General features: G+C 62.0%; 225 protein-coding genes and 4 pseudogenes (2 of these 229 running past the window's edge). 101 read left to right on the top strand and 128 right to left on the bottom strand.

Features of this window, described 5'->3' with window-relative positions:
* From ACLGL5_RS31735 to ACLGL5_RS31720, 4 genes are all read left to right on the top strand, one after another.
* On the top strand, window positions 1-179 hold the 3' portion of the coding sequence (locus ACLGL5_RS31735) for a hypothetical protein (protein WP_020628966.1). 166 nt of this gene lie to the left of the window's left edge; the window shows 179 of its 345 coding nt (coding positions 167-345); its start codon lies beyond the left edge, outside the window; it ends in the stop codon at window positions 177-179.
* Between the two features lie 23 nt (window positions 180-202).
* Window positions 203-472, top strand: a complete 270-nt coding sequence (locus ACLGL5_RS31730; protein WP_019859963.1) for an usg protein — start codon at window positions 203-205, stop codon at window positions 470-472.
* A gap of 223 nt (window positions 473-695) precedes the next feature.
* Window positions 696-1,004 carry a DUF982 domain-containing protein gene (locus ACLGL5_RS31725; RefSeq protein ID WP_019859961.1) on the top strand — a complete coding sequence of 103 codons (309 nt, stop codon included), beginning with the start codon at window positions 696-698 and terminating at the stop codon, window positions 1,002-1,004.
* A 624-nt stretch (window positions 1,005-1,628) separates the two neighbouring features.
* Window positions 1,629-1,850 (top strand): hypothetical protein, encoded by a 222-nt coding sequence (locus ACLGL5_RS31720; RefSeq protein WP_064982205.1) that lies wholly within the window; start codon window positions 1,629-1,631, stop codon window positions 1,848-1,850.
* A gap of 243 nt (window positions 1,851-2,093) precedes the next feature.
* Here ACLGL5_RS31720 and ACLGL5_RS31715 read toward each other — a convergent pair whose 3' ends face one another.
* Window positions 2,094-2,345 (bottom strand): hypothetical protein, encoded by a 252-nt coding sequence (locus tag ACLGL5_RS31715; protein ID WP_120145507.1) that lies wholly within the window; start codon window positions 2,343-2,345, stop codon window positions 2,094-2,096.
* 238 nt (window positions 2,346-2,583) lie between these two features.
* Between ACLGL5_RS31715 and ACLGL5_RS31710 the strand changes: the two genes are divergently transcribed.
* The 3 genes from ACLGL5_RS31710 (at window position 2,584) to ACLGL5_RS31700 (ending at window position 4,067) form a co-directional block, all read left to right on the top strand.
* A complete protein-coding gene (locus ACLGL5_RS31710) occupies window positions 2,584-3,051 on the top strand; it encodes an Hsp20 family protein (protein ID WP_069092839.1) in 468 nt (155 codons plus the stop codon).
* A gap of 79 nt (window positions 3,052-3,130) precedes the next feature.
* Window positions 3,131-3,628, top strand: coding sequence for an Hsp20/alpha crystallin family protein (locus tag ACLGL5_RS31705; protein ID WP_069092838.1), 498 nt, complete (start codon window positions 3,131-3,133; stop codon window positions 3,626-3,628).
* A 139-nt stretch (window positions 3,629-3,767) separates the two neighbouring features.
* Window positions 3,768-4,067, top strand: coding sequence for a DUF982 domain-containing protein (locus ACLGL5_RS31700; RefSeq protein WP_064982199.1), 300 nt, complete (start codon window positions 3,768-3,770; stop codon window positions 4,065-4,067).
* A gap of 468 nt (window positions 4,068-4,535) precedes the next feature.
* On the opposite strand, the gene ACLGL5_RS31695 is transcribed toward ACLGL5_RS31700, so the two are convergent.
* Window positions 4,536-4,757, bottom strand: a complete 222-nt coding sequence (locus ACLGL5_RS31695) for a hypothetical protein (protein ID WP_019859955.1) — start codon at window positions 4,755-4,757, stop codon at window positions 4,536-4,538.
* A gap of 644 nt (window positions 4,758-5,401) precedes the next feature.
* Here ACLGL5_RS31695 and ACLGL5_RS31690 point away from each other — a divergent pair.
* Window positions 5,402-5,812 carry a hypothetical protein gene (locus ACLGL5_RS31690; protein WP_069092291.1) on the top strand — a complete coding sequence of 137 codons (411 nt, stop codon included), beginning with the start codon at window positions 5,402-5,404 and terminating at the stop codon, window positions 5,810-5,812.
* Between the two features lie 210 nt (window positions 5,813-6,022).
* Here ACLGL5_RS31690 and ACLGL5_RS31685 read toward each other — a convergent pair whose 3' ends face one another.
* Entirely contained in the window at window positions 6,023-6,187 is a 165-nt protein-coding gene (locus ACLGL5_RS31685; RefSeq protein ID WP_019859952.1) for a hypothetical protein, read from the bottom strand.
* Between the two features lie 528 nt (window positions 6,188-6,715).
* Between ACLGL5_RS31685 and ACLGL5_RS31680 the strand changes: the two genes are divergently transcribed.
* The 3 genes from ACLGL5_RS31680 to ACLGL5_RS31670 all read left to right on the top strand — a co-directional run bounded on the left by ACLGL5_RS31680 (window position 6,716) and on the right by ACLGL5_RS31670 (window position 8,083).
* Window positions 6,716-7,492 (top strand): class I SAM-dependent DNA methyltransferase, encoded by a 777-nt coding sequence (locus ACLGL5_RS31680; RefSeq protein WP_069092837.1) that lies wholly within the window; start codon window positions 6,716-6,718, stop codon window positions 7,490-7,492.
* A gap of 69 nt (window positions 7,493-7,561) precedes the next feature.
* Window positions 7,562-7,783 (top strand): DUF768 domain-containing protein, encoded by a 222-nt coding sequence (locus ACLGL5_RS31675; RefSeq protein WP_064982195.1) that lies wholly within the window; start codon window positions 7,562-7,564, stop codon window positions 7,781-7,783.
* 75 nt (window positions 7,784-7,858) lie between these two features.
* Window positions 7,859-8,083: a hypothetical protein gene (locus ACLGL5_RS31670; protein WP_069092836.1), complete on the top strand. Its 225-nt coding sequence runs from the start codon at window positions 7,859-7,861 to the stop codon at window positions 8,081-8,083.
* A 632-nt stretch (window positions 8,084-8,715) separates the two neighbouring features.
* On the opposite strand, the gene ACLGL5_RS31665 is transcribed toward ACLGL5_RS31670, so the two are convergent.
* Window positions 8,716-8,907 (bottom strand): hypothetical protein, encoded by a 192-nt coding sequence (locus ACLGL5_RS31665; protein WP_027047172.1) that lies wholly within the window; start codon window positions 8,905-8,907, stop codon window positions 8,716-8,718.
* A 526-nt stretch (window positions 8,908-9,433) separates the two neighbouring features.
* On the opposite strand from ACLGL5_RS31665, the gene ACLGL5_RS31660 reads away from it, so the two are divergent.
* Complete coding sequence (locus ACLGL5_RS31660; RefSeq protein ID WP_019859945.1) at window positions 9,434-9,715, top strand: hypothetical protein; 282 nt, start codon at window positions 9,434-9,436, stop codon at window positions 9,713-9,715.
* Between the two features lie 1,100 nt (window positions 9,716-10,815).
* Here ACLGL5_RS31660 and ACLGL5_RS31655 read toward each other — a convergent pair.
* From ACLGL5_RS31655 to ACLGL5_RS31640, 4 genes are all read right to left on the bottom strand, one after another.
* On the bottom strand, window positions 10,816-11,061 hold the full coding sequence (locus ACLGL5_RS31655; protein ID WP_141700968.1) for a hypothetical protein: 246 nt from the start codon (window positions 11,059-11,061) through the stop codon (window positions 10,816-10,818).
* 331 nt (window positions 11,062-11,392) lie between these two features.
* Window positions 11,393-11,638 carry a hypothetical protein gene (locus ACLGL5_RS31650; protein WP_069092835.1) on the bottom strand — a complete coding sequence of 82 codons (246 nt, stop codon included), beginning with the start codon at window positions 11,636-11,638 and terminating at the stop codon, window positions 11,393-11,395.
* The gene (locus ACLGL5_RS31645; protein ID WP_069092834.1) at window positions 11,635-11,817 is read right to left on the bottom strand and encodes a hypothetical protein; all 183 of its coding nucleotides are present in this window, start codon (window positions 11,815-11,817) and stop codon (window positions 11,635-11,637) included. The genes ACLGL5_RS31650 and ACLGL5_RS31645 overlap by 4 nt, the downstream gene beginning before the upstream one ends.
* Window positions 11,814-12,299 (bottom strand): SOS response-associated peptidase family protein, encoded by a 486-nt coding sequence (locus ACLGL5_RS31640; RefSeq protein WP_069092833.1) that lies wholly within the window; start codon window positions 12,297-12,299, stop codon window positions 11,814-11,816. The genes ACLGL5_RS31645 and ACLGL5_RS31640 overlap by 4 nt, the downstream gene beginning before the upstream one ends.
* A 144-nt stretch (window positions 12,300-12,443) precedes the next feature.
* Here ACLGL5_RS31640 and ACLGL5_RS31635 point away from each other — a divergent pair, with 144 nt between their 5' ends.
* Entirely contained in the window at window positions 12,444-12,575 is a 132-nt protein-coding gene (locus tag ACLGL5_RS31635) for a hypothetical protein (protein ID WP_020628965.1), read from the top strand.
* A gap of 27 nt (window positions 12,576-12,602) precedes the next feature.
* Here the strand turns inward: ACLGL5_RS31635 and ACLGL5_RS31630 are convergent, their stop codons facing one another.
* The gene (locus ACLGL5_RS31630) at window positions 12,603-13,619 is read right to left on the bottom strand and encodes an ATP-dependent DNA ligase (RefSeq protein WP_069092832.1); all 1,017 of its coding nucleotides are present in this window, start codon (window positions 13,617-13,619) and stop codon (window positions 12,603-12,605) included.
* 125 nt (window positions 13,620-13,744) lie between these two features.
* Entirely contained in the window at window positions 13,745-14,377 is a 633-nt protein-coding gene (locus ACLGL5_RS31625; protein WP_069092831.1) for an outer-membrane lipoprotein carrier protein LolA, read from the bottom strand.
* Window positions 14,378-14,727: 350 nt separating this feature from the next.
* Between ACLGL5_RS31625 and ACLGL5_RS31620 the strand changes: the two genes are divergently transcribed.
* Both ACLGL5_RS31620 and ACLGL5_RS31615 read left to right on the top strand, forming a co-directional pair.
* Window positions 14,728-15,015, top strand: a complete 288-nt coding sequence (locus ACLGL5_RS31620; RefSeq protein ID WP_032920686.1) for a hypothetical protein — start codon at window positions 14,728-14,730, stop codon at window positions 15,013-15,015.
* Window positions 15,016-15,425: 410 nt separating this feature from the next.
* Window positions 15,426-15,602 carry a hypothetical protein gene (locus tag ACLGL5_RS31615; protein WP_171903309.1) on the top strand — a complete coding sequence of 59 codons (177 nt, stop codon included), beginning with the start codon at window positions 15,426-15,428 and terminating at the stop codon, window positions 15,600-15,602.
* Here the strand turns inward: ACLGL5_RS31615 and ACLGL5_RS31610 are convergent.
* The 3 genes from ACLGL5_RS31610 to ACLGL5_RS31600 form a co-directional block, all read right to left on the bottom strand.
* Window positions 15,597-19,595 carry a GAF domain-containing protein gene (locus ACLGL5_RS31610; RefSeq protein ID WP_494372827.1) on the bottom strand — a complete coding sequence of 1,333 codons (3,999 nt, stop codon included), beginning with the start codon at window positions 19,593-19,595 and terminating at the stop codon, window positions 15,597-15,599. The two genes, ACLGL5_RS31615 and ACLGL5_RS31610, sit on opposite strands and share 6 nt — an antisense overlap.
* A gap of 269 nt (window positions 19,596-19,864) precedes the next feature.
* Entirely contained in the window at window positions 19,865-20,926 is a 1,062-nt protein-coding gene (locus ACLGL5_RS31605) for a YihY/virulence factor BrkB family protein (RefSeq protein WP_069092829.1), read from the bottom strand.
* Window positions 20,927-21,282: 356 nt separating this feature from the next.
* Complete coding sequence (locus tag ACLGL5_RS31600) at window positions 21,283-21,465, bottom strand: hypothetical protein (RefSeq protein ID WP_010915337.1); 183 nt, start codon at window positions 21,463-21,465, stop codon at window positions 21,283-21,285.
* Between the two features lie 661 nt (window positions 21,466-22,126).
* Here ACLGL5_RS31600 and ACLGL5_RS31595 point away from each other — a divergent pair.
* From ACLGL5_RS31595 to ACLGL5_RS31585, 3 genes are all read left to right on the top strand, one after another.
* Entirely contained in the window at window positions 22,127-22,339 is a 213-nt protein-coding gene (locus tag ACLGL5_RS31595; RefSeq protein WP_317452354.1) for a hypothetical protein, read from the top strand.
* A 43-nt stretch (window positions 22,340-22,382) separates the two neighbouring features.
* The gene (locus ACLGL5_RS31590; RefSeq protein WP_038648757.1) at window positions 22,383-22,604 is read left to right on the top strand and encodes a DUF768 domain-containing protein; all 222 of its coding nucleotides are present in this window, start codon (window positions 22,383-22,385) and stop codon (window positions 22,602-22,604) included.
* A 192-nt stretch (window positions 22,605-22,796) separates the two neighbouring features.
* Window positions 22,797-23,006 (top strand): hypothetical protein, encoded by a 210-nt coding sequence (locus ACLGL5_RS31585; RefSeq protein ID WP_019859928.1) that lies wholly within the window; start codon window positions 22,797-22,799, stop codon window positions 23,004-23,006.
* Between the two features lie 53 nt (window positions 23,007-23,059).
* Here the strand turns inward: ACLGL5_RS31585 and ACLGL5_RS31580 are convergent, their stop codons facing one another.
* Entirely contained in the window at window positions 23,060-23,263 is a 204-nt protein-coding gene (locus tag ACLGL5_RS31580; protein WP_027047168.1) for a hypothetical protein, read from the bottom strand.
* Window positions 23,264-23,568: 305 nt separating this feature from the next.
* Window positions 23,569-23,868, bottom strand: a complete 300-nt coding sequence (locus tag ACLGL5_RS31575; protein WP_038648754.1) for a DUF1236 domain-containing protein — start codon at window positions 23,866-23,868, stop codon at window positions 23,569-23,571.
* Window positions 23,869-24,167: 299 nt separating this feature from the next.
* Here ACLGL5_RS31575 and ACLGL5_RS31570 point away from each other — a divergent pair, with 299 nt between their 5' ends.
* The 3 genes from ACLGL5_RS31570 to ACLGL5_RS31560 all read left to right on the top strand — a co-directional run bounded on the left by ACLGL5_RS31570 (window position 24,168) and on the right by ACLGL5_RS31560 (window position 26,352).
* Window positions 24,168-24,311 carry a hypothetical protein gene (locus tag ACLGL5_RS31570; RefSeq protein ID WP_155772686.1) on the top strand — a complete coding sequence of 48 codons (144 nt, stop codon included), beginning with the start codon at window positions 24,168-24,170 and terminating at the stop codon, window positions 24,309-24,311.
* Window positions 24,312-24,483: 172 nt separating this feature from the next.
* Entirely contained in the window at window positions 24,484-24,828 is a 345-nt protein-coding gene (locus tag ACLGL5_RS31565; RefSeq protein ID WP_010915342.1) for a low affinity iron permease family protein, read from the top strand.
* A gap of 123 nt (window positions 24,829-24,951) precedes the next feature.
* Window positions 24,952-26,352: a phospholipase D family protein gene (locus ACLGL5_RS31560; RefSeq protein WP_038648751.1), complete on the top strand. Its 1,401-nt coding sequence runs from the start codon at window positions 24,952-24,954 to the stop codon at window positions 26,350-26,352.
* Between the two features lie 49 nt (window positions 26,353-26,401).
* Here ACLGL5_RS31560 and ACLGL5_RS31555 read toward each other — a convergent pair whose 3' ends face one another.
* Genes ACLGL5_RS31555 through ACLGL5_RS31545 form a run of 3 tightly spaced genes read right to left on the bottom strand, consistent with a single transcriptional unit; the run spans window position 26,402 to window position 28,862 of the window.
* Window positions 26,402-27,211, bottom strand: a complete 810-nt coding sequence (locus ACLGL5_RS31555; protein WP_038648749.1) for a metallophosphoesterase family protein — start codon at window positions 27,209-27,211, stop codon at window positions 26,402-26,404.
* 15 nt (window positions 27,212-27,226) lie between these two features.
* Complete coding sequence (locus ACLGL5_RS31550) at window positions 27,227-28,144, bottom strand: diacylglycerol/lipid kinase family protein (RefSeq protein ID WP_245307273.1); 918 nt, start codon at window positions 28,142-28,144, stop codon at window positions 27,227-27,229.
* Window positions 28,145-28,157: 13 nt separating this feature from the next.
* Complete coding sequence (locus ACLGL5_RS31545) at window positions 28,158-28,862, bottom strand: phosphatase PAP2 family protein (protein WP_240565270.1); 705 nt, start codon at window positions 28,860-28,862, stop codon at window positions 28,158-28,160.
* Between the two features lie 214 nt (window positions 28,863-29,076).
* Here ACLGL5_RS31545 and ACLGL5_RS31540 point away from each other — a divergent pair, with 214 nt between their 5' ends.
* From ACLGL5_RS31540 to ACLGL5_RS31530, 3 genes are all read left to right on the top strand, one after another.
* Window positions 29,077-30,564: an ATPase domain-containing protein gene (locus ACLGL5_RS31540; RefSeq protein ID WP_032921249.1), complete on the top strand. Its 1,488-nt coding sequence runs from the start codon at window positions 29,077-29,079 to the stop codon at window positions 30,562-30,564.
* Window positions 30,561-31,601: a sensor histidine kinase gene (locus ACLGL5_RS31535; protein ID WP_081295962.1), complete on the top strand. Its 1,041-nt coding sequence runs from the start codon at window positions 30,561-30,563 to the stop codon at window positions 31,599-31,601. Before ACLGL5_RS31540 ends, ACLGL5_RS31535 begins: the two co-directional genes overlap by 4 nt.
* Before the next feature lie 87 nt (window positions 31,602-31,688).
* The gene (locus tag ACLGL5_RS31530; RefSeq protein ID WP_069092827.1) at window positions 31,689-32,765 is read left to right on the top strand and encodes a histidine kinase dimerization/phosphoacceptor domain -containing protein; all 1,077 of its coding nucleotides are present in this window, start codon (window positions 31,689-31,691) and stop codon (window positions 32,763-32,765) included.
* Window positions 32,766-32,926: 161 nt separating this feature from the next.
* On the opposite strand, the gene ACLGL5_RS31525 is transcribed toward ACLGL5_RS31530, so the two are convergent.
* The 4 genes from ACLGL5_RS31525 to ACLGL5_RS31510 all read right to left on the bottom strand — a co-directional run bounded on the left by ACLGL5_RS31525 (window position 32,927) and on the right by ACLGL5_RS31510 (window position 35,652).
* A complete protein-coding gene (locus ACLGL5_RS31525; RefSeq protein WP_080643791.1) occupies window positions 32,927-33,115 on the bottom strand; it encodes a baeRF12 domain-containing protein in 189 nt (62 codons plus the stop codon).
* Window positions 33,073-33,297 carry a hypothetical protein gene (locus ACLGL5_RS31520; RefSeq protein WP_019859913.1) on the bottom strand — a complete coding sequence of 75 codons (225 nt, stop codon included), beginning with the start codon at window positions 33,295-33,297 and terminating at the stop codon, window positions 33,073-33,075. The genes ACLGL5_RS31525 and ACLGL5_RS31520 overlap by 43 nt, the downstream gene beginning before the upstream one ends.
* A 193-nt stretch (window positions 33,298-33,490) precedes the next feature.
* Window positions 33,491-34,309 (bottom strand): DUF1365 domain-containing protein, encoded by an 819-nt coding sequence (locus tag ACLGL5_RS31515; RefSeq protein ID WP_083246848.1) that lies wholly within the window; start codon window positions 34,307-34,309, stop codon window positions 33,491-33,493.
* Complete coding sequence (locus tag ACLGL5_RS31510; RefSeq protein ID WP_019859911.1) at window positions 34,306-35,652, bottom strand: NAD(P)/FAD-dependent oxidoreductase; 1,347 nt, start codon at window positions 35,650-35,652, stop codon at window positions 34,306-34,308. The genes ACLGL5_RS31515 and ACLGL5_RS31510 overlap by 4 nt, the downstream gene beginning before the upstream one ends.
* Before the next feature lie 145 nt (window positions 35,653-35,797).
* Here ACLGL5_RS31510 and ACLGL5_RS31505 point away from each other — a divergent pair, with 145 nt between their 5' ends.
* The 5 genes from ACLGL5_RS31505 (at window position 35,798) to ACLGL5_RS31485 (ending at window position 39,555) form a co-directional block, all read left to right on the top strand.
* Window positions 35,798-36,448: a sigma-70 family RNA polymerase sigma factor gene (locus tag ACLGL5_RS31505; RefSeq protein ID WP_120145501.1), complete on the top strand. Its 651-nt coding sequence runs from the start codon at window positions 35,798-35,800 to the stop codon at window positions 36,446-36,448.
* A complete protein-coding gene (locus ACLGL5_RS31500; protein WP_019859907.1) occupies window positions 36,445-37,098 on the top strand; it encodes a ChrR family anti-sigma-E factor in 654 nt (217 codons plus the stop codon). The genes ACLGL5_RS31505 and ACLGL5_RS31500 overlap by 4 nt, the downstream gene beginning before the upstream one ends.
* A 9-nt stretch (window positions 37,099-37,107) precedes the next feature.
* Complete coding sequence (locus ACLGL5_RS31495) at window positions 37,108-37,932, top strand: DUF1295 domain-containing protein (RefSeq protein WP_019859906.1); 825 nt, start codon at window positions 37,108-37,110, stop codon at window positions 37,930-37,932.
* 2 nt (window positions 37,933-37,934) lie between these two features.
* The gene (locus tag ACLGL5_RS31490) at window positions 37,935-38,963 is read left to right on the top strand and encodes an SAM-dependent methyltransferase (protein ID WP_069093496.1); all 1,029 of its coding nucleotides are present in this window, start codon (window positions 37,935-37,937) and stop codon (window positions 38,961-38,963) included.
* A gap of 61 nt (window positions 38,964-39,024) precedes the next feature.
* Window positions 39,025-39,555, top strand: a complete 531-nt coding sequence (locus ACLGL5_RS31485; protein ID WP_223217885.1) for a hypothetical protein — start codon at window positions 39,025-39,027, stop codon at window positions 39,553-39,555.
* On the opposite strand, the gene ACLGL5_RS31480 is transcribed toward ACLGL5_RS31485, so the two are convergent.
* From ACLGL5_RS31480 to ACLGL5_RS31460, 5 genes are all read right to left on the bottom strand, one after another.
* Complete coding sequence (locus ACLGL5_RS31480; RefSeq protein WP_019859902.1) at window positions 39,537-39,947, bottom strand: DUF2177 family protein; 411 nt, start codon at window positions 39,945-39,947, stop codon at window positions 39,537-39,539. The genes ACLGL5_RS31485 and ACLGL5_RS31480 overlap by 19 nt on opposite strands.
* Window positions 39,948-39,980: 33 nt before the next feature.
* On the bottom strand, window positions 39,981-41,414 hold the full coding sequence (locus ACLGL5_RS31475; protein ID WP_069092825.1) for a cryptochrome/photolyase family protein: 1,434 nt from the start codon (window positions 41,412-41,414) through the stop codon (window positions 39,981-39,983).
* A gap of 13 nt (window positions 41,415-41,427) precedes the next feature.
* Window positions 41,428-41,937: a DUF2147 domain-containing protein gene (locus ACLGL5_RS31470; protein WP_494372826.1), complete on the bottom strand. Its 510-nt coding sequence runs from the start codon at window positions 41,935-41,937 to the stop codon at window positions 41,428-41,430.
* Window positions 41,938-42,250: 313 nt separating this feature from the next.
* On the bottom strand, window positions 42,251-43,900 hold the full coding sequence (locus tag ACLGL5_RS31465; protein ID WP_069093495.1) for a bifunctional AfsR/SARP family transcriptional regulator/alpha/beta hydrolase: 1,650 nt from the start codon (window positions 43,898-43,900) through the stop codon (window positions 42,251-42,253).
* A 958-nt stretch (window positions 43,901-44,858) separates the two neighbouring features.
* The gene (locus ACLGL5_RS31460) at window positions 44,859-45,779 is read right to left on the bottom strand and encodes a LysR family transcriptional regulator (RefSeq protein WP_069092823.1); all 921 of its coding nucleotides are present in this window, start codon (window positions 45,777-45,779) and stop codon (window positions 44,859-44,861) included.
* 91 nt (window positions 45,780-45,870) lie between these two features.
* Between ACLGL5_RS31460 and ACLGL5_RS31455 the strand changes: the two genes are divergently transcribed.
* The 3 genes from ACLGL5_RS31455 to ACLGL5_RS31445 all read left to right on the top strand — a co-directional run bounded on the left by ACLGL5_RS31455 (window position 45,871) and on the right by ACLGL5_RS31445 (window position 48,253).
* Entirely contained in the window at window positions 45,871-46,902 is a 1,032-nt protein-coding gene (locus ACLGL5_RS31455; RefSeq protein ID WP_069092822.1) for an NADP-dependent oxidoreductase, read from the top strand.
* Window positions 46,899-47,147 carry a hypothetical protein gene (locus tag ACLGL5_RS31450; RefSeq protein ID WP_245307205.1) on the top strand — a complete coding sequence of 83 codons (249 nt, stop codon included), beginning with the start codon at window positions 46,899-46,901 and terminating at the stop codon, window positions 47,145-47,147. Before ACLGL5_RS31455 ends, ACLGL5_RS31450 begins: the two co-directional genes overlap by 4 nt.
* Window positions 47,148-47,941: 794 nt before the next feature.
* Window positions 47,942-48,253: an acetate/propionate family kinase gene (locus ACLGL5_RS31445; RefSeq protein ID WP_069092821.1), complete on the top strand. Its 312-nt coding sequence runs from the start codon at window positions 47,942-47,944 to the stop codon at window positions 48,251-48,253.
* On the opposite strand, the gene ACLGL5_RS31440 is transcribed toward ACLGL5_RS31445, so the two are convergent.
* The 3 genes from ACLGL5_RS31440 to ACLGL5_RS31430 all read right to left on the bottom strand — a co-directional run bounded on the left by ACLGL5_RS31440 (window position 48,250) and on the right by ACLGL5_RS31430 (window position 50,050).
* Window positions 48,250-48,765, bottom strand: a complete 516-nt coding sequence (locus ACLGL5_RS31440) for a GNAT family N-acetyltransferase (protein ID WP_019859892.1) — start codon at window positions 48,763-48,765, stop codon at window positions 48,250-48,252. The genes ACLGL5_RS31445 and ACLGL5_RS31440 overlap by 4 nt on opposite strands.
* A gap of 53 nt (window positions 48,766-48,818) precedes the next feature.
* Window positions 48,819-49,466: a helix-turn-helix domain-containing protein gene (locus tag ACLGL5_RS31435; protein WP_019859891.1), complete on the bottom strand. Its 648-nt coding sequence runs from the start codon at window positions 49,464-49,466 to the stop codon at window positions 48,819-48,821.
* A 185-nt stretch (window positions 49,467-49,651) separates the two neighbouring features.
* Complete coding sequence (locus ACLGL5_RS31430) at window positions 49,652-50,050, bottom strand: c-type cytochrome (protein ID WP_019859890.1); 399 nt, start codon at window positions 50,048-50,050, stop codon at window positions 49,652-49,654.
* Between the two features lie 163 nt (window positions 50,051-50,213).
* On the opposite strand from ACLGL5_RS31430, the gene ACLGL5_RS31425 reads away from it, so the two are divergent.
* Window positions 50,214-51,050 (top strand): universal stress protein, encoded by an 837-nt coding sequence (locus ACLGL5_RS31425; RefSeq protein WP_494372825.1) that lies wholly within the window; start codon window positions 50,214-50,216, stop codon window positions 51,048-51,050.
* Between the two features lie 225 nt (window positions 51,051-51,275).
* Here the strand turns inward: ACLGL5_RS31425 and ACLGL5_RS31420 are convergent, their stop codons facing one another.
* The 3 genes from ACLGL5_RS31420 to ACLGL5_RS31410 are packed head-to-tail and all read right to left on the bottom strand — an operon-like array spanning window position 51,276 to window position 55,552.
* Window positions 51,276-52,472 (bottom strand): efflux RND transporter periplasmic adaptor subunit, encoded by a 1,197-nt coding sequence (locus ACLGL5_RS31420; protein WP_069092819.1) that lies wholly within the window; start codon window positions 52,470-52,472, stop codon window positions 51,276-51,278.
* Window positions 52,473-52,476: 4 nt separating this feature from the next.
* Window positions 52,477-54,840 (bottom strand): ABC transporter permease, encoded by a 2,364-nt coding sequence (locus ACLGL5_RS31415; protein WP_038648700.1) that lies wholly within the window; start codon window positions 54,838-54,840, stop codon window positions 52,477-52,479.
* Between the two features lie 4 nt (window positions 54,841-54,844).
* On the bottom strand, window positions 54,845-55,552 hold the full coding sequence (locus ACLGL5_RS31410) for an ABC transporter ATP-binding protein (RefSeq protein WP_038648698.1): 708 nt from the start codon (window positions 55,550-55,552) through the stop codon (window positions 54,845-54,847).
* 362 nt (window positions 55,553-55,914) lie between these two features.
* Between ACLGL5_RS31410 and ACLGL5_RS31405 the strand changes: the two are divergent.
* Window positions 55,915-56,352, top strand: a pseudogene (locus tag ACLGL5_RS31405) (IS1595 family transposase); the annotation flags it as partial.
* A 23-nt stretch (window positions 56,353-56,375) separates the two neighbouring features.
* Here the strand turns inward: ACLGL5_RS31405 and tnpC are convergent.
* From tnpC to tnpA, 3 genes are all read right to left on the bottom strand, one after another.
* Complete coding sequence (gene tnpC / locus ACLGL5_RS31400; RefSeq protein ID WP_141700997.1) at window positions 56,376-57,854, bottom strand: IS66 family transposase; 1,479 nt, start codon at window positions 57,852-57,854, stop codon at window positions 56,376-56,378.
* Between the two features lie 109 nt (window positions 57,855-57,963).
* Entirely contained in the window at window positions 57,964-58,290 is a 327-nt protein-coding gene (tnpB, locus tag ACLGL5_RS31395) for an IS66 family insertion sequence element accessory protein TnpB (protein WP_494372961.1), read from the bottom strand.
* A gap of 26 nt (window positions 58,291-58,316) precedes the next feature.
* The gene (tnpA, locus tag ACLGL5_RS31390) at window positions 58,317-58,763 is read right to left on the bottom strand and encodes an IS66-like element accessory protein TnpA (RefSeq protein WP_069091706.1); all 447 of its coding nucleotides are present in this window, start codon (window positions 58,761-58,763) and stop codon (window positions 58,317-58,319) included.
* 53 nt (window positions 58,764-58,816) lie between these two features.
* Between tnpA and ACLGL5_RS31385 the strand changes: the two are divergent.
* Window positions 58,817-59,371: pseudogene (locus ACLGL5_RS31385) on the top strand (IS1595 family transposase); the annotation flags it as partial.
* A 36-nt stretch (window positions 59,372-59,407) separates the two neighbouring features.
* Here the strand turns inward: ACLGL5_RS31385 and ACLGL5_RS31380 are convergent.
* From ACLGL5_RS31380 to ACLGL5_RS31355, 6 genes are all read right to left on the bottom strand, one after another.
* Window positions 59,408-59,854 carry a hypothetical protein gene (locus tag ACLGL5_RS31380; RefSeq protein WP_069092818.1) on the bottom strand — a complete coding sequence of 149 codons (447 nt, stop codon included), beginning with the start codon at window positions 59,852-59,854 and terminating at the stop codon, window positions 59,408-59,410.
* Window positions 59,851-60,711: a DUF6731 family protein gene (locus tag ACLGL5_RS31375; RefSeq protein ID WP_141700967.1), complete on the bottom strand. Its 861-nt coding sequence runs from the start codon at window positions 60,709-60,711 to the stop codon at window positions 59,851-59,853. Before ACLGL5_RS31375 ends, ACLGL5_RS31380 begins: the two co-directional genes overlap by 4 nt.
* A 34-nt stretch (window positions 60,712-60,745) precedes the next feature.
* Entirely contained in the window at window positions 60,746-60,910 is a 165-nt protein-coding gene (locus ACLGL5_RS31370) for a hypothetical protein (RefSeq protein WP_171903308.1), read from the bottom strand.
* Window positions 60,911-61,229: 319 nt separating this feature from the next.
* Window positions 61,230-62,237 carry a hypothetical protein gene (locus ACLGL5_RS31365; RefSeq protein WP_069092815.1) on the bottom strand — a complete coding sequence of 336 codons (1,008 nt, stop codon included), beginning with the start codon at window positions 62,235-62,237 and terminating at the stop codon, window positions 61,230-61,232.
* 80 nt (window positions 62,238-62,317) lie between these two features.
* Window positions 62,318-62,965 (bottom strand): hypothetical protein, encoded by a 648-nt coding sequence (locus ACLGL5_RS31360; RefSeq protein ID WP_064982161.1) that lies wholly within the window; start codon window positions 62,963-62,965, stop codon window positions 62,318-62,320.
* A gap of 60 nt (window positions 62,966-63,025) precedes the next feature.
* Window positions 63,026-63,580 (bottom strand): Spy/CpxP family protein refolding chaperone, encoded by a 555-nt coding sequence (locus tag ACLGL5_RS31355; protein ID WP_240565265.1) that lies wholly within the window; start codon window positions 63,578-63,580, stop codon window positions 63,026-63,028.
* Between the two features lie 285 nt (window positions 63,581-63,865).
* Between ACLGL5_RS31355 and ACLGL5_RS31350 the strand changes: the two genes are divergently transcribed.
* The gene (locus tag ACLGL5_RS31350) at window positions 63,866-64,036 is read left to right on the top strand and encodes a hypothetical protein (RefSeq protein ID WP_155249125.1); all 171 of its coding nucleotides are present in this window, start codon (window positions 63,866-63,868) and stop codon (window positions 64,034-64,036) included.
* Window positions 64,037-64,054: 18 nt separating this feature from the next.
* Here ACLGL5_RS31350 and ACLGL5_RS31345 read toward each other — a convergent pair whose 3' ends face one another.
* Window positions 64,055-64,405 (bottom strand): hypothetical protein, encoded by a 351-nt coding sequence (locus ACLGL5_RS31345; protein WP_348628525.1) that lies wholly within the window; start codon window positions 64,403-64,405, stop codon window positions 64,055-64,057.
* 288 nt (window positions 64,406-64,693) lie between these two features.
* Between ACLGL5_RS31345 and ACLGL5_RS31340 the strand changes: the two genes are divergently transcribed.
* The gene (locus ACLGL5_RS31340; RefSeq protein ID WP_069092814.1) at window positions 64,694-64,891 is read left to right on the top strand and encodes a hypothetical protein; all 198 of its coding nucleotides are present in this window, start codon (window positions 64,694-64,696) and stop codon (window positions 64,889-64,891) included.
* Between the two features lie 147 nt (window positions 64,892-65,038).
* Here the strand turns inward: ACLGL5_RS31340 and ACLGL5_RS31335 are convergent, their stop codons facing one another.
* The 3 genes from ACLGL5_RS31335 to ACLGL5_RS31325 form a co-directional block, all read right to left on the bottom strand.
* The gene (locus ACLGL5_RS31335; protein WP_038648691.1) at window positions 65,039-65,578 is read right to left on the bottom strand and encodes an Hsp20/alpha crystallin family protein; all 540 of its coding nucleotides are present in this window, start codon (window positions 65,576-65,578) and stop codon (window positions 65,039-65,041) included.
* Between the two features lie 358 nt (window positions 65,579-65,936).
* Entirely contained in the window at window positions 65,937-66,380 is a 444-nt protein-coding gene (locus ACLGL5_RS31330; protein WP_019859877.1) for a DUF3775 domain-containing protein, read from the bottom strand.
* Window positions 66,380-67,252: a nucleotidyltransferase family protein gene (locus ACLGL5_RS31325; protein ID WP_083246845.1), complete on the bottom strand. Its 873-nt coding sequence runs from the start codon at window positions 67,250-67,252 to the stop codon at window positions 66,380-66,382. The genes ACLGL5_RS31330 and ACLGL5_RS31325 overlap by 1 nt, the downstream gene beginning before the upstream one ends.
* 250 nt (window positions 67,253-67,502) lie before the next feature.
* Here ACLGL5_RS31325 and ACLGL5_RS31320 point away from each other — a divergent pair, with 250 nt between their 5' ends.
* From ACLGL5_RS31320 to ACLGL5_RS31305, 4 genes are all read left to right on the top strand, one after another.
* Window positions 67,503-68,780, top strand: a complete 1,278-nt coding sequence (locus ACLGL5_RS31320) for an NRAMP family divalent metal transporter (RefSeq protein WP_069092813.1) — start codon at window positions 67,503-67,505, stop codon at window positions 68,778-68,780.
* Window positions 68,777-68,950, top strand: coding sequence for a hypothetical protein (locus ACLGL5_RS31315; RefSeq protein ID WP_171903307.1), 174 nt, complete (start codon window positions 68,777-68,779; stop codon window positions 68,948-68,950). The genes ACLGL5_RS31320 and ACLGL5_RS31315 overlap by 4 nt, the downstream gene beginning before the upstream one ends.
* Before the next feature lie 163 nt (window positions 68,951-69,113).
* Window positions 69,114-69,761 carry a BON domain-containing protein gene (locus tag ACLGL5_RS31310; RefSeq protein WP_027047157.1) on the top strand — a complete coding sequence of 216 codons (648 nt, stop codon included), beginning with the start codon at window positions 69,114-69,116 and terminating at the stop codon, window positions 69,759-69,761.
* A gap of 152 nt (window positions 69,762-69,913) precedes the next feature.
* Complete coding sequence (locus tag ACLGL5_RS31305; protein WP_420871208.1) at window positions 69,914-70,312, top strand: host attachment family protein; 399 nt, start codon at window positions 69,914-69,916, stop codon at window positions 70,310-70,312.
* A gap of 292 nt (window positions 70,313-70,604) precedes the next feature.
* Here the strand turns inward: ACLGL5_RS31305 and ACLGL5_RS31300 are convergent, their stop codons facing one another.
* Together ACLGL5_RS31300 and ACLGL5_RS31295 are read right to left on the bottom strand one after the other, a co-directional pair.
* On the bottom strand, window positions 70,605-71,429 hold the full coding sequence (locus ACLGL5_RS31300) for a universal stress protein (protein ID WP_069092811.1): 825 nt from the start codon (window positions 71,427-71,429) through the stop codon (window positions 70,605-70,607).
* Window positions 71,430-71,516: 87 nt separating this feature from the next.
* Window positions 71,517-72,050: a flavin reductase family protein gene (locus tag ACLGL5_RS31295; RefSeq protein WP_069092810.1), complete on the bottom strand. Its 534-nt coding sequence runs from the start codon at window positions 72,048-72,050 to the stop codon at window positions 71,517-71,519.
* A 384-nt stretch (window positions 72,051-72,434) separates the two neighbouring features.
* Between ACLGL5_RS31295 and ACLGL5_RS31290 the strand changes: the two genes are divergently transcribed.
* The 4 genes from ACLGL5_RS31290 (at window position 72,435) to ACLGL5_RS31275 (ending at window position 74,306) form a co-directional block, all read left to right on the top strand.
* Window positions 72,435-72,845 carry a hypothetical protein gene (locus ACLGL5_RS31290; RefSeq protein WP_083246844.1) on the top strand — a complete coding sequence of 137 codons (411 nt, stop codon included), beginning with the start codon at window positions 72,435-72,437 and terminating at the stop codon, window positions 72,843-72,845.
* A gap of 96 nt (window positions 72,846-72,941) precedes the next feature.
* Entirely contained in the window at window positions 72,942-73,322 is a 381-nt protein-coding gene (locus ACLGL5_RS31285) for a c-type cytochrome (RefSeq protein ID WP_019859868.1), read from the top strand.
* Between the two features lie 81 nt (window positions 73,323-73,403).
* Complete coding sequence (locus ACLGL5_RS31280) at window positions 73,404-73,706, top strand: hypothetical protein (RefSeq protein ID WP_155772685.1); 303 nt, start codon at window positions 73,404-73,406, stop codon at window positions 73,704-73,706.
* A 90-nt stretch (window positions 73,707-73,796) separates the two neighbouring features.
* On the top strand, window positions 73,797-74,306 hold the full coding sequence (locus tag ACLGL5_RS31275; protein WP_064982147.1) for a hydrolase: 510 nt from the start codon (window positions 73,797-73,799) through the stop codon (window positions 74,304-74,306).
* Between the two features lie 11 nt (window positions 74,307-74,317).
* On the opposite strand, the gene arcC is transcribed toward ACLGL5_RS31275, so the two are convergent.
* From arcC to ACLGL5_RS31220, 11 genes are all read right to left on the bottom strand, one after another.
* Complete coding sequence (arcC, locus tag ACLGL5_RS31270) at window positions 74,318-75,220, bottom strand: carbamate kinase (RefSeq protein WP_069092809.1); 903 nt, start codon at window positions 75,218-75,220, stop codon at window positions 74,318-74,320.
* Between the two features lies 1 nt (window position 75,221).
* Window positions 75,222-76,223, bottom strand: a complete 1,002-nt coding sequence (gene argF, locus ACLGL5_RS31265; protein WP_019859864.1) for an ornithine carbamoyltransferase — start codon at window positions 76,221-76,223, stop codon at window positions 75,222-75,224.
* Window positions 76,224-76,234: 11 nt separating this feature from the next.
* On the bottom strand, window positions 76,235-77,449 hold the full coding sequence (locus ACLGL5_RS31260) for an arginine deiminase (protein ID WP_064982144.1): 1,215 nt from the start codon (window positions 77,447-77,449) through the stop codon (window positions 76,235-76,237).
* Between the two features lie 10 nt (window positions 77,450-77,459).
* Window positions 77,460-78,929 carry an arginine-ornithine antiporter gene (gene arcD, locus ACLGL5_RS31255; protein ID WP_494372824.1) on the bottom strand — a complete coding sequence of 490 codons (1,470 nt, stop codon included), beginning with the start codon at window positions 78,927-78,929 and terminating at the stop codon, window positions 77,460-77,462.
* Window positions 78,930-79,041: 112 nt separating this feature from the next.
* Window positions 79,042-80,286 carry an MgtC/SapB family protein gene (locus ACLGL5_RS31250; protein WP_069093491.1) on the bottom strand — a complete coding sequence of 415 codons (1,245 nt, stop codon included), beginning with the start codon at window positions 80,284-80,286 and terminating at the stop codon, window positions 79,042-79,044.
* Window positions 80,287-80,379: 93 nt separating this feature from the next.
* On the bottom strand, window positions 80,380-80,829 hold the full coding sequence (locus ACLGL5_RS31245; RefSeq protein ID WP_038648680.1) for a pyridoxamine 5'-phosphate oxidase family protein: 450 nt from the start codon (window positions 80,827-80,829) through the stop codon (window positions 80,380-80,382).
* A gap of 11 nt (window positions 80,830-80,840) precedes the next feature.
* On the bottom strand, window positions 80,841-81,554 hold the full coding sequence (locus tag ACLGL5_RS31240; protein WP_069092807.1) for a phosphoribosyltransferase: 714 nt from the start codon (window positions 81,552-81,554) through the stop codon (window positions 80,841-80,843).
* Window positions 81,555-81,557: 3 nt separating this feature from the next.
* Window positions 81,558-81,986 (bottom strand): DUF2267 domain-containing protein, encoded by a 429-nt coding sequence (locus tag ACLGL5_RS31235; protein WP_027047151.1) that lies wholly within the window; start codon window positions 81,984-81,986, stop codon window positions 81,558-81,560.
* A gap of 82 nt (window positions 81,987-82,068) precedes the next feature.
* Complete coding sequence (gene hemA / locus ACLGL5_RS31230; RefSeq protein ID WP_069093490.1) at window positions 82,069-83,346, bottom strand: 5-aminolevulinate synthase; 1,278 nt, start codon at window positions 83,344-83,346, stop codon at window positions 82,069-82,071.
* Between the two features lie 627 nt (window positions 83,347-83,973).
* Window positions 83,974-84,588 carry a response regulator FixJ gene (gene fixJ, locus ACLGL5_RS31225; protein WP_494372960.1) on the bottom strand — a complete coding sequence of 205 codons (615 nt, stop codon included), beginning with the start codon at window positions 84,586-84,588 and terminating at the stop codon, window positions 83,974-83,976.
* Window positions 84,575-86,062, bottom strand: a complete 1,488-nt coding sequence (locus tag ACLGL5_RS31220) for a PAS domain-containing sensor histidine kinase (protein ID WP_280949038.1) — start codon at window positions 86,060-86,062, stop codon at window positions 84,575-84,577. Before ACLGL5_RS31220 ends, fixJ begins: the two co-directional genes overlap by 14 nt.
* 263 nt (window positions 86,063-86,325) lie before the next feature.
* On the opposite strand from ACLGL5_RS31220, the gene ACLGL5_RS31215 reads away from it, so the two are divergent.
* Window positions 86,326-87,135 (top strand): universal stress protein, encoded by an 810-nt coding sequence (locus tag ACLGL5_RS31215; protein WP_019859851.1) that lies wholly within the window; start codon window positions 86,326-86,328, stop codon window positions 87,133-87,135.
* 10 nt (window positions 87,136-87,145) lie between these two features.
* Window positions 87,146-89,857 (top strand): magnesium-translocating P-type ATPase, encoded by a 2,712-nt coding sequence (mgtA, locus tag ACLGL5_RS31210; protein ID WP_083246842.1) that lies wholly within the window; start codon window positions 87,146-87,148, stop codon window positions 89,855-89,857.
* A gap of 9 nt (window positions 89,858-89,866) precedes the next feature.
* Here mgtA and ACLGL5_RS31205 read toward each other — a convergent pair whose 3' ends face one another.
* From ACLGL5_RS31205 to ACLGL5_RS31195, 3 genes are read right to left on the bottom strand one after another with little or no spacing between them, the layout of a single operon-like run.
* A complete protein-coding gene (locus ACLGL5_RS31205) occupies window positions 89,867-90,334 on the bottom strand; it encodes a DUF2231 domain-containing protein (RefSeq protein ID WP_069092806.1) in 468 nt (155 codons plus the stop codon).
* 57 nt (window positions 90,335-90,391) lie between these two features.
* A complete protein-coding gene (locus ACLGL5_RS31200) occupies window positions 90,392-90,643 on the bottom strand; it encodes a hypothetical protein (RefSeq protein WP_171903306.1) in 252 nt (83 codons plus the stop codon).
* Between the two features lie 4 nt (window positions 90,644-90,647).
* Window positions 90,648-91,031 (bottom strand): hypothetical protein, encoded by a 384-nt coding sequence (locus tag ACLGL5_RS31195; RefSeq protein WP_069092805.1) that lies wholly within the window; start codon window positions 91,029-91,031, stop codon window positions 90,648-90,650.
* 47 nt (window positions 91,032-91,078) lie between these two features.
* Here ACLGL5_RS31195 and ACLGL5_RS31190 point away from each other — a divergent pair.
* The 4 genes and pseudogenes from ACLGL5_RS31190 to ACLGL5_RS31175 form a co-directional block, all read left to right on the top strand.
* Window positions 91,079-91,207: pseudogene (locus tag ACLGL5_RS31190) on the top strand (VIT1/CCC1 transporter family protein); the annotation flags it as partial.
* Between the two features lie 128 nt (window positions 91,208-91,335).
* Window positions 91,336-91,596 carry a DUF6455 family protein gene (locus ACLGL5_RS31185; RefSeq protein WP_019859843.1) on the top strand — a complete coding sequence of 87 codons (261 nt, stop codon included), beginning with the start codon at window positions 91,336-91,338 and terminating at the stop codon, window positions 91,594-91,596.
* A gap of 74 nt (window positions 91,597-91,670) precedes the next feature.
* Window positions 91,671-91,769: pseudogene (locus ACLGL5_RS31180) on the top strand (cytochrome c maturation protein CcmE); the annotation flags it as partial.
* 29 nt (window positions 91,770-91,798) lie between these two features.
* Window positions 91,799-92,350 carry a hypothetical protein gene (locus ACLGL5_RS31175; protein ID WP_064986087.1) on the top strand — a complete coding sequence of 184 codons (552 nt, stop codon included), beginning with the start codon at window positions 91,799-91,801 and terminating at the stop codon, window positions 92,348-92,350.
* 36 nt (window positions 92,351-92,386) lie between these two features.
* On the opposite strand, the gene ACLGL5_RS31170 is transcribed toward ACLGL5_RS31175, so the two are convergent.
* Both ACLGL5_RS31170 and ccoS read right to left on the bottom strand, forming a co-directional pair.
* A complete protein-coding gene (locus ACLGL5_RS31170; protein WP_069092804.1) occupies window positions 92,387-93,088 on the bottom strand; it encodes a CBS domain-containing protein in 702 nt (233 codons plus the stop codon).
* Between the two features lie 65 nt (window positions 93,089-93,153).
* On the bottom strand, window positions 93,154-93,324 hold the full coding sequence (ccoS, locus tag ACLGL5_RS31165) for a cbb3-type cytochrome oxidase assembly protein CcoS (RefSeq protein WP_069092803.1): 171 nt from the start codon (window positions 93,322-93,324) through the stop codon (window positions 93,154-93,156).
* A gap of 305 nt (window positions 93,325-93,629) precedes the next feature.
* Between ccoS and ACLGL5_RS31160 the strand changes: the two genes are divergently transcribed.
* A complete protein-coding gene (locus ACLGL5_RS31160; protein WP_069092802.1) occupies window positions 93,630-96,011 on the top strand; it encodes a phosphoketolase family protein in 2,382 nt (793 codons plus the stop codon).
* Window positions 96,012-96,073: 62 nt separating this feature from the next.
* Window positions 96,074-97,264: an acetate/propionate family kinase gene (locus tag ACLGL5_RS31155; protein WP_069093488.1), complete on the top strand. Its 1,191-nt coding sequence runs from the start codon at window positions 96,074-96,076 to the stop codon at window positions 97,262-97,264.
* Here the strand turns inward: ACLGL5_RS31155 and ACLGL5_RS31150 are convergent.
* Complete coding sequence (locus ACLGL5_RS31150) at window positions 97,261-97,776, bottom strand: GNAT family N-acetyltransferase (protein WP_019859834.1); 516 nt, start codon at window positions 97,774-97,776, stop codon at window positions 97,261-97,263. The two genes, ACLGL5_RS31155 and ACLGL5_RS31150, sit on opposite strands and share 4 nt — an antisense overlap.
* A 46-nt stretch (window positions 97,777-97,822) precedes the next feature.
* Window positions 97,823-98,464 (bottom strand): helix-turn-helix domain-containing protein, encoded by a 642-nt coding sequence (locus ACLGL5_RS31145; protein WP_064986077.1) that lies wholly within the window; start codon window positions 98,462-98,464, stop codon window positions 97,823-97,825.
* 233 nt (window positions 98,465-98,697) lie between these two features.
* On the opposite strand from ACLGL5_RS31145, the gene ACLGL5_RS31140 reads away from it, so the two are divergent.
* The 4 genes from ACLGL5_RS31140 (at window position 98,698) to ACLGL5_RS31125 (ending at window position 100,512) form a co-directional block, all read left to right on the top strand.
* The gene (locus tag ACLGL5_RS31140) at window positions 98,698-98,871 is read left to right on the top strand and encodes a hypothetical protein (protein WP_019859831.1); all 174 of its coding nucleotides are present in this window, start codon (window positions 98,698-98,700) and stop codon (window positions 98,869-98,871) included.
* A gap of 51 nt (window positions 98,872-98,922) precedes the next feature.
* Entirely contained in the window at window positions 98,923-99,906 is a 984-nt protein-coding gene (locus tag ACLGL5_RS31135) for a zinc-dependent alcohol dehydrogenase family protein (RefSeq protein WP_019859830.1), read from the top strand.
* 116 nt (window positions 99,907-100,022) lie between these two features.
* Window positions 100,023-100,424: a hypothetical protein gene (locus ACLGL5_RS31130; RefSeq protein ID WP_020628957.1), complete on the top strand. Its 402-nt coding sequence runs from the start codon at window positions 100,023-100,025 to the stop codon at window positions 100,422-100,424.
* On the top strand, window positions 100,414-100,512 hold the full coding sequence (locus ACLGL5_RS31125) for a sulfocyanin-like copper-binding protein (protein ID WP_236952301.1): 99 nt from the start codon (window positions 100,414-100,416) through the stop codon (window positions 100,510-100,512). Before ACLGL5_RS31130 ends, ACLGL5_RS31125 begins: the two co-directional genes overlap by 11 nt.
* Before the next feature lie 164 nt (window positions 100,513-100,676).
* Here the strand turns inward: ACLGL5_RS31125 and ACLGL5_RS31120 are convergent, their stop codons facing one another.
* The 5 genes from ACLGL5_RS31120 to ACLGL5_RS31100 form a co-directional block, all read right to left on the bottom strand.
* Window positions 100,677-101,267, bottom strand: a complete 591-nt coding sequence (locus ACLGL5_RS31120; RefSeq protein WP_027047146.1) for an NAD(P)H-dependent oxidoreductase — start codon at window positions 101,265-101,267, stop codon at window positions 100,677-100,679.
* 28 nt (window positions 101,268-101,295) lie between these two features.
* Window positions 101,296-101,682 (bottom strand): hypothetical protein, encoded by a 387-nt coding sequence (locus ACLGL5_RS31115; RefSeq protein WP_032921232.1) that lies wholly within the window; start codon window positions 101,680-101,682, stop codon window positions 101,296-101,298.
* Window positions 101,683-101,764: 82 nt separating this feature from the next.
* Window positions 101,765-102,214, bottom strand: coding sequence for a thioredoxin TrxC (trxC, locus tag ACLGL5_RS31110; RefSeq protein WP_064986075.1), 450 nt, complete (start codon window positions 102,212-102,214; stop codon window positions 101,765-101,767).
* A 15-nt stretch (window positions 102,215-102,229) separates the two neighbouring features.
* The gene (locus tag ACLGL5_RS31105; RefSeq protein ID WP_083246838.1) at window positions 102,230-104,101 is read right to left on the bottom strand and encodes a heavy metal translocating P-type ATPase; all 1,872 of its coding nucleotides are present in this window, start codon (window positions 104,099-104,101) and stop codon (window positions 102,230-102,232) included.
* Window positions 104,101-104,325, bottom strand: coding sequence for a DUF302 domain-containing protein (locus tag ACLGL5_RS31100; protein WP_019859823.1), 225 nt, complete (start codon window positions 104,323-104,325; stop codon window positions 104,101-104,103). Before ACLGL5_RS31100 ends, ACLGL5_RS31105 begins: the two co-directional genes overlap by 1 nt.
* A 149-nt stretch (window positions 104,326-104,474) precedes the next feature.
* Here ACLGL5_RS31100 and ACLGL5_RS31095 point away from each other — a divergent pair, with 149 nt between their 5' ends.
* Window positions 104,475-107,156 (top strand): bifunctional acetate--CoA ligase family protein/GNAT family N-acetyltransferase, encoded by a 2,682-nt coding sequence (locus ACLGL5_RS31095; protein ID WP_069093486.1) that lies wholly within the window; start codon window positions 104,475-104,477, stop codon window positions 107,154-107,156.
* 18 nt (window positions 107,157-107,174) lie between these two features.
* Here ACLGL5_RS31095 and ACLGL5_RS31090 read toward each other — a convergent pair whose 3' ends face one another.
* The 3 genes from ACLGL5_RS31090 to ACLGL5_RS31080 all read right to left on the bottom strand — a co-directional run bounded on the left by ACLGL5_RS31090 (window position 107,175) and on the right by ACLGL5_RS31080 (window position 110,230).
* Window positions 107,175-108,731: a bifunctional aminoglycoside phosphotransferase/ATP-binding protein gene (locus ACLGL5_RS31090; RefSeq protein WP_019859821.1), complete on the bottom strand. Its 1,557-nt coding sequence runs from the start codon at window positions 108,729-108,731 to the stop codon at window positions 107,175-107,177.
* Between the two features lie 59 nt (window positions 108,732-108,790).
* Window positions 108,791-109,189 (bottom strand): c-type cytochrome, encoded by a 399-nt coding sequence (locus ACLGL5_RS31085; protein WP_027047144.1) that lies wholly within the window; start codon window positions 109,187-109,189, stop codon window positions 108,791-108,793.
* Window positions 109,190-109,795: 606 nt separating this feature from the next.
* Window positions 109,796-110,230: a hypothetical protein gene (locus tag ACLGL5_RS31080; protein WP_069092800.1), complete on the bottom strand. Its 435-nt coding sequence runs from the start codon at window positions 110,228-110,230 to the stop codon at window positions 109,796-109,798.
* A 541-nt stretch (window positions 110,231-110,771) separates the two neighbouring features.
* Here ACLGL5_RS31080 and ACLGL5_RS31075 point away from each other — a divergent pair.
* Together ACLGL5_RS31075 and ACLGL5_RS31070 are read left to right on the top strand one after the other, a co-directional pair.
* Complete coding sequence (locus ACLGL5_RS31075; protein WP_019859817.1) at window positions 110,772-111,872, top strand: OmpA family protein; 1,101 nt, start codon at window positions 110,772-110,774, stop codon at window positions 111,870-111,872.
* A gap of 7 nt (window positions 111,873-111,879) precedes the next feature.
* Window positions 111,880-113,118, top strand: coding sequence for a caspase family protein (locus ACLGL5_RS31070; RefSeq protein WP_080643787.1), 1,239 nt, complete (start codon window positions 111,880-111,882; stop codon window positions 113,116-113,118).
* A gap of 53 nt (window positions 113,119-113,171) precedes the next feature.
* Here the strand turns inward: ACLGL5_RS31070 and ACLGL5_RS31065 are convergent, their stop codons facing one another.
* Window positions 113,172-113,708: a DUF6931 family protein gene (locus ACLGL5_RS31065; protein WP_156315148.1), complete on the bottom strand. Its 537-nt coding sequence runs from the start codon at window positions 113,706-113,708 to the stop codon at window positions 113,172-113,174.
* Window positions 113,709-113,920: 212 nt separating this feature from the next.
* Between ACLGL5_RS31065 and ACLGL5_RS31060 the strand changes: the two genes are divergently transcribed.
* A complete protein-coding gene (locus tag ACLGL5_RS31060) occupies window positions 113,921-114,424 on the top strand; it encodes an OmpA family protein (protein ID WP_019859816.1) in 504 nt (167 codons plus the stop codon).
* 84 nt (window positions 114,425-114,508) lie between these two features.
* On the opposite strand, the gene ACLGL5_RS31055 is transcribed toward ACLGL5_RS31060, so the two are convergent.
* The 8 genes from ACLGL5_RS31055 to tagH (ACLGL5_RS31020) all read right to left on the bottom strand — a co-directional run bounded on the left by ACLGL5_RS31055 (window position 114,509) and on the right by tagH (ACLGL5_RS31020) (window position 128,961).
* Complete coding sequence (locus ACLGL5_RS31055; RefSeq protein ID WP_069092799.1) at window positions 114,509-115,834, bottom strand: caspase family protein; 1,326 nt, start codon at window positions 115,832-115,834, stop codon at window positions 114,509-114,511.
* A gap of 270 nt (window positions 115,835-116,104) precedes the next feature.
* Window positions 116,105-118,528 carry a M23 family metallopeptidase gene (locus tag ACLGL5_RS31050; RefSeq protein ID WP_069092798.1) on the bottom strand — a complete coding sequence of 808 codons (2,424 nt, stop codon included), beginning with the start codon at window positions 118,526-118,528 and terminating at the stop codon, window positions 116,105-116,107.
* Window positions 118,525-119,025, bottom strand: coding sequence for a DUF1036 domain-containing protein (locus tag ACLGL5_RS31045; protein WP_019859812.1), 501 nt, complete (start codon window positions 119,023-119,025; stop codon window positions 118,525-118,527). The genes ACLGL5_RS31050 and ACLGL5_RS31045 overlap by 4 nt, the downstream gene beginning before the upstream one ends.
* Before the next feature lie 12 nt (window positions 119,026-119,037).
* On the bottom strand, window positions 119,038-121,665 hold the full coding sequence (locus ACLGL5_RS31040) for a serine/threonine-protein kinase (RefSeq protein WP_069092797.1): 2,628 nt from the start codon (window positions 121,663-121,665) through the stop codon (window positions 119,038-119,040).
* The gene (locus ACLGL5_RS31035; RefSeq protein WP_069093485.1) at window positions 121,662-122,441 is read right to left on the bottom strand and encodes a PP2C family protein-serine/threonine phosphatase; all 780 of its coding nucleotides are present in this window, start codon (window positions 122,439-122,441) and stop codon (window positions 121,662-121,664) included. The genes ACLGL5_RS31040 and ACLGL5_RS31035 overlap by 4 nt, the downstream gene beginning before the upstream one ends.
* A 135-nt stretch (window positions 122,442-122,576) precedes the next feature.
* Window positions 122,577-126,104, bottom strand: coding sequence for a type VI secretion system membrane subunit TssM (tssM, locus tag ACLGL5_RS31030; protein ID WP_069092796.1), 3,528 nt, complete (start codon window positions 126,102-126,104; stop codon window positions 122,577-122,579).
* A complete protein-coding gene (tssL, locus tag ACLGL5_RS31025; protein WP_069092795.1) occupies window positions 126,104-127,618 on the bottom strand; it encodes a type VI secretion system protein TssL, long form in 1,515 nt (504 codons plus the stop codon). Before tssL (ACLGL5_RS31025) ends, tssM (ACLGL5_RS31030) begins: the two co-directional genes overlap by 1 nt.
* Before the next feature lie 263 nt (window positions 127,619-127,881).
* Window positions 127,882-128,961 (bottom strand): type VI secretion system-associated FHA domain protein TagH, encoded by a 1,080-nt coding sequence (gene tagH / locus ACLGL5_RS31020; RefSeq protein WP_069092794.1) that lies wholly within the window; start codon window positions 128,959-128,961, stop codon window positions 127,882-127,884.
* Between the two features lie 247 nt (window positions 128,962-129,208).
* On the opposite strand from tagH (ACLGL5_RS31020), the gene ACLGL5_RS31015 reads away from it, so the two are divergent.
* From ACLGL5_RS31015 to ACLGL5_RS31005, 3 genes are read left to right on the top strand one after another with little or no spacing between them, the layout of a single operon-like run.
* Window positions 129,209-131,536 (top strand): type VI secretion system Vgr family protein, encoded by a 2,328-nt coding sequence (locus ACLGL5_RS31015; protein ID WP_069092793.1) that lies wholly within the window; start codon window positions 129,209-129,211, stop codon window positions 131,534-131,536.
* A gap of 9 nt (window positions 131,537-131,545) precedes the next feature.
* Window positions 131,546-131,971 (top strand): DUF6484 domain-containing protein, encoded by a 426-nt coding sequence (locus tag ACLGL5_RS31010; RefSeq protein ID WP_069092792.1) that lies wholly within the window; start codon window positions 131,546-131,548, stop codon window positions 131,969-131,971.
* Window positions 131,971-132,315 (top strand): hypothetical protein, encoded by a 345-nt coding sequence (locus ACLGL5_RS31005; protein WP_069092791.1) that lies wholly within the window; start codon window positions 131,971-131,973, stop codon window positions 132,313-132,315. Before ACLGL5_RS31010 ends, ACLGL5_RS31005 begins: the two co-directional genes overlap by 1 nt.
* Here the strand turns inward: ACLGL5_RS31005 and ACLGL5_RS31000 are convergent, their stop codons facing one another.
* From ACLGL5_RS31000 to tssA, 17 genes are all read right to left on the bottom strand, one after another.
* Complete coding sequence (locus tag ACLGL5_RS31000; RefSeq protein WP_032931245.1) at window positions 132,316-133,215, bottom strand: hypothetical protein; 900 nt, start codon at window positions 133,213-133,215, stop codon at window positions 132,316-132,318. It lies immediately after the preceding gene.
* 28 nt (window positions 133,216-133,243) lie between these two features.
* Window positions 133,244-134,350, bottom strand: a complete 1,107-nt coding sequence (locus ACLGL5_RS30995) for a DUF4150 domain-containing protein (RefSeq protein ID WP_083246836.1) — start codon at window positions 134,348-134,350, stop codon at window positions 133,244-133,246.
* Entirely contained in the window at window positions 134,347-135,372 is a 1,026-nt protein-coding gene (locus ACLGL5_RS30990) for a beta-ketoacyl synthase N-terminal-like domain-containing protein (protein ID WP_069092790.1), read from the bottom strand. The genes ACLGL5_RS30995 and ACLGL5_RS30990 overlap by 4 nt, the downstream gene beginning before the upstream one ends.
* Window positions 135,369-136,472: a DUF2169 family type VI secretion system accessory protein gene (locus tag ACLGL5_RS30985; protein WP_069092789.1), complete on the bottom strand. Its 1,104-nt coding sequence runs from the start codon at window positions 136,470-136,472 to the stop codon at window positions 135,369-135,371. The genes ACLGL5_RS30990 and ACLGL5_RS30985 overlap by 4 nt, the downstream gene beginning before the upstream one ends.
* Window positions 136,472-137,014: a type VI secretion system-associated protein TagF gene (tagF, locus tag ACLGL5_RS30980; protein WP_081296219.1), complete on the bottom strand. Its 543-nt coding sequence runs from the start codon at window positions 137,012-137,014 to the stop codon at window positions 136,472-136,474. The genes ACLGL5_RS30985 and tagF overlap by 1 nt, the downstream gene beginning before the upstream one ends.
* Entirely contained in the window at window positions 136,996-140,538 is a 3,543-nt protein-coding gene (tssM, locus tag ACLGL5_RS30975) for a type VI secretion system membrane subunit TssM (RefSeq protein ID WP_069092788.1), read from the bottom strand. Before tssM (ACLGL5_RS30975) ends, tagF begins: the two co-directional genes overlap by 19 nt.
* 1 nt (window position 140,539) lies before the next feature.
* Window positions 140,540-141,868 carry a type VI secretion system protein TssL, long form gene (tssL, locus tag ACLGL5_RS30970; protein ID WP_069092787.1) on the bottom strand — a complete coding sequence of 443 codons (1,329 nt, stop codon included), beginning with the start codon at window positions 141,866-141,868 and terminating at the stop codon, window positions 140,540-140,542.
* Window positions 141,869-141,872: 4 nt separating this feature from the next.
* Window positions 141,873-143,207, bottom strand: coding sequence for a type VI secretion system baseplate subunit TssK (gene tssK / locus ACLGL5_RS30965; protein WP_010910851.1), 1,335 nt, complete (start codon window positions 143,205-143,207; stop codon window positions 141,873-141,875).
* Window positions 143,208-143,247: 40 nt separating this feature from the next.
* Window positions 143,248-143,700, bottom strand: a complete 453-nt coding sequence (gene tssJ / locus ACLGL5_RS30960; protein WP_019859795.1) for a type VI secretion system lipoprotein TssJ — start codon at window positions 143,698-143,700, stop codon at window positions 143,248-143,250.
* Between the two features lie 3 nt (window positions 143,701-143,703).
* Complete coding sequence (gene tagH / locus ACLGL5_RS30955) at window positions 143,704-145,164, bottom strand: type VI secretion system-associated FHA domain protein TagH (RefSeq protein ID WP_069092786.1); 1,461 nt, start codon at window positions 145,162-145,164, stop codon at window positions 143,704-143,706.
* Window positions 145,161-146,222, bottom strand: a complete 1,062-nt coding sequence (gene tssG, locus ACLGL5_RS30950) for a type VI secretion system baseplate subunit TssG (protein WP_069092785.1) — start codon at window positions 146,220-146,222, stop codon at window positions 145,161-145,163. Before tssG ends, tagH (ACLGL5_RS30955) begins: the two co-directional genes overlap by 4 nt.
* On the bottom strand, window positions 146,186-148,060 hold the full coding sequence (gene tssF / locus ACLGL5_RS30945) for a type VI secretion system baseplate subunit TssF (protein WP_494372823.1): 1,875 nt from the start codon (window positions 148,058-148,060) through the stop codon (window positions 146,186-146,188). Before tssF ends, tssG begins: the two co-directional genes overlap by 37 nt.
* Window position 148,061: 1 nt before the next feature.
* Window positions 148,062-148,814, bottom strand: a complete 753-nt coding sequence (gene tssE, locus ACLGL5_RS30940) for a type VI secretion system baseplate subunit TssE (RefSeq protein ID WP_019859791.1) — start codon at window positions 148,812-148,814, stop codon at window positions 148,062-148,064.
* Window positions 148,801-149,250: an Hcp family type VI secretion system effector gene (locus tag ACLGL5_RS30935; RefSeq protein ID WP_027047140.1), complete on the bottom strand. Its 450-nt coding sequence runs from the start codon at window positions 149,248-149,250 to the stop codon at window positions 148,801-148,803. The genes tssE and ACLGL5_RS30935 overlap by 14 nt, the downstream gene beginning before the upstream one ends.
* 82 nt (window positions 149,251-149,332) lie before the next feature.
* Window positions 149,333-150,838 carry a type VI secretion system contractile sheath large subunit gene (gene tssC / locus ACLGL5_RS30930; protein WP_010910844.1) on the bottom strand — a complete coding sequence of 502 codons (1,506 nt, stop codon included), beginning with the start codon at window positions 150,836-150,838 and terminating at the stop codon, window positions 149,333-149,335.
* Between the two features lie 3 nt (window positions 150,839-150,841).
* Window positions 150,842-151,378, bottom strand: a complete 537-nt coding sequence (gene tssB, locus ACLGL5_RS30925; protein ID WP_019859789.1) for a type VI secretion system contractile sheath small subunit — start codon at window positions 151,376-151,378, stop codon at window positions 150,842-150,844.
* A gap of 5 nt (window positions 151,379-151,383) precedes the next feature.
* Complete coding sequence (tssA, locus tag ACLGL5_RS30920) at window positions 151,384-152,559, bottom strand: type VI secretion system protein TssA (RefSeq protein ID WP_019859786.1); 1,176 nt, start codon at window positions 152,557-152,559, stop codon at window positions 151,384-151,386.
* Between the two features lie 331 nt (window positions 152,560-152,890).
* Between tssA and tssH the strand changes: the two genes are divergently transcribed.
* The gene (gene tssH, locus ACLGL5_RS30915) at window positions 152,891-155,722 is read left to right on the top strand and encodes a type VI secretion system ATPase TssH (RefSeq protein WP_069092784.1); all 2,832 of its coding nucleotides are present in this window, start codon (window positions 152,891-152,893) and stop codon (window positions 155,720-155,722) included.
* Between the two features lie 105 nt (window positions 155,723-155,827).
* Here the strand turns inward: tssH and ACLGL5_RS30910 are convergent, their stop codons facing one another.
* Entirely contained in the window at window positions 155,828-156,589 is a 762-nt protein-coding gene (locus tag ACLGL5_RS30910) for an SDR family NAD(P)-dependent oxidoreductase (protein WP_064986028.1), read from the bottom strand.
* 102 nt (window positions 156,590-156,691) lie between these two features.
* Here ACLGL5_RS30910 and ACLGL5_RS30905 point away from each other — a divergent pair, with 102 nt between their 5' ends.
* Together ACLGL5_RS30905 and ACLGL5_RS30900 are read left to right on the top strand one after the other, a co-directional pair.
* Complete coding sequence (locus tag ACLGL5_RS30905; protein WP_069092783.1) at window positions 156,692-157,975, top strand: class-III pyridoxal-phosphate-dependent aminotransferase; 1,284 nt, start codon at window positions 156,692-156,694, stop codon at window positions 157,973-157,975.
* Between the two features lie 120 nt (window positions 157,976-158,095).
* Window positions 158,096-159,100 (top strand): phosphotransferase enzyme family protein, encoded by a 1,005-nt coding sequence (locus ACLGL5_RS30900; RefSeq protein WP_038648598.1) that lies wholly within the window; start codon window positions 158,096-158,098, stop codon window positions 159,098-159,100.
* A 6-nt stretch (window positions 159,101-159,106) separates the two neighbouring features.
* On the opposite strand, the gene fabG is transcribed toward ACLGL5_RS30900, so the two are convergent.
* From fabG to ACLGL5_RS30860, 8 genes are all read right to left on the bottom strand, one after another.
* A complete protein-coding gene (gene fabG / locus ACLGL5_RS30895) occupies window positions 159,107-159,871 on the bottom strand; it encodes a 3-oxoacyl-ACP reductase FabG (RefSeq protein ID WP_069092782.1) in 765 nt (254 codons plus the stop codon).
* Window positions 159,872-160,052: 181 nt separating this feature from the next.
* Window positions 160,053-161,579 (bottom strand): APC family permease, encoded by a 1,527-nt coding sequence (locus tag ACLGL5_RS30890; RefSeq protein WP_019859778.1) that lies wholly within the window; start codon window positions 161,577-161,579, stop codon window positions 160,053-160,055.
* A gap of 99 nt (window positions 161,580-161,678) precedes the next feature.
* Window positions 161,679-162,377 (bottom strand): cysteine hydrolase family protein, encoded by a 699-nt coding sequence (locus ACLGL5_RS30885; protein WP_069092781.1) that lies wholly within the window; start codon window positions 162,375-162,377, stop codon window positions 161,679-161,681.
* Window positions 162,378-162,386: 9 nt separating this feature from the next.
* Entirely contained in the window at window positions 162,387-162,806 is a 420-nt protein-coding gene (locus tag ACLGL5_RS30880) for a diol dehydratase small subunit (protein WP_069092780.1), read from the bottom strand.
* The gene (locus ACLGL5_RS30875) at window positions 162,803-165,073 is read right to left on the bottom strand and encodes a propanediol/glycerol family dehydratase large subunit (protein ID WP_069092779.1); all 2,271 of its coding nucleotides are present in this window, start codon (window positions 165,071-165,073) and stop codon (window positions 162,803-162,805) included. The genes ACLGL5_RS30880 and ACLGL5_RS30875 overlap by 4 nt, the downstream gene beginning before the upstream one ends.
* 217 nt (window positions 165,074-165,290) lie before the next feature.
* Window positions 165,291-166,277 carry a glycosyltransferase family 4 protein gene (locus ACLGL5_RS30870; protein WP_027047137.1) on the bottom strand — a complete coding sequence of 329 codons (987 nt, stop codon included), beginning with the start codon at window positions 166,275-166,277 and terminating at the stop codon, window positions 165,291-165,293.
* Window positions 166,241-167,098: a glycosyltransferase family 2 protein gene (locus ACLGL5_RS30865; RefSeq protein WP_245307203.1), complete on the bottom strand. Its 858-nt coding sequence runs from the start codon at window positions 167,096-167,098 to the stop codon at window positions 166,241-166,243. Before ACLGL5_RS30865 ends, ACLGL5_RS30870 begins: the two co-directional genes overlap by 37 nt.
* A gap of 218 nt (window positions 167,099-167,316) precedes the next feature.
* Window positions 167,317-168,267, bottom strand: a complete 951-nt coding sequence (locus tag ACLGL5_RS30860; RefSeq protein WP_019859771.1) for a LysR family transcriptional regulator — start codon at window positions 168,265-168,267, stop codon at window positions 167,317-167,319.
* A gap of 93 nt (window positions 168,268-168,360) precedes the next feature.
* On the opposite strand from ACLGL5_RS30860, the gene ACLGL5_RS30855 reads away from it, so the two are divergent.
* The 21 genes from ACLGL5_RS30855 (at window position 168,361) to ACLGL5_RS30755 (ending at window position 188,663) form a co-directional block, all read left to right on the top strand.
* On the top strand, window positions 168,361-169,266 hold the full coding sequence (locus ACLGL5_RS30855) for a dioxygenase family protein (RefSeq protein WP_069092777.1): 906 nt from the start codon (window positions 168,361-168,363) through the stop codon (window positions 169,264-169,266).
* A gap of 3 nt (window positions 169,267-169,269) precedes the next feature.
* Entirely contained in the window at window positions 169,270-170,229 is a 960-nt protein-coding gene (locus tag ACLGL5_RS30850; RefSeq protein ID WP_069092776.1) for a VOC family protein, read from the top strand.
* Window positions 170,226-170,885 carry an alpha/beta hydrolase gene (locus tag ACLGL5_RS30845; protein ID WP_069092775.1) on the top strand — a complete coding sequence of 220 codons (660 nt, stop codon included), beginning with the start codon at window positions 170,226-170,228 and terminating at the stop codon, window positions 170,883-170,885. Before ACLGL5_RS30850 ends, ACLGL5_RS30845 begins: the two co-directional genes overlap by 4 nt.
* On the top strand, window positions 170,882-171,946 hold the full coding sequence (locus tag ACLGL5_RS30840) for a maleylacetate reductase (RefSeq protein ID WP_069092774.1): 1,065 nt from the start codon (window positions 170,882-170,884) through the stop codon (window positions 171,944-171,946). The genes ACLGL5_RS30845 and ACLGL5_RS30840 overlap by 4 nt, the downstream gene beginning before the upstream one ends.
* A 26-nt stretch (window positions 171,947-171,972) precedes the next feature.
* Complete coding sequence (locus tag ACLGL5_RS30835; RefSeq protein WP_069092773.1) at window positions 171,973-173,247, top strand: ABC transporter substrate-binding protein; 1,275 nt, start codon at window positions 171,973-171,975, stop codon at window positions 173,245-173,247.
* A gap of 58 nt (window positions 173,248-173,305) precedes the next feature.
* On the top strand, window positions 173,306-174,022 hold the full coding sequence (locus ACLGL5_RS30830; RefSeq protein WP_069092772.1) for an ABC transporter ATP-binding protein: 717 nt from the start codon (window positions 173,306-173,308) through the stop codon (window positions 174,020-174,022).
* Window positions 174,019-174,726, top strand: a complete 708-nt coding sequence (locus ACLGL5_RS30825) for an ABC transporter ATP-binding protein (protein ID WP_069092771.1) — start codon at window positions 174,019-174,021, stop codon at window positions 174,724-174,726. Before ACLGL5_RS30830 ends, ACLGL5_RS30825 begins: the two co-directional genes overlap by 4 nt.
* A 58-nt stretch (window positions 174,727-174,784) precedes the next feature.
* Window positions 174,785-175,648, top strand: a complete 864-nt coding sequence (locus ACLGL5_RS30820; protein ID WP_069092770.1) for a branched-chain amino acid ABC transporter permease — start codon at window positions 174,785-174,787, stop codon at window positions 175,646-175,648.
* A gap of 7 nt (window positions 175,649-175,655) precedes the next feature.
* Window positions 175,656-176,705 (top strand): branched-chain amino acid ABC transporter permease, encoded by a 1,050-nt coding sequence (locus ACLGL5_RS30815; protein WP_019859761.1) that lies wholly within the window; start codon window positions 175,656-175,658, stop codon window positions 176,703-176,705.
* Window positions 176,705-178,459 (top strand): FAD-dependent oxidoreductase, encoded by a 1,755-nt coding sequence (locus ACLGL5_RS30810; protein ID WP_019859760.1) that lies wholly within the window; start codon window positions 176,705-176,707, stop codon window positions 178,457-178,459. The genes ACLGL5_RS30815 and ACLGL5_RS30810 overlap by 1 nt, the downstream gene beginning before the upstream one ends.
* Window positions 178,460-178,469: 10 nt before the next feature.
* Window positions 178,470-179,357 carry an intradiol ring-cleavage dioxygenase gene (locus tag ACLGL5_RS30805; RefSeq protein ID WP_069092769.1) on the top strand — a complete coding sequence of 296 codons (888 nt, stop codon included), beginning with the start codon at window positions 178,470-178,472 and terminating at the stop codon, window positions 179,355-179,357.
* 69 nt (window positions 179,358-179,426) lie between these two features.
* Window positions 179,427-180,245: an SDR family NAD(P)-dependent oxidoreductase gene (locus ACLGL5_RS30800; RefSeq protein ID WP_069092768.1), complete on the top strand. Its 819-nt coding sequence runs from the start codon at window positions 179,427-179,429 to the stop codon at window positions 180,243-180,245.
* A 67-nt stretch (window positions 180,246-180,312) separates the two neighbouring features.
* On the top strand, window positions 180,313-181,620 hold the full coding sequence (locus ACLGL5_RS30795; protein ID WP_019859755.1) for an ABC transporter substrate-binding protein: 1,308 nt from the start codon (window positions 180,313-180,315) through the stop codon (window positions 181,618-181,620).
* Window positions 181,621-181,645: 25 nt separating this feature from the next.
* The gene (locus ACLGL5_RS30790) at window positions 181,646-182,374 is read left to right on the top strand and encodes an ABC transporter ATP-binding protein (protein WP_019859754.1); all 729 of its coding nucleotides are present in this window, start codon (window positions 181,646-181,648) and stop codon (window positions 182,372-182,374) included.
* The gene (locus tag ACLGL5_RS30785; RefSeq protein WP_019859752.1) at window positions 182,371-183,099 is read left to right on the top strand and encodes an ABC transporter ATP-binding protein; all 729 of its coding nucleotides are present in this window, start codon (window positions 182,371-182,373) and stop codon (window positions 183,097-183,099) included. Before ACLGL5_RS30790 ends, ACLGL5_RS30785 begins: the two co-directional genes overlap by 4 nt.
* Window positions 183,086-183,949, top strand: a complete 864-nt coding sequence (locus tag ACLGL5_RS30780) for a branched-chain amino acid ABC transporter permease (RefSeq protein ID WP_019859751.1) — start codon at window positions 183,086-183,088, stop codon at window positions 183,947-183,949. Before ACLGL5_RS30785 ends, ACLGL5_RS30780 begins: the two co-directional genes overlap by 14 nt.
* Window positions 183,946-184,971 (top strand): branched-chain amino acid ABC transporter permease, encoded by a 1,026-nt coding sequence (locus ACLGL5_RS30775; RefSeq protein WP_069092767.1) that lies wholly within the window; start codon window positions 183,946-183,948, stop codon window positions 184,969-184,971. Before ACLGL5_RS30780 ends, ACLGL5_RS30775 begins: the two co-directional genes overlap by 4 nt.
* Before the next feature lie 13 nt (window positions 184,972-184,984).
* Window positions 184,985-186,001, top strand: a complete 1,017-nt coding sequence (locus ACLGL5_RS30770) for a zinc-dependent alcohol dehydrogenase (protein ID WP_069092766.1) — start codon at window positions 184,985-184,987, stop codon at window positions 185,999-186,001.
* A gap of 11 nt (window positions 186,002-186,012) precedes the next feature.
* On the top strand, window positions 186,013-186,801 hold the full coding sequence (locus ACLGL5_RS30765; RefSeq protein WP_069092765.1) for an alpha/beta fold hydrolase: 789 nt from the start codon (window positions 186,013-186,015) through the stop codon (window positions 186,799-186,801).
* 28 nt (window positions 186,802-186,829) lie between these two features.
* Window positions 186,830-188,050 carry an acyl-CoA dehydrogenase family protein gene (locus ACLGL5_RS30760; RefSeq protein WP_069092764.1) on the top strand — a complete coding sequence of 407 codons (1,221 nt, stop codon included), beginning with the start codon at window positions 186,830-186,832 and terminating at the stop codon, window positions 188,048-188,050.
* A gap of 58 nt (window positions 188,051-188,108) precedes the next feature.
* Window positions 188,109-188,663, top strand: a complete 555-nt coding sequence (locus ACLGL5_RS30755; protein ID WP_244748397.1) for a flavin reductase family protein — start codon at window positions 188,109-188,111, stop codon at window positions 188,661-188,663.
* A 103-nt stretch (window positions 188,664-188,766) separates the two neighbouring features.
* Here the strand turns inward: ACLGL5_RS30755 and ACLGL5_RS30750 are convergent, their stop codons facing one another.
* From ACLGL5_RS30750 to ACLGL5_RS30725, 6 genes are all read right to left on the bottom strand, one after another.
* Complete coding sequence (locus ACLGL5_RS30750; protein WP_069092763.1) at window positions 188,767-189,516, bottom strand: ribonuclease activity regulator RraA; 750 nt, start codon at window positions 189,514-189,516, stop codon at window positions 188,767-188,769.
* A gap of 23 nt (window positions 189,517-189,539) precedes the next feature.
* Entirely contained in the window at window positions 189,540-190,703 is a 1,164-nt protein-coding gene (locus ACLGL5_RS30745; RefSeq protein ID WP_019859742.1) for a mandelate racemase/muconate lactonizing enzyme family protein, read from the bottom strand.
* Window positions 190,704-190,729: 26 nt separating this feature from the next.
* Complete coding sequence (locus ACLGL5_RS30740) at window positions 190,730-191,827, bottom strand: ABC transporter ATP-binding protein (protein ID WP_019859741.1); 1,098 nt, start codon at window positions 191,825-191,827, stop codon at window positions 190,730-190,732.
* Window positions 191,828-191,837: 10 nt separating this feature from the next.
* A complete protein-coding gene (locus tag ACLGL5_RS30735; RefSeq protein WP_019859740.1) occupies window positions 191,838-192,728 on the bottom strand; it encodes a carbohydrate ABC transporter permease in 891 nt (296 codons plus the stop codon).
* Window positions 192,725-193,684, bottom strand: a complete 960-nt coding sequence (locus tag ACLGL5_RS30730) for a carbohydrate ABC transporter permease (RefSeq protein WP_019859738.1) — start codon at window positions 193,682-193,684, stop codon at window positions 192,725-192,727. The genes ACLGL5_RS30735 and ACLGL5_RS30730 overlap by 4 nt, the downstream gene beginning before the upstream one ends.
* Before the next feature lie 77 nt (window positions 193,685-193,761).
* On the bottom strand, window positions 193,762-195,240 hold the full coding sequence (locus ACLGL5_RS30725) for an ABC transporter substrate-binding protein (RefSeq protein ID WP_019859737.1): 1,479 nt from the start codon (window positions 195,238-195,240) through the stop codon (window positions 193,762-193,764).
* Window positions 195,241-195,454: 214 nt separating this feature from the next.
* Between ACLGL5_RS30725 and ACLGL5_RS30720 the strand changes: the two genes are divergently transcribed.
* From ACLGL5_RS30720 to ACLGL5_RS30690, 7 genes are all read left to right on the top strand, one after another.
* A complete protein-coding gene (locus ACLGL5_RS30720; protein ID WP_027047133.1) occupies window positions 195,455-196,165 on the top strand; it encodes a GntR family transcriptional regulator in 711 nt (236 codons plus the stop codon).
* 55 nt (window positions 196,166-196,220) lie between these two features.
* Window positions 196,221-197,387 carry a mandelate racemase/muconate lactonizing enzyme family protein gene (locus ACLGL5_RS30715; protein WP_069092762.1) on the top strand — a complete coding sequence of 389 codons (1,167 nt, stop codon included), beginning with the start codon at window positions 196,221-196,223 and terminating at the stop codon, window positions 197,385-197,387.
* Window positions 197,388-197,447: 60 nt separating this feature from the next.
* Window positions 197,448-198,806, top strand: coding sequence for a mandelate racemase/muconate lactonizing enzyme family protein (locus ACLGL5_RS30710; protein WP_069092761.1), 1,359 nt, complete (start codon window positions 197,448-197,450; stop codon window positions 198,804-198,806).
* 103 nt (window positions 198,807-198,909) lie between these two features.
* Window positions 198,910-199,236: an NIPSNAP family protein gene (locus ACLGL5_RS30705; protein WP_064986113.1), complete on the top strand. Its 327-nt coding sequence runs from the start codon at window positions 198,910-198,912 to the stop codon at window positions 199,234-199,236.
* A gap of 9 nt (window positions 199,237-199,245) precedes the next feature.
* Window positions 199,246-200,445 carry a mandelate racemase/muconate lactonizing enzyme family protein gene (locus ACLGL5_RS30700; RefSeq protein WP_038648575.1) on the top strand — a complete coding sequence of 400 codons (1,200 nt, stop codon included), beginning with the start codon at window positions 199,246-199,248 and terminating at the stop codon, window positions 200,443-200,445.
* Window positions 200,446-200,616: 171 nt separating this feature from the next.
* Window positions 200,617-202,113, top strand: a complete 1,497-nt coding sequence (locus ACLGL5_RS30695; protein WP_069092760.1) for an aldehyde dehydrogenase family protein — start codon at window positions 200,617-200,619, stop codon at window positions 202,111-202,113.
* A 279-nt stretch (window positions 202,114-202,392) separates the two neighbouring features.
* Complete coding sequence (locus ACLGL5_RS30690) at window positions 202,393-202,668, top strand: hypothetical protein (protein WP_069092759.1); 276 nt, start codon at window positions 202,393-202,395, stop codon at window positions 202,666-202,668.
* Between the two features lie 80 nt (window positions 202,669-202,748).
* Here ACLGL5_RS30690 and ACLGL5_RS30685 read toward each other — a convergent pair whose 3' ends face one another.
* Window positions 202,749-203,846, bottom strand: coding sequence for a CaiB/BaiF CoA transferase family protein (locus ACLGL5_RS30685; RefSeq protein WP_069092758.1), 1,098 nt, complete (start codon window positions 203,844-203,846; stop codon window positions 202,749-202,751).
* A gap of 106 nt (window positions 203,847-203,952) precedes the next feature.
* On the opposite strand from ACLGL5_RS30685, the gene ACLGL5_RS30680 reads away from it, so the two are divergent.
* From ACLGL5_RS30680 to ACLGL5_RS30670, 3 genes are all read left to right on the top strand, one after another.
* Complete coding sequence (locus ACLGL5_RS30680) at window positions 203,953-204,975, top strand: LLM class flavin-dependent oxidoreductase (RefSeq protein WP_056570824.1); 1,023 nt, start codon at window positions 203,953-203,955, stop codon at window positions 204,973-204,975.
* Between the two features lie 52 nt (window positions 204,976-205,027).
* Window positions 205,028-205,675 (top strand): ThuA domain-containing protein, encoded by a 648-nt coding sequence (locus tag ACLGL5_RS30675; protein WP_064985978.1) that lies wholly within the window; start codon window positions 205,028-205,030, stop codon window positions 205,673-205,675.
* Window positions 205,676-205,996: 321 nt separating this feature from the next.
* Window positions 205,997-206,338, top strand: coding sequence for a CatB-related O-acetyltransferase (locus ACLGL5_RS30670; protein WP_019859723.1), 342 nt, complete (start codon window positions 205,997-205,999; stop codon window positions 206,336-206,338).
* An 8-nt stretch (window positions 206,339-206,346) separates the two neighbouring features.
* Here ACLGL5_RS30670 and ACLGL5_RS30665 read toward each other — a convergent pair whose 3' ends face one another.
* From ACLGL5_RS30665 to ACLGL5_RS30645, 5 genes are all read right to left on the bottom strand, one after another.
* Window positions 206,347-208,365, bottom strand: coding sequence for an amidase (locus ACLGL5_RS30665; RefSeq protein WP_069093483.1), 2,019 nt, complete (start codon window positions 208,363-208,365; stop codon window positions 206,347-206,349).
* Window positions 208,366-208,484: 119 nt separating this feature from the next.
* Entirely contained in the window at window positions 208,485-209,570 is a 1,086-nt protein-coding gene (locus ACLGL5_RS30660) for a Gfo/Idh/MocA family protein (protein WP_069092757.1), read from the bottom strand.
* Window positions 209,571-209,642: 72 nt separating this feature from the next.
* Complete coding sequence (locus tag ACLGL5_RS30655; RefSeq protein WP_038648565.1) at window positions 209,643-210,407, bottom strand: ATP-binding cassette domain-containing protein; 765 nt, start codon at window positions 210,405-210,407, stop codon at window positions 209,643-209,645.
* Window positions 210,404-211,408, bottom strand: a complete 1,005-nt coding sequence (locus ACLGL5_RS30650; protein WP_019859719.1) for an ABC transporter permease — start codon at window positions 211,406-211,408, stop codon at window positions 210,404-210,406. Before ACLGL5_RS30650 ends, ACLGL5_RS30655 begins: the two co-directional genes overlap by 4 nt.
* Entirely contained in the window at window positions 211,405-212,394 is a 990-nt protein-coding gene (locus tag ACLGL5_RS30645; protein WP_027047129.1) for a sugar ABC transporter substrate-binding protein, read from the bottom strand. The genes ACLGL5_RS30650 and ACLGL5_RS30645 overlap by 4 nt, the downstream gene beginning before the upstream one ends.
* A gap of 569 nt (window positions 212,395-212,963) precedes the next feature.
* On the opposite strand from ACLGL5_RS30645, the gene ACLGL5_RS30640 reads away from it, so the two are divergent.
* A complete protein-coding gene (locus tag ACLGL5_RS30640) occupies window positions 212,964-213,164 on the top strand; it encodes a hypothetical protein (protein WP_019859717.1) in 201 nt (66 codons plus the stop codon).
* A gap of 130 nt (window positions 213,165-213,294) precedes the next feature.
* Here the strand turns inward: ACLGL5_RS30640 and ACLGL5_RS30635 are convergent, their stop codons facing one another.
* The 4 genes from ACLGL5_RS30635 to ACLGL5_RS30620 form a co-directional block, all read right to left on the bottom strand.
* Window positions 213,295-214,521, bottom strand: coding sequence for an alpha-D-ribose 1-methylphosphonate 5-triphosphate diphosphatase (locus ACLGL5_RS30635; RefSeq protein ID WP_069092756.1), 1,227 nt, complete (start codon window positions 214,519-214,521; stop codon window positions 213,295-213,297).
* A 1-nt stretch (window position 214,522) separates the two neighbouring features.
* Window positions 214,523-214,648: a hypothetical protein gene (locus tag ACLGL5_RS30630; RefSeq protein ID WP_280949023.1), complete on the bottom strand. Its 126-nt coding sequence runs from the start codon at window positions 214,646-214,648 to the stop codon at window positions 214,523-214,525.
* Between the two features lie 99 nt (window positions 214,649-214,747).
* Window positions 214,748-215,560, bottom strand: a complete 813-nt coding sequence (locus ACLGL5_RS30625; protein WP_069092755.1) for a PfkB family carbohydrate kinase — start codon at window positions 215,558-215,560, stop codon at window positions 214,748-214,750.
* A gap of 280 nt (window positions 215,561-215,840) precedes the next feature.
* Window positions 215,841-216,431 (bottom strand): dihydrofolate reductase family protein, encoded by a 591-nt coding sequence (locus ACLGL5_RS30620; RefSeq protein ID WP_069092754.1) that lies wholly within the window; start codon window positions 216,429-216,431, stop codon window positions 215,841-215,843.
* 134 nt (window positions 216,432-216,565) lie between these two features.
* Here ACLGL5_RS30620 and ACLGL5_RS30615 point away from each other — a divergent pair, with 134 nt between their 5' ends.
* The gene (locus ACLGL5_RS30615; RefSeq protein WP_141700964.1) at window positions 216,566-217,576 is read left to right on the top strand and encodes a sigma-70 family RNA polymerase sigma factor; all 1,011 of its coding nucleotides are present in this window, start codon (window positions 216,566-216,568) and stop codon (window positions 217,574-217,576) included.
* 143 nt (window positions 217,577-217,719) lie between these two features.
* On the opposite strand, the gene ACLGL5_RS30610 is transcribed toward ACLGL5_RS30615, so the two are convergent.
* Entirely contained in the window at window positions 217,720-218,754 is a 1,035-nt protein-coding gene (locus ACLGL5_RS30610) for a class I SAM-dependent methyltransferase (RefSeq protein ID WP_019859708.1), read from the bottom strand.
* A 282-nt stretch (window positions 218,755-219,036) separates the two neighbouring features.
* On the opposite strand from ACLGL5_RS30610, the gene ACLGL5_RS30605 reads away from it, so the two are divergent.
* Window positions 219,037-221,037, top strand: a complete 2,001-nt coding sequence (locus ACLGL5_RS30605; RefSeq protein WP_069092753.1) for a putative bifunctional diguanylate cyclase/phosphodiesterase — start codon at window positions 219,037-219,039, stop codon at window positions 221,035-221,037.
* A 12-nt stretch (window positions 221,038-221,049) separates the two neighbouring features.
* Here the strand turns inward: ACLGL5_RS30605 and ACLGL5_RS30600 are convergent, their stop codons facing one another.
* Both ACLGL5_RS30600 and ACLGL5_RS30595 read right to left on the bottom strand, forming a co-directional pair.
* Window positions 221,050-222,198, bottom strand: coding sequence for an amidohydrolase (locus ACLGL5_RS30600; protein WP_069092752.1), 1,149 nt, complete (start codon window positions 222,196-222,198; stop codon window positions 221,050-221,052).
* Window positions 222,199-222,246: 48 nt separating this feature from the next.
* Window positions 222,247-222,281 carry the 3' portion of a hypothetical protein gene (locus ACLGL5_RS30595; RefSeq protein WP_069092751.1) on the bottom strand. The gene runs 421 nt beyond the window's last position, so only the last 35 of its 456 coding nucleotides appear in the window; its start codon lies beyond the right edge, outside the window; it ends in the stop codon at window positions 222,247-222,249.

The raw sequence follows: 222,281 nt of genomic DNA, 5'->3' as shown, positions 1-222,281 counted from the left end.
CGGATGCTTGCGCTGTCGAATCAATGCCCGCGCTGCGAAAGCCACCCGGTGCTCCTTGCCCGGTGACGTTCGACGCCGTCATGGATGCACTTCGCCGACTGGACGATAGTCGCGCCGAGCTTGCCAGTGACTTCAAGGAACGGCGGGACCGAGAACGCCCGCAAAACCTTGACGCCTGAATGCAACAAGGAAGGAGAGACGCATGGTCAGCAGGGAATTCCGGCTGCAGATGGAGGGCTACGGTCTCACAACCGCGGAGATCCACTACCATCTCCCCGATCATCCAAGCCTTTTGCAGCTCTACGTTTGGCAGGAATACGATCTCGCACCGGAATTCCCCACTCTGAAAGGGTTTCTGAATTACTGGGAGCGCGAACTCGAAGGCGCGCTCCATTCCGTGCGCGTTGCCCATCACCGCTTGATCCGGCCTTCCGAATGGCAGGCGGTAGACGGCATTTTTACCATTCAATAGCCGGCGTCCAATCGTGGCGACCAGCGCCACCCGTCCGGCTGCCGACACCCCTTGAACCCAAAAGAGGTCTTTCCAATCTCTTTCTATGTCGAGCGCAGCTTGGCGGATGTCGGGCAGAATTCCGTCTTGTTTGCTATGGCGTCCAAGCTCGTCGATTTGCCGGATCCTTGCCACGCAGAGGCGAGGCAGGATCGGTTGCCACACTGTTTGAAGGGAGGTCACCATGGAAGATGGAATGTTCAAACAGGCGATCTTCGTACGAGATGATAGCTTCGCTCTCCGAAGGATCGCTTGTGTCATGGATGCGATAGAGTTTCTTGAGGAATGGCCGCTCGAAAGGCGCGGCCTGCTTCACGCAGCGGCGAGTGACACTTGCTACTCCGCATATGATGGTCGAAAGTCCGTCGATGCGGCACACAAGACATTTACGACTTGGGCACGCAGGGTCGGTGTCATTGAGGATGTTCCCGCGGCGCCGCCTTGGATGACAGGGCCCAAGATTGGCGGTGCAGGCCGTCGCGCTGACGGTTGATCTCGCGTGCGGCGGCGGTCGTGCCGCGCACCCGATCGATAACGTCAGCGGTGCCACGGGGTGAGGAATCGACCAGGATCCTGGACGATTGTGGGCATGTCCGATCGATAGGGAAGCTGGACATCGAAAGCTGAGCGAACTCGCCAAACTCGTCGGCAGTTTGCCCTTCGCCTCATGAACACGAGCGGAGACTACGCCATTGCCGTTTATTCGCTTGATCATCATTGTCCTCACGATGGCATGTTTCGCGCTCTTGTTTGCGAAACTGGTCCGGCAGACTGACAGAGAAGGCAAATTTCAGATCGTTGCCCGATACCTCGCGCTGCGGCGAACCTGTTGACTGTGTGCCAAAGCTGCCCCCGACCAAGGATTAGGAGCTGGTCTTGCGATCGTGCTTGCTGCTGAAGTGCCAGCCGGATCGAGGCAGGCCACTGCTACAGCACGGCAGGGCGACGGATGAAACGCTCCCGTTGAAGCGCATGATGGTTCCGGTCGTTGCCCCAAGGCGTGTCCTCCCTGAGGCCTGCGCGATGCGTCGGGTCTTGATGTCAAAATGGCGCCAAAATCGTTGGCGATCAAAATGCAATGTGCCCTTTTTGGGCTGGCATTGAATGGAGGTTAGCAATGATCCGCAAAGTCGCAATCGCCAGTGCTCTTGTCGCCATTTTCAGCATCCCTGCATTTGCAGCCACGGAGTACTGGGTGGCTAAGGATGCGGCGACCAAGAAGTGTGAGGTGGTGACCAAAAAACCGGACGGCACAAAACTGACCGATGCCGGCAATAAGACGTATACAAGCAAGGCCGATGCCGAAAAGGCATTGAAGGAACTGGCTGCTTGCAAATGAACTGATGGCTAGTGAGGGCCGCTCTGGCCTGCTCCTGGGCGGCCTACACTGTCGGCCAATAGTCGTCTTCGCAGTCTTTCAGGAATAAGGGCTGGTAAGACACTTGCAGCGACGGCCTCGCGAACTGTCATGCCAACGACACACCGTTGTCGGGCGAGGCCGTCCAAATCTGCGAGCATCCTCAAGACCTTAAACGGCGCGCTTGGAATCGTTGGAATAGCGCGGCGATCCATGCATCTCTGATCAACTACCGACGCCCGGATGCGCCCGGGCCGGATCTGCCACGTCGCCTTCGTCATCGGGCTCGATCAGGTCGATTAGCGCTGCCACCCGTGTTCCCGGCAGCGGTCGTCCCTGGCTCATCAACGCCTCGTCACCGAAGGCCCAGGCCCATGCCTCTCTCAACTCCTCAAGCGAGGCACCGGACGCGATGATTTCCGCAATCGTCGCGTTGTCCACGGGTCCGAGAACCGAGACAACGTCTTGGCGTGTCATGGGCATTCTTTTTCCTCCGTTCGAAATACCAGCGAAGCAGATGGGTATTCGATGGAGCGCTTGCCACCAGCCATTTCGAAGGCGGTCGCGAAACTGCCTTGGCGGTCCCTCTTGACGCAGCGGAAGTCAATTCCCAACTCATTCCTCGTCGGTCGCCGCACAAGGGGCCGATGTGTCAGGGAGCGCCATGCTTCTTGGCGTTCCCTCGTACCTATGTTGCTCCAAGGAGGATGTAGTTATGAGAACGAACCTGGACTTTTCCCCCTTCTATCGGTCGAGCATCGGCTTTGACCGCATCTTCAACCTGCTCGAAAACGCCAGCCCGCCACAGAACGCGGACAACTGGCCGCCCTATGATATCGCCAAGCTCGGCGAAGACACCTACCGCATTGTCCTCGCGGTCGCCGGTTTCGGGGAAGATGAGCTTACGATCACGCAGGAGCCAAATATGCTCGTGATCGAGGGCGCCAAGACAGAGGACGACGAGGTTCAGTACCTCCATCATGGCTTGGCGTTGAGGTCGTTCGCGCGCCGCTTCGAACTAGCCGATCATGTGACCATTGTCGGGGCAAAGCTCGGAAACGGTCTGCTGATCATCGACCTCAAGAAAGAAATTCCCGAGGAGATGAAGCAGCGCCGCATCGCGATCAATGTCGAGACCGACAAGAAGGCGGCGTCCAAGCGCATTGAAAGCGCGGCGGCCTGATCTTTGGCGGTCGGCCCGCACCCCGTCCTGTCGTGGGTGGGGCCTGGGTGCGACCCAACACGGAAAGGAGAAGGATCAAATGAGCGTACGTAACTTGATTCCCTGGAGCCGTGGCGGCAGCCAGGCACCGAGCATTTATCGCGGTGACGACATGGATCCGTTCCTGTCGTTGCACCGCAATGTCAACCGGCTATTCGACGAGGTGTTCCGCGGTTTTGACACGCCTTCGGCGCTGGGCCGCATGGCCACTTGGCCAAGCGTGGAGTTCTCGGAAACCGATCAGGAAATCCGGGTGACGGCCGAAATCCCTGGCCTCGATGAAAACGACGTCGAGGTCATGCTGGATGATGGTGTTCTGACACTTCGCGGCGAGAAGAAGGCGGAGACCGAGGACAAGGACCGCCAGTTCAGCGAACGCTATTATGGGCGTTTTGAGCGGCGCTTTAGTCTCGGCCGTGAGGTTGAAGACGACAAGGTGGCGGCGACGTTCAAGAACGGTGTGCTCACCGTGACATTGCCCAAGTCCAAAAAGGCGCAGGCAAACACCAAGCGCATCGCAATCAACGGCAACAAATGACGGTCGCGAAGCAAGGCCGGGGCTCGATGAGCCCCGGTCCTCGCAGATGGCGAGGAACGTCAAATGACGTCCAACAGCCTCAAATGAAAGAGCCGTCATGGGATGCTGAATCAACCTTGCAACCCCAGGGAGTTAACAAATGACCAGTCTGGCTTTCCTTGCCCCCGTGCAGGTTAAGACCGCTGACGTGATACACGACATCGGATCGGTGCGGGAGGCGCTCGTATACTTGAATCAATGGCCGACGGCCCGTCGGGGGCCGGTATACAACTGCGCGGTGAGGAGCTGCAACGCCGCAATCGCCGAGCAGATGACAACCGAAGAGGCGCGACAGGCATTTGTCAGCTTTGCCAGGATAGCCGGGGTGCTGGCCAGATCCGATTTTTCGCCACTGGCCGGGGCTGATCAAAAGCTGTCCGTTTCTGGGCGCAGTCTCTGACCTTCTGTTCAGGACTTTTCTAGGGCGCGTATAGGCCAGTGAAATTAGACTGGACGGGGTCGATAACGGAATCACACGGAACGATACGGGAAGATTTCTGATTTTGGCCCACGAAAAAGCCAATAAAATCAATGATCTTAATATGTCCTCCGAGCCCACCAATTCTATAACCGTCCCGGTCTAACCGGGGCGGTTTTTGTGTTTCAAAGGACCACCGCCTGGGTGTAATTTAGTCTGGGGAACCTGGATTCGAGCAGGACTAAGAAGTCAGAGTGTCTTGATATTTCTTTGATTTTAAACGCTAATCAGCCAATCCGTTGCGTATCTGTTGCATAAAATGCGTCGTATAGGCTGCACTAGGCGGCAATCAATCGACTTTCGATGGCTTTCATGGCAGCGCCATCGGCGGACTTCCGGCAACCATCAGGGCTTATAGTGTTTGAAGGAGACGCCCTACCGGTGTTCGTCCTATTGCTTAGTCACCTTGCCATCCTCGCCGGGCTCTAAACTCGGCCCAGAACGGGGAACCCGCGTTTCTTCGGCGATCACCACAAGCGCCTCCAATGTGACTGCGATTCCAGACATCAGCGCGGAAATATCCGTGTTCCCACCGGGCAACGCTAGTTCGCTAGCCCTGCTTTGCATGCTCGCACTCAAGTCCTTGAGTTTCAGCCGCAGGTCGTCGTCCATGTTTACTCTCCGGTTTAGGCCCTCAGAGGAACGCGCTTATGAGCAACCAGTTCCGTTGATTTGTGGCGTTGTGAGCTGTTCAAACCCGCGTATTTCCAGCGGTGGCACTTGAGCTGAAACAGGTCAACCAAGTGAGCCCGAGGATGCCCCTGACCCCTGCGCGGAACAAATTTCGCCCATACAAGTTAGGAGGTGGTAGTTACGGGGGATTCCGCGATGCTTCTTGCCTTGGACGACGCGAGATCGACGGCTGTATTGGCCGGCAAAGGAGCAGATGCGGAAATCTTCGGCGTGATCGATCTCACCAGTAAAAAGGAAACACGGATCGGCGGCATCAGCTTGGGGTGCGCTATCCAATTCGTCGCCAACGCGTCCGTGCTTGGCTACGATGTTCGCAGTGCAATGGTCCTGTACGGGGAACCTGGAACGCCTAGCTTGAGGGTATGGGACTGCGAACATCTATGGACGCAATATGGTGGCGCTCTGCTCCAGCCATCCGAGCCAGGGAAGGGGCTTGGACAGGCCTAGGCGCGGTTGCGCAACAGCACGCACCGCCGGATTGGCGTTGTTTTTGATTGCATTGCTATTTTAGCAGCCCCTTAATATCGCGCGTTGATTTTCAGCGCTTTTTGGGGAGAAGTGTCATGCCTAAGGTTTCGAATCTCTTTTTTAAAACGGCTGTTGTGTGGCTTATCCTGGGGATCGGCGCCGGCTTGCAGATGGCAATCTCCGGCGACCACGGTTCCTTCCCGGCCCATGCTCACATCAATCTGCTCGGATGGGTCACCAGCGCTATATTCGGTGGGTACTACGCGCTCAACCCGGCTAAGGCGGAGCGGAAAATCGCAATGATCCACTACGGTCTCTATAACGTCGGACTGGTGATCATGCTGCCTGCGCTGTATCTGATGCTGCATGGAGGGTATTCAGCGCTTGAGCCGGTCGTCGCTGCCGGCTCGCTGATGGTGGCTACTGCTGTGCTGATATTTGCCTTTGTGGTTTTCTCCAGCACGAACGTGCGATCGGTGTCGGGGCTATCTCCAGCCACCCGCTGAGGTCGCCAGAAGCGGCTTGAGCGACGATGCTACCCTTTGGCAACCAACCCTTCGCTGCCCGTTGACCTATGATGGGTTGATCCGTAGCCAGCTGTTGGCCCGCCCTCGGTTCCCATTGCGGGCGGGCTCTTTCTTTGCCCTGTGATCGGCGGTACCCGGCTTGTTACTTTTTTCGAGAAACCTCGAGAATTGTCGCAACGGTTCCGGGGTCTAGAGGCTCGTGCCCTCTTCATGCCAGAAGACTTGGCGTAAGTCGCGCTGATCGACCTTCTGGCCGCAGTTCGGGCAGTTGTAGAAATGGCCCTCTTCGCGGATGAGGACGCCACCGTGCAACTGGCCGGGAATGAGTGGCACAAGGTCTGATAGCTTCGTCATGGCCGATCGAACCTCGTGTCGCAATAAAGGTTCCGGAACCATTTTAGCATATGCTAATTGAATCGCGGCTTTTACGAGTCAGTGCATACATCTGAAGTTCATACCGCCGTTGATGCCGACCCTCGACGAATACGAGCTGGTCGGCGTTGAGCGTGAGGCCGGCAAGCCGGCATTTGCCCTGGCTCGGCTTTCATCAACTCCAGCCGCGCCATCCGGGAGCGGCTGTGGAAACGTGTCCAGGAGCACGCAGGGCCGCCGCCAAAGGGCATGACGCGGCCAGCGACGCAGTGGGTTAAGCCCGGGTTGATCGGCCGTGTGAAGCATCTGCGGGGGGAAGACGACCTCCGCCACGCCTCGCTGCAGGACTTTCGGGAGGAATGAGCACGCGAGGTAGCAATGATCCACCATCCATAGTCGGAATTCTGCTCCCTTTCCTTACATCTTTGTAAGGTCTGCGTCATGTGAACGGATGACGATCGATCAGGACGAGTGAAATCTATTAGCAAGCCCAAAACGGAGGTTGTTGTGATGGGCGGTTCTCATGGTGATGTATTGACCGAGCGGTCACTCGAGGGGAGCGCTTATACCGATTACCGATCGAGCCATCAGAAGCCAGGCTACGGCACCGATTACGCCGAAACCTTCCGTTCCGGCTACTATGCTGCCTTGTGGTCGCGGATCGAACGCCCCCTGGCGGAAGGCATTCTCAGCCCTCTTGGCGGGCCGGTTCGCTGCTGCCTCGACTTCGCGTGCGGCACGGGCCGCGTCGCAGCTGTTGCAGGTCCATTGTTCGGTGAGGTCGTTGGCGTTGACGTCTCTCAATCCATGCTTGCTTGCGCGCGGGTCCCGGGCAACGTCAAGCTGGTGAAAGCCGATCTGACGGTTGCCCCCCTTTCGAAAAGATTCGACGTGGTTACAGCTTTTCGCTTCTTCTTGAACGCTGAAGACACTCTTAAGCGGGACGCACTGTCGGCCATTCATGAGCATTTGAACGACGGTGGGTTGCTGGTTTCGAACATCCACATGAACGCAACCTCGCCGATGGGGCTGGTCTACCGCTTTCTCAACCGATTTCAGGGGCGCGTGGTTCGCAGTACGTTGAGCATCCACGCATATCGCCAAATGCTCGTTTCCAACGGGTTTGTCGTCGAACGGGTCATCGGTTATGGGTTTTTGCCGCGACCCGGGTGGCTGTTGCCGACGCTTTGCGAAATGTTGGTCGGGCCTGTTGAGACGATATGCAGGAGAGCTGGCGTCCCAGCACGCTTTGCTCAGAATTTCTTAGTGGTCGCCAGAAAACGATAGTGAAGCGCGCCAGGAAGATCATCGAAATCGACTAACGGAACCGAAGACCGCTCGCGAGCTTAATTCTCGATGAGCTCGCGCGGAATCAACTTCCTAGATCAATGGCTGGCCAACAACGTCCCTGAGACGACCAAGGCCGACGTCATCTCGGTCGACGAACTGACCAATAAGCTGATCGCCGACGCTAAGGCGCTCGGCATCAAGCGGGCAGAGATCGACGAAGAGGTCGACAGCCTCTACCGCACTATCCTCGACGCGATTGTGCATTACGACCCCGGCCTAACCGACTAGCCCTTGTCAGAGAGCTCGATCAGAGGAATATAATCCTCCCGTTGCGGCGACCCTTCATTCAAACGGAGATCGCCAATGGCCAGAACCAAACCTTCCAAGCAGTTATCGCAAGCTGAAATCGAAATCTTCCTGGTAGCAGCGGAAGCGCTGCACAAGAGCATCGTGAAGCCGCTCATCTCACCTACATGCGATCACTACCGCGCAACGCGAACCCTGCATGAGGTGCTGTTGAAGACGGTGCGAGAAGTGACTGGGAAAGAAGTCGAGTTCGTCCGCTGGTTTGGGGGCGGCTCGGCCTAAGCGTTTTAGCGCCGCCCACTTGAATCAGAATACATCAGTTTTGGCTAAAATACGGAACGTCCAACGAATGTTACCGGAACCAAAGTGGTAACGTCAGACCTTCGCTGGGCAAGGAGCAAGACCTTAGTCTTGCCCATAGATCACCGCTCTTCTGGGGATAGAGGAAAAAGCCCGGCGCGGGGGCGCAACCGGCCTTTTCCTTCGGTGAACGACAGTGGCGCCTACGATCTTGGCGCCGACGGTCAAACATTAAATTAGAAAGTCTGAATAAGCCGTCGCAGGTTGAACCCCTCGCACGGCACACATACCCTCGAATATTGGCGAATGAGGCGCGCTATCATCTCCGGGAACATTAGCTGTCTCTGAAAGTTGATCAGCGCGGCAGGTGGGGTGCCCTCAATCGCCTTCTTGCCGAAGATCGGTATCCGATCGGCCCGCGCTCTCTCCGCCAGAGGAGTGCGGGCTTTCGACGTTACGGGGCAGCGATGGTCGACAAGCCTGCAACGACAAGACAAGCCGCAACGCTCGACACGGCGAAGGAGATCGGCGACAAGGTGCGGGTCCAGGAGATCACGTCGAAGCCCAGGGCAGTGCTAGGCTAAGCGATGGTAAGATCTTCCGGCGGCGTGAAATCACCGTTGTCTTAGGTGGCGTTCGAACATCGCCAGCTTGTATTCGTAGCCAATGCGCACCTTCGCCTTGCAGCCGTCGCATTTGAAACTGCCGATCGTTGTTACCCACGAACCCATTTTTTTCGTCGAGTGTGAACAGGCCGGACATTGAAACTCTATCGCCACGTCGCGCAGTTCATTGGACAGGGGCATCGCATCTCTCCGATTGACGAACCGCCGCCCATTTTACGGCAGCGGCAGACGGCCAAGGATCGCGGGACTTGCTGAAGTGTTGGAACGCCGCCCGCTCTGGCAACCTTTAGCGAGGTCTAATGTTCCAGCGCCTCGGAACCAAAGCCGCAACACCAGACCTTGTTAACTGCTTCTCTATGACAACCATGCCGTTTTGCCTTCTTAGCGAGTTTCCACCCCAGCAACGCGCCGCGCTTCAACGACCCCACATTTGGCGAGGGCACTCGATCCGACCTGCTCGCTCGTTCTGGCTTCTAAGGCAGGCCCGGCCGGCCGATTTCACGATCAAGCTTCGTCCCGCTGGCGTGAACTCAGCGTGATTTTGACAGGGGACACCTAAAGGCGGCTGTCTGCGGCGACCAACCGGCAAGCGTTGGCGCGATTAGTAATTGCCAATTCGTAAGGGCGCAGCCGGGAACCGGTTCGGGCAAATGGACGTTTCTTTTATAGGTCACGTCTTGTTGAATCGTGACAGGAGGATACTCAGATGAACATCAAGATGCTCACAGTGGGCGCGATTGCGCTTTCCATGATGACCGGTTCGGCTCTTGCCGCTGGCAACACATCTGCACTCGACGATCCGGCAAAGATGTCGCCGTTCTTCACCGATGCCGGCATGAAAACATTGAAGACGGAAAAGGATTTCAAGACCGCATGGGCGGCCATGAAACCCGATGAACAGAAAGCGGTGTTGAAAGATTGCGGCGATACCACGCTCAACAAGTCGCACGCAGATTTCTGCGCCATGGCAAAGAAGATGGGCGGCTGAATCTAGCCGGACGTCGAAGGCGGGCCCAAGGTCCGCCTTCGAGCAATAGCAGAGGAAGCGCTGCACAAGAGCATCATGAAGCCGCTGATATCGCCTACATGTGATCACTACCGGGCAACGCGTGTTCTGCATGAGACTCTGTTGAAGACGGTGCGAGAAGTGACCGGCAAGGGAAGTCGAGTTCATTCACTGGTTTGGAGGCGGTTCGGCCTAAGGTATCACCGGCGACGATCCTCCGTTCATCCGATGGGAACAGGACCTGGCGCGGCCGCCTGCGGCGTAGGTCAACAGGCTTAATTGCGGGATGGCTTACGTAGGGGTAAGTCAATTACGCGGGGAGGAACCCGAGCCCCCACCGCAATGGCCGGTGCGGTGTCCGTCGTGCCCCAACGCCCCCACCGCACCGGCCATTCCCCAACGTTGGCTACAGCCGATCGGAGACAGGAAGCCCGAGGCGTCGTCGTTGGCCTTCGGCGTACGCCAGGGCGAACGAATCCAATTCGAATGATCGGGTCAGTTCTTCGTCGCCATCGACCACACGGACGAACCACTGCCGGAGGCTTCGATCAGCAGGAATCAACCAGAGAAACATCTCAACGAACCAGCGGTTTATCGTTTTCTCAGGTGGCGCTCAAAAATCGCCAGCTTGTCTTCGTAGCCAATCCTCACCTTCGTCTCGCAGCTTTCGCATTTGAAGCTGCCGACCGTTCTCAGCCAGGATCCCTTTCTCACCGTCGGATATGAACAGACCGGACAGTGAAACTCGATCGCTACATCGCGCAGTTCATCGGACAAGGGCATGGCACTTCGTCTCTTCCACTCGGGCAAAACCGGTGCTCAAAACGAATGGAGGAGCCGATGGGTTTCATCGGAATCAGAATTTTCGTACAAGCACTCGCACCAGCCAAGTAGATCGGCGACAGGTGCGGGTCGAGGAGATCAAGCCGACGCCGAAGAAGCGTTGACGGTGCGCGATGGAACATTCGGCGCCGCGTATGGTTTCTGATGCGGCCGAGGCCACCCGCGTCGGCAAGACCCTCCACCGTTACCCGTGGGACGCCCGTCGCTGCCGTGAATGGGGGACGGGTCTAAAACAGGCGTCAATCGCCGCCCAGCCTTGAAGGGGCACTTTTGCCGAACTTAGGGTTTTGGTCGCCTGGTACGCCATTGAACGCCGAGCCGGGGCTTTCTTCCGCCTGACTGTTCCATTGCGTTTTTGGCAGTTCGATGAACAATTCAAAGACAGACCATCCCACCGCCATAACAAAAACGGTAGCCGCGATGATTGGAAGGATGCCCATCCGTGGGGGTTTCTCTTCTGAACCATCGGGGGTTATCGAAATCACACTCTGGTCCTGCCACCACCAAACGGATGCCGTGTTAATCCAGCACGCGTCGAAATGTTCCAGGGGGTAAGCTAAAGGCCCCCTTTCGGATGCGCTTGACGATTTCAGGCAACTTTTTGGAGGGCGGGCTCGTAAAGCAATTTAGTCGCCCTGTTATGTCCCTCATGCCGGGGCGGCTGGCTCGCTGAGATTTCGTTGGGGTTATTCTCGGCGAGCCTACATCTCGCAATTTTCGATGATGCCTGCTTCACCGTCGGGAAGCTTGTGGCCCGGCTCCTTCCTAAGCCTCACCCCAGCACCACCGCCATTCATCGGAATCCCGATTAGGACCCTAAAATGGCCTGCCGGCGCGCATCATGGCCCGAGCGATTGCGAGCTGTGTTTCCGTCCTCGCGTTCTCTTTCTGAGTCATATTGTCCGCTGCGATCAGCCGCTTCATTGACTGCAGAGTTTCGCCGCGCGACCAGCCGGCCTCCAGCATGCAATCAACGATGGCCTGGAAGCCGGGCTCCATCGCCTCCTGGCAGTCGATGACTCGGTCTGGATAATCGTTCGCTTCTCTTGGTCGACTGATCATCTCACCCCCGCCAAATAGCTGTCGCCGTGTTCGCGATGTTCGAAACAGACCAATGTGATGGTTGTCGGCTTTGCAAATCCGAACGGCGCGCGCTTCCCGCACACGTCAAACTCGCAGACATGATTTTCGATCCGTCCACTTTGCCGCGCCGCCGTCATGCCTTCGGCAAGCTCGCTCATAGCGGATTGATCGGTCCGACCAGGGCAGGGTGATCATTCGGCTGCCTGTTTATGACGGTCGAATTGACGTCGCGCCCAACTCGGTTGAACTGCAACTGGCCGTCGATGTCGTGGCTGAGGATGTCTCTTTCAGATATTCCTTCGGCGTCCCCGGGTCGAGCCATGCGTCGTAATAGGCCTGGTCGAGGATTGCCGGCTGCCGGTCGTGGGTTTTTCATTCGGCTCGCCGGCCGGCTGGGGATGATTGTGCAGCTGGCGACATCGAGATTAGTGTTATACGCCCAGAGCCCGACGAACGAAAAAGGCGCGTAGTCCGGCAGGTAGATGTGCCAAGGATCTTTCTTGCCGCCGGCCGACGAGATCGTCCATTCGTAGAAGCCATCGGCCGGGATCAGGCAGCGTTTCGACTTGAATACGTCCCGGAAGGCCGCTGCGGTATCGATGCCTTCAATCCTGGCGTTGAACATGGCCGCCTTAGGCATCTCTTTTGCCCAGAACAGAACAAGCCACCAGCGGCCCTCGCACAAGCTATGGCTGCCGTTTTCGACGGCGGTGACCTCGACTCAAACGATTGGAACATTAGCGATCCTTAAGGGTTGTCTCGGAGAACCCTTTTGGTGGAACCCATGGCCGAGCTGACATTCGCTTTCGTTTATTATTTAGGGCTGACGGGCAGCGATATGGTCGGCGCTGCCGTGTCATTAGCGGCGGGCCTGCTTGTCTATAACGCCATGCGCGAAGATCAGCCACATCGATAGTGCACCCGGCGCACCAGTAGGCTTCGACTATTCTATCTGCCCAAACGTACATTGGCTTGGCTCCTTGTCCGGGCGCCAGCGCAAAAGCTTCGTTCCATGCCGGAAGCGGTTGCCGGTGACCTGGTCGAAGCGAACCTCCACGACCAGCTCCGGTCTGACCGGCTCCCATTCGCCACTACGCTCGGTGCTCCAGCGGCTCGGGCCGCCCGGCGCCTTGCCGGTGAAGCCGGATCCGCCAAGCAGATGTCCCAGCCTTTGCGTCAGCACCGCACGCTCGTCATTGGCGATGGTTGATGTGAAGCCGACATGGTCGAGCAGACCATCGCCATTGTATAGCCCGAGCAGCAGCGATCCAACCTGTCGTTTGCCCTTTTGATAGCGGAACCCACCCACTACGCAGTCGGCCGTGCGCAGGGGCTTTACCTTCACCATCGCACGTTCGCCCGGCTTGTAGGGATCGTTGAGCAGCTTGGCCACGACGCCGTCCGTGGCACCGCCGGTACCAGCACCCTTCAACCACTTGTCCGCCGTCGCCAGGCTCGTGGTGGCCGGCGAAAGCCGCAAGGTCTTGGTCTTTGCCTTGGCAACCAAGTCTTCAGCTTCTGCGCGCCGATCGTGCAATGGCAGTTCGACCAGCAGCCGACCTCCCGGGGCCACAAGCATGTCGAAGACGACCAGCTGCGCGGGAGTTTCTCGACTGAGCTTGCGGATGCGGCTCTCTGCGGGATGAAGCCGCATCTGCAGCGCGTCGAAAGAGGCACGGTCCTCGATCTCCACCATGATTTCACCGTCGATGACGAATTCGGTTGCCGCAAGCGCACTCAAGGCCGCCATCAGTTCGGGAAAATAGCGACCGAGCGGTTTGCCGGATTTTGCCCTGAGATCGACAGCCTTGCCGCTCTTGAAGCCGATGCAGCGGAAGCCATCCCATTTCGGTTCGTACTGCCAGAGACCGTCTTCTCGCGGCAACGCCTCCGCCGTGCGTGCCTCCATAGGCTGCGTGTTCAAGGGTAAGGGAAACTCGACGTCAGATGCCGTTACCATTGCTCTTCCGTATTGCGATGGGGCAGATTGCCGACGCCCGCTTTTCGTTCTTTGACTGGCTGTCGAGCGATTTCGGCGGGCCTCTCCTCGATCGACGTGGAGTGACAAGCGCAAAAGACTAGCAGCTATTTCGTTGTGGTGTTGAATTCACGATTTGCAGCGTAGTCGATCATGAAGGTGCCTGGAGGGGCACGAACGCCTTCCCTCACATTCGAGATAGTGACTGTCGTGCTCTGTCCTCTTTCGTCGGTGATGCTCCATCTGCGCAGATCGAGTGATTTCCTATCGAAGACCATAGTGATGTTCGAGTTTCCGAAGGCCGACTTGTCGGCCAGCTTGATGGTAACCTGGGCGCCATCGTCTTTGATGCCTTTGAGGCGATTGCCAGAGAATTTGACCTTGTCGTCCAGTAGAAGCTTGAGCGGCGTCTTCGAAAGAGCATAGAGGCGCGATGTCTTCAGCTTTTTGTTATAGACTACGACGGATTGTCCATCTGCGATTAAGCTGATCCCTGATTGGCCGGTATAATTGAACCGAATCTTTCCCGGGCGTTGGAGAAAAAATCTACCGCTGGTCTTTTCACCTCTTGGGTCAGACTGGACGAAGTCCCCGGACATGGATTTTACGGATGAGAAGTGGTCGGCAATCGCCACCGCATCTACAGGCGCGGCCGAGACCGCAGGGGTAAGTTCGAAATTTATCGCGCTAGCGCTCACGACCACAAAGCAGAAAGCCAGCAATCTCCTGATCTTTTCCATTCACGTATCCAACTTCAAGCGGGTGCTTGATCGAAACAGATGGGGCTCCAGCGCAAATCTGGTCTTGCCGATTGCGATACAATGCCCGGCTTCGCTGGCGTGCCGAAGACAGCTGGATGGCTCTCGGACCGCTCCGCCAGCAACCGCCGCCTTTTGAGCCGCCGCCCTGCTGCGCACCCAAGCTCCCGGCGAAGAACATGGTGACCAGCGCCATGGAGTCGGTTTCGTGCTGCTTTCGCGGCCGCTCCACTCACTAAATCGTACGTGCGTGATGCCCGGCTCTCCACTTTGAGAGCCGGGCCAAAAAGCTTCGGTCAATATCCGTTGTTGTCCTCCTGCTGAATGACAACGTGGCGGTGACGATGGTGCGATCTATCCATCGGCCCTCGGATAATGACGGCGTCGGAGCGGTGATGACGGCGGCCGTGGTCGTAGAATGCAATATCCCCATGGCGGCGGTGATGGAGACGATGTCCTTCACGGTAGACAACCACGCGGTCATTGTTCCAGTGATGGTGTCGGTGATGTCGATGAGTCTGGACTACGATCGCGTCGGCCGAGGCCACGGACGGTACGAGAAGGCACAGTGCCAAAGCACCAAGTATGACGGCTTTCATTTAAGATCCTCAACTAATTAAGACGGCCCTTCGCCAGCTTAACATTGTGCGATCGCTTTGGTTCCGACATGAAAAGCGTGCGCAGGCTGTTCTTGCCGAACTTTGGATGCTCATGATGGAGAGCCAAAACGCGCAGGCCTCTTAACAAGCTGACTTATGAACAGCAGCGTCGAAAGTCCGTCTGCGGTAACTGTGCCGAGACAAAGATTCCTGTCGATTCCTCCACTGAAGCGAGGGCAATCAGTTTGGATCACCGTTTCAGCAGAAACCGTTGGAGAGCCGCCACGTAGCCCGGCCTTTTATATCCGAGTCACACACGCAATTCCGGCCACTCAAATATTGCAACATTAGGCACTCGGCGTCGGGGGTGCCGCGGAGGCGTTCCTGCCAGATCACTGGTTGATGGAAACGAGGACTGCCTTGCAGAGATCTTGAAGGGCCCGTGGCAAGACATCAAAGCTGTTGTGCAAACATTCCAGAAGCTGGCTCAGCTTCCAGGCTTCCTCGGTCACGATCCGGCACTGTTCGGGCAATGGGAGATCGCCGGCGGCCATGGAAGCGCCGAGCGCGTCAAGCTTCGAGATCTGCTCGGCTGGTGGGCACTATGAAGGATCGTCGAGAATCGTCCTCACCTTTTCGGCAAGGTCTTCAAGGCTGAAAGGCTTAGGCAAAAGCTGCGTTCCAGGATCGAGGATTCCGTTGTGAACGATGGCGTTGCGCGTGTAGCCCGTGGTGTAGAGAACCTTGAGCTTGGGATTGCCCCTGCGCAAGATATCCACCAACTGACGTCCGGACATCTCCGGCATAACCACGTCGGTGAAGAGCAGGGACAATTGCTGTCCAGCTTCAATCATCTTGATCGCTTCGTTAGGACCACTGGCTTCGACGACCGTATAGCCAAGTTCGCGCAATGCTTCGGCCGATACTGCGCGGACGCGATCCTCGTCTTCAACCACCATGACGATTTCGCTTGGCACGCCGCCATCTATCGACCTTGATTTGAGCTCGGGAGAATCCTGCTCGGTGCCGCCATAATGCCGTGGCAGATAGATCTTGATCGTCGTGCCAACGCCGGGCTCGGAGTATATTCTTACGTTGCCGCCCGATTGCCGGACAAAACCGTAAACCTGGCTCAGGCCAAGCCCGGTGCCCTTGCCAACGCCCTTGGTCGTGTAGAAGGGATCGAAGGCCTTGGCGAGGACGTCCGTGGTCATACCCGTGCCGGTATCGGTAACTGCAATCAGCACGAATTGTCCGGCCGCAATGGCGGACTCACGAGCGTATCGCTCATCGACATAGGCGTTCGACGTCTCGATGGTCAGCTTACCGCCGTTGGGCATGGCGTCGCGTGCGTTGACCGACAGGTTGAGCAGGGCACTTTCAAGCTGACTGGGATCGGCCTTGACCTGCCAGAGGCCGGCTCCGAACGCCGTCTCGACCTTGATCGTTTCCCCAAGTGTGCGCATCAACAGCTCGGTCATTCCGCCGACCAGGCGGTTGGCGTTGATAGGCTCCGGCTTGAGCGGTTGTTGTCGTGAGAAGGCCAGCAGCCGCTGGGTGAGGGCGGCGGCGCGGTGGGCCCCATCCATGGCGCCTTCGACAAACCGACCAACGTCTGTCTCACCTTTGGACAATTTGCGCTGAAGCAGATTGAGCCCACCGATGATGACGGCAAGCATGTTGTTGAAGTCGTGCGCAATGCCACCTGTCAACTGACCGACCGCATCCATCTTTTGAACCTGCCGCAGCTGTTCCTCTGCCTTCGAACGTTCCGCCACTTCGTCGATGACGCGTTGTTCCAGCGTGGAGTTGAGCGTCTGCAGTGCGGCCTCGGCACGCCGCCTTTCAGACAGCTCGCGTTCGGCTGACTGGAAGAGGCGGGCATTGTCGATCGCGGTTGCGGCATGGCCGGCGATGCCCAGAAGGGCACTTTCGTGTTCAGGACCAAACTTGCCGGTCTCCGCGTGTCCAAAGAACAAACCGCCTAGAACTTCGCCGGAGTTCGACACGACTGGCACGGCCAGATAGGAGCGAACCGGGAGATGGCCTTCCGGCATGCCCTTGTGCGGCGCATTCTTGCCGTACCGCCGATCCTTGAGGATATCGTCCGACCGAACGACGCCTTTCCCGAGGAAAGTCGGTTCGAACACCGCGGTCGCACGTGGCATGGGGTAATTCTGGAAGGCCGAGCGCGGAGCGCCTGACAGGGCATAGAGCATGTAGCTGCCGCCCTGAGCGTCGAGCACGTTGTAGAAGAAAGCCCCAAACTGGGCTCCGGAAAGCTCGACGCCGGCATCGGTGGTGATTTGCACGATCTTGTCGAGATCGAGTTCCGCAGCGACCGCCGCGCCGGTATCGTTCATGATCTTGAGGTGGCGCTCTGCTTTTTTGCGATCCGAAATGTCGATAACCGTGCCGATAAATCGAACGGCCTTGCTGGCTTCGAAAATGGCATGGCCGCTCGCCGCCACCCAACGCTCTATCCTGTCCTCCAGGCCAATTGTTCGGTACTCGATGTTAAATCCTTCAAGACTGTCTGGAGCGATTGCTCGCCGGACCGCCTCATCTGCCCGGATACGGTCATCTGGATGGAGGCCGGCGATGAAGGAGCCCTCATAGGTAACCTCATCGTCCGACGTAATGCCGAACAACGCCCGGCATTGTGCGTCCCACCGCAAATGGTCAGCGACCGGGTCGTAATCCCAGATGCCGATTGCGGCCGCCTGGGTAGCCAGGCTCAAGCGTTCCGCGGTCTCGGCAGCGCTCTGATCCGACCTCACCCTTTCTATATGCGCCCACGACCGCTCCGTTACCTCTGTGAGAAGTGCAAGCTCATTCTGAGTCCAGACCCGCGGAGCGCTGTCGTGGATCGCCATCAGCGCGGTCAGGCGCCCCTCCTTGACAAGGGGCATGCAGATGGTGGCGGCGATGCCGATGTCCTGAAACGTCGCGGCTTCTTCGAGCGGCAACTCGACGTGATTGTCGTTGATGATCAGAGGCAGGCCCTGATGGAGCTTGCCCACGGCGAGCTGGCCAAAATCCCGAAGACTGTAGTAGCCGACGATGCTCGAAGACCCTTGCCGGTGCCAGTCTCCCCGGATCGTGAAGTGGTCCTGGTCAGGCTCCATATCGGCATAGGCACAGATTGCGACGCCGAGATACTCGCCAAGCATCCTAGTCGTGATCTCGAGCACCGCGTCCGCGTCCGAACTTTTCGAGGTTTCTTTCCCCAGTGCGTCGAGGAAGCGCAAGCGAGCTTCATTCTGTCGCAACTCCGCCTGCGCGCGCCGTCGTTCGACTGCGGTACGCGTTCGCTCCGCCATCTCGCGAACGAATTCGATCTCTTCTGTCGACCAGGATCTGGGCCTGTTGTGATTGAGGTAGAGCAGGGCCACAAAGCCAGCCCGTTCGGTGACCGGCATGTTGATGAGGGATTGAGCGCTGATCGCTTTCAGTGCCTCTGGGTTCTGGCTTGTCCGCGGATCTGTGTCAGCATCCTCAAGGACAACAGTGATGCCGCGCTTCAGGTCATCGATATACGTGCCGTAGTCGCGGAAATGCAGCACCCCGGCCAAACTCTTGATCCCCGGGGCGTTCCAGTCGCGTTCGATGGAGATGGTCTCGTTCGCGAGATCGATCGTTCCATATCCGGCCCGGCTTACATCCAGTTCCCGCCCAATGATTTCGGCTGCGGCGTAGGCCAGGTCGTCAGGGTCTTCGACCAGCCGCACGAGGTCCCCAAGCTCAGCGAGCGCAGCACTCCGCTTTCTCGCACGAAATGTCTCGGTGACGTCAAACCCTTCGCAGAATATCCCTGTGATGAGGTTCCCGCCGTCGTAGAGGGGAGCGTAGATAAACGTCAGGTGGCGCGTCTCCTCGGGACTATCCGCCGAGCGGCGAAATCGGACCGGAAGGCCCTGCGCTTCAAACGTCGTACCGCTGCGGAAGACGTCGTCGAGGCGTTCAAAAAAACCTTGTCCCTCCAGGCTGGGAACGGCATCTCGAATGGGTCTCGAGAGCCAATCACCGCTGTTGAAAACCTGGCGATGGGCGTCATTCACGAATTCAACGACATGGTCGCGACCGCGCATGATAATGATGAAGCCTGGTGCTTGTTCGAACAGATGGATCTGACGTTCAGCAGCGAGGCGTTCGCGCTTTTCGGCCAGAAATCGATCCGTGGTTTCCGTGCAGACGCCAAACAGACCGCCGGTCGTCCCAGTCTCCGGCTGCGCTATGGGGTTGTAGGAGAACGCGAAATGGGTCTCTTCCGGCGCACCGTGCTTGTCGATTCGGATCTCAATGTCGTCCATATGTACAGATTGGCCCTGGTAAACCAGATCAAACATCGGGCCGATCGTCTCCCATGCCTCTGCCCAGACCTGTTGGCTGGGCAGCCCGAGAGCGGTCGGGTGCTTCCGGCCAAGGATAGGGATGAAGGCATCGTTGTAGAGCCAGATGCGGTCCTGGCCCCAGACGACGAACATAGGTTGTGCAGAGCCTAGAATGAGATCGACGAGTGTCTTCAGCTCTGTGGGCCATGAAGAGACCGGCCCGATAGATGTAGCGCCCCAACCAAACGAACCGATACGCTCAGCCATGTCTCCGGCGCTGCGAAACGCGGCGCTCGCCCTGTCCTTGCTGGATGGTCCCAAGATATCCCCCGAAATATCGAACCGGACAAAACGGCGGAACTCGGTTTTGGTTGCACGGCAAGGTAGGGCAGCGGGCGCCGCATGAAAGCAGACGCGGTATCGACATCGCTGTTCAATTTTTCCTTGAAAGCACGTTGTCTCAGGTGACCCAGCAGACCAGTCGCTGACAGGACCCGAACACGCATTCTCGCTGACAGTGCGTGTTCGTTAGATAGTCAGTCTGCGGTTTTGCCCAAAGTGTCCGCTACCACGGCACCCCGCTTGCCCATGGGCAGTGGAGGGCCGGTGGTCGAGTCCACCGCTGTCTGGTGCTCCATCTCGGCATTGATGGCTGCGCCAGCAATGAGGATGATGACGGAAATCCACGTCCACATCATCAAACCGACAACAGCGCCGAGCGACCCGTAGGTGGCGTTGTAGTTGGCAAAATGCTGCAGATAGAACGAGAACAGCCACGACGCTGCGATCCATGCTGCGGTCGCAATCAAGGCGCCCCAACTCAGCCAGCGCCACTTGGCGCGTTCGCGGCTCGGTCCGAAGCGATAAAGCAGGGATATTCCGGTCAGCATCGCGGCGACCAGGATCGGCCACCGGGATACTGCGACAAGCGTCTCTGTCCACGCATCAAGATAGAAATAGCGCAAAAGTGCGGGAACGACGCCCACGGTCAGGAGCAGCACGATGCCGATAAGCAACGCTCCGACGGTGAACAGGATCGACATCAGGTTGAGCGTGATGAAGCTGCGTTTCTCCCGTTCCTCATAGGCGATGTTCATCGCATCAAAGAGGGCCTTCATGCCGCTGTTGGAACTCCACAGTGCGATACCAAGGCCGATGAAGAAGCCTATGCCAAGAGCACCGGGCTTCTGCATGGCCAAGGCTTGCAGCTGACCTCGAATGAGGTCCAGCCCCCCTGACGGAAGCAATCCGCCGAGATATGCGACATGGTCCGCAACCGTAACCGGGTCCGCGACAAAGCCATAAATTGAAATGAACGCAGCCAAAGCCGGGAAGAGCGCCAGCAGCAAGTAGAACGTGGCACCGGCCGCGACGAGCAGAACCCGGTCCTTGTTGAATTCCTCCCACAGGCGCCAGAAAATATCCTTCCAGCCTAGGGCTGGTATCTGGGATGGCCACGCCGCGTCGCGCCCGCGATCGCCATCCTCTGATCTCAGAGCCGCCTTGCTCTGTTCAGTTGTTGATGCAGCGCGACTTGCGGCTTCTCCGTCGATCAACGACGCATCATTGCCGGGTGCTGTCCTCACTTTGCGCCACATTCGGCCAGAACTCTATGGCGAGCGACCAGTGGGCTGCCACGACCCGGGCCTGGGTTGCGGTCGAGCGCTTCCACCAATTCGCCTCCTAATGCCCTGACTCATGTCCTCAACGTCGTGAGCGGCAAAGCTGTTCCCGCTACGCCTCAAAGAGCGACCACGTCGTCGGGCTGCAGAATGATTTTCGGCAGGCGCGCATCTTTTTCAGACAAATCGACGTTCGAACAAGTGCCCATCAGAGGATAAAAAGTTGAAAGCGTTGAGTGAAGCCGATCTCACATCGAGGCGGTGCTCGAGGAAGCTACCGCTCAGATCGTCAACCGAACGGCTCACTTTTTCGGCGCGTGAAACATCCGCGGTCAGTTGGCGGACTTCTTCTTGGCCGCCGCTGGATTTTGACCGGTCGCCGCCGACGTCTTGGCGTCCTTGGAATGAGCCGCGATAGCTGGGCCGGCGCCGGTTGCCTTGCGCATGTCTCCACTCGATTTGTCGGCTGGCGCCTTGCGACCCAGGCCGGAGAAGAATCTGCTGAAAAAGCCCATGTCATACTCCTGTTCGCGCCCTGAGACGCCGATGCGTTGATTGTTCGGAGCCCGGCGAACAATTGACCGAGGCTTCTACAACGCGATGAACCCGTTAAGCCGCACCTGCTGCGACGTTGACCGCCGACTCCGCGAGCTTGGTAAGCGCGACGTGCGTCCTCTTCTCCTGGTTTGTTGCCTTCTCAATCAAGGCACAGGAGGAACTTCACGCTTGCCGACTGGTTCCGGCATGAAAGCCAAAAAGCGACGTCAGGATGTTGAAGCGGCCCATCCAACCGACGCGCCTTTTCGGACAGCTAGGTTGACGGGAAGTCAAAGTCAGGCAGGAATGACTGTGAGTTATGAACTAGGATCACATACGAGCGGTGCGTGAGTTGCTCTCCAGGGGAGCGGTCCATAGGAGGGAGGAGCTTTGAGGCAACCGATCCTGGTTTCGGCATCCTGAAGCGTAAATTTGTTTGGTGATCTGCGAGGGTCATGTCGGCTCATGCTGCGACTGGGCGCAATCCCAATTTTCCCGTGCGTCGACCGAGCTTCGGGCTATCGTCGCGTGGGATCCACAATGCAACACTGGCGGACCAGCGGGCGAATGTTCTGGTGAAACACTTGCGTGGCGAACAGGTTTTGCGGCACGCTTCCTTGCAGGGTTATTGGGAGGAGAATGATGCCAATTCGGAGAAAGGCGACTGAGGCTGGTATTTTTGATCCGGCCGAAATGGCTCTGCTGGGCCGGGTGTTCGAGCAGCTGAAGCTCGAAAATCAATCACCCGACGAGCGTGACGCAATCGCCTCCAGAATTATAGGCAACTACATGGCAGGCGTCGTCGATGAGGATGAGCTGGTTTCGCTATCCAGGCGACCGTTGGGCCGTTAGAGGAAACGCGGAACTTAAACCTTGCGGTCGAGCTTATCGCTCCATGAGTGCACGCGGAATCGACTTTCTGGATCAATGGATCGCTAACAATGTCCCCAGGACGATGAAGGCAGATGTCCTCCTGGTCGATGAACTCACGCACAAGCTAATAGCGGACGCCAAGGCGCTCGGGATCAAGCGGGCCGAAATCGATGAAGAGGTCGACAGTCTTTACCGCACGATCCTCAATGCTATCGAGCATCCCTTGCCTGATTTTCCCAAGTGACCCGTCACGGTTCGCAGCGGTCGATGCGTGCGACTTTCGATCCGCTGGTCTGGAACATATGTGACTTCCGAGGGTTGGTGATTGCGGCAGGCAACGCTCCCTCGCGCCACTGCTGAAGATCGGGCCAGAAACCTTGATCGGCCCGCATTCTTCGCTAAGGCGCGGGCTTCCCCTTTTTGGAAGAGATCGCGCATGTCCCAGACCATTCAACCGCCGATATTGCCGGAAGGAAGTCCGGATCGGGCGGTCAACTGTGAGGTGGCCCTGGAAGCGGCGTTCGCGGCCTTGGTGGCTGAATCAGAGGCCCAGGGATGGACAGCGCAAGAGACTGCGGAAACCCTGCTCAAAATTGCGACCGAACATATCAATCTGCTCGGAGCGGCCGTCGATCCTAAGGCCTAAGCAGAGGTCGCGCCAAAGGAGGCGTTGCTATGCCCGGCCTTGACCGCCTTGCGCTACTCGGCGGATCCATTGATTGTGAATGGTGAAGCGCTGGGGACGCACTGCAGGGTCCAGCCCGTCGACGTTGGCTGCTTCTGGTATTCGGCAATGGCGGCCGTGCATTGTTCCCGCTTGTCGAAAGTGCTCGGCAACACCGCCATGCCGCCCTGCGGGCCGGCAATTACCAGATACCAGATCAGCGCTGCTGTCGAAGTCATGGCGTTTCCTTGTTCCAACCCGACGCCATAGCCGCTGGCGGCCGGATCACCTTAGGCCAATGGCCAGGAATGGGCTAATCGCGATTAAGATAAAGGCGGCGATCAGGTCGGCGCCGTCAATCAGACTCCGCCATCACCGATGCGACCTTTCGAAACACCTTCATGTCGCCGCGGTAATGTTCACGTCCGTGAACTTTGTTCTCAGCTTTGCAGCAGGCGTTTCCAAAGATGAGATATTGCATCTTATGACCGTCAGTTGGAACCCGTCGCCGGGAGAGGCGACGGGCTTTGGCCGGCAAGGCCGGTCAGTCGTAGATTTTGATGATCTTGTGGGTGGTTGGATCGACCAGAACGGTCCGGTTGTCGATCACGACGTAGCGGTATTTGACGTTGGGAACTTCGCGAAGTTCGACCGTGTCAGGCAGCGCCGTGCCGATGTTGAGTTCCACTCCGGGAACCTTCACCGAAGCAAGCGGCTGCTTCTTCACATATTCACGGATAACCGTTTCCTGCTCCGGCTGAATGATGATGTCCTCGGCCGCCGCGACGCCGACGCCTGCGAGCAGAAAAAATGCCGCGGCTGCGGCAGACAGATGCAATTTCATAATCTTACTCCTCGTGAGATTGGCTCCGATCGGTGGTGTCGAAGCTCAGCTGCCAACTTGGCGTGGATGCAATCGTTCCCTTGGGAGGACTTCAGTCGGAGGAGGTGGTTGGACCAAAGTCCGGTCGAATTCCGCAATGGTCTTGCCGTCGGTGCAGCTTGGAACGGTCATCTGTCGCGGAAGTTGTCAGCCACGGAACTGAAGGAAAGAATTCATGGACAGAAGTGTTGGTCAAGCGCGTTGGTTGCTGGCGCCAGTTTTCGTCTTGGCCATATCCCTGCTCGTCATCGGAATATCCCATGGCTGAACCTGGACAGTCCACATTTCAAAATCCGCGCAGCTATGTCCCTTCCTGCGTTGATAACGGTTCGCTCGCTGCTTTGGCGGCGAGCGAACCCGTCAACTTCAATTTAGCCAGCGACGGGTGGTTGGATGTTCAATGACAAAAAGACTCGCCTCATAGAGGCCGGTTTCCTCCTGGCAGTGCCCATTTGCGTGGCTCTGACCGCGCTGGTAGCCGTATTCGCTCTGGCCAGGATATGATGGTGTGGTTGTATCCACTTCGGCGTTTGGCGCAGGAACGAGCCACGGCTTCACAATCATGGAGCCGTTAGAATGAACCGGATCCTGTTTATGACGGCCGACTTCCTTTCCCGGCCGCCAGGCTTCTACGTCATGATGGTCGCAATGGTATTGTGCACCGCGCTGGTGCCATTCGGACTGACCAACGCGGTCACTTATGTCCTTTCGGTGGCCGCCATCGTGATCACTGGTGTTGTCCTGATACAGGGCTATCGCGATACCGCGGCCATTCACGCTAAGCTCGATGAGATCGTCGTTTCGCTTAGGGAGACCAGAAACGACGTGGTCGGCCTGGAGCATGCCGAGCCGGAGGAGATCCGCGAAAAGCTTGCCATGCTCGAACAAGAAGCAGCGCAACGAAATGGGCGAGCCACCTGAATATTAAACGCCAGCTTTCTTCGACTATCAGCAGGCTCAAGGCCCTCGTGCAACCAGATCGGCGCTCGCGGGTTCTTGACCTAATGAAACGGCGCCTCGATCTCCTCCGAAACCGGTCAATTCATGGACGTCTCGATTACGCAAACATCGGCCGATAAAATCAAAGCAGGTAAGAGCGGCCTGCTGCTGATTTCTGACAATTACGATGCGTTCGCCGCGCGTGTTTTGGCGGCAAGGGGCGCGGCTCGCACTCTCGATCTCATGTACTATCTCTGGCATGACGACCACACGGGGCGCTTGCTTTTGCAGGAAGTTGTCCGGGCGGCCCAGCGAGGCGTACGGGTCAGAATGCTGCTCGACGACGTCAATCCGCGCAAGAGCGATGCCGCCTATTTGGCGCTGAGCAACCATCCAAACATCGAACTCAAATTGTTCAACCCGAGCGGCATCAGAGCGCGCGGCCTCATGCGCGGCGCGGAAGTCCTCTTGCGGCTTTTTGCATTGACAAGGCGGATGCACAACAAGGCGTGGATTGCCGACAACAACATCGCAATTGTCGGTGGGCGCAATGTCGGCGATGCATATTTTGACGCGGCGGAGACGAATTTCCGTGACCTCGACATGCTGCTTCTCGGTCCCGCCGTCCAGCAAACCGCACAGATCTTCCAAACTTTCTGGGTATGCCAGGACGCGAAGCCAATAGCTGAACTCGGTGCAGCCGCTCCAGGCTCGCATACCCCCTATTTCGAGGGAAGAGAGGAGAAAACCGAGTCGACGCTTCTGAGCGGGGTCAGGGACAAGGGCTCCATCGCCGAGTTCATATCGGCGAGCAGCAACGTACATTGGGTCGAGCGCGTGCGCGTGATCTCCGACCCTCCGGAAAAGGTCCGAGGCTGGAGACCGCGCGGTTGGCTGATGAAGGAGTTGCTCCCAATCATTCAGTCGGCGCGCAAGCGTGTGGAAATCGTGTCCCCGTATTTTATCCCCGGCAAGAAGGGATCAAAAATCCTCGGCGACCTCGTCGACGACGGGGTGCAGGTCGCTGTGTTGACCAACTCCTTGGCCGCGACCGATGTCGCCGCGGTCCACGGGGCATACGCCAACTATCGCAAGCGCTTGCTGAGAATGGGCGTGCAGCTTTTCGAGCTCCAACCCTTTAGCCGGCAGCCCAAGATTTCCGTATTTGGATCCAAGGGCGCCAGCCTGCACACCAAAGCGTTCAGCGTCGACAACAGGATCGGTTTCGTCGGATCTTTTAACTTCGATCCTCGGTCCGTATCCCTGAATTCGGAAATGGGAGTGCTTTTTGAAGACGAAAATCTGGTCGCGGAACTGCAGCATAGGTTCAAATCGGAGATAGCGCCGGAAGCGAGCTACCGGCTCGAATTGAAGAACGAGGTTCTTCGCTGGCATGGCAGCGATGAAGGCAGACTGCAAACCTATACGCGCGAACCCGAGGCAGCATGGTTCCGCCGCATCCTGGCCGCCCTGGTCAGGCACCTCCCCATCGAATCTCAGCTTTAGCCGTACGTCGGCAGATTCTGGAAATGTAGACGCTCTCTCCCAACGCAATTCAAGCGGGTTCCCATCCGCCTGAACCTTGCCGAAAGGAATAACTGGCTGAGGTTTCGAACCCGGACTGCAAAGACTGCCATGCCCGACATTCGATAGAGATCCTCGGGTGCTCGATGCGAATGATGTTAAACGAATTTGCAGCTTGTCGTACCCGCGAAGAAACCGCCGTCCCCGCTTGAACAAGCAGCGCCGCATAGCCGTCGATGAGGTAGCGCCGTGCGCTCGAACCAGCGCGGTGAAGATGCTGGTGCCCAGACAATATGACATCTACGCCGTTGCGCGAGAAGGCATCCATTGCCAGATCGGCGCGGCCCACGATGCCGTCGTCGTTTTCCAGGTCTAGCCCTTCGAAAGGATGATGCGTGACCACTATCCGGGTAACGTCATCGGACATATGTGCGAATTTTTCCGTCGCCGCCTCGAGTTGACGGACGTTGATCCTGCCGTCCTTGATCGTCAGGGATCGTGCTGTGTTTATCCCGACCACAGCGACTTCGCTATCGGCGTAGAACGGGTCCGTGTCCGCCTCGATGTAGCGCCTGTAACGCGACAGAGGCGTCACCGCACGCGCGAAGACATTCCAGAGCGGCACGTCGTGATTGCCTGGCACTACGATGCGGGGGCCAGGGAGGGAATCGAGAAAGGCGCGCGCCTGCAGGAATTCGTCTTTCCGGGCGCGCTGCGTAAGATCCCCCGAAACGACGAGCAGATCAGAGTCGACTGCAAGAACCTCTGCCGTGATCGCGTCCACAAGCTGGCTCTCTGTCTTTCCGAAGTGCAAATCCGAAAGATGGACCAGGGTTCTCACTGAAGTTCTCCGCTTTCAGCTACGGTCGCCGGTTTTGTTCGTTCTGGCTGGTGCGATGACTTTCAGGGCCGCCGGCCGAACCTGAAAATTCAGGGGCGTGTCCATGCTGACGGCTTCGCCGTCCAGAGAAACCAGCATGGCGTGGCGATGCGATGTGATTTGCAGCGAGTTGGCGCGATAAATTTCAAGATCTCGGGTCGCGTCGATCATGCCGAACGCGATTTTGAACGGAAGCAATGCCAGCCCAAACCACGACTGCTGCTTGACGACGTAAACGCAGAGTTCCTTTGAGGAGAGGCTGCGGCGATGGCCAAGATCGGCGATGTCGTAGAAATTGTTGCCGACGAACACGCAAGGCGTCCGCAGCCTCTCGCGGGTGCCTTGGGCAGCGACGTGGACAGCCTGCCACGAGGCGGATCTCAACGTTCTCATCAGGGCGGGTCCGATGGCGGCAAGCTTGCCGAACCCGCGGCGGCGCTGTTCGGTTGAACGCTTTGCAACAAAGAACGGATAGATCCCAATCGATGAATTGTTGAGAAAGACTCGGCCGTTGACCTCGGCGACATCGACCGTGACAGGCTTGCCGGTCGCGATTGTATCGATCGCCGCCGTCAGGTCGAGCGGCACACCCAAATCCTTGGCAAAGTGGTTCAATGTGCCGAGCGGAAGGACGCCAAGCACCACATCCGTCCCCGCCAGCGCCGAGGCCGCGCTGCCGAGAGTGCCGTCGCCACCGCCCACCACCAATATCGATCCATGGCCGGACCTCGACTTGTTTTCGGCAACGAAGCGCTGAGAGAGCTCTCCGATCTCACGCCCTTCCACCAGTCGCACATCGGCCTCGACGCCACGTTCGGCGAACCCATCCCGCACGGTTCTCTCGATGTCGCCCTTGCGCGCCACGGCGCCGGCACTTTTGTTGATGAGCGCCACAACCTTCAAGTCTTCAGTCTCCGCTCCGGCCATTCCTGAAACCATAAGCGACCATCCAACACAGGATCGCCCAGCCAGAACCAATGCACCATCCGGCCAAGACATCCGTCGGATAGTGGACCGCGAGATAGACCCTGCTTACGCCAACGGCCAGCGTCAGAAAGACGGCGAGGGCCATGAAATACACTTTGAGGCGGAAATCCTGATTTGCGTGTGAAAGAAGGGCGCCCACGGTCAGAAACGTGATCGCCGAAAGCATAGCATGGCCACTCGGGAAACTTGCAGTGAACACCCGCGTGACATGAGGAATCTCCGGCCTGGGGCGGTTGAAGCTTAGCTTGAGGATCGTGCCGAGCAGTTCCCCGCCGGCCACCGCCACTGCCATCCAAATGGCCAGAGCCCGCTTGTGGACAAGAAGCAGATAGGCAACCCCTGCCATCAACACGAAGCCAAGAAACACCACGCTGCCGATCGAGGTCACATCTCTGGCCGCTTCCTGAAGCCATGGCGGACCGATCGGGTAGGCCTGATCGGCCCCACGCAGGGTCGACATGATCGCCAGATCAAATTTGGTCGTATCGCCTTCCAGGACCTCCTCGGCGAGCACTCCGAAGCCGAGAACGAGGCATGCAACGAGCATCCCCACGATGAGCCTGTTCTTGCCTTGCGGAGAACGCCCGAAGGGCCGGCGCTCGATATCTGGGACTGGTTCGCTCAAGCGCCGGACCTCATTGGTGAGGCACAACGGCGTCGCGAGTACGAGGTTCCCTCAGCCATCACTGCGGTCAGGACGGCAGAAATCTGCGGCGGCGCTTCGCGACAGCCCCGACGACACGACGTCGTTGGAATGGCCGTGAGAGCCTCACTTCTTCAAGTGGGAACCATTGAAAATTCTATCCGTTGAAGTGTTCACGAAAAGCAAGCGGGGCAACGTGGATCAAGACGACGCTTCACCAATATCATCTGGCGTGGAAGGCCTCGACTATGTCCTGCGAGGCGGATACGCTAAATTCCGTTCACATCTTGTAGAGGGCAGGCCTGGTTCAGGTAAGACCACACTTGGGCTGCAGTTTCTGATCAAAGGCGCGTCGGATGGCGAGAAATGCCTCTATATAACGCTGTCCGAGAGCAAGCGTGAACTGCACTCAGTCGCGGAACGGCATGGATTTTCTCTTGACGGCATCGAAATCCTCGAGCTGGTGCCACCGGAGTTGAGCCTCGACCCATCGCAGTTACAGACTCTGGTTCATTCGTCCGATCTTGAACTCGGTGAGACCGTGCAGTCCGCGCTCGCCGAGATCGAGCGCATGAAGCCGGATCGCGTGGTGTTCGATTCCCTGTCGGAAATTCGCCTCTTGTCGCAGGGCTCGTTACGCTATCGGCGGCAGGTCCTGGCTTTGAAAAGCTTTTTCCTGCTCAACAATGCAACGGTGCTTCTGCTCGACGATCTCACCGCTGAACATGACGATCTAAACCTGCATTCGATCAGTCATGGCGTCATCCGGATGGAACAGCTTTCACCGATCTATGGCGGAGAGCGGCGGCGGCTGCGCATCATCAAGATGCGCGGCGTTCAAATTCGCGGCGGCTTCCACGACTTCGTCATTAGACCGGGCGGCGTGATGGTGTTTCCGCGCTTGGTTGCCTCCGAACATGAGATGGCCGAGCATGGAACGCCGGCAACCGGTAATGGATCTGTCGACACACTCGTGGGTGGCGGGCTGGACCGCGGCACCAGCACTCTCCTGATGGGACCTTCTGGTGTCGGCAAGTCGACCATTGCATGCAGCTATTGCCATGCTGCTCTCAAGCGCGGCGAACATGTGCTGGTGCTTCTGTTCGATGAAACCAAGCGGATTTTCCTGGCACGCGCGTCTGGCCTCGGCATGGATCTGGGGCCATTCGCCGTCAATGGAAGTTTGCTGCTGGAACAGGTGGATCCGGCAGAGTTGTCGCCTGGTGAATTGTCTTCGCGCATCCAGTCGGCTGTGGAGCGCTCAAGTGCAAGGATCGTCGTCATCGACAGCCTGACCGGGTATCTCAATGCCATGTCGGAGGAGCAGCATCTTGTGCTGCAGATGCACGAGATCCTGACTTACCTTAATCAAAAGGGCGTTGTGACGATCCTGCTGTTGGCCAATCATGGGCTGATCGGTCAAATGTCAGCCCCCGTCGACATGACCTATCTCTGCGATTCCGTAATGCTGCTGCGTTTCTTCGAAAGCGGCGGCCGTCTGAGACGAGCTATTTCCGTGGTCAAAAAACGCGTCGGGCCGCATGAGGACACCATTCGCGAATTCAAGATAAGCGCGACCGGCCTGGCCGTCGGCGAACCACTAGAGGAGTTCCGAGGGATACTGACTGGCGTGCCCACCTACGAGGGTAAGCAAGGCAACCTGCTGCAAGACAAGTCATCGTGATGCCTTCAGACCGCAGTGTGCTCGTGCTGGCGCCGGTCGGGCGCGACGCGAAGGTCGCGTCTGCAATCCTCACGGAGAACGACATCAAGTCCCACATCTGCGCCACGCTCGACGAAGCAGTTCCGCTGTTGGACCAAGCTCACTGCCTTTTGGTTACAGAAGAAGCCTTGATCAGTTCCAATCGAAATCAGTTTGCATCGTGGCTCAATCATCAACCGACGTGGTCGGATTTTCCGATCGTGTTACTGACGATGCGAGGAACGGAGATCGACAAGCGACTCGCCTTTCTGGACCGCTATCTGATCGTTCTCGAGAGGCCTTTCCTGGCGTCGAGTCTTGCAAATTCGGTGCGCTCGGCTTTGCGAGCCCGCGCCCGTCAACTCGAGGTCAAGTCATATATCGAACAGAAGCAAGAGGTCGCCGACCGGCAAAAGCTGCTGATCAGGGAACTCCATCACCGCGTCAAAAACACGCTCGCAAATGTCCGGGCGATGATGGGGGCAACCGCCAAATCGAGTGGTAGCGTGGATGATTTCGTGCGCGATTTCTCTGCCAGGATCGTCTCGCTCGCCGACACGCATTCGATGCTCACCGATGACTATTGGCAGATGGCTTCCTTGCACAAGCTGCTGGAGTCGGAACTGCGCCACTACGATACGACCGACAAGTCGCGCGTAGTGCTCGAAGGGCCGAACGTCGCGCTGGTCGCCGATATCGCGATCCCGATCGGGATGGCGTTTCATGAACTCGCGTCCAACTCATCGAAATATGGCGCGTTGTCCCGCCCCACAGGGCGTCTCGAAGTCCGGTGGTCGGTGAGCAATTCGGAAGGAGAGCGAATGCTCAATCTGGATTGGCTTGAAAAGGGCGGGCCGAAGGTCGAGCAACCAAGACGGCGCGGCTTCGGTACGACGTTGCTGGAGAAAGTCGTCGCCGTGCAGTGCCAAGCCAAGGTTGAGTTGAACTATCATCCTGACGGTCTGCGGTTCGCAATGGCCTTGCCGCTACGCGACACGAGGCTTGTCCCCGCCTACTGACCTCAGCAAGGTGGCGTTCCGCTTCGGTGGTGGCCTATATGCTCCATCGCTGATACTGATGACCTTTCCTTACAGCGTAGGCGTAAAATGATATCGGATACAGGGAAGCCCGAGGCGGTCGAGCAACTGCTCGATACGCCCGAACTCGCGACCGCGCTGGAGAGCGAACAGTTCAAGAAATTTCTCGATCAGGTGCCTATTGCGATCGCCGTTTCGGACCTGATCGAAACGGAGCGCGTCGTTTATGCCAATCCGGAATTCGAAAAACTCTCCGGCCTGAAGGCCGCCAGCCTGGCGCGAAAAAACTGGGCAGCGCTGTCCGGGACTGGGATCCGTGAGCAGAAGGACAGGGCGCTGGCCGAGAGCGTTATCAATGAAACGGATTTCGTCGGCACTTTCCGGCTGGAGCGCGGCGTCGGGGGACCGGCAGTCGTTGACGCCTACTCAAATTTGATTGTGGACGATGATGGCAAGACTTGTTTCCGGCTGGTCGCCTTGGTGGACGTATCCTCTCACGGCGAGGAGGCGCCCTCGGTAGAGGAGCGTGTCCGGGAAAAGGATACATTGCTGCGGGAACTGCAGCACAGGGTAAAAAACAATCTCCAGATGATCACCGCACTCATCCGGCTGGAGACCCGCAATGCGGCGGAGCCCGACCAGAAACGGTTCGAGAGGTTGGCCGGCCGCGTCGACGCTCTTGCGATACTCTACCAGGCGCTGTCGAACGACGAGCAGAAGGATGAGGTCGATCTTGGTATCTATCTCAGCCAGATAGCATCGGCGGTAATGGCTTCGCATGCGGTGGAAGGCATACGCCTGGACATGAAGGTGGATACCTATCCCGTGTCGATTAACGTTGCGATGCCCACGGGGCTGGTTGTGAACGAATTGCTGACCAATGCGCTCAAACACGGCTTCAAGGGACGAGAAGGCGGCACGATAACGCTTCACAGCGTGGTCGATGGCGACGGATGCCGCATCACCATCGCCGATGACGGGGTTGGTTTGCCGGAGGGCGAGACATGGCCGAAGCCCGGCAAGCTCGGTGCTCTCATCGCGCGCTCCTTGACCGAGAACGCCAAAGCGCAATTCGAAGTCAAATCCAGCGCCACTGAAGGGACCAGGATCACCATCGTTTTTAAGCGATCGGCAGCGACGAGCTGACGATGTTCTATGCTGCGGTTTGAGTGGCTTGGGCGGCCCAAATAGACGCCGACCGTGCAAGGCGATTTCGATGGCGGCTCTCTTCATGGCGACTTGCTCGTCCATGCGACTGTCATGCTTGGACCTGACGTCAATATCGTGGCTCCGGCTGCAGGCCGCGGCTAACTAGGTGGCGGCACTACATTTTCTATCTCTTGTGCTGAACGCCTCGTAAGATCCTTTGGGATCTCGCCTACCAGCACGGCCGAACGTTTCTGGTGGTAATGCTTGCGAAGTTCACCAAGCGTGCGTGGGGCAGCGATGACGATCAGATTGGCAATTTGACCGCCGAGGACCTGACGATTGAGCAGATCGGCGGTACCGGCCGCAAAAGCCGCGTCTTCTCGTCCACCGGCTTGAACACGGGCGGAAGGAACTGATGCCGCAGCCCGATCGTATCCATGACGTCACCAACTACGGTGACGAAGAGTTCGTTCTCGAACAGCCGGTACATTTCGGTGTCGTCGTCATAGCGGCGCTTCGATGCGGTCATGAGGCCTGACTCCAACCGGTCGTGGATTGTGTGTTGTGGGAAGGCCCTTGGCCTCCGCGGATCCGGCAACAACGCCACTCAATGTCCTACCCTTCATTCCGACGGCAGCCCGGTCTTGTTTTGTTCTACAGTCCGTTCCCTGGCAGCGAGGAAAATGCCGCACCATAGATCGACCTTTGCCCTTGCCTCAGTGTCAAATGACATCAGGCTCGGCCTTTCTCTGTAAACGTCCATGCATGGCGACGCGGGTGATGGAGTTGTCGGGCGGGGCAGGGCGCTCCTGAAGCCGAATGCCCTTTGCCCAGAGCCGCAGCGCCTCCCAATGGATGCCGGCGGTCACCTTGAGTGTCAGCAGAGGATACGAGATGAATGCGCGCAGCAGACTGGCATCGCTCAGCGCCCGCCGCTTGCCGGCGAAGCTTGCCACCATCAGCGGCCCTTGGTCGTCGCTGGCAGTGATGTGTATCGCGACGTTTTCGCCGGGGAGGCCGATGCGGAAGCGATAGTTCAATCCCATGGCCATGAAAGGCGAAACGTAGAAGCGCTTGTCGCAATGTTGCCTGACAGTCTCGTCGTGCCGCTCGCCGACAGGGATCAGGTAGCTGTGGCGCTGCCCAAAGGTGTTGTTGACTTCGTAGAGGATCGCGACGAGGTCGCCCTGCCGGTTATGGCAGAAATAGATGCTGATCGGATTGAAAGCGTAGCCAAGCGTGCGCGGCATCGAGAGCAGTCGGATTGGGCCCGCATCCGTCTCGATCCCTGCCGTCTCAAGCATATCTTCGACATAGGCTTTCAGCGATCCGCCCGAGCCATCGCCGTGATCCGCGTCAGCGAAGCCAAACAGATTAAACCGGTTGTGTGACAACAGGCGAAGCCGCTTGCTCATCGCATCGATCTCGTCGAGGTCGAGCAGAAGGAAGAAAATGCGGTAGGAAAGGCGGTGCCGCCGCGGCTTCAGCCGCTGGTGCATTACTTTGCCAGCGTAGAGGGCCGATTTCAGCTCCGGCATCACGCCGCCTCGAGGTTGCGCCGCGCCACGGCGTCGATGATGTGAATGCGCGCTGACTCATTCGCGACGCTCCAGGGCCGGCGTACACCGCCAAGCGCCTCAGCCACCGCAAGCCCGGCCTGCAGGCCGTCCTCGTGGAAGCCGGCGCCGAAATAGGAGCCGCAGAACCAGGTTCTTCGACTGCCCTGCAGCGACCACAGCCTTTGCTGCGCGCGCATCGCTGCGGCGTCGAAAGCCGGATGTTCATAGGTCTCGCGATGCAGAACGGTATTGGCCGCCGGTTCCACGACAGGATTGAGGGTGACGAAGAGCTGCTGGTCATCGGGCAACGATTGAAGCCTGTTCATCCAGTACGAAACAGACAGTTTTCGGGTTTCACCCTGGCCCTGTGTCAAATAGTTCCAACTCGACCAGGCGCGCTTACGCCGCGGCATCAGGCGCGCATCTGCATGCAGCACCGCCTCGTTGCGGCTGTAGCCAAAACTGCCGAGCAGCCGCGTCTCGTCGTGGCTCGGATCGTCAAGAATGCGCAGCGCCTGGTCGGCATGGGTGGCGATAACGACGTGGTCGAAGCGGTGCTCGACGCCTTCGCAGTCGGTAAGCCAAGCCGCGCCCCCGCGCCTGGAAATCAAGCGCACGCCGCGCCCGGCATATGAACGGCCGGCGACGCTCCTCGCCAGTTGCTCGACATATTTGCGGCTGCCGCCATCGACTGTGCGCCAGGTTGGCCGGCCTGCCAGCTTCAGCAGGCCATGGTTCTGGCAGAACCGGATGAAGGCGGTCGCTGGATAGTTGCCGACATCAAGCGCCGGAGTCGACCATATGGCTGCCGCCATAGGATAGAGATGATCCTCGCGGAATGCGGCACCGTAGCCCCTGGCATCGAGATATTCGGCCAAGCTGATCTCGCCGATACGCGCGATGTCGTGGGGGGCCTCTCGATAGAAGCGCAGCAATTCCTTCAGCATTTGCCAAAAACGCAGCCTACCGACATTGGACGGCTGTGCGAGCAGCCCGCCCAATCCGGTTCCCGAATACTCAAATCGTCCGCCGTCGAGCGAGACGGCAAACGACATGTCCGACGCCTTAGTGCGCACGCCGAGATGCGAAAACAGCGCCGTCAGGTTGGGATAGGTTACTTCGTTATAGACGATGAAACCGGTGTCGACCTGTGTGCCGCCGACATCGACGGTATTGCTGTGGCCGCCGAGCCGCCGGTCCGCCTCGAATAGCGAAACCTTGTGGCGCGTTGAAAGCAGCCATGCTGCGGACAGGCCGGAGATGCCGCTGCCGACGATGGCGATGTCCATCGGCTTGTCCGCTTCGAAATAGCCGCCGATCGTCATTCGTGCCCTCCGATTTGCTATGGAAGGGACTGACGTCCTCCCCTAGGTTTAATTTCTACGCAGCGGTGCGGGCTGTGGATCACCGTGTGCAGCAATCGCTGCGCGGCCAGTGATCCGAAAGGGATTGCCGCGCGTAACAGGGCTTATGAATGCAGGACATCATTTCATTGCCGACAAAGCGCTTCTTGCTTTCGATCTCGCGGAGAGCGGATTGGCGGTGACCATACGCGACGAGGGGAGCCTGTCGGCGCCGGAAGCGACCCGTTTGATGGCGGCAGTCGCGGCGAACCGCGATCGAGTGGCATTCGCGGCACTGTTCGGCTTCTACGCGCCGCGGCTGAAGGCTTTCCTGAAGCGTTCGGGGATGACGCCGTCCGCCGCGGAGGACGTCGTGCAAGAAACCATGCTGCTTGTCTGGAAAAAGGCATCGTATTTCGATCCCGCGCGTGCCGGGGTGTCGACCTGGATCTTCACCATCGCCCGCAACGCGCGCATCGACCGGCTGCGCCGCGAAAGCCGGCCGGCGGTCATTGCCGAAGCCTTTGATCCGTCCGATCAGCCTGATGCGCCGGTTTCGGGCGAGCAGGCCATCATCGCGGTGGAGCGCGAGGACCGGGTGCGGGAGGCGCTCGATCTTCTGCCGCGGGAACAGGCCGATATCCTGAAAATGTCATTCTTTGGCGAGGTAACGCAATCCGAGATCGCCGACGCGATCGGCATCCCCCTCGGCACCGTCAAATCACGCGTGCGGCTGGCCCTTGGCCGGCTGCGCCAAATCCTGGACGACCTCAAATGATCAAGCATCATCCGAGTGATGAGACGCTCTTCCGTTATGCCAACGGCTCGCTCGAATCCGGGCCGCGCATCGTCGTGGCCGTCCATGTCGGCGCCTGCACGGTTTGCGCCGAGCGCATTGCCGGATTCGAAGCGCTTGGGGGCTCCCTTCTGCACGATATCGAGCCGGAGGACATGGAAGCTGGGGCCCTCGATCATGTGATGGCGATAATCGACACCGGTGAGGCCGGTCGCGGCAAGGCCGCGCCGGCTCAGAGGCTTCCGCGCGCCGATGTGGGCATCCGCTTGCCTGAGGTGCTTGACGACTGTGGCATCGGGCCATGGCGCTGGATCGGGCCGGGCGTGCGCTGGAGCCGCGTGACGCTGCCTGATGACGACAGCGCCAACGTCATGCTGCTGAAGGTCGTGGCCGGCCGCAAGCTGCCGGAGCACACGCATGCGGGCTATGAATACACCCACATACTGAAAGGGGCCTTCTCGGACGCGCGCGGCCGCTATGGCCCGGGGGATCTCGACGAGGCCGATGACGACGTTCAACATCAGCCGATCGTCGACAAGGACGGCGAATGTATCTGCATTGCCGCGCTCGAAGGGCAGATGAAACTGAGCGGCTTCTTCGGCAGGCTGATCCAGCCTCTGTTCGGCGGCTGAGGTCCGGCAATGAGCGTCGTCTCGGCTATCGTTCTAGCGGCGGTCGCTCTTTGTGCCACCATGGCGGTGGCTTGGCTGGTCGCGATACGGACTGGCAGCTCCGGCTGGGTCGATGCGATCTGGTCTTTCGCCGTCGGCATCATCGGTGCCTTCCTGGCGCTCGTCCCATTTGTTGAAGGCGACAACGATCATAGGCGATGGCTGGTCGCGCTTTTGGCGCTGGTCTGGTCGCTGCGGCTCGGCGTTCACATCGCTGGCAGGACGATGGGCGACAGCCGCGACGATCCGCGCTATCGCCAGCTCAAGCAGCAATGGGGCGCCAGTTCCTCAAGCCGGCTGTTCTGGTTCCTTCAGGTCCAGGCGGCCGCGGCTTTCCTGCTTGCAATGTCGATCATGGCTGCCGCCCACAAGCCGGCTCCGGGGCTGGGGCCCGGCGACTGGATCGGAGTTGCGATCTGGGTGGTGGCGATTGGTGGCGAGGCGCTGGCGGACAGGCAACTGAATGCTTTTCGAGGCGATCCTCGCAACAAGGGCAAGGTCTGCGATGTCGGCCTGTGGCGCCTATCCAGGCATCCCAATTACTTCTTCGAATGGCTGGGCTGGCTGGCATACATCGCCTTCGCGATAGGCTCCCCCTCGGCCTATCCATGGGGCTTCGCCGCACTTGCGGGCCCCATATTGATGTACTGGCTGCTGGTCCATGTCTCCGGCATCCCGCCATTGGAGGCACACATGCTGCGCTCGCGTGGGGTACAGTTCCGCCGTTATCAGGAGCGCGTAAACGCGTTCTGGCCGGGCGTGCCGATGGCGGCAACAACCCGGGAAGGGACATGACAGTGAGCCTGATCTCATCCGCAATCCGTGCCGTCGAGAGCACGCCGATTCCCGATACCGCCACACGCTTTGGTATCGGCGTCCTGGTAGGAAAAACGCGCCGGCGGCTTGCCAAGGCGGGGTCGGTCGACGCGAAGCGGTTTGCTTGTGCCATGGCGGACTATTCCATCGCCGAGCACGCGCAAGCCGCAAACGAGCAGCACTACGAACTTCCGCCCGAATTCTTCGCGCTGACGCTCGGTCCCAATCGGAAATACTCCTGCTGCCTCTATCCGAATGGGGACGAGACCTTGGCCGAGGCCGAGATCGCGGCGCTGGAGCAGACTGTCGAACATGCCGGCCTTCGCGATGGCCAATCCATTCTCGAACTTGGCTGCGGCTGGGGTTCGCTGACGCTGTACATGGCTAAGCGTTTTCCGGCCGCCCGCATCGTGGCGATGTCGAATTCGACGCCGCAGCGCATGCATATCGAAGCGGAAGCGGCGGCGCGCGGGCTGCGCAATGTCGAGGTCATCACCGCCGACATGAACGGCTTCGAGCCGCGAGAGCGCTTCGACCGCATCGTGTCGGTCGAGATGTTCGAGCATATGTCCAACTGGCGCGACCTGCTTGCCCGTATCCGAAGCTGGCTGGAGCCCGAAGGCAGGCTATTCGTCCATGTCTTCAGCCACCGCCACAGTCCCTACCGCTTCGATCATCGCGACGACGCCGACTGGATCGCACGGCATTTCTTCACCGGCGGCATCATGCCGAGTCACGGGCTGATCGGTCACTTTGCGGACTGTTTCGCCATCGAACGCGACTGGCGTTGGAACGGCATGCACTATGCGCGCACCGCGCAGCAATGGCTTTCGCGCTTCGATGACAATTACAAGCGCATCGGCGAGATCCTTGCCGATGTCTACGGGCGGGATGCGGCGCTTTGGCGCCGGCGCTGGCGGCTGTTCTATATGGCCACCGAAGGTCTGTTCGGTCACGATCAGGGCAGGGAATGGGGCGTCAGCCACTATCTGCTGCGGCCGGCCTGGTAACATGGAAGGACTTGCACGGCTATGGCGCCGGGTCGGCGGTTACGCGGCGCATCCCGACCCCTTGACCAGCGCGGCCAACTGGATTGCACTGGTCGTTGCCTGGAACCAGCCGTTCTACCCGCTGTACCTTTGGGCGGCGGTCGGCGCCGACAAGATAGCTCCTTCGTTTCTCACGTTCATGTCAACGCCGATCTTTCTGGCTGTTCCGGCTGTTGCCAAACGGCATGCGCTGGCCGCCCGCGTCCTGCTGCCGCTGACTGGCATCGCCAACGAGATCGTGAGCACCAAGGCGTTCGGCGTTGGATCGGGCGTGGAGATTTTCCTGGTTCCCTGCGCACTGATCGGCGCCGCGCTGTTCAGGCCGTCGGAGCGGGCGATCGGGCTCTTTGTGGTGGGGCTTAGTGCGATGGCCTATTTCATCCCGCATCGCTTTTTCGGCGAGCCGCTGGCCGGTTACACGGCCGCCGATAACAGCGCCATGGCCGGCTTGAATGCCTTGAGCGCCGCGACGTTGATCGTCTTCATCGGCTGGCTGTTGTCGGGTGCTGTGCCGGCCCCGCAACAGCCTGGCGATCAGGCGCCGCGCAGATAGTAGCGGGTCACCAGGAAGCCCACAGTGGCCGCAACCGCGCTGAGCAGCGAACCCCAGCAGATATCCGCCACAGTGATGATCGTCGGCCAGCCGCGGATCGTGGCCTGGTTGGTCAGATCGTAGGTCGCGTAGGTGAAGAAACCATAGAGCGCGCCATTCAGCGCGGCCGTTGTCCATTTGCCGCTCGAAAAAGCCGGCGACGTTGCGAAGATTATGAGACCCACGACATAGATCAGGTAGAATGCCGCAGCAGGAACAGGGTTGAATACGTCAACCAGTATGTCCCCGACATAGCGGCGGTAAAGGCGCTGCGACATCGTCGTGAGCCATACCGCGTCAATGGCCAGGAAAGCGATCAGAGTGGTTGTGTAGGCGACGGCATACCGCATCATGAAAACCTTCCCGTTGTTGTTTGATCCACTGGCTCAATCCTTTAAGGACTGATAGACGATCAATGCCCTTTCTCGTGCCGCACCGTGGTCTACGATCGGGTTGGGGTAGGTCTTGCCGAGCACGATGCCTTTGTCCTTCAGCACGGCAGCGGGAGCCTCCCATGGCCGATGAATATAGCGGTCGGGCAATGCAGAGATTTCCGGGACGTGCTGACGAACGTAGTCGCCGTGAGGGTCGAACTTTTCGCCCTGCAGCACCGGGTTGAAGATGCGAAAATAGGGCGCCGCATCAGCTCCGGATCCGGCCACCCACTGCCAGCTGGCCGGATTGTTTGCGGCGTCCGCGTCGACCAGAGTGTCCCAAAACCACTTTTCGCCGTGGCGCCAGTCGATCATGAGGTCCTTGATGAGGAAGGACGCCACGATCATGCGCACGCGGTTGTGCATCCAGCCCGTTCGCCACAATTCGCGCATCCCGGCATCCACGATTGGATACCCTGTCAGGCCGCGCTGCCATGTCCGAAGAGCCCGTATGTCGTCCCGCCATGACATTGCGTCAAACTCCGGCCGGAAGTTGCGCACTGAAAGATCGGGATTATGAAACAGCAGATGATATGAAAATTCCCGCCAGCCGATCTCCGCACGAAACTTCGAAGTTCCCGAGCTTTTCGATCTGCGCAACGCGGCGAATATCTGGAATGGCGTGATCTCGCCGAAGGTCAGATGCGGGGAAAGTCGCGATGTTGACGGCTGGCCAGGATAGTCACGTTGGCGTTCATAATTGGCCAGGTCGTGCTCAATGAATTGACTAAGCCTGGCCTGAGCGCCTTTTTCGCCTGGTGTCCAAGTCTCGCGCAAGCCATACGCCCAGTCGGGTTTGCTAGGCAGCAAGTCAAGCTCGTCCAGGCGCAAGCCGCCAAGCTCACCCCTCCAACCATCAATCTGTCCCGGGGTATCGATCGGATCGCGAACATCGACCTTGTACGCCATCGCCTTCCAAAATGGCGTATAGACTTTGTAGAAGCCGCCGGAGCCAGTCTTGAGGAGCGAAGGTTCATGCAGGAGCGCGCCATCGAAGCTGAGTGCCGTGAGCCCCTTTTCGCGCAGGGCGGCTTTCAGCCTGGCATCGACCCCCGCCTCCGAGGGGTCGTAACGCCTGTTCCAGAACACGCAATTCGCGCCGCTGGCGTCGATCGCCTTGGCGACGGCGTCTTCGGTGCGTCCATGTGCCAGAAATAAATTCGCTCCAGCCTTGCGAAGCAGATCGCCAAGGGCCGCGAGCGAGTGATGGAGCCACCAGCGGCTGGCCGCTCCCATGGCCCTTAGACCTTCGGTTGTCTCGTCCAGGATATAGAGCGCCACGACGGGAGCGCCGCGATCGGCTGCCGCCGCGAGCGCGGCGTTGTCACCAATGCGCAGGTCGCGCCGGAACAACACAATGGTGGGAGCTTGGGCTTGTCGGCTCATTCCGTCTCGCAGATCATTTTGCCGGGGTCCAGCGCACGTTCTTGCAAATCAAGCCTGCGCCTATGCAGCCCCGCGTGGTGAGGCCCCCTTTCTTCACCGTCAACGTCATTGAATAGGTACGGTTTCGCTTGGGGTCGTAAGCCTTTCCGGCCAGCGTGCCTTGTGACGCCGGTCTTAGCGTCATGATCAGCTTGTCGCCGGCCTGTTCACCCTTGCTGGTGTCGCCGATCCACAGATTGGTCGCGCACAATTGCTGTCCACAAGGCGCGATTGAGACCTTGGCGTTGCCGTCGTCTCGCATCCATATGCCGCGGCTGTCCGAGAATGCGTCGGCTTGTGCCGCCGACCCGAGAAACACGGCACAAAGGAATGCGATTGTCCCTTGCATCGTCCCAATCTCCACTAACTGGCTAGATCTGTTGATTCTACGCTGCTCCGGGACGTTTGGATCACCGGTCCCGATTGGCGGCGCCAGGGACCAAGGACCGCCGGGGTTCATTTCCGGCAAAGGTGGAAACTTCACCGGGTCAGCGCCGAGAGATTAGCGGCAATCTGACATTGCGAACTGACATTTCGCTTGTGGCCCGACAGCCGTCGGTTAGCCAAGCGCCCCATGAACGCGGGTAGAGATTAGCTTCGCCACGGGCCTAAATGGTGACGTGGCCAGCAACCGGGTTTGCATTTTCTTCTGCCGGGATGTGAGTGCTTCCGATGAGGCCCACCGCGCCGCCGCGCATCACTCAGCATAGTTCTTCGCTGGTCTTCAATGATCCTCCCGAAACTGATCGTCATGATCCATGTCAATGAGCGGGTGGAATACAGTTCAGCCTTCGGCTCTATCCGGCCTTAGAAGGAAACGTACGGGTGAGGTAGTGTTGGATTGTGTCGACGAGGCGGTCCGAATCGGCGCCCCAGATCAGGTGGTCATCGCCCGGGAGCTCGATCAGCGTGGCGCCAACAATGCGCTCGGACAGGTAAAGTGCTTCTTCGACCTTGACCCATCGATCGCCTTTCCTGTGGAGTACGAGAGTGGGCACATGAATCGCGTGGAGGATACTACGGACATCGACTTCGGCGCCCCAGCGCCATAGTGCGATCGCGTCGGAAGGAGACGCCGAATTCCTCAGATAGGCTGCAAACCATTGTTGCTCGTGCGTATCGTTCGCCAAGCTCGGCGCCCCTCTTCCCAAATCCCAAGGCTCTCCCCACTTGCGTTCGATTTCGGCCAGTTCTTCTTCCATGTCCTCTCTAGTCTTTGCCCAAGGATAGTCCGGTGACCAAAGTCCTTGAGCATAAGCACCGTGAAGAATGAGTGCCTCGGTTCGTTCGGGATAGGTCGCCGCAAAGAGCATGCATAGGACGCCCCCTTCGGAACTGCCGAATAAGACTGTCCGTCGCGATCCGATTGCATCGAGTACCGCCCGCAAATCGTCCGCCCGCTCCTGCATCGTTGGAAAGCCCACGTTGCGATCGGAAAGCCCAGTGCCTCGCTTGTCGATGCGGACCAGCCGGCAAAATGACCCAAGCCGCCGCAGCACATGCGCAAGCCGAGGAGATTCCCAGGCATAGTCGAGGTTGGAAACCCAGCCCTGTACGTAGACGAGGTCGAACGGCCCCCCGCCGGTTACCTGATAGGCAACGCTGACCCCGCCCGACTTTACATAGTGTGTTTCTGGGCGCAGCGAGGCTGGCACCGGGTTATCGACGGGATTTCCCTCATAACTTAAGCACGGTGTTAGGCTCGGTTTGGACGGTACGAAACGGCTAGCACGGAGCCTGTCGTTCAGCTCACGCGTCTCCTTCTCCGGCTCCACCTGGAGGTGCTTGCGAAGGACCTCGCGGCATTGGGCATACTGCCTCAGTGACATGTTCAGTCGGCCTTGGCGGGCGTAGATTTGCATGAGGCCTCGGTGGATGTCTTCCCTAAGAGGATCAGACCCGATCAAGCGCCTCGCTGCCTGGACATATGCGGCCAGATTGTTCTCGACCGAATAGTGATGGAGAAGTTTTTCCAGAACGCCGATCCAAATCGTCCTCAATCTCTCACGTTCCACCCTGAGCCAGTCGTTGAACGGTTCTTCCTTCAGGGCGAAACCATCGAGCAAGTCACCGCGATAGACAACGACGGCTTGCTCAAGCTGCTCGAGGGCTATACCTGACGCTAGGCGCTCGAACCGTGCCACATCGATCTCAAGATCTTCGAGCTTGAGGGTGACATTGTCGCCGTGTGCCAAAAGGCGTCGGCCGTCGACCGATGGCAACGCCTTCCTGATCGCCGACAGAGCCTGTCTAAGGTTCATCCGCGCCTGCGGCTCCCCAGTATCGCCCCATAGAAGCGCGGCGAGTTTCTCGCGCGAATGGGACTGTCCAGGATTGAGTGCGAGATAAGTCACCAAACCACGCGCTTTGCGGCTCAGCGCTGCATTGGCAAGCTCGCCTCCAGCAAGAGTGAAGCCGCCGAATAACAGAAGTTGTGTTTGCGCCACCGTTCGCAAGCCATGTTGGACACTCGATTGTTCCCCGGACCTGGTGCGACTTCAACTGCAATCTGGCTGGACAGACGCTTTTCACGAACCAATCACAGTTCTTCGTACGCATCCCTCACGGCCATAGGAGAGGCTCTCAAATCAACTCTTTGTAAGGGAAACGCTATGCTTGGTCCCAGCCTTTCCGATTGGCCCATTCGATCCAGGAGATCGTCAACGGTAGAACAGCCCCCCGGCGACATTCGGTTATCCCGTTATGACCTTGCACTGGCATGCTACCTGGAACAACAAGAAGCCCATCGCGCAGCGATCATGGCATCTCGACAACATGCGCAGATACGTCTGGGCACTCTGGCGCTCCTGCGTCTATCGAGGGTCGGCCGCTTCTTGAAACGGACAGCCCTCCCGCCGCGATAGACCTGTTGCGCGTCATCCGTGACAAAGCAGACAGTCTGCGTGCGGCCCCATTTCGGTCATTCACTACAAGGGAGTTCCTGGCGACCTGCGGCTAAATCGGCGATATCTCGAAGCCTGTAATTAGTCGCGTTCATCGTCCTTAGGTTCGCCAGACCATACGAGAGAATACGAAGGACATGGGCTGGCGAACCACCCGCTAACGTATTGATTTCCGGTAGAAAGCGACGACCCTCCGGGCCCACCAACTTATTACAAATCAGTGGCTTACGCTTAATTCTTCGATCTTGAATAGAGTGTTGTCGCGTAAATCTCTGCCTTTGGGGTGAAATGATCGACCTCCCAGGCTTCATTTGTTGCCGAGATCCTCGGCGCTCTTGTCGCCTTGTTCCTTGCGGGCAGGTTGTTGGCCGGGCCGAAGCCCGTCACTTCCGTTGCAAAACAGTTCCTCGTCCCAAATCGGCATGGAACTGGATTTCCATCGCAGGATCTGGGATCGTCTCAGCGATTTGGATGAGCTCGCCCACTATGGCGTGATTGCCGGCTACACCGCAAGACTGACCCGTGCAGTCTCGCTCAGATGCTCGAGGAAGGCCCGCACGGCCGGGTTGGTTCGCCGACTCGACGGCCACAGCGCGGTGATGTTGTCGCGCTCAACGGCAAAGTCGCCGAGTACTAAGGCCAGTTCACCCCGCGCGACGTAAGGGGCGGCGACGAAAGTTGCGCTGATGCCGATACCGCCGCCGGCGACCAGGGTTGCCATCACCGCTTCGCTGGCGTCGACGATGATGCTTGACGTTGGCACAATCTCGATTTCGCGCTCGCCAATCCGAAAGGGCCAGCGGAAGGCCTGGCCGCTGCTCTGATACCTGAGATTGACCGTGTCGTGTGCTGCCAATTCGTCCGGATGCGTCGGCGTGCCCCGCGCCGCCAGATAGGCTGGCGCGGCGTACGCGCAAAGCCGCAACGGGGAAAGCCGGCGCGACAACAAACGAGAGTCCGCGAGTTCTCCGATGCGAACCGCGATATCAATGCCCTGTTCGACAATGTCGACTAGCCGGTCGTCAATTCGAAGGTCGATGCTCACCTTGGGGTGAAGCTTGCGGAAGGCGGGCAAGGCGGGCGCGACCAGATGGAGCCCGATCGGCAGCGACACTGCAATCCGCAAGGTGCCGGTCGGCTCAGCGCGAACGGCTTTGGCGACCTGTTCGATCTCCTCCGCGTCACGCAACAGCCTTACAGCCCGCTCATGCAGCTCCCGGCCCTCGGGCGTCAGCGTGAGGGACCGGGTAGTCCGGGTAAACAAGGAAACGCCCAGTTGCTGTTCGAGGCGCTGGACACTCTTGCTGACAGCGGACGGGGAAATTCCAAGCGAGCGGGCAGCCGCCGTGAAGCTCCCTAACGATCCGGCCCGGGCGAAAGCAATCAAACCCGTCAGCCGATCCAGTGCGACTTGTTCCTTCATGGAACAATTAAATCAAATCGGGCGGCAATTATCAACTTGGAGTCGAGCCTCTATGTCCACGTCCTGTGAATGCACTCGGTGGAGAGTTCCCATGACCAAAATAATGAAAGCGGTTCGCCTGCACGCGTTCGGTGGCCCTGAACAACTGATCTACGAGGATGCTCCAAAACCGGCGCTCAAATCCGGAGAGGTGCTCGTCCGCGTTCATGCCGTCGGCCTCAACCCGCCCGACTGGTACCTGCGCGAGGGCTATAAGATGCTCCCGGCTGAATGGCAGCCCAAAGTTTCGTTCCCGATCGTGCCCGGCACCGATGTCTCAGGTGTCGTCGACGCGGTCGCCGACGACGTGCAGGGCTTCGCGGCCGGCGACGAAGTCTATGCGATGGTGCGCTTCCCCGCTGGGCTGGCTGGTGAGAGCAGCGCCTATGCGGAATATGTCGCAGTGCCGGCGACGGAACTTGCTCTGAAGCCCTCCGGCATCGACCATGTTCACGCGGCGGGCGCGCCGATGTCGGTGCTCACCGCATGGCAGTTTCTGATCGACCTCGGGCACAACGAGCCCAATCCCCTCCAGCCGCACCAGCACGAGCCGGTCCCGCTCGCGGGAAAGACGGTGCTGGTCAACGGCGCGGCAGGCGGAGTCGGCCATCTTGTGGTGCAGCTAGCGAAATGGCGCGAAGCGCGAGTGATTGCGGTGGCGTCCGGTGGCCACGAGACGTTCCTCCGCGACCTCGGCGCCGACGATTTCATCGACTATGGGAAGGTCAAGCCCGAGGAAGTGGTGGGCGACGTGGACCTCGTCGTCGATGCGGTTGGCGGCCCAGCGACGGCCCGCTTCCTGCCAACGCTGAAACCGGGCGGCGCTCTTTACCCGATCTTCCCGCTTGGCTTCGACGGCAGCGACGAAGCCAAGCGGCTAGGCGTCACCGTCTCCACGACTCAGGTCCGTTCTAACGGCGCGCAGCTTGCAGAGATTGTGCCGCTTCTGGACAGCGGCCTGATCCGCATTGGAGTCGACAGCATCTTCACCCTGGCCGAGGCCCGCAAGGCCCACGAGCGCGCTGCTGCCGGTCATATTCGCGGCAAGATCGTCCTGACGGTGGCACGCGGTCAACTGGCGTGAGCGCCTCGCCGAAATTCTCTCACGGCACCATGGCATGGTTCGAAATGGTCGGCACATTGATGTGCGCCGCCACAGCTCGAGCAGACCTCGCGCCCGACCTGAATTGGTCGCTCGTGGAGCGCTATGTCGACGGCGCGACACTGCCGGACGGGCGTATTCAAGGCATTCGTTTTGACATTGTGAACGGGGTGCCAGCGTTCCGAATAGGCGTTGACAAGGACGAGCGGGGCGACGTGACGATCTAGGTATGCTCCGCTACGGCCCGCGAGCTGAACCTGCTTTACGCCGCCGATCCGGCGTATCAAGCTTTTCGCGACCGGGCTATACGCCAGGGCCGGATCCGGGTCGATGGAGATCTTGGTGCGATGGCCCATTGGCTCGCTGCACTCCACGACCCAATCGTTGACCACACAAGCTGAGTTACGTTGGCTACAAGATCGAATCGACGCGCCAGCAGTCTAAGCTGGGCGAATTGGGTCGGTTGCTGTTTTTCCTGCCTCGGAGACATTGCGCATCGAAGTTACGCCGCTAACTGCTGGAGTTCATGGCCCGTTTGGATACCCACAAATCGCCTGGAAACCCCGTCGATGGCTTTGCGGCTCGACGGGTATTATCTGCCCTACGCATCGGCCTCAGCGCAGGCTGGCACACAAGCTGCTGGCGGACGAGCGGGAAACCCGGGCTGAAGGCGGTGCCGACTGTCCTGCCGCGCTCAAGCATTCTAGGGATTTGATTGAGGGTTGCGAGTGCGCTGACGCCGAAGCCTATGTCCGCGAGACACTTTGCAGGTTGTGACGCTCTGCCGGCGCCGATTGCAGGATGACCGTCTCTGGAACCTGATTGCAACGTAGCTCTGAGACCTGCGGCCACCACAGATGCTGGTCTGGGCCGGACAAGGATATGCCGAGGGCAGATGCCTGCGGAAGTGCGGCCAACGACAAGAAGCCCGGCTTCTCGACAGTAAGCGAGAGGTCCCTTGCGCCCTGCCGGGCCGGCCGCCCGTTGAACCATCTACAGCCTGGAGGATGCGACCGCATGCATGACCTCGTTTCGCGCCCTGGAATACAGCGCATGGACCACCGTCGCCGATGGCCTTCGCCCGCTGGACACGCTGGTGTTCACGGCCGGCATTGGCGAAAACGCGCCGTTGGTCTGGGAAAGGATCGGCGCCGCCGCGCCCTGGCTTGGAGTCGGCCTCGACGAGGAGCGAAATCGAAGAGGCGAGGAAGTTGTCAGCAATCCCAATTCCAGCGTCGATGTCCTGGTCATTCCAGCGGATAAAGAACGTGCTGTCGCGGCGGAGATGTCGATCTTGCGATCTCTGTGGAATCAGGATGGACCAGGCCTCTAACCGGCTGCGCGCGCCCCTAGTTCCCGCCGAACCAGGACGAGCGTCGCATCGTCGGGGTCAGTCGTGACCGTGAAACCCATGTCGCGCTCGACCTCTATCGCGGCACGGTTTTCACGACTCTCGATCGACTCGATCGCTTCGAGGCCAAGTTTTTCGGCATATTTCGAGATATGGGCGAGCAGGTTCCAGCCAACGCCCAGATGCTTGCGATCCGCGCGAATGCAGATCGCGACCTCGCCGGTTCGGTCGGCGCGATCGCTTGCCAATGTAGCAACGGCGATCAACATCCCGTCGGTCGAGAACGCCACGAAATTATGGATGTGGGCATCGTCTGAACGCGTCATCGCCGCCAGCCGTTCATGCGAAACTTCCTTCACGGCGCCGAGAAAGCGGAAGCGCAGGTCTTCCGGGGTGACATGCGTGAAGAACTCGGCCAGCGTCGGCTCGTCCTCAGGGCGGGCGCGACGCACTTCGAAGCGAAATCCGGTGTGGGTGGTAAGTGTATCGTTCATGACAATAGGGTCCCTGATCTGAGGCTGACGTTACGCTGTCTGCTTGGGAGGGCTCATTCGCCCATGGTCTGCAACACGTCCTGCTTGAGGATTTCGACGCTGCGCAGGTTGAGCAGGCGGATCACGCCCTTGTCCTTCAGCCGGGTGAAAACCCGCGACACGGTCTCAATGGTGAGGCCGAGATAGTCGCCGATGTCCGTGCGCGACATCGGAAGCTCCACCTGCCGCAGACCGCCTTGGCGCTCCACCATGTCGACCAGGAAGGCGGCCACGCGTTCGATGGCGTTCTGGCGACCCAGGACGAGGAGGTGTTCCTGAGCTCTGGTCAACCCCTTGAGCGCCAAGGGCAGCAACTGATGCGACATGTCCGCCCCAGCATTGAGGCGGAAAACGCGAACACCGGTGGCATTGATCGCTTCGGCGAAGAAGTGGTGCGTCGCGCCGGCTTCGAAGCCGAATGTCTCTCCAGCAAGATGGAAGGCGCTGATCTGCCGGCGTCCGTCAGCGAGCAGGCGGTAGATGCGCACGGCGCCGAATTCGACTTGATAGAAGGCACCAGCCTTCTCGCCCTGGGCATAGATTTCTGAACCGGCTGGAAAGAAGCTGATCGGCTGGACCGGTCCGGAACCGAGTGTCGCTGGCAGAGCCGGCTGAGCAAGATGCGACGACAATGAAATCCTGGAGGAGGTGTAGGCTTGCATGGCTGTCTTCCCGGTTGATCCGTGGCACAGCAATCGCGCAAATCGACGGGCGCCGAAATTCGGTTATGTCCCTACGGGAAACTACCTAGGCCAGGCCCTGGCGGCAGGCGGAGACGTGGATAATGGCCGGTGCATGCCTTCGAACGTGCGCCGCAAGTCATTTCGGCGATCTACCGTGCCTGGGTCTAATGCTGCAGCGTCGCGATGTAACCCGCCAGGTTGTGGATGCGTTCGGTGGTCACCACCTCGCCGCCGTTAGGGCCGTAGGTTTTGGCATCGTCTTCAAGGAATACCCGACCCCAGACAGGCATCTCGCGTTTGCCATGGCTTGATACGGCATAGCGACCGTCAATTGTTGCAAAGACCCTGGAATAGGGAAACGTCCCACCATTCCGTTGGGAAAGATGCGTCAGGTCAGCCGGTCGCTTGACCAGCAGGTTGCGCAAGGGACCGTCACCCTTGCCGTCGATACCGTGACAAACGGCGCAGGAGTTCAGATATTCTGCCTGGCCGTAACTCATCTCCTGCGACCTGGACGCTTCGCAGGCCAGGGTCGCCAAGGCTGCTGCGATCAGAAATCTCATGTGCGCATCCGCCGATTGATCGGCTGAGCCTACCGCGTAAATCCGCAGACATGTTGATCCGGATCAACTGGGCGTCCGCGTGGTCTTGATTCAGCGCAATGAGCGCGGCGAACGGTCTGGCTATCGTCGTCACGGAATTTGGCCAAGAACAGGAGCAACTGCCATGGCTTTCAAGACGATCCTTTCGGTTACGGGCCCGCATATGAGCGACGACGATCTCAAACTCGCTGCCGACCTTTGCGACGAAATTGGTGCCCATCTTGCCGTTCTTGCTGTTGCCATCGCCGCGCCGCCGCCGGTCGGAGAGTATGCGGCAATCGTTTCGGAAGACTGGCTGAAGGAGCGGCAGGTCGACGAGACGCTCCTGAAGAAGCGAGTGACTGCCGTGTCGGCCTTTCTCGCCGGCAGGGCGCTTTCGGCCGATGTCTCCAGCGAATATCCGGAGGTTGGCGGGGCTGACGAAAGAATCGGTCGTCGTGCACGCTACGCCGACATTACGGTGATCGGGCCGGAGTTGCTCGCTGGCGAGACGTTGAAAGGCAAGGTGATCGAGGGCGCCTTATTTTCGTCCGGGAAGCCGCTGCTGATCGTTCCCTCGGGGAGTCGCGCGACACTGAAGCCGAAACGGGTGCTGGTCGCGTGGGACGCCCGCCTGGAGGCATCGCGCGCCGTCCGTAAATCACTCGAAATGTTGATCGGCGCCGACCAGGTGCGCCTGGTCATGGTCGATCCGGTTGAGGACGAATATCACCATGGTCAGGAACCCGGTGCCGATGCCGCCGCCTATCTCGCGCGACACAGGGTGAAGGTTATGATCGACCGGCTGCCGAGTTCAAACCATTCCATCGCCGACGTTCTTCGCCAGCACGCGATCGATATCGCAGCCGACCTGATGGTGATGGGCGCCTATGGCCATTCGCGATTGCGCGAGCGCATCTTCGGTGGCGTGACCAGGTCGATGCTTGAGGAGCAGTCGCTGCCGATCCTGATGGCGCGATGAAGTCTGACCGAGGCGTCGCGGCTGCATTCTTGGATCGTTTGCTGGCAATGAACCGCCTCGGCTTTCTTCTTACTCGCATCAGGACCAGGCGAGTGCAGGATCGCGGCAAGGGATTGATCCGACCCAGAGCAGTTCCTCCTCATTCGCGCCCCTCGTCGAGCGTGTCGATCGGGACGGCACAAAGGGACCCCGCATCCATTCGACCGTTTTGCCAGGCATCGGACTTCAGTCGCGTCGCTCCACCAGGCCATCGTCGACAAGGGTGTCGGACGGGTGGACGACGACGCTCGCGCCGGGTTTCAGACCCGTCAGCACTTCCGCAGTATCGTCATTCATATGCCCGATTCCAATTTCGGTTTGTTTGGCGCGGCCGCCATCGACTACGAAGACGTTCCACCGGTCGCCGTTCCTGAACAGCGCCCCGATCGGCACCTGGATGCACCGGACGCACTCCCAGACGGTCATTTCGACGAAGACCCGATAGCCGTGGCCGAGCCGGACATCCGTATCTTCCAGATCCAGAACGACGGTAACCCTCTGCTCCTCGATCCCGAGCGCGGAAACCTTGGTGAATGCGGCCGGATCGACGCGTCTCACTCTCGCATGCAAAGCATGATCCCCGCCCCAGTCACTGATCTCAGCCTTTGTCCCAGGGGCGATGCTCACCGCGTCAGTCGACAGCAGGTCGACAGCGATCTCCAGATCGTGGACGTTGCCGATTTCGGCGATCTTGGCGCCGGCCGTCACGGCTTGTTCGCTCCTCGCCATGACGGAGAGAACGTTTCCGTCGATGGGAGCCAGAAGATTGACGCAGCAGCTTTCACCGGTCGGGTCCGCCGGATCGGGCTGCAACAGGCGGGCCTCGGCGTTCGCAAGTTCCGCATTTCTGAGTCCTATGACCGCTTTCGCCGCGTCGACAGCGGCTTTTTGCAGGTCGACTTCGTTGGTGAGCCTCTGCAAGGCGCTCTCCGAGACAAAACCGGACCCGAACAATTTGATTGTCCGAGCCAATTCGTCCTCAGCCAGCTTCAATGCCGATTGCGCACGCTGCAAGTCGATCTCGGCAACACCGACACCAGCGCGCGCCGCGTCTCGGCTGGCAAGCAGTTCGGCTTCCGCGCGCCGGTCGATCAGTGGCGGGTCGAGCGGATGGATGGCGGCAACAACGGTATTGTTCGCTCTCACCAAGTCGCCTTCGTTCACCACCGTGCGCGTCAGATGACCGGCAATCGGCGCCGATACCGTGTAGACGTCGCGCACGCGCGTCATACCTTCCTCACGGACCGTGACTCGCATTGGCGCTGCGGTCACTTCGGCCAAATCCACCAACGCCGGCCGCGTGCGCAAAGCCCAGCCAAAGCCGGCGACGACCGCAACGGCAAGGAGCGCAAGCCCGACGCGTTTGATCCAGATCGACTTCATTGGACTAATCCCTTGTCTTGAGGACACGCACGAGATCAAGGCTGTCGATACGACGCCGAACGATCAGCGCCGAAAGCGTGGCCACGGCGAGCACGACCAGGCTGGCAAGCGCGAAAGTGGACCGGTTCACCACGAACGGAATGCGGAAGAGGTCGCTCTCGAAACCCCTGACGACCGACCACGAGAAGAGATAGCCGAGGATCCAGCCAAGCGGTTGCGCCAAAGCGACGATGCTGGCCAGTTCGATGAGCAGGACACTCGACACTTCACTCCTGGTGAAGCCGAGCACGCGCAAGCCGGCGAGTTCGCGGGCGCGCTCGGAAAGCTGGATACGGGCCGAGTTGTAGACGACGCCGAAGGCAATGATGACGGCAAGTGCCGTGTAGACGCTGGTCATGATCGTGATGTTCTCTCCGATTGTCTCGCGGAAGCGCTGGCGCGATATGCCCTGCAGCGCGATTGAAGCGATAACGGGCGTCTGCTTGATGGCTGTGTAGAGGTCACCGAGGCGTGCCGAATCGATCGCTACCCTGACCCCGGAAATGCGGGGTCCGCCGCCGACCAGCCCGTCGAGCGCCTCGGCGCGCATGTAGACGGCGAGCCCGACATAGCTCTGGACGATGCTGGTCACGGGAACGCGGACCACTTGATGCGCCTTTTCGAGCAGTTCGACCTCGGCCAGATCACCGATACGCAGGTGGAGCAGCGAGGCGACCCTTTCGGACAGCATGAGGCCGGCCGGCGGCGGGTCGATTGGATCGAGATTGAGATCGAGAACCCGCGCGAGGTCCGCCTGTCGGGGAACACTCGAGATCACCAGCCGGCGCTCACGATAGCCATGGTGCAGGATCACAGCCGTTGCCCGGAACGGCTCCGCGCGCAGCACGCCCGGCATGGCTGCGACAGACTGCAGGGCGCGCGGCGGTTGCTCGACACCGAACGACAAGGTCGCATCCTGTCGCTCGGCACGGAAGAAAACCGTGTCGACCATGAACGCTATGGAATCGAAGGAGAATAGCGCCGTGACCAGGAGAGCGACGGCGAGCGAGGTCCCCAATGTCGTCAGCAACGAGCGCACCGGCCAGCGCACCAGATGCCTGAACGCCATGATGGTCAATTGCGAGAAAGCCGACAGGAGATTTCCGTCGCTCGTGAGGAAGGCCCGGTATCGGGCCGGGGCGGGCGGTTGCATGGCGACCGCCGGCGGAAGCGTCACGACGCTCCAGATCGCCCGCGCCGCGCCCAACAGCGCTGCCAGTGCGCTTGTGGCGGCGGCGATGGCATAGAGATCGAGGCTTTGCTGGAAGATGAGGAAAGGAAAGGAGAAGAACCGGGCATAGAGCCTGGTGAGGCCGTGGCCAAGCCAGTTGCCGGCACCGGCGCCGATGGCGATGCCGATCAACGCGATCACCAGCGTCAGCTTGGCATAATGCCAGCCGATTGCCCCCGATCCGTAGCCAACGGCCTTCATCAGCCCGATCTGTTCGCGCTCGAGCACGATCAACCGCGACAGGATCATGTTGACCAGGAAGGCCGACACAAACAGGAACACCGGTGGAATGACGGTGGCCATGGCGCGAAGCTGGATCAGCTCATTGTCGAGGAAGGCGTGGGATATCTGGTCGGCGCGCCCGTGCGCACCGGTTCCACCGAACGGCTTCAGGATACGGTCGACCGCGTCCTCGATCGCCTGGACGTCGGCACTGCGCTGGGCGCGTATGGCAACATCGTTGAATGCGCCATCCATGTCGAAGATGCCGGCAAGCACGGCTCGCGGCATGAAGAAGACGCCGAAGCGCCGCGGGTCCGGCACCATGTCGCCAGGGCCGAGCGCGTAGATGTATTCGGGCGTGAGTACGATGCCGGTGACGGTGAGCGTCCGCTTTCGGCCGTTCAGAATGGCGTCGAACGTGCTGCCGGGTGCCATGCGATGTGCGGTGGCGAACCGTTCAGTGACCGCTACCTCGCCGGGGCGTCCGGGTTCAGGCAGCCGGCCGATACGTAGGTAAAGTCTGTTGGCAGCGGGCACACCGCGGTCGGGGATCGAGACGGCGATTGCGGTTGCCGGTTCGGCCATGCCAGGCATATCCAGCAAAACCGGCTTGACGATGCGCAGTTCGAGGCCGCTGACCCCCGCGATCGATGCCATGCGTTCGCGAAGGTGAAGCGGCGCGCGCGTCAGCCCCGAGAAGACGGTGGCAAACCGGTAGCGGTCATAGAATGCGGTGCGGGTTTGCTCCAGCGAGCGATAGCCTCCGACTGCGATGACGATCGTTGCAACGCCGCAGGCCATGACGAGCGCGATGGCGAGGACCTGCGCCCACATCCGCAGGATATCGCGCAGAAGCTTGCGATCGAGGACCGGCACGGCACTACCAGCTTACTTCGGCGGGCCGTGCCCGCTGGTCGTTGACCGCGGCATCGGCAATGCGACCGTCCTTGAAAGTGAAGACGCGGTGCGCGATCTGCCGGATGCCGGCATTGTGCGTGATGATCGCCATGGTCGTCTTCATCTCCTCATTGATCCGCGACAGCGCTTCGAGGACCAGAATGCCTGTCTTCGAATCAAGGGCGCCGGTCGGCTCGTCGCACAGCATGACTTCCGGGCGTTTGGCGATCGCACGGGCAATCGCCACCCTTTGCTGCTCGCCGCCGGAGAGTTGGGCGGGGAAATGCGCCATGCGATCCCTGAGGCCGACCATCTCCAGCGCCTCATCGGGCTTCATTGGATTGGACGAGATCTCGGTGACCAGTGCGACGTTCTCCCAGGCGGTGAGGCTCGGGATCAAATTGTAGAACTGGAACACAAAGCCGACATGGTCACGCCGGAAGCGGGTGAACTGCCTCTCGGAGAACGCGGTCAGATCCTGGCCGCGAAAGCGGACCTCACCTGCGGTCGCGCGGTCAAGCCCGCCCATGATGTTGAGCAGTGTCGACTTGCCACTGCCTGATGGTCCAAGCAGGACCGCGATCTCTCCCTCATAGAGATCGAGATCGACACCGCGCAGGGCGAACACCTCGACCTCGCCTGAGCGGTAGACCTTGGTCACCCCATGGGCAGAAAAAATCGGAGACTGCATGCTTCCCGGGCCTTGTGTGTCCCGCCGACAGTCGCGGCATTTGCGACTGGAAACCTTGATGCTCGTCAAACCTGCCGACGGGCCTGCCGGATGGAAAACAGAATTTGGAGCAGCTCAAGCAGGCCGGGAGCTTGGTCGTCTGCGGGAGGAGGTCTGCGCTTCAGCGCGCCGCCGCGGTCGACGCCAGCTCCACGCCGTGCGCACGATGTCGTCCATGCGCCACGGGGTTCCCAACCGAGCACTTTGCGAACGCGGCTGCGTAGTTCACGGCCGTGCCTTGTTTGATAGGATATTTTTCCTAATTATATACGTGACAAAGTACGGCCAATTTGCTAGAAAGGATCAACGGAGCCTGACTAGCCATGAAACTCGATAGCCCAATCTTCCAAGACGCCGACGCCGCCCGCATCCATTTGGAAGCGCAGCGTTGGCCGCATGGTCCTAACTGCCCGCATTGCGGCAATGCCAATCCCGACCGCATCACCAAGATGGAAGGCAAGGCTCACCGCCCCGGCCTGTACAACTGCATGGAATGCCGCGAACAGTTCACCGTCACTGTCGGCACCGTGTTCGAGCGTTCCAAGATCGCCTTGAACAAGTGGCTTCTGGCGACGTTCCTCATGGCCTCGTCCAAGAAAGGCATGAGCGCGCATCAGCTGCACCGCATGCTTGGCGTCACCTACAAGACCGCCTGGTTCATGGCTCACCGTATCCGCGAAGCCATGAAGGAAGACGTTAAGTCCGCTGGCCCGCTTGGTGGCGAAGGCAAGACCGTTGAAGCCGATGAAACCTACATTGGTCGCGTTGACCGTAACCGCTGTTCTCAGGCCACGGCCTTGAGCAGCGCGGGGGCATAGGCCCAGGGCAGCAGGTCGTCGAGCTGGCTTTGCGGATGGCCAGCGACGATGCGGGTGATGACGTCGGCGAGGTAGGCGTATGGGTCGACGCCGTTGAGTTTCGCGGTTTCTACGAGCGAGGCGATGGTCGCCCAGTGCTCGCCACCGCCGTCGGAACCGGCGAAGAGCGCATTCTTCCGATTGAGGGCGATTGGCCTGATCGAGCGTTCGACGACGTTGGAGTCGATCTCGACGCGGCCGTCGTCGAGGAAGCGACCAAGTCCGGCCCAGCGCGAGAGCGGGTAGCGGATTGCTTCGGCGAGCTTGCTCTTCTGGCTGACCAGGGCGAGCTTCTCGCGCAGCCATGGCTGGAGGGTATCGATGACGGGGCGGCTTCTCTCCTGGCGGGCGGTGCGCCGCTCTTCGGGCGAGCGTCCCCGTATCTCGCTCTCAATCCTGTAGAGCTCGGCGATGCGCTGGAGCGCCTCCGTGGCGATCGGCGCGGGTCCGGACTGGGCCAGTTCGTAGAACCGGCGACGGACATGCGCCCAGCAGAACGCCAGGCTCACGGCATTGCGCTCGGCCAACGCCCGGTATCCGGCGTAACCGTCGACTTGCAGGATTCCGACGAAGCCCTGGAGGTGCCGGAGTGGCTGTTCGGCCTTGCGGTCGGGCGCATAGAGATAGGCGACGCCGGGCGGATCGATCCCGCCCCAGGGGCGATCGTCGCGCGCATAGGCGAACAGCTGGCCCGTCTTGGTGCGGCCGCGCCCGGGATCGAGCACCGGCGCCGTGGTCTCGTCGGCGAAGAGCTTGCCGGACGCCTTCAGGCGCTCGAACAGCCGCTCGTGGATCGGCCGTAGCAGGAAGGCTGCCTTGCCGACCCAGTCGGCGAGCGTGGACCGATCCAGGTTCACGCCCTGGCGGGCATAGATCTGCGCCTGGCGATACAGGGGAAGATGGTCGGCATACTTCGACACCAGCACGTGGGCGACGGTCGCTTCGGTCGGGATGCCCCCCTCGACGAGGCGCTCCGCTGCGGGCGCCTGCACCACGACCTCCTCGCAGCTCCGGCAGGCATACTTCGGTCGGCGCGTGACGATGACGCGGAATTGGGCCGGCACGATGTCGAGGCGCTCGGAGCGATCCTCGCCCATGACGTGCAGCATTCCCTTGCAGCACGGGCAGATCTTATCGGGAATGTCGATGACCTGCTCGATACGCGGCAGGTGCGCGGGCAGTGCACCGCGGTTGGTGCGGCGCTTGCTGGCGCGAGCCTCGCGCTTGGCAGGATCGGCGGTGTCCTCTGCGGCGAAGCCCTCCGCCTCGACCTGCTCGGCCTCTTCCAGGCCCAGCAGCAGTTGGTCGACCGGCAGGCTCTCTGCCCTGCGGCCGAAGCGGTGGCGCTGCAGTTCCTTGATGATCTGGCGCAGCCGCTCGTTCTCGGCGCGCTCCGCCGCGAGCATCGCTTGAAGTGCGATCGGATCGTTGGTCTGAGGCTCGGCCGGATTGCTCACAAGGCCGATTCAATCATGCATTCCAATGCTTTGCCAGCGTCTCTGGCCGCCCATGGAATCAACTTGCCGCGACCGGCGCGCGCGTCTCGCGGGCGTCATGCACGCGCCGCCAATCCAACCCTTCCAGGAGCGCCTGCAATTGCGCCGCCGACAACCTCACCACGCCGTCGGTGATGGCAGGCCAGCAGAACTTCCCGTCCTCCAGACGCTTCGCCAGCAGGCACACGCCGGTGCCGTCGAAGTACACCAGCTTGACCCGGTCGGAGCGCTTGGCCCTGAAGACGTAGACCGCGCCGGAGAACGGATCGGCGCCCATCGTCTCGCGCACCAGCGCCGCCAGGCCCTCGGCCCCCTTGCGGAAGTCCACCGGCTTCGTCGCGACCATCACCTTGACCACACCCGTCGGCCCGATCACGACGGCGCCTTCAGCGCACGGATCACCGCCGCCACCGTCCTGGCGTCGGCGCCACGACCTACCCGCATGGCGACGCCGTCAATCTCCAGCTCGATCACGCCGGCTTCTCGCGCGGCCTTCCGCTTCCGTGTCGATCTCGCGCGCTTCCCCGCCGGTTCGGGTTCCTGTGCCGCGACCACTGCTGGAACAAACAACGGCTCCGTTGCCGGCGCATTCGCCAACGGCACCCGCGCGGACCGGCGCCAGGCGAACAGCTGCTGCGGGGACAATGCATGTCGCCGAGCCACAGCGCTCACGGTGTCGCCAGCATCGTAGCTTTCCGCCACGATCCGCGCCTTCTCCTCCGGCAACCATTCGCGCCGCCGTCCAGAACCCGTGAATATCTCAAGCCGTCGAACCGGCTCCTCGTCCCTGGACTTAAGCGTAAGCTCTGAAACCGTCATGTGTCGAAGCCCTCAAAGGCTCCGAGCATCGTGGCTCACGACCACGCGCGAAAGGTGGCGCCGGGACAGCGCTCACCGTTGACCGCGATTACCTTTCGCCCCAACGTAAAGGCCAGCCGCGCTTGAAGCGCAAGATGAAGCCGAAGCGCACTGTTATCGGCCTTGTCGAGCGTGGCGGCAAAGCCCGCATGGTCCACGTCCAGCACGCCACCAAGGCCGTTGTGCGCGATATCCTTGTGCGCAATGCCGACCGCAAATCGACGCTCTACACGGACCAGTCCAAGCTCTACACCGTCACCGGCGAGGAATACGCCTCACACAAGACCACCAACCATTCCGCTGGCGAATACGTCCGCTATGAGGATGACGTGTCGATCCATTCGAACACGATTGAGAACGTGTTTTCAGTGTTCAAGCGCGGCATGGTCGGCGTCTATCAGCATTGCGGCGAGGCTCACTTGCACCGCTACTTGTCGGAATTCGATTTCCGCTACAATCGCCGCACCGCACTCAAGATCACCGACACCGAACGCCACGACCAGTTGCTTGCGATGATCGAAGGCAAGCGCCTTACCTATCGGCGGATTAACGAAGGCGATCTCGCCTAAGCAGAAGGCGAGAAAGCTTCTGCGCTTCCGCAAGCGTCATGGCTGATGCAGAAGCTTAAACAGAATATTTGAGATCCGGGCGAACGTAAGCACCGAAGCGCCGCCGACAGTTATCCAGATGGCCGCAAAAACATGGGCCACGAGGTACCCGTCTATCTTAACGTCATCCGCTATAAAGAAGCCGACGATAGATAGAGTAGCGAAAGTTACAGCGCTGAGGATGCCAGATCGGAGGTAGCCGAACAAAAGTGAGGTGTAACCCGCTTTCTCAAGAACTTTGTAGGATGCGCTTCCCTTCAGCCCTATGATTATTGCCTCCGCCACTCCCAAAAAACTCGCAAAAACCGATGCGACTGTCGCCGCCGTGCCGAATAGCGTGTCTGGCGTCTTAGGAAATGGACCGCCGACCCAATACCAAAAAACTGTGATCGCTAAGGCGCCAAGCCACGGCCATGTCCGTTCCCATAAAATGGCGAGGCTCATTGCAGTTGACCGTTAGCGCGCCAGGTATCGAGCGCTTGCCTCAGAGCTGCCCAGCGCTCATTTCTGCCGTAGCGGCGACCAATCCTCTGAACGGGTATGTCAGCTTCGAGCCGAGCCTCCAGAAAGTCGACCGGCTCACTCGGGGAGTCTTCGGTTTCCTTTGCGACAATTTGCAATTCGCTAACATCTTCGCGAAGGCCGACTAAATCATCTACCGCCTGCCTGACTTGGTTAAGAGCAAGAGAGCTTGCACGGTCACGAGCGGCAGAAATTTGTATCCGAACCTTTGAGGCAGTCCCAATAAGGGGATTATTCAGCAGCCCCGACAATGACTGGCGATTTGCACCATTGTTCGCAACTATTCCGGGGACGTAGAAAGATATTTCCATACTTTTCACGAGTCCCATGTGGGCAAGACGCTCGTTAGCGTCCTCTTTCAGCACGGGAACCAAGTTGAATAATTGCTCACCATCTACATCCGCGCCGCCAGCGATCTCTCGACCGAAACGGGACAGATACTCACGGATTCTGGCAACCCTTGGCCCGAAGTGATTATATTGCAAAATCAAAAACTCGCCGTCGAAGCATCCGGCGGTTTCGTGGCCGAAACCTTCATCATCCGCCATTTCGAAATCTTGGATCGGCATATTTGCGGACGCGCGGCCGGGGCCTTCCATTCGTATGCCCCCAAAATCAAGCGACCAAAGGTTGCCCGCATGCACTTCAGCCTCAAGCCGGATTTGAGACCCAGCAATATCGCGCAGCCTTTGTTCTAAGGGCAAGCCTCTAATATGGGCCAGTGTCTGCGCTAAATTTACGAGACCGATTTGCACGGCCCTGAATGCATGAATTTTCACAGTTGTCCCCCCGTCCTGGTGCAGGATGGCAGGGTTATTTATTCTTCGTCAACTTGGTTCCCATCTTCTTGGCAAAAATAGAGGAAGATTTCTGTTTGTGGGCAGAATCATGCGGCTTCGGCGGCGTCTTCAGCATCCGCTGCACGGTCTCGTTGAACCGTTCTTCGTCGGAATCTTTTCCCGGTTTTCCACCGATCATGCCAGTTTCCCACAGAAAGCCTTGAAACGACTCGGTTTTCGGGGCCGGTACCCTTGTCAGAACAAAACGAGTCGCCTTGAGTCGTGTTTCCAGCGCGATGGAGGGGGTGAGTCGGCCCGCAAAGCATCTCACACCCCGCCCCACCGGGCGTCGCTGGATGGCGCACCCCGCTACGGGTGCCTTCTTCCCCGAGCCATCCGGGGGAGTCGTATCAAAGCGGGAGAATCCGCTCCGCCATCATGAAATATGCAAACCGCATATTTTTCCAGTGCCAAATAGGCGTTTTCGCATTTTTCCACTTGTCGGCCGCATCTGGCCTTCATGCCGCCTCGTCCTTGTCTGGATTGCTAAGGGCCGCCACGACCGCGTTATGGGCCGGAGCATCATTATCAATGATCGTGCGCCCGTTCGCCTTCATATCCTTGACGATCTCATAGACCGTTAGCGCGCTCGACCTGAACAGCATGTCCGCGCCTATCTCATCTAGAGTGTCGCGCGGGTGCATCAATGGATTGCGATCTAAATTGCGCATCCTATCGATCATTTGAACGACCTTCAGCGCTGGCTTCTTATCTCCGTCACCTTCTGCCAGCGCTTTGGCGGCGTTCACGTAATCATTCCAGGAATGCAATTTCTTGGTGACGCCGAATGCGCGAAGGTAAGAATCGATGACAAGTTCTAAGCCGCGAAGGGCATGAAACCCGCTTGCTGTAGCAAGACCGAACGCCAAGCATCGGCCAGCATCGTCAAACTCAATTGCAGCTTCGAATGGGATGCTCGCTCTGGTCTCCGGTGGTAACGTCTTTGAAGCGGATGAAACGAGATCTGAAGTTTTATAGAGCGAAATTTGGCCGACGGAATATACATCAACCTCAGAACACTCTGCTGCAAAGACACTTTTAAAAGCGTCCATCTTGGCTCGTATCGCACTTAGCTGCCAGCTTGAAAAATCGCTATTGAAACCGGCTGTAGAAAACGATGGCGGCGAGTTTGCATCCATCACGTTTGTGGCAATCCACTCTTGTATGATTGATGACAAGTCGCGGGCCACTGTCTTGCTGGTCGAGAACCCGTTGTCATCACGAATGAAATTGTCCAACAAGTTTGGAAGGCCGGAAATAGCAACCCAGACCATTCCACCCTTTATGGTGCCTTCAAATGTAATTTGGTTTTTCCCCGAGTGGAGGTACTCGGCTAGTTCAAAGTACTCAAGCAAGTTGACGCGCTTCACCCTACCGCACCCCGTTTGGTTCGCGGCTTTATAGCACTTGTCTCCGATTCTTAAAAACGTGCCGGCCTGTCCCGGCTTCTCTATCGAATCACGCATACTTTGTCACGTATATAATTAGGATATTTTTCCTATATGCGGGTCACCCATGTCCTCCCCTGACATGGGGAAGCGATGGGTTATCCTCCCTGATCCGTCGCAATGCTGAGCCCGCTGCCACCTCCCTCCGGCAGCGGGCTTCCTTTTGTCGATGCATCTGATTGAGTGCGGTGGGACTCGACGGCGAGGCCATCCATGCAGTGCATGAAATTGCTGATTACGGATTCCCCTGGCGCGGACGCAATCTTGTAGGTCCGCATTTCGGTGTTTGAATCTGGGCGTGCAAAATGCACCTCATAGACCCCAGCAATCACTGCCCTGATGAAAGCCGCGGCGACAAGAGGGTCTTGTGTCGTCGCCATGACGGTACCGTCGTCATAGTTTTCGTAGTCCAAATGGCCGAGCGAATTGAATGTGCGCGAGCTGAACGCAGCGTCTGAAATCCGCACTATTTGATATGTGCCTGATGGGGTGAGGTCGGCCGCGCCCATCAGAAAGCCGGCCAGAACCGTTCCGTCGAATTTGTTGTAACCGGCAATCGTTATGAACTTGACGGCTTCCCGCGAAGGCGGGTTGCTGACGTCTAGGACGATCTCGCATACCCGTGCTTCTTCGCTCTCGTCGGCCCAATTGCTGTATGCCACCCGCGTCGGAAAGATCGTCGAGCCGGCGCCCTGGCTGGCGCCGAGCAGAGTTAAGGCGGTCAAAAGGCGAAGTGCGACGAACATACGTTCAATTTCTCCGCGCTATCCGGCTCAGCCGGCGCCGCGATCAGGACGCAATGGAGGCTATCTGGACATCATTCCAGGACCGAAGCCCGAGCGCCCCATGCCCATGCCCATCATCGGCAGGACGATATCGTCGGCGGCCCGCCTCTGCTCATCGCTCAGCTTTGCGTATAGTTTCTCGACTGCCGCCCTCACGGCCTTCACCTGTTCCAGACGCGCTTCGAGATGGCTCTGTTGGTAGGCCAGTCGCTCGGGCAGGGGTTTCTTCACGAACTCGCCGTCCTGGAATTCCTTGAGCATGTCCTGCATCAACGCGTTGTGAGACTCGGCCGTGCTGCGGATGACACCGGCAAGTTCATCCCAGGACGGCATCTGCTCCTCGGTGATCTTCAGTTCAGTCTTGAGGAAGGCGAGGCGTCCATCGACTCGATCGAGCATCTGGTCTGAATCATAGCCACCCATGGGGCCGCCCATGCCCCATTGACCCATCATCATCCGGCCCAAGCCCCAGCGAGGCCACCAACCGGAATCGTTCTCGTCAGCCCCGGCCACAACAGGCATCGCGACAAGGCTCAGCATCAGGCCGGCGACGACACTACTGCGCAAATTGGACATCGGTCGTCTCCTTCACAGCGGATTCGAAGTGTCAAAGAAATCACACGGCGGCGCTGAAGGCCTTGACCTGCATCAATGGGTGCCGTCGATACGGCCATAGCTGTAGGTGTGGATTGCTCGGGAGAGCTTTAGTAAGAGAGTGGCTTGAAGCTACGGAAGTCCCGCGCCATCTGAAGCACGCCTTTATGCGACAGACGCATCGGCTGGATTAGACGCGGGCAATTTGGCTGTGATATGTGGGTGCACGGACGAACAGGGAAGCCGCTGCGGCTGCTTATGTGATGAGTGGATAAGCGGATCGCCCGCCTGAATATCGAGCATTTTCGCCAGCGCTTGGCAGAGGAGCAAGATCAACTCAAGCGGAAGGCGTTGCTTGATCTGCTGGAAAAAGAAGAAGAAAAGCTCCGAAAGGCCGAGGAGGCCGACAAGGGAACAAACGGGCACAGCAACAAATAGAAAAACGCGGCAATGCCGCTAGACATCTGCCTTGTCAGGTTTCCATGTTCTCCAATGGGTAGGTGAGATGTCCAGCCGTTCCTTCGTGGCCGACTTGGTCCAGCCTGCCAGTATGCGCCTGCAGGGAAAAACGAGGGCGTGAACGCCGTCTCCGTCCATGACGGCCAATTCCAAATCCCGATCAAAAGGGGCGGTCGATATTGGTTGCCACATAGATTCATTCTTGGAAGGAACGGCCAAAGCGTCCTTGACGCAGGTCAAATCCAAAGACCAGGCATATTGCTTGCCGGCCACGTGAATGCCGTCCAAACGGCGATCACTAGTCGAGTTTCCCGTAGTTGGGCTGCCACGTTCCGCAAGGTCTGCCATTTCATCATCTCGCTGCTATGCAGGTCCGGCACGTTCGATCGTGTCTCCCCTGCTTTGGGGGGTGACACGCGCGGGAGAGCTCTCGGTGGCGAAGCTGACTTCACCAAGATCGAAACGACGATCTGCCTCTGATGACATCAATGGCGCAATGTCTGACATTGCGAAATTCGGTTTGATCCTTACGGGGTTTCACCTAGCCAGCCGCAGCAGACCTGCGTTGGCGTAAATGGCTTTGAGCGGCCCGCACTTGGGTGTAGAATGTCGTTGTCCTGGCAATTGAGGAACGTCATGGACCGCTTTATTGCGCGTGCCAACATCGCCCACTTTCAGGATCTGCTCGCGCGCGAGACGGACCCCGAACAAAGGCGTGTCATCGAAGGTTTGCTGGCGTTGGAGCAGAAGAAGCTTGAGATAGCCGAAAGTCAGGCTCGCGATCACTCCCGCGTGCCCGGCAAACTAGGAAGCGTGGTCAAGCCCTCGCGTTGATATAGCGAGGCGATGCGGCGGTAAGTCGAAATGGCTGCGCTATCCCGACTGGGGTAACCACCTAAATGCAACTTGGGATATCGCATTTAGTGAAGGTCTCAGCGCGCCGGACTGACGCGCTGAGACGGACAACGTTCAGCACGCAGGTTATGCAGCCTTGACCGTAATCTTCTTCTCGGCCTTCTGGGCTTCGGCTGTCTTGGGCAGCTTCACCGTCAGTACGCCCTTGGTGAAGCTTGCATCGATCTTGTCGGCGTCGACGCCTTCAGGCACTTGGAAGGAACGCTGGAAGGAGCCGTAGCGGCGCTCGGACAGATAGTAGTCCTTGTCCTTCTCTTCCTTTTCTTCCTTCTTCTCGCCCTTGATCGTCAGCGTGTGGTTGGAGAGTTTGATCTCGACATTCTTCTCGTCGATGCCGGGCAGTTCGGCCGTGATCTCATACTCCTTGTCCTTTTCGACGAGGTCCATCGCCGGCGCCACTGGCCAGTCCGCGCTACGCAGCGACGGCAGTTCACGACCGAAAAGGGAGCGGGTCGAGGGCAGCCGGAAATCGAAAGCGTGGAAGTCGTCGAACAGTCGGTCGATTTCGCGGCGCAGGCTTTCGAACGGTGCCGTCCAGTTGTCGGACCGGGCAGGGGCAGTGCTCTTCTCTGTCTTGACGGGGAGTTTGGTGGCAGCTTCAGCCATGGTTCTTCTCCTTTGGTGAGTTGATCGGCAGGTATCGCCGCCTCCACTCTTCCACCTTTAGGTCTCCCAAGAGGCGCTAGAGCTGGAGGTCAACGAACCCGCTCGCCGGGTGTCGTCGCCGAACTGGTCCATTGCTGCGCGAACCCGCGGTCTTGCCGCGATTTATCGCGCCCGCGTCACCAAGTCCGGCTCAGCCTGACGAGGACTGCATCAAAGCCGCTGCACAAGAGAGGCTCATTGATTGGGATCAATGGCGAGAGAAAAAACCGTGCGCCGGAGCTCGAATTTAGAGGCGCGACGACCAAAAGATCCCGAGGCGATTTGAAACCGCCCTCGGCACCGCGCGGCAGCCCGATGATCAAAGGTGCTGGCGCTCAAGTTCGGCGCAGGAGTAGCCGAGTGCGGACAGTCCATCTGCAAGATGGTCCGCGAGCAATGGCGTCCCACAGAGATAGTCGGCTACATGCGCATTATGAGCGTGGACTGCCTGCTGGCGAACACTTCGCCATTCATCGGCCGAATGGTCGTCGCGGCCCAGCCACATCAGGGCGACCAGGTCGATCTGTGCGTCGAACGAAAGCTCGGAAATCAGCGACTGCAGTTCTTCAAGAACCGGGTCGTCGGCATGATCCTCCAGGATCGCTGCGGACCGGTCGTCGGAAGGATTGGAGGCAGGGTTGGGTTCGGTGACCGGATCCTTGGCGTCGAATTCGCGCGCCTTCATGATGATGAAGCATACGGTTTCGAGGGGAACTTCGAGTTCTGTTTCACCATTGCCAACTCTCTTCACGGCTCTTTTCATCATACCGGTTCCTTCAGCTGCTGTTCACTTTCGCGTCCTCTCACGACGCGTTTGCCGAGCATCGGACCACGTGTCTCGGTGACGACCGTGCAGCGCCCTTCCGGCTGGCCTTCGGCCTGGAAATAGATCACGACCCAGTCGCGCGTCTTCGCCAGTTCGTGCGCCAGCCTAGTGTTCGAGAAGAACGCGGTGAAATGCCAGTTGTCATGGCGCGCATGCAGCACCGGCAACCAGGCCTCGCCTTTCGGGTTGAAGCGTTTCGGTGCAATCTTGCGAAGCGCGCCAGCCGCTGCCTTTTCGCGATACATGTGATCGACTTCGAGCAGCATCGACACTGGCGGCAGGGGGTGGGACTGATAGGCCCTTGTTGTGCGAACTCTTCCCAGCCGCTCCGCGAGGGCTGCCGCCAGCATCTCCTTGCGCCTGTGACCGATACCCTTGATATGAAGTGCGCCGCTATGAAGCGCGTTCTCCAGGTCTTCGAGGGTCTCGAGCTGACCGTCCTCGGCGAGGCGGTGCGCGTATCGTGGTCCGATTCCGGGGATTGAGCGAAACAGCGCCTCCGGCTCCATATCGCCGCGCAACCGCTCCAGTTGGGACCAGCGCCCGGTCGCAACGATCTCGGAAATCGCCCCGGCCAGGCCTCTTCCGATTGCCGGAAGGACGACGAGGCCATCGCGTCCCTCCGTTGCCAGGATTTCGCTCACGGGCCGTTCCAGTCTGGACACGACCTCCGCCGCCCTCCTGCAGGCCCGTGCGCGGAAACCATCAGCGCCCTGGCTATCGAGGAGATCGGCAAAATCCCGGAATTTTCCCGCGACCCCGATGTTCTCGGGAAGTGGTGTCGTCGCCATCGCCGTCATTGGCTTCATGCCAGCGTCTGGCGTAGTGGTCTGCAGAGGCTCCGGCATGACTTTCCTCGGCGAAGGAGTTCAAGTGTCGATCGATCCTCCTAGGCCATTCGTTGGCTCGTATCCTTGACCGGCGTCAATCCATCGGACTTCGAAGCCGGATAGAAGAAACACATGGTTCTTCGCGCTCGAAGGTTCGGAGCAACTCGGCGCGGCAACGGTGAGTTCGGTTCGTGCGACGAGAATGAGTGAGAGTGAGGGGAACCATTCGATGGAACCGCCAGACGCATCGGCCACCACACGCCGCCAACCCTACGACTTTCTCAGAAGCTTGGGCCCAGGCCTGATCACGGGCGCGGCTGATGACGATCCAAGCGGTATCGCCACCTATAGTCAGGTGGGCGCGCAATTCGGCTACTCGCTCGCATGGACCATGCTCTTCAGCTATCCGCTGATGGCTGTAACTCAAGGGATCAGTGCCGGGATCGGCGCGGTAACCGGCCAAGGTATCGCGCGCAATCTGCGTCGACACTACTCGCCCTGGCTGCTGCGTTTCGCCGTTCTTCTGCTGCTTGTCGCCAACGTCATCAACATCGGCGCCGACCTCGGAGCCATGGGGGCGGCGCTTAAATTGCTCTTGGGTGGCCCGCAGTCCTTGTATGCGGTCCTGTTCGCTTTGATTTGCAGTTTCCTGGAAATCTTCGTGAGCTACCGACGCTACGTCACGGTGCTTAAATGGCTGACCCTGTCCTTGCTTGCCTATGTCGCGGTGGTGCTGTCGGTTCACGTGCCGTGGGGCACGGCGCTCTATGGCACGCTGGTTCCGCAGATCGCCTTCGACGGCGATCACGCCATGGCGCTGGTTGCCGTTCTTGGCACGACAATCAGTCCTTACCTCTTCTTTTGGCAAGCCGGGGAGGAGGTCGAGGAGCAGCACCGGCAACATCGTCAACGACTGGGCGCCAACTCTCACGCTGCCGGGCCGGAGCTGTCGCGCATCCGGGGCGACACACTTTTCGGAATGGGCTTCTCCAACCTGGTGGCCATTGTCATCATTATAGCCACGGCGGCAACGCTCCATGCCAACGGGATCACGCAGATCCAAACCTCATCGCAGGCGGCCGAAGCGCTCAGGCCCATCGCCGGGGAGTTTGCGTTCGCCATTTTCGCCGCCGGCATTATCGGCACGGGCATGCTTGCCATCCCCGTGCTCGCCGGCTCCGTCGCCTATGCAGTCGCGGAGATGTTTCGTTGGCCCGAAGGCCTCGATCGACGTCCCCGAGATGCCAAGGCCTTCTACGGCACCATTGCGGTGGCAACGCTGGGTGGAGTGATCCTGACTTTTGTCGGCATGGACCCCATAAGGGCACTTTACTGGAGCGCTGTCGTTAATGGGGTTCTGGCCGCGCCACTGATGGCAATCATGATGATGATTGCCACGAACCCGCGGATCATGGGTCACCTTACATTGCCGCGCTGGATGGTCTTCGGCGGAGCGCTCGCCACGGCTGTGATGGCTCTGGCGTCAATCGGCTTTTTCGTGCTGTGACAATTGCCGCTGAAGGCAAGGTAAAGGCCGAAATCACCAAGGTGCGTCTTGAGGACATCAATACGATCTTCGCGAGCCTCAAGGCCGGCAAGCGCGAGGGACAGATGATGCTTGATCTTTCTGAGCCCGTTCGCAAGCCGGTGGCTGAAGGCAAAGCCGTTCCCGCTTGATGAAAGCTGGCTGCGCGCAGCGACGCCTCCAACCGATGGCACCGTCGCAGACAGCAGGGCGAGCGAAAGTCGGCGACTGTTGAGCCAGATCAATGCGTCGCTCTGTCGAGGATGCTGTGTTTTGGGTGGGGGTGCAAAGCCCCCATACAAAAGGAGACGGATCATGACGGATTTAACATTGCGTCAGAACATTCTCGATGAGTTGGAGTTCGAGCCGAGTATCGACGCCGCCCACATTGGCGTCGCCGTGGAAGATGGCATCGTCACCCTCACCGGACATGTTTCTTCCTACTGGGAAAAGACCACCGCCGAAAATGTGGTCAAGCGAGTCAAGGGCGTGAAGGGTATCGCCGAGGAAATCGAAGTCCGGCTGATTGGACAGAAGGGGACTGCGGACGACGAGATCGCCAGGCGTGCGGTCGATGCGGTCACCTGGAATGTGTCCATCCCGAGGGACAAGGTGCAGGTCAAGGTCCAGGACGGCTGGATCACGCTGACCGGGAAAGTTGAATGGCAATACCAGAAGAACGCGGCGGCCGAGGCTGTGCGCGGGCTGGCCGGTGTCGTTGGCGTGGCCAATCAGATCGAAATCACCCCACGTGCCTCGGTACCCGACGTCAAGAAGCGCATCGAGGATGCGCTGAAACGTGATGCGGAAGTCGAAGCCCAGGCGATCCGCGTCAATGTGCGGGATGGCAGGGTGACGCTTGAAGGCAAGGTCAAGGCCTGGTCCGAGCGCCAGGCAGCGGAACGTGCCGCCTGGTCGACGCCGGGCGTCCGGATGGTGGAAGACCGGATTGCGATTGTCTGATGGTTCGACATGGTCGGCGCGGCGGCTCAAGCGGCCGCCGGGTCGATAGTCCGAGGCACGCGCCACCGCGAAGTGCAACTGGCGGTGAAGACCGCGGCCAATGATGGCGAGGCAACGCCTTCGATCTATGTCAAAGGAGAAACAACATGATTATGACCACTGGCACGCTGGTCGCGGTAACCGACGGCGAGAAGTTGCGCCTGTTTCGCAACAAGGGCCACGAACCCCAGATCGATCTGGTTGAGTTGGGCGAGCCGACGCTTCAAGCGGCCAACACCGGCTCGGGCGGTCGCCACCGCAGTTCCACCGCCAATCCCGACGACTCTCGTCTGCGGGAAGATGATTTTGCCGCTGCCGTGGCCGAGTATCTCAATCGCGAGGCGCTCGCGGGAGCGTTCGAGCATGTGGTGGTGGTTGCCGATCCGCGCACGCTGGGCGAACTGCGCAAGCACGTCGAGCCTTCGCTGAAAGCGAAACTGGCGGGCGAACTCGGCAAGGATCTCGTGAAGCACTCAGTCGAAGCCATCGAAAATACGTTGGCGGCGGCTTGAGCAATCCGCACAGCCAGGCTGCTACCGACGACCGCCACGGGTGGTATGGATGCCTCGCGCTGCCTAAGATTGGTTGGGAAGGGCACTGCCGGCGGCGGCCGAGATTGTCGCCAGTGGTGCTAGCGCGAAATCTTCAGTCAAGAGCGCCGCGGTAGCGCCGGAGCCGCGATGGCCAACAGCTCCTGCGCTAAAGGAGAGAGAAGTCCGACCCGAAGAAGACGAGAAACTGTCCAGTGATCAAGGGAATTCGCAGTACAGGACCATCGTCGCTGGAAGTTGCTACGCTTCGGCGTCAGTTCGACATAAGCCGATTGAGCCAAACCTCATCCAACAGCGAACGGGTAACTCCGCCAAACACCCATTCCCTTAGTCGGCTATGCCCGTAGGCGCCCGACACGACTAGGTCTGCTTTGACGGAAGCCAAGAAGTCTATGAGTCGATTTCCTTCCTCTTCCGACTTTAGAATTTCGGTTCGCGCTTTTATGCCGTGCCCAGCGAGGAAGCTGGAGACGTCCTTGATGCCGTCTGCAATCCAATCATCCGGATTGGTATCAACCGCCACCACAGTGACTTCATTGGCTATGGCCATCAGTGGCACCGCATCCGCCACGGCGCGCCTTGCTTCGCGCGTGTCCTTCCAGGCGACGACGACCTGGCCAAGTGGCAAGCTCGCCGCGCCACGGGCGGCGACCAGCACAGGTCTACCGGCGCGCAGCACCAAACTGCCCGGATCAGCCATACGGTAGCCGTCACCGGTAGATGCGCCCAAGGAGGCGCCAGTGACCACAAGGTCGGCAAGAAGAGAGGCTCTGGCGAGGACGTGATCTGGGTTCTCGACCGTTTCACGCCATTCCGCCTTGACCGTTCCGACGACGAGCTCGTCGAACTTGGAGTGCCGATCATTCAGCCTTTGCCGGATTTCGTTCCTCGACTGCTCCCAAATCTCTGCGGCAATCGCTGCGCCCTCCGGCGCCATCGTCACCGGCATTGGAGCGTCGGCGGCGCAGAAGCCAATCAGCTTTGCATCGAAACGTTCGGCAAGTTCGATGCCGATCCGCGTCAGCGGTTCGACTGAGCCATCAATGCCAAGGTTCAAGAGAATGGATTTATAGCTCATCGGGCGCTTCCGGTTCGAGAGTTTCGGTGCACCGAAGCTAGTTTTGCAGGAACGTTCTCACCTTGATGTCGATCAAAATGTAGCGGCTCAGGGGATGCGGGATTCGAAATGGACCACTTCGCCGTCCACAACGAAGGCGCCATTTCCGATGTGATGGATCGTCTTCGGTTTCGGTTGAACCGGGTCGATCCAGGCTTTCAGGACCTCGAGGACAAACAGGTTATATCTGTTCACCAGGCGTGTATCGACGACCCGGCATTCGAGATTGGCGAAGCATTCGGCGATCAGGGGAGCCGAAACGCGCTCGGCGGGAAGCGGCGTCAGCCAAGCTGTCGCGAACTTGTCAATGTCGCGTCCGGAGCAGTTTCCAACCTTGACGACTTTTTCTGCGAGGCCAATGGCAGGGATGGCGATCACGCATTCCTTGGTTTGACGCAAGGCGAAGAAGGAGAAGTCGTCGCTCGATACGACGCAGGCCATGGTCGGCGGCGCGATCCTGGTCATCATGTGCCAGGACATGGTCATGACGTTCGCGCGGCCCTGTTTTGACCTGGTTGTCAGGAGGACAACGGGACCAGGCTCGATCAGCCGATAGACTTCGGCAAGCGGCAGTTCCTTCATCGCGTCCTCGTTTCTGCCTTTTACAAGGCAATTGTTCCGGCGATGTCGTGACAGGCAATGCCCTTTGTCGCCTTGATCAATGTCAAAGGCGGGAAGCGGGGACGAGAAGGGGAATCCAGGAGGTCGACGCAGGTTTGCGCCTAGCGGGCGATTGATCGGGATCAATGCATGCCGGAATCGACCTTGCGATGTTCGATTAGAGCCACACGAGGATCAGTTCATGTCCGCTGGAGGCATTCTCTTTTGGGGCATCCTGCTTTGCCTCGTTTGGATCGCCGGGGTCGGCATCTACTTCGAAATGGCGTCTTCCAAGAGACGCAAGCTCGGTGCGGTGAGTCATGGCTTTGGCCGCCGCTCAAGGCCGCGCCATCCAAAGATGAGACAGTGAATGCCGAGATCGAGGAGGCCATCATGATTTGGAATGCGGAAGAATTCTGCGCGCCGGAATTGTCCCTGTCTGTCAAGGCAGGGCAGAAGCTGTTGGAGGCGACCACCGCGCTGCAGATGCATTCCACCAAAGCGTTGTTCCGCTGCCAGATTGAAGCTGCGTCCTTTCTTCGCCGGCGATTTTGGGACGATCTGAAGCTGATCGAAACGCTGAGGGATAGCGATGAATTCGCCGATAGCTTCGACGTGTTCGCCAATTTTTGGCAGAATGCCGCATCCGACTATCTGAAGGAGGTGGGCGAGTTCGCGTGCATAGGCGCCAAGCTCGCGATGGAGACGGCCGGACAAGTCCGTAAAGAGGCGGATACGGCGATCGACGACATGGCAGCGGCAACCCTGACGCCCTGAAGTGTTGCAATCAAACAAGAAGGCGAAATCGATAGCTGGACGAACTGAGGTTCCGATCAGTCGTCTGCGTATCGTGGAGGAAGCGCTCATTGGCGTTTGAGCCAAGTCAAGGCGCTGCATATCTTGATGCTGTATGCGACGACTATGAAACGCAAAACGCTGCTGAAGATTTTCATCGTTGCGCCCATGCTCGCGGGTACGCCGGCAGCTTGGGCAAACGACAATCTCCAGGTTTCCCATGGCCGGAGGATAGTGGAAGCGAACTGCGCACGGTGCCATGCAGTCGGTCGGACTGGCGTCAGCTCACATCCGGACGCACCGCCTTTTCGCATGCTGCATCTGCGCTACCCGATCGAAGACTTGGAGGAGGCGCTGGCGGAGGGGATCTCGACTGGTCACCCGGACATGCCGGAGTTTGTCGCCGATCCCCAGCAGATCGGGGCGATCGTCGCCTACATCCGGACGCTTGACCGTTGATTTGGCTGCCGCGTTCGACTGAAATCCGAAAACCAGTCCTGGCAATCCGAGGGGCTTGTTCTCGAGGATTCCTCAGAATGTATGCGCAACGTCGTGATCGTCAAAGGGATAGAAGTGGGCCGCCTTCAACGTCAACGGGACGTCATGGCCCTCGATGAGCACCTTGACCCATTGGTCCCCGAAATCGTCTTGCCAGGAGTCGGTAACGCGACATCTTGCGGCGAGGTCCATGCCAATCTCTATCTTTTCGGTTCTCTTTGCCATCCTGAACTCCTGTCGTACCAGCGCGATCTGCCAATCGCGATCTGCCCTTTCAGCGTCTTTCGCGCTGACCATATCAACATGGTCAATCTGTTTAGCCGGGCCGCCGCGGACTGGCATTGATGCGCATCAATTGCAGATCTGGCAGCGTTGATCGTGATCAATGACGTTCGGGCGCTCGGCTGATCTTTTGTCGCGCATCGGGAGACCACTATGCGCACCAACGAAACACCGCATTACGATGCCAGCGTGAACACCACGGGTTGCTGCCCCAAATTCAACCCGGGCGGCTGGGACGATCAGGAGTTGCATTTCAAAGACAAGCCGTTCGTGAGGGCGACAACCCATAGCGTCCTGCATGTTCCAGTGAACATGGGCAGCGTCTTTGCCCGTGTCAGCGAGCATATCGACGGCGCCGGCGCCTCTGCCGAAGGTCAATACATTGTCCTAAGCCGCGATCTATCGCCGTGGACGAGCGAGCATCTTTTCTCGGTTTCGAAAGCCGTGCCCGAGGAGGAAATGACCAGGCTGACAGGCGACTTCGTCACCAAATTGTTCGAGGGGGCGTTCGAGCAGGTAAGGGGCTGGCACGAGGAAATGCTTGAACTCGCGCGCCAACGCAACCCCAAGGCCAGCGACGTGTATTTCTTCTACACGACCTGCCCGAAATGCGCCGCGGCGTACGGCAAGAACTACGTTGTCGGAGTAGCCAAGATTTCCTGAGCCCGGCGAGGCTAGGGCTCGAACCAGGTGCCCTGACGCCGCTTGACGATCTCCGCCGCGTCCTCGAGCCGGCCGATCGCCGAGGGATTGCCCGTCGCCTGGACGAACTCGATTGCCGCACCGATCTTGGGTCCCATCGAGCCGGAGGGGAAATCCTTTCCCGAAAGTTCAGTTGCTCCGACATTGCGCAGTGCGCGGGCATCCGGCGTGCCGTAGCCCACATAGACCGCATCGACATCCGTGAGCATCAGCAGCATATCGGCCTTCAACTGGCGCGCCAGCAGCGAGCTGGCTAGGTCCTTGTCGATGACGGCTTCGACGCCGACCATAGCGCCATCGTCGCGCGCGACAACGGGCACGCCGCCGCCGCCCGTGCAGACGACGATGACGCCATGGTCGACGAGGAAGGAGATGACGGATGCCTCCAAAATCTCGATCGGGCGGGGCGAGGGCACGACCCGGCGCCATTTATCGCCATCGGGCGCTATGCACCAGCCGCGCTCTGCTGCGAGCTGCCGCGCTGTCGCTTCGTCATAGACCGGGCCGATCGGCTTTGTCGGACTGGAAAATGCAGGGTCGTACGGGTCGACTTTCACCTGTGTCAGCAGTGTAGCGTAAAGTCTGTGAGAGGCGAGGTTGGCGAGCTCCTGTTCGATCATGTAGCCGATCATGCCGGCGCTCTCCGCGCCGAGAACATCGAGCGGGAACGCGCCGCCAGGCGAGGCCGCCGACTGGAGCGCAAGCAGGCCGACCTGCGGACCGTTGCCATGCGTGATCACGAGCGAATGGCCCTCGTCAATCAGTTCGGCCAGGGCGGAGGCGGCACGCTTCACGTTCTTGCGCTGATTTTCGGCGGTCATCGGTTCGCCGCGCCGCAACAGCGCGTTCCCGCCGAGCGCTGCAACGATCAGCATCTCAGTTGCCGATCGTGGCGACGAGCAACGCCTTGATCGTGTGCATGCGGTTCTCCGCCTGGTCGAAGACGATCGAGGCGCCGGACTCGAACACCTCGTCGGTCACCTCCATGCAGTCGATGCCGAATTCGCGCGCGATATAGGCGCCGACTTCGGTCTCGGTGTCGTGGAATGCCGGCAGGCAATGCATGAATTTCACATGCGGATTGCCGCTGGCCGCCATCATTTCCTTCGTCACCCGGTAGGGCGTCAGAAGACGGATGCGCTCCGGCCAGCCGGACTTGTCCTCGCCCATCGACATCCAGACGTCGGTGTAGATGAAGTCGGCATCCTGGACGCAGCCCTTCATGTCTTCATCGAGCCGGAAGCGGCCCCCGCTGCGCTCGGCGAGTTCCTTAACATGGTCACGGAATTCCTGGTCGGGCCAGAGCTCCTTCGGCGAGGCGATGCGCATATCGATGCCGACCTTGGCGGCTCCCAATGCCAGCGAAAGGGCGACATTGTCGCGTCCCTCGCCGACGAAAGCGACGGTCATGTCCGACAGATGCTTGTGCGTGAACTCGCGCATCGTCATGAAATCGGCGAGGATTTGCGTCGGGTGCGCTTCATCGGTCAGGCCGTTGTAGACGGGCACGCCGGCGTGCGCCGCCAGCATTTCGGCCTGGTGCTGGGCAAAGCCGCGATACTCGATGGCGTCATACATCCGCCCGAGCACGCGGGCGGTGTCCTTCATGGATTCCTTGTGCCCGATATGGCTACCGGACGGACCGAAATAGGTGACGTGGGCACCCTGATCATAGGCCGCCACCTCGAAGCCGGTTCGTGTGCGCGTCGAGTCCTTTTCGAAGATGAGGGCGATGTTCTTGCGAACCAGGCGGGGTATCTCATGCCCAGCCTGCTTGGCGGCCTTCAGATCGGCGGCCAACTTCAGAAGGAAGCGGATTTCTTCGGCCGAAAGGTCATCCAGTGAAAGCACCGAGCGGCCATGCAGGTTGATCGACATTGGATATCCTTTCAGATCGGGTCGCGTGCAATGGGGCAGGTCATGCAATGACCGCCGCCGCGGCCGCGGCTGAGTTCGGCACCCTCGACGGTGATCACCTCGATACCCGCGCGCCGCAGAAGCGTGTTGGTGTAGACATTGCGGTCGTAGCCGATGACGACGCCCGGCTCGACAGCGACGACGTTGTTGCCGTCGTCCCACTGCTCGCGCTCGGCCTCGTAGCGGTCGCCGCCGGTGGCGATGATGCGCAGCGATTTCAGGCCGAGCGCTTCCGCCACAACCTTTGTGAAGGGGGCGTTCTCTTCCCTGACCTCGACCGCCGCATCGCCGTCTCCGGGCCGGATCGAGAAGGTGCGCAGCCTGTCGACCACGGGCGGATACATGGTGGCAAGGTCCCGGTCGCAGAAGGTGAATACGGTGTCGAGATGCATGAAGGAGCGGTCGCGCGGCATCAGCGCCGCGATGACATGCGTGGCTTCGCCGGCTGCGAACAGACTGCGGGCCAGATCACCGACCGCCTGCGGGGTGGTGCGCTCTCCCATCCCGACGAGAACGACGCCCCCGCCGACGGGCATGACGTCGCCGCCTTCCAGGCTGATACCTGTTCCTGCCTGGGGCGATACGAACGGAATGCCGCTGTCCCGGAAATGCGGGTGGAAGCGGTAGACCGCCTCGACATTGGCCGCTTCCGGTCGCCTGGCAGGCCAGTACATGGCATTCACGGAGACAGAGCGGTAGATCCAGCAGGAGCTGTCGCGGGTGAAGAGCTGGTTGGGCAATGGCGGCAGGACGAAGTCCTGAGGCGCCAGCGTTCTTCCAGTCAAACCCTTGGGCTCGAACGGCAGCTCGGCGCGAGCGATGCCGCCTATCAGACAGGTTGCCAGCAGGCCGGCCGACATCTCGTCCAGCCAGCCCCGCATCTCGTCGACCATGTCGAGGCCGACCACGCCGGCATGCACCCGGCGATCGAGAAGCCAGTCGCGGGCCTTGCCGATGCCCATCGTCTCGGCGAGGAGCTCGCCGAACGAATGCACCGCCACGCCGCGCTCACGCAAGGCATCGACGAAGACGTCATGCTCCTGGCGCGCCCGCTTCACCCACAGCACGTCGTCGAACAGCAGCGACTTGCAGTTGTCCGGCGTCAGCCTGCGCAGGCTGAGATCCGGCCTGTGGACCATCACCTCGCGCAGGCGACCGACTTCCGAATGAACCCCCAGATTTGCCATGGGACGGCTCTCAAAGCGCGCTGACGGCGCCGGTCCACATCTCGTAGACGGCAAGGATTGCGACAGCGACGAGCGCGACTGCGATGACGGCCTCCACCGGGTGGAAGGCACGCTGATTGGCCTCGCGACGGGCCCAGACGTAGAAGATGATGCCCGGCGCATAGAGGATGGCGCACATGAACAGATACGCCGGTCCCGCGGCATAGACGAGCCACAGGCCGTAGATCGTGGCCAGAATGCCGGCAACGAGCGGTCCCGTTCGGCTTTCGCCGCTTTGATAGCTTTCCCCAGTCAATGCCAACTTGGCGGCAAAGGCGCCCGAGAAGATGTAGGGGACGAGAATTGCCGCCGAGGCGATGTAGAAAAGCGCCTGGTAGGTGCTCTGGGCAAAGAGTGTGATCACCAGGAAGGCCTGGACAAGCAGGTTGGTGATCAGCAGGGAGGTCGAGGGAACGCCGCGTTCGCTCTCATGGCCGAAGAATTTCGGCATTGTACCGTCCTTGCCGGCGACATGCGGAATCTCGGCGGCAAGCAGGGTCCAGCTCAGGAACGCGCCGACGACCGAGACGACCAGCGCAAGATTGATGAGCACGGCGCCCCAGGGCCCGACAACCGCTTCCAGCACGCCCGCCATCGAAGGGTTCTTCAGGGCGGCCAACTCGGGTTGGCTGAGGATGCCGAGCGAAAGCAGCGATACCAGCGCATAAAGCGCGAGACACGTGAAGAAGCCGAGCACCGTCGCAGTCGCGATGTCCTTGCGGCGCTCTGCGCGTGCTGAGAACACGCTGGCGCCCTCGATGCCGATGAAGACCCACAGCGTCACCAGCATCGTGCTCTTCACCTGAGCGGCGATCGTACCCAGAGAGGCGTTGCCAAGCCCTGTGAAGTCGAGCGACCAGACATTGAGCTTGAAGGCTACCGCGACGACGCCGACAAAGAGGACGACAGGAGCAATCTTGGCGATGGTCACGACAGTGTTGACGATCGCAGCCTGGCGAATGCCTGCAAGAACGAGGAAATGAATGATCCACAAAAGGATCGATGCGCCGAGCACCGCCTGCCAGGTATTCCCGTCACCGAAGGCGGGGAAGAAATAGGACAGCGCGCTGAAGACGATTACCGCGTAGGACACATTGCCGACCCATGCGCTGATCCAATAGCCCCAGGCGCTGTTGAAGCCGATGAAGGGGCCGAAGCCGGCTTTGGCATAGGCGTATGGGCCGGCATCGAGTTCGGGCCGACGCACCGCCAGCGACTGGTAGACGAATACCAGCGCGAGCATGCCGGCGGCCGTGACGGTCCAGCCGATCAGGATAGCAAGCGGACCAGCGCCGGCCGCCATATTCTGGGGCAGGCTGAACACACCCGAGCCTACCATCGAGCCGATGACGAGCGCGGTTAGTGATCCCAGTCGCAGCTTGGTCGTGGCCGGACTGGCAAATTCTTCCCGGATAGGGATATCGAGGTCTGTTGTGGCCATGAGGCCCTCCCACCTTTGGAATGATAGGAGCAGTTCAACAGGAATGGGGCCTGGCAGCCTTGACGCCGGTCAAATCTGGATTGGCGCCGGAGCCGACCGCAAATCGCGCCCCCTAGAGGAACCGCATGGTGCAATAGCCCGCAGTCGCAGCGGTCAAGGTCATGCCGGCCAGCGGTAGCCAGAATTTCACCGGCCCTGCGGACATCGCCAGGCACAGGCGTCCAATGGCGTTCGCCATCAGCGCCGTCAGCACGGCTTGCCCGATGGTTTCGATGGAAATCGAGTGCTTGGCCAGCCGCAAGGCGCTGAGCACCGAGGCATCGACATCAAATGCACCCGCAATCGCGGAACTCGCCAGCAGGCCCTGTTCCTTGAATTGGAGTGCCAACGCGGCGCTCGCTGTCGAGGCGAATGCGAACAGGAGTGCAAAGATCAGCAACGGCATCAGTTCGAATGGATTGCGCGTCGCGCCAGGGCTTTCCGGCCTTTGCCCGGGGATTGCCAATGCGTTTGTTCCGCAGACGCCGAATGTCAGCGCCGCGGCGAGCGCGGGTAAGGCGATGAACGCGGTCACGCCCGGGGCCAGTATCAGAACCACGAGGCAGACACGCAGGATCGAGACCATCGCGGCCAGCGAGGCCGCGCCTGACAGGGACAAGGAATTGTTCGACGCGCTGGCAGTACGAGCCAGTGACAAGGTGACGGCAGTTGATGACACGACTGCACCGGCAAGCGCGCTCACAATCAAACCGCGGGCGTTTCCGAGGACACGTACGGCGACGTAACCAGCGAACGAAATTGAGGCCATCAGCACCGTCAGGAGCCAGATCTCCCGCGGGTTGAAGCCTTCCCATGGGTCAAACGTGCGGTTCGGCAGCAGGGGCAGGATTATGGCGGTCATCACCGCCAGGACCAATGCCGAGCGAAGCTCGATCCAGGTCAGGCGTTTCAAAAGCCCATGCAGGATTTCACGGCTGGCGAGTAACGTCGCCAGCGCCGTGCCGCCCGCGGCGGCCACGCGAAAATCGCCGGCCACGCAGAGCGCGCCAAGGGCAAACACAGCCAGGCCCGCGATAACGGTCGTGACACTGAAATCCTCATCGTGCGCGGCTTCGCGTGCCTTGTACCAAGCGAAGATCCCGGCGAAGGCGAGGAAGCCGGCGATCAAGACGGAAATCGCATTGAGCGCTTCGGCCAACGCCGCGATAATGCCGCCGAGAAGTCCCGCAATGCCGAATGTCCGAATACCCGCCGTGCGGCTATGAGCCGGCGCGTCGCGCTCCTGCCAGCCGCGCTCCAGGCCGACGAGCAACCCGATCGCCAAAGCGACGCCAAGTTGGACTATGAGAGAGTCCATGGTGGGCATGCCCTTGGCCGGATTGCGGATGCATCCAGCCGGTGTCGACCAGCAGTCATACAGCCTGCTTTCCGCCATGCGCGCCGCGCCAAGTCAAGCCTCCATCGCCTCACGGCCCGAGACTTCCACGATGAATATCCTGAAGAACACATGCGGGAGATGTTCGGCGACCGAGGACGTAGCCGGCTTGAGCGCGCCAGGCTCCCACCAGTCGGTGTGCCTGCTCAGCAATGACCATGCGTGATCAAGTTGCACCTTGTGACCGATCCGGTCCGGAAGTTCCTCATACCTGCCATTGACGATGACGCTCTTCCAACCTCGGGCAGCGCCATGTTCGTCGACCTGCACGGACACGAGCGGATTGGCGCGCATCCAGTCGATCTTCTTGCCCGGCATGGAAAAGGCATAGAGGTGGTTGTCGGCATGGGCGTAGTAGAAGGGCACGATATAGGGTTGCCCGTCCTTCGCGCAGGCAAGGCGGCCGACGCGATTGGCCGTCAGCATTTTCGTGCATTCCAGAGTCGAAAGCGTGCGGATCTGCATCGGTATAGCTCCTAAGTGCCGGCTTTGTGCCGCGATTTGCCCGCCGCGTTTGCGCCGGAGTGTCTTCTTTCGGCAATATGGCGCCGATCCTCGCGCGCCATAGCCATCATCTCGAGGACCTCGCTGTCGGAGAGCTGCGGAAAGCTGCCATAATAATAGCCGAGCGCGCGAAATCGGGCAGGCTGAATGAGACAGATCATCAAATCTGCTTCCTGCGCCAGCTCTTCCACGGTCTCCGGCGGCGCGACAGGAAGTGCGACGACGATCTGTCGCGGCGACCGTCGCTTCAACGCCCGGATGGCCACTTTCATCGTCGTTCCGGTCGCCGCTCCGTCGTCAACGACAATCGCGGTTTTGCCGGCCACCGACTGGGGCAGCTCTTTTCCGCGAAATATTTCCCGACGCCGCTCCAACTCCGGCCGTTCCTGCGCGATCAAAACACGTAATGCGCTGTCGCCGAGAGCGTAGGCCTCCACGATCTCACGGTTAAGAACGACGTCCGGCGGGTCTCCGTCCACGATGGCGGCCACCGCCAGTTCCGGATTGCCAGGTGCTCCGACTTTTCGAACGATCATCAAATCCAGCGGTGCCTTCAAGACCTTGGCAATCTCGGCGGCGACGGGAACGCCACCGCGTGGCAAGGCCAGCACGATCGGATCCCTCAGCTGAAGCGCCTCCAAAGAGGCTCCGAGCTTCTGTCCAGCGTCCTGCCGATCGCGAAACATCGCTCATCCCTCCGGCCAGAGTTGGCGCAGCGACTTCTTCATCGAGTTTCGGACCTGGACGATTTCGCCATGCGAAATGTGACGGTCGAGAAGTCGGAACACCGCACCAATAGCCTTGTCGACGTCGATCTCCGGCTCGTAGCCGAAGCTGTCGCGAACGCAAATGACGAAGTCGCGCTTCTTGCGTTCCCACGCCGGTTCGGCCGGGTTCCACCCTTCGAAATAGATGCCTCTGATCAACGTCGGCAACTGGGCGGACAGATCGGCCATTTCTTCAGGCGAGAGCCAGTCGCGCAAGGTGTGCAGGACGGCCTTCAACAGCCGGAACGCGCTTTGTTCGTTCCAGTCCAGATCCTTGGCGAGCTCGTTTACCCATTGCTGGGCCTGCTCGGCGGCATGTGTGATTGAAGCGTGCGAAACAGAATGTGTCATGGCTGCGATCCTTGAACGTGGTTCCTTCTCCTCCATTGGAGCTTCGCGCATTGCGCTGGACCAAAGTTCGACGTCGTCGATTTCAGCCGCCCGACGTTGCCGTCAGCAGCGGAACGATCCGGTCGCTTTTGGCGACCGAGGGCCGTCCTGCCGAGCCGTAGGGAATGCCGAGCGCGTCCCATGTCTCGACCAGCGCGTCCTGCAGTCCAGCGATCAGCGCATCCGAATGGAACGGCGTCGGCGTGATGCGCAGCCGCTCGGTGCCGCGCGGCACGGTCGGGTAGTTGATCGGCTGGATGTAGATGCCGTGCACGCCGAGCAGGCGGTCGCTGGCCATTTTGCAAAGCTCGGGATCGCCGACCAGCACCGGCACGATATGGGTTGGCGAGTCCATCACCGGCAGGCCGGCGGCGGCAAGCACCTGCTTGGTCCGGGATGCCTGCTGCTGCTGGGCATCGCGCTCGGCCTGCGAGCGCTTGAGATGCCGGATCGAGGTGGTGGTGGCCGCGGCGATCGCCGGCGGCAGCGCCGTGGTGAAGATGAAGCCGGGCGCATAGGAGCGCACCGCGTCGATCACCGCGCTGGTGCCGGTGATATAGCCGCCCAGCGTGCCGAAAGCCTTGGCCAAGGTGCCCTGGATGATGTCGATGCGGTCGGCCAGGCCCTCGCGCTCGGTGATGCCGCCGCCGCGCGGTCCGTACATGCCGACAGCATGGACCTCGTCGATATAGGTCATGGCGTTGTAGCGCTCGGCGAGCTCGACGATCTCCCGGATCGGCGCGATGTCGCCGTCCATCGAATAGACGCTTTCGAAGACGATCAGCTTGGCGCGTTCGCGCCCCGCCGCCTGCAGCAGGCTTTCCAGATGCGCGACGTCATTGTGGCGGAAGATCTTCTTCTCGGCGCCCGAGCGGCGCACGCCTTCGATCATCGAGGCGTGGTTCAGCTCGTCCGAGATGATCAGGCAATTGGGCAAAAGCCGCGCGATCGTCGAGATCGAAGCTTCGTTGGAGACGAAGCCGGAGGTGAAGACCAGAGCCGCGTCCTTGCCGTGCAGGTCGGCAAGCTCATGCTCGAGCTCGACCAGCGGGTTGGAGGTGCCGGAAATATTGCGGGTGCCGCCGGCGCCCGAGCCCATCTTGCCGGCCGCGTTCTGGAACGCGGCGATGACGTCCGCGTGCTGGCCCATGCCGAGATAGTCGTTGGAGCACCAGACGGTGATTTCCTCGGCGCGGCCGTTGGAGCGCCAGATGGCGCGCGGAAACTTGCCCGCGATGCGCTCGAGGTCGGCGAAGACACGATAGCGACGCTCGGCGTGGAGCTGGTCGATCGCATCTTCGAAGAACCGCTGATAGTTCATGATGAACTCCTGTTCGGGATGCCTTGGCCGGTGGCGGCAGGCCTTATCCTCATTCACCATACTCGGCTTGCGAGCCTTGACTTTGAGCCACATCAATTCGCAACTCCAACTCGATTAAAGCGATAGAACGGAAGTCATCGAGTGTTTGCTGGGTCTTGAAAGGCGGCATTCCTCCACAATCCACCCGCCCGCCCAAACGGAGACGCAGGCTGACTTTCCTGGCAGGGCCGCGTCCGCGTTGGTCTGGTCGGGGCGGACTTTTATGCTCCATCTAAAATTCGGCTAAAGGTAGCCGGCTTGGTCCGAAATCACTTACAAAACTGCTTCAAATCAAAGCGCGCGGCGGCGTCTCGATTCACGATGATCGGATGTGGAATCCAATTGCAAGCGCCCCGTTTGGCCGAAGCCTCGAACTAGCCGTTCTAGACGAGGATGGCCTGCACGCGCTTGTTTTTCCTTGCGAAAAGGGCCGAGAAGGATGGGTGGATGTCGCTAAGCGCGTTCGTGTCGACATCAGGCCGACCCACTGGCGAGACTGGAATCCAAAAGAGCGGCGTGCGAGCTTGCTGCGAGACCTGTCCTGACGGTTGCCTCAAAGCGTAGCGGTGTCAGGAATCAAATATCGCCTTAGTGTCTGGGTTCGGCGATCAACGCCATGCGCACCAAGTGTGAGAGACTGCCCGCACCCATCTTGCTCATGACATTGGCACGATGGATTTCAACCGTGCGCGGGCTGATCCCGAGATCGTAGGCAATCGTCTTGTTCGGCAGACCGGAGACGAGCCCGTCGAGCACCTGGCGCTCACGTTCCGAAAGAGTGGCAAGATTCTTCCGGATCTCAGTTGATTGCGGGTGTGCCGCGATGGGATGGCTGCGGTGGTTCAGGGCCGAACGCAGCGAATTGATGAGAATCTGGTCGTCGAACGGCTTTTCGATGAAGTCGGCGGCGCCTTCCTTCATCGCCTGGACGGCAAGCGCGACATCGGCGTGCCCCGTCATCACAATCACCGGCACGCTCAACCCGCGGGATTTCAGTTGCCGCAGGAACTCGATGCCATCGATACCGGGCATGCGCACATCGGTGACAATGCAGCCCTCGACTTCCTTCGGTTCTGTCGCCAAAAACGCGGTCGCCGACTCATAGAGGCGCACGGCAAAGTCGGCCGTCGCGAGAAGAAAGCCTAACGATTTGCGGACATCGACATCATCGTCGACCACATGCACGACATCACTGGCCACTATCGACCTCTTCCTTTTCTACTGCGCGCAGAGTGAAGCGGAAGGCGGTTCCGCCACCAAACATCGACTCAGCCCAGATATGACCGCCGTGCGACTCGACGATAGTGCGACAAATAGACAGTCCGACGCCCATCCCCTGCTTCTTCGTGGTGACGAAGGGCTGGAAGAGTTGGGCCGAAACCTCCGGCGCCAATCCCGGCCCGGTATCGATCACACCAACCTCTGCCATCCCGTCATGCCGGGCCGTGGTAGTGACACGCAGCTCGCGGCGCGCCGCGCCCTGCATGGCCTCGACGGCGTTCCTCATAAGGTTCAGCAACACCTGCTCAATCTGAATTCGATCGGTCAGGACGAGTTCGGCCGCCGGGTCGAGATCGTAGGTGACACGCACATCTGCCTCCCTCGCACCGACCAGAGCGAGGGATGAGGCGTCCTCGATAAGGGCTGGCAGGCGTTCGACCTGGCGCTCGCTTTCTCCTCTGGCAACGAAGTCCCTGAGACGACGAATGACGTCGCCGGCGCGCAAGGCCTGCTCCGCTGCTTTTTCGACAGCCTCTCGCAACATGGTCGCGTTCTCGTCGTTGCTTTTCTCGAGCAGGCGGCGACTGCCTTTGAGGTAATTGGTGATGGCTGTCAGCGGCTGGTTGATCTCATGCGCCAATGTCGAGGCCATTTCCCCCAGCGCGGTGAACCTTGCCATGTGGAGCAGCTCCTGCTGCTGTTCCTGCATCCTCGCTTCCGTTCTATGGCGCTCGGTCAGGTCGCGACAGAAGCCCGTGAAGAAACGGCCCGTTCCCGGATGCATTTCGCCCACGGCTAGTTCCATTGGAAAGGTCGAGCCGTCCTTGCGCATCCCAGTCACAGTGCGTCCAAGTCCTATGATGCGGCGTTCTCCGGTGGAGAGGTATCTGTGCAGATAGCCGTCGTGCTCCTCCCGATAGGGGGCGGGCATCAGCAAACTGACATTTCGACCGATGACTTCGCTGGATTTGTAGCCGAACAGCGTTTCGGCAGCCGTGCTGAAGGACTGCATCAGCCCCTGTTCGTCGATTACGACCATGGCATCGGGCACGGTCGCCAGGATCGAACGCAGGTGATCCTCACGCAGCTGCAGCGCGGCGTTAGCGAAGGACAGCTCGCTGACGTCCGTGCCTTGAACGAATATCGCCGTGATCCGGCCGTCTTTTGCTCTAATGGGCTGATAGACGAAGTCGAGGATGCGTTCTTCCGCAACGCCCGTTTCGACGTTGCGATAGACGACCTTGACGCTTCGGCCCACATAGGGTTCGCCGGTCTCGTAGACGCGATCCAGCAATTCGAAGAAACCTTGGCCCTCGAGATCGGGAAAGGCTTCGCGCATCGATCTGCCAATGACTTTTCGCTGGCCAACCATTCGCTTGTAGGCGGCATTCGCCAGCTCGAATACGTGCCCGGGCTCTCTGAGCAACGTCATGAAACCTGGTGCCTGCTCGAACATCGATGCAAGCAAATCATGTTCCGGCAAATCGTCACCTCGCGGCAAGCCGCTTGGCGGGGCGGCCGCTTCGGCGATGATTTCCGCGGAAGCTGGGTTCTTCTGGGTCACATTCATTCTGCATCAGGAGGAACACTGGCGATCGCTGGTTTAGCATCCATGCAGGCATTCGCAAACATGGAGCTGCCGGAGTTTGATTAGCGTCAAGGTCATGCACCTCGCGGAATGGCACTCATCAACCAATCATCATCTCCTGAAGGTGCCGCATGTCCTACAAAACGATTGTCGTCAACTTGGCCGTCGATGCCGATCCCGCGCCAATCGTGAAGCTTGCGGGAGAATTGGCGCACCGCTTCGATGCTCACCTCGTCGGCTTCGCTGCCGCGGACGTTCCGCCTTTGGTGACCACGGGTGAAGGCCTAGTCTACGAAGGCGAGGTCATGCAGGTCAAACGGCAGGAGATCGAGAAGCGCCTTGCCGAACTGCGCGACATTTTCGAAAGCCGCGTCCCGCACTCCATCAGCAGCGAATGGAAACAATATATTTGCGGTCCGACTCGCGCTCTCGGGCTGGTAGCCCGTTCAGCTGACCTGATCGTGACAGCCGATGGCGGCGAGGATGTCTTCCGCGCCCTCGATATAGGAAGCCTGGTGCTCGGGGCCGGTCGCCCCGTGCTGGTCGCGGCTGGCTATGCCGAACACCTGATAGGGAAAACCGTACTGGTCGCTTGGAAGGACAGCCGGGAGGCACGAAGAGCCTTGTCCGATGCCTTGCCGCTCCTCGCCAAGGCTGAAGAAGTTGTCGTCGCCACAATGGAAGCCGCCTCGGAAACGGATGTTCGAGACAGCCTCGCCGACGTCGCGGTGTTTCTGGAACAGCATGGCATCTTGGCGCGGACCGAAGTGATCGCCGGTGCCGCGGATGGCGAGGGGCTCATTGCGTTTGCTCGCTCGGTGGGCGCCGACCTGATCGTTTGCGGGGCCTACGGCCACAGCCGGCTCAGGGAATGGGCCTTTGGCGGCATCACACGCTCTCTGATTGGCGAGAGCGGCATCAGCCGCCTGTTTTCGAATTGACTGCACGACCATGGTGACCACAACGGCAGATAGCCCGGATCGGCTGGACGGCGGTCCAGGTGAGGAGCGACCGATCAGCCGCTTTTCCGGCCATGTCGAGGCTGCATACTGGTCGCTCGCCACCGATGAGCTTGTCGGCCGGCTGGAAACCTCAACTTCCGGCTTGTTAAGCGTTGATGCTGCTATCCGGCTGGCCAAATTCGGTCGCAATGCACTGGCGCCTCGGGCCGGCGGATCGGCGCTAAGCGTATTCGCGCGGCAGTTTCGCAGCCCGTTGGTCCTGATCCTGGTCTTTGCCGCCGCCGTTTCGGCGTTCGTGGGGGAGGGGCATGAAGCTGCAATCATCGGCGTGATTGTGCTTGCCAGCTGCGCCCTCAGCTTCACTCAGGAATATGGGGCGTCTCGAGCGATGGAGGTGCTGCAGCAGCGCATCTCCCGCAAGTCGACCGTGCTGCGGGACAGCTTCGAACGCACCGTCGATGTCGAGGAGATCGTTCCCGGCGACGTTGTCTGCCTGTCGGCTGGCAATCTCATCCCTGTCGACGGCGTCATCCTGGAGTCGCGGGATTTCAATGTCAGCGAATCCGTTCTGACCGGCGAAACTTTTCCCGTCGTGAAGTCCACCGGCCGCTCCGCACCCGAAGCCGGCATCGCGCAACGGACCAATGCCGTATTCACCGGCACCTCGGTTCGCAGCGGAACGGCAAAGGTGCTGGCAGTCGCCACGGGGGCGCGCACCGAATTCGCATCGATCGCCGAAGCGTTGGAGCGACGGATACCTGAGACCGAATTTGCCCGCGGCATCAGGATGTTCGGATATCTGATGACCGAGATCATGCTTGTGATCGTCATCCTGGTGTTCTTTGCCAATGTGATGCTCAACCGGCCCTTCGTCGAATCCCTGTTGTTTTCACTGGCGCTGGCGGTTGGTCTGACGCCCGAACTGCTTCCGGCGATCATCAGCGTGACCTTGGCCCGGGGCGCCCGGACGATGGCCGCCGGCGGTGTCATCGTGCGACGTCTCGAGGCGATCGAGAATCTCGGCAGCATGGACCTGCTGTGCACCGACAAGACCGGGACGCTGACCGAGGGCGTCATTCACCTCGATGGATCGTTCGACGTGGAGGGCAATGCGTCGACCGACGTCCTGCTTTTCGCCCGGCTCAACGCTACTTTGCAGACGGGCTTGAAGAATCCTCTTGACGAGGCGATTGCGGGCGCACCGCATGGACAGGAGGATTTGTCCGGCTTCACCAAGATCGATGAGATCCCCTACGATTTTGTGCGCAAGCGCCTGTCGGTCGCCGTGCAGGACAGCAAGCGCGAACAGATACTTATCACCAAGGGAGCCGTACAGAACGTCCTCGATGCTTGCGGCTTCGTGCAAGGTTCGCATGGCTTGACGCCCCTGGGCGCGACGGAACGCAAGGCGATCGACGAACGATTCAGACGCTGGAGCGCGCAAGGCTATCGGGTTCTCGGCTTGGCGACCCGGCGATTTCAGAGCAAGGCGGGCGTCAGCCGTGACGACGAGACTGAAATGGCGTTCGCGGGGTTCCTGCTGTTTCTCGATCCGGCAAAGCAGGGGGTGCGGGAGACATTGTCGGCGCTTGCCGACCGAGGCATCGGCGTGAAGGTCATTTCCGGCGACAACCGCTATGTCGCGGCGCATCTGGCCGAGGCCGTGGGCCTGCGGGCCGACAGGATCATGACCGGCGAGGATCTGTCGAAGCTGACGAAGAACGGGCTTCTGGCCGGCGTCCGCAATACCGATCTTTTCGTCGAGATCGACCCGAACCAGAAAGAGCGCATTGTCGAGGCATTGCGCCGGAGCGGCCATGTGGTCGGCTATCTGGGCGATGGCATAAACGACGCGCCAGCGCTTCATGAGGCAGACATCGGCATTTCAGTCGATACGGCTGTCGATGTGGCTCGCGAAGCCGCGGACATCATCCTGCTCAAGCGCGACCTGTGCGTGTTGGTGAGGGGCGTCGACGATGGCCGCAAGACCTTCGCCAACACGATGAAGTACATCTCCATCACGACCAGCGCCAATTTCGGCAATATGATCAGCATGGCCGTCGCCTCGCTTTACCTGCCGTTTCTGCCGCTGCTGGCCAAGCAGATCCTGCTGAACAATTTCCTCTCCGACATACCGGCCCTCGCGATTGCGGGTGACAATGTCGATGTTGATCAGGTGCGCCGTCCGCGTCACTGGGATATTCATTTCGTGAGACGTTTCATGGTGAGTTTCGGACTGGTGAGCTCGCTCTTCGATTTTGCAACCTTCGCGTTCCTGCTTCTGGCCGTTCATGCCACGGCAGCTACATTCCAGACCGCGTGGTTCGTGGAATCCGTGCTCACCGAGCTCGCTATCGTGCTCGTCGTGCGGACCCGCAGGAGACTCTGGCGCAGCCGTCCGAGCCTGTTGCTTGCTGGCCTGGCCGTCGGCGTCGGTGTTGTCGCCATCGCCATTCCTATCGCCCCGTTCGCCGGCTGGTTCGGGTTCGTGCCTCTGGCAACACCGGTACTGGCAGGGCTGCTCGCGATCACAGCGCTCTACGTGCTCGTATCCGAGCTTACAAAGAGCTGGCTTTTCGACCACGGCAGCCGAACCAAGCCCGGCCGAAACCGCGGCCTCAAATCCGCACCGGGCCGCGCCAATCCGCATCCCGGGCTGAGCCGAAGGATGCGTTTCGATGTGGACGGCCCGATGTCCTGAAGTGCGACGTCAACCGCCGACGGCGGCCTTGGTGACGTTCACGCCGAGGTCGTAGACCAGCTGCCCACCAAAATAGGCTGTTACCGTGACCAGGGCGGCGCCTGCGATTTCAATGGCGGGTATGGCCGGCCCCAGCGTTTTCAGCTCGCGATTGCGCACCCACAGTGCGAGGCGGAACAGACCCCAGCCCAGAAACGCCAGAGCGCTAACCTCGCCCAAGCCTTCGTGAATCTCCGCTATCTGGCTGCTGAACCCCGCCGCCTCGGCATGGTCGAGGGCGATGCCGCCAAAGAACCAGGTGCCGACGGCAAAAAATCCCGCGGCTGCCGCCGCAAAGCTGGAAATCGTACCCACACCAGTGCGCTTCGTAACGGCGTTGCGGTTCGCGAGCGCAGCGAGGTCGATGATCACGAGCGTGTACATCAGCACGATGGGAAAATGCACCAGAATGGGATGGATATGCTGAATTTCAGGCATTGCAAATATTCTCCAGGAAGGTTGAGGCTATTGGTCAGTCAGGCGTCTGATCGGTTGTTAGTCGTCGCTGTCGTCAAGTTCTTCGTCACCGCGCCCGGTGGACCTGTCGCCGCCACATTCGTCTTCGCCGACGCTTTTGACCGCCTTGGGACCGATGGCGCTCATCATGGGGATGGCCTCAAGGTCGATTGTCGGGGAAGACGTTGCGGGTGCGGTTGCGCATGATCCATGGTCGGATTCTGCGGCGACGGGTATGACAAAGGCGGCTAGACCTCCAAGAGCAACAATTAGGACAGGAAGATTGCGCATGGTTTCAGCTCCTTCTCTGCGCGACCACCATCGGGCGCGGCGGCCCTTGATAGAGACGTGTTCCTTGCTGCCGGCTGACGATGATTGACAGCGGTTTGACAGGTTCGGCATGCGACAGGTCTCTTCGATGAAAATCGTGTTGATGCGCCTGGCCGCTCTGGGGATCGCCGCACTTGTGCTGGCCACGCCCGTTGGCCGCCGCCAGGGCGCACAATGACGACGATGAGGTCGCCGCCGGCGCCAGGACCGGATCGGCAGGGGGAAACGGGGTGACCCGCGGCAACGCTGTCTGCTCTGCCGCATTGGCGGCACCCTGCGTGTCGATCAGATCGTTGTCGGGAAGCTTGCCCGCTTGATCCCATGCATAAGCCCCGGACGAGGCGACCACGAAGGAGACAAGGCGATCTGTTTCACAAGCGCTGTTCCAGTTTCGAGCTCGGCGCAATCGGCTCGAGAGCCGGCGGCGCCAATGTGCTGAAAGCCACTGCCCGCGTCACTTTTTGGGGAGCGCTGGCAATGGCATTGACCGCTGGCATTGGGGCAATATTCGGTACCGCCAGCTAGGTTTCTGGGCGAGAAGATCGGCCCGTCGGGCGAAGCAATTTCACGAAATGGATAGCCCTCCTTGATCGAGATCAACGTCGCGAGCCGCCTGGGATGGCAATGAATTGTCATCTGAGGAGTATGACGACATGAGCTTTCTGGAATATCTGATCGGGGTTGACGCCAGAACTGCCTTGATGGAACGGATGATGCAGAAGATGGGCGTCGACAGGCAGCTGAAAGTTGTGGCGGATCACGCAGCCGTCACCAGTCGTGCCGGTGACCGGTGCAGGTCTTGCGGCCATCAGGACGAATGTGCGGTCTGGCTCGACGAAACCGAGCATGCCGACCATCCGCCGGCCTATTGCCGCAACAGCGACCTGATCGCTCGATTGCAGTCCCTCCGCTGACTGGTGCCAACGGCAAGCAAGCTCGGAATCACTCCTTGGCGGCCCCGTCGGCGTGAACTCGAAGGAGTTAAGGGATGACCCGCAAGCAGAAGCGATTGTCGGTGATCCTGGCGGGACTGCTCTTCCTGGGCGCCGTTTTCGGACTTACCTTCTATGCGCTCGGCCAGCTGGCAGGAAAGCGCGAGCAAATAGCGGCCGACTGATGTCGAATAGCCTGTTTCTTCTGGAAGCCTTTCTGCTCTTTGTCGCTCCGGGGCCAACCAACGCTCTCCTGATGGCGGGCGCGGTCAAGCGCGAGCAGGCGACCAAACTACTGGCGGCACAGGCATGCGGCTATGGAATGGCGGCGGGTTTCTGGCTTTTGTCGCGTCCCTTGATGCCGCCTGACGCCATTGAGATGCTCAAATTCGTCGCGGTTGGATGGCTTTCGATCCTGGGGCTGCGCCTGATAGCCAGCAATTCGATCGACGTATCGCAACGCCGCGATGGCCTGTCCGTGCTGGCAACCACCGTGCTCAATCCCAAGGCTTTCGTCTATTGCCTGGCGATGGTGCCGATGGATGCCGGTCCGGGTAATCTCGGCATCTTTTGGATGCTGCTCGTAGGGACCACCGCGCTTACAGGATCGCTATGGGTTTTGCTGGGCAAGCGGCTTCGCGGAAGCAGGCGGATAGCCGACAAGGTCGCGGGCGCGGCGCTTTTTGGATTTGCCCTGCTGCTGCTTCGACCGTTGTTGATAGCGGCTGCGGTCTAACGTTCTACAGGAAGCGATAAGGCCGATGCACGCTCGTCAGGAGACGAGCACGACCGACAGCGGTCCGGCGTAGAAGAGCTTGTCGGTGACTTTCTTGACCCCGGCGACGTTCTCCGCGGCAACGATAGCGGCCTTTCGCTGGCGCTCGTCGAAAATGGCGCCATTCAGTTCGACCTCTCCTTTTTTGACGGTGACGCCGATGAGGTCGCCGCCGACACTCCAGGACTGCCCCTGCAACTCGGCGAGAATGTTCCTGCGTATGACCTCGTCGTCGACAGTCGCGGAGCCTGACCTGGGCAGAGTGCGAAGCAGGACACGCATCAGATCGGAGCGGCTGACGATGCCGACGATCTTCCCCGCGTCAAGGATAGGCACGTTCTTGATGTCGTGGGTCGCCATGAGGTCTACAATCTCGGCGAGCGAAGCGCCAGGCGCTGCCGAAAAGACGCTGGTGCTCATAACCTCGGCCACTCGGCGGCTGCTCGACCGGACATACTCGTCGGCGAGCTTGCCAGGACCGACAAGAAATTCTAGCCAGCGAGGCCGCGCCCTTCTGATGCCAAGTTCGCTGCGGCGCAGGAAATCGCCCTCGCTAATGACGCCAGCCAGCGATCCATCGTCTCCCAGGACCGGCAGGCAGCGGATGTTCCTGGTCAGCATCAGATTGGCCGCTTCGGCGACTGAGGCAGAGGCGGTGATCGTGACCACCGGCGTCGTCATGATGTCCCGAACTTGCATAGAAATCTCCCGCTTTTGGTCAGCTTCTTTTTCGGATGCCGGAAGCGGCGCTGCCTTGATCTACGTCAGTTTGTTCGCTGGCCTTCGCTGTTTTGCTGGTCAGGCTCGATCAGTATCCGCTCGGCAGCTCCGTCGAGATCCTCGTGATGGCCGCTGCGCAGAGCCCAGAGGAAGCCAGACAAGCCGAGCGCTCCCAGAAACAGGGCCACTGGTATGAGATGGACGTGAGTGGTCATGGACGAGCCGCGTGGATGACATCGGTGCGGCGTCGGGCCGTCACAGCTTCAGGCGCGGCTTCCGCCACTGTGTGAAGCCGCATCGCATTTGCAATAACGATCAGGGAAGAGCTGCAGCTCGATTGCGTTTTGGATCCAAGGCGGCTGCCGCCTTGGCCGGCATTTGCGATGGATCAAAGCTCGATCGTTCTTCGCCGGATAGATCGATGACGACCGGTCTTGACACCGAGCCGTCGTGAACCGGTGGCAGCGTCGATGCGTTGTGCCTCAGCCGGATCGGCTTAAACCAGCGAAGGAGTCGGAAAATGACCGAGCGTCCCAGCGCCAATCGCTTGTCTACCCAGGAATTGCACGACATAGATGCCTACTGGCGCGCCGCCAACTATCTGACCATCGGGCAGATCTATCTGCTCGACAATCCGCTGCTGCGCGAGCCGCTTCGGCTGGAGCATGTCAAGCCGAGGCTGCTTGGCCATTGGGGAACGTCGCCGGGCCTCAGTTTCATCTATGCGCATTTGAACCGGGTAATCCGGCAACGCGACGCCAATGTCATCTATGTCTGCGGTCCCGGCCATGGCGGACCAGCGATGGTCGCCAACACCTATCTCGAAGGCGCTTACAGCGAGATCAATCCGGATATCGCACCGGGCGAGGCCGGAATGAAGAGGCTCTTCCGGCAGTTCTCGTTTCCCGGCGGCATCCCAAGCCATGCCGCGCCCGACGTGCCCGGCTCAATCCATGAAGGCGGCGAGCTAGGCTACGCGCTTTCGCATGCCTATGGCGCGGCCTTCGACAACCCGGATCTGATCGTCGCGTGCGTCGTCGGCGACGGCGAGGCGGAAACCGGGCCGCTCGCCGCCTCCTGGCACTCCAACAAGTTCCTAAACCCCGCGCTTGACGGCGCGGTGCTGCCGATCTTGCATCTCAACGGCTATAAGATCGCCAATCCCACCATTCTCGCCCGCATCCCCGAGGAAGAGCTTCGTGCGCTGTTCATCGGCTATGGCTACGAGCCACTGTTCGTCGAAGGCGACGACCCCGCCTTGATGCATGAGCGGATGGCCGTCGTGCTCGACGATGCGCTCGACCGCATCAAGGCGATTCAGGACGCGGCCCGCAGCGGCGCGAAGCCCGCGCAGTCTCGGCCGAAATGGCCGATGATCGTGCTGCGAACCCCGAAGGGCTGGACCGGTCCCAAGGAGGTCGACGGACTGAAGACCGAGGGGTTCTGGCGCGCCCATCAGGTTCCACTCTCCGGCCTCGCCGAAAACCCCGCGCATCTGAGGATGCTCGAGGAATGGATGAGAAGCTACAGGCCTGAAGAGCTTTTCGATGCTGCCGGCGCGCCTGTGGCTGCGATCCGCGCCACCGCGCCGGAAGGAAACAGGCGCATGAGTGCCAACCCGCATGCCAATGGCGGCCTGCTGCGCCGGTCCCTGGAACTGCCCAGCCTGCATGAGCATGCCGTCCTGGTCGAGCGGCCCGGGGGCATCAAGGCCGAGTCGACCCGCGTGATGGGCCGTTTCCTGCGCGACGTCATGGCGTTGAACCAAAGCGCAAGGAATTTCCGCATCGTCGGGCCCGACGAGACGGCTTCGAACCGGTTGCAGGACGTCTTCGAGGTGACGGAGCGCGCATGGATGGAAGAGATACTTAGCGAGGATGTCCACCTGGCCCGGGAAGGCAGGGTTCTGGAAATTCTATCCGAGCATACGTGTCAGGGTTGGCTGGAAGGCTACCTGCTTACCGGGCGTCACGGCTTCTTCTCCTGTTACGAGGCCTTCACGCACATTGTCGATTCCATGTTCAACCAGCATGCGAAATGGCTGGATGCCTGCCGCAAGCTCGCCTGGCGGCGCCCCATCGCTTCGCTGAACTATCTGTTGTCCAGCCATGTCTGGCAGCAGGAGCACAACGGTTTCAGCCATCAGGATCCGGGCTTCATCGACGTGGCGTTGAACAAGAAGGCGGATGTCGTGCGCGTCTATCTACCGGCGGATGCCAACAGCCTGCTTTGCGTGACCGACCACGTGCTGCAGACATGGAACCGCATCAACGTCATCGTCGCCGGCAAAGCCAATTCCTGGCAGTGGCTGTCCATCGAAGAGGCGAAAGTCCACTGCAACGCCGGCATCGGCATATGGGAGTGGGCCTCGACCGACGGTGCGGCCGAGCCGGATGTGGTGATGGCCTGCGCGGGCGACGTGCCGACGCTAGAGATGCTGGCCGCAGTTCAGATCCTGAAGCACTACATTCCCGATCTCAAGGTCCGTGTGGTGAACATTGTCGACCTGATGACGCTGCAGCCGAAGGAACATCATCCGCACGGGCTGTCGGATCGCGAGTTCGATGCGTTGTTCACCAGGGATAAGCCTGTCATCTTCGCCTATCACGGCTATCCATGGACCATCCATCGCCTTACCTACCGGCGGACCAATCACGATAACATCCACGTGCGCGGCTACAATGAGGAAGGGACGACGACGACGCCGTTCGACATGACGGTGCTCAATGGGCTCGACCGCTATCATCTCGTGCTCGGCGTGCTCGACCGCATTCCCGGGCCGGCCAGCGCGCACATCCAACTGAAACAGGCCATGGAAGGCAAGCTGATCGAGCATGGAGCCTATATCCGCGAGCACGGGCAGGACATGCCCGAGATACTCGGTTGGAAATGGGAGGGGTAGTCGATGACGATGGGCCAGGCTGGCAGGATACGACCCGCAAAAGCGGCTGGGACCGCTCGGCCATGACCGATGCAATTCTCGTTCTCAATGGCGGCTCATCGAGCCTGAAGTTTGCCGCCTTTCAAGGGGGCGAACTTCATCTGCTGGTGCGCGGCAGCGTTTCGTCAATAGGCGAGCGGCCCCGACTCCGCGTTGCGCCCACGGTAACGACGCCGCCCTTCGACAGGAGCCTGGGCGAACAGCCGATCTCCATCGGCAAGGCATTCGAGGCCGTCGCGTCCTATCTGGCGGACCGCGGTCTGTTGCAACGGGTGCGCAGGGTCGGGCATCGCATCGTTCATGGCGGTCGGGAGTTTACCCGCGCAACCTTAATCGACGAGCGCACACTCGATGCCCTGCGCAAGCTCAAGCCGCTCGCCCCAATTCACCAGGCGATAAACCTGGAACTCGTCGACCTGGCCAACCGCCTTCTGCCCGGCGCCATGCAAGTAGGCTGCTTCGACACCGCCTTTCACGCGATGCAGCCCGAGCTTGCAAGACTTTATGGCCTGCCGCATGAGCTGTCGCAGCAAGGCATCGTGTCCTACGGTTTCCATGGGCTCTCCTACAGCCACATCGCCAGCGAGCTCCACAACCGTTACGGCGCTGCCGCCGGCGGCCGAACGATCGTTGCCCATCTCGGCAGCGGAGCAAGCCTGTGCGCGATGACGGAGGGCGTAAGCCGCGCCACCACAATGGGTTTCTCAACCCTTGACGGCCTTGTCATGAGCACGCGTTGCGGAGCGATCGATCCCGGCGTCCTCCTGCATCTTCTGCAGGATCGGAAGCTGTCGCCTGATGAGCTGATGGACTTGCTCTACGAGCGATCCGGCCTGCTGGGAGTATCCGGCATCTCCGGGAGCATGCAGACGCTGCTTGCGTCGAAAGACCCGGCGGCGATGCGTGCCGTCGATCTTTTCGTCTACCGTGTCGGGCGTGAGATCGGATCACTTGCCGCGGCGATAGGCGGGCTCGACACCCTCGTGTTCACTGCTGGCATCGGCGAGCATGCGCCCGTGATCCGGCAGAGAATCTGCGAAGCAGCCGGATGGCTGGGCGTCGCGCTCGACAAGGAGTTGAACGGCAACAGCGAAGAATTGGTCAGCGCCCCGGATTCCCTCGTCGACGTGCTTGTCATTCCAGCCGACGAGGAACGTGCGGTGGCCGCCAAGATAGAGCGCTTCGGCACCTCTGTGGGCGGTGGACCGTTCTAGCCTGGCAACTTGGCGCCGAGCTTCCGCTGAACAAGGACGAGCGACGCGTCGTCGGAGTCCGTTGTGACGGTGAAGCCCATTTCACGCTCGAGTTCGATCGCTGCGCGATTTTCGCGGCTTTCGATCGACTCGATCGTCTCGATGCCATGGTCGTCGGCATAGCGCGCGACATAGCCGAGAAACTCCCAGCCGACGCCAAGATGCTTGCGATCCTCGCGAATGCAGATGGCGACTTCGCCACGCCGGTCGGCCGGATCGCTGGCAAGCGTTGCCACCGCGATCAGCATTCCGTCGGTCGAAAAGGCGAGAAAATTATGGACGTGCGGATCGTCGGAGCGGGTCATCTCCACCAGTCGCTCATGCGAAACTTCCTTCAAGGCTCCGAGGAAGCGGAAGCGCAGGTCCTCCGGCGTCACATGGGTGAAGAACTCGGCAACGATCGGCTCATCGTCGGGGCGTGCACGGCGCACTTCGAAGCGAAATCCGGTGTGGGTTGTAAGTGTGGTTTTCATTTTCCGCCCCTTTCAGGATTGATGCGCGGGATTGGCTTAAATGGCCTCATTCCCCCATTGCCAGCAGCGTATCGCGCTTGAGAATTTCGATGTTGCGCAGGCTGAGCAGGCGGATAACGCCTTTCTCCTTCAGGCGGGTGAAGACTCGCGAAACGGTTTCGATGGTGAGGCCGAGATAGTCGCCGATGTCGTTCCGCGACATTGGCAATTCCACCTGCCGCAAACCGCCCTGACGCTCCGACATCTCGACGAGGAATGCCGCGACGCGCTCAATGGCGTTCTGACGGCCAAGCACCAGGAGATGTTCCTGCGCCCGGGTCAGGCCCTTGAGCGCGAGAGGCAGCAGCTGGCGGGACATATCCGTGCCTGATGGAGCGCGGAAGGTCCGGACACCGGTTGCGTTGATCGCTTCGGCGAAGAAGTGGTGAGTGGCGTCGGCCTCGAACCCGAAGGTTTCTCCCGCCAGATGGAACGCGCTGATCTGCCTGCGGCCGTCGGCGAGCAGGCGGTAGATGCGGACCGCGCCGAATTCGACTTGGTAGAGGGCACCCGCCTTTTCGCCCTGGGCGTAGATCTCGGCGCCTGCCGAGAAGAAGCTCACCGGCTGCACGGTCGCGCCGTCAAAGATGGCGGCTGGGTTCTGCTGGGGGAGGTATGACGGCAGTTCGATCTTGGCGGAGGCGTACATGGCTGTGGTCCCGGTTGATCCGTGACAACAGCAATCGCGCAAAACCGGCAACGCCGAAATTCGGTTATGTCCCTACGGGAAACTACCTAGAGCCGAGCTCGAGAGCACCCGATCGATCCAGGTCTTGCCGTCCTAGTTGCGCTCTCTGTGCGATTGACCGCGATCAAGGCTGGCATGCCTCGGCAAGGCAACTATCGAGTCGGAACCAACCATCCAACCAAGGGAATTTGGTCATGACCTCCGACACCGTCGAAATCTGGGCTGGGATACTCGGCCTTGCCTATATTGCCGCCTTGGGCCTTTATTCGGAAATGCTTTCCGCCCGGAAGCGCAGTCGCGTTGCCGCGAGCTACGGCTTCGGTCGCCACACCAGGCCGCGCGCGGCGAGGAGCAAGCACTCGCGATAATACCGTTCCCCGTCGGACAGAGCGTTCAACTCCTCATTTCGAGGATACGTCATGAAGGCAATGGTATTGGAGAAGCCCGGTTCGCCGTTGAAGGCTATGGATCGCCCCGACCCTACGCCGCGACCGGGCGAAATAAGGCTCAGGGTCGAAGCCTGCGCCGTCTGCAGGACCGACCTGCATGTCGTTGACGGCGATCTGCCGCGGCCGAAGTTGCCGCTTGTGCCCGGCCACGAAATCGTCGGCATCGTGGACCTTGTTGGCGAGGGCGTGTCACAGTCTCGGCTTGGCCAGAGAGTAGGCGTTCCGTGGCTGGGACATACTTGCGGGCATTGCCCCTATTGTGTCGCCGGTGCCGAGAACCTTTGCGATCTGCCTTTTTTCACCGGCTACACACGTGATGGCGGCTTCGCCAGTCATGTCGTTGCCGACGAGCGTTTCGCCTTCGATCTCGACGCCACGGCGGATCCAGTGTCGCTAGCGCCACTCCTATGTGCAGGGCTGATCGGCTGGCGCTGTCTCAAGAAGGCGGGCGGCGGCAGGCGGCTAGGGATCTACGGCTTCGGCGCCGCCGCGCATATCATCACGCAAGTCGCGGTCTGGCAGGGACGTCAGATCTTCGCCTTCACGCGGTCCGGCGATGCTCAAGCACAGGAATTCGCGCGCTCGTTGGGCGCTGTCTGGGCAGGGTCGTCCGAGGAATTGCCCGCTGCCGAGCTCGACGCGGCGATCATTTTCGCCCCGGTCGGCGACCTGGTGCCAGCGGCTTTTCGGGCCGTGCGCAAAGGCGGCCGCGTGGTTTGCGGCGGTATCCATATGAGCGACATCCCGCCGATGCCTTACCGACTTCTCTGGGGAGAAAGAGAGTTGGCTACAGTCGCCAATCTTACTCGCCGTGACGCGGAGGAATTCTTCCCGATAGCGAAGCGCGCTCAGGTGCGCACGCACACAAAGGTCTATCCGCTGGAGCAGGCCAACCAGGCGCTGGAGGATTTGCGGATGGGCAGGCTGAGCGGCGCAGCGGTTCTGCGGCCATGATGCCTTGGATGAGTTGGCCGGCCAGTTTGACTTGGCGCCAGGACAGCACGCGACCGCGCAAGCAGGATAGGCTGGGAATGTAAATGCTTGTCCTGCCACCCGGATGGAGGATCGTCATGAAGACCATATTCAAGCTTGGACTTGTCGCAGCCATACTCATCACCTGCAATACCGGCGCCGTTCGAGCTGCTTCACTCGTCAAGGTCTCCCTTTGGGACAAAGGCGCAAGTACTGAGATGCCAATCGGCCTCGTCTATGCGACGCCAGGACTGGACATGACAAAAGCCACCATGGGCATGAAGGTTTCGCCCGGTGCCCTGAAAGCCGGAAGGGTCACCTTCAAGGTGAAGAATGATTCCAAGGATACCGTTCACGAAATGATCGTGATGTTTCTCGCCGACCCGAAGAAGTCCCTTCCTTACATTGACGCCGAGAACCGGGTCGACGAAGACAAGGCAGGCGACAAGGGCGTGGTTTCGGAACTGGATCCCGGCAAATCTGGATCATTTGACCGTTGATCTGAAAGCGGGAAAATACCTGCTCATCTGTAACGTGCCAGGCCACTACGGCGCCGGCATGTGGGCCGAATTTACAGTTGATCCATAGGCTGGTGGCTCTCGGCTGAAATCCGCGACCGCTTTAGCTTCGCAGCTTGGGTGAAATCGCCAGTTTCGCTCGAAATTTAGGGCACCCTGCCAAGAAGTGGCTCGGCATTTGTCGGCCGGAGCCAGCACTCCCGATTGCTCTCGCGATTGTTACGGCCACCGACCTCAAAGCCCTCGCTCGCCGAGCAGACGCATTTGCCCGATCCACTTCGCCCGTTTCGCCTTGCTCGTGCTGGCGACCATGCCGAACAGCGTTTCCCTTACTGGCCTGATGCCGACAAAGTTGAGGATGCTGCGTCGCATGCCGGCAATCCCGTGGCTGAGGAACCAGATCCGGTAGACGGCCGCGGGCATTCCCATGGTCACGACCAGGCGGGCGGAGCGACCACGCAACAACGATTTGGCGAAACCCTCGCCTTTGGCTGGGTAGGCGAACGCCGTGCCTGGTCGCATCACCTGCTCGAGGAAAGCCTTCAGCATCGCCGGCACTGTGCCCAGCCAAAGTGGGAAGACAAAGACGAAATGCTCCGCCCAGACGACCGCCTCGGCAGCTTCCTTGAGACTGTCGGGGATCGCTCCGTGCTCGAACTCCTGCATCGTCCGAAGGAGCGGAATGTCCAGCAAGGCCAGATCGATCCTGCGTACGATATGGCCCGCACGTTCAGCACCATCGGCGTAAGCAGAAGCCAGAGCCCGGCAGAGCCGCTCCGGTGATGGATCGGGGTGGCCGATGACAACGAGGATATGGCGAGGCACCACTTGGCTCCTACCAACCAAGAAACTGCTAGGGCCGTTCCACGCGGGCGACCTGGTAAGTGTGCATGGCTCCGTTGCGCCTTATCGAGACATACTCGCCGGTCACGAAGCATTCGTCGTCGAGGTGAAATCCGGCCTCGTCGTCACGGTCGCCCTCGGTATAGTCGAAAAACCATTGTCCGCCCGGCTTGCGGCGCAAGCGCCCGATAAGATCGTCTTCGCCGGCTCGGAAATGGCGGACGCGGCAGAGCGCCTGGTGTGATTTCCATTCCTTGGCGTCCAGTCGTCCTTCGTCTGTGAGCGGTGCCAGCACATCATAGCCTTCCTCGCGGTCGCCTTCCGGATGGCCTTTTTCGCGAGCAAGAAGCAGGCGGATATTTCTGAATTTGGGGGTGAGGTCGTGCAATGCGGTCATGGCAAACTCCTTCGAGGCCATTCCTATCGCAGCGTCCGAGCTGGGCCTTGATCAAGGTCAAATGGCCTGACTTCGCGAAAGGTTAGCTCGTGCCTGTCGGAATATGCTCGCGAACCCAGCCAACGATCTGGCTGGCGCTCATCGCGCCCGAGATTCGCGCTATTTCTTTCTGACGATGAAACAAGATCATCGTCGGGATGCCGCGAATACTCAGTCTCGCCGCGATAGCCTGCTCTTTGTCGGAATTCAGCTTTACCAGCCGAACGTGAGGCTCAAGGGCCTTGGCGGCGGCTTCATAGGCCGGCGCCATCATCTTGCAGGGACCGCACCAGGGAGCCCAGATGTCGACTAGCACGGGCAGACTGCCGCGCCCGACCTGGCGATCGAAGTTTGCCCCATCGATGTCCTGCGGCAATCCCGAAAATAGCGGCGCACCGCACTTTCCACATTTCGCGTCGGTGCCATTCCGGCCGCGCGGCACGCGGTTGACCACCCCGCATTTAGTGCAAACCACCAGATTCTCCTGCGACATGACCTTTCGGCGCTCCTATTTCCTACTGTGCCCTAAACGCCCCTCGCCAAGCGCACGCAGCGCATTGAGGATGACGGCGACGTCTATCCCCTCCTGAAGCAACGCGCCTGCCACTGGCGTCAGGTGCCCCATGGCGGCCGCGATCATCGCAGCGCCCGAAAGCGCCAGTCCCACAATGATGCTCTGCAGGGCGATACCGCGCGTGCGCATGGCGATCCGCAACGCCTCCGCAACCGGCCGCAGGCTATCGGTCAGCACGACAACATCGGCGGCTTCCGATGAGGCCGTACCGCCGCGAGCTCCCAGCGCGACGCCAACGGTCGCCGCGGCAAGCGCAGGAGCGTCGTTGATGCCGTCACCGACCATCATCGTCGGCGCCGTCGCCTTCTCGACCTCGACCGTTTCGACCTTGTCCGCCGGCGTGGCATCGGCAAACACGGCGTCGAATTTGAGCGAAGCGGAAACTTTTTCGGCGGCCGCGCTGTCGTCGCCGGTGAGCATGACTATCCGCGTGACGCCTACCGCACGCAAAGCGCCAACCGTTTCGATAGCATCTTCGCGTATGGCGTCTCCGAATGTGAAGATACCGGCAAGTCGGCCATCCAAAGCCACGAACACCCTCAGCACTTGCGCGCTCCGGTGCCGTTTTTCAGCACTTTCCGCCCATCCTGGCAGCGGCCCGCCCCCAAGAACGAGTGGCCTCGACCCGGCGGCGACCGACATCCCGTTCACCAGACCCTTGAGGCCTTCTCCACGATGCTCGCGGACATCACAAGGTTGGGAAAGCGTTAGCTTTCTACGGCGGGCGATGCGAACGATCGAATCCGCAAGGACATGGTGGGAGGCCTGTTCGAGCGAGGCCAGCAGCCGCAGCACTTCATCGGCTTGCCGATCTGGAGCGACGTCGATCTCGATCAGCTCGGCGCCGCCGAGCGTCAAAGTTCCCGTCTTGTCGAAGATTGCGGTGCGTATCTGGGCGAGCGCCTCCAGCGCCGCGCTGCCTTTCATAAGAATGCCGGCGCGGGCAGCGCGCGATACGCCCCCGATGAACGCAACCGGCGCCGCGAGGATCAGCGGGCAAGGCGTGGCGACCACCAGAACCGCGAGCCCTCGGATCGGGTCACCCGAAAGTCGCCAGGCGATGCCCGCGAGCAGGAGAGTGACCGGAAGCAGGAGCAGCGCGAAACGATCAGCGATGCGTATGAATGGCGCTTTGGCCGTTTGCGCTGCCGCGACCATGCGCACGATCGCGGCATAAGTGCTGTTGTCGGCGATGGCCGAGGCCCGCATGAAAAAGGCTTCGCCGGCATTGACTGTGCCGCTGCGCAATGCGTCGCCGGTGCCGCGACGCTCCGGCAGGGGCTCGCCGGTGACTGTCGATTCATCCAACACGGCCGAAGCGTCGATCAGGAATCCGTCGACCGGCAGCAACTCGCCGGCGCGCACCAGAAGCTCGTCGCCGACCGCTACTTGCTCGATCGGTACCGTCTCGGTGCCCTGTGCGCATTTACGATGCGCGACGCGCGGCGCCCTATCGGTCAGCGCTCTGAGATTACGTTCCGCCCTACCACGCGCGAAGTCTTCCAGCACCGTGCCACCGGCATACATAATGGCGACAACCACCGCTGCCAGAGCCTGCCCCAGCAGCAGAGCCGCCGACATCGAAACCAGCGCGATCGCGTCGACGCCGATCCGGCCGATCCAAAAATCCCGCAAGATGGAGATGGCGAGTACGACAACGACCGGCAGGGTCGCCACTGTCCAGATTGTGTCGGGCGAGAGGGGACCAGTACCGCTCCGCCACACGCCCAACCCAAGTGCCAGACCTGTTGTGGCGATGAGCAGCAGCGCGCGGCGCAATGCGGACTCGTCCATGGCGTCAGCCATCAAAGTTCGCTGATCAATTCCTGCAGCGCCCGCCATGCGAAATGCGGATTGCAGGCGCCGAGGATCATGTAGGGCTTGAAGTCGACGCCCAGCTTGACCTTCATCGTGTGCTGGATATCGATCCTCGTCAGGATGCCGAAGCCCTTGCCAGCAAGCTTTTTGGTGACATGTTCGATCGCCGCGGCAAACGGCATGTCGAGGTTTTTGCTGAAATAGTAACGCATATGAGCCTCCTTCGACGGAATACGTTCGCCCGCAGAGCAGCTTGGTCGCAGCGTCGCTTTAGCTAGCCGCAGGAGGCCGGTGCCGCTTTGATCCAGCGCAATGAATGCTCGCCGCCTTCGGTGAATGTGACGGCAAGGAGTTTTCCGGGATGACGATCCGAAATCTTGAATACGCGATCTCACCGAAATCCGTCGTTGTCGTCGGTGCGACCGGGCGCGAAGGCTCCGTCGGTCGCATTGTCCTCGAGAACATCGTCGGCGGCGGCTTCGAGGGAGAGATTTGGCCGGTTAATCCCAAACACTCGCAGGTGGCCGGCCACCGTTGCTACGGGAGGGTTGCCGACCTGCCGGGCATTCCCGATTTGGCTGTGATCGTTACCCCTCCCGACACCGTCCCCGCTATCGTGCGTGAGTTGGGCGAAAAGGGGACGCGAGCTGCCGTCGTCATCACCGCGGGGCTCAATCACGCCAATGGTCTGCGCCAGGCGATGCTCGATGCGGCCAAGCCCTCGCTTATGCGCATCATTGGGCCGAACACCGTCGGGCTGATGGTCCCTCCAGCGAAGCTCAACGCCAGTTTCGCCCATATGGCGGCGAGGCCCGGGAACATTGCGCTGATCTCGCAATCCGGCGCGATCGCCACGTCGCTGATCGACTGGGCGGCCGAGAACAATGTCGGCTTTTCCCGGATCATTTCCCTCGGCGACATGGCGGACGTCGACGTCGGCGACTGCCTGGACATGCTGGCGGGCGATTTCCACACGCGCGCCATCGTGATGTATCTCGAAACGGTACCCAATCCGCGCAAGTTCATGTCGGCCGCGCGGGCGGCGGCGCGCCTCAAGCCGGTCATCGCAATCAAGCCTGGCCGGCACGAACAGGCGGCCAGGGCGGCGGCGACACACACAGGCGCGCTTTCGGGCGCGGACAGGGTGGTGGATGCCGCCTTGCGACGGGCAGGGGTGCTTCGTGTGGATGATCTCGCGGAGTTGCTCGATGCGGCCGAGACGGTCGCGCGCCACGCTTCCCTCGAGCGAGCACGCGTCGGCATCGTCACCAATGGCGGCGGGGCCGGCGTTCTTGCCGTCGACAAGCTCGTCGATCGTGGCGGCGAGTTGGCTGAACTTGCGCCTTCGACGATCACGCGGCTCGACCATCTGCTCCCACCGACCTGGTCGCGTGCGAACCCGATCGACATCGTCGGCGACGCGGCGCCGGAGCGCTACGGGGCGGCGCTCGAGGCCTTGGCGGCGGATCCGGGAACGGACGTCGTCCTGGTGATGAACTGCCCCACCGGACTTGGTTCTTCGGCAGGTGCGGCCAGGAAGGTGGCCGAGCTCGGCGACGAGGGCGAGATCGGAGGAAAACCGCTTCTGGCGTGCTGGCTGGGCGAGCACACCGCGCGAGAGGGCCGGCGCGTCCTGACGGAAGCCGGTATCGCCTGCTTCGAGACGCCGGAGGACGCCGCGATCGCGGCGTCCTATCTCAGCAAATGGTCGCAGGCGCAGCGGGCGCTCCTGCGGACGCCCTCGAGCCAAGGTGATGACCGGGCCGACGGCAAGGCCGCCGCACATGCGATTTTCCGGCAGGTGGCCAGCGAAGGACGGCGCATGCTGACGGAGCCGGAAGCAAAAGCGGCGATAGCCGCCTACGGTATCGCCGTGCCTGGAACCATTGTCGCCGGCTCCGTCGCGGAAGTGGCGCGGGCAGCCGGCGAGCTTCTCGAAAGCTCGGAAAGAGTGGTCGTCAAATTGCTGTCGACGATGGTTTCACACAAGTCCGATGTCGGCGGCGTGGTCCTCGACATCGCGACCGCCGAGAAGGCGGCGGAGGCCGCCCGGTCGATCGAGGCACGCTTGAGCGCGCAGGCGGCGGGGTCGAAGCCGGACGGCTACACCGTGCAAGCAATGGTCGCGCGCAAGCATGCGCAGGAACTCATTTTGGGCATGAGCGTGGATCCGATGTTCGGGCCGGTCATTCTGTTTGGCGCCGGCGGCATAGCTGTCGAGATTGTGAACGACACCGTGATCGCCCTGCCGCCGCTTGACGACGTGCTGGCCGCAGACGCGATCGACGCGACCAGAATAGGCCGCCTGCTTGCCGGCTATCGCGATCGCAGGCCAGCCGACCGAGCCGCGATTATCGCCGCGCTCAACGGTCTGTCGCAAATGATCGTCGACTTTCCCTGCCTGGTGTCCCTCGACATCAACCCACTGCTGGCGGACGCAGAGGGTGTGATTGCGCTCGACGCCCGCATCGAAATCGACCCGCGCCGGGTGGATGAAACGGCGCCAAATCCGGCTCTTGCGATCAGACCCTATCCGTCAGGATGGAGTCGCGATCTTCTCTCCGACGGCCTCTCCTTCCACATCCGGCCGATCATGCCGGCGGACGTAGCGCTCTATCCTGCGTTCCTGGCCAAGATTTCACCCGATGATCTGCGGCTACGGTTCCTGTCACTCCGGAAGAACTTTCCGGATCAGATGTTGAAGCGGCTCACCCAGCTGGATTATGATCGCGACATCGCCTTCGTCGCGCTGGAAAAGGACACGGGAGCGCTGGCCGCAATCGGCCGGCTTTCCTGCGACCCCGATCACAGGACCGGCGAATATGCCTTGCTCGTTCGGTCGGATCTTCAGGGCCATGGCCTCGGATGGGACTTGCTGAAACAGCTCATCGACTATGCGAAGGCTGACGGCATCGGTCGTATCGAAGGCACAATCCTCAACGAAAATTGCAAGATGCTCACCATGTGCCGGGAGTTCGGCTTCTCGATTGCGCACCATGCCAGCGAGCCGGGCCTGTCTGTAGCGAGGCTGGAGGTCAGCTAAGCGACGGCAGTGTCTATCTCATCCTGTCTTTCTGAAGCTGACCGCGGTTGAAGCCGTGCCTTTCATCAAGGCCACAATCTCGGCGGTGATTTCGGCCACCTTGCGGTCCGCCTCGATCTTGCGCCAGGTCAAAGCACCGGCGTCGCGCTGCAATTGCCGTGACAGGATGTCGACCGTGGCATCCGACGGGCCGCCCTTGCGCTCGCCGACCCGGCGCCAAAGCACGGACGGATCGGCGGCCAGCCAAAATCCTGCAAACGGGACATTCGCCTCGTTCGCGGCGCGTTCGACCTTGTCGCGATCCTTCGGTTTGTCGAATACCGCATCGGCGACGACGGAGCCGCCTTCGGCAAGGATCAGTCCCGAACGCCAGGCGATCTGGCGATAGACGCGTTCAGAGACGCCGGGCCGGTAGGCCTTGTCCGGCAGTCTTGTTTCAGCGGGCACGCCATGCATTGCCTTGCGGATGCGGTCGCTCTCGACGATCCGGGCGCCAGGCGGCGCGCCGATCCGCGGTGCAAGCGCTTCGGCGATCGTCGTCTTGCCCGAGCCGCTCAGACCACCGATCGCGATGAGCCGAGGCGGCGTTTCGGCAAGCAGGACTTGCGCGAGCTGGAAATAGGATCGCGCGTCGGCGACCAGCTTTGTTGCGTCCTGGCTGCCCTCCTCGACCTGTGTCGCGGTCACGTGGGCACGCACCGCCGCCCGCACCGCCATGAAGAAGGGCAGCAGGACGAAGCCGTCCTCGTCGTCGGCGTCGTCGAGATAGCGATTCATCACCAGATTGGCGAACTCTGGAAAACCGCGATGCCACAGGTCCATCAGCAGGAATGCGAGATCGTAAAGGACATCGACGGTGGCGATCTGATCGTTGAACTCGATGCAATCGAAGAGGCGAGGCTCGCTATCGAAGACGCAAATGTTGCGCAGATGCAGGTCGCCATGGCAGCGACGGACCCGGCCTGTCGCCTCGCGCCGGTCAAGCAGAGCGGCATGGCGGGCGAGGGCGGCGCGAAACGCCGCGTTGAGCGTTTCAATCTCCGTTTCATCGAACACGTGGCTTGTCGCAAATCCGGCTGAATTGATTGCCAGCACGCCGCCGATGTTCGCCGATCCACCGGCGGCATGGATCACGTCGGCACTGCGGTGGTATCGCGCAATCATGCGCGCCACATTCGTCATCAGCGCGGGGGTCAACGTCCCTGCGGCGGCCATGCGATCGAGGAGGTTCGACTGATCGAAGCGAACCATCTCGATAACGGCATCAACCAGTTCGCCCGATCCATCCAAGGCAAGCTGGTCTCCTGCGCGTGTGATGCGGTGGACACCGAGATAGAGACCGGGAGCCGTTCTGGAGTTCAACTCCACTTCCTTTTCGCACGCGGCGACCCGCAATTCCGGCGTCGAAAAATCGACATAAGGCAGCTTGACCGCCCGCTTCATCTTGAATGCGCGTTGGCCGACAAGGAATATCCGGGAGATGTGGGTTTCGATCGTCTCGACGGGACCAGCGTCGCCATAGGTGGCGGGGTCCTTCAGCATGTCGACCACGGTGTCTTGGTTCTGAACGATCATCGCCTGTCGCCTTGACTTTGGTTGCCTTATCCTTCGAGTCGCCAGCTCCGCGTGTCGTGCTAGCGCTGGAGCGTCTTGACGTAACCGGCGAGGTTTTGAATGCGTTCCGTGGTCACGGCCTCCCCACCGTAGGGACCGTATTTCTTCACGTCGTCAGGCAGGAACTGATTGCCCCAGACCGGCATGTCGCGATCGCCATGCTCCGGAACGAGGCCGCGGCCGTCGATTGTCGCGTAGACCCGCCAGTAGGGGAACTCCCCGCCATTGCGCCTCGTGAGCGTGGTCAAGTTCGCAGGGCGCTTCCGCAACAATTCAGCCATCGGTCCGTCACCTCTGCCGTCCACGCCGTGGCAAACGGCGCAGGAATTCAGATATTCCTGCTCTCCGTTGCTGATCTGCTGTGCCGCCGCGGCGCTCAGCGTCAACGCGAAGAAACCCATCGTCGTCCGGAATCTCATTTGATCCGCCTCCAGCCTTTGGGTCAGGCTAAGGCGTTCCGCGCGCGCAGACGTTGATCGGGATCAATCTCGAGTAGGCCTTGCCGTGTTGCCGTTGGTCATTCCTCGTCTACTGGCCCGATGGCTGGGCGCTGCGCCCGGATCGAAGATCCGCAGGAACGATGGCTCGACCTCGCGGCTCGTGCCGGACACGGCCTCCTTTACGTTCTCCTCATCGCGCTACCATTGAGCGGGTGGTACGCCGCCTCCCGGCTCGGCGAGAAACGGGCACGATCCAAAAGTATCTGCGCCTTCAGGATAACTGGGCTGAAGCCTTTCGATCTTTCGGCTGAGAATTGCGCTTGATTGACAGTGGCGAGGTCCAGCTTGGCCGCCGCTGTCCCGCCGCAAGTGAGGGCAAGTGCCGCAGCCGCGACGAGAAGGAGCCTGACCATCGATGCACTCCACCAGAACCAGTTCGTACGACGCAGCAAGGCCGATATGGTTCACCGGCCCCACTCTAGGCCTGCTCCGCAAAACCCCGCAAGCCAGCGAGCGCCGCCTCGCCAGCTGGCAATTTGCAGCTGAGGCGGCGGCGCGGGTCTTCGCTGGCCTAACGTTTGGCACTCAACCGTGCGCCATTAAACTTCTCAGCCATGCGAGAACCTTGCTGCCTCCAAGCGTCCTGCGCACCCTGCCGGCCGCCCAGTCGGCCCGCATCGTGGCACCGGCGTGGCAACTGCAGACGATGTCGTGCAATTGCCAGTCGGACAGTTCGAAGAAGCGCTTGGCTTCGCCGTAAGTGTCCGATTTCAGGCCCGATTGACGTAGCAATGAATCATCGAAGGCAACCGTGATCGGCGACCCGGTTGCCCGTGCCTCTTCGCGGAGCCCGGAGTTAAGATGCTCGGTACCGGTGAGCGCGGTCAGGCAGCGCGACGGATTCATTTCGAGCAGGTCCGCCCACCGTTCGATCCGCTGCTCTCTGGTCATCAGCAGGGCCGGCGCCATCGGATTGATGTCGGCGATCGACTGCAGTTCCTCAAGTGTCTGATGTTTCATGACTAGCTCCTGTTCTTAGTTTTGTTCTTAGCTTTCAGCGGCGTCCGCAGCCTGTCGTCTTCGACCTACGGTCTTCAGCTCGACGTCCAAGAGCTCGCGGCCAGGAGATCATGGGCGCAAGCCGCTCGGGTTGCTCAAGCGACCTTCAGCCGACAGCACGCAGCGGCATATAAAGCGAAAGAACCGTCATCGATCTCTAATGTTCCAACGGCAGGGACAGATTTCGTGCAGCCGGCCGCACAATGGCTCAAGCCAGGGCAGATCGGCGGTGTGAAGCGTGTGCGCGGGGACGAGGAGGCGCGCCACGCATCGCTTCAGGACTTCACGGAAGGGCCAGAAAAAGCCCTGCAACAAAACCTAGTTTCAGCGGCTCCTTTGTCTGGAGGAACCCATGTGGCCGACATTCGATAATGGGGATGAGCGCACGGCAGGTTGACGTTATGTGTCGAGGCCGACTCGAACCGCTCGCCAAGCAAGGGCAAGTGCTCTATGCTCCCATCTCCTGCGGTATCGAGATAGGTTGTCCTGGCGGGGGCGTTCCATGTTCGAAGTCGTCGCATTCTGTCGAAAAGTGCGCGCGAAGGCCGCAGCCTTTAGCTTGGTCCTTGCCGCGCTGTTGGGCTTGCTGTTGCTCGAACCGCACGCCGCCAACGCCGCGCCGAACTGGACGCTCGATCCTGACGCCTCGGTGCTCACCTATCAGTCGGTCAAGAAGAACACGATCGTCGAGACCAACAAGATCAGGAATATCACCGGCACGCTGAGTTCCGCCGGTGACGCCAAGGTCAGCTTCGATCTCAATTCCGTCGACACGGGCGTCGACCTGCGCAATGTGCGCATGCGCTTCCTGTTCTTCGAAACATTCAAATATCCGACGGCCGAGCTGACGGCGAAGGTCGACCCGGCCGCATTTGCCGACTTGCCGGCCAAACGCCGGATCAAGGCAAGCTTGCCGTTCCGGCTGAGCCTGCACGGCGTCGATAAGGATCTGGAGGCGAGCGTCGTCGTAACCATGATCAGCGACACTCAGGTTTCTGTCGCGTCGGAGGCTCCCGTCGCGGTGCATGTCGAGGATTTCGGCTTGCTGCCGAACGTCGACAAGCTGCAGCAGGCCGCCAATGTGACGAACATCGTGCCCACCGCCTCGGTGTCCTTCGATTTCGTCTTTGTCGCCGACGGCAGCAAGCCGGCAGCGGTGCAGACAGTCGCTGCCGGCACCACCGGTGTCGGTCCCGTGGCCACCGACGCCGCGAAGGCCAATTTCAGCGACGAGGAGTGCCTCAACCGGTTTGCCGTGTTGTCGCGCACCGGCGCCATCTACTTTCGCCCGGCCAGTGCCCGGCTCGATGCCAAGAGCCGTCCGCTGCTCACCGAAGTTGAAGGTGTCGTCGGCAAATGCCCGACCTTGAAGGTGGAGGTCTCCGGCTACACGGACTCGGACGGCTCGCCCGAGGCCAACAAGGCACTCTCCGAACGGCGCGCGCAGGCGGTTGCCGATGCGCTGGTCGCCGGTGGCGTGCCGCGTCAGCAGATCAGTGCCGCCGGCCATGGCGAGGAGAGCCCGGTTGCCGCCAATGACACGCCGAAGAACAAGGCGCTCAACCGGCGGATCGAATTCTCCGCCACGAAGCTTGCGAACTGAGGTCGGGGTGGGTTCCCGTACAATCGCGTATTGCGCCGCCTTGCTTCACGGCGCCGGCCTTGTCGCGCTCGTCCTGCTTTTGACTTTGACGGCCGCCAGTGCCGAGCGCCGTATCGCGCTGGTGCTCGGCAACTCGCAATATCAGCACGCCGCGCCGCTCGCCAATCCTGCACGCGATGCCCAGGCGATGGCCGATCGCCTGCAGAACCTTGGTTTCGAGGTGGTCTCCGGCTTCGACCTCACCAAGCAGCAGACACAGACCACGGTCGCCCAGTTCGCCAAGCAGGTGCGCGGCGCCGATGTGGCGCTGTTCTTCTATGCCGGCCATGGCCTGCAGGTTTCAGGCAAGAACTATCTGCTTCCGGTGGATGCCGCGCTCGAGGACGAGACCTCGCTCGACTTTGAGGCCGTGTCGGTCGATTTCATCTTGCGCCAGATGTCTCGCGAGACAAGCATAAGGCTGGTGTTTCTGGACGCATGCCGGGACAATCCTCTGGCCGATGTGCTGGCAAAGACCGCCGGCATCAAGGGTGCAAGCAGCGGCCTTGCGGAAATTCCGATCGAGAATGGCGGCGCCGGAACGCTCGTCGCCTTCGCCGCCAGTCCCAACCAACTCGCCTATGACGGGTCCGGCGACCACTCGCCCTTCACGACGGCATTGCTTCAGCACATTGGGGAATCCAATGTCTCCATCACCGAAGCGATGAACAGAGTGACCAGCGACGTCTTCAAGGCGACCGCCGGCAAGCAACGCCCCTGGATCAATGTCTCTTTGACCACCGAGGTCGTCCTGCACAAGGTCGATCTCAACGCGCCGTTGATCGTCGGCGAGGCGAGCACTCCGCAAGCTGAAGCCGGATCCGACACGCGCAACACCGGCGCTTCGCCAGGCCAGAACACCGACCAGCTTGCGCTTGATACGCTGCGTGCGAAAATCCCGAAGCTCGCTACCGACGGCCCTATCCTTTTCGATCGTCCCGTCAAGTTCGGCGACCCGGCGATCGACGGCAAGAGCATCGCCCAACTGATCAAGAGCGAACCGCTTTTCAGTCCGGTGGAAGGCCTCGACAAATCGGTCTGGGAAGGCAAGCACTGCGACAACTGCCATGAGTGGAATGAGGTCCGCCTTTGCGAGCAGGCGAAGAATTTCGCCGCCAACGACGTCTCGGTCCTGCGCCTGCAGCATCCGCTTGGTACGCGCTTCAAGGTCGCGCTGGCCAGATGGGCGCAAGGCGGCTGCAAATAATGCCGGCCTGAGGCCAGCAATGACGGATGGCGCGTAGGGATCGGCGAATGCCGTTACGCCTCCATCTCCGCCATCTGGATGCCCATTTCGACAAAGGCCGAAAGCACGGAAAACCGGTCCGCCAGCGAGGCGCGGGCCAACCCGGCCAGAATTCCGGCATTGACGGCATGAGCGGCAGGAAATCCGGTCGACACCATGTCGAGGGTCGGGTCGCGCCACACCGCTGCCAGAGCGATCCAGGCGGCCGGTGTTGCCGGCGGCAGGTCAAGGGAATTGCTCAGGACGGCTTGATGGTGGGGATTGTCAGGTTCGCCGACGCGGTCATGGACAAGCGCCAGCAATTCGAGATCCCGGTCCGCGAGGAGCTCGGCGAGATTGCTCAGGCACTCATGTCCCCACCAGACGGCGGCTCGCTCGGGCAGAAGGTAGGCACAGAACGTGACTGCTTCTTCCGGCACGCGCCCGGCAAGCAGGGCTCGGCAAAAATCAAGCGGCGGCTGGCCCGTGGCCAGCGATTTCATGTCCCTGGCGATGGCGGGACAAGCAAGAAACAGATCCCGTGCCGTTCTGTATCCGAGTTCATTGGCCATGGCTGCCACACCCCAAGAACCACCAGAACAGCACTCAAGCCTGTGGCCGAGCGCCGGTCAAGCGTCAGTCGTTGGCAGATGGCGGCCACGAGCGGCATGCGTTTGTTCACAGACAATCGCTTCCCGATTTGATATGATGCGCGCCAGCGAAATCCTCTTAGACAGGAGTGACGGTCATGCGATGGGGCAGTTCAGCCTTGGCATTGGCGGCCATGCTTCTTGCAACGCACGTCTTTGCCGATCCGCTTCAGAAATCAGAAGACATCGTCAAGTTCTTCGCCGGACAGTCCGGCAATCTGGGTGCCGCGCGCGGCATCTGCGTCGGCACCGAGGAAGAGTGCAAGAGCAAGGCCGAGAAGACTGGCTCAGCTGCACAAAAGACCGGTCTCGACATGATGATCAATTTCGCCCTTGATTCCGCGCAACTCGACCAGACGGCGCGCACCGAACTCGACGAGTTCGCCAAGGCGCTGAAGGACAATCGGCTGAGCACGTTCAGCTTTGTCGTTGAAGGTCATACCGATGCAACCGGCCCGGATCGCTACAACCAGGACCTGTCGCAGCGCAGGGCCCAGTCGGTGGCCGCTTTCCTCGAAGCGAACGGCGTTGAATCGGCGCGGCTCGAAGCGATCGGCCTGGGCAAGTCGCACCCGCGGGTCGCCAATCCTTACGATCCGGTCAACCGGCGCGTGGAAATGCGCATCAGGACCGAGTAAGCGGTCGCCGCCAGGCCGATCCGGCAACAGCGATAGCGGCAAAAGGGAACTCGTCCAACGCGGGTTCCCTTTGGCTGACTATGATCAATATCTCATCGCACCGCCGATCACGACGCCGCTGCCGAAAATCAGCGCCTTGGTCAGGAAGTCATTGTTGTCTCTCCGCGGCGGCTCGTCGCGCATCACAATCTCCCTGTTGCGCCAGCGCTCGACGATCTGCTGTCTTCGCGGTTTCCGCTGCGCCATCGGTTTCAGCGTGCGGGTCTTGTGCACGACCTGTTTCTTCGGTGGTGCGGTGCGGACCTGGTCGGCGGCCGAGGTGCGAACGGCCGAGCCGGGATTCGCGTTCGCATCGTTCGTGTCGAGCGACGCGACCTGCTTGCCCGCCTCGGGGCCCTTCAACTGGTCGATGTCGAGCCTTGCCACCGTGGCGAAGCGGCCGCTTGGAAACTGGTCGAGATAGGCCTCGTAATAGGGAATGGCATTCTTTTTCGAAGCCTCGTCCCAAAGCCGCTGCTCAACCTGCCAGGACGGCGGATCGCTTGCGATCGGCGCGGGGGCGGGCGAGGCCGTCGTCCTGGCTGCATCGGCGATCGGCGCCCCCGCGGCCTGTGCCGACGGCTTGCCAAGGAAAACCTCGCGTCCCAGCGATGCGTTGTGCCATGGGCGCTGCCGGCCCTGCGTGGCTTCCGTCACGTCGCCGCGCACGCGCGTCAGCGCGCTCTGAATCTCGACACCGGGTTCGGTCAGGTGCTTGGCCAACGCCAGGGAGTAGGGGCTGTCGACGCCGTCGCCGTCGAAAGCGATAGCGCCGGGATCGGTTGCGTAGGCGATCAAGACACCGCCGGTGCCGACGCCGTCTGCCTTTGCATCCACCGGCGCGAGGCCGGCGCCAAGCGAGCGGCTCTTGGGCAGAGCCGCAGCCAGGGTACGACCCAGCGGATTGTCGCGGCAGGCATCGAGAATGATGATGCCAACGGCGGGATCGGCAGGCAGCGCCGCCATGAACTCGTCGATCTGAACCGTGCGGGTCTTGAGATAGGCGGGCGAGGTCAGGTCGGCATCGACCGGTATGAGATAGTTCTTGCCGTCGACCTGCATGCCGTGGCCGGCATAGAAGATGACCGCGAGGTCGGCGTTGTAGGATTCTTCGGTGAATTTGCTGATCAGGCCATGCATACCGGCATTGTCCTGGTCGACACCTTCGATCACGTCGAAGCCGGCGTTGCGCAACGTCGACGCAATCAGGTGGGCATCGTTCGCCGGGTTGGGCAAGGCAACGGCGTTGACATATTTGCTGTTGCCGATGACCAGCGCGACACGCTTGCTCTCGGCTGTTGCGGCCTGGACGCCGAAGGCGGCAAGGATGGAAAGGACAACTCCGCTCAAAAGGATGGCAAACAGTTTCATGGATCAGCCCTCCTGCCCATCGGGGCACGCTATGGATCTCTGCGCATGCTCAATTCGTCAGCGACGAAGTCGCTTCGGCCAAAAATGGCTCTCAGGCTTGTGTAGCCCCGACGACAGCTTAGGTTCACCGGATCCCCCGGCTTCCGCAGATATTTGTCGAAACCGATCGACCAGGCGATCGTGCCGCCTTTGAGCCGGGACGGCCACTAGAACCGTTCACCGTTTCACGGAAATGGTGAGCCGTTCTGTTCACACTTTTCCTGGAATTGCTCAGCCCGGCTCAAGCGTCTCTTGGATTGAATTGAGCAACGCGGTTATCGCCTGCTTGTATTTCTCGAACTCCGGCGACGTCTGCCGGACCTCGGTCGTGGTTGCCGCCGGCTGGCTCTGATCGGTCACCACGCGCGGCACTTTCTGCCCCATTTTCCGCTCGGCCCAATCGATGACGTAGCCGACGGTCTTGCCGGTCAGGAACGGGTTGGCCTGGATCACGGCTGCGCCCAGAACAGCGCTCAATTGCGACGAGCCGGACGCGGCCAGCACCTGGTGTGCCCCCTCCATGCCGAGGAAATGGCAAAGATACAGGCGACCGGCGGTTATCTGGTGGCCGCGGGCGCGCAGATAGGCCTCGCCTTCGCGCGCCAGGTTGCGCACCATTTCGCGTGACAGCGTCGCGTCATAGCGAAGCGCGAGCAGGTCGGCGGTCGAAAGCGATCGGGCAAGGTCGGGACGATAGGTGTTCATCATCCGGATCCAGGTCTTGGTGATGAACTGGCCGGCGCCGGTTGCCGACGAGTTGGGGTTCTTGGCGCGGGCGCTGCCGCCGCTTTCGACATGGACGATCCGGTCGGTCAGCGTCTCGACCGCGGAATCGCCGGGCCCGCCGGAACTGACGGAAACGGCGGTGGCGACGGTGGTGACTGTCCCGAGCGGGTCGATCGCCTCGCCGTTCTCGTAGAGCTCGAAATGCAGATGCGGGCCGGTCGAAAGCCCCGTCGTGCCGATATAGCCGATGACGTCGCCGGCCTTCACCTTGGTGCCGACGCCGCTGGCGATGGCGAATTTTTGCATATGCGCGTAGCGCGTCTCGCGGCCGTTGGCATGCGTGATCTTCACCAGATTGCCATAGCTGCCGCCATCGCCCTGGAAGGAAATCTCGCCGTCGAAGGCCGCCATGACCGGCGTCCCGACCGGAGCCGCCCAGTCGACACCCTTGTGGATCCGAACCGTGCCGAGGATCGGATGCTTGCGCGGGCCGAAGGTCGATGTCATCACCCCGGCGACCGGCGTGACCATGCCGTTGGTGACGTTCAGCGAGCGAACCTGATCATCGCCGGTCACGCAGGCATACTGGCCGTCACTTTGCTGGAAGACGAAGCAGTCGAGGTTCTTGTCCTTACCCAGGACGCCGACGTAAAGCACCCGTCCGGAGATCTCGCCCTGGTTGCGCGGCGTCTGCGAGTAGATCATCACCAGGCGCTGGTCCTCGCTGGCGAAAGCGTCGAGATCCTGTCCCCTCGACAGATACATGATCGCTTCGCCGATCACGCTGGTCGGCACCTTGTTGCGCGCCGCGGTCGAGTAGATTGCGTCGAGCAGCCGGTACTGCCGCTTGGGTCCGCCCTGGTCGGAGGCACCCGAATAGTTGAAGAGGTCCTCGCGAACCCAGGGGTCGACGCCGGAAACGAAGGCGCCCGCTGCGTTGCGCGTCAGCGTGCCGACATAGACGTTCCTTGCGTAGACCGAGACCTGCATCAGCGACATGGTCGTCGTCTCGCGATTCGGCCGGAAGCCGCGCATGGCGACCACGAAACCGGCCTCGAGCCCGTCGCGCTTGAACAGCGCTTTCAGCGCCTCGCCCGCAAGCCTGGCGTCGTCCGCTGAGAAATGCGCGTCGAGCGCCACGCTATCCAGGCTGCGGTCGTTGAGGATTTTCACGAAAGTGTCCTCTGTCGCCGCGAAGCGCTGATATTCGCTGGTGACGGTCGCGACGGTGGTGTTGTTCTCGATCGCGGTTTTCTTGAAGGCGGGGAGCGCTGCCTCGCCCTGGTCGATTGTCTCCCCCCAGCCGGCCTCGGGGTCGTCTGCGTCGGCCTTGGGCGCCGAACCGGCGGGGGGCTCGCCCGCGTCCGGCGGCGCCTGCAGGTCGTTCGCCAGATCGCCCGGTTGGTCGTTGGGCGCCGCAGCAGGTGCGGGCGAGGTCGGTTGCTGATCGTCTGGTGCTGCGGTTGAAGGCTGCCGCTGCGCCTTGAAGAAGGCAAAATCCTCCTGCGTCGACGGGATCGTCGTCATGAACTTCTCGCTGGCGCTCAGCATCACGTCGGACAGAATCTCGATCTGCGGCGAGGCCCCGGAACTGTCGAGTTCGGCCGGGCGCGCAACCGTGTGGCCCTTCGTGGCGGTGTCCGCATCGGGCGCCAGCGTGATCCACATCGGATCACCGGCAAGGTCGATGATGGCCGGCACATAGACCGAGGCGTCGGGCGGCACGTCCTCCATGCCTTCGACGGGATGCAGTTCCTCATCCTCGTCGCCGAACGACCAGTTGTCCTTCGTAAGATAGAAGCCGGTGGCGATCGCGATGACGGTGAGCGTTGCAACGCCAGCAAGAACGCGGCGCCAGAGTTTGCGTCTGCGCTCGGCCAGGCGTGCCAGCTTCTTCTGTTTGAAGCTCGTGTCGATGCTGTGCGTCACGGGCTGTTTCCCGTCAGGAAATAGGTCCAGCGCACCTGCTCCAGCGTGTCGACCTCGACGAAACGCGCCGCGATATGACCGCGCTGCCAGCACTCCTCGATGCCACGGATGGAGAAGCGGCGCCGATCAACGCACATCTCGGTCGATCCGTTGAGGATCGCATGGCCGAACACGTCGGTCGCGTAGAGGTAGATGTAGCGGTTGGCCAATTCCTCGCGGATGACGTTCACGCATTGGTTGGCGCCGATGGTCCACCAGCCATCGGTCTGGTCGGCATTGTCGACCTTCTGTCCGACGGCGAGGTTGACGACGTCGAGCGTCTGGTTGCAGACGGTGAATTCGGCATGCGCGCTTCTGGTCGAGAAGATAACGAGCAGCGCCGCGCCGAACAGCGCGGAAAATGCCAAGCGGTCGGAGAAGTCCGCCAATAATCGAAACCAGCTACGCTTTGTGCGTGACGAAGGCTGGCAAAATGAATGCGAGGGGCGAAGGTCCATCGGCGTTCATATCTATCCGCCGAGCTGGAAATATTTGGCGGTGGCGGAGAACTGCGGGCCGTCGGCGCCGATCTCCTCGAGGATCTTTGGCAAAAGCTCGGAGACCGGTGTCGGTCTCGAGAACATCGCGGCCTGAATGTCCTTTGGTCCGGTGATCACCAGCATGATCTGCGGCAGGGGTTTGCCGGCCGCCTTGTCGGCGGCGCCTAGACCGATCGGGATGTTGAAGGTCGCCTTGTCGGTCTGCGCCACGATGCGATCATCGAGGTTGAAGGCGATGCCCCTGTGGTCGATTAACATGACGTTGGAAACCAACCCGCCACGCGTTACCAGAGTGCCGCTGATCGGCGCGCCATCCGGCACCGATGTCCGGTCGAGAACGAGCCGCGGACTTTCCACACGGTTCCGGTCGAGGACGCGCAGGAAGTTGGTTACTTCACACTGGGGCTGTTCGATGAGACGGACATTGATGTCCGGCTCGAGATGGAACCTCGAGCGAAAATCATTGAGCATCTGCTCGAAGGGCTGCACGGCTGTTGCGAGGCCTTCGATGGCGGCGGAGCTGGCGGTTTGCGATGTCAGCGACGCATAGAAACAGTCGCCGCCGCTGAAGTCGCGCACCCATGAGGCGCGTTGCGCCGCCTCGTCGACCGGCTTCGCCGGCGGAACCGCCGGCTTTGGCACATTGATCGCCACTTCGGTATTTTCGGGCCGTGTGGTTACCGGCGGTTGCGGTTGCTGGGACGGCTGCGCTGCCTGTGTCGGCTCTTGGGGCGAGGTTGGTGGTGTCGGCTCGCTGGCGGCCGGGGGCGGGGCCACCGGTTTAGCCGGCGGGCTGGTCGGCTGCGCCGGCAACCGGCTCTCCGAGGTCGGTGGCGAGGAAGCCTCCGGCTTGGCCAGCTTGGAAAGGATCTCGACCAGGTCCGTTGCGCTGGGTTCTGTCGCCGGCGGGTTTGCCTGCTGCGCCGGCTTACTCTCTGCCTCCGCCTGGCTTGGCGTGGACGTCTTCGGTGGGTTAGCGGTCGGGTTTTGGGCAGGCTTGGTCTCGACCGGGGGCGCTTGCGCCTGACTGTTGGCCGTGGTTTCGGACGGCGCTGGCTTGCCGACGGGCGGCGCTACCGGCGCCTGCTCGGCGGGTTGCCGTGCTTCTGTTGCCGGCGGCACCTCGGGCCTGGTGGTCGGCATGGGGATTTCGGTAGGCTTGGCCGCCTCCGGTTTCTGCTGGCCCGTAGCGTCCGCCTGGTTCTCGGCCGGCACTGGGGTCTTCACCTGTGCATCCGGTAGGGCAGGTGGGTTCACCGTCTCGATAGTGGCGGCATTGTCGGGTTTTGAAGGCTCTGGCTGAGGCTGCATCGGCGGCTGAGGGTTCAATGCTTCCGGCTGCGGCGTTTGAGCCACCGGCTTGGGGGCTTCAACAACGGGTTTGGGCACCGGCTTCGGTGTCAACGGTTTGAGTTTCTCTTCGGCAGGCGGAGGCGCCAGGATGCCGCTGAAGTAAAGGCCGCCGCCCAACAGGACCGCCAGCGTCACGAGGCCGCCGGCGACAGCCGGCATCCGCGACAATTTTCGCGGCGCAGCCGGCATGGGCGTGCTGGCCGGCGCGGGCGCTGGCGCAGGCCGTGGTTGTGACAGATACGCCGGTCGCACATGTTCAACAAAGTGCTTTTCGCCGCCGGACGTCGAAGGCTGCGGCCCGGTTTCGGACAGCGCCGTCCAGCCGGCGCGCGGCAAGCCCGCGCGGTCACGCGGACCATACGATGCCGGCGGCAATGTCACGTCGACATCCTCGCCACGCGTTGCCCTGGCGATCTCGGCCATGCTGGCAGGCCGATCCCGCGGATCCGGCTGCAGCATCGCGGCAATGAGCTCTTGGAAATCGGGGTCGATGTCAGACAGGTCCGGCACGGTCCGCCGTTTCTCGATCACCTCGTATTGCGAGCCGCTCATATCGAGCGGCTTTCCGCGCAATGCCGCGGCGAGCACCAGTCCGAGACTATAGATATCGGACTGCTCGCTGACCTCACCGCCATAGAGACCGAGCTGTTCGGGCGAGACGTAATTGTATTTGCCGGCGAACTTCCCGCCGATCAGCGTTTCACCGCCTGCGGTCGCCGACCGGGCTATGCCGAAATCGATGATCTTGGCGCTTTCCACCTGCCCGCCTGGCAGGATGATGTTGTCCGGCGAGAGGTCGCGGTGAACCGCGCCCGCCCGGTGCACGGCGGCGAGCCCTGACGTCAGGCGATGGCAAAGTCGCCGCACTTCTTCCGCCGGCATCGGTCCGCGACGCATCACGTCGAATAGCGACTGGCCGTCCACGAACTCCATCGCCAGATAGGGGCGGCCGATCCTCGGATCGATGGTGAAGACGTGATAGCGCACCACTGCGTCATGCGACAGGTGATTGAGGATCGACGCTTCCTTGCGGAACAGCGACAGGATCGTCTGATCGCGGGCGAATTCGGGCAATACGATCTTGATCGCCACATGGTCGCCGGTTTGGATGTTGTGGCCGCGATAGACCTCTCCCATGCCGCCGGAGGCGATCCTCTCGTCGAGTTCGTAAATGCCGCTGAGCTGCGTGCCGACGCCGGCATAGATGTCGTTCGTCGATATCCGGGTCTTGTCGTCGTCGCTCATCTCGCCAGGCTCTCCGCTCCGGACCGATCCGAATGGAGCGCGCCGTTGCGACCGCCGCCGATCTTCACGAGTACGATGGTCACATTGTCGGTTCCGCCGCGCGCCAGCACCGTCTCCAGCAGGCTCCGGCACGCCGCCTGCGGCGTTGCGGATATCACTGCGGCTTCGATCTCGGCGTCGCTGACATGCGCCGTCAGTCCGTCGGTGCTCAGGACGAAAACATCCCCCGGCATCAGCTCGCCCTGCTGGAAATCGATCTCGAGCTCATCGCTGACGCCGACGGCGTGGGTGATGACATGGCGGCGCGGCCAGGTAAGCGCTTCCTCCGGGCTTATCATGCCGCGGTCCAGCAGTTCCTGGACCTCGGTGTGATCCTTCGAGACCTGAAAGATCACACCGTTGCGGACCAGATAGATGCGGCTGTCGCCGGCCCACAGGCCAGCGAAGCGTCCGTCCATTGCAAGCAAGGCCGCGAAGGTGGACCCGATGGTGATGCCGCGGGATCGCGAGATGTCGCGGATTTCGGAATTGGCGCGGCTCAGCCGGTCTTCGAAGCGCGCGCGAAGGTCCGGCGCCGAGCTTGCAATGCCGATCGTCGCCAGATGATCGACGATGCTGGCCGATGCGACCTCGCCGGCCTCGTGCCCGCCCATGCCATCGGCCACCACCCACAGGCCGGTCTGCGGCTCTATCAGGTAGTTGTCCTCATTGTGGTCGCGCACGCAGCCCTTATGGCTTACGCCGAAGCTTTCGATGGGAAGGGCGACAGAACTCAATTTGCCACCAAGCGCTTCGCGAGCGTCCTCTGTGACCAATCATGGGCGGCGTGCCGATGCCACTTTGCCACAAGCGCATACGTTAGAGTACCGAAATGAGGGCTGCGGCCGGCGGCGCGCTGGAACACAGCCATGTCAGAACGCCTTTGGACAGCTGAAGCCGGACAGAGCCGGCAGCAGGAATGGATTGGCCCCCGGTCCGGTCTGCATCGTGTAAGCGACGTCTCGTCCGCCGATCACGAAGCGAGCTTCGGTGTTTGCGCCATTGGCGGTGATGGTCGCCTTGTCCAACAGACGCTTCAAGGCCCACGGTCCTTCGAATTTGAGAGCGGAGTCGCGGCCTGGCATTTCCGGCATCAGGCTTAGGCTGGCGGAACCAGAGGCAGTGCTGTTCGGCCAGGTCACTGTGCTTGGCGCGTTCCCCGTTTGGCTGCCCTGGACGGTCTGGCCGTCAATGTCGAGAACCGCGTTGTCTGCGTCGCTATTCAGCGAAAAAGGCGTGATGGTGATCGAAACCGACGGCACCGAGCCGCCGGAAGGGAAGAAGGCGCTGCGGATTTCGGCGGCCGCCTGAAATGATTTCAAGGTCGACTTCGCCAGGTCGCGGCTGGAGCGGGCGTCCTGTCTCCAGGTCCATTCCTGGCCGGTCATGTCGATCAGCGGCGCAAGGTTCTGCGCGAAGAAGCGGTCCATCAGCCCGCCCGGCGCGAAGAGCTTGGCGAAATCCGCTATCGAGATCTCTTCGGTGCCGTCACTGACGAAGGGATAGCGACCGTTGACCGCCTCTTCGCAGGCTCGTGTGACCGTCTGGTCGAGGTTCTGGTTGAGGTTGGCCACCGAAGCTTCCGCGACATTGCCTTCAAACTCGTCCGCTGCCGCGTTGACCATGCGCGCAAGCGGCTTCGGAAGGCGCGAGGCGTTTGCGCGCAGCGTGGAGATCTGCAGCTGCAGGTTGGCGTTGACGCGTTCGGTCTGGGAAGGGACATCGGCCGAAAGCTTGAGGCTTTGAAAGATGTCGCGGAAATTCCGCGTCAACGCATCGAGCGGCCGCCGTCCACTGGCGCCGCTGACCAGGGCCTGGAACGGTCGAAACTGTGCCTCGACGCTCGCACCGGCATTCTGCGCGACAGCCGGGTCCAATCCGGCTCGGCTCTGCGACTTGCCGCCAGCGATCTGCAGGCCGATGCGTGCCAGACCTTTGGCCATGCTGGCGGGGTCTTCTTGCGCTGCGCTCTCGCCCTCGGCCGTGGTGTTCTGCTTCGTCAATGCGGTCTCATCGGCGATCGCGGTGAACAGCTGATCGAGAGGCGAGTCCGGTGCGGCGAGGGCGGAAAGCGCGAGATATTGCGGCTTGTCCTTGAGCAACGCCTTGAACTTGAGCTGGTCGAGCACGCGGTTCCATGCGGAAGAGAATTCCTTGCCGTAGCGGTCGATCAGTTCGGGGCCGAGCTTGGGCAGGTCTTGGTCGATGCCGCCCTGTTCGCCACCTCCGCCGAGCACCCACTGGTCGTTGACGAGCATTTGCGCGATGCGCGAGAGCTGCGGCAGGAAGAAGCGGTTGAAGCCGGCGCGCGTGTAAAGTCCAGGAACGTTGAGATCGGCGAGGTCGCTGCCATCCATGCGTTCGAACAGCAGCTGCGTCTCGGGACCGGCTTTCGCGGCGACGGAGAGGTCCTCCAGCCTTGCGGCGTAGACGGCCGACCTGATCAGCGCCGAAGCGCGGTCGGCAAGGCTCATGCGCCCAAGCGAGCGTTGCGCGGCTTCGATCAGTGGCTGGTTGAGCTCAAAGACGGGATCGTAGGCGTCGTCGAGCGCGAGCATCGCACGCAGATGCTTTTCGAGCTGCGCGCGGCCCTCGCGGTTGTTCTCGCCGGGATAGCGGTTCTCTTCCCAATCCTGCCTCATCCAAGAGACAATCAACTCGTCATCGACCTTCGGAGCCTTGCCGCCCAGCATCAGGTAGATCTTCAGCGGTTCGTAAAGCGCGATCGGATCGGCCATCTTGGCCTGGATGGTGCGCTCGGCCTGCACCAGCAGCCGGGAGCGGAATGTCCGCTCGAGCGCTTGTCGGTAGGCGGTCCTGGAGGCCGACAGCAGCCTCTCGCGCTGGCTGAGCCCGAACGTCTCCTCGATCGGCTTTGCCTGGTCGCCGTTCTCGTAGCCAGCCGGCAGGTTGCGCAACTGGTCGAGCGGGCCGATGACGTTTTCGAGATCAACGTCGGTCACCGTCGTGCTCTTCAGCAGTGAATCGGCGCTGTCGCGATACTGTGCCATCGCCTGCCGGGTGGAGGCGATCAGCGACTTGTTGGCGAAGAAGCTGAGGCCAAGCACGCCGAGAGCCGCCAAGGCCGCCAGCGCAATGGCGGCGAGGCCGCCAAATCTCGCGAGCCTGGCGCGCCGTTCGGCCGCTCGGTCGAAGGATACCCAGCCCGATTCCGGGAAGATCACATCGGTCAGCAGATCGTGCAGGAAGAAGCTCTTGCCGATGCCGGAAAGATGCGCCTGCGAGGTGCTGCCGAAGCTGCGGCCGATCGTGCCCAGCACCTGGTCGAACGGGGTTCCTTCCTGAGTACCAGAGGAGAAATAGAGGCCCCGCAGGCTGACATTGACATGCGATCGAGAGGCATCGAACAAGCTACCGATAAAATGCGCTATCCGGTTCCCCAGCGCACCGAACTGTGCCGGGAAGCCGAAGATGGCGATGCGCGCCACCGGGTCGGCCTCCTCCTGCAAGCGATCGACAACTTCTTCCGCCAAGCGCTTCGCCAGCCCGTCGAATTCGGCCGGCGCCTCGCCGGCCATGTTCCTTGTGCGATCGGCGGTCTGGAACGTCGCGCCCCACACCTTGCGCCTGCCTGCTTCGTCGAATTGGCCGAAATAATCCATGAAGCCGGAGACGAGATCGGCCTTGGTGAAAAGCAGATAGACGGGAAACTGGATCTTCAGCGTCTCGTGCAATTCGCGCAGGCGGCTTCTTATCTCGGTCACATGCGCCTCGATTTGCTGGTCGTCGAGGCCAATGAGATCGGCGATGCTGATGGCCAGGATCACGCCGTTGATCGGTTGCCTTACGCGGTTTTTCTTGAGCAATCCGAGGAAAGCAAGCCAGCTTGCCTTGTCGCGCTCGCGGTCCGATTCCTGCGTCGTGTAGCGGCCGGCCGTGTCGATCAGCACCGCCTCATCGGTAAACCACCAGTCGCATGACCGCGTGCCGCCGACGCCGGCCACCGGCTGGGCATTGCCGGAGCCCGCAAGCGGAAATTTCAGCCCGGAATTGACCAGAGCCGTCGTCTTCCCGGCGCCTGGCGGGCCGATGATGATGTACCAGGGAATATCATAGAGGAAGTTGCGCTTGCCGCTCGTCCGCTTCAGCGTCGCGATGGCCTCGCTCATGCGCGCTTCGAGCACCTGTGCATCGTCGTTGCGCTCGTCGCTGCGCACGATGGCCGCTTCGAGCGCCCTTTGCGCCTTGCGCCTTTGCCAGAAGCCGATGCCGTAGAACAACGCCAGCACGGCCACCGTCACCCCGATGATGACCGCCCTGAGCCACACGGATCCGAGCAGGCGGGTATCGGCGAAGCGGATCAGCGGTCCGGCATACCAGACGGCGGCCGAGAAGCCGGCCAGGGCGAGCACGCTGAATATACGCAGCACCCAGCCCATTAGTTGCCGTTCTCCGCCGAGCCGGTCTGCAAGGTCTCCTGTTTCGGGATCATCACGTCGACGCGGCGGTTCTTGGCGCGGCCGTCCGCCGTCGCGTTGTCGGCGATGGGTTCGTCTTCGCCCTTGCCGTCCACGCTCAGACGCGACGGATCCTTCAATTGCCTGGCGATCATCGCCTGCACGGCCTTCGCGCGGGCGACCGAGAGATCGAAGTTCGATTTGAACGTGCTCGACTTCTTCGGCTTCACATTGTCGGTGTGGCCGACGATCTTGATCGGTCCGGCTTCGGCGTCGAGCGCCGTGGCGATATCGGCCGCGATCGGCTGGAACTGTGCCTTCAAATCAGCCTGGCCGGATGCGAACAGAAGCTGGTTGCTGATCTCGACGACGATGAAGTCGCCCTTCGTACCGACGTTCAGTCCGCCGGCGGCGATCTCCTGGGCGAGTGCCGCGCGGATGCGGTCGATCTGCGTGGTGTCCGGGGGAGAGGGTGGCGGCGGGTTGGCTTGCACCGGTTCGGCGGGTGCCGTCACGCTGGCGCGTTCAATGGTGACCGGGGTGGAAGGATTGAGCGCCAGCAGCGCGCCGGCGGTTGCATCGCCTTCATCGGTGATCAGGATCCGTAGCCCGAAAAAAGCCGCTGTCACCAGGGTCGCCGCGGCGGCTGCGATCGCCCATAGAGGCAGCCGCCCTCCTGGCCTGGTCATTGCCGCCGCCATGCCTTGCCACCGGGGCGAAATGTCCTCGGCGGCGCGCGGCCTGAAATAGCGCAGCGTGTCGTAGACGTCGCGCCGGACGCGCTCGAGTGTGTTCCGTTCGCTGGACAATCCCCGATACTGGCCCTCGAACCCCAGCGACAGGCAGGCATGCATCAATTCGAGCAGGTCGTAATGCGCTTCAGGCTTGGCGAGGAGGTTGTTCAGCGCTTCATAGAAGCCGGTGCCTGTCGGTCGTGTGTGGAAGAACCGCGCCACCAGACTGTGCTGAAGCCAGGTTTCCTTGTTCGGCCAGGGCAGGTTGCCGACGAGATCGTCGGCGGTTTCGCAAAGCGCGAATTTCGCGATCCGTGCGTCTTCTTCCCCAATGCCGGCTTTGGCGATGGTGTGGTCGAAGGTCTCGATGGCGTCTGCGATGTGCTCCGCCAAGGCCGCGGCTTGCCGTTCGACCGGTATCAGCCGCAGCTGACCGAACAGCATGAGCAATGGGGCCGCGGCGGATAGGATAGGATTTGTCGCGGCATACTTCACGCCAGCTGTGGCGTCGAGCAAGGCGTCCTGCTGCAACGCCGGTGCCGCCGCGGGCTCAGCCCCGTGGCCGGCTTCCTGAAAGACCACGGTTCCGGACGACCAGCCGGGGGGCATTTGTCGGCCGAGGCCGGGGTCGAACACTGTCGATTCCCTGGCGGGTGATGGCGCACCGGAACGATCGGGAGCCACGCGCGGCTTTTGTCTTGGCCGTGGTGCGCGGATGACGGTTTTATCCGGCGGCTCGGAGGGATCGTCCTTCGAGCTCATCGGCGCACCACCGTCGAGGTGCGCGTACCAGGCTGGGTATCAACAGCGAGCCGGATGGAAAGACTGATCTTGCCGAAACATGACATTCCTGCACACGCCCCAAGCCACACCGCTTTGCCAGCCAGGCAAGCGCCCATGCGCTATCCTAGTCGCACGGCAAGCCGATTGAAATCGGAAAGCAGGATGATCAAGGAAGCGGCTTCTTCCACGGCGTCCCTCACACAGCCCGTAAGAGCGTTGCTGACGACATTTGCCGAGCGCGGCTATTTCTGCTTGCCTGCCTTGGCGTAGGCTTCGGCGAAATAGGCGAGGAAGACATCCAGCATGCCGTTTTCGTGCTTGTCTTCCATCGTCCGCCACGTTGCGACGAGCGCGTCCCAGGCCTGGCTTTTCCTGGACGAAAAGGACGCAGGCGGGATTCTTTTGGCGATCGCCTCCGGCGACAGGTCGTCGAGGAGCCGCGAGAGCGCGGCCTGCATGGCGGCGTAGGTTGCGATTTCGTGGGTCTTCAGGTCGCGGAACGCATCCTCGATGCTGTGCCTGGCATCGAGATAGCCGGCCCGGCGCTTGGCAAACATGATCTCGAGTATGTCGTCGGTGCCCGGCACGAATTTCAGCGGGTTGTTGTCCTCGGCGCCGATCATGGTGCGGTGCGCGCTTTTGGCGAGCACCTTGGCCGCCGCCCGCGCCTTGAGCAGCAAGGACAGCTGCTCGACCGTGGTTCTCAGCACCGCACCGATCTCCGCAGCGACGTCATGCGGGTCGCGCGACTGCAACAGCTCCGGCGATAAGCCGGCCGCCCTGGCGATATCGCGCAGTATCCCGTCCGCTTCCGCCGACTGCTTGACCGGGACAGCGGGGCCGGGCTGCAGCGCCGAAGACGTCGGCACCGGCGTTGACCCGGCCGGGCGCTGCCCCGCTGGATTGTGGAATGGCGCGCTGCCAAGTTCCAGCGGCCTTCCCGTCGAGGGCGGCAACTCGCGTTGCGTTGAACCGGTCCTGGCTTGCGGATGGCCGGTGGCGGCGCGCTCTTCGTCGACCGAAACGGCGACGACATAACGGCCGATCAGCAGCCGGTCGCCTTGGGTCAGCCGATGCGGCGCATTCATGCGCTGGCTGGAGCCGTTGACGAAAGTGCCGTTGCGCGAGACGTCATGAAGCCAGAACGCGCCCGCCTGATAATGGACTTCGCAATGCCGGCCTGAGATGAACTTGTCGGGGTCGGTAAGTGTCCAGTCGCAATTTTCGCGCCCGATTTCGAAGCTGCGGTCGCGGGCGGCATAGCTCGCCGAAATGCCTGGCGGCAGTCTGTCAACATTGCTGATCTGGAGCGAAATGAACATTCGACGCCACTGGCAAACCTGAAATCCTAGGCATTCTAGCATCTTGCCAGCGCAGTGGGAGAGGTGCGCGTCACATGAATGCACGCCACGGTTTAGACATTGCTTCTGTTTGGCCTCCATCAAACATATGCTAGGCTTGCAGAGGTCCGATGCGGTGAATTCGAAAACCTTCCGTGCGTGATGCAATTTACGGAGCGGGGGCTTCAATCCATCACACTGGCGGCTGCGTCGAGGAGGGGCACGCCCCATGGCGAACGAACGTGCCACGGTTGTACACACGCCGGTTGGCGCCGATGTGCTGACCTTCACCCATCTCGTCGGTCGTGACGAGATCAGCCGAAGTTTTGCCTATACCGTCGGGTTCGTCAGCAAGAGCCGAGACGTCGATCCGCTGAAGATGCTGGGCGGCGTCGTTTCGGTCGAAGGTGAATCCGATCCAAAGCGTTGGTTCAGCGGCCTGGTGTCGGATTTCAAGCTTACGCGCATAGAAGACCGGCTGGCCTACTACGAGGCCACCGTCAGACCGTGGCTCTGGTTCCTCGGAAATACCACCGATTGCCGCATTTTCCAGAACATGACGGCTGTGGAGATCGTCGAAAAGATCTTTTCGAAATACGGCATCGCAAAATTCGAGAAGCGCCTGCAGGGCTCGTATCCATCGCGCGAATACTGTGTCCAGTATGACGAGAGTGATCTCGATTTCGTGCAGCGGTTGTTCGAGCACGAAGGCATTTTCTATTTCTTCGAGCATGATGAGGACAAGCACACGCTCGTGCTGTGCGATGCGATGAGCAAGCTGAAGCCGGCTCCAGGCTACGAGAAGGTGCTTTATAATTTCGAGGGCTATGGCTCGCGACGCGACGTAGAATACATCACCGAATGGATCCCGGGCAGTGCGGTGCGGCCAGGCGCCTACGCCCATACGGACTATGACTTCGAGAAGCCCGGTGCTGATCTGATGGCGAAGTCCGCCCAGCCCTTCAGCCACAAGGAGGCTTCCGGCGAAAACTACCGCCAGCCCGGAGCGCATCTCGATGTCGGGCGCGGCGACACGATCGCGGGGATCCGCCGCGAGGAACTTCAGGCAGTGCACCATCGCAACACCGCCGTCGGTACGGTGCGCGGCCTTTTTTCCGGCTGCAAGTTCACGCTCGAAAGCTTTCCGCGCGACGACCAGAATACGGAATATCTGGTTGTGAGCGCCGAATACCGCCTGTTCGATCCGGGCTACCGGACCCAGAACGAAGCCCACATCGAGAATTTCAAGGTGGTGCTGGGCGTAGCGCCCACGAAATTGCCCTATCGGCCACCGCGCATCACGCCCAGACCGATCATGCGCGGCCCGCAGACGGCAACGGTGGTCGGCCCTTCGGGCGAAGAGATATTCACCGACAAATATGCGCGGGTGAAGGTGCAATTCCACTGGGACCGCCTCGGCAAGAAGGACCAGAATTCGTCCTGTTTCGTGCGCGTGTCTCAGACCTGGGCTGGCAGCGGCTGGGGCTTCATCCAGATCCCGCGCATCGGCCAGGAGGTCATCGTCGATTTCATCGAGGGCGACCCGGACCTGCCGATCATCACCGGACGCGTCTACAATGCCTCCGAGATGCCGCCCTACGCGCTGCCTGCCAACGCCACGCAATCAGGCTGGAAGTCGAATTCCTCGAAAGGCGGCGGCGGTTACAACGAGCTGATGTTCGAGGACAAGGCCGGTTCCGAACTGGTGAATTTCCAGGCCCAGAAGGACCACCATCTGCTGATCAAGCACGACCGCAACAAGACGGTACAGCACGACCAGTCCGACCGCATCGACCATGACGCCAAGCACTCCGTCGGCCATAACCTCGACGAGGACGTCGGCAACAACAAGACCGTCAAGGTCGGCGTCGACCAGACGACGAACATCGGGTCGAACGACACCGAGACGGTGGGCGCGAACCGGTCGCTAACGGTGATGGCGAACGAGACGATCCACGTCGTCGCCAATTCGACGGAAAACATCGACGCCAGCCATTCGCAGACGGTGGGGCTGGTGCAGACGGTGACGGTCGGCGCGGCGCGCGTCGATACCGTGGGCGCCACCGAGACACGGAGCGTGGGCGCGGCGCAAACGAATACGATCGGGGCGTCGCGGAGTGTGACGGTGGGGGCGGGGCAGAGCCACGATATCGGGGCGGATGATGGCTGGAATATTGCCGCCAGCCAGAATGTTCAAGTTGGTGCGGACCAAAGCTTTGCGATCGCTGGGAGCCAAGCCTCGCAGATAGGCAAGGACCGCAACACCAAGATAGCAAACAACGATGTAACCGAGATCGGTGCGGCTCGCGAGCTTACGATTGCAAAAGGAAGCATGGTCCAGATCGGTGAAGACGCAACGATAAAAGTCGGAAAAGCGCTTTTGATCGATGCTGGCGAATCGATCGTTATCAAATGTGGGTCTGCTGCAATCTCGATGAAGAAGGACGGCACGATCAATATCGAGGGCAAGGACATTTCTGTTGACGCTTCGGGCAAGGTAAACGTCAAGGCCTCGAGTGACATCACGATGAAGGGCTCCGAAATCAAACAGAATTGAGGTGACCGAATGGATGAAGTTCTCGACCGAATACAAGGTGTCGTAGTCGGCATCTTCATTGGCTTTGACGGTGACTGCCCGTTGGTGGTGTATCCGGGCAATCCGGAAGAGGCCGCCTTACCAGCGCGCAGTCTTGCCGAGATCACATCGGACATGGTTGGAGCCGAGGTGGCTCTTCTGTTTGAGGAAGGAAACCCACGCCGTCCGTTGATAGTGGGACGAATTGTCGATACCGCCCGCAAGTCTTCTCGCCTGAGTGTTGTTCGAAGCGGGGAATCGATAACCATCATCGGCGATGAGCGCATTGAGATGCGATGCGGCAAGGCCACAATCATTATGGAAAAGGATGGCCACATCACTATTCGCGGGACGTATCTGGTAAGTCACGCAAGTGCTAGTAACCGCATACGCGGCGGCTCGGTAAACTTGAACTGATGTCGACGCCGATTTTGGAAGAAATTGTTCGCCAGCACGCCGAGATGGCCGCGTTCTTGTGGACTGTCTACGACTGGCATTTGCTCAATCCTGACCAAAATCCTGAAATGGATGAGGAGCGAATGGCCCGACTCATTGAGCGGCTTGACGCTCATCTGGACGGTCTGAGGGTGGCGGGAGAGGACGGCAAGCGCATTGCCGCGGAACGATACGCAGCCTATCCAGAGGCTGGCGAGTTGTTCGTCATCCGAATGTTGGGCGCAAAGGAAATCCTTCCGGTCAAGGATTTGGATATCGCGCGAGTGCGAGAATATCTGGCTAAGACGCTAAGCCCGAGGAGGTAACTACTCTTCCAACCGGAAGCCCCCATCATATACCAATGTGAGCGTTTTCCACTCCTTGCCATCAAATCGCCAGGCAGTATCGGCTCCCGCGCAGTAGAGGAACTGATGGTCAGCGCGAAGGTCCGAGCCGATCTCTGTATCAAGCAGCGGATCCAACACGCGACCCTTCTGGACATAGACCCCAGCTTCGTCTCCCCAATATGCTTTACCGTGGAAGCTGCGCACCGCAAAATGCGTCAGCCCAGATGTTTCGAGTTCGACTATCTCTTCAGTTGTGATTTGCAGACAGACACCGTTGTCACCAGCGAGGCGGATTGAGCCATCGGGCGCAACATCCAAGCCTCGGAATTGATCACCGCGGTGTAGTTCGAGTGGTCGCCAAGTTTGACCAACAAGTTTGAATAAGCTTCCGTCCTCGCCACAAGTATGAATGCCATTTTTGGAGTCGCCGTGCAGATCGAAAAACTGAACTGGAGGTAGTCCCTTCAGCCGAATCCATCTGTCACCTGAGAGCAAGTAAGAGCGGCCTTCACTCCCCACGACCAGCGGGCCGACATCAGCCTTCGCCCATACCCGTCGCAGATCGATTTCAGAGATCTTCGTCCGCCTCCATTCCTTGCCGTCATAACGCCAGATCCATACGGTTGCCTCCAAGGCAAACAATTCGCCGGATGGCGAACAGGTGAGGGACATCAACCAATCCTCTGTCAGAAGAATGCCACGTGCAGAGGCAGGGTTGAAATCGTCAACGACAAATACGACCGAGATCGTTGAGGCGTAATCTGGGTCGCTTAGCAGGAAGAGGATCGCGCAACGGCCGTTACCCATCGGTGCGATCTGAAGACATTCGTAGGATGTGTCGTCGCTCCCCGCGAAGATTTCTAGATCTTCTGAATCCATATTCAGCTACCTCACTTATAGTAAGCTCCTAGCAGGCACCCGGAGTGCACGCCACCGTAGGTTTTGTGAAGTACTTCTCGACATCGGCGGCTGTCACGACGGATTTCTTCATATTCTTCTTTGTTTGCTGGACCTGTTTTGCCTGGGCTTTTGCACGTGCGCACCCGCCGTGGCATTTTTTCTTGTTCTTGACTTCGTCAGCTGTCTTGCCCATGCTATCGCGCAAATACTTCATATTCGCATCTTTCAGGCATTTGGCAGCCGCTGCCCTATCCTTCAGGGCGATCTTAGGTTTATCCATCTCCTTTACAGTAGCATTGACACAAGTATCGACGAAGTCATCCAGCTTACCATTGGGATTGTCGGACAGCCACTTGCGCGCGGCAGCCGATTTGTAATAGTGCGGCGTATATCTGCCTTTGCCCACCACTGGCCCAGACCACTTCGTAGTGCCTGTTCCTTCGCGCTTTCGGTGCCGCTTGCCTTTGACCTTGGTGCCTTCGCCGCCAATCCACTTAGCTTTCATGCAGATGCAAGGAGCTTTCTTGTCGTCGTATTTCTCACAGCATTTGAGGGTCATATCCCGAACGCCCCCGGCTGTGAAAAATTGAACTTCGACTGTATGTTCCTTCTCGTAGCCTGGAGGACATTTGAGCTTATTGTAGGGCTTTATCTTAAGCTTCGCGCAATTGAACTTCGCTGGTTTCGGCTTGCCAACTTTTGGGTATGGGGGAGTGCCTCCGATGGGAGAGGCATGATCGTTGGAAGAAATGTCGGTGAAACGGCTGATTGGCTCGCCGTCCATCTTGACATTGCCCGACCATGCATGGGCGTACTCCTTGCCACGATTTACCGACGTAATGATGTTTTTCTTGGCGGCGCACCCGGCCTCTGTGCCCGTGGTCTTCGAATAGTAGGACTTGTTTTTTTGAGTAACGTTCTGGCCACCGATCTTGACGGTGCCGGTGCCGCTCTCTGTGTCGGAGTCCATGCCAAATGATGGATAGGGCACCGGTATGCCTGGCGGTGTCGCGGGGTTTTCCGGTGGGGTAAAGCAGACATCCGGAAAGGCAGCAATAACTTGGTTTGATTGCGCCTTGCATGCGACCTCAAGTCCATTCGCAAAGACGGTCATCGTTTCATCCTCGAAGCAAGGACCGCCGCTCCGCATGCTCCGGCGTCGCTAGACGCTTCGATGAGAACGGGATTACCCGCAGCATAGCCTTTGTACGCGGCTACGTATGCCATTCCTATCATTATGGGGACTGCCGCGGCTCCTATGTTGCCAAGTGACTCGCCCGGAGACCAAAGATCTTGAAACTCATGCCGCCCCCGAAGCAGCCGAAGCGTTGCCAAGGCCGTCTGTTTGAACCAAAACTGCTCGCCGATTAGATCCGAAATGATGTATCCCAGTCGGTTCATTTCGATGCCGGTCTCCTGGAGAGCTGCGCGATACGCATTTGCCATCCCCAGTCCCAGCAGCGGCAAGTCGTCCTTGTTGTATATGGCTGCGGTTTCGCGGGCCAAGCCAAGCCCGTGCAATGTCAATCCGGAGATGGCGGCGCGACAGCAAACGACCGCTCCGGCAGCTTCACCGGGAATAAACCCATTCGAATTCGCCGGGGTAAGAAGGCGTTCTAGTCCATCGTAGTGACGGATCGTGGCAGCCGTCAGATAGCTATCGACTCCAGCGATTACCACATAGGCCGCAGCGCTTGTTTCCAGCAACTTCCGCGCGTGTTGAAGCGCTACAAAACCGGAAGGACGACCATGAGCGACAACGCGCGACCGTATGTTGGGTTTGATCTCCAGTATACTGCTGATGCGGTGTAACAAATTTGTATTGTCGTTGATCGGCTGTCCGGGCCGATCCTCTTCAGGCAAACAGAGAATCAACGCCGCCTCGGTCCGCGCTTGGGGACAGTTTTCGAATGCCTCGCTTATCGCGGCCGCTAACATGTGCGCCATGCGCTTTTCGCCAATCCATTTGCGAGGAAGCAGCACGGGCGCGCCGACGAGAGGGTCGCCGCCAGAGGCAATGAAGCGAGTTTCTTGGAAGCCGTCGAGCTTAGCCCTCATGGCTGCGCACGCCGAGCCCGCGTTCAGCCCGACAGCCGTGACCATGCCAATGGAAGCGATGTCGAGCGAAGCAGTCAAGTTTCTTCATCCTCAAATTCCGAAACCGAGTCTGTAGCTCTAATATATTCTCGCCCAGTTGCTCTAGCTCTTAGCATAGATTCCGTTGGAGGGCCGATCCAGCACTCGTCAAAATCAAGTAATGTCCGAATAATTCTTTCAGAAATCCGCCAAACCAACGAAAATCGCCGAAATTCAGGGTCGAACAATAGAGTATCCGGCAGTGCCAGGTGCTCCAATGCGGTATCGGCGCCCTTGAACAGTGTTATCGGCAATGCTGTCGGCGGCAACGGAAAACTAACCCGCCCCTCGGGCGTCAGATTGACCAGCACCACCTCTTCGCCACCTCTCGGTGAGTCGATCTGCTGGTCGGGTGGCGCCATCTGGAAATAGCGTTCATCGAAATCCTGCGGTAGGAAAGGGGAGACGTTGTCGACCCAGTTCTGGTCATAGGTGCCGCCATACTCGATGCGGCCGGGCCACCCACGGCCCATCGGTCCGAAACTCATTGGCTTGTAGTCGCCGAAGGGCGAGCGGATTTCTTCGTTGACCGCTTGCGTGTTCGGCAGCCGCAGGCCTGGAATAAAACGCTGGTTCTTCGCGCGCGACCATCCGGTTCCGACCGGGTTGTATTTGTAGCTGGCCGGAAGCTTGTCCTCCGGATCCAGCCTGTCCACGCCACCCCAGGCAACGTCATAGGAGATGGGCAGTTTCAGGAAGGGTTGCGGCGACGTGGCGGTAAAGACCGGACCGATGGAGCGCCATTCGCGGTGGCCAACCACCTCGAACAGCTTCGACCAATTGCCGACCTTGATCCCGACCGGCACGCGCTCGACCGGCCGTCCGCCCGGCGCATAGGCGCAGCCATTGGCGATCACGTCGCAGCGCGGCTTGCGGAAGGCGAAATCTGTCTCCCACAGCGTCGCCGAATAGCCAGGCACACCGGTCTGGGTGTCGGCCATGACCAGCGGAACCTGTTCGGCCGATTTCTGCACCAGCCCGCCAGGCTTCGTTGGAAAATCGAAAGTGCCCTTGACCACGACCACGATCCATTCGTGGCCGGCCTTGTCCATGCCCATGGTGAACTGATGCGGAAAGCCCATCTGGTTCCAGATCTGCATCAGCTGGTCTCCCAGCTTGCGGCGAAGATCTGCTCCAGGGTCGGCTGCGGCGCTTGCTGATCGACATCGAAAATATCCGTATGCGCCGTCCACGCCACGAACTCGTCGATGAGATCGCCCTCGCCATCGATAAGCGGAACGGGCAGGGCGGCCAGTGCCGCGTCGAGTTCGTCGGGTGTCAACTCTCCTCGCTGCGCCGCCAAGGCGAGGGTTTCGATGCTTTCGAACCATGCGTCCGCAAAAGCCAGCTTAAGGGGCGCCTCCGGGAGCCTTGCGACGACGCTCAATGGAAATTGCCGGCCGACCCTGTCGGCGCTTTGCAGTAGGATGCCGGCCGAGGCGCCGAAGGAGCCAGGCCCGCTGAGGAAACGCAGCGCAATGTGCTGCGGCCAGGTTTTAAGTCCGAACAGCGGCACGATATGCTGCGCCAGCCAGCGGTCCCATCCACGCACGAAATCCGCCGGCAGCCGCCGGGTCACGAAATCGCCGGTGGCGGGCATCTTGCCATAGAAGCCGGGCACGATCAGATCTGCGGCGGACATGTGAACTTCTTGAACATTTCGAGCGTGTAGGGGTTCTCGACGCTGGCGGCTTTGAGTTCGAAATCGGCCCACATCCCCTTCGTGCCTAGCCGCAGGCTATAGACGTCGGTGAGCTTGGTCGCGGCGAAGCGGCCGCCGCGCAGCATTCTGAGCCACGCCCAGCTGCCGGTCTCGTTGAGCATCACTTCGGGCGAGCCGTCGACCGGCTGGAAGGCGAGCGAGATCACCCCGGTGCCATCCTTGCCGGGCCACGTCATCGGTTGCGGCCTGGTGGCGTTGTTGTAGTAGACGAGGTTCTGGCCATCGAGGTTGAGCGTGACACGCGCCACGTTGGGGGAGAGGTCCTTGGGCTCCAGCGTGAAGTTCATCACCGGGCCGGTGCCGCCCGGAAACAGATCGTCGCGGATATGCCTCGCCTGCTCGAACGCTGCGAGCGCCGCTGGGTCGAGGCCGAAATCGGCACGCCATTTCCACGGCTCGCTGGCGGTGTCGACATAGTTGATCAAATGGTCGGTGGTGAAGGCATCGATCAGGCCGGTCGGCCCGAACAGACGTTGGAAGTCGCGCACATTGACATCGACCGCGCTGTCCGGGCTGAACGGATAGCGGTTGTTGAGCGCCGCCTGGCAGAAGGGCAGTATATCGGCCCGCCAGATGGCGTTGAGCTCGTTGGTTACGGCTTTCTGCGACAGCCCGCTGGTGTCGCCGGCAATGCCGCCCAGCCACTCGTTGATCGGCGAAGGCAGGATCTGCGCCTGCCTGGCGACCGCGCCTGTCAGTTCGGCGAGGCCGCCCTGCTTCTTGATCGCATCCTGCGGGTTGGGATTGGCGGTCACCGTCTGCAACACATTCGACAGCGCCGTCAGCGCCACGACGGCGGCGTCGAGCGCCGGCGGCTGGCCGTCGACCTGGGCGATGGTGCCTTTGAGCGGCTTGAAATGCTCGGCAACCAAGCTGCCGGTCATGTCCACCTGGTTGGCGGAGCCGGCGCGCGGCAGGAGCTTGGCGCCCGAGGTCACCACCTTGCCCAGCTTGCCGAGTTTGCTGAGCAGCTTGGAGCCGGTCTTGGCGGCAGCGCCACTTTTGTCGTCGGCCGGCGCATCGTCGGAGCGGGTGAGGTCGGTCTCCTGCACCACTGCCGTCAACAGGCGCTTCAGCGCGGAGTCGGCGCTGGAAAGATCCTTAAGGTTTTCACTGGCGATATTGAGATCGGTAAGCGGCGCAAGCCGCATGTCACGCAGGAAAGAGTCCCACTGGGCGATATAGTCGTCATAGTAAAGCTTCAAGATGTCCTGCGAGAGCGCCGAGACCGACGTCTCCGAATTCTCCGAGCAGCCGCCGGCAAACACCGCGCGATCGAGGGCCGCCTGTCCCGCCACATCCTCGACCCGGTCGAGGATCGCGTCGTGGAAACCCGCATAGGTGTAGGGGCCAGGAACACCGACGCGCAACGTCTTGTCGGAGCGGCGCGCGAACACTTTGGCGCCGTTCGGCCCGGCGAAATTGGCCGGCACCCATTCCTTGACGGCTGTTACCTCCGGGTCGGCCAGGAGCTGCTTGTAGGCGCGCTGCGGCAGCGAGATGGTGCATACAGTCTTCAGCGCCTCCGCGACGAGTGCCTTGTCCGGGGCGATGTAGCTGTCGTCGACGGCCATGCGGCGGATGGCTGCGATTTGGTGCTCTTCGGCGTCGGCCGTGGGGAAAGGCGGTGCCGGCGCGAATTGCGGCAGGCTGTTCACCCACCAGTTCTGGACGAAATCGGTGTCCATCTGCGACAGGCCGGTCATCATCCGGTAGGTCTTCAGCGCGCCGAGCATGAAATCCGGATCGCGGATTTGCCGCCACATCGTGGCCTCGAGCAGGGCGACCATATGCGGCTCGAGCACGTTGCGCAGCGCATGGTCGTAGGTATCGGTCTGTGCGCGCACCAGCTCCGGCGAAGCGGTCGGGCCGAGCAAGTTATGGACGGCGCCTGGCGGCGGCGTTCGGGCGGTCGCCACCGCGTCCATAGCCGCCAGCGCCCCATCCATGGTCGGCTGCTCGACCGCGGCCGGCGTGGCGGCGACTTGGGTGAGCGGCCCTTGCAGGGCTTCGAACTGGCCGGCCTGTTCGGTGATCGCATTGCGGTTGTCGAGGTAGGACCAGGTGAACAGTCCGCCGGCCAGCAGGGCTGCGAGCGCACAGGCGGCGGCGGCGCCGCGCCAGATCCAGGCGCGGCGGCGCTGCGCCAGCGGATCGAATGTGCCAAGGCCAGCCTCCTTGAAGATCACTTCGGTGAGAAGGTTCCTGAGGAAGAAGCTGCGCTTCTCGACGCGCGCCGCCGGCATGGCGCGGCGCGGCGGCAGCCCGAAGGACGATGACAACGCTGCGGTCAGGCGGTCGATGGGGGCACCTTCCTGTGTCGCCGATGTCAGATAAAGGCCGCGCAGCCACGCGGCTTCCTCGTAGCGGCTTTCGCCGAACATCGCCTCGATCAGCACCTGGATCGGCCCGCAGAGGCTCGCCAACTGCGCCGGAAAGCGAAAGATCTCGGCGCGCGACCCAAGCTTGTCTTCGTCTTCAAGGCGCGGCACCAGCCTTCGCTCCAGCTCGGTGCCAAGCCTGGCCAGCTCCGCCTGGATTATGCTTGCGTTGACGCGGGCATCCAGCTCAAAGGTGGTTCCCCACACCTGCTCGCGCGCACTCGTCGACAAGCCGCCGAAGAAGGCTTCGAACCCTTTGATCAGGTCGGCCTTCGTCAGCATCAGGTAGACAGGCAGACGAATCTCCAGTCGATCGTTGAGCTCCGCCAGTCGGCGGCGGATCTTGCGGCCGTGCGCCTTGATTGCTTCGTCGCCCTCCGAGAGGGCATCGATCGACAGCGCGACGATGACGCCGTTGAGCGCACGCCGGCCCCGGTGCTTCTTCAGAAGGTCCAGGAAGCCCAGCCATTCCGCGGCGTCGACGTCCGGCTGGCTCTCCTGCTGGACGTAGCGGCCCGCGGTGTCGATCAGCACCGCGTTCTCGGAGAAAAACCAGTCGCAGTTGCGCGTGCCGCCGACACCCTGCAGATCATCGGTCAGATCGATTGGAAAATTGAGGCCCGACTGGCGCAATGCCGTGGTCTTGCCGGTGGCCGGAGGCCCGACGATCACATACCACGGCATCTCGCGCAGGAACTTCCGTCCGCCGAGCTTGCGCCGCTTGAGCTCGGCCATCACCTCGCCGAACTTGGCGCCGACGGCTGCAACGCTCTCTTCGCCGGGGGTGAGCTGCTTTTCGGCCACGGGCGCCGAGATTTCGGCGACGAACATGCGGTTGGCGCGGATCGCACGCCGTTGCGCGATGATCAGCCAGATCAGCCACAGGATGATCAGCCCCGCGATGATGGCGATGCGCACATTGTCGGATTCGAACGGCGCGTACGGGCCGACCTGGACGATCGGGCCGAACACCCAGATCAAAAGCGAAAGCAGCGCAATGCCGATCAGCGTCCAGAGAAAGCGCGAGGTGATGACCGCCCAGAGGAAGCGCAGGATGAACATCTCAGAGCCTCTTCTCGACCAGGACCTCGACGCGCCGGTTGAGCGCGCGGCCCTCGCGCGTCGAGTTGTCGGCCACCGGATCGGAGTCGGCGCGGCCTTCGGAATGGATGCGCTCCTGTGGCACGCCAGCCTGCACCAGGAGGTCCGCTATGGTTTGGGCGCGTGCCTCCGAGAGCCGCTGGTTGCTCGCGAGCGGGTTGGACCGTTGCAGGCGCACATTGTCGGTATGGCCGACGATCGTGATGTTGCCGATCAGCTCCTGATTGGCGAGGATCACCTTGGCGATCGACTGGATCAGGGGCTCGTAGCCCTGCGACAGTGTCGGCCGCGAAGACTGGAAGAGTTCGGGGTTGGAGGACTGGATGATCAGCTTGGCCAGCGAGACGCTCTCGGTACCGCTGAGCGTGCCCTTGAGGCTCGCCGGCGCTTCGGCCTTGAACGCGGGCAGCAGCGCGAAATCGACCGGCTGTGGCGGTTCGGGTGCGGGCGCATCCTGCTTGGGTGCGGCGCGGGCAACGTCCGCGCGCGAGGCCGGCGGCAGCGTGCGCACGAGGGCGGAGAGTTCGACCGCCTGGCTGCTCAAGCTCATCGACAGACCGATATAAGCGACGGCGGCGGCGACAACCGCGGCAAGTGCCATCACCCAGATCGGAACGATGAAGCGCTGCGGCTCGTCGGAAGCGATCACGCCTTTCCAGTTCGGCGACAGCGGCGCGTCCTCGGCGTCCGCATTGCGCAGGAAGCGCGCGGCTGCCACACGCACGGCATTGAGCGAGCGGTCGCCGGCGCGGCCGGGCACCCGGTACTTGCCGCGGAAGCCGAGCGCCAGGCAGTAATACTGAAGCTCAAGCATCTCGCGGTCGCGGTTGGGATGGCGCTCCAGCTCGTCAAGGCGGGTGAAAAACTGGGTGCCGGCATCGACGTCGCCACGCAGCATGACCACCAGAGGCTGGCGCGGCCAGGCGCTGGCGCCGCCCCACGGCGTGTTCAGCGCGAGGTCGTCGAGCAACGCCGCCACGGCCCAGGCCGCCTGGTCGGCGCGCTCCAGCGAGGAGCCCGCTGCCATGGCGGCGTCGCGCGCCTGAACCAACTCGTCGAGCAGGCGCGTGCGCATCGCTTCCGGGTTCTCCGGCGCCAGCGCGCTTTCGAGCTCCGGCGCGAATTCGAGCAGCGGCGCGAAGATATTGATGAGCGTGTTGGGATGGGCGCGCGCCCTTTTGACCGGCGCGCCCGGTGCCAGCGGCGCCATCGGCCGTGGCGCGGCGCCCGCCAGCCTGATGCGTGTGCGTTCGCGATCCTCCGACAGTCCGAAAGGATCATCCCGGCTCATGGCCTCACCTGTTCACTGAGTAGCAGTCGACCTGCGGCTCGCTCGGCAGGACACCGGAAACGCCGATGACGAAGCCGGGGGCGTCGAGCAACGAGGCCCAATGCTCGCTCTTCTGGTCAAGCTCCAGGCACAGCCGGTCGCCATCATAGGGAATCTCGCGTGGCTGCGAATGAAGCGGTTTCAGCGGAATGCCCGGCAGGCGCGACTTCCAAAGGCCTTCGAACTGGTCAGCCGCGCCGACTGTCGCCTGGTTGACGAAAATCTTGCGCAGCGCGTCCTCCGACAGTTCCGATCCGACGCGGATGACGATGCGGCTGGCGACCAAGAGCTTCGGGTTGTCGATGCGCACTTTCCAGACATTGGTCGCGTGCCGCATGACCGGCAGCGCGCGCGATTTCGGCTCGATGTAGCGCAGGCTGAGGATGAGCGAACGCAGGGCGTCGGCCAGCGCCATATAGGCAGGGCCGGGCGCCATATGGTCGTAAGCCGGCAATTCGCCGAGCCGCCGCGAGCTCGAGCCATAGGTTGCCATCTCGCCGGCCAGTCCGGCCAGTTCGAGATAGAGTTCGGCCGGATGAAAGACATCCTGCGCGAGCATGTGGGCAAGCCGCGGGCGAGCGGCATTGGCGAGGTGCAGCATCAAAAGGTCTTCGACGCTGCGGCCGGCGCCGCCCATCACCATCTTGCCATGCGCTTCGGCGATCTGGTCGAGGCCGGTCACCACTTCCTGCAGCAATTGCCGGTACCAGTGGACCGCGCCGGTGATCAGCGTCGGCGGCAGGAACGTCTCATCGAGCGAGATGCCGCCGTCGGCGCGCACGCCCTTTATGTCGGCGATCGGCAAGGCGGTATAACCGCCGACCGATTTGCCGGGCGCGAGCAGGGCGGCTTGCGGGCGGGCGATCTCGATCTCTTCGGGATCGGCGCCGCTCTGGACGGCGTCGCGCACCGAAACGATCTTGCCGTGGTAGCGCGCGCCCGTCGATGCCGCATGCGCCGGATCGAACCCGACGCCACCGGGTGGCTCGAGCGGCAGTGCCACCAGCACCGGACCGGCGCCGGTGTCGGCCGTGACCGGCAGCGGCTTGGGCGCATCCATCAGTTCCGGGATGGAGAAGGGCGTGCCGTCCGGGAAAATACCCCGGGCGGACACGATCGAGACCTGGCCGGCGTCGAGCAGCGACTGGTCGAGGGTCAGTTGCTGGAAGCCGAAAGTATGGAGCTGGCCGGCCTGCAATGCGCCGCGCACCATGCCCTCGAAGAACCGATCCTGCTGCTGGAAGTGCTGGGTCCTGAGAAACAGGCCCTCCGACCACAGCACCCTGTTTGCATCGCTCATGCCACTACTTTCTGCCCACAACCATCCGTGGCCCCTGTCGCTAGGCGGAAATGCCGCCCTTGCCGAGGCTGACATTGACGGTGAATTTCGACCCTGGCGATACCGACTTGGTCGTGCGCCAGTTGCGTCCGCCCGGCTCGCGGATCAGCGCCACGAAGCCGAGTGCCGTGGCGTTCGGCTCGACCGTGATGGTCTTGGCCGCCGTCTTGCCTGGCGCGACCGAGATCGTGTCGGAGCCGATGAGGTCGGCACCGAGCGCCGAGCTCGCATCGCCCTGCAGCGCGAAATAGTCGGCCGAGTTGAACTTGCCGGTGCTGGCAAGCCGCATCACCAGTACCGTCACCGGCCTGTCGCCGCCGCCCGGTCCTGGATTCATGCCGGCGCCTCCGGTCACGTTGACCGAGATCACCGATGGTTTCGGCGGGCCGCTCTGGCAAGCCGCAAGCAGCCCCGTAGCGCCGAGGGCAACGACGAATTCGCGTCTGTCGATCATGTCCTACTCCTCCTCTTCATATGCGTCCCTGAAGTCTGCGCCGATCTCGCCCAGGAAACTCGATTCCGCGCTCTGGGCGATGTCGCGATGGCGTTTCTGGTAGAGCTCCCACAGCTTGGCATTACGTCCGCCGGAGAGCAGATTGCCGATGGCGGAATTGGACTTGAGCTCTTCCTCGATCGCGGCCGGATCGAAACGGTCGATCATGCGCCGAAGCGCGGCCTGAACGCCGCGCCAAGCGCGTACGTGATGCTGTGCAAGGTCCTTTACCGCATCGTTGATTGCCGCCTCGCCGGAGAGAAAGCCCGGACTGCGTTCCGAGATGATGGTGACGATGACGTCCTCGGCCGTCGGCAGGAATTTGAGCGGGTTGACTTCGGAGGCGCCGACCACCGTCTGGGCGACGCGCGCGCTTCCCTTCTCCTCGGCGCGCTTGCGCAGGAGTTGCATCAAGCCATCCAGCATCAGCCGGTATTCACGCCCGAATTTTTCCATTTCGGCGATCGGATCGCGGCCGGGAAAATCAGCCTCCTCGACGCCCATGCCGCGCAAGAATGCGGCGCGAAGCGACATATCGCCGGATGCGGGCTGCGCCGGACGCGCAGGCTTGGGCGCTGGAACGGCGCGTCGCGGCGGCGGTGGCTCGGCCGGCTGCACCGGCAAATCCCAGGGATGCCCGGCTCGCGGCTTTTCAGCCTGATGCTGCACACGTCCTGCCGGGGCGGCGCCGTTGGCGAGAGGCGGGGTCGCTGCCGGCCCAAAGCTGAAATCGTCATCGAAGCTGGCCGGCTTTGCCGCATGCCCGGACGCATCGTTGCGCGAAGGCATTTCGCCGAACCCGAACGGATCTGGCTGACCTGGAGCAGCGACATCACCGGATTGCGACGTCGCCACCGGGTCGAGGCTGAACGGGTCGTCAAAGGCAGGCGAACTGCGTTGGCTCGATGGGCGATCATAAGCCCCGGGAACAGGCTGCTCGAACGGGTTCGGCAGGTCCGCCGGGCGTGGCTGGCGTGGTTCTTCCTCGACCTTAGCCGAGAAGAAGTCGTCACCGCCGATGCTGGCAGGCGTTCTCGCTTCTGGCGATGACCACGCAGGCGCGGGATGGCCGGCGACAGGGGCTGGACCGACCGACGTCCGGTTCGCTTTGGATTGAACCTCGACGTGGAAGATATAGTCGCCCATGCGCAGCCGCATGCCGTTCTGCAGCCGCATCGACCTGCCAGGTCCCAGGGGGCTGTCGGAGTCATCGACGAACAATCCGCTGCTCGACGTGTCGGTAATGAAATAGCCATCCCGGTCGCCGCTGATCCTGCAATGCGCGCGCGAGACGAACATGTCCGGGTCGTCGATCTGCCAGCCGGCATCGGCGCTGCGCCCGATCACCAATTCGCCCTCGTCCAGCCGGGTCTGCCTGACCACTTGCGAGCGCGGGCCTTGTTCCAGCGTCAGCAGCAGGCTCATGCGGCCGCCTCCGCCATTTCCGGCCGCCAGCCGACGATGGTGTGCAATCTGAGATCGTCGGCGTCACCCTTTTCGGCGGGACGCGCCAGCCAGGCCGTCCGGCCAAGCTGGACAGTTCCGACCCGTGGCAACGGCACGGCTTCGCGCGCGAGCACGATGCGCAAATCGACGTCGAGCGTCTCGCCGATCATGTCGCGCACCGCCTTCTTGAACAGGCCAAGACGCCGTTCGCCGGGCAGGAACGACCTGAAGTCGTCAAGGCTCAGCGGACCAACGCGCAATTCGATCCTGCTTTGACGGCTGAACACCCGCGGCCCGATCGTCGCGCCGCGTCCAAGCCCGGCATGGGCCTTGCCGAGTTGCGTCTGCAGTGCCGTCGGTATGGTGATCCAGGCGGCGACGAATTCCTTGATCTGCACCGGCACCTTGAAGGCGGTGGCGAGAAACAGCGTCAGCCGCTCCACGCCGTCGACCTGGTTGGCGAGCGATCCAGCCTGTCGCAGTCGCACAGTGTCGAGTTCGGGATCCTGCGTGCCGGGAAGGCCGATCCCGGACATTGCCTCCAGCATGGCGCGAACTCGCCCGCCGACCGACCGCTCGACCTGCACCGCCGGATGCGCGTCAGCCCAGGCGCGATAGTAAAGGGCCATCATGCGGTGTTGCAGGATGTTGACGAAATCGACGAAGGTCGTGTCGCTGGTCTGCTCGGCATCGGCCCCGGTGAACCAGCGCTGCGACAGCCGGTCGAGCACCCAGCGTGTCAGATGCAATGGCATCGGTCCTTCCGGTCCAAGCAGCCCGAGATTGGCGACGGTCACACGGGCGGAGGCCCCGACGCCCTGGAACTTGACGACGTCGCGGGCCGAGAAGCTCAGGCGGACATGCTGGCCAAGTCTCGCCGGCTCGCGGTCGGCCGTTCCGGAATGGCCGAACAATCCACCGCGCTGCTCCAGGCGCCGCAGCAGCTCGAAAAAATCGAAGTTCTCCAGCGACGGTTCAGCAGCGACCGTTGCGGGCTCCGCTAGATCAGGCAGCGATTGCCGGGCGTCATCGGCCATGGCACATCCTCCTGCTTCTGCAGCAACCGGGTACGGGTCCGCACAAATCCGTTTATCCCTGCATGGCGGGCGAACAGCCGCGAAAGCAGGGCCGAAAGCAGCAGCGAACTTTGCCCTGCCAGCACGGACTGGTCGACATGCAGTGTCACTTCGGTGCCGCGTCCGAAACACATTGGCCCGTCGATCTGGAGCCGCTCGATCACCGGGCGTGAATCGATGCGCACGATCGAATGCACGTTGCGGGCAAGGCTGGGATCGCCGCGATCGGCATAGAGGTCGAGCAAGGCATGCAGCGGATCGACGCCACGGCCTTCCTGGGCAAGGCTGAGGAAGTTGAGAGAGAGCTGCGCCACCAGCCGCCAGGCGAGATTGTCGGCGCGGGATTTGCCTGCCGCGCTGGCCGGGAGGGACGCCGGGATTGCCGGCTGCGGCGCCCGCAGCGCTCCAAGCAAGCGCACCGCTTCGACCGGATCGGCCGTCTCCAGCGTCAGCGTCGGCGTGTCGTCCAGGATCGGCAGGTCGCGGTTGGTGCACAGCGCCGTGATGTCGAGACGCTTGAGCGGCCGGTTTGGCGAGCTTCCTGCCGGCCGCGAGACGGCGATGAAGACATCGTCGCCCGTGTAGGAGGTGCGGGTCAGACCTTCGCGCCGCTCGTCTTCGGTGGCTCGGCGCGGACGTCGCTCGATCGAATAGACCCAGCCGCTGCCGCGGTTCTGCCCCAGGCTGAACAATTCTGGAATTGTCGCCTCGCCGCTCTCCGCGTCGGCGTCCTCGACCCGGGTGACCCGGAAGATCTCGAAATCCCGCGCCCGGGTGCGGTCGGCGTGCAGCACCTGACGCGTCTTGCGCGGATCGATCTCGATGACGTTGCATTCGCGTTCGAAGAGATTGATGACCGGTGTCACGAACAGTTCGAAGTCGGCTACCGTCACATCGGCGAGCTCGGGCACCGGACGCCGGAACAGGAAGATGATCTCGATCCCCGCATCGCACTTGCGCACCACCGGCTGGAGGCCGGCGACCCGCACATAATGGAAGCGCTCCGGGATCATGAAATATTCGCGCAGCAGCCTGTATCCCTCGAAGGTCGGACGGGTGCGCGGCATCAGCGCTTCGTCGTCGCGGATGCCGATCATTTCGGGCTCGGGCAGCGCCGTCAGCGGATTGGTCTTGCCTTCCGCCCGCGCGCCGAGAGCCGAGCAGGCGCCGAAGATTGCATCGAAAAGCAAGGGTGCCCTGGCACGCCCGGCGAAATAGAGGTCGAGACGGTCGAGCGACAGTTCGCTGAGCTTACCTTTTCCCGTCCGGGCAAGGGTGACGCGAAACGCCGCCTCGCCGCGCGCGTCGCCGATCATCGCGATTCCGGCAGCGGCGAGCGCGCTGCGATCCTGGAAATAGCCGACCGAGGCGATCGCGATCGGCCACAGCGTGACCTCCTGCGCGGTGGTGAAGGTCGAACGCGTCGAAAGCCCTGGATTGAGGCCGGAGACCAGTCGTGTGCCACGCGGGACGGCGTGGCCGGCAATCATCGACTGGACCTGCTGGCCGGGTTTCAGCACAGCCATCGCCGTCGCGGGCGCCGGCGTCACCAGATCCGGGTAAAGCACATCGAGCACGGCGCGCGAGAAGCGCGAGCGCTCCGCGTCGACCTTGAGACGGGTGCGCGCGGCCAGGAAGGCCACGCCGTCAAGCAGCCGTTCCACATAGGGGTCGGGGCAGGGGACCGTGTCGAGGGAAAGATTGCGGGCGACCGCCGGATGCATGTCGGCGAATTCCGCGGCCAACGCCCGGATATGGGTCAGTTCTTCTTCGTAATACTCCACGAAGACCCGATCCATCTCAGGTCTCCCGGAATTCGGTTCGTGCCAGGCCGTTGTCGAGATTGATCGTGGTGCGCAGCCGCATACGCTCCGGTGTCGGGGTCATGATCAGCACCGCGTCGATCTCGATCTTGAGGCCGACGGTTTTGTCACCGAGCGTGACGTTGACGGTCGTGGCGCTCTCCTTCAGGCGCGGCTCGAAGGTGGCAAGCACCGTGCGGATTTCGCGCGCCAGCGCATCGCGGTCGAAATCCCGCGAAGAGCGGCCGGAAAAGGAGGGCACGCCATAATTGACGACGCTGCGGCGCACCTCGGGAAAGTCGGCCAGTGATGGCAGTTCGTCCAGCGGCTGTTCGTGTTCGGCATCGGAAAGCATCGGCACGGATTCGAAGCGCTCGGTGTTGAACAGCGCCTCGATGTCGCGCCGCACGGCTTCTCTCAACACGCGTGCCGAAACCACCACGCCGCGGCTTTCGATCTCGGCGCGATGCTCGGTCTGGAAGGCCAGCCGGTGCAGGCGCCGTCTCTGCTCAGGCGTCAGTTCGGCGTCGGTATCGATGGCGCGCGCGCTGCCGTCAAGAAGAGCCCCGACGCGCTCGGCGCCGAGTTCTTCATCCAGCAGACGGCGCAGCCCGTCGATCTCCGACGCCACACCCGGCAAGTCGTTGACGAGGCGGTCCCACAGCGAAGGCTGGACCGCCTCGCGCTTTGCCCGCGAACTGCCGGCAAGCTGCGGCTTCGCGCCAGGCCGCTTGGCCTCACTTGCCGACATAGACGTCCATTTCGATCTCGTCGTCCTTGTCGTAGACGAACTTGATCTTCTTGTAGGCGAAGCTGACTTCTTCCTCGATAAGATCGGCCTCGTCGGCGGCCTGCCGCATATCGTACTCCATGACCGAGGCGTCGGTGAGCGTCACGACCAGATAGTCGCTGGTCTCGCCGTCAATGGTGCGGCGTGCCGAGAACACCACCTCGTCGAGCGCCTTGTTCTCGAACAGTGCCTTCTTCAGATACGGCGACGACTTGTCGTAGTGCTTGATGAACTTGATCATTCCCATCGACACACGGCCGCGTCGCGAAAGCGAATTCGGGTCGTAGGGCGCTATCATCTTGTAATCGACGCCATGCACTTCGATCTCGTCTTCATGGCCGTCGCGCTTGCTCGGGCCCTTGATGTCCGGGACTTTCAAAAAACCATCGATCTTCATGGAAGGAGCCTCGCTTCTCTCTGTGGTCGGCATTGTCTTTCTCCACCGCTTTCAAACGAAACAAGATGACTTCGCTGCGACTTCAGCCCTTCACTGACGGCAGTTCCGACACCAGCCGGAGAGAGGCGTTGATGCCTTCCAACTGGTAGTGCGGACGCAGATAGAAACGGGCATTGTAGTAACCGGGCCGGCCTTCGACGCTGTCGACCTGAACCTCGGCCGCGGCAAGCGGACGCTTGGCCCGCGCCTTGTCGTCGGCGAAGGCCGGATTGGCCAGCACGTACCGGTTGATCCATTCGGTCAACCAGATCTCCATATCGGTGCGTTCCTTGAACGATCCGATCTTGTCGCGCGCGATCGCCTTGAGGTAATGCGCGAAACGCGACACCGGGAAGAGGTAGGGCAGGTTGGCGCTCAGCCGTTCGTTCGACTGGGCGTCGGGGTCGACGAGGCGCCCGGCCCGCGTCTCGTCATCCTGGAGCGAGTGCGCGCCGATGAAGGCCGCGAGATCGGTGTTCTTGCGGTGCAAGATCGGCATCAGGCCGAGCTTCGCCAATTCCGCCTCGCGCCGGTCGTCGATGGCGACCTCGGTCGGGCATTTCATTGCGATCGAACCGTCGTCCGTCGGGAAAGCGTGCACCGGCAGGTTGAGCACCGTGCCGCCATTCTCGACGCCGCGGATCTGCGTTCCCCAGCCATAGAGCTTATGGCTGCGGTTGATGTTGACGCCCATCGGGAAGGCGGCGTTCATCCAGACATATTTGTTGTGGTCGCCGCCCACCTCTTCCTCGAAGGTGAAGCCCTTCACCGGAACGGTTTCCGAGCCGTAGGGCAGGCGTGCCAGCACGCGCGGCATGGTGAGCCCGATATAGCGGGCGTCCTCGCTCTCGCGCAGCGACTGCCATGATGCATAGGCCGGGTTGTTCACGATCATCTGCAGGTCTTGCGGGTTCGGCAGCTCCTGCCAGCTGTCCATGCGGAACAGCCGCGGCGAGGCGGCCGCTATGAATGGCGTGTGCGCCGAGGCACAGACACCCGAGATGTTGCGCAACAGGCCGACGTCGCGCGGATGGTTGGAGAATTCGTAGGCGCCGATGATGCAGCCGATCGGCTCGCCGCCCAGCATCGAATACTCGTCCGTGTAGACTTTCTTGAAGATCGGGCTTTGGTCCCACATCTGACCTTCATAGTCTTCGAGCGTGTCGGCCAACTGCTCCTTGGAGATGTTCATCACCCGGATCTTCAGCTTGGTGTCTGTCTCGGTGTTGTTGATGAGGTACCAAAGGCCTCGCCAGGTCCCTTCCATCTCCCGCACTTCCGGGGCATGCAGGATCTCGTTGACCTGCGTCGTCAGCATCTTGTCGATGCCCGCGATCAGCGACTTGATCGACTTGATCGCGTTGGACGAGATGGTCGTCGTCTCGGAACGGGACTGAGCGGCCAGCGCCAGGTTGCGCACCAACTGCTGCAGTTTCTCGCTGTCGTCCTTCTTGACCTTGAAATCCTTTTCAAGGAGGCCGCTGAATTCGCCAAGATCGATGGCTTCGGCCTCGGCGGTAGCGGCTGCGGTCTTTTGCTGTTCGGCCATGACTTACTCCTCGCCCTTGCCGTCAGAAATCGCCTGGCCGGCGATCTTGCTCAGCAGCGGCTCGTTGTTCAGAAGCTGCGCGATGCGCTTTTCGGCGTCGACCCGGCCATCCATGAAGCCCAGCAGTTCCTCGAGTTGACGCCGCATCTTGAGGATCTCGGCCAGTTGCGGCACCTGCTCGGCGATCTTGTCCGGCGCGAAATCACCCATTTTGGAAAAAGTGAGATCGATCGCCAGTTCCTCGTCCCGCTCGGCGCCCTCGGCTTGCGGCAACGTGTTCTTGACGCGCGCCTTCACGCGCGGTCCCATCGCTTCCATGAATTTGGGGAAGCGATTGGCGTCGGTTTCGACGAAATTGCGGTCCAGAACCGACTTCGACGCTTCCTTGGTCTGCGAGGCGCCCGAAAGGTCGGCCATGACAGCCATGACGAACGGCAACTCGATCGTCGTGGGGCTGCCGTAGGTTTCGACGTCGTAGGCGATCTGCACGCGCGGGGCGCGGTTTCTTTCGATGACCTTGGCTTTGCTCTCTGCTGGCATGCTGGTTACCTCTCATCCTTCTGGGCCGGCTTCTTGGGATCGGCGACACCGGCAAGCAGCCGGAATTCCTTCAGCCCCGACGGGGCGAGATCTTCCATCAGTTCCACGAAATCCATGTGCACCATCCTGCGCACGCGCCGGGCGAGGTGCGGGATAGGGCTGGACGGTTCAGTGCGGTCGTAGAAGGCGACCACGAGATCGAGGCATTTGACGACATCGTCGCGCGAGTTGATCCGGTCAGGTAGGCCGGCGCTGGGTTCCACAGAGCTTGCCACACTTGCCATCGTCTCGGCTCCATGACCGTTTTGGGTGGGCGTCGATGCCGGTTGGGCCGGCTGCTGGGCAGGCTTTGCCGCACCGTTGGCCATGGCGCCGGCGCTGGAGTTCCGCTCCAGCGTCGTCAGCAGGCGCTGCAGGAACTTCTTCAGATCCGGAACGGCCGCGCCATTGCCCTCGATGCGGGCATTGAGCGCGGTATCCACCGCCTCCAGCGCCGAAATCGCGGCGCGCGCATCGGCCAAAAGTGTCGTGACAGTGTCGGCGGCCTGATCGATCTGCGCCGCGCATGCTGTGCGCACCCGGTTCAGCAGCTGGTTGTGGGCGGCCGCCAGCGCCGCCTTTTCGGCGGTTCCGAGGCCCGAGGCAGCTTCCTGGAGCATGACGCGCTCGTCGAGCGCTGCCTGTTCCAGGTCTCGCCCGCTGATCGGCCCGATGGCGCGCGGTGAGAAGAAGACGGTCTGCCTGAGGTTCGCCAGCAGGCCTTCCTGGCCGTTCTGGAGGTCAAGCAGCGCATTGATGCGTCGCAGCGCCGCGTCGCGCGGCGTGGCACCCGTCCGCAAAGCCGGATGCATCGTATCCCAGTACTGGTCGAGAGTCCTCGCGATCAGGGTCAGCCCTTGGGCGAGGCCGGCGAGCTTCTCTTCATTGGCCAGCGCGCGCGTGACGATGACCAGAAGGCGCAAATCCCGGCCGCGCGACTGCAATTCTTCCGATTTTTCGAGGACTGCCGCCCAGTCGACAGCGCTGGTTGACTGCGAAGCCTTGTTGCCACCGTCGTGGACGACCTTGAGCTGGGCTTCCGTGAGCCGCTCCAGCTCATGAAAAGCCGGGTCGTTGCGTAAGTCCTCTCCCGACGGGTTCGCGCCGTCCAGAGGATTCAGCCAGAGTGCGAGATCAATCACACCTACCCCCAGCAAAGGGCCCTGTGACCCATGTGACGCAACGTTATCATCGGTCCCATGCCACGACAATTGAGCACTTCCCCAAAAACTAACAGAAGCTGAATCTCCCGCAATCTTTCAACCAAACCCATTGCGCGATTGGCGGGCCGCGCATGCGAAATGGCTCGCATGGTTTGGACCCCAGGTGCGGGTTTGTTTGAGGAGTTTGCAGGGCTTGTGTAACCACGAGGTGCCGCCCGAACCGGGTCGGAAGGCCTCTTTCGTCACGCGGCTTTGTCAAGCGGCCGCTTCTATGGCAGGGTACGGTCAGCAGATTTCGGGGGCAGGTTCAATGGAACAGCGCCGATCGTCGCAGAGTTTCAAGCGCAAGGAACTCGTTGCAAAGCTCAATCCCACGGGGGTGCGCGCCTTCAAGGCCGCCGCGGACACGGCCAAGATGCGCGGCAATCCCTATGTCGAACTCGTGCATTTCGTCCAGCAACTGGTGCTGTCCGAGCGCTCGGATGTGCAGATGATCGTCGCCGATGCCGGGCTGGATGTCAGCCGGCTGACGGCCGACATGACCCGCGCCATCGACAAGCTGCCCTACGGCGCGACCTCGGTGGAGGAATTCTCCGATCACATCTTCCACGCCATACAGGAAGGTTGGAGCCTGGCCACACTGCAATTCGGTGTCGAGGAGGTGCGTAGCGCGCATATTCTTCTCGCCTGTCTGAAGACACCGGCGCTGGAAGGGCTGGTTTCGAAAATCAGCGCCGAATTCGACAAGATCGACGCGGACGGGGTCATCGCCCGCTTCGCCGACGTCACCGAGGGCTCGCTCGAAGCCGGTCCACCTCCTGCCGCGGCTGCGACCGAAACACCGATGAAACGCGGCCCGGGCGGGGATTCGGCCCTCGCCAAATACGCCACCGACCTGACCCAGCGTGCCCGCGACGGCAAGATCGATCCGGTCGTCGGCCGCGATCCTGAAATCCGCCAGATTGTCGATATCCTGATGCGCCGCCGGCAGAACAACCCGATCCTGACCGGCGAGGCAGGTGTCGGCAAGACGGCGGTCGTCGAGGGCTTTGCCTTGCGCATCGCCCAGGGCGACGTTCCGCCGACGCTTCAGAATGTCAGCGTACGCATGCTCGATGTCGGGCTGATGCAGGCGGGCGCCAGCGTCAAGGGCGAGTTCGAAAAGCGGCTGAAGGCTGTCATCGACGAGGTTCAGGCCTCCGAGACGCCGATCATCCTCTTCATCGACGAGGCGCACACGCTGATCGGCGCCGGCGGCGCGGCGGGAACCGGCGATGCGGCCAATCTCCTCAAGCCCGCGCTCGCGCGCGGCGAGCTTCGCACCATCGCCGCCACGACCTGGGCCGAATACAAGCAGCATATCGAGAAGGATCCGGCGCTGACCCGTCGGTTCCAGGTGGTCAAGATCGAAGAGCCTTCCGAAACGGTGGCCGTGCTGATGTTGCGCGGTGTCGCCGGCGTTCTCGAGCAGCACCACAAGGTGCAGATCCTCGACGAGGCGATCGAGGCCTCGGTTTCGCTTTCGCACCGCTACATTCCGGCCAGGCAGCTGCCGGACAAGGCGGTCAGCCTCCTCGACACAGCCTGCGCCCGCGTTGCCGTCTCTCAGCACGCTACGCCCGCGGAGGTCGAGGACATTCTGCGCCGCCGCCAGGCGCTCGAGGTCGAGGAAGGCATCATCGGCCGCGAGGCGGCGATCGGCATCGAAGTGGCCGACAGGCAGGCTCGCGTGGAGGCCGGGTTGGCGGAAACCGAGACCACGCTTGCAGCAGCGCAAGCGCGCTGGGATCGGGAAAAGGCGCTTGTCGCCGAGATACTCGACCTGCGCGCCAAACTCCGAGGCGAGGGCGTGCCGCTTGACGCGGTGGAGGGCGGGGAAGCCGCTCCGGGCGAGGCCGTCGATGCGTCACCTGCCACGGCGCATGAAAGCAAGGCACCTGAGGTCAAAACGCCGAAACCCGAGACGGCCGAACCCAAGGGCTCGAACACCAAGTCCAAGAAAGCAAAGGCGGCAAAGACGGAGGCTGCTGCCGCGCACGAGCCCGTGCCGGATTCCGCTGCCGACCTGGCACGACTGCGCGAATTGATGGCGGAACTTGCCGAGGCGCAGGGCGAGACCCCGCTGATCCTGCCGTCGGTCGATCGCAACGCCGTGGCTGCAGTCGTCCAGGACTGGACCGGCATCCCGACGGGACGGATGCTGTCCAGCCAGACCGAGAAGGCGCTCAAGCTCGCCGCCACCTTGTCTGAGCGCGTTGTCGGTCAGGACCATGCGATGGAGATGATCGCGAGGCGTGTGCAGACCAGCCGCGCCGGCCTCGGCGCGCCGGAGAAGCCGGTCGGCGTGTTCCTGCTTTGCGGCCCCTCAGGCGTCGGCAAGACCGAGACAGCCCTGGCGCTTGCCGAAACGCTTTATGGCGGCGAGCAGAACCTGATTTCGATCAACATGTCCGAATTCCAGGAGGCGCACACGGTCTCGACGCTGAAAGGCGCGCCACCCGGTTATGTCGGCTACGGCAAGGGCGGCATCCTGACCGAGGCCGTGCGGCGCAAGCCCTATTCGGTGATCCTGCTCGACGAGGTCGAGAAGGCGCATCCGGACGTACACGAGATCTTCTTCCAGGTCTTCGACAAGGGCATGATGGACGACAGCGAAGGCCGCCGGATCGACTTCAAGAACACGCTGATCCTGCTCACCTCGAATGTCGGCTCCGAGGTCATCATGGACCGCACGAAGAACGGCACCTTGCGCACCGGCATGGACGACCTGGACACCGCCTTGCGCGGCCCGCTGCTGAAAGTGTTTCCGGCCGCCTTCCTCGGCCGCGTGGTGACAATCCCTTACTATCCGCTCTCGGACGCGATGATCGAGGCGATCACCAGGCACCAGTTCGGCAAGATCGCGCGGCGCCTCAAGGCAACCAACGATGCCGAGCTGGTGATCGGCGACGGCGTCATGGACATGGTCAAGGCGCGCTGCACCGAGATCGAGTCCGGCGGACGCATGATCGACGCCATCCTCACCAACACGCTGCTGCCGGAACTCAGCCGCGGCGTGCTCAATCGCTCGCTCGAGGGCAAGAAGATGACAAAAGTCACCGTCGGTGCCTCGTCGGAAGGATTTACCTACTCTTTCGAATAGAGCTCGTTGGGATTTGCCGTTCGTGCCCTAGCGCCGACCAAAACGCATTCCATTCCTATGACTGGTCAGGCCAATCATTGGCGCACCGGCACTCCTGGAGTTGCTCTAGATCACCGTTTCTCCTCCATCGACAACCAGGATCTGACCCGTCATGTACGAGGACCGGTCAGACACCAGAAACAGCACTGCCTCGGCGATCTCCTCGACGCTTGCCCAACGGCCAAGCGGCACCCTTTCGCGGATGTAGGCTTCGATGGCCTCCCGGCCTCCCATCTGGGCGATGAAAGGAGCATTGAAGGGCGTGTCCACCCAACCTGGGCAAAGCGCGTTGACGCGAATGCCGAAGCGGCCATAGTCGCCGGCCATCTGCCTGGTCATCGCGATCACCGCGTGCTTGGTCGTCGTATAGGCGATCATCTCGCGGTCGTAGAGCACGCCGGAGCTCGACGACGTGTTGAGGATGACGCCGCGGCCTGCCTTCTTCATGAATGGCATGACGATGCGGGCACCGAGGAAGTGAGCCCGCACATTGAGCGTCCAGGAGGTGTCGAAGCCTTTCACGCTCACACCGAGCACGTCGCCTTCGACCTGTACGCCGGCATGATTGTGCAGGATGTCGATCCTGCCCTGGGTGTGGATGAAATCGTGAAAACCGGCTTCAAGCGCCTGATCGTCGGTCAGGTCGAACACAAGCGCCTTTGCCCGGCCACCGGCGGCAAGAATCTGTTGGACGGTCGCGTTGGCGCCGTCGGCGCTACGATCCGCCACGCCGACCACCGCTCCCTCGCGCGCGATGATCAACGCCGCCGCCCTGCCGATGCCCGATCCCGCCCCGGTGACGATCGCGGTCCTGTCCTTCAGGATCATCCCTCTCCACCCTTTCTCGCCGGCTTGTAATCCTGCATCATCCGGCGGGCGGGCCTCGCCCGCTCCGGTGCGCGCCGATCAACCTTTGAGGACAAGACAGGCATGTACGACTTCGGCCCCTTCGAGTTCGAGTCGAAGCAGGATTTTTTCGACAAGGCAATGCGTTTCTGGAATCCCGACAAGACCAGGTTCTGGCAGAAGGCCGGGATCGATCTGGTGATCGGCAGGCGGGAAGGTTATTTCCTCTACGACATGTCGGGGCGCCGCCTGATCGACCTGCACCTTAATGGCGGCACCTACAATCTCGGTCACCGCAATCCGGAGCTGGTCGAGACGCTGAAGAGCGCGCTCGACTATTTCGACATCGGCAACCACTGGTTCCCTTCCGTGGCGCGAACGGCGCTGGCCGAATCCCTCGTCAATGTCTCGCCCGGAATGAATTACGCGATCTTCGCGCCGGGCGGCGCGGAGGCGGTGGACATCGCCATCAAGAGCGCCCGCTATGCCACCAAGCGGCGCAAGATAGTGTCGATCATCAAGGGCTATCACGGGCATTCGGGGCTCGCCGTGGCGACCGGCGACGATCGCTTCACCAAGATCTTTCTCTCCGACCAGCCGGAGACGTTCATCCAGGTTCCCTTCAACGACATCGACGCCATGGAACGGGCGCTCAAGGGCGAAGACGTCGCGGCGCTGATCATGGAGACAATTCCCGCCACTTACGGCTTCCCGATGCCGAAGGATGGCTATCTCAGCGCCTGCAAGGCGCTGTGCGAAAAGCATGGCGCGATGTACATCGCCGACGAGGTCCAGACCGGCCTGATGCGCACCGGCAGCATGTGGGGCTGGCAGGCCTACGGCGTCCAGCCGGACATCATGGTGACGGCAAAGGGCCTGTCCGGCGGCCTCTATCCGATCAGCGCGGCGCTGGTGAACGACAGAGCCGGCGGCTGGCTCAACGAGGATGGGGCCGCCCATATTTCGACCACCGGCGGGGCCGAGCTCGGCTGCGTCGTCGGCCACAAGGTCATCGAGATGCTGCAGCGGCCCGAACTGGTGGCCAATGTCGGCACCGTGACCGAGTTCATGGCGCAGGCCATGCGCGAGATGCTGGTTCGTCACGGTGACATCTTCACCGGGGTACGCCAGAAAGGCGTGATCCTTGGCCTGGAATTCAGCAATCACCCGGAAGGCGCCGTCTTCGTGTCGCGTGCGCTCTACGAGCAGGGCGTCTGGGCGATCTTCTCATCGCTCGACAAGCGGGTGCTGCAGTGGAAGCCCGGGATTCTCCTGGATCACGAGACCTGCCGGGACATTATGGATCGCTTCGACGCGGCAATGCCGCGCGCCCGGGAGTTGCTGCATCAGGCAGGCAAGGCGAGTTGACATGGTCCAACCCTCGTTGAAACTGCCAGGCGTCCAGTTCGAGCTGGCGGCTGGGCTTGCCGAGATCGCTCGGGTTCCGCCAGGGGACAGGTGTGCAAGGATGGGGCAGGACGGACAGTGATGGATTTCGACGCGCTCACCCACGACCAGCAACTCGGCATCCTGCAGGAAACGGCGGAGGCGGCCACCGCCAACTACGATCTGCCGGCGGATGTTTCCGTCGAGATGATCAACCTGTCGGAGAACGCGACCTACAAGATTGCGGCTCGCGACGGCCGGCGCTGGGCGCTCCGCATCCATCGCGACGGCTACCATTCAAGGACGGCCATCCAATCCGAACTGGCCTGGCTGACCGATCTGCGCCAGACCGGGATCGTCCCCACGCCCGTGCCGGTCGCGGGCAAGGACGGCGAACAGATCCAGCGTGTCGGCCATCCAAGATTGGCGCAACCACGCCATGTCGTGTTGTCGCAATGGGAGACCGGTTCGGAGCCGGGCATAGGCGAGGCGCTTGGAGAACCTTTCGAACTGCTGGGCGAGGTCACGGCGCGCATGCACATCCACGCCCGGCAGTGGAAGCGCCCTTCCTGGTTCAGCCGCCATGTGTGGGATTTCGAAACAAGCCTCGGCGAGGAGAGGCCGCTTTGGGGACGCTGGCGTGACGGCATCGGCGTCGACGCCGCGAAAGCCAGGCTCTTTGGCCGCACCGCGGAGCTGGTCGGCCGCAGGCTCACTGCCTTCGGCAAGGGCCATGACCGCTTCGGCCTCATCCATTGCGATCTGCGGCTCGCCAACCTTTTGATCGACGGCAAGACGGTGAAGGTCATCGACTTCGACGACTGCGGCTTCGGCTGGTATATGTACGACGCGGCGACGCCCATCTCTTTCTATGAGCACGAGCCGCAGGCAGCCGATCTCATCCGGTCATGGACGACCGGCTATCGCCGTGTGCTTGACCTGCCGAGCGCGGACGAAGACGAGATCCCGACCTTCGTGATGCTGCGCCGTCTGCTCCTGGTCGCGTGGATCGGCTCGCACGCCGAGACCGACCTCGCCAAGTCGATGGGCCTTCCCTATACCGAGGGAACGGTCGGGCTGTGCGAGGCCTATCTGAGCAAGTTTTGAACCATTCTATGCCAGTGCCTCCAGGCTCTCCGGCAGGATCTGGCCGCCATCGACAATGATTGTCTGTCCCGTCACGTAGCCGGCTTCCCTCGACGCAAAATAGAGCGCGGCATAGCCGATGTCCTCCACGGTTCCGAGCCGCTTGAGCGGGATCGAGGCGGCCATGGTCTTCTGGTAGTCCTCGCCCAGGCCGACAAGGCCCTCGGTCACGATGTTGCCCGGCATGACGGCGTTGACGGTGATGCCGTATCTCGCCAGTTCGATGCAGGCCGTTCGCATGAAGCCGAGCTGTCCCGCCTTGGTGGCACCGTAGTGCGACCACCCGGGAAAACCGGTGATCGGGCCGGTGATCGACGACGTCAGCACGATGCGGCCCTGGTCGGATGCCTTGAGATAGGGAACCGCTGCCTTGACCGCGTGGAAGGTGCCCTTGAGGTTGGTGTCGACAACCTCGTCCCATTGCTGCGAGGTCATGTCCTCGAGCCGTGCCTGCGGGAAGATGCCGGCATTGGCGCACAAAACATCGATACTACCGTTTCTGGCGGCTGCCGCTGCAAGCGCGCGCTCGATGCTGGCGAGCGAGGTAACGTCGCCAACCACGCCAAAGGCGCCATGGCCGATCTCGGCGGCCGCGGCTTCGGCCTGGTCGGCATGGCGCGCAACGATGGCGACCTTGGCACCCGAGAGCGCGAACACCCGCGCTATGCCCTTGCCGATGCCTTTCGACCCGCCGGTAACGACGACGGACCGACCCCTCAAAGACTGGGTCATGACTTGAAGCTCCAAAATGAGACGGGGACAGAGTGATGCTCCGTCCCCGTTGAGGCAAGAAATCCAGGGCGAGGAATGCCTTAGAACGTTTCACCGTTTCATGGAAACGGCGAACCGCTCTAACTCTTTGTTTTAACGCAATTCCGGACGGAAAACCGCTCACACTTTTCCTGGAATTGCTCTAGCCCTCGTTCACCATGTGACCGATGTTCTCATAGGCCTTGGGGTTGGCCGACTTCAGCACGAAGCCCCAGATCAGGCCGACGACAAGGATCGCAAGCCCGACATAGGGGATGCTCCTGGCAAAACCATTGGTGCCGCCCAAGGTCGCCAGATTGGCGACCAGCGTGTAGACGAGGACCAACTGCACAACCAGCGAGATCAACGGCGCGATGACAGTCGTCAGCATGCTGCCGCCGCCGTTCTTCTTGAACCACATATAGATGGCCAGCGAGACAACCGCCTGCAGCACCAAAAGCAGTCCGGTGCCAAGCACGGCAAACAGCGTATAGACGCCAAGCCAGGCCTGTCCCGACGGATCGTCGAAGCCGTAGGCCAGACCGTAGAGCAGCACCCATACCGCCGCCAGCACCGACTGCAGCGCCGAGGCCTTGTGTGGGCTCTTGTGGTGGTCATGCGTCTCGGCGATCACCTGCGGCAGGACGCCTTCGCGCGCCAGCGAATACAAATAGCGGGAAGCGGTGTTGTGGAAAGCCATGCCGCAGGCGAAGGAACTGGTCAGGATGAGCAGCGACATCAGCTGGTAGCCCCAGCCGCCGACAAAAGCCTGCACCGGTGTCAGGAAGAAGTTCACGCCGTCGGAGAAGGCCTTGGCTACCATATCGGCCTCGGTCGGATAGGCCGCCACCGCGCACCAGCTGACGAAGGTGTAGAACAAGCCAAGGCCGATGACCGAAATCAGCAGCGATTGCGGAATGATGCGCTTCGGATCGCGGGATTCCTCGGCATAGTTCGGCGCCATCTCGAAGCCGACCCACGACCAGAACGCCATGAAGATGCCGACGGCCGCTTCGCCCGCCGGAATGGCGACGGTGCCGACCTTCTGCTCGGCGACAGGCGTGAACACTTTGAACACATTGAGCGAATCGCCGGAAAAATTCGTCCCGCCATGGGCAAAGATCACGCCGAGCGAAAAGATCACCAGCATGATCACTTCAAGAATCAGGGCTATGCCGAGCAGTCGTGCCGACACTTTCACGTCGCGGTAGGCGAGCGCTGCGATGACCACGATCATGGCGAGCGCCAGCACGATCCACGGGACGTTGATGCCGAAATGCTGGGAAAGCCAAAGATTGCCGAAAAAGGCGAACAGTCCGGTGAGGGAGGCTTCGAACAGCGAGTAGCAGGCGAGCGAGCCGATGCCCGCGGACATGCCGACCTCGCGGCCGAGCCCCTGGCTGATGAAGGAGTAGAAGCCGCCGACCGACGAAACGCGCGATGCCATCGCGGCATAGCCGACAGAGAAGATGGTCAGCACGATCGTCGCCATCAGGAAGGCTGCCGGCGTGTACTTGCCGATGCCGTAGCCTGCCGCGAACGGGACATTGCCCAGCATCGCCGACATTGGCGCCGCGCCGGTGACGGCCAGAAAGAGCACACCGGCGAGCCCGACGGCTTTCGAGTGCAAAAGATTGATGCTGTTACTCTTCGAGACGTCGATCGTCCCGCGTGCAGTTTCTATCGCCATGAAGCCCTCTCCATTCGTGACAGCTGTATGCAGTTCCCCGCACCGGGCGGCCGATGTGTCCCAGCCTGCTCGTGCAGCCATGACACTACGGACGCAGCGTCACTTTGCCAAGGCCATGATTTTGCATAGCTCGCCGCTCGACATGACGTGGCAATAGATCATGTTGATGATTTCGAGCTCCTTGCGATGAAGCTCCTCGGTCGCCGCGGCGCAGCAATCCTCGAGCACGATGACCGCATAGCTCTCGTCCGCCAGGCTGCGCACTGTCGAGGACACGCACTGGTCCGTGAAGATACCGCAGCAGATGACATTGCGGATGCCCAGATTGTGAAGGATCAGGCGCAGATTCGTTCCCGTCAGCGCGGAATCGGTGGTCTTGGTCACCACGATCTCGTCGCCGGCCGGCTGAAGCTCGGCAACCAGCTGCGACGGTACGTCGTTCTTTGGCAGCAGCAAATTGTTCCAGCCCGGCATTTTCTGAGAGAGTGAGCGGTCACGCCCGTCCTTGGTGTGGCAGGCGATGCGGGCAAAAAGGCATTCGATGCCGTTTTGCCGTGCCAGCGCCAGCAGTCTTGCCGTGTTCGGTATGACCGTGCCGTGCATGCGCTCGTGGAACGGCGTCCACAGATCGTAGCGTTGCTGTTCCTGCGGCGACAACGATGCGCGATCCGGCCGTTCCAGGTAGGTGTTCTGAACGTCGATGACCAGGATGGCGGTTTGCGCCGGCACCAGCACCGGATCATCCGGCTCGGGTGCGCCGAGATAGTAGAGCGAACGGAATCCGGTTTTCCAGCTCATGCGGTCCTTTCAGAAGCGGAACGTGAAAAGGCCGCGAGCCGCGTAGGTCTCGGCGGCTTCCTCGATGAAACGGGCGATGCGTTCGGCCTGGTAGGTATCGCGCATCGTGGCTGCGGCCTGGAGCAATTCTTCCTCGGATTTGGCGCGACCGGGGCGCAGCAGTTCATAGACCTGCATGATGAAATCCTGCGGCACCTCGACAAGCTCTGCCCCACGCTCGAAGTTGAGTGCCAGTGTCGGCCGTCCGACATCGCGCGCCACATCGGCCTGTGCCTGCAGCGCTTGTGGGGTGATGCGAAGGTCTTCCATCGTCACGTCGCCCGCAAGCACCGAATCCAGCGTTATCTCGGCAAGCGACTTGCCGCGCTTGCCCGTCACGGCGCCGGGCTGTGTTTCGGCGAGCGGATAGTCGGCGCGTGTGTGGGTCACGATTTCACCCCCGTCAGGATGACGTCGACCTCTTCGGGAGCCGCACCAGCCTCGGTCAGTCCGGTTTCGATGGCGTAGATGAGGGCGACGCGGGCGTGGTAGCGAGACCCCATGGCCTCGCCCCGCTGCGGCACCACGACAGGCTCCGGCATTTCACCCAGCGCATAGGCCGCCGCATTGGCACCCAGCGCGCGATAATGCTCGAGCCTGGTGATCGGCGCATTGGAAAACAGTTCCAGATTGTTGTGCGGCTGGCGGCCACGCTGGTGGATGACGGCCGTGCCCTTGGCCTGGATGCCGATGCCGATGCCGCTGCCGGCCATCCGGGCGGCGGACAGGCCGAGGAAGGAGGTATCGGCCGTATGGCGGAAGCGTACGACGCGCGCCTTGAGCCCGCGCGCGCGGATTGCGTCGAGCATGGCGCCGAGCACTTCAGAGAGCCGATGTCCGGCCGTCGTCCGATAAAGCTTGAGCCCGAAAGCCGGGCTGATGCCGATGACCACATCATCCTTCGCCGATCCGTTGGCCGCCGGCCCAACGTTGCGATAGCGGATGTGCCTTGCTTCGTCCTTCTCGTGCAGGGCTTCCGAGCGCAGCACCTCCTTCTGGTCCAGCACATCGCGGATGTCGTTTAGCTGCAGGCGTCGTTCTTCGGACACACGGTAGCCGGAACCCGGGCCGAGATAGTCGTTTGGATCGTTGACCGCACTGACGATCCGCCCATTGCGGATCATCGCCGATGTCTGGAGATAGTCACCGGAAAGGCGCAGCTTGACCACGTCGAGGAGGTTCTCCGCCTCTTCTCGGAAGCCACGCTTGGCCAGCGCCTTGACCACATCGATCACGGTGATGCCGCGCTCCTTGATGGCTTCGCTGATAAAGCTGACGTCACGCGGCATCAGGCTGCGCGTATCGTCGGAACCGGAAGCGTAGACCACGCTGCTCTTCATGTCCTCGGTCGGTGAGGAAAGGCCGAGTTCCTCGAACACGGCGGCGATCGCTTCCACCGCGCGCTCGCGCAGCTCGATCGCGCGCGACTCGGGCAGCGGCGTCAGCCCGCCATCGGCCTCGAAATCGCGCTGCAGCACAAGATAATCTTCCAGTTCCTCGCCGTTGATCAGCGACGGGTTGAACGAATTGTCGTATTTCAGGATCGATCCCATCCCGGAGCAGATCAGGTCCGAGCCGGCAATCAGGTAGGGAAGGATCTTGGCGCCGACGCGAATTTCCGATTCGGTCGAGCGCGCGTCATTGCCCGACGCGCATTCGAGATCGAGCCAGACGGCGATGAGGTTCTCGGCCATCAGCTCGCGAACACCGCCGGGTATGGTGGCGGTCAAAGGCGCTCCGTCGATACCGCCATTTTGGGTGCCTTGCACCCCCATGCCGCGCTGCAGGCAGAGGCAGCGCGCTTCCAGGTAGAGCAGCGATTTGGCTTCGTGGAAGCCCATCAGCAACTCGGAGCCGGCACCCGACGTACAGCGCATCTTGACGCCGCGCGAGGCGTAGGCGGCGGCCAGAAATGCCTTGGACCACGGTGTGTCGTCGCCATCGGTGAACGACTTTTCAGTGCCGTACACGGAGACGGTTTCGGCGTAGGAGGTAAAGCCGGCCATGGCGATGCGCAGCTCTTCGGCTTCCTCGCTGGAGCATTGGAACAGCGTTCCCCAGCGACCGACCGCGCCGCCTACCGCGCACGCCACCGCGTTGGACCAGGCGTTGCGCGACACGCGCATCGTCGTCTCGATCTCGTCGAAGCCAAAGGCGACGGCGGTCGCGGCATCGGCGGCGAGTTGCAGCGGATCGTCCTTGGCGTTGGTGACGTGCGCCTGGTTGCCCGGCGTCTTGCGGGCCCGCATCTTCGAGTAGGCGAACGCGATCTCCAGCGCGTTGAGCTGCGACACCACTTCGGCGAGTTTGGCGGGTGTCATGCCATGGGCGAGCCGTACCAGCGTTTCGCGCGGCACGTTCATGTCGACCAGCCAGCGTGCGACGGTCGCCGAGTCCAGCGCCATCGCTTCCGGCGCCACTTCCGGGTCGATGTGATGGCGGGCGATGAAGCGGTCGATCATGTCGTAGTCGTGTTCGAGCACCCCATCGAGGGATACGACGCGCCCGTCCTTGATGCCGATGCCAGGTTTCGGATCGGCCGGGCTGGAGAAAGCGGAGAAGCCGTTGGCGGGGTCTTCCGCCGCAAACTTGTCCAGCCGCAACGGCCGCTCGTCCCAGTCGGCGAAGCGCTTCCAGCGGTTCAGTTTCGGCGTCATGCGTGCGATCCTCGACCCGGCCGAAAGACTAGTGAATGCTTACCCGCCGCACAATGACCCTGGATCGACCGCCGGCCAAGGGGGCGCACGCCACAGGCTCGAAATACCCGACGCTCCTCGCCATCCTGTCGATCTTCAGCAGAGGCGCGATGTGTTTCGGCATCGAGTTCGGCCGCCAAAGGTCAGGTTTGGCCGGGCACATCTGAAGCCGCACGTCTCACCGGCCCGACCGCTCCGCTGCCATGAGCAACGAGGTAAACATGTGCGCGTAGTTCTCCGCCTGCACGCTCCAATCCCACTCTCGGATCGTCTCGATCATACGGGCGGCCATCCGCGACCGGAGCGATGGCGTGTCCCGCAACAGGGCGAGTTTGTTCGCAAGCCCTTCCGCGGTTCCATCGAAGAACAGCCCGTTGTCGCCATCCCGAACCAGCTCGGGCATGTTTCCCACACGGGTCGTCACCAAGGGGACACCGCACGCCGCCGCCTCCAAGCAAGGATTGGGAGTGCCTTCGCTGCGACTGGCGCAGACATAAACGTCGAGATCCCGGTAGAAGTCGAGCATTTCGTCATGGTTGCGCCAGTGTTGCTCCCGAATCGCAGTCTGCAGTCGCACGCCCGGCACGGCAGCGACCGCGGGCTCGATGACGTCGTGGAAGCCGCGATGTGCCGGACCATGGTTGCCGAGACTTCCCGCCCATCCGACGCGGAGCTCGCCAGAATAAGGTTGCGGCTCTGGCGGGGGGCAAAAGAATGTCGTGTCGACTCCATTGGGCGTGTAGTGGACCGGAATACGCAGCAGAGGGGCGTATTCGTGCTCGAGCTTCCGATTGTTGACAAAGACAGCGCGCGCCAACCGCTGCAGGATAGCGAGCCCGGGCTCGCGGAATTCGCCCTCCATCTCTCTGTGACTGCAGATCCCGATGACCAGCCTGTCAGACCGCCGGGCGAGGACCGATTCCGGCAGGGGCAGCTTCGCGATCTGGAACCAATAGAAAATGAGCACGATATCCGCGGCGTTCACGTCGGACTCAGTCACATCATGCTGAAATCGTTGGACGATCTCGAACCTTCTTGCCAGCACGCGCCGAAGGTTCTGGGCCTTTCTATCGATCGCCCAGCCGGGTCGGTCCGCGATCGCCAGGATGCGGGGTAGGTGTCCATCGCTCACGAGGCGTACCGCGCAAGCCAGTGCGCCAACCATGGATTGGCCTCGTCCAGATCATCGTCCGTCGCAGTGGTGCGCACCTGGGTAGTGTCGGGCAGTTGGATATCGCCTGGTCGCAAGCGGGGTCGCCATCCGTGCCAACCACGACCGTCGACCTCCTCGCTCAGGAACCGCCGGCCGCCATACTTGCGCGCGGCGTGCTCTGCGCTCAGGAACAGATAATGCTTCATCCGAAAACGCTCGGGGGAGAGCCTCACCGGCCCCTCGAAGCGTACGCGATGGCCGCCTGACCACGCGATCTCCATGGGGCCGTCCTGTTTCTTGTACGCACGGACGCAGTGTGGGGAGGTCGGCCGGAACGGGTAGTAGGTGCGCAGCGTGTGTTGATAATTGGGATTGTCATGATCGGGGGCTCCCCTGGTGGGAATGAACGTGAACTCGGAAGACTCGATCGCATTGAAACCGAGTGCGTCGGCTGCCGCAATGGCGGAGACCAACGATGAGTACGAAGTCGGCGGAAGATGGATCTCGTCAGCGTCAAGATGCATGAACCAGTCAGCCTCGAGCGATTGAAATAGTTCCTCTTTGCGACGAAGAAGCTGCTCCCAGCAATACCAGCCGTTGTGCGGGATGCTTTCGATTCCTATCAATCCGGCCCCGCGGTAGCGCTGGGCAATCTCAAGCGTTCGGTCAGTCGACTGATTGTCGCAAATGTAGACCTGTACGCCTTGACGAAAGAGGTTCTCGAGACATCCGGCAACGAACCGTTCCTCGTTCCGTGTTGTAAGGACCGCGACAACTCGCGGGGAGTTCCGATCACGCGCAGCACGCCCAATGTGGGTGTTGGGATCGACCAAGTTCTTCAATCCTTCGTTGTATGCTTCCGGATGCCATGCTGGCCGGTCAACTGGCGCATTACTGAACTTGGCCGAAATGACAAGTCTAAAGACTCAGCGCTGCCCATGCCAACGCGCCGTCACCTGAAGTGCAACACGCTCATAGCGGTTCCCGTCGCGATCGCAAGTCTCGGGAATATGCGTATTCGGAAACACGCCAGACCGCCGGCTCGAGCCGGCTAGCGGCCCCAGATGACGGCATTCTCGTGCCGTTTTATGATGTGCTTCAAATTCTCGAAAGCGGTCGTGACGTGGCCCGCGAAGCGCTCCGCCGCCGGAGAGCGCGGCCCGCCAACCCGGCGCAGGATGCCCAGTGAGCGGCTGGGCTGCGGGATTTCATAGGGCAGCACTGTCACCCGGTTCTCCTTGCGCTGCGCGAAGACCACGGAAAATGGCAGCACGGCCAATGCATCGGTTTCGGCGAGGAAGTTGATCACGCTCATCAGCGAGCCTCCCGAATAGCGCACGTTCAGGTCCGACATGCCGATGCTCATCAGGATCATCTGCAGGTCCGACATCAGCGGAGAGCCGGGCAGGGGCGCCACCCAGGGAAAGCTGGTCAGGTCATGCGCCCTGAGGCGGCGATTGCGCAGCAGCGGATGGTCCGGCCGGCAAGCCACGACATTGCGTCCGGGCAGGATCTCGGTGAATTCGAAGCCGGGTCCGAGGTCGAGCACGCCGATCGGCACGATCCCGAGGTCGATCTGGTTGCTCTCCAGCGCCGCGACCATCTCGGGCAGGTTCATATAGCTTTGCTGGACGGTGACCTCGGGCTCGAGCTTCTGGAATTCGCCGATCATCCGGCTGATCATCGCATCCATGAAGAAAGGCACGCCGCCAACACGGACGACACCCTTGGTGCCTTTCATGAAGCCCTGCACCGCATCCGACGCCTTGCGCGAGGCCGTGATGATCGTGCGGCCCTGCGCCGCCAACTGGAAACCGAGCGGCGTCGGCTGCAGCGGCCGGCGGCCCTTCAGGAAGAGCGGCTCGCCGACCCGCGCCTCCAGCATCGCCAGCGATCGGCTGACCGCAGGCTGGGTCAGGCCCAGCATGGCGGCTCCTTCCGACACGCCGCCTGCATCCAGTACCGCGGCGAGCTGCATCAAGTGGCGCTCGTTCAGCTTCATAGCAAAACGCTATACAAGGGCCACCACATCTCATCAAGCATCGTCTCGGGTCGTGTTATCCCGTTTGGCAAGGGGAAGGGAGGCCCCGGCGAAATGGACGGCCAGCACGACCCCCAGAGGGATGACTTCCCCAAGGCGATCTCGACGCAGGCCGAAGAATTCGCGCGGCGTCTGGCGGCAATGGGCCAGTCCCGCCTGGCGGCGGCGGCACAGGCCGCGGTCGATGGGTTGCACGCGCTGATCGTGGAGTTGCGGCCCTCCGGCGAGGAATTCCGGCTGGCGATCGATTTTCTCACCGAGGTTGGCCATTACGCCGATGCGCGGCGCCAGGAGTGGGTGCTGTTCGCCGATGTGCTGGGCGTGTCGTCGCTGATCGAGGATCAAAACAGCCCGCGCCCCGCCGGGGCGACCCCCAACACCCTGGCGGGACCTTTCTACCGGGCCGATGTGCCGGAAATGCCGCTCGGCGGGAACATTTCGCGCGATCACAAGGGCGAGCCGCTGGAGGTTACGGGGCGGATCGTGACGCTCGGCGGCGCGGGGATCGGCGATGCCATGGTCGAGATCTGGCAGGCCAATGCCGAGGGCCTGTACGAGAACCAGGAACCGGACAGGCAACCGGAATTCAATCTGCGCGGACGCTTCCGTGCCGATCCGCAGGGGCGGTTCCGCTTCATGACGGTGAAGCCGAAGGGCTACACGCTGCCGGCGAATGGTCCGGTCGGTCAATTGATGTCCGCGCTCGGTCTTGGCCTCGAGCGACCGGCCCACATCCATTTTCGCGTTTCGGCGCAGGGCTTCGAAACGCTGACGACCCACATCTTCGACCGGTCGGACCCTGCGATCGGCCGGGATGCCATTTTCGGGGTCAAACCCGAACTCATGGCCGAGTTCCGCGCGCTGCCGCCCCATGGAGGAAAGCGCAAGCACGCACTCGACCTCAATCTCGTGCTCTGCCCGCAGCGGCCGGGTGAAACCGAAACCTCTGGGAGGAGATGACCGATGGCCCGTATCAGCGGCTACCACCATCTGACACTGTCGACCGACGGCGCTCAGGAAGATTTTGATTTCTATACCAAGGCACTCGGCCTGCATTCGGTGAAGCGCACCGTCCTGTTCGACGGCGTCATCCCGGTCTATCACCTCTACTACGGCTCGCCCGACGGCGATGCCTCGACGATCATCACCACTTTCCCGTTCCGCAAGCCGGGCGTCTATGGCCGCCGCGGCACCAACCAGTCGCGCACCATCATGCAATCCATTCCCAAGGGGGCCGCGGATTTCTGGGTGGACCGGCTGAACGCGCGCGGCATCAAGGCCACCAAGATCACACGCTTTGGCGCCGACCGCGTGGCTTTGGCGCATCCGTGCGGCATCTCGCATGAGCTGGTGGAAAGCGACAGCGATCCGCGCGCGCCCATCACCAACGAGGCACAGGGCATCGGCAAGGCCCACGGCATCAAGGGCATCTACGGCGCGGTCGTGGCGGTGATGGATCGCACCGCGATGGACGACTTCCTGACCATCGCATTGCCGCTGGAGAAGGAGGCGGACAATCACGAAGGGCTGGTGTTCCGCGTGCCGGACGCGAGCGGCGTCAATCAGCGGGTCGAGGTGATCGTCGATCGCGACAGCGCACAGGGCACCTGGACGCTCGCGGGCGGGACGATCCACCACCTCGCCCTCAACACGGGCGACGAAGAGAACCAGTTGAAGCTGCGCGCTCATATCGAAGGCCTCGGCTTCACCGATATCTCGGAGCAGAAGGACCGCAACTATTTCAAGTCCTGCTATGTCCGCTCGCCCGGCGGCGCGCTGTTCGAACTTGCCTGGACCACGCCGGAAGGCTGGGCCAAGGACGAACCCCCGGGCCAGATCGGCAAGACGCTGGTCTTCCCGCCGTGGTTCAAGGACCGCGAGGGCGAATTGCAGGCCGGTCTGGAACAGGCGGATTTCGCGTGAGCTCAGGCAGCGGTCCACTCCGGCTCGGGCCAAAGGGCGCGGAAGCGAAGGCGATCTGCGTCTTCGTCCACGGCCGCGGCCAATCGCCGGAGGAGATGCAGTCCCATGTGCTGTCTCGGCTTTCCGCGCCGGCCGTGGCATTCATCCTGCCGCGCGCGCCATTCGGCGCGTGGTGGGAGGCGCGCGCCGTCGACCCGTTGACGCCGGTCGCCCGCGCCCACCTTTCCGACGCGCTCGATCATTTGGCGGCCGCTGTCGTGGCGGCGCGGGCGGAATTGCCCGGACTGCCGCTGCTTCTGGCGGGCTTCTCGCAAGGGGCATGTCTGTCGATCGAATATCTCTGCGCCGGGCTGCCGCCGCCGGACGCGCTTGCCGCCTTCACGGGCTGCCGCGTCGGTGTGCCAACGGACGGGCGCTCCGAAGCCGTGCCGGCCGGCGTGCCGGTCTATCTTTCCGGCAGCGATTCCGATCCCTGGATTCCGGTTTCGGCCTTTGCCGATACGGCGCAGTCGCTGGGCCGCGGCGGCGCGAGCCTGCGGGCCGATCTGTTTCCCGGCCGGAGCCATGAGGTTTCGGATGCGGAGATTGCAATGCTGGGCACCATCATCGCCGACCTGGAAGCCGGCCGGGGTGCACGCATGGGAGCTGCGCGATGATGGACAGTTTCACCTTTCCCGGGCTGACGACGCGGGTGATCTTCGGTGCCGGCACGATGGGCCGCGCGGAGGAGGAGGTGCGGCGGCTCGGCCATGACAAGGCGCTGGTGCTGTCGACGCCCCATCAGAAGGCCGATGCGGACAAGCTGGCTCAAAGCCTTGGCGGCCTCGCCGCCGGGGTGTTTGCCGGCGCGGTCATGCATACACCCGTCGAGGTTACGGAAAAGGCCGTCGAGGCCTTCCGCGCCAGCGGCGCCACGGCGGTCGTCAGCCTCGGCGGCGGCTCGACCACCGGGCTCGGCAAGGCCATCGCCGTGCGCACCGGCGCCGATCAGGTGGTGATCCCGACCACCTATGCCGGCTCGGAAATGACCGACATCCTCGGCGAGACGGCGGCCGGCGAGAAGACCACCCGCCGCTCGCCAGACATCCGCCCCGAAACTGTGATCTACGACGTCGATCTGACAATGAGCCTCCCGGTTGGTCTCACCGTCACCTCGGCGATGAATGCGATCGCCCACGCCATGGAGGCCTTCTACGCCCCCGACCGCAACCCGGTGATCGTGCTGATGTGCAGGGATGCCATGGCTGCGTTCCGGGACGGCATTCCGCGGCTGATCGACGATCCGCAGGACCGCGCCGCGCGGACGCAGGCGCTCTACGCGGCCTGGTGCTGTTCGACCGCGCTCGGCTATGTCTCGATGGCGCTGCATCACAAGCTGGCGCATGTCTTCGGCGGCTCGTTCGACACGCCGCATGCCGAAACCCACGCCATCCTGCTGCCCTACACGACAGCCTTCAACGAAGTGGCGGTGCCCGATCTGCTGCGCCCGATCGCCGACGCCTTCGGCGGCGGCTCGGCGGGCGGCGGACTCTGGGATTTCGCGCGCTCCGTCGGCTCTCCGCTGAGCCTGAAGGAGATCGGCATCAAGGAGACCGATCTCGACCACGCGGCGGCGATCGCGGTGAAGAACGCCTATGCGAATCCGAGGCCGATCGATCCGGGATCGATAAGGGAACTCCTCCAGGCGGCGTTTGAGGGACGCCGTCCAGGGAGCTGAAAAGAGGCAAGAGGGAGGAAGATCAGATGATTACGAGACGGAGCTTACTGAAAGCGTCGGCGGCGACAGGCCTGGCGCTTGCCGGTTCCCGCCTGGCGACGCCGGCGCTGGCGCAGGGCGCCAAGATTCGCCTGGGCTATGTTTCGCCGCAGACGGGGCCGCTCGCCGGCTTCGCCGAAAGCGATGCCTACAACATCAAGGCTTTCCTCGCGTCCGAGGCGGGCAAGAATTTCGACGTCATTGTCAAGGACAGCCAGTCGAACCCCAATCGCGCGGCCGAAGTGGCCAAGAACCTGATCGTCGACGACGAGATCAACCTGATGCTGGTCGGCTCGACGCCCGAGAACACCAACCCGGTCGCCACCACCTGCGAGGCGGAGGGCGTGCCGGTCATCTCGACCATGGCGCCGTGGCAACCCTGGTTCATTGGCCAACAGGGCAATCCGGGCGACCCGTCGTCATGGAAGCCCTTCAAGTTCGCCTATCATTATTTCTGGGGTCTCGAAGACATCATTGCCGTCTACACCGGCATGTGGAAGCAGCTTTCCACCAACGGCAAGGTGGGCGGGCTGTTCCCCAACGATGCCGACGGCAATGCCTGGGGCGATCCGAAGAACGGGCTGAAGCCCGGCCTCGATGCCGTCGGCTTCAGCCTCAGCGATCCCGGCCGCTATCAGAACCTCTCGGACGATTTCACCGCGCAGGTCAACGCCTTCAAGGCGGCAAATGCCGAGATCGTCACCGGCGTGGTCATCCCGCCCGACTTCACCACTTTCTGGAACCAGGCCCGCCAGCAAGGCTTCAAGCCCAAGGCGGTGACGGTGGCCAAGGCCATCCTCTTCCCGCAATCGGTCGAGACGCTCGGCGATGCCGGCCACAACCTCTCGTCCGAGGTCTGGTGGTCGGCCTCGCATCCGTTCAAGTCGTCGGTGACGGGCCAGAGCTCGGCTGACCTTGCGGCGGATTTCACCGCCAAGACCGGGCGTCCGTGGACCCAGCCGATCGGCTTTGTCCATTCGCTGTTCGAGGTGGCGGCCAATGTCATGGGCCGCGTTTCGGATCCGACGAATGCCGAGGCGATCGCGGCGGCGATAGCCGCCACCGACATGACGACCGTGGTCGGAAAGGTGGCCTGGAGCGGTGCGGGGCTGCCGCCTTTCGCGGCAAAGAACGTTTGCAAGACGCCGCTCGTCGGCGGCCAGTGGCGCAAGAAGGCCGGCGGCGGCTTCGATCTGGTGATCGTCGAAAACGCCACCGCGTCTGAGATCCCCACCGCCGGCAAGATGGAAGCCCTGGCCTGACGCCGCCGGGGCGGCGGATGCCGCCGCCCTCGTTCGGCGCGACCCGAGGATGACAGTGATGATACTCAGGCTGGAAAACGTCTCGAAGTCCTTCGGGGCCCTGAAGGTTACCGATGGCGTGACCGTCACGGTGCCGCGCGGCGAGGCGTTGGGCATCATCGGTCCGAACGGGGCGGGGAAGTCGACGCTCTTCAACCTGATCACCGGCAATCTGCTCGCCAATGAGGGACGCATCGAATTCCTCGGCCGCGACGTCACCCGCGCCCCAGCCATGGATCGGGTGCGCATGGGTGTCGGCCGCAGCTTCCAGATCCCGCAGCCCTTCGAGGGGCTGAGCGTGTTCGAGAACCTCTTGACCGCCGCCGCTTTCGGCCGGGGCGGCCGCGAGGCCGAAATGGTCGACGATTGCGCCGGTATCCTCGAAGAGACCGAACTTCTCCGGAAGGCCAATGTGCTCGCCGGATCGCTGAGCCTTCTCGACCGCAAGCGCCTGGAGCTCGCCCGCGCCCTGGCGACGGGACCCGAGCTGCTGCTTCTGGACGAGATCGCCGGCGGGCTGACCGAGGGCGAATGCAAGGCACTGGTCGCGACGATCAAGGCGATCCACGCCAGGGGCACGACAATCATCTGGATCGAGCATGTGCTGCACGCTCTGAGATCGGTGGTCGAACGGCTTCTCGTGCTGGATTTCGGGCGCGTGATCGCAATCGGTGAGCCGGATCAGATCATCGCCTCGAAAGAGGTTCGCGAAATCTATCTGGGGCTCGAGGTCTGATGCTGCTGGAGACGCGCACCCTCACCGCGAATTACGGCCAGTTCCGGGCGCTGTTCGGTGTGAATATCACTGTCGCGGCGGGCGAATGCGTGGCGATCATCGGCGCCAACGGTGCCGGTAAATCCACGCTGATGCGTTCGATCACGGGCGTGATCCGCAACGAGGCCGCCATGGTTCTGCACCGGGGCGAGCCCATAGGCGCGCTGTCCTCGGCCGAGATCATGAAGCGCGGCATAGCCATGGTGCCGGAAGGGCGCCGGCTCTTTGCCTCGCTGAGCGTCGAGGAAAACCTGCTGATCGGCGGGCAGGCGCGCAAGGCGCCCGGGCCGTGGGGCCTGGAGGCGGTTTACGAGCTCTTCCCGATCCTGCGCGAGCGGCGCAAAAACCCCGGCACGGCGCTCTCGGGCGGCCAGCAGCAGATGGTCGCGATCGGCCGGGCGCTGATGTCCAATCCTGAATTGCTGCTCTGCGACGAGATCAGCCTCGGCCTCGCGCCCGTCGTCATCCGCGACATCTACGCAGCACTTCCCAAGATCCGTGAAGGCGGTGCCGCGATCGTGCTGGTCGAGCAGGATATCGGCAAGGCGCTGGCGGTGGCCGATCGCGTCTACTGCATGATGGAGGGCCGGGTGACGTTGGTCGCCAAGGCGGCCGAGGTCACGCGCGAAGAAATCCATTCCGCCTATTTCGGGGTGGCGGCATGACGAGGCAGCCCCGCATGCCCCGGCAATTTTCCCGCCGCCTGACGACGGGGGCGCGGCGATGATCTGGCTGGACACCCTCGTGCAGGGAATGCTGCTGGGCGGGCTCTATGCGCTGTTCGCAGCCGGACTGAGCCTCGTCTTCGGCATCATGCGGCTGGTGAACCTCGCCCATGGCGACCTGATCGTCTTTGCCGCCTATCTGGTGCTGATGGGCGTCACCTTGCTTGGCCTGTCGCCCTGGGTCGCTGCGCTCATCGCCATGCCGGTGATGTTTACGCTTGGCTGGCTGCTGCAGGCCGCCGTGCTGAACCGGGTGCTTGGCAAGGATATCCTGCCGCCACTCCTCGTCACGTTCGGCCTGTCGGTTGCCGTGCAGAATGGGCTGCTCGAGGCCTTTTCCGCCGACAGCCGGCGCATTCCGGCAGGCGCATTGGAGGGGGCATCGCTCGATCTCGGGCTGGTCACCTTGGGGGTCATGCCGCTGATGACCTTTGTGTCCGCGATCCTCGCCATCGTGGCCTTGAACGGGCTCTTCTATCACACCGCCCTCGGCCGTGCCTTCCGCGCCACCTCGGACGACGCCGTGACGGCGGGCCTGATGGGGATCGAGCCGAAGCGGGTGTTTGCCGTCGCCACCGGGATCGCGATGGTCGTGGTGACGCTGGCGGCGCTCTATCTCGGAATGCGGGCAAACTTCGATCCCTCGATCGGGCCGGCGCGGCTGATCTATGCCTTCGAGGCGGTGATCATCGGCGGCCTCGGCAGCCTGTGGGGAACGCTCGCGGGCGGGATCATCATCGGCGTGGCCCAGACGGCCGGCGCGGCGGTGAATCCGGAATGGCAAATCCTGGTGGGCCACATCGCCTTTCTGGTCGTGATGCTGCTCAAGCCGCGGGGCCTGTTCCCGCGCGCAGTGGATTGAGGGCGGCATGTATCGGCTGACAACCCGCACCCGCGCCGGAACTGCCACGGAAATCGCCGTGTTCGTTCTCGTCCTGGCCGGGCTCGCCTTGCCCGCCGTGACCTCGCGCGGTGTCATACAGGACCTGTTCTTCATTCTCACCATGCTGACGCTGGCGCAGATCTGGAACCTGCTGGCGGGCTATGGCGGTCTCATCTCGGTGGGCCAGCAGGCCTTCGTCGGCATCGGCGCTTATGCGATGTTCGCTGGCGTGATCCTGCTGGGCTGGAACCCGGTTGCCGCGATCCTGCTGGGCGGCCTTGCGGCGCTGGCCCTGGCCGTTCCCACGGCCTTCTTCGCCTTCCGCCTGCAGGGCGCCTATTTCGCCATCGGCACCTGGGTGATCGCCGAGGTGACGCGGCTGCTGATCGCGCAATGGAAGGCGCTCGGCGGCGGCACCGGCACCTCGCTGCCGCGCGAGGCGACCAGCAACATCATGGGCACGGATGCGATCCAGGCGCTGTTCGGCGTGCGCGAGGCGGCCGCGCGCGACATTCTCGCCTATTGGCTGGCGCTGGCGCTGGTCGTGGTCGTCACCGGCTGCATCTACTGGCTGCTGCGCAGTCGCCTCGGGCTGGCGCTGGCAGCCGTACGCGACAATGTCGAGGCGGCCCAATCGGTCGGCGTCGATGTCGGGCGGCTCAAATGGGCGGTGTTTCTGATCGCCGCGGCCGCCACCGGACTGACCGGCGCGCTGATCTTCGTGCAGACGGCCCGCATCTCGCCGGAGGCGGCCTTCGCCGTCACCGACTGGACGGCCTACGTGATCTTCATCGTCGTCATCGGCGGCATCGGCACCATCGAGGGACCCATAGTCGGGGTGCTGGTCTTCTTTGCGCTGCGTTCGGCGCTGGCCGACTACGGCAGTTGGTACCTGATGACACTCGGCCTCGCCGCCATCGCGGTGATGCTGTTCGCACCGAAGGGGCTGTGGGGGCTGATATCAGCCCGCAGCGGCCTGCACCTGTTTCCGGTCCGCCGCAGGCTGGCCGGTCTGAAGATCGAGGGAGGAAATTGATGGCGGATATCGAAACCGACGTGCTGGTCGTGGGCACGGGCCCGGCCGGCTCGGCCACGGCGGCACTTCTCGCCAGCTCCGGCGTGGCCAACATGGTCGTGAACCGCTACCGCTGGCTGTCGAATACGCCACGTGCCCACATCACCAACCAGCGCACCATGGAGGTGCTGCGCGACCTCGGGCCGGAAGTTGAGGCCGAGGCCGTGATGCACGCCTCGCCGCAGGAACTGATGGGCGAGAACGTGTTCTGCGAAAGTCTGGCGGGCGAAGAGCTTGGCCGGATGAAGAGCTGGGGCACCGACCCGCTCTCCAAGGCTGAACATCTCCAGTCGTCGCCGTCCTTCATGAACGATCTGCCCCAGACCTTCATGGAACCGATCCTGTTCAAGACGGCGTGCGCGCGCGGCACGCAGGCGCGCATGAGCACCGAATATGTCAGCCACGTCCAGGATGCGGACGGCGTCACCACGACCTGCCGCGACAGGCTGTCGGGCAAGGACTTCACCGTGCGGTCGAAATTCCTCGTCGGTGCCGATGGCGGCAACTCGCTGGTGGCCGAGCATCTGGGCCTGCCGTTCGAGGGCAAGATGGGCGTCGGCGGGTCGATGAACATCCTGTTCCGGGCCGATCTTTCGAAATACGTCGCGCACCGGCCAAGCGTCCTCTACTGGGTCATGCAGCCCGGCGCCGATGTCGGCGGGATCGGCATGGGTCTCGTTCGCATGGTGCGGCCGTGGAACGAGTGGCTCATCGTCTGGGGCTACGACATCAACCAGCCGCCGCCCGATGTGACGCCGGAACTGGCCACCGGCGTCGCGCGCCAGCTGGTCGGAGATCCCGGGCTCGAGATCGAGCTCCTGGGCGCCAACACCTGGACCGTGAACAACTGCTTCGCCACGCACATGCAGAAGGGGCGGGTGTTCATCATGGGCGACGCCGCGCATCGGCATCCGCCCTCGAACGGGCTTGGCTCCAACACCTCGATCCAGGACGGGTTCAACCTCGCCTGGAAACTTGCCAAGGTCGTCAAGGGGCAGGCGGGGATCGGGCTGCTGGAAAGCTATTCGGCCGAGCGTGCGCCGATCGCGCGCCAGATCGTGACGCGCGCGAACCAGTCGATCGCCGAATTCGGTCCGATCTTCGAGGCGCTCGGCATGGATGGCGGCGTGGATCACGACAAGATTCAGAAGAACATGGAGGCCCGCGCCGACGCCACACAAGCCGCCGAAACGCAACGCGAGGCGCTGCGCAAGGCCATCGCCTTCAAGAAGTACGAGTTCGACGCCCATGGCGTCGAGATGAACCAGCGCTATGCGTCGGGCGCCGTCGCAAGCGACGGCCAGCGCGAGCCGGCCTTCGAGAAGGATCGCGAGCTCCACTATGCGCCCACGACCTGGCCGGGCGCGCGTCTGCCGCATGTCTGGGTGTTCGAGCGCTCGGGCCGGAAGATCTCGACGCTCGACCTTTGCGGACATGGCGAGTTCACGCTGTTGACCGGCATTGGCGGCGAGGCCTGGGTTGCCGCTGCCGACGCGGTGGGCGCGGAACTCGGTCTGCCGATCCGCACATATGTGATCGGCCCGCGCCGCGCGGTCGAGGACCATACCGGCGACTGGGCGCGCGCACGCGAAATCCGCGACGCGGGATGCCTGATTGTGCGTCCCGACCACCACATCGCCTGGCGCGCCGAAACGCTGGCGGCCGATCCGGCGGCGGAGCTGCGCCGCGTCTTCAAATCCGTTCTGGCGCGCTGAGGAGGATCCCATGATCGACGACCACGAACACGGCTATTTCACCGAAGCCAACTCGGCCGAAGTCGTCGTGGCGCGCAACAAGAACGCCAAGGACCAGCGGCTCGGGCAGGTCATGGAGGTCATCACCCGCAAGCTGCACGAGGCGGTGAAGGAGATCGAGCCGACGCAGGAGGAATGGTTCGAGGCGATCATGTTCCTGACGCGGACGGGCCAGATCTGCAACGAGTGGCGGCAGGAGTACATCCTTTTGTCGGATGTCCTCGGCGTCTCGATGCTGGTCGACGCGATCAACAACCGCAAGCCGTCGGGCGCCTCGGAATCCACCGTACTGGGGCCATTCCATGTCGCCGACGCGCCCGAACTGCCGATGGGCTCGAACATCTGCCTCGACCAGAAGGGCGAGCCGATGTTCGTGCATGGCCGCATCCTCGACACCGAGGGCAAGCCGATCGCGGGCGCCAAGATCGATGTCTGGCAGGCCAATGACGAAGGCTTCTACGACGTGCAGCAGAAGGGCATCCAGCCCGACTTCAACTTGCGTGGCGTCTTCCGTACCGGTACGGATGGACGCTACTGGTTTCGCGGCGCAAAGCCCAAATACTACCCGATCCCGGATGACGGGCCGGTCGGCAAGCTGCTCGGCGCGCTGGGACGCCATCCCTACCGCCCGGCGCATCTCCACTACATCGTCGAGGCCGAGGGCTTTGAGGCGCTGACCACCCACATCTTCGATCCGGACGACCCGTATATCGATACGGACGCCGTCTTCGGCGTGAAGCAGAGCCTGCTCGCCGAATTCCGCAAGGTCGAGGATGCCGAAGCCGCGGCTGAGGCCAAGGTTGCCGCGCCGTTCTACGACGTGGAATTCGATTTCGTGCTTTCGCGAAAGAAGAAGTGAACCGCCGCGCCGCAGGTGCCGCGAAGGCGCCCGCGCGCAGGCCGGTATCGTGCAAATGGGAGGAAACTGATGGCCGCACTTGAGAAGATGTTCGATGTCAGAGGCAAGTCGGTGATCGTCACCGGCGGCGCCAGCGGCATTGGCCAGGCCTATGCAGAGATCATGGCCGAGCATGGCGCGAAGGTCTGCATCTTCGACCTGAACCCCGCCGGGCTGGAGAAGACCGTCGCCGCGATCAGGGCTTCGGGCGGCGAGGTCTGGGGCCAGGTCGTCGATGTCGGCGACCGCGCGGCGATGGCTCGAGCCTTCGACAAGGTGGCTGAGAAGGCGGGTTCGATCGATGTCGTGTTCGCCAATGCCGGGATCGACGCCGGCCCGGGCTTCAGCACCCCGACCGGCGAGAGGAACCCCGAGGGCGCCATCGAGAACCTTCCCGACGAGCACTGGGACAAGGTGATCGAGATCAATTTGACCTCGGTCTACACCACCATCAAGCATGCCGTGCGGCACATGAAGCCGAATGGCGGCGGCCAGATCATCGTCACATCGTCCATCGCCTCGCTGATCAACGAGAGCATCGTCGGCACGCCCTACATGCCGGCCAAGGCCGCGGTGAACCATCTCGTTCGCCACATGGCGATGGAACTCGGCGCCTACAACATCCGCATCAACGCCATCCTGCCCGGACCGTTCATCACCAACATCGCCGGCGGCAGGCTGCGCAACCCGGCGGACCGCAAGGCCTTCGAGGCACAGTCGCTCGTCGGCCGCATCGGCGATCCGGAGGAGATCAAGGGTTTGGCGCTCTACCTGGCGTCGCCCGCCGCGTCCTACGTCACCGGCTCGCTGATCGTCATCGATGGCGGCTCGCTGCTGCGGATGACCTGAACAAGTTTTGAACTGACGCCGGTCTCGTCGAGGGGACGGGCCGGCTTAACCAAGGGAGGAAATGACCATGACCTACTACAACAAACTCGTGAAATCGGGCTTGCCCAGCCGCCGGACCGTGCTGAAGGGGCTTGGAGCTGGTGTTGCCGCCGCCAGTACGCTGGCCATGCCGCGCTATGCGCGCGCCGCGACGGCGGGCAAGATCAAGCTGGGTTATCTCAGCCCCACCACCGGTCCGCTCGCCCTCTTCGGCGAGACGGACGGCTACACCTTGCAGAAGATCCGCGCCCTGCTCGGCGGCCAGCTGCAATGCGCCAACGGCAATACCTACGAGATCGAGATCCTCGATCGCGACAGCCAGTCCAATCCGAACAAGGCATCGGAAATCGCCGGCAACCTCATCCTGAACGACGAGGTGCACCTGCTCGTTCCGGCCTCGACCACCGATACGATCCTGCCCGCGGCCGAACAGTCCGAACTCTATGAGACGCCCTGCATCTCCTCGGGCGCGCCCTGGCAAGCGGTGATCATGCCGCGCGGCGGCGGCAAGCAGACCTTCGACTGGACCTACCATTTCTTCTGGGGTCTCGACGAAGCGCTGAACACCTTTGTCGGGCTCTGGAACCATCTGGAGACCAACAAGAAGGTCGGGATGCTGTTTCCCCAGAACATCGACGGCGAGACCTGGGGCAATGACGAATACGGCCTGCCGGCACCAACCCGCAAGGCCGGCTACGAGGTCGTCGTGCCCGGGTATTTCCAGCCGCGCACCAATGATTTCTCCGCGCAGATATCCGAATTCAAGAAACAGGGCTGCGACATCATCGGCGGCATCACTTATCCGGACGATCTCAAGACCTTCGTCACCCAGTGCAACCAGCAGGGCTTCAAGCCGAAGGCGGTCACGGTGGCGGCAGCACTCTTGTTCCCGGGCGGCGTCGAGGCGATGGGTCCGCTCGGCAACGGCATGTCCTCCGAGGTCTGGTGGACGCCGGCCTTCCCGTTCAAGTCGTCGCTGACTGGCCAGGTCAGCAGCGACATCGCCAGCCAATGGGAAGCCGATTCGAAGCGGCAGTGGACGCAGCCGCTGGGTTATTCGCATGCCCTGCTCGAGGTCGCGCTGGACATATTGAAGCGCTCCTCCAATCCGCTCGACCGGACGGCCAACCGCGACGCGCTGGTCGCCACCGATCTGCAGACGCTGGTCGGCCATATCAAGTTCGACGGTTCGGCGCACAAGAACATCTGCAAGACGCCGATCTTCGGCGGCCAGTGGGTGAAGGGCGAGAAATGGCCCTACGACCTGAAGATCGTCGACAACACGGTCAATCAGCTCTTCGCGCCGCAACAGGCGATCAAGCCGATCGCCTGGTGACATGAGCAGGGACGCGGACGGATCGATGGATAGGGAAATCCTGCTGACGGCGCGCGGCGTGTCGAAGTCCTTCGGCGCCGTCCGCGTCCTGCATGAGGTGAGTTTCGACGTGCGTCGGGGCGAGGTGCTGGGCATCCTCGGCCCGAACGGGGCGGGCAAGACGACGCTGTTCAACATGATCAGCGGCGATTTGAAGGCGTCCGGCGGCGAGATCCAGCTCGGCGACACGGCGCTGCGCGGCGAGCCGCCCTTCCGTCGCTGCCAGATGGGGATCGGACGGACCTATCAGATCCCGCGTCCCTATTCCGGCATGACCACTTTCGAGAACCTGCTGGTCGCCGCCGCGTTCGGCGGCGGCCGGTCGGAGAAGCAAAGCTATGCCTTCTGCGCCCAGGTGCTGCGCGATTGCGAGCTTTCCGACAAGGCCAATGTCTCGGCCGGTGCCCTGACGCTGCTCGACCGCAAGCGGCTGGAACTGGCGCGCGCGCTGGCGTCGGATCCGAAGCTGCTGCTGCTGGACGAGATCGCGGGCGGGCTGACCGACGATGAATCGAAAGCGCTGGTGGCGCTGGTGCGCCGCATCCGCGACCGCGGCATCACCATCGTCTGGATCGAGCACGTGCTGCATGCGCTGCTGGCGGTGGCCGACCGGCTGTTGGTGCTGAACTTCGGCGAGAAGATCGCCGAAGGCGTGCCGGCCGAGGTGATCGCGCTGCCCGAGGTCCAGCGCGTCTATATGGGGATCGAGGCATGACGGCCGTTCTTTCCACCCACGGGCTCTTGGCCCGCTATGGCGATTTCCAGGCGCTCTACGGCATCGACATCGAGCTGCACCAGGGTGAGGCCGTGGCCCTGATCGGCGCCAACGGGGCAGGCAAGTCCACCCTCCTGCGTTCGATCATGGGCCTGCTCCCGGTCGGACGCGAGATGGTGCGGCTGCACGGCGACCCTGTCGGCGGCACCGCGACCGACCGCATGGTGCAGAAGGGCGTCGCCATCGTGCCGGAGGGCCGCCGCCTGTTCACCGGCATGTCGGTCGAGGACAATCTGCGCGTCGCCATCGACCAGGCCGCGCGCATGGGCGCCAAGGGCGGATGGACGCTGCCACGGCTGCACCAGCTCTTCCCGATCCTCAAGGAGAAGGCCCGCACGCAGGTGCAGAGCCTCTCGGGCGGGCAGCAGCAGATGGTGGCCATCGGCCGCGCGCTGCTGTGCCAGCCGCGCGTGCTGCTCTGCGACGAGATCAGCCTCGGCCTTGCACCCAAGGTGATCCGCGAGATCTATGCCGCTCTGCCTGAAATCCGTGCCACCGGCACGGCGATGATCGTGGTCGAACAGGATGTCGGCCTCGCCCGGAGCGCCTCGGACCGCCTCTACTGCATGCTGGAGGGGCGCGTGACCCTGACCGGCAGGTCGGCCGAAATCACGCGCGAGCAGATCGGCAAAGCCTATTTTGGAGCGGGCCATGGAGTGGTTTGACGCCTTGGTGCAGGGGATCCTGCTGGGCGGCATGTATGCCCAGTATGCGCTCGGCATGGCGCTGATGTTCGGTGTCATGCGCATCGTCAACATCAGCCATGGCGACCTGGTGATCCTGCTGTCGCTGATCGGCATCTCGATGGCCTCGGCCTGGGGTCTGGGACCGCTGCCTGTGCTGATCGTATTGGTGCCGCTCGCGGTGCTGATGGGCTGGGTGCTGCAGAAGGCCGTGCTGAACCGGGTTGTGGGCAGCGATCCGCTGCCTTCGCTGATCGCGACCTTCGGACTGTCGATCGCGCTGCAGAACCTGATGCTGCAAATCTGGTCCGCCAACAGCCGGTCGCTGCCCGGCCATGGGATCGAGAGCCAATCCATCGAGATCGGCAGCGTCTATATCGGCCTGCTGCCGCTGATCGTGCTGGCGGTCGCCACGGGTCTGACCTGGGGCCTCGATCTGACGTTGAAGCGCACGCGCTTCGGCCGGGCGCTGCGCGCCGCGTCGGCCGATGTCGAGGCGGCGGCGATGACCGGCATCAACCCGCGCGCCGTCTATGCGATGGCGACGGCGGCGGCGGTCGGCATCCTGGGCTTTGCAGCCGTCTTCCAGGCGCTGCGGTCGACCGTCGCGCCGGCCGATGGACCGGCCCAACTGATCTACGCGTTCGAGGCGGTGATCATCGGCGGCATGGGTACGGTTTGGGGCGCCTTCGTTGGCTCGATGGTCCTCGGCATCTCGCAGGCCATCGGCTTCCGCATCGATCCGGGCTTTGGCGTGCTCGCCGGACACATCGTCTTCCTGATCGTGCTGGCGACCCGCCCGCAGGGCCTGTTCGGAAAGGCATTGGCATGAGCGCGATCCCCTACACGGAAACCGAGTCGCCCGAGGTGCTGGTGCAGCGCCAAACCCGCTCCGGTCGCGTCGCGATGACGCTGGCGGTGCTGGCGATGATCGCTGTCGCGGCCATGCCGTGGTGGGCCTCGACCGGTACGATCCGCTCGATCCTGGTGTTATGCTGCTACATCGCCGTCGCGCAGATGTGGAACCTGCTCGCCGGCTATGCCGGCCTTGTCTCGGTGGGCCAGCACGCCTTCATGGGCGCTGCCGGCTACGCGCTTTTCGTGTTGGCGCAGACCTACGGCATCAATCCGTTCGCGGCGGTCTTCCTGTCGCTGCTGGTGCCGGCGGCGCTGGCCGTGCCGATCTACCTTTTGCTTCATCGCCTGGACGGTCCGTATTTCTCGATCGGCACATGGGTGGTGGCCGAGGTCTTCCGGCTGACCGCCTCGAACCTGCCGCTGGTCAATTCCGGCGCGGGCATGTCGCTGCGCGTGATGAAGGATTATTCGGCCTTCGAGCGCAATGTCGCCATGTCACTGCTCTGCGCCGGCATGCTGCTGGTCACGCTGGGCGGCAGCTACTGGCTGCTTCGCTCGCGCTTCGGCCTTGCGCTGATCGCCATGCGCGACAATCCGGTTGCGGCTGCCAGCCAAGGCGTGAATGTCGCAAAGCTGCGCTTCCTCGTCTACGTCGCGTCGGCGGTCGGCTGCGGCCTTGCGGGCGCGATCTACTTCATGGCGCAGTTGCGGATCACGCCGGGTTCGGCCTTCGATCCGATGTGGGCGAATGTGGCGATCTTCATCGTCATGGTCGGCGGCATCGGCTCCATCGAGGGCGTTCTGATCGGATCCCTGATCTTCTTCATCGCTGACCGCTGGTTCGGTGAATACGGCGCAACCTATTTCGTCGTCCTCGGCCTGATGACGCTGCTGGTGGCGCTCTACGCCCGCACCGGCATCTGGGGCCTGATCTCGAAACGGTGGGATGCGCCATGGTTCCCGATCCGACGCAAGCTCGTCGATCCGGACCGCTGAGAGGGAGGGTTCTATGAAAGCAGCCATCTTCGATACGGTCGGCAGTCCGCTGCGCGTCGGCACGGTGCCGGACCCGACCCCGGCGCCCGACGAGGTCGTCCTGCGTGTCGCCGCTTGCGGCATCTGCGGCAGCGACTTGCACATCACCGAGGATCCAGCGCCTTTCGGCATCGGTGGAGGCTTCGTCCTCGGCCATGAATTCGCCGGCGACGTCGTCGCGCTGGGATCACGGGTGGCCGACCTTCGGATCGGTGACCGTGTCGCCGTCGTGCCGATGCGCGGCTGCGGGCACTGCCAGGCTTGCCGGCGCGGCGATCCAGGCCGCTGCCCCGACATGGTGCTGATTGGCGGCGGCTATGCGCAATACGCGGCCGTCGCCGCGCGCCAATGCCATGTCCTGCACGAAGAGGCGGCGATAGAGGATGGCGCGCTGGCCGAGCCGCTCTCGGTCGCGCTGCATTGCATCGTGCGCTCGGGCATGAAGCCGGGGGACCGGGTCGCGATCCTGGGCGCCGGACCGATCGGCCTGCTCGTCGCCTTCTGGGCGCGGCGGATGGGGGCGTCGTGCGTGGTCGTGGCCGATATCAACAGCCATCAGCGGGACCGCGCGCTGGCGCTTGGCGCGACCGGTTTCGCGCTATCGGGCAACAAGCTGGCCGAGAACCTTGCCGATCTCTGCAGCGGCGCGCCCGATATCGTCTTCGAATGCGTCGGCAAGCGCGGCCTCATCGGCGCGGCGGTCAAGGCCGTCCGGCTGCAGGGCACGGTGGTCGGCGTCGGCCTGTGCATCGGCGGCGACGAATGGGACCCGTTCGTCGCGCTGACCAAAGAAGTGAACCTGCTGTTTTCGGTCTTCTTCCATCAGCGCAACGAGTTCGGCGTCGCCCTCGATGCGCTGCGCGGCGGACCTTTCGCGCCGCAGGCGCTGATCACCGACCGGATCGATCTGTCGCCGGTTCCGCAGGTCTTCGAGAGCCTTCGCCGCCGCACGACGCAGTGCAAAGTGCTGATCCAGCCCGACCTTGCCTGAGGAGGTATAGAATGACCGTTCAATTCGAAACGCTCGAATACGATGTCGGCGGCGTAAAGACGGTGGTGAAAGCCATCGGCAAGGGCAAACCCGTGCTGTTCCTGCACGGCGCCTCGACGCTGGAAGGTTTCGACTTTGCAGCAGGTCTCGCCGACCGTTTCCGCGTTCTGTGCCCCAGCCATCCCGGCTTCGGCTTTTCGGGCGCCGCGCCACATGTGGCTGCGATGTCCGACATGGTTCTGCACTATCTGAACCTGCTCGATGCCCTGAAACTCCCGGAGAACCCCCATCTCATCGGCTTTTCCATGGGTGGCTGGATGGCGACCGAGCTGGCTGGCCTTGCCCGCGAGCGTTTCGACAAAGTGGTGCTGGTCGCGCCGGCCGGGCTCAACGATCCCGCGCATCCGGCGACGGATTTGGGCGCGGTGGCGCCGCAGGAGCTGCCGGCCTTTCTGGCGCATGACGTCTCGGTGGCGTTGCGCTATTTCCCCGACGGCTCGGACCCGGCCATTGCGGAGGCCTTCGGCGCCGATCGCGCCCGTGAGGGCGAGACGCTGGGTCGCCTGCTGGCGCCATTCGGCATGGGCCACCCGAATCTGCGCCGTTTCCTGGCGCGCATCACCAATCCGGCGCTGGTCGTCTGGGGCACCAGGGACCGTCTGCTGCCCGCCAGCCAGGCGCCACTCTTCGTCGAGGCGCTCCCGGATGCACGCCTGATCCAGGTCGAGGATGCCGGCCATTTCGTCATGCAGGAAAAACCCGAAACGCTGAGCAAGATCGGCGACTTCCTCGCCGGTTGATCACATTTCAAACAAGGAGGAGAAAACGATGAACAAACCCATCAAGCATGGCTCGTGGGGAACGACCGTCGACCATCGCGACCTGCTGAAGAAGATCGCGGAGATCGGGCCGATCCTGGAAGCCAATGCCGCCGCCGACGAGGAGAGCGGCGAACTGACCCAAGCTAGTTTCGAGGTGCTGAAGCCGCTGCGCATGTCGCATATCTTCGCCGCCGAGAGCCTTGGCGGCGCGCAGTTGCCCCCCACGCAGGGCCTTGAACTGATCGAGGCGATCACCTGGCATTCGGGTGCGGCGGGCTGGGTTTCGATGGTGCATTGCTGCATCGGCGCGATGTCGGCGGCCTTCCTGCCTGACAGTGCGGTCGCGCGGCTTTTCGCGCCGGGCACCGACAACCGCTTCTCGGGGCAGGGCGCGCCGCTGGGCATGCTGAAGAAGGTCGACGGCGGCTACCGGCTGAACGGCAAGTGGAGCTATGGCAGTGGATTCAGCCACGCCACCTACAGCCACAGCGCCGCCTTCGTCGACGACGGCTCCGGCAAGCCCGCCAAGGACGAGAACGGCAATGTCATCGTCATGTGCGCCCATGCGCCGATCTCCGAGCACAAGCAGCTCGGCAATTGGGACGTGCTGGGCCTTGGCGGCACGGGCAGCATCGACTACGCGGCCGAGGACGTCTTCATCGCCGATGATCTCGTCTTCCCGATCCTGACCGCGCCGCCGCTGCGCCAGAAGGAGTTCTTCAGCCTCGGTGTCGTGGGCCTCGCCGCCATCGGCCATACCGGCTGGGCGCTGGGTGCCGGCCGGCGGATGCTGGACGAGATCGCCAAGTTCGCCCGCTCGAAGTCGGGCCGCGCCGGGCTGATCGGCGAGAGCGAGAAGTTCTGGCACGACTACGGCCGCGCCGAGGCTCGCTATCGTGCCGCCCGCGCCTTTGTCTTCGAAACCTGGCGCGACGTCGAGGCGACGGTCGAGGCAGGCAACAGGATGTCGACGCGACAGATCAGCCTTGTCCATCTGGCCAAGTCCGAGATTCACGAAGTCGGCGTCGATATCTGCAACTTCGCCTACCGCGCGGGCGGCGGCGCGTCGCTGCGCGCCGGCGTGATCCAGCGCACCTTCCGCGAGATGATGGTGGCGGCCAACCACTTCACGATCGCGCCGTCGATCGTCACCTCGGCCGGCCGCGATATCGGCGGCATGTGGAGCGACCGCGTCTGGCAGTTCTACGACCTGATCGAGAAGAAGTAGTCCGAAGGGCCGGGCGGGGGACGCCGCCCGGCCCCTTTTTCCAAGCAGCAGAAGAGACATGTCGATGAACGCGCCGCATCCGATGACCAACGCCTTCCGCGAAGCCTTTCGCCGCCATCCGGCGGGGGTCGCCGTGATCACGGCCGACCCCGGCGACAGGCCGGTGGCGATGACCGTGTCCTCGCTGATCTCGGTGAGTGCGGCGCCGCCGGTCGTCGCCTTCTCGCTTTCGATGAAATCGACCTCGTCCGAGCCCCTGCTGCGGGCCGAGACCATGGTGATCCACCTGCTCCGCTTCACCGATATCGACCTGGCGCAACTCTGCGCATCGAGCGGCGCGGAACGCTTTCCGCCCGGGGGCGCCTGGGCACGGCTGCCGACGGGCGAGCCGCGCTATACCGGCGTTTCGACCTGGTTCCGCGCGCGCCGGCTCGGCCTGCTGCCGATCGAGGGCGCGACGCTGGTCGCGGCGGAGCTGCTGGAAGGCGACGTACAGCCGGACGAGGTCCCTCCGGAGGCGCATTCGCTGGTCTATCTCGACCGTCGCTGGCATCGCCTGCACAAGGAACTGGACGGCGTGGCCGAGCTGCTCGATTCGTCACGTTTTCTTTGAGCCCGCCCGTAGCCGAGGCAGGCTCAAAATATCGCGCGACGCTGCGGCGAGAGGCCATCGCGCCGCCGGAAGGGGCTGCCATCCGCCGCGGGTGATCCCTGCGCTAGTTTGGGTTCCCCAAGCCGTTTGCTTTGCGCCACGCCTCGTATTCTGCGCGCGCGTCGTCATGCAGCGGATAATAGCGTTGCAACGGGGCGCCCTGCATAAGCTTCTCTCGCGAGAACTCTTCCCAATCGTGATGTGTCTTCGCTTCCTCGATGACCTTTGCGGCCATTGCGACGGGAACCACCACGACGCCATCGTCGTCGGCAACGATGATGTCGCCGGGGATCACCGCGACACCGCCGCAGGCAATCGGAACGTTGACGGCATTGGGATAGATGCTGGTCTGAACATGATAATTGGGCGTCCAGCCGCGCAGCCAAAGCGGCAGGTCGAGCTTCTCGACATTGGGCCTGTCGCGCATGCATCCATCGATGACGATGCCGGCACCGCCTCTGCCCTTGAAGTAGGTCGACATCATATCGCCAAAGACACCCGAGCTCATGTCGCCGCGCGCGTCGACCACGACCACGTCGCCTTCCTGGGCATGATAAAGCACGTGCCGGTGCAGTTGCGTCTCCGGGTCGGCATATTCACCCTCGTTGAAGAGATCCGGCCGTTGCGGCAGGAACTGCAGCGTCAGCGCCGGCCCGACGATCGACTTGCCGTGGTTCTGCGCCACCGGACCGACCATGTGGGGATTGCGGAAGCCCATATGGCCGAGCGTGCCGGCAACGGTCGCGGCACCGATCTCCCTCAATCCCTCGATCAGGTCCTTGGGCGGCCGAATGATGTCGGAGGTATGCGTCATGGTGGACTCCGGTTGAAATTGAACTACCAGTTGGTGACAGAACCGTCGCGGCGCTTGAGGTGGGGTGCCTCCCAGAAACGGAAACTCTGCGCCTGGATCGCCGTCTCGTTGACCTCGACGCCGAGCCCCGGCAGATCGCCGACCGGATAGGCGGGGCCGTCGAGTTGTGGTTGCACGGGGAAGAACTCGGAACTGTCGAAGCCCAGCTTCCTTTCGGGCACCCTGGTCTCGAGCCAGGCGAAATTGGGGACCGCGGCGGCGAGATGCACTGTCGCGGCCGTGCACACCGGGCCCAGCGGATTGTGCGGCATCAGGTCGACATAGTGCGCCTCGCTCCAGCCGGCGACCTTCATCGCTTCGGTGAGCCCGCCGACATTGCAGACATCGAGCCGGTTGAACTGATGGATGCCGCGCTCGATGTAGGGCAGGAACTGCCACTTGCTGGCAAATTCCTCGCCGATGGCGAACGGGATGTCGGTCATCGTGCGCAGGGATTCGTAGGCTTCCGGGGTTTCGTCGCGTATCGGCTCCTCGAGGAAATCGAGCACGCCGCGGCCGAGCTTGTTGCAGAAGCTCGCCGCCTCGGCCACCGACAGCCGATGATGATAGTCGATGCCGAGGACGACCTCGTCGCCCAGCGCCTCGCGGGCCTTGTTCAGCATCCGGGCCGTCACGCCGATCGACTCGCGCGGCTCGAAAATGTCCTTGCTGCTTTGCCCGGCGGGGAAGAAGCGGATCGCCTGCCAGCCCTGCTTGTACAGCTCGCAGGCCCGTTCGATGGCGACATCGCCCTCGGCCTCGTCACCGGTCGAAGCGAAGGTGGGGATGCGGTCACGCTGCTTGCCGCCGAGCAGTTCGTAGACCGGCACCCCCAGCGCCTTGCCCTTGATGTCATGAAGCGCGATGTCGATGGCGGAAATCGCCGCCTGCAGAACGCGCCCGCCTTCGAAATACTGGCTGCGATAGGCCTCTTGCCAGATCCGGCCGATCTGCAGGGGATCGCGGCCAATGAGGAATTCGCGATAGTGCTCGACCGCGCCGGTCACGGCCCTTTCGCGGCCGCTCAAGCCGCTCTCGCCCCAGCCGAATATGCCCTGGTCGGTCTCGACCTTCACCAGCATCTGGTTGCGCGTTCCCACCCACACCGGGTAGGGCTTGATCGCCGTGATCTTGAGCTTCGTCGTCATCCACGCCCACGTCCCAATCGCCTGTCTCAGGCGGCCTCGAGTGCCATTTCAGTTTCGCCGTCGAACAGGTGCATCCGCTCCTGGTCGAACTCGAGCCAGATCTGCTCGTCAGGTTTGACGGCAATGTTGGGGGACACGCTGATGTTGACGATGGCGCCGGAGAGGAGCGCCTGCACGAAGGTGACGTCTCCGGTTGGTTCCACCGTATAGGCCTTGGCCGGGATGGCGCCGGGGACCGCGCTTTTGTGGAGTTTGATCGTCGAGTGTCGCGCACCGAGCACGACCTTCTTGGTGGTCGCGCTCTGGGCCTTGCGCGCGTTGCGTTGCGACAGCTGGAGGCTCCAGCCTTCGGCGCTCTTCAGGACGGTGTCGCCGTTTGCCGTCGATGCCTCCAGCGGAATAAGGCTCATCGCCGGGCTGCCGACGAAGCTGGCGACGAACATGTTGGCGGGATGCGCGAAAACCTGCGCCGGCGAATCATATTGCTGCAGAAAGCCGCCGTTCATCACAGCCATCCTGTCCGCCATGGTCACGGCTTCGAGCTGGTCGTGCGTCACATAGACGATCGTCGCCTTGAGGTCCTGATGGAATCGCTTGATTTCGGAGCGCATCTGGACGCGCAGCTTGGCGTCGAGATTGGACAGCGGTTCGTCCATCAGGAACACCGCGGGGTCTCGAACAAGCGCCCGGCCAAGCGCCACGCGCTGCTGTTGACCGCCCGAAAGTTCGCGCGGCTTGCGCTCGAGCAACTGCGTCATGTCGAGCACACGCGCCGCTTCGCGGACCTTCTTGTCGATCTCGGCCTTGGGCAGCTTGCGCATCTGCAGCGGGAAGGCGAGGTTCATATAGACCGACTTTTGCGGATAGAGCGCGTAGTTCTGGAACACCATTGCGATGTCCCGGTCCTTGGGGTCGAGATCGTTGACCACCTGGTCGCCGATGACGATGTCGCCCGACGTGATCGGGATCAGCCCGGCAATGAGATTGAGCGTTGTCGTCTTGCCGCAGCCCGAGGGGCCGACGAGCGCGACGAACTCACCATCATTGACCGTCAGCGAGACCTCGTTGACGGCTTTGAAGCTGCCATAGGTCTTGACGAGATCTTTGAGGACCACATGGGCCATCGGCAACTCCCTAATGCTTGACCGCGCCTTCTGTAAGGGCGCGTACGAAGTATCGTTGCAGGACGAGGAACAGCACCACGACGGGCACGCTCATGATGAAACTGGCCGCCATCAGGCCCGGAAAGTCCGTCGTGTTTTCCGAGAAGAAGCGCTGGATGCCGACCGGCAGCGTCAGCTGTTCGTTCTTGGAGAGGAAGGTGTAGGCGTAGATGTACTCGTTCCACGCGCCGATGAAGGAATAGATCGCCGTGGCGATGATGCCCGGCGTCGACAGCGGCATCACGATCAGGATGAAGGCCTGGAAGCGCGTTGCGCCATCGATGCGCGCCGCCTGCTCGAGCTGCACCGGGATGTTGTCGTAGAAGCCCTTGAGCAGCCAGATCGCCAGCGGCAGGCCGAAGGTGAGGTAGGTGAGAACGAGCGAGCCATGCGTGTTCACCAGCCCGATCGCGCGCATCAGGATGAACAGCGGCACGAGAAAGATCACCGCCGGGAACATGTTGCGCAGCAGGACGGTGAAGAACAGGAAGTTCCGGCCCGGGAAGGTGAAGCGCGAAAACGCGTAGGCCGCCGGAACCGCCACGATCACCGAGAGGACAGTGGTGGCGGTGGAGACGAAAAGGCTATTCCAGAAGAAGCGGAGGAAGTCCTGGCCGACGCTGTTCTGCGGATCGAGCAGCTTCTGGTAGCTGGCAAGGGTCGGTTGGTCAGGCCACCATTGCGGCGGGAATTGCATCGCGGCAAAGCCCGACTTGATCGAGGTGAGCAGCATCCAGACCATCGGCAACGCGGTGTAAAGCAGCATGAACACGAGGAAGATGCGTCCGCCCCACCGCCATCCGTCGAAGCGCAGGCGGCGACGGGCCTGGCCTCGAGCGGCTGTCTCGGCAATCGTGCTCATGCGCTGCCATCCTTCCTGTCGTTGCCGCTTAGCGCGCGGACGTAGAAGTAGCCGAACGTCATCAGGATGATGAACAGCAGCACCGAGTAGGCCGACGCCACCCCCCAGCGCTGCCGGCCGAAGGCGAGTTCATAGATGTGGGTGATCCAGATATGCGATGCGTTCGACGGACCGCCGCCGGTCATGATCCAGGGGATGATGAAGGAATTGAAGTTGGCGACAGCCAGCAGCAGGATCGTCACGGTCGAGACGTTTCTCAAATGCGGGAAGGTGACGTGCCAGAAGCGCTGCCACGCATTGGCCCCGTCGACTTTGGCGGCGCGCAGCAACTGGTCGGGGACCGTCTGCAGGCCGGCCATCATCATGATCATGGCAAACGGAAATTCGCGCCAGATGTTGACGACGATAAGGGAGGGCAGCACCGTCGAGACGCTGTCGATGAAATTCGGCGGCCGGTCGGCCAGTCCGAGGCCGACCAGCACCGCGCCGATGATGCCAAAGTCCGAGTGGTAGATCCACTTCCAGATATAGGAGGCGGCGACCGCGCTGATGACCCAGGGAATGATCAGGATGGCGCGCAGCACACCACGGCCGAAAAAGTCGCGATGGAGCGCCAGCGCGGCGGCAAACCCCAGGACGAAGGAGATGCCGGTGGATCCCACCGTCCAGATCAGCGTGTTCCAGGTGACCTTCCAGAACACCGCACTGGTGAGGATGGCGGTGTAATTGTTGAAGCCGACGAAGGTCTTGTCGCGGAGCTGCAGGCCAGGCGGCGTATTAAAGAACGACAGCTCGATCGTGTAGTAGATCGGATAGGCGATGACGACGAGCATCACGGCGATCGCGGGCAGCACGTACGCATAGTCAGCGCGATGCTCCCAGATCTTGCGCAGCACACCGGATTTACCGGGTTGCAATCTTCGGCGAGCCTCGGTCTTGCCGGTCACGATCGTCACTTTGGCGTGCCCTTGTTCGTCGGAACGAACCGGCTGACCCTTGGGGCAGCCGGTCAGGATCGCAGGTCAGGCTCGGACTAGAGTCCGCCCATCAGGTCTTTCACCTTCTTGGCCGCGTCGTCCGCTGCCTGATCGACGGTCATCGCTCCAGTCAGGGCATTCTGCAGCATGTCCGGGATGATGATGTTCATGATCTCGGGAGATTGCGGCAGCGCCGGGAACGGGATGCCGTATGGCAACATCGAGGTCGTGACATCGAGGAACTTGATGCTGTCCAGACGCTCTTTCATCCATTTGGTCTTGAAGCCGTTGAGATTGCCCGGGTTCGAGCCGGCATAGGCCATCTTCAGCGACCATTCCGGGCTGGTCCACATGCAGATGATAGCCTTCGCGGCCGGTTCGTCCACCTTGCCGCCCTCGACATATTCGGGCTTCAGGATGTGAATGTTCGAGCCGCCGAAGACGACGGCGCGCTTGCCGTCAGGGCCGGTCGGGATCAGGCCGTAGCGCATGTTGTCGATGACGGTCTGCGCCTTGTCCTTGTCGGTGCCGGTCGCCTTCTTCTGCAGGTCGAGCATGACATTGTAGTCGGACGGGTGCGAGATCATCATGCCGAGCTGGCCGGCGAGGAACAGCGGCTGGTTGTCGGCCTGCTGGTTGGTGAGTGCCGAGACCGGAACCGACTTGTCGCGGACATACATGTCGTAAGAGGCTTGCAGCGCGGCCTTGCTCTGCGGGCTGTCGAGCTCGATCTGCTGATAGGTCGGGTTCGCCGAGGTTTCGTCGAAGACGCCGCCGCCATAGGCCCATAACTGAGGCATGAAGCGGTACGGGGTATTGCCGGCATTCTTGCGGGCCACGAGGCCGTAACCGGCAATGCCGAGCTTGTCATGGATCTGCTTGGAATACTTGACGACGTCGTCCCAGGTTGCCGGAGCCTTGTCCGGATCGAGGCCCGCGCGCTTGAAGATATCGGCGTTCCAGATGAACGCCATCGTCTCATTGTTGGTTGGAATGCCGTAGGTCACGCCGTCCCAGGTCACGGCTTTCATGGCGCCGGGCCAGAAATCATCCGCCGAATACCCTACATCCTCGGGCTTGAGCGGCTGCAGATAGCCCTTTGAAGCGAACTCGGTGCCACCCAGGATTTGCAGGCGGACCGCCATCGGCGCCGCATTGCCAAGGAGCGCCGTGCGGAATTTGTCCAGGAGATCGTTGTAGGTGAGGGCCTGTTCCTCGAGCTGGATGTTCGGATAGGTCTTGCGGAAGGTCTCGAAGAAATCCTTGTAGTACTGGCGCAAGAGATCGGGGTCGCCCTCGAACACGCCCTGATACCAGAAGGTCAGTCGCCCCTTGTAGTCGAGCGGGGTGACCTTGCCGCAATCGGCGGCCGTGTCAAATTCCTGCGTGCCCGCAATGGAGCGCACATATTCCGGCGACCACTTGCTCAAGTCGACCGGCGCCGCGCCCAGAGCCGGTGCGGACATCAACGATGCGATCAATGCAGTGGAGACAGTGCCGCGCAGGACGGCACCGCCGAGTGTGATCCTCGTCATAGGTATCCTCCAGGTTTCTCTCCCATGCCGCTCTGCATCGAGGCGAGCGGCCTTACTCGTCGGTCGCCGGGACATCTCCTCAAATGTATCCCTTCGAGCAATTTATACGTTTTCAGATCGCAGATTGGCTGTCAACGCAACAAATCGTACATTGTTTATGGAAATCGTGCGTGATATCGAGAAAGGTGTGTATTCATGGAAGGGGGAGCCGGCCTTGGCCGACACGCGGGAATTTAAAGCAGAGCCACCCGAGGGGATCGATCCTCTCGGCGCCTCGAGCGAGGGCGCCTCGCTTTATGAGCTGATCAGGGAGGACATCATCGAGGGCCGGCTCGCCGCCAACGAGCGTCTGGTGGTCACCGATCTGGCCCGGCGTCACGGCACCTCGACCAATCCCGTGCGCGAGGCCCTGCAACTGTTGCGCGGCGAAGGCTTTGTCACCTTTCTGCCCAATCGCGGGGCACGCGTGCGGCCCATAGATCAGGATTTTGTCCGCGATATCTACGAGATCGGTGTGCTGATCGAGCCGGCCCTGACGCGATGGTTCGTGAGCATGGCCACCGACGAGGACATCGCCGAACTCGAACGTCTTCAAGGTCTGATCGAAGAGAACAATTTTGCCGACACGTTCAGGCACAGCGAGCTGGACACCGCTTTTCACACCGTGATGTACCAGAGGCACTACAACCGCCATGCCGCCGAGCTTTGGTGGAAACATCGCGAAGTGCTGCGCGCCGTGAGCCGTCGTTTCAATTTCACGCTCGCCCGGCGTGCCGCCATCATCCGCGAGCACCGCGAGCTCATCGCGCATGTGAAGGCGGGAAATGCCGACGAGGCAGCCGAACTCATTGCGCGCCATGTCGAGGGCTCCGGGCGGCATGTCCTTGAACACATGCGCGCGCGCAACGCCGCGCGGGCAGGGTAGATCAATCGGCCCGGAACACCGCTCTTTAGGTCATCCAGATGAGGATAGTTGAGAGATGAAAATCACGAGCATTCGGCCGTGGCTGATCAAATCCGATGCTTCCTATTGGGGGGAGTACCTGTTCGTCGAAGTGACGACCGACGAAGGCGTGAGCGGCTGGGGGGAGATCACCACCACGACGAAGCTTGCCAACCGTGCGCTCTGCACGATCCTGCGACAGATCGGTGCCTCCGTGACCGGCGAGGACCCGGCGCGCATCGAGCAGCTGTGGCACAAGATTTTCCGCAGCTTCACCTATATGGGCAGCCGCGGCGCCGCCGTCGAATGCGTGAGCGCCATCGACATAGCCCTCTGGGACCTCCGTGGCAAAGTCCTCGGCAAGCCGATCTACGAGTTGCTTGGCGGTCCGGTGCGCGAGGAAATCGCGCTCTACACCCATCCCAACCAGGCCAAGTTCACCAGCAAGGAGGCTGTGGTCCGCGAAATCAGGGACATCGTCGAGTCCGGGCACACAGGGCTCAAGTTCGACCCTTTTCCGCATCAGGGCCGCGGCCCCGATGGGCTGTCGCGCGAGCAGCGGGACGGCTACCTCGATGGCAGCATGACCCGCAAGGACGAGCGCGAAGCGGCCGAACTCACGGCGCTGATCCGCGAAACGGCGGGTCCTGACGTCGACATCCTCATCGATGCGCATGGCCGCTTCGACGTTCCCACCGCCATTCGCCTCTGCCGCAGCCTGGAGGAAGCCGGCCAGATCGACTGGTTCGAGGAGCCCTGTCCGCCCGAAAGCCTCAACGCGCTCAAGCAGGTGCGTGACAAGGTTAGTGCTCCAATCTCATGGGGCGAGCGCGGCCACACGAAATGGGATTTCGTGCCGGTGCTCGAGAACAAGCTCGCCGACTACATCATGCCTGACGTCACCTGGACCGGCGGCATTACCGAACTCAAGAAGATTTCCGCCCTGTGCGAAGCCTACTACATCCCGGTCTCGCCGCATGACGCCGCGGGGCCGATCAACGTGGTCGCGGGGGCGCAGGTGATGATGACCGTTCCGAACTTCTACAAGCTCGAAACGTCGGAATGGAACCTGGGCAAATACGATCATCTCATCGACAGACCGCTCGACGTTTCGAACGGCAGCCTCAAGCTGACGTCGAAGCCTGGTCTCGGTGTCGAGATGAACCGCGATTACCTGCAAGCCCACGAGATCGAGCTGAGCTAGCAACGCTCAATGCCGGGCGGCGTTCGCGGCGCAAGCCCCCGACCAGAACGAGGATAGATCATGCCAAAGACGGGTGGAGCCGGCGAGGCTCTCAATCGGGTCAACACGAATTCCAAGCCATCCGACCTTCGCATCACCGACATGCGGGTGGCCGAAATCGTCGGCGCGCCATTCACCTCGGCGCTGCTCAAGATCTACACCAACCAGGGCATCGTCGGGCTCGGCGAGGTGCGTGACGGCGCCAGCGCCACCTTCGCGTTGATGTTGAAAAGCCGGCTGCTTGGCGAGAACCCTTGCGATATCGATCGCCTGTTTCGCCGCATCAAGCAGTTCGGCGGGCACGGCCGGCAAGGCGGCGGCGTGTCGGCGGTCGAGATCGCGCTGTGGGATCTCGCAGGCAAGGCCTATGGCGTCCCCATCTACCAGATGCTCGGCGGCAAGTTCCGCGATCAGGTGCGCGTCTATTGCGACACCGACGCCGAGAAACCGAGCGGCACCGAAACCGGAAAGCGCCTCAAGCAGCGCATGGATCGCGGTTTCACCTTCCTCAAGATGGATCTGGGCTTGATGCAGATCGCCCATGTCCCGGGCGCCGTGTCCGCGCCAGCCGGAGCGCTCGACGGGTTTCATGCCAATCCACGCGGCCGTGGCGGCACCCTTGAGGAGCGCAAGGCCCGCAATCTCGCCTACGACGCGCAGAACGTGCAGCACCCGTTCACCGGCCTGCATTTCACCGAAAAGGGGATCGATCTGCTCGAGGAGTACATCCACGAGGTTCGCGAGGTGATCGGGTATGAGATCCCGCTCGCCATCGACCATGTCGGCCACATCTCGCTGCAGGACGGCATACGCCTGTCGCGCCGTATCGAGAAATACGTTCCGGCCTGGCTGGAGGATGTGATCCCCTGGCAATATACCGAACAGTACCGGCAATTGCAGCAGGCCACCACTGTGCCGATCTGCACCGGCGAGGACATCTACCTCAAGGAAGGCTTCGAGCCGCTGCTCAAGAGCGGCGGCCTCTCCGTCATCCACCCAGACCTGCTCACCAGCGGGGGCATCCTCGAGACCAAGAAGATCGGCGACATGGCGCAGGATCACGGTGTCGCCATGGCGATCCATATGGCCGAAAGTCCGATCGCCGCGATGGCCGCCGCGCATGTCGCCACCGCGACCGAAAACTTCATGGCGCTCGAATACCACTCCGCCGATGTCGACTGGTGGGACGATATCGTCACCGGCCTGCCCAAGCCGCTCGTCAAGGACGGCTTCATCACTGTGCCCGACAGACCTGGGCTGGGCATAGATGATGTGGTCGACGAGGTGATCGGCCAGCATCTGCAGCCCGGTGTCATGGGGATATGGCAATCCACCGAGCATTGGGACAATGAATATAGCTGGGACCGGACCTGGAGTTAGCCCAGGCCCCCTGCCATCATTCCCCTCAGGCTCACAGGGCCTACGACCGACCATTGGTGTCGACCTCTCCCAAGGGAGAGGCGAAGAAGGAACGGACGAAACCATGATCTACGAACTGCGTATCTATGACTGCCTGCCGGGCAGGCTGCCGGCTTTGCTCAAGCGCTTTTCCGAGCAAACGCTGGCCATCTGGGAGAGGCATGGCATCCGCCAAGCCGGGTTTTTCACCACGGCGATCGGCGAAAACAGCAATCGCCTCACCTATTTCATCGCCTGGGAATCGCTGGCCGAGCGTGAGGCGAAATGGGCGGCTTTCGTTACCGATCCGGCATGGCACAGGGCCCGCGACGAGTCGGAGCGCGACGGGCAGATCGTTGCCAATATCAGCAGCCAGCTGCTCACGCCGACAGCTTTCTCGTCTGTGAAATAGGACTGCGCCATGAAGATCACCGACCTGCGCTGCGCCGTCATCGGCAAGCACCCGATCGTCCGCATCATCACCGATGAAGGCCTCCATGGCCTTGGCGAGGTCGAGTTCACAAAGACCTACCTCAAGCCGTTTGTGCTGCATTTCCGCGAAGCGTTGATCGGCGAGGATCCGACCGACGTCGAGCGGGTGATGCTGAAGATCCGCCAGCGCGGCTCGTTCAAGCCTTATGGCGCCGCCGTCTCCGCCATCGAGCACGCCTTATGGGATATCGCCGGCAAGGCGGCGGGCGTGCCGGTCTATAAGCTGCTTGGCGGCAAGGTGCGCGACAAGGTGCGCGTCTACAACGGCTCGATCCGCCGGAAACGCGCCGGCGACCGGCCGGAGGATTACGCCGCCGACGTCAAATGGATGATGGAGCAGCCGCAGAATTTCTTCATGGTCAAGCAGGGAATCTCGTTCCACTCCAACATGAAGGACAGCATCGAAGGCTTCCATTACGGCGTGACGCAGAAGAAGGCCGGTTATCACGGCGCCATGGATCAGGGCGTGATCAGCGAGCGCGGTTTCAATCACATGCTCGACTGCGTGATCGCGATGAAGGAGGTGCTGGGCGACAAGGTCAGCCTGGCGCTCGACTGCGGCCCGGGCTGGATGCTGCCCGATGCGATCAAGTTCGCCCGCGCGGTCGAGAAGTACAATCTGATGTGGCTGGAGGACATGCTGACCGGCGACTATGTGCCGTGGGTCAATCCGCAGGCCTATCGCGAGCTGACCACCTCCACCTCGACGCCGATCCATACCGGCGAGCAGATCTACCTCAGGCACAATTTCAAGGAACTGATCGAGACGCAGGCGGTGCGGGTCATCGGCCCCGATCCGGCCGATATCGGCGGCATCGCCGAACTCAAATGGGTCGCCGAGCACGCCTACATGCACTCGATCCTGATGGCGCCGCACGGCACCGCGAACGGCCTGCTCGGCCTCGGCGCGCTGATCAATGTCTGCGCCACCTTGCCGGCCAATTACGTGGCGTTCGAATATCCCAGCGCCTCGGACCCGTGGTGGGAGGAGCTGGTGATCGGCCTGCCGGCGCAGATCGTCAGGGATAGCATGGTGGACCTGCTGGAAGCGCCTGGCCTGGGGCTCGATATCGACGCCGAAGCGGCCAGGAAGTATCTCAGCGAAGAGGATGCGGGCTTCTTCGACTGAACCATCCTTCTTTCAGCATGCGAGCGGGTGCCCGGCGCCGGCTTCCGACAGCCGCTCGGGCGACGTTTGCGGTGCTCGTCGCCGCCGGCATGGACCCCAAGCCCATCTTTCCTTGTTGAGGTCGACCGCGCCGGGAGTAATAGTCGCGGCGGAGTTCGTTTGGAGGACGAGATGACGCTGAGCTTCGACCCGAGGGCGAAGGCCACGACGCTTTACCATGGCGAATTCCGGCCGATGTTCATCGGCGGCAAGTGGGTCGCGGCGCAGTCCGGCCAGGAGATGCAGTCGCTGAACCCCGCGACGGGCGAGGTGCTGGCGACGGTGCCGCGCGGCGGGGCGGCCGATATCGACGCGGCGGTGGCCGCCGCACGCGCCGCCTTCGAAGGGCCGTGGTCGAAATTCTCGCCCTATGAGCGGCAATGCGTGCTGTTGCGCATCGCCGATCTGTTCGAGACGCATTGGGAAGAGCTCAGCGTCTCCGACACGCTCGACATGGGGCTGCCGATCACCCGCACGCTGGCCAACCGGCGCCGCGTCATCGGCATGCTGCGCTTCTATGGCGGCATGGCGACGGCGCTGCATGGCGAATCCATCGACAATTCGATCCCTGGCGAGATCGTCTCCTTCACCCGGCGCGAGCCTGTCGGTGTCGTCGGCGCGATCATTCCCTGGAACGCGCCGACCGCCGCCTCGATCTGGAAGATCGCGCCGGCGCTCGCCACTGGCTGCACCATCGTGCTGAAGCCCTCGGAGGAGGCGTCGCTGACGCCGCTGCTGATCGCGCGTCTGATGCAGGAAGCCGGCGTGCCTGACGGCGTCGTCAACATCGTCACCGGCACCGGAGCCGAGGCCGGCGCGCGGCTCGCCGAGCATCCCGACGTCAACAAGATCGTCTTCACCGGCTCGACGCTGACCGGACAAGCGATCGCGCGGGCGGGTGTGGCCAACCTCAAACGGGTTTCGCTGGAGCTCGGCGGCAAGTCGCCGATCATCGTCTGCCGCGACGCCGACATCGACAAGGCCGTTCCGGTCGCGGCAATGGCGGTGTTCGTGCATTCGGGCCAGATCTGCATCGCCGGCTCGCGCCTGTTCGTGGCGCGCGAAATCCACGACGAGTTCGTGCGCCGCGTCGCGGAATTCGCCGGCAGACTGCGCATCGGCCACGGCATCGAGGCGGAGACCGAAATCGGGCCGCTGATCAATGCCAGGCAGGCCGGCAAGGTGGAGGGCTATATCAAGGCCGGCAGCGACGAGGGCGCGAAACTGGTCGCCGGCGGCTCGCGGCTGACGGGCGCGCTCTATGATGGCGGCAACTTCATTGCGCCGACCGTCTTCGGTGCTGTATCGGACAAGATGACCATCGCGCGCGAAGAAATTTTCGGGCCGGTCATTTCCGCCATGCCCTTCGACACGCTCGATGAGGCCGTGGCGCGCGCCAATGCGACGCCCTATGGGCTCGCCGCCGGCATCTTCACCACGCATCTCGGCACCGCGCACAAGCTGGCGCGCCGCATCAAAGCCGGCTCGGTCTGGGTCAATATGTACCACGCCATCGACCCGGCGGTGCCGTTCGGCGGCATGAAGATGTCCGGCTATGGCCGCGAAGGCGGCATCGAGCATCTGCATGAGTATCTGGAGACCAAGTCAGTCTGGATCCAGACCGACTGATATTCAGGTGAGGCCGGCCTGCGAACGGCAGCTTCCTGCGCTTCCGGTGCTCACGTACTGTAAGTACGCTCCGCTCCGGTTCTCGGAAGCTACCGTTCTCGACTCGGCCTGACCTGAATTATCGACACACCCTGGCGCGTGTGGGGGGGTGATGCGCTGCGCAGTTTGCCCCGGCGGGCATGCAAATCGAGGGGCAGGCAAACCGGTGCCAGGGAACCTTTGTTCGGTTGGTGATTTTTGCCTATATAGGACATGCGAACGGCCAGGAGGGTGTTGCCGATGACGACGAAACGGTTTGCGATCTGCGCTCTTGCCGTGGCGATGGCCTGCGGCATGTCAATTTCGGCATTCGCCGGGTCCAGGCATCGCCACCACCAGGCCGAGCCGGATCGCTACGTTCCCGCCGATGACGATTTCATCGGCTTCCTGTTCGGCGGTCCGCGCTACTACGACCAGCAGCTGTTCACGACGGCGGCGGGCGCCTGCTCCTACCACCGGGTCGGGCCGGATGCGAACGCGTTGAACAAGATCAACGATCATCATTGCGGGAAATAGCTGGGCCGCGCAGCGCAAGCCAGTTGTCGCTAATTTCCGGCAACCTGGGGCAACTTTCAGCGGCCTGAAACTGGCTGATTTCAACGGTTTGTATCTGGATCCGCCAGTTCTGCGCGAATCTCGGCGCCGTGTTCGTCGCGCGCGGGACCTTTGGTCGGCGTCTTTTGCGCCCATCCGGAAAAGCGAGGAGCAGCGGCTGCCTGCAGGACGCCGTCCACCGCCAGCCAGGAACCACGCGCGGCCATGTGCGGATGCCGGGCTGCTTCCCATGGGCTGAGCACCGGGGAGACGCAGGCATCCGAGCCTTCGAACAGGCTGGTCCATTCGTCGCGCGGTTTGGCGGCAAAGATCGCCGCCAGCCGGTTGCCGAGCTCCGGCCAGAGATCGCGGTCGAATTGCTTGGCGAATTGCGGATCGGCGGCGAGGCCGAGCCTGTCGAGGAACAGCGCGTAGAATTTCGGCTCGATGCACTGGACGCTGATGAAACCGCCGTCGGCGGTGCGATAGACGCGGCACCAGTGCGGGCCGTCGAGAAGGCTTTGGCCGCGTTCGGCGACGAGCCCGCCGGACTGGCCGAGCACCATCAGCAGGTTCATCATGTGGGCCGAGCCGTCGACGATGGCCGCGTCGACCACCGTGCCCTGGCCGCCGGCACGCGCGTTCATGATGGCGGCCAGCATGCCGATCACCAGATAGAGCGCGCCGCCGCCTATGTCGCCGGTGAGCGTCGGCGGCGCCATGGGCGGCTCGCCCGGCAAGGAGGCATACCAGAGCGCGCCCGACACACCGGTATAGTTCATGTCATGGCCGGCAGTGCCGGCCAGCGGACCGTCCTGGCCCCAACCGGTCATGCGGCCATAGACCAGCTTTGGATTGACCGCCAGGCAGGCATCCGGGCCGAGCCCGAGGCGCTCCATGACGCCGGGCCGAAATCCCTCTATCAGGCCGTCGGCGGTGGCGATGAGGCGCATCAGCACGGCGACATTCCCGGCATCCCTGAGATCGAGCGCGATGGAGCGCTTGCCGCGATCGAGCAGCGAGCGTTCGGGCAGGCCAGGCATGGGCGCCTGCTTGCGGTGGACGACGATGACATCGGCGCCGAGATCGGCGAGCAACATGCCGGCGAAGGGCGCCGGCCCGAGCGCCTCGATCTCGACGATACGCGTCCCCTTCAGCATTCCACCCTCCACGGCGTTCAGCCCTAGAGTATGGGCGCAAGGTGACGGTGTGTAACCCCGCTGTTTTGGCATTGAAGCAAGTGCCGCCCGCATATACTTCAGGGCCATGAAAAAAATCGGTTTTCTATCATTCGGGCACTGGACGCCCTCGTCGCAATCGCAGGTGCGCTCGGCTTCCGACGCGCTGCTGCAGTCCATCGATCTCGCCGTCGCGGCCGAGCAGCTCGGCGCCGACGGCGCCTATTTCCGCGTGCATCATTTCGCCCGCCAGCTCGCCTCGCCGTTCCCGCTGCTGGCGGCGGTCGGCGCAAAGACCAGCCGCATCGAGATCGGCACGGCGGTCATCGACATGCGCTATGAGAATCCGCTCTACATGGCCGAGGACGCAGGTGCCGCCGACATCATCGCCGGCGGCCGGCTGCAACTCGGCATCAGCCGTGGCTCGCCCGAACAGGTGATCGATGGCTGGCGCTATTTCGGCTACCAGCCGCAGGAAGGCAAAAGCGACGCCGACATGGCGCGGCATCACGCCGAGGTCTTTCTCGACACGCTGCGCGGCGAGGGGTTCGCGCAACCCAATCCACGGCCGATGTTCCCCAACCCGCCCGGGCTGCTTCGGCTCGAACCGCATTCGGAAGGCCTGCGCGAGCGCATCTGGTGGGGCGCTGCCACCAACGCCACCTCGGAATGGGCGGCCAAGCTCGGCATGAATCTGCAGAGCTCGACGCTGAAGTTCGACGAGAGCGGCAAGCCGTTCCATATCCAGCAGGCCGAACAGATCCGGATCTATCGCGAGGCCTGGAAAGCGGCCGGGCACGAGCGCGAGCCGCGCGTCTCGGTCAGCCGCAGCATCTTCGCGCTGGTCGACGACCGCGACCGCGCCTATTTCGGCCGCGGCAATGAGAGCCGCGATCAGATCGGCTTCATCGAGGAGAATACGCGGGCGATCTTCGGCCGCAGCTACGCCGCCGAGCCCGACGTGCTGATCAAGGAATTGGCGCAGGACGAGGCGATCGCGGAGGCCGACACGCTGCTGCTCACCGTACCCAACCAGCTCGGCGTCGACTACAACGCCCATGTCATCGAGGCGATCCTGACCCATGTCGCGCCGGCCCTGGGCTGGCGCTGACGGCCGCGCCATGTAACCATCGATCGCGGCGGGCGATTCAGGAGGTTACGGCATGGGGAAGAAGGCTTTGATTGCCTGGGGCGGTTGGGAAGGCCACACGCCGGAACGCAGCGCCAACGTCATTCGCGCGCTGCTTGAGCGCAACGGCTTCGATGTCACGCTGGGCGAGGGCACGGCGATGTTCGCCGATCCGGAACTGCCTTCCTTCGATCTCATCGTGCCTGCCATCACCATGTCGACGATCGAAAAGGCCGAGCTGCAGAACCTGACTGCCGCGGTTCGCGAAGGAACAGGCCTTGGCGGCTTCCACGGCACGATGGGCGACAGTTTCCGCAACGAGCCCGATTACCAGTTCATGACCGGCGGCCAATGGGTCGCGCACCCCGGCAACATCATCGACTATCGGGTGGTGATCACACAACCCGACGACCCGATCACCAAAGGCGTCGGTGATTTCGCCTACCGGTCGGAGCAGTATTACATGCATGTCGACCCTAGCAACGAGGTGCTGGCGACCACCACTTTCAGCGACGCGCATTTCCCGGGCATTGACGGGGTCGTGATGCCGGTGGTCTGGAAGCGTCGGTATGGCGCGGGAAAGGTTTTCTACAGTTCGCTTGGGCACACGGCGGATGAGTTCGCGGTGCCGGAAATGGCGGTGATTGTCGAGCGTGGTTTGCTTTGGGCGGCGCGGGGATAGCGGCAATGGTGGTGCTCTGCGGCGCCCACCTTCTGTGACGGTCGGTCGAGACCAACCATGGCTTAGAAACAAATGGGATTTGCAAGAAAACTTCGAACCATGCTCGGCCTTCGACGAGCTCCAAAGCCGGAAAACATACCGCAGCATGCATCGATTGGCCGTAGAACACTCTTCTACACAAAGCCCAGCAATATCTTTGGCTGTGACGAGACCTCACCGCTTGAGATAGGAGCGTTCTGCTCCATAGCGGAGGAGACGCTATTCCTTTGTCGTGCCAATCATCCGACGCACTTTGTCTCGACTTTTCCATTCGAAGTCCACATGACAAATTCGATCGCGGCCTATGATGATCTGGTGGTCAACGGGCCGACAAAAATCGGCAACGATGTCTGGATTGGACGACGCGCAATCATCCTGCCGGGAATAACCATTGGAGACGGTGCCGTTGTCGGAGCCGGCTCGATCGTCACGAAGGACGTCGCACCCTACGCGGTGGTCGCCGGAAATCCTGCCAGGTTGATCCGGAACAGATTTACGGATGACCAGATCGCCAGTTTGCTCGCTATTCGCTGGTGGGAGTGGAGCGACGAGAAGATCAAGGCCGAACTGCCGACGTTCTTCGGATCGATTGATGCCTTCATCGCCGCCAACCGTGCATCATAGCCCAGCCCTCACCCAATTCCGCCCGTGACCACATAGGCGCCAACGGTGCGTCCATCCTCAAGCCGCACCACCGCGGTTACGATCGAGCCATACGAACCACACCAGACGCTGTGGAACCGCTGATGCTCGGCGGCCGGCACAAACACACGCCCGCTGAAGTGCGGGCCGCTCCGCTGCATCGCGACCGTCTGTCCGTTGACATGCACTTTGATGCTGGCGTTCTCCGCCTCGGCCGGCAGGTCGAGCGTGATGGTGATCTCATGCTGATCGCCTGAGGTCAGCGTCTCTGCGGCAAGCGCGATTGCGAGCGGACGTGCCTCACCGTTGCCAGCTTGGCTGGGTCGACCTGAAAACACATCGTCGGCGAGTTCAGGCGTGCGGGGCGGGCTTGTGCGGCGCTGGGTGGCGGTCTCGTAGTCGCCGGCCATGCGCAGCAGGCTTTCGTCGTCATAGGCCTTGCCGGCGAAGGTCAGGCCGACCGGCATGCCGATATCGGGCATCGTGCCCATCGGCACGGTGACGGTCGGAATGCCGAAATGGCGCCAGACCAGATTGCCGTTGGCGACCCAGGTGCCGTTGCGCCAGGCAAGGTCCGCCGACGCCTCGTTGATGTCGGCGTCGGCCGGGCCGACATCGGCGGCGGCGGGCAGCACCACGGCGTCGATGCCTTGCGCGTCGAGCCAGTCCTCGAAATCGATCCGCCGTGTCGCTTCCAGCCCCTTCAGGCCCTCTTCAAGCGTCGGGATATCCCTGAAGGGCGTGACGCCGGATTTGGCGCGCTCGACATACTCCGCCAGGTCGAAGCCGCCCTCGTAGCGATCAGGCAATGTGCCCGGCGGCTGCGGGAAAATCCTTGGGCCATCCACCGAAGCGAGATCGGGGATGTTCGGGTCGGCGTTGGCGCGCAGGAAATCGTCCCAGCCCCACATGCAGAGATCCCAGATTTCGCGGTCGGCGAAATCCGGCGGCACCAGCCCGCGCTCGACCATGGTGCGGGCGCCGCGACGGTCGCGCTCGTAATTGGAGACGACGGGAAAATCGACCTCGACCACCTCTGCGCCAAGCCGCTTGAGATCGGCCGCCGCCTGCTCCCACAGGGCAAGCACCGAGGCGCGGGTTTCGATCGGTTTGTCGGCCTCGCTGTCGCGGCCGATATACATTCTTGGAACGCCGAGCCGCTTGCCCTTTAGCGAGCCCGCAAATACCAGATCGGTATAGCGTTGCGGCCGTAGGTCGGCGCTTTTCGGCAGTTTGACCCAGGGCTGCGCGCGCCAGAAATCGCCCCGCGTCTGCGGGTCGTCGGCGACGATCACGTCGAGCAACTCCAGCATATCTTGCATGGTCCGCGTGTGCGGCACCACGACATCCATCGTCGGCACCAGCGGCCAGTTGCCGCGCACGGAAATGACCCCGCGCGACGGGGTGTAGGCGACGAGCGCATTGTTGGTGGCTGGCGCCCGGCCGGACGACCAGGTCTCCTCGCCTAGACCGAAGGCGCAGAAGCTGGCGGCCGTTGCAGTGCCCGAACCATTCGATGACCCCGACGCGAAGGCGGCGGTCAGGTAATCGGCATTGTAGGGGCTTTCGGCGCGGCCATAGATGCCGCGCTGCATGCCGCCATTGGCCATCGGCGGCATGTTGGTGAGGCCGATCAGCACCGCCCCGCCGGCGCGCAGCCGGGCGATGGTGAAGGCGTCCTCATAGGCGACCAAATGTTCGAAGGCCGGCGAGCCGGACGCGACCGTCAGGCCTTTGACCTTGTAGCTGTTCTTGGCGGTGTAGGGGATGCCGTCGAGCGGCCCGAGTACAGCACCTTCGCGCCGCCGCTGGTCGGAAGCGGCGGCTTCTTCGAACATAGCTGGATTGAGCACGGGGACGGCGTTGAGGCTGATACCATGCCGGTCGAAATGCGCGATGCGCCTGAGATACGCCGCGACCAGCTCGACACTGGTGACCGTGCCGTCATCGAGGGCGCGGCGCAGTTGGTCGATCGTCGCTTCGACGAGGTGAAGGCTGGCATAGGTCATCACTGGTTCCAGGCTGTTGTCCGCACGCCATGGATGAGCGAGCCCGCCGGCTTCGGCAAGGGCCAATCGGCAGTCTTTGTCGGAACGTATTGTTCCTGCCTGTACCTTGCCGGTAGGGCTCAGGCGTCCCCGCCGCTCTCCTTCATCCTCTCGATGATCCCGGCCATCAGCGCCAGGTCGCGGCGGGAATCGGCGAGGTCGGTCAACGGCTTGGTGCCTTCAGCGATGTGGCGGTGGAAAATCTCCAGTTCGTTGGAGAAAGCATCGCCATAAAGCGGGCCGAAGCTTTTCGTCACCGGGCCGAGCGGGCCGGCTTCGGTCACTTCCAGCCGGGTCGGCAGGCTGCGGATGTAGGGCGTGTCGTAGATGATGCGCACGCGCCGGGTGTTGGAGCGCACTTCGATCATGGCGTCGAACAGGCCGAGATCGTCGACCACCGCGTCATAGAGGCAAGCGAAATGGCCGTAATCGAAGGTGACCGAGGTGTTGGCGCCGCCATTGGTGCGGTGCGCGGCGACCACGCCCTTGGGCTCGCCAATGAGCCCGCGCATCGCCGAGATGTGGTGCGAGGACAACGCCGTCAGCCCGCGATAGGCGCGCACCAGGTCAGCCGGCGCGTCGGTGCCGACAACCTCGCGGATCAGCGCGTCGCGCTCCCTGGCGCCGCGCGCCAGTAGGGCAGGGTCGATGTCGTTGGGGTAGAGGATGTTCCGGCTCTTCTTCAGGAAATGCCGGCCCTCCGAGATCAGGTCGAAGATGCGGACATGGGTAATGTCGGCATGGGCGGGCAATTCGTCCCGGGCCGCCAGGTAGGCCGGCGCGTAGCGGCGCATATAGCCGACGAACAGGGTCTTCCTGTAGGCCGGCATCAGCGCCAGCAACTCGTCGATCTCACGCACCGTGAGACAAGCGGGTTTTTCCAGCAAAATGTGCTTGTCGGCTTGCATGGCAGTGCGCACAAAGCGGCTGTGGGTGTCGTCCGACGACAGAACGAAGACGACGTCGATGTCGGGTGAATTGATCAGCGCCTCGGCCGTGTCGAAGGCTCTGGCGGCATATTCGGATGTGACGAGCGCCACCAGGCTCGGAGAGACGTCGAAGACGCCCGCGATTGCCCAGCAGTCGCGCTGGTCAGCCAGAACAGGCAGATGGATCGACTGCGCGACCTCCCCAAGACCCACAAGCCCGACACGAAGTGGTGCCACTCTCAAACTCCCTTGATTTCATTTTGTAGGGTTGGCCGAAGCGGCCAACGATTGATTTCACGGTTGGGCAGATCACGCCGCTCCGGTGACCAGCGCGACCAGTTCGTTGCCTGACGTCTCCGAGGCACGCACCGTCGCCGCCATCTTTCCCGCCCGCATCACCCAGATCTGGTCGGACAGGCGCCGCACCTGATCGAAATTATGGCTGACCAGGATGACCGAGACCGATTGTTCGCGCAGGCGGCGGATCAACGCCTCGACATTGGCGGTCTCCTGCACGCCAAGCGCTGCCGTCGGTTCGTCCATCACCACCAGCTTGGCGCCGGAGCCGACGGCGCGGCAGATCGAGATCGCCTGCCGCTGGCCACCCGACAGGCGGCGCACACGCTGATTGATCGACGGCACGTTGATCGACAGGCGCGACAGCATGGAACGGGCCTCGCGCTTCATCGCCTTGCGGTCGAGGAAAGCGAAGGGGCCGATGCGGCGCACGAGCTCGCGGTTGAGGAACAGGTTCTGCGCCACCGTCAGTTCGTCGATCAGCGCCAGGTTCTGGTGCACGGTCTCGATGCCGGCCTTGCGCGCCCCGTCCGGGTTGGAGAAGGGGTGCTCGCGACCGTCAAAGACGATCGAGCCGGCATCCGGCACATGCACGCCGACCAGGCAGCGGATCAGCGTCGACTTGCCGGCGCCATTGTCGCCAATGACGGCGGTGACCTCGCCGCGGCGCGCCTGGAAGGCGACGTCGGTGAAGGCGCGCACGCCGCCGAAATGCTTGCTCAGGCCATTGCAGGCGATGATCGAGTCCGAGGCGGAGGAAAGGCTGACGGCGCTCATTTCTGGTACCGCATGATCAGCGCTGCCAGCACCACGATGGCGCCCACGGCAAGCGGTTGGTAGAAGGCCGAGACGTTGAGCAGCGTCAGCCCGTTGACCAGCGCGGTGAGCATCAGCGCGCCGATGGCCGGGCCCAATATGCTGGCGCGGCCGCCGAACAGGCTGACGCCGCCCAGCACCACCGCCGCCACGGAATTCAAGAGCAGGCTGGTGTTGATCTGCGGTTCGGCCGAGCCGATGCGGGCAACCAGCAGGATGGCCGCAATGCCGGCGCAGAAGCCGGAGATGGTGTAGGCGGCGATCTTGACGCGGTTGGTGCGAATGCCGAGCGCGCCGGCGCTTTCGACCTGGCCGCCGGTCGCCAAGAGATGGACGCCGAAGCGCGTGTGGTAGAGCGCGATATGGGCCACAATCACGGCCGCGATCGCCACCCAGACCGGATAGCCGAACGGCCCGAACGAGCCCGAAGCGAGTTTCAGCAGGAAGGTCGAGCCGACCATCGTCGGTTCGCCGCCCGACAGGATCAGGCCAAGCCCGGTGATGCCAGACAGCGTGCCGAGCGTCACCACGAAATCGGGGATCTTGCCGGCGGTGATGATGAGGCCGTTGAGGAAGCCGATGGCGCTGGTGGCGAGCACCGCGAGCACGCAGGCGATGAAGATGCCGTAGCCGGCCGCGTTGACGAGACCGAGGATGATGGCGCCAAGCATGACGGCCGCCGCCAGTGACAGGTCGATGCCTGACGTCGCGACGACGAAGGTCTGGCCGATCGACAACACGACCAGGATAGCCGCCGCCAGCAAGAGCGCCTGCAGATTGGCGACGCTGAGAAAGACCGGCTGGGCGATGCCGAAGACGATGACGAGACCGACCAGGCCGACGACGGACGCCCAGTCGGCCCAGAAGGAAGGATCCAGGAGGAGAGCCGACAGGGAGGGGCGGCTCTCCTCCGCCGCGCCCGCCGAATGGGCGACGGGCGCGTTGTCCGTGGGATTGCTCACTTCAGCATCTCGCGGAAGGGATCGGGATAATCGCCGCCGGGACGCGGAAAGTTCTTCAGCGAGGCGTCGGCATTGGCCTTGTTGATCAGGAGCACGGGTGCGGGCACGTTGGCGGGCAGTTCCTTGCCCTTGGCGGCCAATGCACAGGCTTCGACACCCATGGCGCCGACGACATAGGGATATTGGGCGACGGTGGCCGTGAGTTCGCCTGCCGCGATCGATTTCAGCGCGTCGACGATGCCGTCGAGGCCGATCACCTTGACGTCCTTGCCCGAGGTCTGCACGGCGCGTTCGACGCCGAGCGCCATGATGTCGTTGGCGGCGAAGAAGCCGGCAAGATCCGGGTGCGCCGCGAGGATGTCGGTGGCGGCGGTCAACGCCTTCTCACGATCCCAGTCGGCGCTCACCATCACCACGACCTCGAGCTTGCCCTCGACGGCCTGCTTGAAGCCCTTGATGCGGGCATTGGAGCCGACATCGCCGACGATGCCGGCGATCAACGCCACCTTGGCGCCCTTGGGCACCAGCTTCAGCATTTCCTCGCCGGCCAGCGCGCCGGCGGCGACATTGTCGGTGCCGATATAGGTCGAGACGGCAAAGCCGGCGGCCTTGGCCTGTTCGGCGTCGATGGTCGAGTCGATGTTGACGATCGGCTTCTTCTTCTGGGCGACCGGCACCAAAGCCTGGACGAGGTTGGAGACGCTGATCGGATTGACCAGGTAGCAATCGAAGTCCTGCATGGCCATGGCGGTCAGGCGGTCGGCCTGGCCGGTGGCGTCGCCCATATTGGCGGCGGCCTGGACGCTGACATTGACGCCACTGGTCTTGCCTTGCTCCTCGATGCCCTTCTGCATGGTCTGGAAGAAGGGGTTGTCGAGGCCCTTGACGATGGCCGCGACCTTGGCCGCGTCCTCGGCATGGGACGGCGCCGTGACGATGGTTGCCAGCAGGCCCGCGCCAAGCGTCAGGCCGTTGAAGATGCGCATTTTGTTCCTCCGCTTCTTGATTGTTGGATGTGTCTTGTCGGCAAGCCCACGGACGCCCGTGGCCGGTGCTGCGAGAGCCATGCTTGCATCGGCAACGCCACGCGGCCTGCGGCCCGGCGAACGCCAAACGTCTCGCGGACGACGGACCCCGGTCGGGACCTTTTCCATGTCAGGCATTTCTCCTCCCAGAGCGCTGACCTAGCCCCATCAGCGTTTGCGCATGTTTTATAAAAAATTGACACGCGTCAAGATTTAAAATGGTGCGAAGCGATTTTCGCTCGTTGGGCCGCAGCGCGCGCGCTCCACAAGTTCACCCCGGCAAAAAAATTCCACCCTCATGCAACCTCTGATGGGCGCGTGCGTTGCAAGGCTCCCGGGGATGGTGAGGTTTGCATTGGCAAACCATGGGTGCTGCCGTCGCTGTCGTCGCCGAGCAACTGTCAGAAAAATAATGGAGATCAGACACATCGAAACGGCTTGCAAGCGCAGGCTAAAGCTCGCAGAGGTTGTGCAAAAAAGCGTGCCGTTTGAGAAGACTTAATACCGTCATCCAGCATGAAAGGGGAATCATGCCTGACCAGAATGCCCTGATCCGCGCAGCCATCGGACGGCTGTTATCCGAGAAGACCGGAGTCGCGGTCATTTCCATGAGAGAGAGTATCACAGAGTTGCTGGCAGTGACCGGCGCGGCGCTCACCATCGAAACCCTGCAGGACATGCTGCTGGAAATGGCCGAGGTGCGCGGCATGACGGTCGTGCTCGACGTTTAGAGCTTAACCTTGTCTCGGAAAGCGCAAACCCCTCCAACGCAATTCCTGCGGGAAAGCAGGCCTGCACTCTTCCTGGAATTTGCTCAGGCTCCGTCTCTTTGTTTTTGACGCAATTCCCAACCGGAAAGCGCTACGCGCTTTCCCGGGCGGCAGCGGGTAGCCGTTCAGCCGCGACCGGGCCAAGGCGTTCTGCTTTGCCGGCTGGTGCAAGCGTGCCATCACCGTAGATCATGCGGCCGGCACGGAAGGTGGCGCGGACGCGTGGCACGGGATGGCGGTCGGCCACCACGAAATCGGCCAGAAGGCCGGGCTCGATGACGCCGCGATCGGTGAGCCCCAGGGCGTTGGCCGGGTTGGCGCTTGTCAGCGCCGCCGCCGCCGCGAGGCCATCGCCCCGCAGTTCCGCCAGGCCGAGCACGGCCGGCAGGATGGAGGCCGGATGATAGTCACTGGCCAGCATGTCGAGCAGCCCGGCTTCATAGGCTTGCCGGGCGGAAAGATTGCCGGAATAGGACTCGCCGCGCAGCGCGTTGGGCGCCCCCATGGCGGTATGCATGCCGAGCCTGCGGGCTTCCTGTGCGGCTCCCAGGGTCACCGGGAATTCTGAGAGCGCTGCGCCCAGGCCATGCACCAGTTCGACCTTTTCCAGCGTGTCGTCGTCATGCGAGGCGAGCACGATGCCGGCGGCCTGGGCTCGCGCCGACAGGTCCTGCAGGGCGTTCAGCACATCGCCCTGGCCATTGCGGCCCGCCATGCGCTTGCCGACGACCTCGGAGGCCGCGGCAACGGACATGCCGCGCTCCTTGGCGATGCGGGCGATGTAGAGCTCGACGTCGCGGTACTGGCCCTGTCCGGGCGTGTGGTCCATCAGCGAGATCAAATGCAGCCTGCCGGCGTCCATCAGCTTCTGCAGCGTGGGAATCGCCGGGGTGAAGGTCACTTCGAAGCGGGCGTGGATGCGGTGGTCGACCAACAAATGGTCCTTCATCCCGGCAATGGTGTCGATGATATCAGTCGTATGGTCTTGCGAGCGCAGCACGCCGCTGGTGACGCTGGCGCCGATGAAGGAAAGCGCGGCATAGGCCGTGGTGATGCCGCAGGAGGCGAGCTTCTTGTCGAGCTCTGCAATGCCGATCCGCATCGGCACGTGCACGCCGATGCGCGGCTCGACTTCTCTCTCCACCATGTCGCCATGCATGTCGATGAAGCCGGGCAGCAGCAGGCGGCCGCCACCCTCGATATCGGCATGCCCGACAGGCTTCTCGCGGATTTCGGCGATCCGGCCGTTCTCGATCCTGACGGCGCCGTTCGGGATGACGCGGTCGCGCAGGACAATTTCGAATTCACTCAGCCACATGTCATGTCTCTTCCAAGGCAGCGATTTCAAGGTTGATTTCGCGGGCGACAAGGTCGGCGACATCGTTGGGGCGATGGAAGACGCCGATCATGGCGATGATGCACCGGCTTGCCGACGCCTCAATCACGATCTCTCCAGGACATGTTTTCTAGTTCACTCGAATGCCGGTTTCCATTTGATTTTTATGACATTTTCATGAAAGCCGGCGCCTCCCGGAGTGCCTGCCTCAGCCGGTGCAAGCCCGTTCCGACAGCCATTCGGCGGTTTGCTGGCTGGCCCGTTCGGCGGAAAGCCCAGGGGTGAGCCCCTGCAGTAGGCCGTCCAGGAAGATTGCCGCAAAGCAGTCGCCGGCGCCGATCGTGTCGGGCACGGAAACTTGCTTCAGGGGCGTGACATGGCTGAGCGCCTTGCCGTCATAGAGCGAGATTGGGCGCAGTCCGTCGGTCAGCACCAGTGTCCTCAGGCGAGGCCCGGCAATCAGCGACGCTCGCTCCCAGATCCCTCGTGTGTCCTCGCGGGGAAAGTCGGCGCGCGATCCGATGACGATGTCGGCCGGGCGGTGCGAGGCGCTGCGCAGCGGAAATTGCGAGATGACAAGCGGGATCGTTCGCAGCGAGGCGACGAGGCCGTCGTCGAGCACCAGGGCGTTGAGATAGGCGGCGTCGCCCCTGACAGGCTCCGGCGCGGCGAAGGGAGGACGCAACTGGCCGCCGGTGTTCAAAATGGTGCGCTCACCGTTCGGCTCGAGCAGGATTTCAGTGAACCGGGTTTCGCCGGGCCATAGGGTGACGTAGCCGGTGTCGATGCCGCTCGCCTGCAATTTGGCGAGTGCTTCCCGGCCATGGTCGTCGTCCATCAGATTGCTGATCAGCCGGACATTGTTGCCCAGCTTCGCCAACTGCGTGCCGGTGTGGAAGCCGCCGCCGCCAAGCCTGACAACCCGATCGGAATAGGTGATGCGCGAGCCCGAGGCGAGGGGCGATGACAGCGACCAGACCTGGTCGTGATTGACGTGGCCGACAACGATGACTGTGCTCATGTTCCCCCGCTTTCGGTCTTCGGTCGCCCAGGCCTGGCGCCAGTGCATCGGCGATGGGGCCGAACGGCACGCTCTTGGCGTACTATGACCGGGGTCGGCGTCACCGTCGACAAGCGCTTCTTTGTCAGGCGCTCCGGCGTCGGCGTGGACGCAGACACCGTCCACGCCCTGGGCTTGCGCTCTCCGCGCGCACCGCCACCAAGCGTCTCCCCAAATTCCGTGAAAACGGGGGACACTGCTTCAACACCGACCAACGCGACTTCGTCGCCGTCTTCAGCCGTCAGCCCTGCACGAATTCGTAGGCCTGGGACACCAGGCCGTCACCGATCTTTCGTGTGTTGACCAGTTGCAGCGGTTGCTTGTCGCTGGCCTCGTCGAAGAGACGCTGGCCGGTTCCCAGCACGACCGGGAAGACTGTCAGCCGCAGTTCATCGGCCAGCTTCTGTTCTATCAGTGTGCGCACCAGCTGATAGCTGGCATAGACCAGGATTTCCCCATCCACTTTCCGCTTCAGCGCCGAAATCTCCTTTACCGCATCGCCATTGAGGACCGTGGTGTTGCTCCACTGAGGATGGTCGAGTGTCGAGGACACGACGTATTTGGGGATGCCGTTCATTTTGGCCGCCCACTTGCTGCCTACGCGGACGTCCATAAAGGGCGTCCGGGACGCGAACCACTCGAAGCTGCGCCTGCCCAGCAGCAGTGCCTCGGCACCCAGCACTTCCTCCGTCTCGTTGGCGGTCCAGTCTTCGAGGTCCTTGGCCCCCGCGGACTGGCGGAACCAGCCACCCAGCTCGAAGCCTTCCTGGCCGTCCGGATCCTGGACCACTCCATCGAGTGTGGCATTTGTGCTGATGACGATCTTTCCCATTTCCGTGCTCCTTTGACGATATTGTCGCTGGTGTAGACGCCGCGGCATCGCAAAAGGGGGCGCTCCGCGACCGCCCCTTTTGAGCCCTGGCCGGCGTCCATACAGTGTGGAACTGCACAGAAGGAGGCGTGGCGTTGGCGAGAACGGACCTGATGTCGAGGGCGCGGAGCGGCGACGGCGAGGCGTTCCGGGCACTGACCGAGCCGCATCGTCGCGAGCTCCAGGTGCACTGCTACCGGATGCTCGGATCGTTTCAGGATGCCGAGGACGCTCTCCAGGACACGATGCTCGCTGCCTGGCGAGGTCTCGAACGTTTCGACGGACGCGCCTCGCTTCGCACCTGGCTCTACCGCATCGCCACCAACCGGTGCCTCGACGTGCTGCGCTCCGCTCGCCGACGTCCTGCAAAGCAGTGGGATATCCCGGGTATCGAACCGCCCGAACCCACTGGACTCGGCGAAATTCCCTGGCTCGAGCCCTATCCCGACGCCCTTCTGGACGGCGCGATCAGCGTGCCGCTCGGTCCGGAGGCGCGCTACGAGCAGACCGAATCCATATCCCTGGCCTTTGTGACCGCCCTGCAGATCCTGCCGCCTCGCCAGCTCGCCGTCCTCATCCTGCGCGATGTCCTTGGATTCCACGCGCACGAGGTCGCCGACATGCTGGACACGTCAGTTGAATCGGTCAAAAGCGCTCTCAAACGCGCGCGTGCGGGAATGCAGCGCCGACTGCCGGTAACCACTGACCGAGAGCCGCCGCCAGCCGGCAACTCACCTGGCGAGGACGCGATCGTGGCGAAGTTCGTCAGCGCCTACGAATCCGCCGACATCGATGCGATGGTGGCTCTGTTGACCGACGACGTCTTCTTGTCGATGCCGCCGGTGCCGCTGGAATATCGGGGCCGAGACATTGTGGCCCGCTTCTTTGCCCCCATCTTCGGCTCGGGACGGAGATACGAACTGGTGCCGACGCGCGCCAATTGTCAGCCGGCATTCGGCGTCTACCGGCATACCCCCACAGGTATCCACGGTTCAGGCCTCTTCGTGCTGGCTCTCGCCGGCGACCGAGTCTGCGCCATGACCGCCTTCGAAAAGACGATCCTGCCCAAATTCGGCCTGCCGCAATCCCTCCCGGGTGCACAGTAGATCGCCTTCGGCCTGACCGCAGAACCGCTCAGGGTTTTCCTATAGCCGCTGGAAGGCGCGAAACGGCCAGGGGACAAAGTCACCTCTCAGCCGAATACAGCCGACAAGTCACGCAGGCGTTCCCAGATGCCCACGCCGCCTGCTTACCCGCGCTTCTCAATCACCGCATACAGGACGTTGCGGTTCTCGCCGAAGAACACCTTGGCCTCCACCGCGTTGCGGTCGACGCTGGCGTTGACGATGTTCCACATGTCGACCTCCGAGCGCAGCAGCAGCACCCAGTCCATGAAGGTTTCCCGGTAGCCGGCGTCAGGGGTGCCCTCGGCGTAGTTGGCGAACAGGAATGTGCCGTTCGGCTTCAGCATCTGCAGGCAGGTCTTGGTGAGTTTCACGGCGACATTGTGCTGGAGGTAGTCGTAGAGGCCCGAGGCGTAGATGAGATCGAACTTGCCGAGCTTGTGGCCCCGCGTCAGCACGGTCCGCACCGAGCCGTCGATGGCTTCGACCGCGGTGCCTTGGAAGTCGCGTGCGATCAGCCCGACGCTTTGCGGGTCCTGGTCGAGCGCGACCCAGCGCTTGAGACCGCCCTCGGCCAAGGCGACGGAGCGGTTGGCTTCGCGCAGATGGCCGGCGGCGATGGCGAGCACCTCGGTTTCGGGTCCGTTCTTGGCCGCCGTCTCGTCGACATAGCGGGTCAGGAGATTACGCCGTTCGCGTGCCGCCACGCATGACGGAACGTTCTGGGTATGGCTGTAAAGCGCCTTGCCGATCTCCGAGGCGCTGGCCACGCTCTCGGCCACGTGCGGGTCGCAATAGATGTAGTCGAGCAGCTGCGCGTCGCCGGAATAGCCCCTGGGCTTGGTGAACGACCAGTGCGTCAGCGGATCCTGCAGAAAATACTCCAGGATCGGGTGGTTCTGCGCCACCGGTATCAAGGCCTGCCAGACGTCCGAATGCACCTTGGCCCGCAACCCGCTGAGCATCGACAACAGCCGGCGAACGATCTCGGCGGGATACTTTTGCTGCTCGATCTGCTGCTGTGTGGCGTGGAGGATCAGTGCCAGTTCCGCGCGGGCGGTTTCGAACTCTTCGCCATGATGCTCGAGCTTACCTCGGCGCAGACTGTCGGCGATGATTTCTGCGGTAATCAGGCTTTGGCCATCAAACACGGTTTGCACACCAGGACTCCTTGGTTAACAGTCAGTTAACTTATTGCGTAGAATGCTCCATTTGCCAACGGCGCTTCGGACGCATTTTATTGTTATGATTAATTTCCCGCTAACCATCTCAATTTATTAGCGATCTTGCAGATAAGATTCTGGGTTCGAGTTAACGCAAACTTGTCTGGCGCCATCGCATTTTACCGCGTGGCAATCGTGTCGCGTCCCAAGGAGTCGTCCTGCGTGGGGGCAGAAGCTGGAAAAGAGTTCGGAGCGCAAAATCCCCCAACACTGGGATTTGTGAGCGAACGCGCGTCGTCCAGATCGGCCGATACGGTTGATGTGGAGCCGTATGATCCGCGCCAGGAACTGGGGGCGGCGGAACTGCGCATCCTTTACCGCGCCGAAGCCCTGGCGAAGCGACGGAAAGATGCCAGGCCTGGGCTCTGGATCGCCGTCGTCATCTACGTGCTGTTTTCGGTATCGGACGTGCTGCTGATACCTGACGTGGCGGCCTACACGGTCACGGCGCGCTTCGCGGTCGGATTGGCCGCTCTGCTGACCCTGGAAGCACAGCTTCGCCGGGGCGTGGCGACGGAGTGGCTCGACGTGACCTGCGCCGCGGCGATCATCTTCGGCTATGTCGGCTGGTTGTTCCCGGCATCCCTGGGCGCCAACAAGGAAACCGTTGCCTACTACATGGTGTTCGGCACCATTTTCATGATGAGTGCCAATCTATTTTTCACGTTCAGCTTCAAAGTGTCGATCATAACGTCGACGATCATATTGTGCATCCTGTACGTGGTGAACTATTTCCTGCCCGCCTCGCTGTCATACAAGATGGTGTTCGGGACGTTCTATGTTTCGTGCTTCACCTTCACCTCCTATGTGAACTGGAAGCTGAATGAAGAGCGCTACAACGTCTTCCTGAACGCGCTGGAAGCCAAGATCCAGCACAAGGAGGCCACCGAACGCGGCAAGGCCCTGCTCAGACTGTCGCGGACGGATCCGCTCACCGGCCTGGAAAACCGGCGCGCGATCGACGAGAAGCTGCGCGATTACTGGAGCGACTGGCAGAAGCTTGGCAACGGCTTCGCGGCCATCCTCATCGATGTCGACTTCTTCAAGAAGTTCAACGACTGCTACGGCCACCAGGAAGGCGACCGCTGCCTGATCCATGTCGCCAACGCGCTGAGCGACCTGATCAGGGACTACAATGGCTCGATCGGGCGTTATGGCGGCGAGGAATTCATCGTGCTCGCCCGCATGGACAAGAAGGACCAGGTCGCGGAACTGGCGGAAGCCATTTGCCGCACGGTGGAGACCCTGGCGATCACCCATGAGTTGCGGCGCGACGGTATTTCGATCGTGACGGCGAGCGTGGGTGCTGCGTTCACCAGGACGCAGGCCGGCGCCAAGCTGGAGAAGATCATCCACGAGGCGGATCGCGCGCTCTATCTGGCAAAGGCCAGCGGCCGCAATTGTGCCAGGCTGTTCGACCCGACCGATCCGCAGAGCAGCGACGAGAGCGAGAACCTCGCGGCGCTGCTGAAGATCGCGATCGGCCAGGGCCTCGTTTCACTCGTCTACCAGCCCATCCAGGATGTCGTGTCGGGCCGCGTCGAAGCGGTGGAGGCGCTGATGCGTCTCAAGATGCTGGACGGAACCCTGGTTCCACCGAGCCTGTTCATTCCCGTGGCGGAACGCACCGGCGCGATCCTGGAACTCGGCCGCTGGGCAATACGGACGGTGTGCACCGAGCTGCTGGCGGACGATCACGTCCCTCTCGTCAGTGTCAACGTCTCGCCGATCCAGCTCAAGACGCCTGGCTTCGCCGCGTCCGTCGCGACCATTCTGGGCGAGACGGGCGTGACCGGCAACAGGCTGGCCTTCGAGATCACCGAAGGTCTCGAGATGGAGATGCACTCGGACATCCTGCGCTGCATCAGCGACCTGAAGCTGCTTGGCATCAAGATCTGGCTCGACGATTTCGGCACCGGCTTCGCCGGCCTTTCGTGGCTGCGTCTGATCGATTTCGACACGGTGAAGATCGACCGCTCGTTCCTGCACGATTGCGGCACGCCGAAAGGCATGGCCATGCTGCAGGACATCATCGCGCTGGTGCGCAATCGCGGCCACCAGATCCTGGTCGAAGGCGTGGAAACCGACGAGCAGATCGCGCTGATGCGCGAGTTCGGCATCGACAGGATCCAGGGTTTTCGCGTTGGCCGTCCGGTTCCCGCCGCGAGCTTCCAGGCAAGGCGGGGCGTCCAGAAGCGTCCGTTCCTCAGGTCCGCATAGAGGCGGGCGAACTCACCCCAGCAGATTGCGCGCCGTGCGCATGAAGATCCTCGAGCCGATCGGGATCAGGTCGTCGGGAAAATCATAGTCGGGATTGTGCAGGGAAGGGTGCCGTTCGCCGGCACCGAGGAAGAACATCGCCGATCTCGCGCTATGGCCGAACAGGCCGAAATCCTCCGAGGCGCGCATCGGCAGGGCTTCCTGCCCATGCACGACGCCTTCCTCGTCGAGCGCGCGTTGCAGGTGCTCCACCGCGTCCGGCGCGTTGACGCTGGCGACGAAGATCTCGTGATAATCCCAGCGTGCGGAGAGGCGATGGCGGGCCGCGATCTCGGTGACCAGCGCTTGCGCCGCGGCGCACAGATCCGCCATGCGCTCGTCGCGGCGGGTGCGCAGCGTCGCCCACACCTCGGCATGCGCGGGCGCGATGCCGAACACGGCTTCGCCCATCGCGGCATGGGTGACGGTGACCATGGAAAAATCGTCGTCGGCGAAGGTGGCGCGGCCGAGCGCGGGCAGCGCCGGCATCAGCTCCGAGATCGCCGGCATCGGCGAAATGCCGGTCTCGGGCATGGAGGAATGCGCGGTCTTGCCCTCGAGCACGATGCGCATGCCGCGCGAGGCGCAGTTGACCACGCCGGGCTTGAGCCTGACCTCGCCGAACGGCACGCCGGGCAGGTTGTGCAGCGAGAAGGCGAAATCCGGCGCGATCTCGCCATAACGCGGATCGGCGACGACGCCGGCCGCGCCATTGCCGGTCTCTTCCGCCGGCTGGAACATCAGCACGACGCGGCCGCTGGCCGGGCGCTCGCGCCCGAGCTGGCGGCCAAGGGCGGCCAGGATCGCGGTGTGCCCGTCATGGCCGCACATATGCGACTTGCCGGGCACTTGCGAGGCATGCGGCACGCCGGAAAGTTCCTCGATCGGCAGCGCGTCGAGTTCGGAGCGGAACAGCACGGTCGGCCCGGCCTTGCCGCTGTCGTAGACGGCCGCCACGCCATGCCCGCCGAGGCCGGTCAGGACCTTGTCCGGCCCGGTGTCGGCGAGGAAGGAGACGACCTCTTTCGCCGTCTTTTCCTCCTCATTGGAGATTTCCGGCTGCCGGTGCAGCTTGCGCCGCCATTCGGTCAGCTCGACGATATCCTGGTTGGTCAGGGTCATGCGTTTGCGCCTCCGTTTGTTCCGATCGGCACAGTGTCGCAAACGCTGCTAGCGCACGCGATTGGGGCAGAGCGCTTTGAACT

This window comes from Mesorhizobium sp. U510, assembly GCF_059180695.1.
This window is presented reverse-complemented; position numbering and strand designations above follow the sequence as displayed.

What these genes read in the sequence shown, in the direction of transcription:
- ACLGL5_RS30900 (WP_038648598.1), top strand. Translation starts at nt 158,096, where the DNA reads ATGGATTTCGACGCGCTCACCCACGACCAGCAACTCGGCATCCTGCAG.
- ACLGL5_RS31260 (WP_064982144.1), bottom strand. Translation starts at nt 77,449, where the DNA reads ATGGCAAATCTGGGGGTTCATTCGGAAGTCGGTCGCCTGCGCGAGGTG.
- fabG (WP_069092782.1), bottom strand. Translation starts at nt 159,871, where the DNA reads ATGACCCAGTCTTTGAGGGGTCGGTCCGTCGTCGTTACCGGCGGGTCG.
- ACLGL5_RS31235 (WP_027047151.1), bottom strand. Translation starts at nt 81,986, where the DNA reads ATGACACATTCTGTTTCGCACGCTTCAATCACACATGCCGCCGAGCAG.
- ACLGL5_RS31520 (WP_019859913.1), bottom strand. Translation starts at nt 33,297, where the DNA reads ATGACCGCATCGAAGCGCCGCTATGACGACGACACCGAAATGTACCGG.
- ACLGL5_RS31575 (WP_038648754.1), bottom strand. Translation starts at nt 23,868, where the DNA reads ATGAAATTGCATCTGTCTGCCGCAGCCGCGGCATTTTTTCTGCTCGCA.
- ACLGL5_RS31170 (WP_069092804.1), bottom strand. Translation starts at nt 93,088, where the DNA reads ATGCAAGTTCGGGACATCATGACGACGCCGGTGGTCACGATCACCGCC.
- ACLGL5_RS31305 (WP_420871208.1), top strand. Translation starts at nt 69,914, where the DNA reads ATGACCACTGGCACGCTGGTCGCGGTAACCGACGGCGAGAAGTTGCGC.
- argF (WP_019859864.1), bottom strand. Translation starts at nt 76,223, where the DNA reads ATGTCGATCAACCTGCATGGCCGCTCGGTGCTTTCACTGGATGACCTT.
- ACLGL5_RS31215 (WP_019859851.1), top strand. Translation starts at nt 86,326, where the DNA reads ATGTCCTACAAAACGATTGTCGTCAACTTGGCCGTCGATGCCGATCCC.
- ACLGL5_RS31220 (WP_280949038.1), bottom strand. Translation starts at nt 86,062, where the DNA reads ATGTTCGAGCAGGCACCAGGTTTCATGACGTTGCTCAGAGAGCCCGGG.
- ACLGL5_RS31250 (WP_069093491.1), bottom strand. Translation starts at nt 80,286, where the DNA reads ATGGACTCTCTCATAGTCCAACTTGGCGTCGCTTTGGCGATCGGGTTG.
- ACLGL5_RS31600 (WP_010915337.1), bottom strand. Translation starts at nt 21,465, where the DNA reads ATGGGCTTTTTCAGCAGATTCTTCTCCGGCCTGGGTCGCAAGGCGCCA.
- ACLGL5_RS30740 (WP_019859741.1), bottom strand. Translation starts at nt 191,827, where the DNA reads ATGGCCCATGTGGTCCTCAAAGATCTCGTCAAGACCTATGGCAGCTTC.
- tssJ (WP_019859795.1), bottom strand. Translation starts at nt 143,700, where the DNA reads ATGATCGACAGACGCGAATTCGTCGTTGCCCTCGGCGCTACGGGGCTG.
- ACLGL5_RS30800 (WP_069092768.1), top strand. Translation starts at nt 179,427, where the DNA reads ATGGCCGCACTTGAGAAGATGTTCGATGTCAGAGGCAAGTCGGTGATC.
- tnpC (WP_141700997.1), bottom strand. Translation starts at nt 57,854, where the DNA reads ATGCTCGCGGCGGAGCGCGCCGAGAACGAGCGGCTGCGCCAGATCATC.
- ACLGL5_RS31610 (WP_494372827.1), bottom strand. Translation starts at nt 19,595, where the DNA reads ATGGCTGAGCGTATCGGTTCGTTTGGTTGGGGCGCTACATCTATCGGG.
- tssM (WP_069092796.1), bottom strand. Translation starts at nt 126,104, where the DNA reads ATGGGCTGGGTGCTGCGTATATTCAGCGTGCTCGCCCTGGCCGGCTTC.
- ACLGL5_RS30705 (WP_064986113.1), top strand. Translation starts at nt 198,910, where the DNA reads ATGATCTACGAACTGCGTATCTATGACTGCCTGCCGGGCAGGCTGCCG.
- ACLGL5_RS31460 (WP_069092823.1), bottom strand. Translation starts at nt 45,779, where the DNA reads ATGAAGGAACAAGTCGCACTGGATCGGCTGACGGGTTTGATTGCTTTC.
- ACLGL5_RS31245 (WP_038648680.1), bottom strand. Translation starts at nt 80,829, where the DNA reads ATGCAGATCCGCACGCTTTCGACTCTGGAATGCACGAAAATGCTGACG.
- ACLGL5_RS31505 (WP_120145501.1), top strand. Translation starts at nt 35,798, where the DNA reads ATGAATGCAGGACATCATTTCATTGCCGACAAAGCGCTTCTTGCTTTC.
- ACLGL5_RS31500 (WP_019859907.1), top strand. Translation starts at nt 36,445, where the DNA reads ATGATCAAGCATCATCCGAGTGATGAGACGCTCTTCCGTTATGCCAAC.
- ACLGL5_RS31090 (WP_019859821.1), bottom strand. Translation starts at nt 108,731, where the DNA reads ATGATCGTTCAGAACCAAGACACCGTGGTCGACATGCTGAAGGACCCC.
- mgtA (WP_083246842.1), top strand. Translation starts at nt 87,146, where the DNA reads ATGGTGACCACAACGGCAGATAGCCCGGATCGGCTGGACGGCGGTCCA.
- ACLGL5_RS31175 (WP_064986087.1), top strand. Translation starts at nt 91,799, where the DNA reads ATGTCGAATAGCCTGTTTCTTCTGGAAGCCTTTCTGCTCTTTGTCGCT.
- ACLGL5_RS31570 (WP_155772686.1), top strand. Translation starts at nt 24,168, where the DNA reads ATGGCTGAACCTGGACAGTCCACATTTCAAAATCCGCGCAGCTATGTC.
- ACLGL5_RS31055 (WP_069092799.1), bottom strand. Translation starts at nt 115,834, where the DNA reads ATGAAACTGTTTGCCATCCTTTTGAGCGGAGTTGTCCTTTCCATCCTT.
- ACLGL5_RS30870 (WP_027047137.1), bottom strand. Translation starts at nt 166,277, where the DNA reads ATGGTTGGCGCACTGGCTTGCGCGGTACGCCTCGTGAGCGATGGACAC.
- ACLGL5_RS31280 (WP_155772685.1), top strand. Translation starts at nt 73,404, where the DNA reads ATGCGCAACGTCGTGATCGTCAAAGGGATAGAAGTGGGCCGCCTTCAA.
- ACLGL5_RS31650 (WP_069092835.1), bottom strand. Translation starts at nt 11,638, where the DNA reads ATGATCAGTCGACCAAGAGAAGCGAACGATTATCCAGACCGAGTCATC.
- ACLGL5_RS31425 (WP_494372825.1), top strand. Translation starts at nt 50,214, where the DNA reads ATGGCTTTCAAGACGATCCTTTCGGTTACGGGCCCGCATATGAGCGAC.
- ACLGL5_RS30775 (WP_069092767.1), top strand. Translation starts at nt 183,946, where the DNA reads ATGAGCGCGATCCCCTACACGGAAACCGAGTCGCCCGAGGTGCTGGTG.
- ACLGL5_RS31205 (WP_069092806.1), bottom strand. Translation starts at nt 90,334, where the DNA reads ATGCCTGAAATTCAGCATATCCATCCCATTCTGGTGCATTTTCCCATC.
- ACLGL5_RS31115 (WP_032921232.1), bottom strand. Translation starts at nt 101,682, where the DNA reads ATGACCGCATTGCACGACCTCACCCCCAAATTCAGAAATATCCGCCTG.
- ACLGL5_RS31135 (WP_019859830.1), top strand. Translation starts at nt 98,923, where the DNA reads ATGAAGGCAATGGTATTGGAGAAGCCCGGTTCGCCGTTGAAGGCTATG.
- ACLGL5_RS30875 (WP_069092779.1), bottom strand. Translation starts at nt 165,073, where the DNA reads ATGACGCCGAAACTGAACCGCTGGAAGCGCTTCGCCGACTGGGACGAG.
- ACLGL5_RS31445 (WP_069092821.1), top strand. Translation starts at nt 47,942, where the DNA reads ATGACCTCGTTTCGCGCCCTGGAATACAGCGCATGGACCACCGTCGCC.
- ACLGL5_RS31730 (WP_019859963.1), top strand. Translation starts at nt 203, where the DNA reads ATGGTCAGCAGGGAATTCCGGCTGCAGATGGAGGGCTACGGTCTCACA.
- ACLGL5_RS31365 (WP_069092815.1), bottom strand. Translation starts at nt 62,237, where the DNA reads ATGCGTGATTCGATAGAGAAGCCGGGACAGGCCGGCACGTTTTTAAGA.
- ACLGL5_RS31335 (WP_038648691.1), bottom strand. Translation starts at nt 65,578, where the DNA reads ATGGCTGAAGCTGCCACCAAACTCCCCGTCAAGACAGAGAAGAGCACT.
- ACLGL5_RS31100 (WP_019859823.1), bottom strand. Translation starts at nt 104,325, where the DNA reads ATGCGTTACTATTTCAGCAAAAACCTCGACATGCCGTTTGCCGCGGCG.
- tssH (WP_069092784.1), top strand. Translation starts at nt 152,891, where the DNA reads ATGGAACAGCGCCGATCGTCGCAGAGTTTCAAGCGCAAGGAACTCGTT.
- ACLGL5_RS31580 (WP_027047168.1), bottom strand. Translation starts at nt 23,263, where the DNA reads ATGACTTCGACAGCAGCGCTGATCTGGTATCTGGTAATTGCCGGCCCG.
- ACLGL5_RS31200 (WP_171903306.1), bottom strand. Translation starts at nt 90,643, where the DNA reads ATGCGCAATCTTCCTGTCCTAATTGTTGCTCTTGGAGGTCTAGCCGCC.
- ACLGL5_RS30680 (WP_056570824.1), top strand. Translation starts at nt 203,953, where the DNA reads ATGAAAAAAATCGGTTTTCTATCATTCGGGCACTGGACGCCCTCGTCG.
- ACLGL5_RS31675 (WP_064982195.1), top strand. Translation starts at nt 7,562, where the DNA reads ATGAGCTCGCGCGGAATCAACTTCCTAGATCAATGGCTGGCCAACAAC.
- ACLGL5_RS31585 (WP_019859928.1), top strand. Translation starts at nt 22,797, where the DNA reads ATGTCCCAGACCATTCAACCGCCGATATTGCCGGAAGGAAGTCCGGAT.
- ACLGL5_RS30765 (WP_069092765.1), top strand. Translation starts at nt 186,013, where the DNA reads ATGACCGTTCAATTCGAAACGCTCGAATACGATGTCGGCGGCGTAAAG.
- ACLGL5_RS30625 (WP_069092755.1), bottom strand. Translation starts at nt 215,560, where the DNA reads ATGAGCACAGTCATCGTTGTCGGCCACGTCAATCACGACCAGGTCTGG.
- ACLGL5_RS30905 (WP_069092783.1), top strand. Translation starts at nt 156,692, where the DNA reads ATGTACGACTTCGGCCCCTTCGAGTTCGAGTCGAAGCAGGATTTTTTC.
- tssG (WP_069092785.1), bottom strand. Translation starts at nt 146,222, where the DNA reads ATGGCCGATGACGCCCGGCAATCGCTGCCTGATCTAGCGGAGCCCGCA.
- ACLGL5_RS31140 (WP_019859831.1), top strand. Translation starts at nt 98,698, where the DNA reads ATGACCTCCGACACCGTCGAAATCTGGGCTGGGATACTCGGCCTTGCC.
- ACLGL5_RS30665 (WP_069093483.1), bottom strand. Translation starts at nt 208,365, where the DNA reads ATGACCTATGCCAGCCTTCACCTCGTCGAAGCGACGATCGACCAACTG.
- ACLGL5_RS31590 (WP_038648757.1), top strand. Translation starts at nt 22,383, where the DNA reads ATGAGTGCACGCGGAATCGACTTTCTGGATCAATGGATCGCTAACAAT.
- ACLGL5_RS30855 (WP_069092777.1), top strand. Translation starts at nt 168,361, where the DNA reads ATGGACGGCCAGCACGACCCCCAGAGGGATGACTTCCCCAAGGCGATC.
- ACLGL5_RS31045 (WP_019859812.1), bottom strand. Translation starts at nt 119,025, where the DNA reads ATGGACCTTCGCCCCTCGCATTCATTTTGCCAGCCTTCGTCACGCACA.
- ACLGL5_RS30795 (WP_019859755.1), top strand. Translation starts at nt 180,313, where the DNA reads ATGACCTACTACAACAAACTCGTGAAATCGGGCTTGCCCAGCCGCCGG.
- ACLGL5_RS31060 (WP_019859816.1), top strand. Translation starts at nt 113,921, where the DNA reads ATGCTTCTTGCAACGCACGTCTTTGCCGATCCGCTTCAGAAATCAGAA.
- tssL (WP_069092787.1), bottom strand. Translation starts at nt 141,868, where the DNA reads ATGAGCCGGGATGATCCTTTCGGACTGTCGGAGGATCGCGAACGCACA.
- ACLGL5_RS31105 (WP_083246838.1), bottom strand. Translation starts at nt 104,101, where the DNA reads ATGGCTGACGCCATGGACGAGTCCGCATTGCGCCGCGCGCTGCTGCTC.
- ACLGL5_RS31690 (WP_069092291.1), top strand. Translation starts at nt 5,402, where the DNA reads ATGCCTAAGGTTTCGAATCTCTTTTTTAAAACGGCTGTTGTGTGGCTT.
- ACLGL5_RS31455 (WP_069092822.1), top strand. Translation starts at nt 45,871, where the DNA reads ATGACCAAAATAATGAAAGCGGTTCGCCTGCACGCGTTCGGTGGCCCT.
- tnpA (WP_069091706.1), bottom strand. Translation starts at nt 58,763, where the DNA reads ATGACGGTTTCAGAGCTTACGCTTAAGTCCAGGGACGAGGAGCCGGTT.
- ACLGL5_RS31080 (WP_069092800.1), bottom strand. Translation starts at nt 110,230, where the DNA reads ATGAAACATCAGACACTTGAGGAACTGCAGTCGATCGCCGACATCAAT.
- ACLGL5_RS31345 (WP_348628525.1), bottom strand. Translation starts at nt 64,405, where the DNA reads ATGGCAGACCTTGCGGAACGTGGCAGCCCAACTACGGGAAACTCGACT.
- tssB (WP_019859789.1), bottom strand. Translation starts at nt 151,378, where the DNA reads ATGCCAGCAGAGAGCAAAGCCAAGGTCATCGAAAGAAACCGCGCCCCG.
- ACLGL5_RS31295 (WP_069092810.1), bottom strand. Translation starts at nt 72,050, where the DNA reads ATGAAGGAACTGCCGCTTGCCGAAGTCTATCGGCTGATCGAGCCTGGT.
- ACLGL5_RS31430 (WP_019859890.1), bottom strand. Translation starts at nt 50,050, where the DNA reads ATGAGATTTCTGATCGCAGCAGCCTTGGCGACCCTGGCCTGCGAAGCG.
- ACLGL5_RS31185 (WP_019859843.1), top strand. Translation starts at nt 91,336, where the DNA reads ATGAGCTTTCTGGAATATCTGATCGGGGTTGACGCCAGAACTGCCTTG.
- ACLGL5_RS30755 (WP_244748397.1), top strand. Translation starts at nt 188,109, where the DNA reads ATGTCGATGAACGCGCCGCATCCGATGACCAACGCCTTCCGCGAAGCC.
- ACLGL5_RS30910 (WP_064986028.1), bottom strand. Translation starts at nt 156,589, where the DNA reads ATGATCCTGAAGGACAGGACCGCGATCGTCACCGGGGCGGGATCGGGC.
- ACLGL5_RS31605 (WP_069092829.1), bottom strand. Translation starts at nt 20,926, where the DNA reads ATGTGGCGCAAAGTGAGGACAGCACCCGGCAATGATGCGTCGTTGATC.
- ACLGL5_RS30850 (WP_069092776.1), top strand. Translation starts at nt 169,270, where the DNA reads ATGGCCCGTATCAGCGGCTACCACCATCTGACACTGTCGACCGACGGC.
- ACLGL5_RS31705 (WP_069092838.1), top strand. Translation starts at nt 3,131, where the DNA reads ATGAGCGTACGTAACTTGATTCCCTGGAGCCGTGGCGGCAGCCAGGCA.
- ACLGL5_RS31725 (WP_019859961.1), top strand. Translation starts at nt 696, where the DNA reads ATGGAAGATGGAATGTTCAAACAGGCGATCTTCGTACGAGATGATAGC.
- ACLGL5_RS31560 (WP_038648751.1), top strand. Translation starts at nt 24,952, where the DNA reads ATGGACGTCTCGATTACGCAAACATCGGCCGATAAAATCAAAGCAGGT.
- ACLGL5_RS30840 (WP_069092774.1), top strand. Translation starts at nt 170,882, where the DNA reads ATGATGGACAGTTTCACCTTTCCCGGGCTGACGACGCGGGTGATCTTC.
- ACLGL5_RS30985 (WP_069092789.1), bottom strand. Translation starts at nt 136,472, where the DNA reads ATGCAGATCTGGAACCAGATGGGCTTTCCGCATCAGTTCACCATGGGC.
- ACLGL5_RS31640 (WP_069092833.1), bottom strand. Translation starts at nt 12,299, where the DNA reads ATGCCTAAGGCGGCCATGTTCAACGCCAGGATTGAAGGCATCGATACC.
- ACLGL5_RS31420 (WP_069092819.1), bottom strand. Translation starts at nt 52,472, where the DNA reads ATGAAGTCGATCTGGATCAAACGCGTCGGGCTTGCGCTCCTTGCCGTT.
- trxC (WP_064986075.1), bottom strand. Translation starts at nt 102,214, where the DNA reads ATGTCGCAGGAGAATCTGGTGGTTTGCACTAAATGCGGGGTGGTCAAC.
- ACLGL5_RS31340 (WP_069092814.1), top strand. Translation starts at nt 64,694, where the DNA reads ATGGACCGCTTTATTGCGCGTGCCAACATCGCCCACTTTCAGGATCTG.
- ACLGL5_RS30600 (WP_069092752.1), bottom strand. Translation starts at nt 222,198, where the DNA reads ATGACCCTGACCAACCAGGATATCGTCGAGCTGACCGAATGGCGGCGC.
- tagH (WP_069092786.1), bottom strand. Translation starts at nt 145,164, where the DNA reads ATGAGCCTGCTGCTGACGCTGGAACAAGGCCCGCGCTCGCAAGTGGTC.
- ACLGL5_RS31095 (WP_069093486.1), top strand. Translation starts at nt 104,475, where the DNA reads ATGACGATCCGAAATCTTGAATACGCGATCTCACCGAAATCCGTCGTT.
- ACLGL5_RS30815 (WP_019859761.1), top strand. Translation starts at nt 175,656, where the DNA reads ATGTATCGGCTGACAACCCGCACCCGCGCCGGAACTGCCACGGAAATC.
- ACLGL5_RS31635 (WP_020628965.1), top strand. Translation starts at nt 12,444, where the DNA reads ATGGCCGAGCTGACATTCGCTTTCGTTTATTATTTAGGGCTGACGGGC.
- ACLGL5_RS30805 (WP_069092769.1), top strand. Translation starts at nt 178,470, where the DNA reads ATGATCGACGACCACGAACACGGCTATTTCACCGAAGCCAACTCGGCC.
- ACLGL5_RS30835 (WP_069092773.1), top strand. Translation starts at nt 171,973, where the DNA reads ATGATTACGAGACGGAGCTTACTGAAAGCGTCGGCGGCGACAGGCCTG.
- ACLGL5_RS31630 (WP_069092832.1), bottom strand. Translation starts at nt 13,619, where the DNA reads ATGGTAACGGCATCTGACGTCGAGTTTCCCTTACCCTTGAACACGCAG.
- ACLGL5_RS31410 (WP_038648698.1), bottom strand. Translation starts at nt 55,552, where the DNA reads ATGCAGTCTCCGATTTTTTCTGCCCATGGGGTGACCAAGGTCTACCGC.
- tnpB (WP_494372961.1), bottom strand. Translation starts at nt 58,290, where the DNA reads ATGGTCGCGACGAAGCCGGTGGACTTCCGCAAGGGGGCCGAGGGCCTG.
- tssM (WP_069092788.1), bottom strand. Translation starts at nt 140,538, where the DNA reads ATGTTCATCCTGCGCTTCCTCTGGGCGGTCATCACCTCGCGCTTTCTC.
- ACLGL5_RS30645 (WP_027047129.1), bottom strand. Translation starts at nt 212,394, where the DNA reads ATGCGCATCTTCAACGGCCTGACGCTTGGCGCGGGCCTGCTGGCAACC.
- ACLGL5_RS31510 (WP_019859911.1), bottom strand. Translation starts at nt 35,652, where the DNA reads ATGACGATCGGCGGCTATTTCGAAGCGGACAAGCCGATGGACATCGCC.
- ACLGL5_RS31155 (WP_069093488.1), top strand. Translation starts at nt 96,074, where the DNA reads ATGACCGATGCAATTCTCGTTCTCAATGGCGGCTCATCGAGCCTGAAG.
- ACLGL5_RS31240 (WP_069092807.1), bottom strand. Translation starts at nt 81,554, where the DNA reads ATGTTTCGCGATCGGCAGGACGCTGGACAGAAGCTCGGAGCCTCTTTG.
- ACLGL5_RS30670 (WP_019859723.1), top strand. Translation starts at nt 205,997, where the DNA reads ATGACAAATTCGATCGCGGCCTATGATGATCTGGTGGTCAACGGGCCG.
- ACLGL5_RS30790 (WP_019859754.1), top strand. Translation starts at nt 181,646, where the DNA reads ATGGATAGGGAAATCCTGCTGACGGCGCGCGGCGTGTCGAAGTCCTTC.
- ACLGL5_RS31695 (WP_019859955.1), bottom strand. Translation starts at nt 4,757, where the DNA reads ATGGACGACGACCTGCGGCTGAAACTCAAGGACTTGAGTGCGAGCATG.
- ACLGL5_RS31000 (WP_032931245.1), bottom strand. Translation starts at nt 133,215, where the DNA reads ATGGATTCAGAAGATCTAGAAATCTTCGCGGGGAGCGACGACACATCC.
- ACLGL5_RS31710 (WP_069092839.1), top strand. Translation starts at nt 2,584, where the DNA reads ATGAGAACGAACCTGGACTTTTCCCCCTTCTATCGGTCGAGCATCGGC.
- arcC (WP_069092809.1), bottom strand. Translation starts at nt 75,220, where the DNA reads ATGCTGATCGTTGCAGCGCTCGGCGGGAACGCGCTGTTGCGGCGCGGC.
- ACLGL5_RS31320 (WP_069092813.1), top strand. Translation starts at nt 67,503, where the DNA reads ATGGAACCGCCAGACGCATCGGCCACCACACGCCGCCAACCCTACGAC.
- ACLGL5_RS31720 (WP_064982205.1), top strand. Translation starts at nt 1,629, where the DNA reads ATGATCCGCAAAGTCGCAATCGCCAGTGCTCTTGTCGCCATTTTCAGC.
- ACLGL5_RS31005 (WP_069092791.1), top strand. Translation starts at nt 131,971, where the DNA reads ATGTCGACGCCGATTTTGGAAGAAATTGTTCGCCAGCACGCCGAGATG.
- ACLGL5_RS31040 (WP_069092797.1), bottom strand. Translation starts at nt 121,665, where the DNA reads ATGAGCGACGACGACAAGACCCGGATATCGACGAACGACATCTATGCC.
- ACLGL5_RS31380 (WP_069092818.1), bottom strand. Translation starts at nt 59,854, where the DNA reads ATGAGCCTCGCCATTTTATGGGAACGGACATGGCCGTGGCTTGGCGCC.
- ACLGL5_RS31015 (WP_069092793.1), top strand. Translation starts at nt 129,209, where the DNA reads ATGGCGAACGAACGTGCCACGGTTGTACACACGCCGGTTGGCGCCGAT.
- ACLGL5_RS30640 (WP_019859717.1), top strand. Translation starts at nt 212,964, where the DNA reads ATGCCTGACCAGAATGCCCTGATCCGCGCAGCCATCGGACGGCTGTTA.
- ACLGL5_RS30935 (WP_027047140.1), bottom strand. Translation starts at nt 149,250, where the DNA reads ATGAAGATCGATGGTTTTTTGAAAGTCCCGGACATCAAGGGCCCGAGC.
- ACLGL5_RS30700 (WP_038648575.1), top strand. Translation starts at nt 199,246, where the DNA reads ATGAAGATCACCGACCTGCGCTGCGCCGTCATCGGCAAGCACCCGATC.
- ACLGL5_RS31085 (WP_027047144.1), bottom strand. Translation starts at nt 109,189, where the DNA reads ATGAGATTCCGGACGACGATGGGTTTCTTCGCGTTGACGCTGAGCGCC.
- ACLGL5_RS30830 (WP_069092772.1), top strand. Translation starts at nt 173,306, where the DNA reads ATGATACTCAGGCTGGAAAACGTCTCGAAGTCCTTCGGGGCCCTGAAG.
- ccoS (WP_069092803.1), bottom strand. Translation starts at nt 93,324, where the DNA reads ATGACCACTCACGTCCATCTCATACCAGTGGCCCTGTTTCTGGGAGCG.
- ACLGL5_RS31325 (WP_083246845.1), bottom strand. Translation starts at nt 67,252, where the DNA reads ATGAAGCCAATGACGGCGATGGCGACGACACCACTTCCCGAGAACATC.
- ACLGL5_RS31680 (WP_069092837.1), top strand. Translation starts at nt 6,716, where the DNA reads ATGGGCGGTTCTCATGGTGATGTATTGACCGAGCGGTCACTCGAGGGG.
- ACLGL5_RS31565 (WP_010915342.1), top strand. Translation starts at nt 24,484, where the DNA reads ATGAACCGGATCCTGTTTATGACGGCCGACTTCCTTTCCCGGCCGCCA.
- ACLGL5_RS31715 (WP_120145507.1), bottom strand. Translation starts at nt 2,345, where the DNA reads ATGACACGCCAAGACGTTGTCTCGGTTCTCGGACCCGTGGACAACGCG.
- ACLGL5_RS31645 (WP_069092834.1), bottom strand. Translation starts at nt 11,817, where the DNA reads ATGAGCGAGCTTGCCGAAGGCATGACGGCGGCGCGGCAAAGTGGACGG.
- ACLGL5_RS30710 (WP_069092761.1), top strand. Translation starts at nt 197,448, where the DNA reads ATGCCAAAGACGGGTGGAGCCGGCGAGGCTCTCAATCGGGTCAACACG.
- ACLGL5_RS31370 (WP_171903308.1), bottom strand. Translation starts at nt 60,910, where the DNA reads ATGATCGGTGGAAAACCGGGAAAAGATTCCGACGAAGAACGGTTCAAC.
- ACLGL5_RS30725 (WP_019859737.1), bottom strand. Translation starts at nt 195,240, where the DNA reads ATGACGAGGATCACACTCGGCGGTGCCGTCCTGCGCGGCACTGTCTCC.
- ACLGL5_RS31150 (WP_019859834.1), bottom strand. Translation starts at nt 97,776, where the DNA reads ATGAAAACCACACTTACAACCCACACCGGATTTCGCTTCGAAGTGCGC.
- ACLGL5_RS30890 (WP_019859778.1), bottom strand. Translation starts at nt 161,579, where the DNA reads ATGGCGATAGAAACTGCACGCGGGACGATCGACGTCTCGAAGAGTAAC.
- tagH (WP_069092794.1), bottom strand. Translation starts at nt 128,961, where the DNA reads ATGTTCATTTCGCTCCAGATCAGCAATGTTGACAGACTGCCGCCAGGC.
- ACLGL5_RS31275 (WP_064982147.1), top strand. Translation starts at nt 73,797, where the DNA reads ATGCGCACCAACGAAACACCGCATTACGATGCCAGCGTGAACACCACG.
- ACLGL5_RS31625 (WP_069092831.1), bottom strand. Translation starts at nt 14,377, where the DNA reads ATGGAAAAGATCAGGAGATTGCTGGCTTTCTGCTTTGTGGTCGTGAGC.
- ACLGL5_RS30885 (WP_069092781.1), bottom strand. Translation starts at nt 162,377, where the DNA reads ATGAGCTGGAAAACCGGATTCCGTTCGCTCTACTATCTCGGCGCACCC.
- ACLGL5_RS30770 (WP_069092766.1), top strand. Translation starts at nt 184,985, where the DNA reads ATGAAAGCAGCCATCTTCGATACGGTCGGCAGTCCGCTGCGCGTCGGC.
- ACLGL5_RS31310 (WP_027047157.1), top strand. Translation starts at nt 69,114, where the DNA reads ATGACGGATTTAACATTGCGTCAGAACATTCTCGATGAGTTGGAGTTC.
- ACLGL5_RS31700 (WP_064982199.1), top strand. Translation starts at nt 3,768, where the DNA reads ATGACCAGTCTGGCTTTCCTTGCCCCCGTGCAGGTTAAGACCGCTGAC.
- ACLGL5_RS30745 (WP_019859742.1), bottom strand. Translation starts at nt 190,703, where the DNA reads ATGACGACGAAGCTCAAGATCACGGCGATCAAGCCCTACCCGGTGTGG.
- ACLGL5_RS30715 (WP_069092762.1), top strand. Translation starts at nt 196,221, where the DNA reads ATGAAAATCACGAGCATTCGGCCGTGGCTGATCAAATCCGATGCTTCC.
- ACLGL5_RS31670 (WP_069092836.1), top strand. Translation starts at nt 7,859, where the DNA reads ATGGCCAGAACCAAACCTTCCAAGCAGTTATCGCAAGCTGAAATCGAA.
- ACLGL5_RS30735 (WP_019859740.1), bottom strand. Translation starts at nt 192,728, where the DNA reads ATGAGCACGATTGCCGAGACAGCCGCTCGAGGCCAGGCCCGTCGCCGC.
- tssF (WP_494372823.1), bottom strand. Translation starts at nt 148,060, where the DNA reads ATGGATCGGGTCTTCGTGGAGTATTACGAAGAAGAACTGACCCATATC.
- ACLGL5_RS30690 (WP_069092759.1), top strand. Translation starts at nt 202,393, where the DNA reads ATGACGACGAAACGGTTTGCGATCTGCGCTCTTGCCGTGGCGATGGCC.
- ACLGL5_RS31145 (WP_064986077.1), bottom strand. Translation starts at nt 98,464, where the DNA reads ATGTACGCCTCCGCCAAGATCGAACTGCCGTCATACCTCCCCCAGCAG.
- ACLGL5_RS30695 (WP_069092760.1), top strand. Translation starts at nt 200,617, where the DNA reads ATGACGCTGAGCTTCGACCCGAGGGCGAAGGCCACGACGCTTTACCAT.
- ACLGL5_RS31495 (WP_019859906.1), top strand. Translation starts at nt 37,108, where the DNA reads ATGAGCGTCGTCTCGGCTATCGTTCTAGCGGCGGTCGCTCTTTGTGCC.
- ACLGL5_RS31075 (WP_019859817.1), top strand. Translation starts at nt 110,772, where the DNA reads ATGTTCGAAGTCGTCGCATTCTGTCGAAAAGTGCGCGCGAAGGCCGCA.
- hemA (WP_069093490.1), bottom strand. Translation starts at nt 83,346, where the DNA reads ATGAACTATCAGCGGTTCTTCGAAGATGCGATCGACCAGCTCCACGCC.
- ACLGL5_RS31330 (WP_019859877.1), bottom strand. Translation starts at nt 66,380, where the DNA reads ATGAAAAGAGCCGTGAAGAGAGTTGGCAATGGTGAAACAGAACTCGAA.
- ACLGL5_RS31360 (WP_064982161.1), bottom strand. Translation starts at nt 62,965, where the DNA reads ATGTTCGTCGCACTTCGCCTTTTGACCGCCTTAACTCTGCTCGGCGCC.
- ACLGL5_RS31065 (WP_156315148.1), bottom strand. Translation starts at nt 113,708, where the DNA reads ATGGCCAATGAACTCGGATACAGAACGGCACGGGATCTGTTTCTTGCT.
- tssK (WP_010910851.1), bottom strand. Translation starts at nt 143,207, where the DNA reads ATGAGCGATGCAAACAGGGTGCTGTGGTCGGAGGGCCTGTTTCTCAGG.
- ACLGL5_RS31475 (WP_069092825.1), bottom strand. Translation starts at nt 41,414, where the DNA reads ATGAGCCGACAAGCCCAAGCTCCCACCATTGTGTTGTTCCGGCGCGAC.
- ACLGL5_RS30810 (WP_019859760.1), top strand. Translation starts at nt 176,705, where the DNA reads ATGGCGGATATCGAAACCGACGTGCTGGTCGTGGGCACGGGCCCGGCC.
- ACLGL5_RS30780 (WP_019859751.1), top strand. Translation starts at nt 183,086, where the DNA reads ATGGAGTGGTTTGACGCCTTGGTGCAGGGGATCCTGCTGGGCGGCATG.
- ACLGL5_RS31480 (WP_019859902.1), bottom strand. Translation starts at nt 39,947, where the DNA reads ATGATGCGGTATGCCGTCGCCTACACAACCACTCTGATCGCTTTCCTG.
- ACLGL5_RS31300 (WP_069092811.1), bottom strand. Translation starts at nt 71,429, where the DNA reads ATGAGCTATAAATCCATTCTCTTGAACCTTGGCATTGATGGCTCAGTC.
- ACLGL5_RS31160 (WP_069092802.1), top strand. Translation starts at nt 93,630, where the DNA reads ATGACCGAGCGTCCCAGCGCCAATCGCTTGTCTACCCAGGAATTGCAC.
- arcD (WP_494372824.1), bottom strand. Translation starts at nt 78,929, where the DNA reads ATGGCCACAACAGACCTCGATATCCCTATCCGGGAAGAATTTGCCAGT.
- ACLGL5_RS31595 (WP_317452354.1), top strand. Translation starts at nt 22,127, where the DNA reads ATGATGCCAATTCGGAGAAAGGCGACTGAGGCTGGTATTTTTGATCCG.
- ACLGL5_RS31685 (WP_019859952.1), bottom strand. Translation starts at nt 6,187, where the DNA reads ATGACGAAGCTATCAGACCTTGTGCCACTCATTCCCGGCCAGTTGCAC.
- ACLGL5_RS30760 (WP_069092764.1), top strand. Translation starts at nt 186,830, where the DNA reads ATGAACAAACCCATCAAGCATGGCTCGTGGGGAACGACCGTCGACCAT.
- ACLGL5_RS30820 (WP_069092770.1), top strand. Translation starts at nt 174,785, where the DNA reads ATGATCTGGCTGGACACCCTCGTGCAGGGAATGCTGCTGGGCGGGCTC.
- ACLGL5_RS31440 (WP_019859892.1), bottom strand. Translation starts at nt 48,765, where the DNA reads ATGAACGATACACTTACCACCCACACCGGATTTCGCTTCGAAGTGCGT.
- ACLGL5_RS30620 (WP_069092754.1), bottom strand. Translation starts at nt 216,431, where the DNA reads ATGGGAAAGATCGTCATCAGCACAAATGCCACACTCGATGGAGTGGTC.
- ACLGL5_RS30685 (WP_069092758.1), bottom strand. Translation starts at nt 203,846, where the DNA reads ATGCTGAAGGGGACGCGTATCGTCGAGATCGAGGCGCTCGGGCCGGCG.
- ACLGL5_RS31130 (WP_020628957.1), top strand. Translation starts at nt 100,023, where the DNA reads ATGAAGACCATATTCAAGCTTGGACTTGTCGCAGCCATACTCATCACC.
- tagF (WP_081296219.1), bottom strand. Translation starts at nt 137,014, where the DNA reads ATGTCCGCCGCAGATCTGATCGTGCCCGGCTTCTATGGCAAGATGCCC.
- tssE (WP_019859791.1), bottom strand. Translation starts at nt 148,814, where the DNA reads ATGTCGGCAAGTGAGGCCAAGCGGCCTGGCGCGAAGCCGCAGCTTGCC.
- ACLGL5_RS30785 (WP_019859752.1), top strand. Translation starts at nt 182,371, where the DNA reads ATGACGGCCGTTCTTTCCACCCACGGGCTCTTGGCCCGCTATGGCGAT.
- ACLGL5_RS31665 (WP_027047172.1), bottom strand. Translation starts at nt 8,907, where the DNA reads ATGCCCCTGTCCAATGAACTGCGCGACGTGGCGATAGAGTTTCAATGT.
- tssC (WP_010910844.1), bottom strand. Translation starts at nt 150,838, where the DNA reads ATGGCCGAACAGCAAAAGACCGCAGCCGCTACCGCCGAGGCCGAAGCC.
- ACLGL5_RS31435 (WP_019859891.1), bottom strand. Translation starts at nt 49,466, where the DNA reads ATGCAAGCCTACACCTCCTCCAGGATTTCATTGTCGTCGCATCTTGCT.
- ACLGL5_RS30655 (WP_038648565.1), bottom strand. Translation starts at nt 210,407, where the DNA reads ATGAGCGCCGTCAGCCTTTCCTCCGCCTCGGACTCGATCATCGCCTGC.
- ACLGL5_RS30860 (WP_019859771.1), bottom strand. Translation starts at nt 168,267, where the DNA reads ATGAAGCTGAACGAGCGCCACTTGATGCAGCTCGCCGCGGTACTGGAT.
- ACLGL5_RS30635 (WP_069092756.1), bottom strand. Translation starts at nt 214,521, where the DNA reads ATGTGGCTGAGTGAATTCGAAATTGTCCTGCGCGACCGCGTCATCCCG.
- ACLGL5_RS31530 (WP_069092827.1), top strand. Translation starts at nt 31,689, where the DNA reads ATGATATCGGATACAGGGAAGCCCGAGGCGGTCGAGCAACTGCTCGAT.
- ACLGL5_RS30750 (WP_069092763.1), bottom strand. Translation starts at nt 189,516, where the DNA reads ATGACGCATACCTCCGACATCATTCGGCCGCCCAAGGACCTGATCGAG.
- ACLGL5_RS31660 (WP_019859945.1), top strand. Translation starts at nt 9,434, where the DNA reads ATGAACATCAAGATGCTCACAGTGGGCGCGATTGCGCTTTCCATGATG.
- ACLGL5_RS31010 (WP_069092792.1), top strand. Translation starts at nt 131,546, where the DNA reads ATGGATGAAGTTCTCGACCGAATACAAGGTGTCGTAGTCGGCATCTTC.
- ACLGL5_RS30995 (WP_083246836.1), bottom strand. Translation starts at nt 134,350, where the DNA reads ATGACCGTCTTTGCGAATGGACTTGAGGTCGCATGCAAGGCGCAATCA.
- tssL (WP_069092795.1), bottom strand. Translation starts at nt 127,618, where the DNA reads ATGAGCTCGAAGGACGATCCCTCCGAGCCGCCGGATAAAACCGTCATC.
- ACLGL5_RS30675 (WP_064985978.1), top strand. Translation starts at nt 205,028, where the DNA reads ATGGGGAAGAAGGCTTTGATTGCCTGGGGCGGTTGGGAAGGCCACACG.
- ACLGL5_RS31355 (WP_240565265.1), bottom strand. Translation starts at nt 63,580, where the DNA reads ATGTCCAATTTGCGCAGTAGTGTCGTCGCCGGCCTGATGCTGAGCCTT.